The 180,648-nt window shown below is 57.5% G+C and carries 122 protein-coding genes, 6 pseudogenes and 1 riboswitch (1 of these 129 only partly in view); of the genes and pseudogenes, 72 read left to right on the top strand and 56 right to left on the bottom strand.

Annotated elements, in window-relative coordinates:
- Nucleotides 1-348 precede the first annotated feature (348 nt).
- Entirely contained in the window at nt 349-3,324 is a 2,976-nt protein-coding gene (locus IQ265_RS22020; protein WP_194057546.1) for a glycerol-3-phosphate acyltransferase, read from the top strand.
- 135 nt (nt 3,325-3,459) lie between these two features.
- On the top strand, nt 3,460-4,095 hold the full coding sequence (locus tag IQ265_RS22015) for a M23 family metallopeptidase (protein ID WP_194057544.1): 636 nt from the start codon (nt 3,460-3,462) through the stop codon (nt 4,093-4,095).
- On the opposite strand, the gene IQ265_RS22010 is transcribed toward IQ265_RS22015, so the two are convergent.
- From IQ265_RS22010 to IQ265_RS21985, 6 genes are all read right to left on the bottom strand, one after another.
- On the bottom strand, nt 4,069-4,926 hold the full coding sequence (locus tag IQ265_RS22010) for a M28 family peptidase (protein WP_194057542.1): 858 nt from the start codon (nt 4,924-4,926) through the stop codon (nt 4,069-4,071). The two genes, IQ265_RS22015 and IQ265_RS22010, sit on opposite strands and share 27 nt — an antisense overlap.
- A 9-nt stretch (nt 4,927-4,935) precedes the next feature.
- The gene (locus IQ265_RS22005) at nt 4,936-5,712 is read right to left on the bottom strand and encodes an SDR family oxidoreductase (protein WP_194057540.1); all 777 of its coding nucleotides are present in this window, start codon (nt 5,710-5,712) and stop codon (nt 4,936-4,938) included.
- 32 nt (nt 5,713-5,744) lie between these two features.
- Nucleotides 5,745-7,667, bottom strand: coding sequence for a tRNA uridine-5-carboxymethylaminomethyl(34) synthesis enzyme MnmG (mnmG, locus tag IQ265_RS22000; protein WP_194057538.1), 1,923 nt, complete (start codon nt 7,665-7,667; stop codon nt 5,745-5,747).
- An 87-nt stretch (nt 7,668-7,754) separates the two neighbouring features.
- Complete coding sequence (gene glsA, locus IQ265_RS21995) at nt 7,755-8,780, bottom strand: glutaminase A (RefSeq protein ID WP_194057536.1); 1,026 nt, start codon at nt 8,778-8,780, stop codon at nt 7,755-7,757.
- A 6-nt stretch (nt 8,781-8,786) separates the two neighbouring features.
- Nucleotides 8,787-9,548: a MinD/ParA family protein gene (locus IQ265_RS21990; protein WP_194057534.1), complete on the bottom strand. Its 762-nt coding sequence runs from the start codon at nt 9,546-9,548 to the stop codon at nt 8,787-8,789.
- Nucleotides 9,549-9,717: 169 nt separating this feature from the next.
- Entirely contained in the window at nt 9,718-10,935 is a 1,218-nt protein-coding gene (locus tag IQ265_RS21985; RefSeq protein ID WP_194057532.1) for an aminotransferase class V-fold PLP-dependent enzyme, read from the bottom strand.
- A 652-nt stretch (nt 10,936-11,587) separates the two neighbouring features.
- Here IQ265_RS21985 and IQ265_RS21980 point away from each other — a divergent pair.
- Nucleotides 11,588-13,105, top strand: a complete 1,518-nt coding sequence (locus IQ265_RS21980; protein ID WP_228038277.1) for a TM0106 family RecB-like putative nuclease — start codon at nt 11,588-11,590, stop codon at nt 13,103-13,105.
- Nucleotides 13,106-13,280: 175 nt separating this feature from the next.
- Here the strand turns inward: IQ265_RS21980 and IQ265_RS21975 are convergent, their stop codons facing one another.
- Nucleotides 13,281-13,724 carry a hypothetical protein gene (locus tag IQ265_RS21975; protein WP_194057530.1) on the bottom strand — a complete coding sequence of 148 codons (444 nt, stop codon included), beginning with the start codon at nt 13,722-13,724 and terminating at the stop codon, nt 13,281-13,283.
- A gap of 173 nt (nt 13,725-13,897) precedes the next feature.
- The gene (gene yaaA, locus IQ265_RS21970) at nt 13,898-14,107 is read right to left on the bottom strand and encodes a S4 domain-containing protein YaaA (protein ID WP_194057528.1); all 210 of its coding nucleotides are present in this window, start codon (nt 14,105-14,107) and stop codon (nt 13,898-13,900) included.
- A 214-nt stretch (nt 14,108-14,321) separates the two neighbouring features.
- Here yaaA and IQ265_RS21965 point away from each other — a divergent pair, with 214 nt between their 5' ends.
- Nucleotides 14,322-14,663 carry a hypothetical protein gene (locus IQ265_RS21965; RefSeq protein ID WP_194057517.1) on the top strand — a complete coding sequence of 114 codons (342 nt, stop codon included), beginning with the start codon at nt 14,322-14,324 and terminating at the stop codon, nt 14,661-14,663.
- Nucleotides 14,664-14,824: 161 nt separating this feature from the next.
- Here IQ265_RS21965 and IQ265_RS21960 read toward each other — a convergent pair whose 3' ends face one another.
- Together IQ265_RS21960 and hmpF are read right to left on the bottom strand one after the other, a co-directional pair.
- On the bottom strand, nt 14,825-15,031 hold the full coding sequence (locus tag IQ265_RS21960; protein WP_194057515.1) for a glycogen debranching protein: 207 nt from the start codon (nt 15,029-15,031) through the stop codon (nt 14,825-14,827).
- Between the two features lie 56 nt (nt 15,032-15,087).
- Entirely contained in the window at nt 15,088-16,839 is a 1,752-nt protein-coding gene (gene hmpF, locus IQ265_RS21955; RefSeq protein ID WP_194057514.1) for a pilus motility taxis protein HmpF, read from the bottom strand.
- 885 nt (nt 16,840-17,724) lie between these two features.
- Between hmpF and IQ265_RS21950 the strand changes: the two genes are divergently transcribed.
- From IQ265_RS21950 to IQ265_RS21930, 5 genes are all read left to right on the top strand, one after another.
- Nucleotides 17,725-18,999 (top strand): response regulator, encoded by a 1,275-nt coding sequence (locus tag IQ265_RS21950; RefSeq protein WP_194057513.1) that lies wholly within the window; start codon nt 17,725-17,727, stop codon nt 18,997-18,999.
- 268 nt (nt 19,000-19,267) lie between these two features.
- Nucleotides 19,268-19,633: a response regulator gene (locus IQ265_RS21945; RefSeq protein WP_194057511.1), complete on the top strand. Its 366-nt coding sequence runs from the start codon at nt 19,268-19,270 to the stop codon at nt 19,631-19,633.
- Nucleotides 19,634-19,741: 108 nt separating this feature from the next.
- The gene (locus IQ265_RS21940; protein ID WP_194057509.1) at nt 19,742-20,272 is read left to right on the top strand and encodes a chemotaxis protein CheW; all 531 of its coding nucleotides are present in this window, start codon (nt 19,742-19,744) and stop codon (nt 20,270-20,272) included.
- Nucleotides 20,273-20,323: 51 nt separating this feature from the next.
- Entirely contained in the window at nt 20,324-22,972 is a 2,649-nt protein-coding gene (locus IQ265_RS21935; RefSeq protein ID WP_194057507.1) for a methyl-accepting chemotaxis protein, read from the top strand.
- Between the two features lie 63 nt (nt 22,973-23,035).
- Nucleotides 23,036-27,646, top strand: coding sequence for a hybrid sensor histidine kinase/response regulator (locus IQ265_RS21930; RefSeq protein ID WP_194057505.1), 4,611 nt, complete (start codon nt 23,036-23,038; stop codon nt 27,644-27,646).
- A gap of 144 nt (nt 27,647-27,790) precedes the next feature.
- Here IQ265_RS21930 and IQ265_RS21925 read toward each other — a convergent pair whose 3' ends face one another.
- Nucleotides 27,791-29,437, bottom strand: a complete 1,647-nt coding sequence (locus IQ265_RS21925; protein WP_194057503.1) for an alpha-glucosidase family protein — start codon at nt 29,435-29,437, stop codon at nt 27,791-27,793.
- A gap of 256 nt (nt 29,438-29,693) precedes the next feature.
- Entirely contained in the window at nt 29,694-31,436 is a 1,743-nt protein-coding gene (locus IQ265_RS21920) for an alpha-glucosidase (RefSeq protein WP_194057501.1), read from the bottom strand.
- A gap of 314 nt (nt 31,437-31,750) precedes the next feature.
- Here IQ265_RS21920 and IQ265_RS21915 point away from each other — a divergent pair, with 314 nt between their 5' ends.
- Entirely contained in the window at nt 31,751-33,223 is a 1,473-nt protein-coding gene (locus IQ265_RS21915; protein ID WP_194057499.1) for an FAD-linked oxidase C-terminal domain-containing protein, read from the top strand.
- 25 nt (nt 33,224-33,248) lie between these two features.
- On the opposite strand, the pseudogene IQ265_RS21910 reads toward IQ265_RS21915, so the two are convergent.
- Nucleotides 33,249-33,743 (bottom strand): annotated as a pseudogene (locus tag IQ265_RS21910) (GNAT family N-acetyltransferase); the annotation flags it as partial.
- A gap of 45 nt (nt 33,744-33,788) precedes the next feature.
- Nucleotides 33,789-34,076 (bottom strand): annotated as a pseudogene (locus IQ265_RS28900) (antibiotic biosynthesis monooxygenase); the annotation flags it as partial.
- A gap of 241 nt (nt 34,077-34,317) precedes the next feature.
- Between IQ265_RS28900 and IQ265_RS21905 the strand changes: the two are divergent.
- Nucleotides 34,318-34,662 (top strand): hypothetical protein, encoded by a 345-nt coding sequence (locus tag IQ265_RS21905; RefSeq protein ID WP_228038276.1) that lies wholly within the window; start codon nt 34,318-34,320, stop codon nt 34,660-34,662.
- A 140-nt stretch (nt 34,663-34,802) separates the two neighbouring features.
- The gene (locus IQ265_RS21900) at nt 34,803-35,327 is read left to right on the top strand and encodes a pentapeptide repeat-containing protein (RefSeq protein WP_194057495.1); all 525 of its coding nucleotides are present in this window, start codon (nt 34,803-34,805) and stop codon (nt 35,325-35,327) included.
- Here IQ265_RS21900 and IQ265_RS21895 read toward each other — a convergent pair.
- On the bottom strand, nt 35,324-36,058 hold the full coding sequence (locus IQ265_RS21895; RefSeq protein WP_194057493.1) for a hypothetical protein: 735 nt from the start codon (nt 36,056-36,058) through the stop codon (nt 35,324-35,326). The two genes, IQ265_RS21900 and IQ265_RS21895, sit on opposite strands and share 4 nt — an antisense overlap.
- A 563-nt stretch (nt 36,059-36,621) precedes the next feature.
- Between IQ265_RS21895 and IQ265_RS21890 the strand changes: the two genes are divergently transcribed.
- The 17 genes from IQ265_RS21890 (at nt 36,622) to IQ265_RS21810 (ending at nt 68,986) form a co-directional block, all read left to right on the top strand.
- Nucleotides 36,622-38,196, top strand: coding sequence for a porin (locus IQ265_RS21890; protein ID WP_194057491.1), 1,575 nt, complete (start codon nt 36,622-36,624; stop codon nt 38,194-38,196).
- A gap of 59 nt (nt 38,197-38,255) precedes the next feature.
- On the top strand, nt 38,256-40,478 hold the full coding sequence (locus IQ265_RS21885) for a tetratricopeptide repeat protein (protein ID WP_194057489.1): 2,223 nt from the start codon (nt 38,256-38,258) through the stop codon (nt 40,476-40,478).
- A gap of 176 nt (nt 40,479-40,654) precedes the next feature.
- Nucleotides 40,655-41,923, top strand: coding sequence for a glycosyl hydrolase family 8 (locus IQ265_RS21880; RefSeq protein ID WP_228038275.1), 1,269 nt, complete (start codon nt 40,655-40,657; stop codon nt 41,921-41,923).
- Nucleotides 41,924-42,125: 202 nt separating this feature from the next.
- The gene (locus IQ265_RS21875; protein ID WP_194057488.1) at nt 42,126-44,435 is read left to right on the top strand and encodes a cellulose biosynthesis cyclic di-GMP-binding regulatory protein BcsB; all 2,310 of its coding nucleotides are present in this window, start codon (nt 42,126-42,128) and stop codon (nt 44,433-44,435) included.
- Between the two features lie 111 nt (nt 44,436-44,546).
- Nucleotides 44,547-47,093 (top strand): UDP-forming cellulose synthase catalytic subunit, encoded by a 2,547-nt coding sequence (gene bcsA, locus IQ265_RS21870; protein ID WP_194057571.1) that lies wholly within the window; start codon nt 44,547-44,549, stop codon nt 47,091-47,093.
- Nucleotides 47,094-48,130: 1,037 nt separating this feature from the next.
- A complete protein-coding gene (locus IQ265_RS21865) occupies nt 48,131-49,150 on the top strand; it encodes a response regulator (protein WP_228038273.1) in 1,020 nt (339 codons plus the stop codon).
- Nucleotides 49,151-49,435: 285 nt separating this feature from the next.
- Nucleotides 49,436-49,822, top strand: coding sequence for a response regulator (locus IQ265_RS21860; protein WP_194057569.1), 387 nt, complete (start codon nt 49,436-49,438; stop codon nt 49,820-49,822).
- The gene (locus tag IQ265_RS21855; RefSeq protein WP_194057484.1) at nt 49,819-50,334 is read left to right on the top strand and encodes a chemotaxis protein CheW; all 516 of its coding nucleotides are present in this window, start codon (nt 49,819-49,821) and stop codon (nt 50,332-50,334) included. The genes IQ265_RS21860 and IQ265_RS21855 overlap by 4 nt, the downstream gene beginning before the upstream one ends.
- A gap of 201 nt (nt 50,335-50,535) precedes the next feature.
- Nucleotides 50,536-54,558, top strand: coding sequence for a GAF domain-containing protein (locus tag IQ265_RS21850; RefSeq protein ID WP_194057482.1), 4,023 nt, complete (start codon nt 50,536-50,538; stop codon nt 54,556-54,558).
- A gap of 154 nt (nt 54,559-54,712) precedes the next feature.
- Nucleotides 54,713-57,874, top strand: coding sequence for a hybrid sensor histidine kinase/response regulator (locus IQ265_RS21845; protein ID WP_194057480.1), 3,162 nt, complete (start codon nt 54,713-54,715; stop codon nt 57,872-57,874).
- A gap of 91 nt (nt 57,875-57,965) precedes the next feature.
- Nucleotides 57,966-58,457: a chemotaxis protein CheW gene (locus tag IQ265_RS21840; RefSeq protein WP_194057478.1), complete on the top strand. Its 492-nt coding sequence runs from the start codon at nt 57,966-57,968 to the stop codon at nt 58,455-58,457.
- A 278-nt stretch (nt 58,458-58,735) separates the two neighbouring features.
- Nucleotides 58,736-59,923, top strand: coding sequence for a response regulator (locus tag IQ265_RS21835; protein ID WP_194057476.1), 1,188 nt, complete (start codon nt 58,736-58,738; stop codon nt 59,921-59,923).
- 63 nt (nt 59,924-59,986) lie between these two features.
- Nucleotides 59,987-60,352, top strand: a complete 366-nt coding sequence (locus IQ265_RS21830) for a response regulator (RefSeq protein ID WP_194057474.1) — start codon at nt 59,987-59,989, stop codon at nt 60,350-60,352.
- Nucleotides 60,353-60,454: 102 nt separating this feature from the next.
- A complete protein-coding gene (locus IQ265_RS21825) occupies nt 60,455-61,060 on the top strand; it encodes a chemotaxis protein CheW (protein WP_194057472.1) in 606 nt (201 codons plus the stop codon).
- A gap of 68 nt (nt 61,061-61,128) precedes the next feature.
- Nucleotides 61,129-64,077: a methyl-accepting chemotaxis protein gene (locus tag IQ265_RS21820; protein ID WP_194057470.1), complete on the top strand. Its 2,949-nt coding sequence runs from the start codon at nt 61,129-61,131 to the stop codon at nt 64,075-64,077.
- A 318-nt stretch (nt 64,078-64,395) separates the two neighbouring features.
- Nucleotides 64,396-67,578 (top strand): response regulator, encoded by a 3,183-nt coding sequence (locus tag IQ265_RS21815; RefSeq protein ID WP_194057468.1) that lies wholly within the window; start codon nt 64,396-64,398, stop codon nt 67,576-67,578.
- 196 nt (nt 67,579-67,774) lie between these two features.
- Nucleotides 67,775-68,986: a ferrochelatase gene (locus tag IQ265_RS21810; RefSeq protein ID WP_194057466.1), complete on the top strand. Its 1,212-nt coding sequence runs from the start codon at nt 67,775-67,777 to the stop codon at nt 68,984-68,986.
- 40 nt (nt 68,987-69,026) lie between these two features.
- Here the strand turns inward: IQ265_RS21810 and IQ265_RS21805 are convergent, their stop codons facing one another.
- Nucleotides 69,027-69,242 carry a hypothetical protein gene (locus IQ265_RS21805; protein WP_194057464.1) on the bottom strand — a complete coding sequence of 72 codons (216 nt, stop codon included), beginning with the start codon at nt 69,240-69,242 and terminating at the stop codon, nt 69,027-69,029.
- A gap of 161 nt (nt 69,243-69,403) precedes the next feature.
- Between IQ265_RS21805 and IQ265_RS21800 the strand changes: the two genes are divergently transcribed.
- The 5 genes from IQ265_RS21800 (at nt 69,404) to IQ265_RS21780 (ending at nt 75,030) form a co-directional block, all read left to right on the top strand.
- A complete protein-coding gene (locus IQ265_RS21800) occupies nt 69,404-70,591 on the top strand; it encodes a DNA double-strand break repair nuclease NurA (RefSeq protein WP_194057462.1) in 1,188 nt (395 codons plus the stop codon).
- Nucleotides 70,592-70,786: 195 nt separating this feature from the next.
- Nucleotides 70,787-71,443, top strand: a complete 657-nt coding sequence (locus IQ265_RS21795) for a PEP-CTERM sorting domain-containing protein (RefSeq protein WP_194057460.1) — start codon at nt 70,787-70,789, stop codon at nt 71,441-71,443.
- Between the two features lie 487 nt (nt 71,444-71,930).
- Entirely contained in the window at nt 71,931-72,563 is a 633-nt protein-coding gene (locus IQ265_RS21790) for a hypothetical protein (RefSeq protein ID WP_194057458.1), read from the top strand.
- 161 nt (nt 72,564-72,724) lie between these two features.
- Nucleotides 72,725-74,122: a class II fumarate hydratase gene (gene fumC / locus IQ265_RS21785; protein ID WP_194057456.1), complete on the top strand. Its 1,398-nt coding sequence runs from the start codon at nt 72,725-72,727 to the stop codon at nt 74,120-74,122.
- Between the two features lie 143 nt (nt 74,123-74,265).
- Nucleotides 74,266-75,030 carry a phycobilisome rod-core linker polypeptide gene (locus IQ265_RS21780; protein ID WP_194057454.1) on the top strand — a complete coding sequence of 255 codons (765 nt, stop codon included), beginning with the start codon at nt 74,266-74,268 and terminating at the stop codon, nt 75,028-75,030.
- 346 nt (nt 75,031-75,376) lie between these two features.
- Here the strand turns inward: IQ265_RS21780 and IQ265_RS21775 are convergent, their stop codons facing one another.
- On the bottom strand, nt 75,377-76,105 hold the full coding sequence (locus IQ265_RS21775; RefSeq protein WP_194057452.1) for a pre-peptidase C-terminal domain-containing protein: 729 nt from the start codon (nt 76,103-76,105) through the stop codon (nt 75,377-75,379).
- Nucleotides 76,106-76,240: 135 nt separating this feature from the next.
- Here IQ265_RS21775 and IQ265_RS21770 point away from each other — a divergent pair, with 135 nt between their 5' ends.
- The 3 genes from IQ265_RS21770 to bioF all read left to right on the top strand — a co-directional run bounded on the left by IQ265_RS21770 (nt 76,241) and on the right by bioF (nt 80,190).
- Nucleotides 76,241-76,552 (top strand): hypothetical protein, encoded by a 312-nt coding sequence (locus IQ265_RS21770; RefSeq protein ID WP_194057450.1) that lies wholly within the window; start codon nt 76,241-76,243, stop codon nt 76,550-76,552.
- Between the two features lie 120 nt (nt 76,553-76,672).
- The gene (gene glgB / locus IQ265_RS21765) at nt 76,673-78,970 is read left to right on the top strand and encodes a 1,4-alpha-glucan branching enzyme (RefSeq protein ID WP_194057448.1); all 2,298 of its coding nucleotides are present in this window, start codon (nt 76,673-76,675) and stop codon (nt 78,968-78,970) included.
- A gap of 26 nt (nt 78,971-78,996) precedes the next feature.
- Nucleotides 78,997-80,190 (top strand): 8-amino-7-oxononanoate synthase, encoded by a 1,194-nt coding sequence (gene bioF, locus IQ265_RS21760; RefSeq protein ID WP_194057446.1) that lies wholly within the window; start codon nt 78,997-78,999, stop codon nt 80,188-80,190.
- A gap of 74 nt (nt 80,191-80,264) precedes the next feature.
- Here bioF and IQ265_RS21755 read toward each other — a convergent pair whose 3' ends face one another.
- From IQ265_RS21755 to IQ265_RS21740, 4 genes are all read right to left on the bottom strand, one after another.
- Nucleotides 80,265-80,675 (bottom strand): hypothetical protein, encoded by a 411-nt coding sequence (locus IQ265_RS21755; RefSeq protein WP_194057444.1) that lies wholly within the window; start codon nt 80,673-80,675, stop codon nt 80,265-80,267.
- A gap of 208 nt (nt 80,676-80,883) precedes the next feature.
- Nucleotides 80,884-81,072, bottom strand: coding sequence for a 30S ribosomal protein S21 (gene rpsU, locus IQ265_RS21750; protein WP_017299199.1), 189 nt, complete (start codon nt 81,070-81,072; stop codon nt 80,884-80,886).
- A gap of 166 nt (nt 81,073-81,238) precedes the next feature.
- Complete coding sequence (locus tag IQ265_RS21745) at nt 81,239-81,535, bottom strand: RNA-binding protein (RefSeq protein WP_194057442.1); 297 nt, start codon at nt 81,533-81,535, stop codon at nt 81,239-81,241.
- A gap of 192 nt (nt 81,536-81,727) precedes the next feature.
- Complete coding sequence (locus tag IQ265_RS21740; protein WP_194057440.1) at nt 81,728-81,931, bottom strand: hypothetical protein; 204 nt, start codon at nt 81,929-81,931, stop codon at nt 81,728-81,730.
- A gap of 275 nt (nt 81,932-82,206) precedes the next feature.
- On the opposite strand from IQ265_RS21740, the gene IQ265_RS21735 reads away from it, so the two are divergent.
- Together IQ265_RS21735 and IQ265_RS21730 are read left to right on the top strand one after the other, a co-directional pair.
- Nucleotides 82,207-82,353: a hypothetical protein gene (locus IQ265_RS21735; RefSeq protein ID WP_194057438.1), complete on the top strand. Its 147-nt coding sequence runs from the start codon at nt 82,207-82,209 to the stop codon at nt 82,351-82,353.
- Between the two features lie 282 nt (nt 82,354-82,635).
- Nucleotides 82,636-84,408 carry a lipase family protein gene (locus IQ265_RS21730; protein ID WP_194057436.1) on the top strand — a complete coding sequence of 591 codons (1,773 nt, stop codon included), beginning with the start codon at nt 82,636-82,638 and terminating at the stop codon, nt 84,406-84,408.
- Between the two features lie 76 nt (nt 84,409-84,484).
- Here the strand turns inward: IQ265_RS21730 and IQ265_RS21725 are convergent, their stop codons facing one another.
- The 3 genes from IQ265_RS21725 to IQ265_RS21715 all read right to left on the bottom strand — a co-directional run bounded on the left by IQ265_RS21725 (nt 84,485) and on the right by IQ265_RS21715 (nt 90,635).
- Nucleotides 84,485-86,044 (bottom strand): ABC transporter substrate-binding protein, encoded by a 1,560-nt coding sequence (locus tag IQ265_RS21725; RefSeq protein ID WP_194057434.1) that lies wholly within the window; start codon nt 86,042-86,044, stop codon nt 84,485-84,487.
- Nucleotides 86,045-86,202: 158 nt separating this feature from the next.
- Nucleotides 86,203-87,165 (bottom strand): GIY-YIG nuclease family protein, encoded by a 963-nt coding sequence (locus IQ265_RS21720; RefSeq protein ID WP_194057431.1) that lies wholly within the window; start codon nt 87,163-87,165, stop codon nt 86,203-86,205.
- Nucleotides 87,166-87,248: 83 nt separating this feature from the next.
- Nucleotides 87,249-90,635 (bottom strand): tubulin-like doman-containing protein, encoded by a 3,387-nt coding sequence (locus tag IQ265_RS21715; RefSeq protein ID WP_228038269.1) that lies wholly within the window; start codon nt 90,633-90,635, stop codon nt 87,249-87,251.
- Nucleotides 90,636-91,000: 365 nt separating this feature from the next.
- Between IQ265_RS21715 and IQ265_RS21710 the strand changes: the two genes are divergently transcribed.
- The 4 genes from IQ265_RS21710 (at nt 91,001) to IQ265_RS21695 (ending at nt 101,642) form a co-directional block, all read left to right on the top strand.
- Complete coding sequence (locus IQ265_RS21710; RefSeq protein WP_194057429.1) at nt 91,001-93,790, top strand: UPF0182 family protein; 2,790 nt, start codon at nt 91,001-91,003, stop codon at nt 93,788-93,790.
- Nucleotides 93,791-93,936: 146 nt separating this feature from the next.
- On the top strand, nt 93,937-97,707 hold the full coding sequence (locus tag IQ265_RS21705) for a hypothetical protein (RefSeq protein WP_194057428.1): 3,771 nt from the start codon (nt 93,937-93,939) through the stop codon (nt 97,705-97,707).
- A gap of 152 nt (nt 97,708-97,859) precedes the next feature.
- Complete coding sequence (purB, locus tag IQ265_RS21700; protein ID WP_194057565.1) at nt 97,860-99,155, top strand: adenylosuccinate lyase; 1,296 nt, start codon at nt 97,860-97,862, stop codon at nt 99,153-99,155.
- A 381-nt stretch (nt 99,156-99,536) separates the two neighbouring features.
- On the top strand, nt 99,537-101,642 hold the full coding sequence (locus IQ265_RS21695; protein WP_194057427.1) for a cation:proton antiporter: 2,106 nt from the start codon (nt 99,537-99,539) through the stop codon (nt 101,640-101,642).
- Between the two features lie 69 nt (nt 101,643-101,711).
- On the opposite strand, the gene IQ265_RS21690 is transcribed toward IQ265_RS21695, so the two are convergent.
- Nucleotides 101,712-102,266 carry a DoxX family protein gene (locus IQ265_RS21690; RefSeq protein ID WP_194057426.1) on the bottom strand — a complete coding sequence of 185 codons (555 nt, stop codon included), beginning with the start codon at nt 102,264-102,266 and terminating at the stop codon, nt 101,712-101,714.
- Between the two features lie 518 nt (nt 102,267-102,784).
- Between IQ265_RS21690 and IQ265_RS21685 the strand changes: the two genes are divergently transcribed.
- Complete coding sequence (locus IQ265_RS21685) at nt 102,785-103,243, top strand: hypothetical protein (protein WP_194057425.1); 459 nt, start codon at nt 102,785-102,787, stop codon at nt 103,241-103,243.
- Between the two features lie 204 nt (nt 103,244-103,447).
- On the opposite strand, the gene IQ265_RS21680 is transcribed toward IQ265_RS21685, so the two are convergent.
- Nucleotides 103,448-104,527 carry a tetratricopeptide repeat protein gene (locus IQ265_RS21680; protein WP_194057424.1) on the bottom strand — a complete coding sequence of 360 codons (1,080 nt, stop codon included), beginning with the start codon at nt 104,525-104,527 and terminating at the stop codon, nt 103,448-103,450.
- Between the two features lie 52 nt (nt 104,528-104,579).
- Nucleotides 104,580-105,875 carry a hypothetical protein gene (locus IQ265_RS21675; RefSeq protein WP_194057423.1) on the bottom strand — a complete coding sequence of 432 codons (1,296 nt, stop codon included), beginning with the start codon at nt 105,873-105,875 and terminating at the stop codon, nt 104,580-104,582.
- A 602-nt stretch (nt 105,876-106,477) separates the two neighbouring features.
- Here IQ265_RS21675 and murF point away from each other — a divergent pair.
- Nucleotides 106,478-107,839, top strand: coding sequence for a UDP-N-acetylmuramoyl-tripeptide--D-alanyl-D-alanine ligase (murF, locus tag IQ265_RS21670; protein ID WP_194057422.1), 1,362 nt, complete (start codon nt 106,478-106,480; stop codon nt 107,837-107,839).
- A gap of 41 nt (nt 107,840-107,880) precedes the next feature.
- Here murF and IQ265_RS21665 read toward each other — a convergent pair whose 3' ends face one another.
- The 7 genes from IQ265_RS21665 to IQ265_RS21635 all read right to left on the bottom strand — a co-directional run bounded on the left by IQ265_RS21665 (nt 107,881) and on the right by IQ265_RS21635 (nt 114,208).
- Entirely contained in the window at nt 107,881-109,032 is a 1,152-nt protein-coding gene (locus IQ265_RS21665) for a DUF3086 domain-containing protein (protein WP_194057421.1), read from the bottom strand.
- A 66-nt stretch (nt 109,033-109,098) separates the two neighbouring features.
- Nucleotides 109,099-109,488 (bottom strand): DUF3119 family protein, encoded by a 390-nt coding sequence (locus IQ265_RS21660; protein WP_194057420.1) that lies wholly within the window; start codon nt 109,486-109,488, stop codon nt 109,099-109,101.
- A 210-nt stretch (nt 109,489-109,698) separates the two neighbouring features.
- On the bottom strand, nt 109,699-110,697 hold the full coding sequence (locus IQ265_RS21655; RefSeq protein WP_194057419.1) for a hypothetical protein: 999 nt from the start codon (nt 110,695-110,697) through the stop codon (nt 109,699-109,701).
- Nucleotides 110,684-111,277 (bottom strand): hypothetical protein, encoded by a 594-nt coding sequence (locus tag IQ265_RS21650; RefSeq protein WP_194057417.1) that lies wholly within the window; start codon nt 111,275-111,277, stop codon nt 110,684-110,686. Before IQ265_RS21650 ends, IQ265_RS21655 begins: the two co-directional genes overlap by 14 nt.
- Nucleotides 111,278-111,285: 8 nt before the next feature.
- Nucleotides 111,286-112,413, bottom strand: coding sequence for a hypothetical protein (locus tag IQ265_RS21645; RefSeq protein WP_194057416.1), 1,128 nt, complete (start codon nt 112,411-112,413; stop codon nt 111,286-111,288).
- Entirely contained in the window at nt 112,403-113,032 is a 630-nt protein-coding gene (locus IQ265_RS21640) for an RNA polymerase sigma factor (RefSeq protein WP_194057415.1), read from the bottom strand. The genes IQ265_RS21645 and IQ265_RS21640 overlap by 11 nt, the downstream gene beginning before the upstream one ends.
- A 378-nt stretch (nt 113,033-113,410) precedes the next feature.
- Nucleotides 113,411-114,208: an MlaE family lipid ABC transporter permease subunit gene (locus tag IQ265_RS21635; RefSeq protein WP_194057414.1), complete on the bottom strand. Its 798-nt coding sequence runs from the start codon at nt 114,206-114,208 to the stop codon at nt 113,411-113,413.
- A 393-nt stretch (nt 114,209-114,601) separates the two neighbouring features.
- Here IQ265_RS21635 and IQ265_RS21630 point away from each other — a divergent pair, with 393 nt between their 5' ends.
- Complete coding sequence (locus IQ265_RS21630; RefSeq protein WP_228038267.1) at nt 114,602-116,185, top strand: pitrilysin family protein; 1,584 nt, start codon at nt 114,602-114,604, stop codon at nt 116,183-116,185.
- Between the two features lie 182 nt (nt 116,186-116,367).
- Nucleotides 116,368-117,816: a pitrilysin family protein gene (locus IQ265_RS21625; protein ID WP_194057561.1), complete on the top strand. Its 1,449-nt coding sequence runs from the start codon at nt 116,368-116,370 to the stop codon at nt 117,814-117,816.
- 32 nt (nt 117,817-117,848) lie between these two features.
- Here the strand turns inward: IQ265_RS21625 and IQ265_RS21620 are convergent, their stop codons facing one another.
- The gene (locus IQ265_RS21620) at nt 117,849-120,356 is read right to left on the bottom strand and encodes a serine/threonine-protein kinase (protein ID WP_347405001.1); all 2,508 of its coding nucleotides are present in this window, start codon (nt 120,354-120,356) and stop codon (nt 117,849-117,851) included.
- Between the two features lie 318 nt (nt 120,357-120,674).
- Between IQ265_RS21620 and IQ265_RS21615 the strand changes: the two genes are divergently transcribed.
- Nucleotides 120,675-121,277: a TetR/AcrR family transcriptional regulator gene (locus tag IQ265_RS21615; protein WP_347405000.1), complete on the top strand. Its 603-nt coding sequence runs from the start codon at nt 120,675-120,677 to the stop codon at nt 121,275-121,277.
- 68 nt (nt 121,278-121,345) lie between these two features.
- Here the strand turns inward: IQ265_RS21615 and bioB are convergent, their stop codons facing one another.
- Entirely contained in the window at nt 121,346-122,380 is a 1,035-nt protein-coding gene (gene bioB, locus IQ265_RS21610; RefSeq protein ID WP_194057412.1) for a biotin synthase BioB, read from the bottom strand.
- A gap of 316 nt (nt 122,381-122,696) precedes the next feature.
- Entirely contained in the window at nt 122,697-123,233 is a 537-nt protein-coding gene (locus IQ265_RS21605) for a DUF4330 domain-containing protein (protein ID WP_194057411.1), read from the bottom strand.
- Nucleotides 123,234-123,487: 254 nt separating this feature from the next.
- Between IQ265_RS21605 and IQ265_RS21600 the strand changes: the two genes are divergently transcribed.
- Complete coding sequence (locus IQ265_RS21600) at nt 123,488-124,339, top strand: M48 family metallopeptidase (protein WP_228038265.1); 852 nt, start codon at nt 123,488-123,490, stop codon at nt 124,337-124,339.
- Here the strand turns inward: IQ265_RS21600 and IQ265_RS21595 are convergent.
- Both IQ265_RS21595 and priA read right to left on the bottom strand, forming a co-directional pair.
- Nucleotides 124,334-125,191: a pantothenate kinase gene (locus IQ265_RS21595; RefSeq protein WP_194057407.1), complete on the bottom strand. Its 858-nt coding sequence runs from the start codon at nt 125,189-125,191 to the stop codon at nt 124,334-124,336. The genes IQ265_RS21600 and IQ265_RS21595 overlap by 6 nt on opposite strands.
- Before the next feature lie 593 nt (nt 125,192-125,784).
- Nucleotides 125,785-128,418: a primosomal protein N' gene (priA, locus tag IQ265_RS21590; RefSeq protein WP_194057405.1), complete on the bottom strand. Its 2,634-nt coding sequence runs from the start codon at nt 128,416-128,418 to the stop codon at nt 125,785-125,787.
- 518 nt (nt 128,419-128,936) lie between these two features.
- Between priA and IQ265_RS21585 the strand changes: the two genes are divergently transcribed.
- From IQ265_RS21585 to IQ265_RS21570, 4 genes are all read left to right on the top strand, one after another.
- Nucleotides 128,937-130,112: an RNA polymerase sigma factor, RpoD/SigA family gene (locus IQ265_RS21585; protein WP_194057403.1), complete on the top strand. Its 1,176-nt coding sequence runs from the start codon at nt 128,937-128,939 to the stop codon at nt 130,110-130,112.
- Nucleotides 130,113-130,303: 191 nt separating this feature from the next.
- Entirely contained in the window at nt 130,304-130,666 is a 363-nt protein-coding gene (folB, locus tag IQ265_RS21580; protein ID WP_194057401.1) for a dihydroneopterin aldolase, read from the top strand.
- A gap of 93 nt (nt 130,667-130,759) precedes the next feature.
- Nucleotides 130,760-131,668, top strand: a complete 909-nt coding sequence (gene lipA, locus IQ265_RS21575; RefSeq protein ID WP_194057399.1) for a lipoyl synthase — start codon at nt 130,760-130,762, stop codon at nt 131,666-131,668.
- Complete coding sequence (locus tag IQ265_RS21570) at nt 131,665-132,459, top strand: biotin/lipoate A/B protein ligase family protein (protein ID WP_347404999.1); 795 nt, start codon at nt 131,665-131,667, stop codon at nt 132,457-132,459. Before lipA ends, IQ265_RS21570 begins: the two co-directional genes overlap by 4 nt.
- On the opposite strand, the gene IQ265_RS21565 is transcribed toward IQ265_RS21570, so the two are convergent.
- Nucleotides 132,456-132,941 carry a DUF4278 domain-containing protein gene (locus tag IQ265_RS21565; protein ID WP_194057397.1) on the bottom strand — a complete coding sequence of 162 codons (486 nt, stop codon included), beginning with the start codon at nt 132,939-132,941 and terminating at the stop codon, nt 132,456-132,458. The genes IQ265_RS21570 and IQ265_RS21565 overlap by 4 nt on opposite strands.
- 31 nt (nt 132,942-132,972) lie before the next feature.
- Nucleotides 132,973-133,063, bottom strand: a riboswitch (Glutamine riboswitch).
- Between the two features lie 283 nt (nt 133,064-133,346).
- Here IQ265_RS21565 and IQ265_RS21560 point away from each other — a divergent pair.
- On the top strand, nt 133,347-133,514 hold the full coding sequence (locus IQ265_RS21560; protein WP_194057395.1) for a hypothetical protein: 168 nt from the start codon (nt 133,347-133,349) through the stop codon (nt 133,512-133,514).
- A gap of 222 nt (nt 133,515-133,736) precedes the next feature.
- Nucleotides 133,737-135,152: a dihydropyrimidinase gene (hydA, locus tag IQ265_RS21555; RefSeq protein WP_194057393.1), complete on the top strand. Its 1,416-nt coding sequence runs from the start codon at nt 133,737-133,739 to the stop codon at nt 135,150-135,152.
- Between the two features lie 339 nt (nt 135,153-135,491).
- Here the strand turns inward: hydA and IQ265_RS21550 are convergent, their stop codons facing one another.
- From IQ265_RS21550 to IQ265_RS21540, 4 genes and pseudogenes are all read right to left on the bottom strand, one after another.
- Nucleotides 135,492-135,989, bottom strand: coding sequence for a GNAT family N-acetyltransferase (locus IQ265_RS21550; protein WP_228038264.1), 498 nt, complete (start codon nt 135,987-135,989; stop codon nt 135,492-135,494).
- 915 nt (nt 135,990-136,904) lie between these two features.
- A pseudogene (locus tag IQ265_RS28895) lies at nt 136,905-138,077 on the bottom strand (DUF4912 domain-containing protein); the annotation flags it as partial.
- 720 nt (nt 138,078-138,797) lie between these two features.
- Nucleotides 138,798-139,604: pseudogene (locus IQ265_RS28890) on the bottom strand (substrate-binding domain-containing protein); the annotation flags it as partial.
- Between the two features lie 216 nt (nt 139,605-139,820).
- The gene (locus tag IQ265_RS21540) at nt 139,821-140,006 is read right to left on the bottom strand and encodes a hypothetical protein (protein WP_194057389.1); all 186 of its coding nucleotides are present in this window, start codon (nt 140,004-140,006) and stop codon (nt 139,821-139,823) included.
- Between the two features lie 308 nt (nt 140,007-140,314).
- Between IQ265_RS21540 and IQ265_RS21535 the strand changes: the two genes are divergently transcribed.
- From IQ265_RS21535 to psbA, 5 genes are all read left to right on the top strand, one after another.
- Nucleotides 140,315-141,733 (top strand): folate/biopterin family MFS transporter, encoded by a 1,419-nt coding sequence (locus IQ265_RS21535; protein WP_194057388.1) that lies wholly within the window; start codon nt 140,315-140,317, stop codon nt 141,731-141,733.
- 150 nt (nt 141,734-141,883) lie between these two features.
- On the top strand, nt 141,884-143,374 hold the full coding sequence (locus IQ265_RS21530) for a carotenoid oxygenase family protein (protein WP_194057556.1): 1,491 nt from the start codon (nt 141,884-141,886) through the stop codon (nt 143,372-143,374).
- 29 nt (nt 143,375-143,403) lie between these two features.
- On the top strand, nt 143,404-143,856 hold the full coding sequence (locus IQ265_RS21525; protein ID WP_194057386.1) for a MarR family transcriptional regulator: 453 nt from the start codon (nt 143,404-143,406) through the stop codon (nt 143,854-143,856).
- Between the two features lie 86 nt (nt 143,857-143,942).
- Nucleotides 143,943-144,290 (top strand): histidine triad nucleotide-binding protein, encoded by a 348-nt coding sequence (locus IQ265_RS21520; RefSeq protein WP_194057384.1) that lies wholly within the window; start codon nt 143,943-143,945, stop codon nt 144,288-144,290.
- A 208-nt stretch (nt 144,291-144,498) separates the two neighbouring features.
- Nucleotides 144,499-145,584 carry a photosystem II q(b) protein gene (gene psbA / locus IQ265_RS21515; protein WP_194057382.1) on the top strand — a complete coding sequence of 362 codons (1,086 nt, stop codon included), beginning with the start codon at nt 144,499-144,501 and terminating at the stop codon, nt 145,582-145,584.
- 142 nt (nt 145,585-145,726) lie between these two features.
- Here psbA and IQ265_RS21510 read toward each other — a convergent pair whose 3' ends face one another.
- Entirely contained in the window at nt 145,727-146,659 is a 933-nt protein-coding gene (locus IQ265_RS21510; RefSeq protein WP_194057380.1) for a DUF4432 family protein, read from the bottom strand.
- 225 nt (nt 146,660-146,884) lie between these two features.
- Between IQ265_RS21510 and IQ265_RS21505 the strand changes: the two genes are divergently transcribed.
- Nucleotides 146,885-147,712 (top strand): hypothetical protein, encoded by an 828-nt coding sequence (locus IQ265_RS21505; RefSeq protein ID WP_194057378.1) that lies wholly within the window; start codon nt 146,885-146,887, stop codon nt 147,710-147,712.
- Between the two features lie 10 nt (nt 147,713-147,722).
- Here the strand turns inward: IQ265_RS21505 and IQ265_RS21500 are convergent, their stop codons facing one another.
- Nucleotides 147,723-148,058, bottom strand: coding sequence for a cupin domain-containing protein (locus IQ265_RS21500; protein WP_194057376.1), 336 nt, complete (start codon nt 148,056-148,058; stop codon nt 147,723-147,725).
- Nucleotides 148,059-148,238: 180 nt separating this feature from the next.
- On the opposite strand from IQ265_RS21500, the gene IQ265_RS21495 reads away from it, so the two are divergent.
- The 6 genes from IQ265_RS21495 to IQ265_RS21470 all read left to right on the top strand — a co-directional run bounded on the left by IQ265_RS21495 (nt 148,239) and on the right by IQ265_RS21470 (nt 154,327).
- Nucleotides 148,239-148,940, top strand: coding sequence for a Fe-S cluster assembly protein HesB (locus tag IQ265_RS21495; RefSeq protein WP_194057374.1), 702 nt, complete (start codon nt 148,239-148,241; stop codon nt 148,938-148,940).
- 102 nt (nt 148,941-149,042) lie between these two features.
- Nucleotides 149,043-150,242, top strand: a complete 1,200-nt coding sequence (locus IQ265_RS21490) for a LanC-like protein (RefSeq protein ID WP_194057372.1) — start codon at nt 149,043-149,045, stop codon at nt 150,240-150,242.
- Nucleotides 150,243-150,343: 101 nt separating this feature from the next.
- Entirely contained in the window at nt 150,344-151,492 is a 1,149-nt protein-coding gene (locus tag IQ265_RS30175) for a glycosyltransferase (protein WP_347404998.1), read from the top strand.
- A gap of 100 nt (nt 151,493-151,592) precedes the next feature.
- Complete coding sequence (locus IQ265_RS21480) at nt 151,593-152,798, top strand: sulfite exporter TauE/SafE family protein (protein WP_194057370.1); 1,206 nt, start codon at nt 151,593-151,595, stop codon at nt 152,796-152,798.
- Nucleotides 152,779-153,429, top strand: a complete 651-nt coding sequence (locus IQ265_RS21475) for a hypothetical protein (RefSeq protein WP_194057368.1) — start codon at nt 152,779-152,781, stop codon at nt 153,427-153,429. The genes IQ265_RS21480 and IQ265_RS21475 overlap by 20 nt, the downstream gene beginning before the upstream one ends.
- Before the next feature lie 190 nt (nt 153,430-153,619).
- The gene (locus IQ265_RS21470; RefSeq protein WP_194057366.1) at nt 153,620-154,327 is read left to right on the top strand and encodes a phospholipase D family protein; all 708 of its coding nucleotides are present in this window, start codon (nt 153,620-153,622) and stop codon (nt 154,325-154,327) included.
- A gap of 305 nt (nt 154,328-154,632) precedes the next feature.
- Here the strand turns inward: IQ265_RS21470 and dnaN are convergent, their stop codons facing one another.
- Nucleotides 154,633-155,763 carry a DNA polymerase III subunit beta gene (gene dnaN / locus IQ265_RS21465; protein WP_194057364.1) on the bottom strand — a complete coding sequence of 377 codons (1,131 nt, stop codon included), beginning with the start codon at nt 155,761-155,763 and terminating at the stop codon, nt 154,633-154,635.
- 123 nt (nt 155,764-155,886) lie between these two features.
- On the opposite strand from dnaN, the gene IQ265_RS21460 reads away from it, so the two are divergent.
- A complete protein-coding gene (locus IQ265_RS21460; protein WP_194057362.1) occupies nt 155,887-156,120 on the top strand; it encodes a hypothetical protein in 234 nt (77 codons plus the stop codon).
- 181 nt (nt 156,121-156,301) lie between these two features.
- Here the strand turns inward: IQ265_RS21460 and IQ265_RS21455 are convergent, their stop codons facing one another.
- Nucleotides 156,302-156,835 (bottom strand): universal stress protein, encoded by a 534-nt coding sequence (locus IQ265_RS21455; protein ID WP_194057360.1) that lies wholly within the window; start codon nt 156,833-156,835, stop codon nt 156,302-156,304.
- A gap of 359 nt (nt 156,836-157,194) precedes the next feature.
- Nucleotides 157,195-158,697 carry an NAD(P)/FAD-dependent oxidoreductase gene (locus tag IQ265_RS21450; RefSeq protein ID WP_194057358.1) on the bottom strand — a complete coding sequence of 501 codons (1,503 nt, stop codon included), beginning with the start codon at nt 158,695-158,697 and terminating at the stop codon, nt 157,195-157,197.
- 341 nt (nt 158,698-159,038) lie between these two features.
- On the opposite strand from IQ265_RS21450, the gene IQ265_RS21445 reads away from it, so the two are divergent.
- Together IQ265_RS21445 and IQ265_RS21440 are read left to right on the top strand one after the other, a co-directional pair.
- The gene (locus IQ265_RS21445) at nt 159,039-162,368 is read left to right on the top strand and encodes a non-ribosomal peptide synthetase (protein ID WP_194057356.1); all 3,330 of its coding nucleotides are present in this window, start codon (nt 159,039-159,041) and stop codon (nt 162,366-162,368) included.
- Nucleotides 162,365-168,130, top strand: coding sequence for a non-ribosomal peptide synthetase (locus IQ265_RS21440; RefSeq protein ID WP_194057354.1), 5,766 nt, complete (start codon nt 162,365-162,367; stop codon nt 168,128-168,130). Before IQ265_RS21445 ends, IQ265_RS21440 begins: the two co-directional genes overlap by 4 nt.
- Nucleotides 168,131-168,275: 145 nt before the next feature.
- Here IQ265_RS21440 and IQ265_RS21435 read toward each other — a convergent pair whose 3' ends face one another.
- Complete coding sequence (locus tag IQ265_RS21435; protein ID WP_194057352.1) at nt 168,276-168,782, bottom strand: GNAT family N-acetyltransferase; 507 nt, start codon at nt 168,780-168,782, stop codon at nt 168,276-168,278.
- Nucleotides 168,783-169,137: 355 nt separating this feature from the next.
- Here IQ265_RS21435 and IQ265_RS21430 point away from each other — a divergent pair, with 355 nt between their 5' ends.
- Nucleotides 169,138-170,664 carry a YifB family Mg chelatase-like AAA ATPase gene (locus IQ265_RS21430; RefSeq protein ID WP_194057350.1) on the top strand — a complete coding sequence of 509 codons (1,527 nt, stop codon included), beginning with the start codon at nt 169,138-169,140 and terminating at the stop codon, nt 170,662-170,664.
- A 10-nt stretch (nt 170,665-170,674) separates the two neighbouring features.
- Here IQ265_RS21430 and IQ265_RS30170 read toward each other — a convergent pair whose 3' ends face one another.
- The 6 genes and pseudogenes from IQ265_RS30170 to IQ265_RS21390 form a co-directional block, all read right to left on the bottom strand.
- Complete coding sequence (locus tag IQ265_RS30170) at nt 170,675-171,079, bottom strand: response regulator (protein ID WP_194057554.1); 405 nt, start codon at nt 171,077-171,079, stop codon at nt 170,675-170,677.
- A 150-nt stretch (nt 171,080-171,229) separates the two neighbouring features.
- A pseudogene (locus tag IQ265_RS30165) lies at nt 171,230-172,897 on the bottom strand (PAS domain S-box protein); the annotation flags it as partial.
- 57 nt (nt 172,898-172,954) lie between these two features.
- A pseudogene (locus IQ265_RS30160) lies at nt 172,955-173,311 on the bottom strand (response regulator); the annotation flags it as partial.
- Nucleotides 173,312-173,371: 60 nt separating this feature from the next.
- On the bottom strand, nt 173,372-175,930 hold the full coding sequence (locus tag IQ265_RS21400; protein WP_194057347.1) for a response regulator: 2,559 nt from the start codon (nt 175,928-175,930) through the stop codon (nt 173,372-173,374).
- 553 nt (nt 175,931-176,483) lie between these two features.
- Nucleotides 176,484-178,235, bottom strand: coding sequence for a cation:proton antiporter (locus IQ265_RS21395; protein ID WP_194057345.1), 1,752 nt, complete (start codon nt 178,233-178,235; stop codon nt 176,484-176,486).
- A 271-nt stretch (nt 178,236-178,506) separates the two neighbouring features.
- Nucleotides 178,507-179,259, bottom strand: a complete 753-nt coding sequence (locus tag IQ265_RS21390; protein WP_194057343.1) for a Uma2 family endonuclease — start codon at nt 179,257-179,259, stop codon at nt 178,507-178,509.
- Nucleotides 179,260-179,837: 578 nt separating this feature from the next.
- Between IQ265_RS21390 and leuA the strand changes: the two genes are divergently transcribed.
- On the top strand, nt 179,838-180,648 hold the beginning of the coding sequence (gene leuA / locus IQ265_RS21385; RefSeq protein WP_194057341.1) for a 2-isopropylmalate synthase. It continues 890 nt past the right edge of the window; the window shows 811 of its 1,701 coding nt (coding positions 1-811); it begins with the start codon at nt 179,838-179,840; its stop codon lies off the right edge, out of view.

Genomic DNA, 180,648 nt, shown 5'->3' with positions numbered 1-180,648 from the left:
TACGGAGTCACAGGCTCCTGGCGATTTTTCGAGTTTTATCCTTAAAGGTGCGGCGACCCAAGCTACACGCGGTTTGCTTAACCTAGGGTGGGACGGTCTGCCACACTTTTTAAGATACAAGGGTGGGCACTGCCCACCATTGGGGAAACTATTTTCCAGAAGTCACCTAAAGCGAGCCAGTGGGTGGGTGCAAACAGCCTGGACCTTTAAAGTGGCTGTCTCACCGAGGTTTGCATGGGGAAAATGACGGATTGCAGCAAAGGGTTAATGTGCAAGGTGTAAGGTTTAAGGCAGGTCTTTGATCCGCGTTTCTCACCTATCTTTCTGTAGCTTTTGCAGTCGATGGCCATGACCCTCACCCAGGTTTGGGGTGCTTTCTTAATTTTTGTGCTGTCGCCCATCGTGGGCGGGTTGCCCCTGACAGGATGGTCAACGCGGCTACTGTCGGGGCAGCGACTGCGGCGGGTGGGCACGGGCAACGTAGGCGTGTCGGCAGCGTTTTACCACGGCGGCAAGCTGGCGGGCATTGTGGCGGTGCTGCTGGAGGCGGCCAAGGGCATTGGGGTGGTGCTGCTGGCCCGGTACTACTTCCCGACGGAGCCAGTATGGGAGATTATTGCCCTGATTGGGCTGGTCATGGGGCGCTACTGGTTTGCCAAGGGAGCGGGCACCACCAATGTGGTGTGGGGCGTTGCGGTCTACGACTGGCCCACGGCGCTGCTGACATTTATGCTCAGCGGGCTGGGGTTTACTATTTTTCGCGAGCGGCGGCAGGGTCGGCTGCTGTCGCTGGTGCTGCTGCCACTGATTACGGCCCTGCGCCACCAAGACGGGGCGCTGGTGTTGGCAATGACCTGCCTCAGCGTGCTGATCGCCTGGATCTATCAAAAACTGCCCGACGATTTAGATTTGCCTGACGACGAAGGACGATTGGAGTCTCGCACCATGTTTCGTTTTTTTCGCGGCGATCGCGGTCTAGTTGCCCTTGACCAACCTCTAGATGCCGCTAAGTTTGGCCACAAAGCCGCCACCCTGGGCCAGCTGCGGGCCTGGGGCTACCCGGTGCCCCGCGGCTACGTGCTACCCGCTGGAGATGACCCGACGGCGCTGCTGGCGATCGCAGAACCCTCTCCCACGCAGCCTTTAGCGGTGCGCTCCTCAGCTCTGGATGAAGACATGGGCACCGCTTCGGCGGCGGGGGTGTACCAATCGTTTCTCAATATCACCGACCAGGAAGGGCTGGCAGCGGCGATCGTGCGCGTGTTTTCGTCCTACAACGCCCCCCGAGCCAAGGAATATCGGCAGAGCCAGGGGCTGCCCGAGCAGGGTTTGGCGGTAATTGTGCAGCAGCAGGTGCAGGGGCAGTTTTCGGGGGTGGCCTTTAGCCGCGACCCGATCGCCCGCTGTGGCGACGCAGTGGTGATTGAAGCGCTACCCGGTGGGGCCGACCAGGTGGTGGGCGGCCAGGTGACCCCTGAGCAGTATCGGGTGCTGGTGCAGCCCGACGACGTGCCGCCTTTAGCAGAGATTGCCGAGGCCGACTGGCAGCTCTCTGAGGCGCTGACGCTAACGGTGGAGGGCGAGGGGCAAACGCCGTCGCGGCTGTTGCAGCAGGTGGCCTACCTGGCTCGCCACCTGGAGAGCCGCTACCAGGGGGTGCCCCAAGACATTGAGTGGACCTACGACGGCGAAACGCTGTGGCTGCTGCAGAGCCGCCCCATTACCACCCTGCACCCGCTGTGGACGCGCAAGATTGCCGCTGAGGTGATTCCCGGTACCATTCGACCCCTCACCTGGTCGATCAATCGGCCCCTGACCTGCGGCGTGTGGGGCGAGATTTTTACGGTGGTGCTGGGCGATCGCGCCCAGGGCCTCGACTTTGAAGAAACGGCCACCCTGCACCATGCCCACGCCTACTTCAACGCCACGCTGCTAGGCGATATTTTTAAGCGCATGGGCCTGCCGCCTGAGAGTCTGGAGTTTTTGACCCGAGGGGCAAAGTTTAGCCGCCCGCCGCTGAAATCCACTCTGCGCAACCTGCCCGGTCTGCTGCGGCTGGTGGGCCGCGAGCTGAAGCTAGAGCAAGAATTTGCCCAGGAAAATAGCGATCGCTTTGCTCCCGCCCTGCAATCACTGGCGGATACCCCTAGCAACACATTGAACTCGGTGGACCTGCTCAACCGCGTCGAAGCTATCCTCGACCTTTTAAAGCGTGTCACCTACTACAACATTCTCGGCCCGCTCAGCTTCGCCCTGCGCCGCGCCCTCTTCAAAGTGCCGGAAGAGAGCCTGAACCCGATGCAAAATGCCGAAATTGCGGCGCTGGATGCCCTGAGGGCGATCGCTCAAGACATTCGCCAAACCCTCTCCACTCCAGAGCTAAACCGCATTACCGACAGCTCATCGCTGATGACCGCCCTGGCCGAAAGCACCGACGGCGAAGCTTTGCTAAAGGAAATGGATCAGTTTATTGCCCAGTACGGCTACCTCAGCCCGGTCGGCACCGACATTGCCGTCGCTACCTGGCAGGAAAATCCTGGCCCCGTGCGCGAGCTGCTGGCCCAGTTTGTGAAACAACCGCCCCCACCGAAAACGGCCTCAGCCTCGGCCCCAAGCGGCAAAGCCGCCCTGGTCCAGCAGCGGCTCGATCTAAAGGGACAGGTCAACACAATCTACAACCAGCTGCTGGCCGAATTGCGCTGGAGCATTCTGGCCCTGGCAACCCAGTGGCAGGAACAACGCCATTTGCAGGAGCGCGACGACATTTTCTTTCTCACCCTCCAAGACATTCAGACCCTGGTGAAGGGGGATGCTGCGCCTAACTGGGCCATGGTGCGGGGAAAAATTGGCGATCGCAAAGCTCAGTATGACCAGGACAAGCACCTGCCCACCGTGCCCTACCTGGTATTTGGCAACGAGCCCCCCAGCCGCGATCTGCCGCTGATGCCGAGTGCAACGGTGCAGCAAAAGCTTTCGGGCATTGGGGCCAGTGCGGGCATCATGGCTGGCCCAGTGCTGGTGATGACTCAGCTAGAAACGGTCGCCACCGAGGGACCATTTATTCTCGTGGTGCCCTACACCGATGCGGGCTGGGCACCGTTGCTTGCCCGCGCCCAGGGGCTAATCGCCGAAGTCGGCGGTCGGCTCTCCCACGGCGCAATCATTGCCAGGGAATACGGCATTCCGGCCGTTATGGATGTCACCAACGCCACCCAGCGCCTGCACAGCGGCCAGTGGGTTCGGCTCAACGGCGAGACCGGCACCGTAGAGGTGCTGGACCCTGCCACCCATCAGCCTCCCGCCCTTGAACCTGGCCAAGACTAGCCCCTTGACCAAAGCACCTATACCGACCGACCGATGCCGACCTGAGGAGAAACGCTTGGCAAATTAGTACAATTGCACTATTGTTAGTAATGCAATCGCACTGTTGCAGGTTTTAGCTCCCTAATTTTTGCGGCTATGAATGGTCATCAAGGCGGGGCGCAAGCCCTCAGCTGGATTGTTGCGTTGAGCGTGGGCGTCGGCATCATGGCAGAGTTAAGTCAATCTACCCCCCAGGTTATTGCTGAAGAACAGGTGGCGGCCGTAGAGGCTACCCCGGCTAACCCCTGGGCTGGGGCTTCATTTCCGCTCGAAAAATTTACGGCCTATACTTCTCCCTTTGGCTACCGGCAGCACCCAATGGGCGGCCACCGCTTCCACTACGGGCTGGATCTGGCTGCTCCCATGGGCAGCTATATTCGCAGCTGGTGGGCGGGTAAAGTCATTCAGGTGTCAGACAACACCGCCTGTGGTACCTCAGCGATTATTCAATCGGGCAATTGGACCCACATTTACTGCCACATGGTCGGCCACATAGTGATCGAGAAAGAAGGCGGGCGCGTGCTGGTCGATCGCGACGGCGGCATTGAGCTGCGCCAGGGGCAAATGGTGACCTCGGGCCAGCGCATTGGCCGCGTGGGCATGACCGGCAGCACCACCGGGCCGCACCTGCACTGGGGCCTCAAGTACGACGGGGTTTGGGTAGACCCTGCCCTGGTGATCAAGGCCGGGTTCGACTATCAGCAGCTACAGACGGCGCAGGCCGCAAATTAGCCCCTGGCAAACCTGGGTTAGAAACGCTAGATCTAGGGTTTCTAGGGTGTCGGTGAGCTGGTGGTAGTGGGGATTGCGCAGATAGGCCGTGTCAGTAATCAAAATCGCGGGGTAGCCCAAATCCCAAAAGGGCACATGGTCGCTGCGCCGCGTATCGGGCACGGCTTGGCCCTGGTTGACCACGGGCAGCCACTGGCTGGGCACTCCAGCCGTGCGAAAGCCTCGCCACAGCCGCACCATGGTGGGAATGCTCTGCCACGGCCCAATCTGGGCAATATAGTTGCCGCGATCGGGATAGAAACGCTCTATCCCCGGTGGATACTGCTGGGAGTGGGGCTGGTGACAGCAGTAGCCCAGCATTTCGAGCGACAGCATCAGTCCTAGAGGCTCGCCCTGGTCATGTAAGGCTTGGGCATAGTGGCGACTGCCGACAAACCCCAGCTCTTCGAGGTCAAAGGCGGCCAGGCGCAGGGGCGATCGCCCCGGTTGTTGAGCAAAGGCGCGGGCTAGCTCCAGCAGCACGGCTACTCCGGTGGCGTTGTCGTCAGCCCCAGGGGAACCGGGCACCGAGTCGTAGTGGGCACCGACCAGAATAGGCGGGCGGTGCGAGTTTTGCCCCGGCAGGTTCAGGATCCAGTTGGTGAAAGACTGCCCCTGAAAGTCAAAGCTGTGGGCCGTCACCTCGCCCCAGCGCGAGAACTCCTGCTGAATGTACTGCTGGACAAAAAAGTGTTGGGCCGAGGCCAAGAACGGGTTGCGATCGCGTGCCACCTGCTCCAAATGAGCCAGTAGGCGCGTCTGTAGGGCCGTATCGCTCCAAGTATCGCTCAAGGGGTTCACCTAGGCAGGCTTTTGAAAACCCTTAGCCACGTCGGATAGGTTTTTGCGGGGCAGCAGTCGGGTCGCCAGCGACAGTATTTTGTTGGTGGTGCCGTGCACAGCGGTGCGCTGCCCTTTCTCCATTGCGTTGTAGGCGTAGAGGGCTACATCGGCGGAGGTGGGCAGGTTGCCCTCAAACAGCTTTACATCCTTGACCTCGGCCCGTTCTTGAAACTCAGACTGGGTAGGGCCAGGGCAGAGGGCGGTGGCGGTTACCCCGGTACCCTCCAGTTCTGCTGCGATCGCGTGGGTAAACGACAGCACGTAGGCTTTGCTGGCGTAGTACACCGCCATGTATGGCCCCGGCAAAAATGCGGCGGTCGAGGCCACATTGAGAATGCGGCCCTGGCCCTGGGCAATCATTTTGGGCAAGTACAGTCGGCTCAGGTGAGTGAGGGCAACAATATTGAGCTGAAGCATGGCGTTTTGCTTCTCCCAGCCCGATTCGACAAAGGAGGTCAAATCGCCGAACCCGGCATTGTTGATCAAAGCGTAGGGGGTAATGCCCTTGAACTCGGTCCAGTCAAAAAACTGCTGGCGGGTATCGGCGTCGGTGAGGTCGCCCCGGTAGGTCGACACCAGGACGCCGTGGGCCGCTTCTAGCTCGGCCTTTAGCTCTAGCAGGCGTTCTTCGCGGCGGGCAATCAGCACCAGATCGTGGTGGTGAGCAGCACAGACCTTGGCCAGCTCATAGCCAATGCCGCTAGATGCACCGGTAATCAGAATTGGCTTTGCCATCGTTTGCCCCTGAAACTAAATTCGGCTTGATTCTAACGAATCGCGGCAGGAGCCGTGCGATCGCGCCGCGACTGAATCTCCAGGTACACCAGCAGGGCGTTGACGTCGGCAGGGTTGACGCCGCCAATGCGCGAGGCCTGACCGATAGTGAGCGGTTTGACCTGGGTAAGCTTTTCGCGCGCTTCTTTTGAAAGCGTATCGATCGCCATATAGTCGAGGGTTTCGGGCAGCTTGCGGCCGGTATTCTTGGCCACCTGGTCAATCTGGTTTTGCTGCCGCTGAATGTAGCCCGAGTATTTGATATCAATCTCGGCTCCTTCTTTTTCTTCGCGCATCAGCTCAGGATTATCCAAGCCGTAGCGCTCCAGATCGCCGTAGTGGAAGCCGGGGCGGCGCAGCAAATCGGCCAGGGTAATCGAGCCTTTGATGCGCTGGTCGGTATCGGCGGCAATCCGCTGCCCCAGCTCGTCGTGCTCCTTAACGCGGGTTTCGCTGAGGCGATCTTTTTCGGCGGCAATGTTGGTGTACTTGCGGGTGAAAATCTCCCAGCGGCGATCGTCAATTAGCCCAATTTCGCGGCCTAGCGGGGTCAGGCGCTGGTCGGCATTGTCCGATCGCAGCAGCAGCCGATACTCCGAGCGCGAGGTCAGCATTCGGTAGGGCTCCCGCAGATCCTTCGTGCAGAGATCGTCCAGCAGCGTGCCCATGTAGCTCTGCTCACGGGGCAGCACCAGCATCTCCTGGCCCCGCACCAGCCGGGCCGCATTTACCCCAGCCACAAAGCCCTGGGCCGCCGCCTCTTCGTAGCCGGTGGTGCCGTTGACCTGCCCGGCGCAAAACAACCCCTCCACCCGCTTGGTCATCAGGGTGGGGTAGCACTGGGTGGCGGGCAGGTAGTCGTACTCCACGGCGTAGGCGGGCCGCAGCATAGCGCAGTGCTCTAGCCCCGGCAGGGTGCGCAGCATGGCAAGTTGGAGCGTTTCGGGCAGCCCGGTCGAAAAGCCCTGCACGTAGATTTCTGGAATGTCGCGCCCCTCCGGCTCCAGAAAAATCTGGTGACTGTCTTTATCGGCAAAGCGAACGATTTTGTCCTCGATGCTGGGGCAGTAGCGGGGACCTTTGGAATCGACCCAGCCGCCGTAGATCGGCGACAGGTGCAGGTTGTCGCGGATGAGCTGGTGAGTGGCGGCGGTGGTGCGGGTGAGGTGGCAGGGCATTTGCTCGCGCTCGACCCAGGCCTCAGGGTCAAAGCTAAACCAGCGGGCATCCTCGTCGCCGGGCTGCGGCTCCAGCACATCAAAATTGATCGAGCGGCGATCGACCCGCGCAGGGGTGCCCGTTTTGAGCCGCCCGGTCTCAAAGCCCAGCTGGTTGAGGGTGTCGGTCAGGCCGGTGGCAGCAAACTCTCCGGCTCGCCCTGCCGCCATCGATTTATCGCCAATCCAGATAGTGCCGCCGAGGAAGGTGCCGGTGGTCAAAATCACCGCTCTGCACCTGAAGGCCGTGCCAAAGTAGGTGGTGACTCCCACCACTTCGTCGTTGGCACCGAGCACCAGATCGGTCACCATGCCCTCGCGAATGACCAGGTTCGGCTGGTTTTCGACGATGGTTTTCATCACGGCGGCGTATTCGCGCTTGTCGGTTTGCGCCCGCAGTGCCCACACGGCGGGGCCGCGCGAGTTGTTGAGCACGCGCTTTTGCAGATAGGTGCGATCGGCCATTTTGCCAATTTCGCCACCCAGGGCATCGACCTCGTGGGTGAGCTGTGACTTGGCCGGGCCGCCCACGGCAGGGTTGCAGGGCTGCCAGGCGATTTTGTCGAGGTTGAGAGTGATCATCAGCGTGCGACAGCCCAGGCGCGCCGAGGCCAAAGCCGCCTCGCAGCCCGAGTGGCCGCCACCGACGACCACCACGTCGTATTCGTCGAGAAAGTCAACGGAACCTGAAACACTCATGCCAGCTGCACAACCACTACACCGCCTAACCTATCAATCTTAGCGGGTTAGCAAGAGGTTCTTGAGGAGCGGCAGCGGCAGGGATGGCTACCAGCTGTCGGCACCGCTGCCGCTTAGCCAACCGTCCAGGTCGCGGCTGGCCTTGGCCACGTTAAACAGGTGCAGGCCAAAATCGCGGGAGAGGTCTTCGCACACCTTGATGCCTCGGTAGCTGTTGCCCTTGGCGTCGAGCGGCGGCGAGAAGGTGCCAATGCCCAGCTTGCCGGGGGCCAGGGCGGTAATGCCGCCCCCCACGCCGCTCTTGGCGGGCAGACCCACCCGGTATACCCACTCGCCGGAATAGTCGTACATACCGCAGGTGAGCATGACGCTGATTACGTCCTGCACATAGTGCTCGTCCAGGGCACGCTCGCCGGTCACCGGGTTGATGCCGCCGTTGGCTAGGGTCGCCGCCATCATGGCCAGGTCTTTGGCGTTGACCATAATCGAGCACTGCTGAAAGTAGAGGTCGAGGGTTTCGTCGACGCGATCGGTGACCATGCCAAAGTTGAGCATCAGGTAGGCGATCGCCCGATTGCGAAACCCCGTCGCCTTCTCAGAGAGAAACACCGGCACGTTCACGTCCAGGTCGCGCCCGGTGTAGCGCTTAAACATAGCCAGCATGCGCTTCAGCCGCTCGGTGGCGCTGTCACCCTTGATCAAATCCGCGGTGGCGATCGCCCCGGCATTCACCATGGGGTTGTAGGGGCGATTGGTGACCTCATCCAGCACAATGGCGTTAAAGGCTTCCCCCGTTGGCTCGACGCTGACCTTGCTGTTGACGTAGTCGCGCCCGTGGTCTTCGAGGGCCAAACCGTAGACAAAGGCCTTGGAGATCGACTGAATGGTGAACAGCTGGTCGCAGTCGCCCACCTCAAACACCTGGCCTTCGCGAGTGACTACGCAGATGCCAAACCAGTGCGGGTCGGCCAGGGCCAGCTCAGGAATATAGTCGGCCACCGCACCGTCTAGGGCACCCTGATACCGCTCGTGCAGGTCGTTTAGGTACTGCCGAAAGGGCGAAGCGACCGCCTGAATCGAACTGGCCAGGGACGAAAAATCACCTTTACTCATCGCTATCTACCCCTCTGCCGTAATTTGAGCGGCAACCTTGGCAAATTCTCGGCTCACCGGATGGCCAGGAAACTTTGTGCAAAAAACGCCCTCGCTGGCCAGCTGCACCACCTCCTCCGACAGCGGAAAGATACCGGCCACGGGTGCCCCATAGGTTTCTTCGACCTTTTGCCTTAGAACATCAAAATTCAGGGAACTGTAGGCCTTGTTGATGGCCAGCAGCATTCTGCGCACGTTTAGCTGGCGGGCAATATCGATGGTGACGGCGGTGCCCTGGTAGTCTTGCTTATCGGGCCGCAAAATCAGAATCAGCACGTGGGAAATGGCAATGGAGAGAAAGGTCTCCTTTGACAGGCCAGGATGAGTATCGATAAACAGATAGTCAAGCTCCAGGGCCTTGACCAGCTTGCGAAAGCCGTCGTTGAGCAGCTTGACGTCGTAGCCGTCCTTCAGCACCCGAGCAATATCGTCGGCTTTAACGCTGGAGGGCACCAAAAAGAGACGGCCCGCTTCAGCGATTCCGGCGGCACCACCCACGTCGTAGGCCGCCTCTTCGATGGTTGCCTCCCCCCAGAGGTAGCTGTTGAGGGTTATGGGTGCCTGCTCAGGTTCGAGGCTAAAAATGTTGTGAATGCCCGGTGACGGCACGTCGGTATCTACTACGCCGACTCGGTGGCCCTGCACGGCCAGGGTAGTGGCCAGGTTAGCGGTAAAGTTTGACTTGCCAGTGCCACCCCGGTAGGAGTGAATTGAGACAACCTTAGGCATAGATACAGCGATCGCCGTCGAGGACGGCAGGCACAGCAACGACCCCTGGAGACTACCAAGCCTAAGCCGCCCGATTTTGTAGCCGCCCCCACCAATTTCGCCTCAAACCGCGCTTTCCTCGTTAAGAATCATGGCGCTAGAACCCTGGTGCTAGATAGAGCCGGTCAAGCTAGCCCAGGCCTCGCTTGAGGGTAGCGGCGATCGCGGCCACCAGCTCATCGACCTCAGACTCCAGGGTCAGGTAGTGGGTGCAGGCGCGCACGCAGTTAGGCGCTTGCAGGGTGCGCAGGTAAACATGCTGGGTCTCTAGCTCATCGACCAGGCGCTTGTGCCACGCGGGCGAAGGCTCACCCTGCTCCAGCACCCAAAACGACACCAAGCCAGAGTCGGGCGGGCTCTGTCGCACAGTGCGAATTTGAGGCAGGTCTTGCAGCTGTGACCACAGCCGCTGGGCGAGTTCTACCAGGCGCTGGTAGCGCTGGGGCGCAGTTCCCCAGTCGGTCTGGTGGGCGATCGCCGCCCGCAGCCCCGCCAGCAGTGGGTAGTTCGATGTTGCCACCTCGTAGCGCTGGCCATTGGGCTTCCAGCCGGTGGGGTTGGCGGCGGCATCGGTGGTAATGCCGCGCCAGCCAATGAAGGTGGGTGCCAGGTGCTCTCGGGCCTCAGGACGCACGTACAGCCCGCCCAAACCCGCCGGGCCGCACCACCACTTGTGGCCGGTAAAGGCGTAGAAATCGACTTCCAGCGACGGTAGATCGAGCGGCAGCGACCCGACCGACTGGGCCGCGTCCACCAGCGTCAGCACCGGGCTAGGGCGATCGCGACAGACCTGCACAATGCGCTCCAGGGGCAGCACCTGACCCGTATTCCAAAAAATATGACTGATTACCAACAGCCGGGTGTTGGGTTGCAGGTGCTGGGCCACCGCCGCTGGGTCGCCGCCATTAACAGTTTCAAGCAGCGGGCAAAGGCTATAGGTGACCCCAAAGCGGCGGCAAATTTCCTGTACCGCAGCAATAATGCCGGGATGCTCGCAGTCCGACAGCAGCATGTGATCCCCGGCCTGCCAGGCAATGCCCCAGAGGGGAATGTTGCAGCCCACGGTGACGTCTTCGGTGAGGGTAATGGTGTCGGCGGTGGTGCCCAGTTCAGCCGCGATCGCCGCGCGTGTTTGGGCTGCCTCAGCCGTTACCCACTGGTTAGCCGCCCCAGAAAATGGCCCCAATTCCTGAACCCGCTGATGGGCCGCAAAAATAGCCGCTAAGGTACTCTGAGCCATCGGTCCCTGGCCGCCATAGTTAAAGTACTGTTTGCCCACCAGGGCCGGAAACGAGTGACGATGGCTGAGTAGGCGATCGAGCGTTGCAGAAGACGAAGAGTAAGTCACGCTGAGGAGAGATAAAGGGGGAACGTTTCAACCCTATACCAACCGCGCTCGGTTGGCTGACCAGTTGTAGCAACCGCTTCTTGGCTCAGGACCCAGCAACGGCGGGATGCACAGATAGTTGGAGGGGCGGCTGCGAGCCAGCCAACATCCCAGCTTAGGTTGAGATACCTGATCCTAACGAAACTAGCCGATCAGTCCTGTAGCTTGGGCCAGTGCGCGGCTGTCTTAGAGCTAAATCGACTTTCCCGCCCCCAAGCAACCCGGCAGCAGTGCCATTGCCCCGTCATTGCCCCCTTTCCCGGAATACCCCGATAGGGTATAACATGCTAAGGGTGAGCATAGGTACTGTTGAATCGTCTTTTTAGACGTCCTATGGGCTTAACTCCAAGCATGAACAGCAACTCAACACAGCATTACACAGCTAGCGGTCAGCGACAGGGGTCGCTAGGGCTAGCTGTGACAAGTTGTAGGCTTGAGGGTTCCAGGCTCGACTGGGGCAACGGCACGACGTTGCCTCGGCTTCAGCAGCAGCCATACCTCTCTTTGTTCTCTAGCACTTGCCCCACAACTCGCTTTGTCTGCTAGCTACCCCCTGCCATCGCGTTCGAGTTCAGGGGGTGGCCCGCAAAGCCCCCTGAGGTTGGCCGCTGACTTGACAACCTACTCGCAACCATCCATTCGCTGGCTCACCGATGACGTGCTGTTTCACTACCAGCGCTGTGGTCGGCGGGCCTTTTTAGATCTCTACGGCGATCGCGACCAGCAAGCCCCCCCCTCCGACTACCTACTCAAACTGCGTCAGGATAGCCTGGCTCACCGCGAGCGAGTGCTCGAAGACTACTACCCCCTCTACCGGCCCGACTTTCCCTCCGGCGACTGGGCCGCCGGGGCCAGCGCCACACTAGACCTAATGGCCGAGGGTGTCGAGGCCATTCGCCAGGGGGTGCTGGCCACGCCCTCAGCGGTAGACGGGGTGCAGTTGGTCAGCCAGCCCGATCTGCTAATCAAGCAGCCCGGCTGGTCGTGCTGGGGCGACTGGGTCTACGTGCCCATCGATATTAAGCTGGGCAAAAAGCCCAAGCTCGACTACCAGGTGGTAGCTGCATACCACGCCTACGTGCTCTCGCGGGTGCAGGGCGTCTGGCCCGATGCCAGTTATTTGGCCCTGCGCGGCGGTCAAATGTACAGCATCGATCTGGGGCGGCTGGTACCCAAGCTGCAAACCGTACTCAACGACTGCCTGATCGATCTGCGATCGCCTACCGCGCCAGAACTGTTCATTTCCCACAGTCGCTGCGACCTGTGCCACTGGTTTAACCACTGCTACACCGAAGCCCAGGCGACTCGCCATCTCTCGCTGCTGCCCGGCGTTACCCCTGCCCGCTACGAGCTACTCAAACAGCACCACCTGACCACCGTCGCCGCACTGGCCCAGGCTAGCCCCGCCCATCTGGCTCCCCTGCCGGGCTTTGGCGAGCAGGTGGCCGAAAAGCTGGTGCATCAGGCCCAGGCCCTAATTGATAACCGCGCTATTCCCCGCAGTGCTCCCCATGCTCCCCACGGCTTTCCGCTGTGGCCCGAAGATTTACCCGAGGGGGAGGTCGAGCTGTACTTTGACATCGAAGCCGCCCCCGACCAAAACCTGATCTATCTACACGGGGTACTGGTGGTCAACCATCGCACGGGCGAGACCAACTTCCACGCCCTATTAGCCGAAAACCACCGCGAAGAGCGCCGCGCCTGGAACGATTTTCTCGACCTGGTGCACACCTACCCCCACGCTCCGGTCTATCATTTCTGCCCCTATGAGGCCCAGACCGTGCGCAAGCTGGGACAGCTCTACGGCACTCCCCACCGCCAAACTGAGGCCCTGCTCGACCGCTTCTTCGACGTGCACAAATGTATAACCGACGGCGTCACCCTGCCAATCGAAAGCTACGCCCTCAAGCACATCGCCCGCTGGATGGGCTTTGACTGGCGCGACGAGGGGGCCAATGGGGCACAGTCGATCTGCTGGTACAACGCCTGGGCCGAAACCGGCGATCGCAGCTACCTAGAGGCCATCCTGCGCTACAACGAAGACGACTGCCGCGCCACCTACCACATCAAAGACTGGCTGGTAAAATTCGCCGAACCCTACTGGGCCAGGCTCTACCAAAGCATTGGCTAATGTCTGTTCCCCACACACTCCTATTAAGCCTTAGACGGCCCATAGGAAGCTTTGCTGGCGCTGCAGGCGGTCCATGCGTTAGTACAGGTTCGACCGTAGGGGCATTGCAGTGCAACGCCCCTGCCAGAGGATTCCGCTTGTCAAGTGTTCTAGCTAAATAACTGCTGCAATAGCGCTACTGGGGAACCGAACTGTGGGCCCCCAAAATTTCGGCCAGGCCAGGTACGGCCCCAGCCACATCCCCTTTGACCGACTGGCGCAGCTTGTTGTAAGACGATCGCACCAGCCCGTTGTCGGTTTTGGCAATTCGCCTATCGGTCACGCCCAAAATCACCTCGGCCGTCTGGGTCTGATTCTGGCTCAGGTGGGCCACCGGGTCACCCGCCTGTAGCCCCTCAGCCCACATGGGCTCTAGGGCATTCACCACCTCGGGCAAAATACGCTCAATGGCCCCCGGAATGTAGCCTGGCCCAGCTCCTTTCACCACACCATAGGCCGCTTTGAGCGCCATACCGCCCAGCCCGCCCTTGGCCGCCACCTGGCGATCGATCAGCAGGGCGCAGTCGTTGACAACGCTAGCCTTGACAGCCTTGTCGTTCAAAATATCGCTTAAGCCCATAGCTATGCCTGTCTAAATAACAATTCTTGTACTGCACTAAATTTTCTATAGCCCAGCAGCTAAATCAGCATTCCCCACCGCAGGTTCGAGATTGCTTAACAAGACTATAAACTTTGCCAGAGCAAACCGGTTTTGTAGCCCCTGAGCCAAAGGTATCTTACCTAAACTGTGGCCTAGCCCAGCTGGCTCAGATCCACAACCCAGGTTTGGCCATCAACTTCAACGCGATCGCCCGCTACCAACTTGCGCCCGCGCCGAGTTTCTACCTCGCCATTTACGTTCACCTCGCCGTCTTGAATCATCAGTTTGGCTTGGCCTCCCGTGCCCACCACCTGCATCTGTTTCAAAAATTGGTCAAGCTTAATGTAATCAATACTGGGCATAGCGCTATCCGAGAAATACTTAGATGAATGACAGAGCAATAGAAAGTCTTCAACTCCGGAGGCAGGCCCACCCCTTAAACTCAAAGGAAGGGCACTCAAAGTTCAGAAGGGTGTTCATAAACCAAATCAAGTCCAGAAGTGGGGTTCTACCTGTGGGAAAACTACAGATCCCGAGCTGGACTTGGTATATCACTGCTACCAGCGGAGGAGCACGATGTTGAGTAATCACCAACTCCTGCAAGAGCTTAGACAAAAGCAAGAGCAGCTAGAGCATTTTCGCCGTGCTGCCGGTCAGCCGCTTCAGACCTTGTTAGACCAGTACGATTGGGGCATCGTCACGGGCGCAGGGCATGGCGGCCTGTCGCTGGTTACCCTACGTTTTGATCACCGCATCGCTCTCGACAACCCCTTTCTGCTGGCCCTGGCTGAAGAGGCCGAGCGCACCTGGGGACCCGTAGATTTTGCCCTCTTCTCCGGAGAATCGCAAGATCCGGTGCGGGTACTGAGCCGTACGCTGCTCGATCGCCGGTGGCGGTGGCGGCAGTCAAGCCGTTAGACCGTCAGATCCACAAGTTTTTTACCGCTGATACCCAATCCACATCATACAACCCCTACTCGACCCAGGCCCAACGGCATTTGCCCTGCCAGATAGGGGATAACTAGGCAGAACATGGTAGGCGTACAAGTCGCTAAGTTGTGAGTCACCGTGATTGGCGCTTAGTAACTCAGCTTGAGGGCGTTCACTGGTACCTCTTCCCAGGTTTCCACTGTGCGAATTTGGGCTACCCACCCCGCTGCCCTTTGCTCCTCGCTCAGGTTCTCCTTAAACGAGCGGTGGCAGGCTTGAGCCTGGGCTTCGTCAACGCAGGCAATGCAGGAGTAGATAATTCCTGACGGATCAATTTGTTCGTTGACCCAAATCATGGGCGATCGCCTCTAGATAGTCCCAGCCGACTCTAGCATTGTTGGTTACGTCAGGCTCAGGAAGCCGCCATTTGAGGTGCGCCTACGCTCACAACCGTTTGCCGTAGCTCCGCGATCGCCTGTAGCTGATAGTCGTTGACTTCCTGAAGTTTAGTCACTCCGCCAGCCAGGTTATCCAACGACTGTCGCAGCCCGTTCACGCTCTCCTGGGCGGGGTTGAGCAACTCCTCGCAGACTGCTAGCTTGCCCATTACACCGGCCAAATCGCGCTGCTGCTGGCGCAGGTCACTCTCAAAAGCCTCCACCTCAGTGCGCTGGCTCGCCAATCCGGCCTCAGTAGCTTCGATGTCTCGCTTCAGCTGGCTAATGCCGTCATGCAGCCGCTTCACCTCAGTCTCTAGCGCTTGAATCGTGTCGGTGGTCTGCTGCCGCTGACCATCAATGGTGTTGAGCAGTGGCTCCAGGTCAACGGCGCTAACCGGCGTTTCTTCTACCGTCAGGCCCTGTCGCCGCCGCAGCACAGCCTGATGCTGGCTCAGCACTTCCTCGCGCTCAAGCAGGTTGCGCCGCTGACCCACCAGGGTTTCGTTGAGCATTTGAGAACGGTCTTGCTCCTCCTCTAGCTCAGTTTCTAGCTGTAGTCGGTCAAACTCACTAGCCTGCTCAATTCTAAGCTTGAGCTCATCGATCGCCTGCTGCTCCAGAGTTAGCTCTTCCTCCTGGTCAGAGACAAACCGCGACATTTTCTCCAGGTCTTTTTCTAGATCGCCCACCATGGCCTGAAGCTGGTCGAGATCCATCGCCTCTAGGGCCGCCACATCGACCTTTTTGCTCAGCCGTACTTTGTCGGTGGTGTTGAGCAGGTCGTAGATTTTTTGGTGCAGGTTCGCCTGAGCTTGCAGCGTCTCTGACAAAGCCTGAATCTGATCTTGATGGTTTTTTATCGCCTGCTGCCGTAGCTTCAGATCCTCGCGTTTGGCCATCAAACTGGTTTCGGCCTGACGCCAGTCGGCCCAGCGCTGCTCTAGCTGACTGGCCTGCTGGTCTAACTCCTGCTGGCGCTGCTCTAGCCCCTGGCGCTGGTTTTCGAGCGCCTGTCGGTAGTCGCCCAGCAGTCCCTGGTGATAGTTCAGCCCATCGGTAGCGTGGTTGAGCGGGTCGCGCAGGGCTTCTATGGGCATTACCGCCTCAGTTAGGCGGTTGAGCGCACCCTGTAGGGTAGCCACCTGTTCTGGGTCTAGCCCCGCAGCGCCACCACCCTCGGCCCGCTGCTCCTCAAGACGGCGCATCTCGCCATTCAGGTGGGCCCAAGCCCCTTCTAGATCTGTATTTTTACGGCTGAGTTCCTCCTGCTGCTGCTCCAGGCTCTGACGCAGCTGTTCCAGCTCCTGGCGCTGGGCATCGAGTTGTTCAAGGTCGGCTTCGGCCTGTTCGACCTGCTCCTGACGAGCCTCTAGCTCTAGTTCGCGACGGTTTAGCTCCTGGCTTTGAAAGGTCAGCGATTGCTTCCACTGCTCAATTTCTTCTTCCTGAGTCTTAGATTTTTTGCTCAGATTTGAGAAGTTTTGCAGAATGCTAGTCAGAGTGCGCCCAGCTTCGTAGTGGCGCTGAATCTGTCGACTGCCGCTGACTTCTAGCATCACCAGCGCACCAGCGTTGTACGAGGCGTCGTCAGGGGCGGTTAGAGACTCTTCTCCGGTTACAGCACTCCAGCTGTGCTCACTGCGCTGGCAGGCAAGCAGCTTAAACTCGGGCTTGCCGCTGCCAATAAACCCGGTCTTTTTCTGGACTTCTGCTAGGTACAGCACGCTGGTGGTCCTCGTGGCTTAGAACGTCGATTTTAGGAAAGTAAATCTGATGCAGTAATTTTAAAGACTCAGTAGAGAGATGGGGGAAAATATTAGGAGTAAGTTTTGGATAGAGGAAGTGGGCTGCCTGTCTACGTAAACGCTTCAGGGCTCGGTTTAATGTGTTGTAATACACCATGAACTTAGTCTGGGTCTGTTCGGAACTCTACTCAGAGATCCTGCACCCCAATCTGCTACCCATCCTAGCCTTACTCTGAAGTTCTCAACCTACCGCCCCCCTTGCCGCAAAGCCCAAGACCCAGCGGTCTGAGCCCAAGCAAGAGCGTAGCCTTTTCCCCAAAGCCAGATCACCCAAACAGGGCAACCTCTCAAACCATCGTGAACTGCGATCGCCCATCCCTCGCCCCCATCCTTCAACCCTGAGGGATATTCGGTGGGGATGTCAGCGCTACTGCCAAAGCTAACAGGAATCTTAGCTAATTTTAGGCCGGTAAAACCGCAAGTTCTAGCAACCTACTCTAACCAGGCCGCACCCCTGACACACGCTTGTCCCTAGAATGCCCAAAAATCCGGCAGATCAGCAGGTGACACGGAACCTTGCCGGTGGAATATCCCCAGCAAAGCGCTCTATACTAGGGAGCAAGATCGTGAGCTATAGCCTCAGTCCGTGCTCTGCCCCTAGTTACGCCGACGCGCCTCGACCAAATGCGCCTCAACACCTGAGTTTGCCCTCGATTTACCGCTCCCGGCTCTATCGCCACAGAGTGCCAACCAAACTCGCAGGACTCAAAGGTAGGAGCGGGTCTCCAATTAGGGCATGCTGACTTCAAACTCACACACTATGACCTGGTCAGCCAGGTGCCGTTCCCATCTTTGGGTTGCCTCATGCAGGGTTATCTGTCAGAAATTGATATTCGCAGCATTTTGCAGCTCATTGAGCTAGGGCAGCGCACGGGTGAGCTGTACCTAGAAAGCTACGGTAGCGGCAGCAGTCAGCCCATGGGTCAGCCCTTTGATGGGGCCCTAACTATCCCCGACCCACCCTCGTGGCTGGTGTTTTTGGCCAATGGGCAGCTAGTTTACGCGGGTACCACTGACAACAAGCTCGATCGCCTGCGCGACCATCTACACCGCTACGGCATTGATCATTCACTGCCCGACCCCGGCACCACGGCAGCGATCGCCGCCTTTAACTCCCTGGAATACGGTACTCTGTGGGCGCTTCTGGAGCAGCATGTTATTACTCCCGACCAGGGCCGCACCATTCTGAGCCACATGGTGCACGAAACGCTGTTTGACCTACTCAGCCTGCACCACGGTGCCTTTGTATTTCAGCTCAGCTCAGCCCTTAGCCCCCAACTCATGACCCACGCCATCAGCGACCTGGTGGCCGGCATGACGCAACAGATACAAACTTGGCACCAGCTACACCCTCACCTGCAATCGCCGGATCAGTGCCCGGTACTATTGGCCCCTGAGGCCTTTCGCGCCAGCGTATCCAATCAGGTCTACCAGCGCATGGTCACCTGGATGGACGGCAAAACCTCAATTCGGCGCATTGGCCGCTACCTCAACCGAGACCTGTTGAGCGTGGCCCGCAGCCTGGTTCCCGCTATTCAGCAGGGGCAGATTAGCCTGGTGTACAACACCGCTGCTGAGGTAGGCCCAGCACCCAGCACCCAGCGCCCAGGGCGCGATCGCCTGCCCCGTATTGTCTGCGTAGACGACAGCGCCACTGTGCGTCAGGCCGTGGAGCGCATTCTCGATGGTCATGGCTATGAGGCCACCTCCATTGGTAACCCTCTTAAAGCCCTGGGGTTGTTGTTTCAGCTGCAGCCCAACCTGATTCTCTGCGACATTACCATGCCCGAGCTCGACGGCTACGAGCTGTGCGCGATGCTCAGGCACTCCAGCGCCTTTCGACAAACCCCCATCGTCATGCTCACGGGCAAAGACGGCTTTTTAGACCGGGTCAAAGCCAGAATGGTAGGGGCTACCGACTATCTCACCAAACCCTTTGGCCCTGGGGAACTGCTGGCACTCGTTGAAAAGTACGTTGGCCCTGGCGACCTCAACCGCCCTCGCCCCGACACGCTGCTGGCTGAAGCGATCGAAGATGAATTCGACATCGACTTCAGCCAAGCATCCCTGCCCCGGTAGCATTACCCAGTAACATTCCTTAGTCTAAACAGGGTTTTTGCATCAATTCCGATCAGATTCGCCATAATCTAAACAACTAGATTGATTAATTTATCTAAACCGACAGCATCCTTTGCGTTTGAGGGTACTTTAGAGTCACAGGTTTGGAGGGTTCAGAAGCCGCGTACGACGCAGTTAGCCTTCACTCTAAGCCTCCGATACCGGTAGTAGCTAAACCTCTAGCTACCGGTTTACCCCTGGCCATTCAGCAGGCCTTTTGAACCAACCTATGAGCACAGTTCTGGTGGTAGAAGACAGCGTCCCTCAGCGGGAAATGATTACCGAGCTCCTACGAGGCATTGGCCTCCAAGTCACCGTTGCCAACGACGGCATGGAAGCCCTAGAGCAAATGCAGAGCCACCGCCCCGACATGGTTGTACTCGACATTGTTATGCCCCGTATGAATGGCTATGAGCTGTGCCGTCGCATTAAGGCCAATCCCTCTACTCAAAATGTGCCAGTGGTCATGTGCTCTTCTAAGGGTGAAGAGTTCGATCGCTACTGGGGTATGAAACAGGGAGCAGACGCCTATATTGCTAAGCCGTTTCAGCCCACTGAGCTAGTGGGTACGGTCAAGCAGCTTCTCAGGGCATAGTGCAGCGGCCTATTCATATTTATATGGGGTATTTAGACGGCAGGGCATTGGACCACAGGGCATTACGCAACGAGACAGGCAACGAGAGGGATAACGTATAACGGTGCTATGGTAGGCAATCCTGATTTTCTCACCCAGACTGGGCAAGACCAAGATCCAGAGCTTCAAGAGCTGGAAACACCCGATGGCGAGCTATTCTTGCGCTTTTTTGTCACCGCCGAAGACGAGTTTGCGCTGCCCGCTACAGGCATTCGCCGCATTATTGAGCAGCCCCCCGATCGCATTACGCCCATCCCCAACGTATCGCACCTGCTGCTAGGCACTCTAAACGAGCAGGGGCGGGTGGTATGGGTAGCCGACCTGGGCCAATTTTTGGGGTATTCATCGGTGCTCAACACCGATCGTCCTGAGATCTCGGTCATCGCCATTGAAGATCAGGGAACTATGTTAGGCTTGGCCGTTAACCGAATTGTCGGCACCCGCTGGCTCAACCCTGATAAAACTCAGGTTTCTGACAGTAGCCCGGATACGATGGCACCATTTTTGCGCGGTGAATGGGTTATCGACACTGAGGAAAATAAAACCCTCAGACTGCTCGACCACGTTGCTGTTATTCGTTCAGCTCGCTGGGCTACCTAGGCCTAGCTCATCCTTACCCCCTTAGGACACTCGCACCGGCAGGAGAAGACCATGGCTTCAGGCATTGATTACTCTCAAGCCTATCAAAAGGCAGAAAGAGCCTATGTACAGGGCAACTACCCAGAGGCTGCAGCCGTAATCGATCAGCTGGCTGCCGACTATCCCGAAGACCCCAGCGTGCTGCTGCTGCGGGGCCACATCTATTGCTATGGCCTGCAGCGGTACGAAGTGGCCGCCGCCCAGTACAGCGCGGTGCTCGATCTGACCTCTGAACCAGAGTATGTCGACTACGCCAGCAACGGCCTCGACTACGCCAACCAGTTTGCCTCCGAAGCGTCCGAAGCGTCCGTTGGCTACGGCACCGATACCGGAGACACCTTCTTTGATGCCGGGGCCGGGGTCTCCCTATCTATGGACTTAGAGAGCGGCCTTGGGGCAACGGGGGCAGGCGTGCCCGACAGCCATCTAGATCTAGGGGATATGAGTCTAGAGGACGATCTGCCCGCCTCGATCGCAGCCGGTGCCCCGGGTGCCAGCGCCCTGGCCGACCCCTTTGCCACCGATCCCTTCAGTAACAACGACCCCTTTGCGATCGCCCCGGGCGACAACGGCCCTAGTTTTGGGGTTGATTCTAAGGGAAGCAGCTGGTCAGAGAGCCAGGACGATATCGACGACATTACCTTTGATGACGACGCCTCGTTTGATTCTTTGGAGGTAAGTGACGCCGACGACCCCTTTGGGGCGACACCTGAGAGCTACGGCGACCCCTACAGCAGCGTTGGCCTAGCCGCCGCCGATCTAGATACAGGCTGGCCTCCCGCTGATGACGGCGGTGATGATATGACGGTGTTTGCCCCCGAACCCGACCTGCTCAATGACGACCTCGACACCGCTGGCGATAGCCTCGGTGGTGACTATGACGTCTATGTGGACAACGGCTACAGGCCAGAGATAGAGGACAGCGGTCAACCCAGCAGTAACGTCGACTTCCTAGACGAATTTAGTGATTTCGACGACCTGGGCAATCTGCCCGATTTTGAGCTGTCAGACAGCTCCGCCGGGTTTACCACGCCGTCGGTAGGCAGCTCAGGGCTAACTTCAACCGACGACAACAGCGGCTACAGCAGCGGTACCTCGGCCTTTGATCTCAGCGATATCAACGATCAGGCAATCATTAGCGATGACGATATTTTCAGCATTGCTGGGGCCACCGATAGCCTGCCTGTCTTCACCCAAACCGACAGTCACGATGTCGAAGCGGTTTCCACCGAACAGGACTGGCTGGGCTTTTTAGATAATGCTCCCCTGCCGACCAAAGAGCTGATGGTGGCCGTGGCTGCCGGGGTGGCCTCAGCCCTAGCAGTGGGCGTGATTAACTTTGCGGCCTCTACCCTGCAACCGGGGCGATCTATGCCCAAGGTGGTGCACGCCGCCATGGCGCTGGCGGGAGGGGCAGCGGGGTTTGGTGCCGCCCTGGGAGCAGGGCATTTAGCCCATCGCCAGATTAGGCGCAGCGTTGACGACCTGCAGCACCAGTTTGACACCGTAATTAAGGGAAATTTGACGGCCCGAGCAACGGTGTTTACCGAAGATGAGTTTGGCCGTTTGGCCAGCAGCTTCAACAAAATGTCGCGGGTGATCTTAACTACAACCAGTGAGGCCCAGCGCAAAGCTCAGGAACAAGAGCAGGCTAAGGAAGACCTGCAGCGCCAGGTAATTCGCCTACTCGACGACGTGGAAGGGGCGGCCAGAGGCGACCTGACCGTGCAGGCCGAGGTCACCGCCGACGTGCTGGGGGCCGTAGCCGACTCGTTTAACCTCACCATTCAAAACCTGCGGGAGATTGTGGAGCAGGTGAGCGTGGCGGCACGCCAGGTGAGTAAGGGCTCAACCGAAAACGAGATTTTTGCTCGTAGCCTGTCAGCAGACGCGCTACGCCAGGCCGAGGAGCTGGCGGTGACGCTGAACTCAGTGCAGGTGATGACCGACTCGATTCAGCGGGTGGCCGAGAGCGCTCGCGAGGCGGAAGAAGTGGCGCGTACGGCGTCATCGACCGCGCTCAAGGGGGGTGAGTCGGTGGAGCGCACTGTAGCGGGCATTCTCGAGATTCGCGAAACGGTGGCGGAAACCACTCGCAAGGTGAAGCGCCTGGCCGAGTCTTCCCAAGAAATTTCCAAAATTGTGGCGTTGATTTCGCAGATTGCCTCCCGCACCAACCTGCTGGCCCTCAACGCCAGTATTGAGGCGGCCCGCGCTGGGGAGGCCGGTCGCGGCTTCGCCATTGTGGCGGATGAAGTACGACAGCTTGCCGATCGCGCCGCCAAGGCATCCAAGGAAATTGAGCAGATCGTGCTGCAAATTCAGAGTGAGACCGGCGGGGTAATGACCGCGATGGAAGAGGGCACCCAGCAGGTGATCGAGGGTACTCGCCTGGCCGAGCAGGCGAAGCGATCGCTGGAGGACATTATTCAGGTGTCGAACCGTATTGACGTGCTGGTGCGATCGATTACCGCCGATACGGTGGAGCAAACCGAAACCTCGCGCGCGGTGGCCCAGGTCATGCAATCGGTAGAACTAACCGCTCAGGAGACCTCCCAGGAGGCCCAGCGGGTGTCAGGGTCGCTGCAAAACCTGGTGGGGGTTGCCCGCGATCTGCTGACCTCGGTGGAGCGCTTTAAGGTGGAAAAATCGGATAGCTAGGTGCAGTTCAGCCCAACGGGAGTGAGCCAGTCAAGGTAGAAAAGCATTCATAGGGGAATCGACATGCTGCCTGAAGATCAAAAACGAATCTTGGGGTATTTCATCGAAGAAGCCAAGGATCACCTCAATACTATCGAGCAGGGGTTACTCAATCTGGCGGCCACCGTCGACGACTCCGAGATGATGAACGAGGTTTTTCGGGCCGCTCACTCGGTCAAGGGTGGGGCCGCCATGCTGGGGCTGAACAGCATTCAGCGCACCAGCCACCGTATGGAAGACTTCTTTAAGGTGATGAAAGAGTCGCCCGTGCGCCCCGATCGCGACCTCGAGACCATGCTGTTGCAAATTTTTGACGGGCTGCAGGAGCAGCTCGAGCAGTTGCAAAGCCCCTTTGGCCTTACCAATGACCAGGCCAAGGAAATCATGGCCCCGCTGGAGCCGATTTTTGTGCAGGCCGAAGCTCACCTAGATGCGCTGGTGGCAGCGGCACCGGCTATGGCCCCAGCGGCACCCGCTCCCCGCCCAGCCGTAGTGGCCGCCACGGCCCATCCCGAAACCAGTGCGCTACAGCTGGTGTTTCGCAGCGACATTCCAGCTCTGCTGCGCGATATGCTGGCCACCTTTAAGCAGCCGGACGGCAAAGCCTCGCGCCAGGAGCTGGGTCGGCTCTGTCAGCGCCTGTACAGCATTGGCGAACAGTTTGAGCTGGCCCAGTGGTGTGCCCTGTCCCAGGCGGTTGAGCGGGCGATCGCAAACCCCGAGCAGACCTACCGCACCCTGGCCCCGGTGGTGATTAAAGACCTGAAGCAGGCCCAGGACCAGGTGCTGGGCGGAACCATCGACGTGAGGGCCTCGGCGGCGTTGACGGCCCTTCTGCCCGTTCCTGTGGCTCAGCCTGACCCAATTAACGACGACTCTACCCTCGACGCCCTGCTGGCTGAAGCGCTCAACGACGACTCTAATGAGCCTGATCTCGCCGACCTGTTCGCCGGGGCTGAAGAGATCAATAGCGATGACCTAGCTGTGGCCGATGCCGAGAGTTGGCTCGACGGCCTGGCCCTAGACACCGCCGATAACATAACAGAAACCGGGCTGGAGTCTGTTTTTGGTGCGATCGAGCCACCCCTACCCACCGAACCGGCTGTGCCCCAGACCCCATCCGGGCAAGCTGGTCCTGAGGTGGGGGCCGCCGAGCTCAACAGCCTAGCCGACCTGTTTGAAAGTGCCCCCGACAGCCTGGCCGATCTTTGGGAAGAAGACGAGCTAGGCGAGGTCTCCCTGGACGACCTTGACATCGACGATGCCGATGTATCCAACGGTTTAGACACAGAATTTGCCGATCTCCTCAGCGACGATGGCGGTGCTCAGGCTAATGCCGCTACCGACAGTCAGGCCCTCGACGATATGGCCAGCCTGTTCGGGTATGACCTCGACGCTGGACCAACCGCATCAGAATCTGCTGCGCCAGAGCCTCCGCTGGTAGACGAACCCGCGACCGTTGAGGAGAGCAGCCCAGCCCTCTGGTTCGATGATGATGCCAGCGACGACGGGTTTGATGGCAGCGATCTCAACGACAGTGATCCCTTTGCCGATCTACTGGGCACCACTGCTGCCCCCACTGCCAGCACGGTAGCTACTGAGGTCAGTACGACAGAAGTCAGCGCTGCCGCCGACCCCCTCGCCGACTTTCTCGACAGCGGGCCTGCGCCGACAACCACCGATGCGATCGCCATGCCTCTGGATGACGACTTCTTTAAAGTCGACGATTCAGACGGCACCGTCGCCACCAGCGCCGCTATCGATGAGGTTGATAGCTTTTTCGACGCCGTTGCCGATGATGACTTCATCGAGGACGACGATGCTCACACCATGCCTGAGCTAAACCTCGAACTCGACAACGCGAGCAACGGTGCCACCAGTGACGGTAACGGACTGTTTGGCAATGCTGGCGCAGAACTGTCGTTCTCTGATAGCGCTGCAGCTAGCCCGGTAAACGCTGATTTTGGCCACCTGTTTGGGGAATCCGAGGCTGATTTAGACGATCCTTTCACCGACCCCTTTGACGAATTTAGCTTTGACGACGACGTCTCTGATTTTGCCGTTGATGCCCCCTTTAACCCTGATCCAGAGTCGGAGTTGACAGCGACCCAGGCCGATACAAGCTTTGCGGCCCCCCTAGATGAGGCAGAGGACATCACTGTAGACGGTGGGGTTTCTGAGCTTGGCGCAATCGGCTCAGCGAACGACGAGGACAGCTTTGCCAATTTAGACAGCCTGCTGGACGACGGAGGCACAGAGACCGATCCCTTTAGTGCCCTGGGGAGTAGTCTGGACCAGGAGTTAGGAGAGCCTGGGCTAGGCCTCGATTTGGAGCAAGAGCCCGTTGGGGAGAGTCGCAATGGGGATGCGCCCTTGGGCACCGCCCCTGTAACAGCCAGTCAAGGCTTTGATGACACCGACTTTGACGACCTAGAAGCACTGCTGGGAGAGGAGACCCTTGATTACAGGGCTGACAGCAATGGCCGGTCGGATACTCAACCGAGCCAGCCCGATCTAACAGCCAGCGATCGCCCCTTTGATGTCGGTGATGACGAGTTTGGCGATCTTGAAAAGCTTTTAGAGGATGCCGACCAGCTGGGTGGGTCGGCCCCGGCTTTGGGCAACCGCCGCACCTCGGCGCAGGCAGCGCGGCGCATGCCTCGACGGGCCGCTAGCACCACCGATCAAACCATGCGGGTTTCGGTGGGCCACCTGGATACCCTCAGCAACCTGGTGGGCGAACTCGTGGTCAACCGTAACTCCCTGGAGCAAGACCAGGAGCGGCTGCGGCAGTTTCTCGACAACCTGCTGAATCAGGTATCGCAGCTCAACGATGTGGGTCAGCGCATGCGCGACCTGTACGAGCGATCGCTGCTGGAAAGCTCCCTGATCGCCAACCGCCAGGCCTTTGCCCTGGGGGTTTCCTCCTCCGATCGGGGGGGCGGACACGCCACCGGGGCTACCTTCGACGCCCTGGAGATGGACCGCTTCACCGGCTTCCACACCCTCTCTCAGGAGATGATCGAGCTGATCGTGCGGGTGCGGGAGGCTTCATCCGACATTGAGTTCACCATCGACTCTACTGATCAGATCGCCCGCCAGTTTCGCCAGGTGACTACCCAACTGCAGGAGGGGCTCAATAAGGCCCGCATGGTGCCCTTTGGTCAAACCGCCGATCGCCTGCCCCGAGCGGTGCGCGACATCTCGCTCCAGTGCGGCAAAGAGGCTCAGCTGGTGGTCGAAGGGCGCGACACCTTGATCGACAAAATGATCCTGGAGCGGCTCTACGACCCCATGACCCACCTGGTCAACAACGCCATTACCCACGGCATTGAAACGCCGGAGGAGCGCATGGCCACCGGTAAGCCCAGGGAAGGCACCATCACCGTGCGGGCTTTCTACCAGGGCAACCAGACCGTGATCTACATTGCCGACAATGGCGGCGGCATCAACCCGGCGGTGGTCAAGGCCAAGGCGCTCAAGCAGGGGTTAATTACCCCCGCCGAAGCCCAGACCATGACCGAGATCGAGGTCTACGACCTGCTGTTTTTGCCGGGCTTTAGCACTCGCGATCAGGCCGACGACTTCTCTGGGCGGGGCGTGGGCATGGATGTGGTACGCACTGCGCTCTCCGACATTCGCGGCTCGATCACCATCGAGTCTGAGGTAGGCAAGGGCACCAGTTTTACCATTCGCTTACCCCTCACCTTGAGCATTACCAAGGCGCTCAGCTGCGTTAACAACCAGGCTCGCATCGCCTTCCCAATGGACGGGGTGGAGGATATGTTTGACGTGCCCAAGGAGCGGATTCAAACCGATGACCAGGGGCATTCCTGCATTCTCTGGCGCGACACGCTGCTGCCTTTCCGGCCTCTGGGCGAGCTGCTGCGCTTTAACCGCAGCCTGGGTCGGGGCCGGGTCTACGGCGGCCCCCAAGACGAAGACGTGGTCTCTATGGTGGTGCTGCGCAGCGCCAGTACGTTCATTGCGCTACAGGTCGACCAGGTGATTGGCGAGCAGGAAATTGTGATTAAGCAGCTAGAAGGGCCAGTACCCAAGCCTATTGGCATTGCCGGGGCTACGGTGCTGGGCGATGGACGAGTCATGCCCATCGCCGACGTGCTAGAGCTGATCGATCTGGCCAGCGGTCGCCTGCGCCGCGATGCGTCGACCTCGCTGTGGACCCAGACGGTGGATGAAGAGCCAGTTGAGGTTGTCGCTCACACCGATCCGACGGTGCTGATTGTAGATGACTCGATTACGGTGCGTGAGCTACTGTCGATGAGCTTTAACAAGGTGGGCTACCGGGTCGAGCAGGCCCGCGACGGTCAGGAAGCCTGGGAAAAACTGCGCTCTGGCCTGCCCTGTGACCTGGTCTTCTGCGATATTGAAATGCCCCGCATGGATGGCCTGGAACTGCTCTCACGCATGCAGAAGGACGGTGCCCTAAGCCAGATTCCGACCGCGATGCTGACCTCGCGGGGGGCCGATCGCCACCGGCAGATGGCGGTCGACCTGGGGGCCAAGGGCTACTTCACCAAGCCCTACCTGGAGGAAATGCTGCTGGATGCGGCCAGACGCATGCTAGAAGGGGAGAATATGATTCGGCATAGAACCGAAGAACCTGCCTCCTAGCCCTGAGTCAACCAAACAATGCCGGGGCAGTGGGTTCACGGTATCAAGTCCAGGGTTCACGACCGCCCTTGGACCGCATACCTTGCACCGTGAACCCTTAGGCCACAACGTCAAGCGGAAGGGCCGCAAAATCAGATCGCAAAATCAGATCAAGTTGGCAAAGTAAAAGCCAAAGGGCGGTAGCTCCAGAATGTCGTGGTAGCTGCGATCGCTGACGCCCATCGCTTCGGTGGGTTCGCAGGGGGGAATTTCGGCGCGATCGCAGTAGACCGTGGCCGGGCTGAGGTTAAACAGACAGAGCAGCCGCTGCGAGTCGCAGGTCCGCACAAACCCCAGCAGGTGATCATCGGCGAGATTCAGTAGCGTCAGGTCGCCCTGTCGGAGAGCGGGCTGCTCGTTGCGCCACCGAATCAGTCGGCGGTACTTTTGCAGCAGCGAGGTAGAGTCGGCCTCCTGCACATCGACCGCGTAGAGGCGATGATCGGCGGGAATCGGCAACCAGGGCTCTGCTGCCTCGGTGAAGCCAGCGGCAGGGGCATCTTTGCGCCAGGGCATGGGGGTGCGCGAGCCATCGCGACCCAGCACGTGGGGATAGCCCTGCAGCCCAAACGGATCCTGCATCTTTTCGTAGGGGATTTCGGCTTGGGTCAGCCCCAGCTCGTCGCCCTGGTAGAGGCAGCAGCAGCCCCGCAGCGAGACCATCAGGGCGGCAAACATGTGGTCGAAGGCGTCCTGCAAAAAGGTTTCGCTGGGCTGGTACTTGCTCCATCGGCTTTTGAGCCGGGGAAAGTCGTGGGTGCCCGCCGTCCAGCAGATTACTCCGTCGGTAAAGAGCGACTCGACCCGCTGAATTAACCCGGTCAGCCGCTGCACCGTCAGGGGTTCATCGGTCATCAGCGAGGAGTTGTAGGCGGTGTGCAGCCGATCTGAACCGCTGACGTAGGCGCTGGAGGTGAGCAGGGCATCTTCGGTACTGCTAATTTCGGCCAGGGCGATCGCGCCATAGCGATCGAGCAGCTGCCGAATCGGCTTGAGCAGATCCAGGGTAGAGGGCTGATCGAGGTTGTGCAGGTTGAGCTGAGCGAAGAACGGATCCGTCGCCGATGCCCCCGCCGGACGGGGCAGCTCGGCAGGCCGCAGGGGGTTGTCGCGGAGGCTGCGATCGTGGGTAAAGAAATTGACCACATCCAGGCGAAAGCCATCGACGCCCAGCTCTAGCCAAAACTGGGCCGTGTCTAGAATGGCCGCTACCACTGCGGGGTTGTACCAGTTAAGGTCGGGCTGACTGTCTAAAAAGTTGTGCAGGTAGTACTGCTGTCGCTGGGGTTCCCAGGCCCAGGCGCTACCGCCAAAGGTGGAGAGCCAGTTGTTGGGCGCTGTGCCATCGGGCTTGGGGTCGGCCCAGACGTACCAGTCGGCCCTGGCGTTGTCGCGGCTGGCGCGGCTTTCCTCAAACCAGGGATGCTGGTCGGAGGTATGGTTCCACACCTGGTCAATTAGCACGCGGAGACTGCGATCGTGGGCGACCTTCAGCACCGCTTTGAAGTCATCCAGGGTGCCAAAGATAGGGTCTACAGCCCGATAGTCGGAAATGTCGTAGCCGAAATCTCGCATCGGCGACTTAAAAAAGGGCGAAATCCAGAGGGCGTCAACGTTGAGGCTAGCGACATAGTCAATATGGTTCAAAATGCCGGGCAGATCGCCAATGCCGTCGCCGTTGCCGTCCGCAAAGCTGCGAGGGTAGATCTGGTAAATGACGGCACTGCGCCACCAGTCGGGCTGAGAAGGCATGGAATCAGAGTTTTTAACAACAAAAACGTTCTAACAACAAAACCGGGCCAGTAAGCAGCAAATCACCGCAAAACCAGGCAAATTGCAGCAAACGACGTTTTGAAAACCTGCCCAGCTAACGGCCTAAGACGAAATCCGCATTGAGAAACCTTGATTCAAAATAGGGATCTCGCAGAGGCGCAATACCCGTACAAACCGGGTGTCACCCTATAGAATTCGGTATAAAACCGTTAGCAAACTGGGTTACACGGTTTACCTAGGGCCGATCGGCACTGACCTGTCCTGCTTTTTCTTCCAGCACATCTTTGGCGGTGCTGCTATTGGCCGGCGGGGCGCTGGGCTGCAAGTTGCCAAAGAAATAGCCGTAGCCTCGCAGGCGCAGCATGTCGCCGTTGCGCTTAGCCGCCTCAGCGACTCCCGATGTGGTTACGCAGGGCAGCATTTCGTCGGGCAGGTTGAAGTGGGCGGTCTCGGAACTCAGGTTAAAGATACACAACAGCCGCTGCTGGGGCGCTTCGCGAATGAAGGCGAACAGCGGAGCCTCGGTGTTGAGGATTTGGCAGTCGCCCTGCATTAGGGCTGGCTGCTGCCGACGCCAGTGCAGCAGTCGTCGCCAGGCGTTGAGCAACGAGCTGGGGTCTTCGTTCTGGGCGTCTACCGCCCTTGGTCTGTGGCTGTCGGGAACGGGCAGCCAGGTATCGGCGTGGCTAGAAAAGCCAGCACTTATGGCGGTGGCTTGCCAGGGCATGGGCGTGCGAGAGCCATCGCGCCCCACCACATCGGGGTAGAGGGCCTTGCCAAAGGGATCTTGAATTTGGCTTTCAGGGATGTCTTCAGGAATGCGGGCTTCGCTGAGGCCCAGTTCGTCGCCCTGGTAAAGGCAGAGGGCACCGGGCATAGCTACCAACATTGCCGCCATCTGGTGGTAAAAGGTTTCGGGGTAGGGCGTGCCCTCGCTGTCGTGCCCCGCCCAGCGGCTGCGCAGGCGACCATAGTCGTGGTTGCCAACCATCCAGCAGTTGCCACCGCCCTGAAAGTACTTTTCGACTTTCTCTAGGGTAGAGCGCATTAGGTCGGCACTGATGGGTTCATCGACCAGCAGGGCGCTGTTATAGGCTAAATGGGCCCGGTGCTTGCCCTTGACATACTCGCTTGACAGATGAATTGAGTCTTCGCAGAGGGTAACCTCGGCCAGGGTAACGGTGCTGGGGTACTGGTCGATCAGTTCGCGCACTGGTTTGAGAACGTCTAGCGCCTCGGGCCGACAAAAGCTGTTCTCAAACATCAGTTTGGCCATCGGGTTTTTGGGGTCGATGCCATCCGGACAGGGCGCATCTTCCGCACGTACTCGTTCGTCCCGCAGCTCAGGATCGTGCAGAAAGAAGTTGGGCGCGTCGATGCGAAAGCCATCGACGCCGCGATCGAGCCAAAACTTGCCCCGCTCTAAAATGGCCTCCACTACCTCAGGGTTGCTCCAGTTGAGCTTGGGCTGGCTGCGCAAAAAGTGAAATAAGTAGTACTGCTCGCGCTTGGGTTCCCAGGCCCAGGCCGAGTCGCCGTTAAAGGCTGACAGCCAGTTGTTGGGCGGTGAGCCGTCGGGCTTGGGGTCGGCCCAGACGTACCAGTCGGCTTTGGGGTTGTCGCGGTCCTGGCTGCTTTCTAAAAACCAGAAGTGGCGATCTGAGGTATGGCCCCAGACCTGATCCACAATCATCCGCAGCCCGCGCGCGTGGGTGAGGGCCAGCAGCTTGTCAAACACGGCCAGATCACCGATTACCGGGTCAATGTCGAGCATATCGGTGATGTCGTAGCCCAGGTCATCCATGGGCGACTCGTAGATGGGGGTAAGCCAAATGGCGTCTACTCCCAGGGCAGAGATGTAGTCAAGCTTGTTAATAATGCCGTTGAGGTTGCCGCGACCGTCGCCATCGGTGTCTAAAAAGCTCCAGGGCACAATTTGATAAATAACGGCGTTTTGCCACCACTCGATGGTTTGCATAAGCAAAATAATTCCTTGGCGTCTTTGTGCATATCAAGTGCCGGAGGGACGCGACCTGAAAATGAAGCGAAACTGGCAATGAATCGACAACGGGTAGAGCGCTGTGCCGTCAGCACGGAGTTCCCTTATTCTCAACAGCGGGCTTTAGAAAAGTATCCGCCAGAGGAGAGAAGAGAAATCTTTCGGATGAGGGGAATGACAGCGGGCTCAACCCTTTGACACAGTGGGATACTGCTACGGTGGCAGCCTGAGCGATCGCCCCTAGAGACCGACCTTTCAGGGTAGGATCGTAGGTATCTTAACCAGTGTGGGCTATGACCGTAGCGGAGCGATCGCGCATTGACTGGGCACCGATTATTGACGCCTTTACCAAGGCCCTGGGCAGCGATCGCGTAGTGCGGCGCAAAGAAGAAATTTTGGTGTACGAGTGCGACGGGCTGACCAGCTATCGCCAGCGGCCTGCCGTGGTGGTGCTGCCCAAAACCACCGAGCAGGTGGCGGCGGCGGTAAAAATTTGCGATCGCTTTCAGGTGCCCTTTGTAGCCCGTGGCGCTGGCACTGGGCTCTCGGGCGGCGCGCTGCCGATCGCAGACTCGGTGCTGATTGTCACCGCTACCCTCAACCAAATTCTCTCGGTTGACTTTGACAATCAGCGGGTAGTGGTGCAGCCAGGGGTGATCAACAACTGGGTCACCCAGGCGGTCAGCGGCGCGGGCTTTTACTACGCCCCCGATCCCTCCAGCCAGTCGGTGTGCTCGGTGGGCGGCAACGTGGCCGAAAACTCCGGCGGGGTGCACTGCCTCAAGTACGGGGTAACCACCAATCACGTGCTGGGGCTGAAGGTGGTGCTGCCCAACGGCGACATTGTCGATATCGGCGGCGAGGTGGCCGAAACCCCTGGCTACGACCTCTGCGGCCTGTTTGTGGGCTCTGAGGGCACCCTGGGCATCGCCACCGAAATTACCCTGCGCATTCTCAAAGCGCCCCAGTCAATCCAGGTGCTGCTGGCCGATTTTACCTCCGTTGAGGCGGCAGGGGAAGCCGTGTCGGCCATTACCAGTGCGGGCATCATCCCGGCTGGCATGGAGATGATGGATAACTTTAGCCTCAACGCCGTGGAGGACGTGGTGGCCACCAACTGCTACCCCCGCGATGCGGCGGCAATTTTGCTGATTGAGATCGACGGGCTACCGGCGGAAGTGGCGGCAACGGGCGATCGCATTGCCGAGCTCTGCCGCCAAAACGGCGCGCGCACTATGACCGTGGCCAGCGACCCCGAGGAGCGCCTGCGACTGTGGAAGGGCCGCAAGGCCGCCTTTGCCGCCATGGGTAAACTCAGCCCCGACTACTATGTGCAGGATGGCGTGATTCCGCGCACCCAGCTGCCCTACGTGCTAGGGGAGATCGAGGCGCTGGGCGACAGGCACGGCTACCGGGTGGCCAACGTGTTCCATGCGGGCGACGGCAACCTGCACCCGCTGATTCTCTACAACAACGCCATCCCCGGCCAGCTCGAACAGGTAGAAGAACTGGGCGGCGATATTCTCAAGCTGTGCGTGCGGGTGGGGGGCAGCATTTCGGGCGAGCACGGCATTGGGGCTGACAAACGCTGCTACATGCCCGACATGTTTTCGCCCACCGACCTGGAAACAATGGGCTGGGTGCGGCAGGCCTTTGACCCGGAGCTACTGGCGAACCCTACCAAGCTGCTGCCCACCCCCCGCACCTGTGGCGAAGCGGCTCGCAGCGTGGCGGCAGCGGCCTTCCCTGATGCAGAGCGATTTTAGGAGCAGCCGCTTGGGTGCTCTGGCTCTAAGGCTTTGGATTACTCAATACAAACTGTTCTAAATCGTGGTGTTTTCCCTTCCAGAAGCCGCGTTCTTTCAATACTCCCTGGCTCTGAAACCCTAGTTTTTTGAGCAGCTGTTTAGACGCCAGGTTGTCAACCATGACCTCTGCAAGAATGCAGTGCAGGTTTTTCATCTCAAAACCGTAGCCCAGGATGGCGCTTAACGCCTCTGTCATAATGCCTTGCCGCCAAAATTCACGGGCCAGCTCGTAGCCCACCTCTGCCTGATGGGCGGCCCTGCCCCAGGTAAATCCACAGGAGCCAATGAGCGTGTTGTGCGGTTTGAGGGCGATCGCCCAGCGAATACCGCGATCGCTCTCAAAGCCCATTTTGCGGCGCTCAATTACCGCCTGTGCCTGGTCGAGATGAGTGAAGGTATCGAGGTCGTGAAACTGCGTGACCTGAGGGTCTGAGAAGAGCAGAAAAATGGCTTCGGCATCGGCCGCGGTTGCCTGACGTAGCCACAGGCGCGGAGTTTCAAGATTGGGAAAATTTTCATGGCTTAAAACCGATTCGTAATGCTCAACGGTGGGAAACGGATCATAGAAATGGTGCAGCAGCGATCGCCAGGTTTGATACTCGGGCGACTGGCGAAAGCCAACGGTATGGTCTTCTAGGGTTTGCCAACGCACCAGCAGCACATACTGATTTTGAGTTTCGATACAGCGCTGCAATTCATGCGAATAGTATCCTGGCATGGCCGAAATGATACTGGATGCTGTATGGAAGGCCGCCTCAAAGGCTACTTGAGTGCCAGGTTTAATCGTTAGAAAGGCAATTTCTAATATCACAAAAATCCTTCAATTTAATAGAAAAGATTTATTTTCAGCGCTGCGCTTCACAGAAAAATTTACCTTCTGCGCCAAAAAATGTAATCTGGTCTCCTCCTTCTAAGGTCATAGAAAATGGCTCACTCCCGAGGTAGATACAAATGGGTGGGGTATCGCTCTAGGGTTGCATTAGCGACAGTAGAGTAAACCCAAAACTTAGCTTACTCAAATCGCCGAACTACTCTCTCGAATGGAGGCTTTAATGTCTAACCCCAGAGCTGAAAGCGACAACTACGATCCCCACATTATTCCAGCCGAAACCGCTGCCCGCAAAGAGCGCGAGGGCGCGGGCTACAAGCAGGTGCGTGACGAGTCTGACAAGTCTATCGACACCAGCGGCGGCCAGACCGTAGATAAGGAAGGTTTGGCCAATAATTACCCCATTGAGCCTGAAATGTACATCAATGAGCCCGGTGACCTGCGCGAAGAGGAGGAAGCCAAAAAAGCGCAGCGGCAGGCCGATCTGCACGCAGCTAACCAGACCGACGAAACGGGCAAACTTACCAGCAAGTCTGACGAACGCAGCAAAGGCGTTGGGCAAGTCTAGCCCAAGCTGGGAATGTAGCATTCTTGTAATGCTTGATGCACTGGCGCGATCGCAGCGCGACAATGGGGGTAGGCGTAACGGCCACCCCCATTGTTTTTGGGGACTTCTTTTTTTAGCGTTATTTTGAGGGCATTACAGCAATGACCCCAGCTACCCTAAGTCAGCTGATCGATCGCTACTACCAGGCGGGTGCTCGCGACCTGCACGGGCTAGATTTACAGGGCATAAACTTGGCGACGGCCCACCTGGTTGAGGCCGATCTACGCCGGGCCAACCTGAGCCGGGCCAACCTGCATCAGGCCGACCTCACCCATATTGATGGCTACCAGATCACCATGGCCCATGCCGATCTGCGCGGGGCGTCTTTGGCCCACGCCGTGCTGCGCGAGGCCGATCTGCGCAAGGCCCACTGTCACCGCGCCACGCTCGTCAATGCCGACCTGCGCGATAGTTGTCTTGAGCGTACCGACTTTAGCCACGCCAATTTAGAAGGAGCCAACCTGACCCAGGCCGACCTGGCCCACGCCAACCTCTACTGGGCGAATCTGCGCTATACCAATTTGACTGGGGCCAAGCTGACCAAAGCCAACCTGACTGGCGCTAAATTCTGCCAAACCATCATGCCCGACGGCACTATCCGCGATTCGGAATGCATTTTTGTTTAGCGCAGCAGTTCCGCTGGCGTTAGGGGGGCGGTCGTTTGGCGCTCATCCACAGGCGTCAGGGTATAGGGCAGGGGTGGCTCGGGCACCAGCAGGTAGCGATCGCCCCAGCCGCCATTGGTACGAGCCACCAGATCAGCCGGGGGCGAGGTTTTTCCGCTGGGTAGCCCTACCGCCAGAGCCTGGTCAGCCCACAAAAAAGGCTCTCCAGCAGGGGTGACTCGCAGCACCTGAGCTAGGCGCTGTGGCCCCGCTTGAGCCATCTTGCTGCTCAGGGCCGCCCCCAAATGGTGGGGAGCCAGCGCGATCGCAAACTGCACGGTGTCGCTAGGCTGTACCGCCAGCTTCAGCGCGGCGGCCTCGGCCTGCCAGGGTTCTTGATAGCGACCATCAGCAGCTACCTGCCAGAGGTTAAGCTGGGTTGACCACTGACCATTGGCAACGGTAACAGGCCGGTAGTCAAGCACTGAATAGAGCGGTTTATCGTCAGGGGTGGCCCGCTGAGGGTCAAGGTAGCGCAGGGCGATCGCGGTTAGCTGCGTGTTGTCAGGCAGGTTGGTGATGCCAGTTAGGGCAAACTCGCCAGCCCCTAGGGCCTTGGCCTCAAGGGTAAGGGTTGTGGCCTCTGCCACAGGTGGGGATAAGGGCAATAGGGTAGTAGCTTGGCACCCTACACAGGCCACCAGCGCGAGCACCAGCAGCAGACCCGTTTTCTTTAATCGTGAAATAGTCATTGCCGAAGGTTGGGGAAGGTTGCTGTACCCCATACAACCACAGCCCCACCCTCACCACCGATCGCACAAGAATGCCTTGGCCAACTCCACACAGAAAACCGCAGTCTCAAAACTTTTTTGGCATTTTATCCTGACGATGACAAATATATCTGTAGGAGGAGGTAGCGCTATGCCTGAACCTCAACCTTACCTGAGCTGAAATCGTCCTGACATCGTTACCGCATCACTAGATGCTTGCACTTGATTCTCAGCTTTCTTCATCTAAACCATGAATACGTGAATTTAGTCATCTTTCTAGGCATTTAGAAACGTCATCACCTGAGCCAATTCATCCAGTGATTTGAGAACTAGACAACCGCACTACTCGCAAAGTATCAGCACAGTCTAAAATTTCTGATTATTTTGATTCACTCGAATCAAATAGTACGGTGCTGGATGGCATTCGCTCAAGAAGTGTTGACAGCTTAATGACGCACTCCATCTATGTCTTTATTTCTGGCTTTTTAGAAGGCCCGATATATCTTTCGTGCTTATTTTGATCCAACTTATATTTTGAGTATCTTATGGAGCATTCTATAGGTGCTTGGTTAGCGCTGCGATGTGCGCTAAATCCTGGCGCGGCTACGGGTATAGTGCTGGCAACAGCGCTGTTTAGCATCGCCCCCCACGCCTGGGGTAGCGAGCTGTCTGACCACCAGTTAACAGCGGAGAATCTCGCTTTGAGCGAGTTATCCCAGAGCGATTTGCCTGAGGACAATGGGGTGGCTGGCGACCTGGCTAGGCTCAGCTGGTCTACAGAAGAATTTTCTACAGAAAGCCATGCCTTTAGCCCAAAAACTCGGTTAAAGAACAAACCTGGCCACCTACAGCGGACTCAGTCAGACTTAGCGACGCTCAGTTTGAATCCCATGCTGGCTCAAACAACACCGTTGCCAATAGCTGGCGAGGACGATGAAACGCCTGGGGAGACCGAGACAGCTGAGGCGAGTACAGCCGAGGCGAGTACAGCCGAGGCGAGTACAGTCGGGACAGATACAGTCGGGGCGAATACGATCGCACCCGACCCCCTGCAGCCCATCGACAGCTCAGCGTCTACACCGATTAGCCAGGACATTGCCCAACCGACCGAACCCGAGGCAACTCTGGCCCCAGCCGAGCGCTCTGAGGTGTTTGTGCAGGCAGCCTATTTGCAGGAGGGCAGCGAGGGGTCGGCGCGGTTACGGGCGGGGGGCATCTATGTGCTCAGCCCCTCAGTCTTTGCCGGGGCCACCGTAGACTTGAGCACCGGGCAGGCGTTTTCTGACACAGACCAAACCGGCCTCAGCCTGAGCGAGCTGTACCTGACGGCCTCGCCCGCCAACCTGAGCGAGCTGCGGTTCACGGTGGGGCTAATGGATTTGACCTCGTACCTCGATCGCAACAGCTTTGCCAAGGATTCGCTGACCCATTTCTTTAACCCGGTGTTTCAAACCAACCCGGCCCTGAGCACGGTGAATGTGGCCTCGCGCCCCGGTGCCCTGGTGAACTGGACCCCCGTGGATGCGCTGTCGCTGACTGCCACCACCTTTTCGTCGAGCCGCAGCTTGAGCAACTTTGCCCTCGACTCATTTGCTGGGGAAGTGGGGGTAAGGTTTGGCAACGCCATTGTGCGGGGCACCTACGTCACCTCGACCGACGGGGGCCGCCGCGACGGATTTAGCGAAAGTTTTGCTATTGACCGGGGCAACGGCCAGTTTGGCCCCCTGCCGGGCGATCGCGAGACGGGTTTTGGCCTCAACGCTGAGGCCTTTATCCCCAGCCTCAAACTGGGCTTTTTTGGCCGCTACGGCTGGTACACCAACCAAACCCTGGGGGTCAGCGGCCAGACCTACAGCCTCGGCGTCAACGGGCTGGATGTGTTTATGCCGGGCGATCGCCTGGGGCTGGGCTACGGTCGCCAGCTCTCCAACAACGAGCTGCGCCAGGCCAGCGGTGGCCCCGTGCCTGACGTGTGGGAGCTGTTTTACGACGCCCCAATTATTGACAACCTGCGGGCCGGGGTGAGTGTGCAGCAGCGCAATGCGTTTAGCGAAACTTACCTGGGCTTTCGGGTGCGCTACGACCTGATCTGGAACCCATTGCGGAGGGCAGCGGAATGAAGCAAAGAATGACAGTCGGCAGCCCAAGGCGTTCGCTGCCGCTAGCGTCTTTACTAACGGTGGCTCTCATAAGCGGTTTAGAGATTGGGATTAGCCCCGCTGCCCTGGCCCAGCGATCGCCCCAAACCAACCAGGGCTATACCCTGCTCGATCGCGGCTGGGTGAACGATGCGATTGCGGCCTTTCAGGCGGCCCTGCGCCAGCAACCCAACTCGGCTGAGGCCCGGCTGGGGCTGGCGACCGCCTACCAGCGGGCGGGCCGCGATGCCGATGCCTGGAACGCCTACCAGGCAGTGCTACAGGTCAGTCCTGACAATACCACCGCTTTGGCCGCCCTGGGAGAACTGGGCGGCTACCGACCCGAGTGGCAACTCGGCGGCATTAACGCTTTAAACCGGCTTTTGAGCCAAAATCCTGACAATATTGCAGCTCTTAGCCAGCGAGCGTTGCTCTATGGCTACCAGGGCCGCTTTGCAGAATCCCTCGCCGATTACGACCTCCTGCTAGGGCGCAACCCATCCCCCCAAACCCTGCTGGGGGCAGCGCAGATCTACGCCTTTAGCGGCGACTATGCCGGTGCTCTGGCCTTGTTTAACCGCTATCGGCAGACGGGGACGATTCCAGCCGAGGCGCTGACCGCCTACGCGCTGGCGCTGCAGGAGACGGGGAATGCAGCAGGGGCGATCGCCCTGCTGGAACCTGAGCTGAGAGAGCCGGGCCGTACCGATGACCTCTCCCTGGGCATTCGCACGGGCTTAGCTAACGCCTACGATGCCAGCGGCCAAACAGCGCGGGCTCTAGAGCTACTGGCTCCGCTGGTGGGCAAGCCTGAAGCTCGCCTGCCCCTGGCCCGCGCCTACAGCGCGATCGGCCGTCGCCAGCTCGACCCATCCCTATTTGAGCAGGCGACGGTGCTGTACCAGCAGGCGTTAGACGCTACCACCTCCCCCAGCTATGGCCTGCGCGGTGAGGTGGCCGACGTGCTGAGCGAATGGCCCGACACTGAAGCCCTCGCCCTGGCCATGTTTGAGCAGTTAGCGGTAGAAAACCCCAGCACCGCCAGCCTGAGGGTGAAAGCGGGTCTGTTGGCCTACAGTCTGGGCACCGAAACTGCCGCTACCGTAGCCGAGCAGCTTTTGCCCCTGCTGTCGCCGCCGCCCAGCTCCGCCCCCGAGCAGCGGGCCATAACCACCGCCCTGGTGCGGCTGGACAACCCTGACCCGGCGCTGCTGCCCGTGTACCAAGCCGTAGCAGCGGCGGTAGATGCCCCCTTACTGACTTACCGAATGGCCCAAATTTATCTCAGCCAGGGCGATTTGCAAGTGGCTCGCGATGCACTGACCCGCTACCGCGCCACCAACGCCGGCCAAAACGACTGGGGCACCGAGCTGCTGGTCGCCGATCTAGAGCGCCAGCTAGGCGACCTGGAGGCCAGCGCCCGCCGCTATGAGACCATCCTTGCGGCTCAGCCCAGCAATTCAGCCACCGCCGAAGCCCTGCGGGGACTGGCATTCGTTCGGACGCAACAGGGTCAGCCCGAGGCGGCACTGCCGGTGTACCTAGAGGCGATCGCGGCCAACCCCGACAATACCAACTACCCCCTCGGCTACGCCCTCCTCGCCTACCGCACCAGGCAAGTCACCGCTGCCACCGCCGCCGAAACCTTAGAGAGCTGGCTGGCCTCCCAAACCTTAGAGAATCCGCCCCCAGAGCTGTTTGAGCTGGCTGGTGCGCTCCCGGCCGACGGCGATCGCGCCAGTCTCTACCAAACCCTGCTGGCCCAGCGCCCCGACGACCTCTGGCTGCGGTGGCGAACGGTTGAGCTGTTGGCCCAAACCAACCCCACCCAGGCCCAGGCCGAGATGGAATCGCTGATCGCCGCTAACCCCGACGACCTGACGGTGTACTTCTTCCAGGGCGAGCTGGCCCAGCGCCAGGGCGACCTACCGCTAGCCGCCGCCGCCTACCAGCAGGTACTCACTCAGGAACCGGAGAATCTCGGTGCCCTGGCAGCCCTGGCTGGGGTGCAGTTTCAGCAGGGCAACCTGACCGCCGCCCGCACCCTCTACGACCAGGTGCTAGCGCTAGATCCTGACTACTGGGAAGCTCGGTACGCGATCGCAGAACTCAATATCGCCGACGACCAAAAGCTCACGGCCCTAGACCAGCTCCGACAGCTCCCCCCCCAAGCCGCCCCCATTAACCTCCAACAGCGCACCCAGGACGTAGAGTTCGACCTGCTGCGCCGCCGAGGCTTTCAACCCGCCTGGGAGCGCTACTAACCCCAAATCCGCCTCGCTAACCCCCAATTAGACCGGGCAAACGCCGTTTGCCCCTACGCAACCCAGCCCGAAATCAAAGTTATACGCCCCACCCGCCCACCCGCCTACCCATCCACCCATCCACCCATCCACCCATCTACCCATCCACCCGCCCACCACCCCCCACGGTGACTACCATGTTGCGACTCTTCAACCTGCGGCGTTCTCAGACCCGCATGCTGCTGACAATACTGCCCCTGGCTCTGGTGCTGGTAGCCGCCGCGCCCAGCTGCACCACTCAAAGCGCCGCCTGCGCCTGCCTCAACACCGCGGAAGTAGCCCTAAACCTGCCCGTTGAAAGCCCCCAAAACGATCTGCTGATCGAAAGCTGGCAAGCCTACCGCAGCCGGTTCATTCAGGACGATGGCCGGGTGATTGACCGTGAAGACAGCGATCGCACCGTCTCCGAAGGCCAGGCCTATGCCATGCTGCGGGCCGTCGCCATCAACGACCCTGTCACCTTCGATCGCACCTACAGCTGGGCCAAAAACAACCTCGCTCGCCTGGATGAAGCGGGCGAGCCAACCGACCTGCTCTGGGCCTGGAAATGGGGCCAGCGCCCAGATAACTCCTGGGGCACCCTCGATGCGAACTTTGCCACCGATGCCGACATCGACGCCGCCACCGCGCTAATCTTGGCCGCTCGGCGCTGGTCGTGCCCCCAGTACCTCGAAGACGCCCGCGCCCTGCTGGCCGACATCTGGGAGCACGGCACAGTGGAACTACCCGACGGCACCCGCCAGCTCATTCCCGGCCCCGCCGAAGCCTTTCGACTGGAGCCCGACCAGGTCATTCTCAACCCGTCGTATTTTGCCCCTGCCAGCTTTCGCCTGTTTGCCGAAGTCGATCGCGACCACGACTGGAACAGCCTAATCGACAGCGGCTACGCCATGCTCGATAACCTGTCAGAATTCTCTGCCACCGGCCTCCCTCCCGACTGGATCGCCTACAACCCGGCCACGGGCACCTACCGCCAGCTCCCCCTCGACTACCCATTGCAAAGCCGCTACAGCTTCGACGCCTTTCGAGTCTGGTGGCGCATTGCTCAAGATGCCGCCTGGTTTGAAGAACCCCGCGCCCAGGCGTATCTCGAAGCCCGCACCCCCGAACTAACTCGCCGCTGGCAGCAAGATAATCGCTTGCCCGCCCGCCTCACCCTCGACGGCAGTGCCGAAACCAGCTACGAATCGACCGCCCACTACGCCCTGGTTTACCTGGCCCTGACCCGAGTCGAGCCTGCGATCGCCGCCGAAATTCTGCAGCAAAAAATTCAGCCCACCTACAAAGACGGCTTTTGGGACAACGACATCGCCTACTACACCCAAAACCTGGCCTGGTTTGGCCTGCTCCCCCTAGACGTCTCCCCCGATCGCCTCAAAACCATCGGCGGCCTCTGCAACCCTTAACAACCAGCAGACTGCTCCATCCTTCGACTCCGCTCAGGAACCGCCTTTCCTTCGACTTCGCTCAGGAACCACCTTTCCTTCGACTTCGCTCAGGAACCGGCTCTCCTTCCTAACCCACCCACCCACCTACCCGCCCACCCATCCACCCATCCACCCGCCTACCCGCCCACCCACCTACCCACCTACCCATCCACCCCCTCCCATGCCCTTCCCCCCCTCTCTTCCCTCCCTCTCTCACCTGGCCCGCCGCCGTCTGGCCCTCTACCTCACCACCCTGCTGCTAATCACCGGGCAACCCCTGCTCGCCCAGGATGCCTCCCCCACCACAGAGCAAGCTCCTGCCCTGGCGGAGATCACCCTGCCAACGAGCTTACCTGCGGCCCCGGTAATTGCCCCCGCTGAAACCGGCCAGTACGTGCTGGAATTCAACCGCAGCCCGGTGGTGGGCAACCGCCTGCGCTTTAGCGGCATTTACGACGAACAGCGGCTGCACTTTACCCGCCCCCGCAACTGGACGGCTAAATCGGTCAAGGTGCTGCTGCGCTACCGCCATTCCGCCGCCCTCTACGCCACCCGCTCTAACCTGACGGTGCTGATCAACGGCACCAGCATTGGCAGCCTGCCCCTCAACCAGCCCATGGGCGAAATTGGCGATGCGGTGCTAGAAGTACCCGCCGACCTGCTGCAAGACGACAACGAGCTGGTGCTGGCCGCTCTGCAAAACAACTCCCCCACCTGTACCCAAGACCCCTTCGACCCCTCACTCTGGACCGAGGTGCTGCCCGACTCCAAGCTGGTGTTTGACTACCAGCCCCAGGCGGTAACCCCCGACTTCAGCCAGTTTCCCTACCCGCTGTTTGACACCCTCAGCCTGCAGCCCAACCGGGTCGCCTACCTGCAACCCATCAAAGCAGACAGTCCCTGGCTGACGGCTACGGCGCGGCTGCAAACTTATCTGGGTCGCACCGCCCTCTACCGCCCCCTCGACACCCGCCTGGTGAGGAACCTGGAGGAGTTAGCCGCCGAAGAGCGGTTGGTGATTTTGGGTACCCCGGCCCAGCAGCCTGCCCTGGCCGATCTAACCCTGCCCTTTGCTCTCAAGGACGGCAAGTTTGTAGATGATGCGGGCAAGCCCGTTCCGCCGGAGTCGGGCCTGCTGATGTGGGCGACGGCGGCGGATGATAGCTCGCCCGTGCTGGTGATTACCGGAAACGGTGAGGCGGGCGTGGCCAAAGCCGTGCAGTACCTGGTGCAGCCCCAGGACCAGCAGATTGCTACCGGCCACGGCGTAGTGGTCAACCAGGCGGCAGAGCTGCCGCCGCTGCCGCCCCGCCAGTGGCCCGGCTACCTGCCTGAAGAGAACGACTTTTTGCTCACCGACCTGACCGGCCCCAATCGCCAGCCCCTAGACGAAGTGACCGTGCGCGGCTCCCACTCGCCAGCGATGGAAATTGACTTTAAGGCACTGCCCGACGATCGCCTGCTGCGCGGCAGCAAAATGCGCCTCTCCTACAGCTATGGCCCCCAGATCAACCCGCTCACCTCCCTGGTAGATGTGGAGCTAGACGGCGTCTCAATTACAGGAGAACGGCTGACGGAGGTAAAAGGCGCTAACCGCCGCACCCTGGAGGTTGATCTGCCGGGCGATCGCGTTACCCCCACCTCCAAGCTCCAGGTCAACTTTCGACTGGACCCTCGCGAGCGGCGATCGTGCAGCCGCGTCACCGATCAGCAGCTTTGGGGCACCATCCACAGCGACACCAGCTTTAGCCTCAAGCGCACCGCCATTACCCACCTGCCCGATTTAGATCTATTCAAAACCGGCTACCCCTTCACCGCCCCGCAGGATCTCTCCACCACGGCAGTAATTCTGCCCGATGCTCCCACCAACACCGATGTCACCGTACTGCTGGAGCTAGCCGAGCGCCTGGGTCGCCTGAGTGCGGCCGACTCGGTTCAGCTCGCCGTCTATCAACCGGGCGATCTGCCCCAGACCGCGCGCGACGAAAAGAACCTGGTTGCGATCGGCCCCCAGTCCCGCTTCCCTTTGCCCGAATTGCTCAGCGAGGAAGGCTTCGCCCTGCGGGGCAGCGGCACCCGGCAGTGGGGTAATACCCAGGTGCAGCCCCTGCCCGACGGCGAAGGGCTGATGAAATCGGTCATTTCGCCCTGGAATTCGCAGCGGGTGGTGCTGGCCCTCAGCGGCCGCGACGACATTGGCCTCGCCCAGGTTACCGACCTGCTGCGCCACGACCCCCTCTTTTACCAAATCGAAGGCGACACCGTACTGGTCAGCGCCCAGGTGCCCAACCCCGACCCCTACATCAGTGCCGACTACCGCCTGGCCACCCTGCGCCAGTCGCCCCAGGTGCAGCTCGCCACCACTACTCCCTACCCCTGGCTGTGGCAAGTCACCCGCCACAACTGGATGTTCATCGTACCCGCCACCGTGGCCCTGGCCCTGCTGCTCTACGGAGCCGCGCAGTCGGCCATGCGGCGCAGCGGGGAATAGGAGAATTCAAAGTGCAAAATTCAAAATTTTGAATTTTGCACTTTGAATTTTGCACTTCCCGCCTACCCATCCACCCGCCTACCCGCCTACCCATCCACCCATCTACTCCCCATGCTCCACCCCCCCACCCCACCCCTCCACCACTGGCTGACTAAAACCCTGCCCGATCGCGCCTATGCGCTGACCCAGCACCTGAGTCAGTGGCAACTGCTGCTGCTGCTGGTTTGTCTGGGGTTGTTGACCAAGCCGCTGCTGCTGGCCCATCCGGCGATTTGGCAGCAGGGCATTGTGGCGGCGCTGCTGATTGCCCTGGGCTACAGCATTCTGAATCTGGAGGATGGCCATGCGCGCAGCAGCGGCGATCGCGAACGGCTGCACCTGTTTATGGTTGCCCTCAGCAGCCTCACAACCCTGCGCTATCTCTACTACCGCACCCGCTACACGCTCAACTTTGACACTCCGCTGGATGGTACCTTCTCACTGCTGCTCTACGCAGCTGAGATGTACGCATTGGGGACACTGTTTTTGTCGTACTTTCAGACGCTGCGGCTGCGCGATCGCAGGCCCGTAGACCTGGCCACTGTGCCCCAGGAGCAGTGGCCGGCGGTCGATGTGTACATCCCCACTTACAACGAGGAGGTGGAGATTGTGCGCAAAACCGTGGTGGCCTCTGTCGCCATGGACTACCCCGCCGCCAAAAAGCAGGTCTACGTGCTCGACGACGGCCGCAAGTACCCCGAGCGGCGGGCAGAGCTACAGGCCCTCTGCGATGAGCTAGGGGCGCAGCTGCTGGTCCGCGACAACAACGACCACGCCAAGGCGGGCAACATCAACACGGCCCTGGAGCGCACGACGGGCGATCTGGTGCTGATTTTGGACTGTGACCACATTCCGGTGCGGGGCTTTTTGACCGAAACCGTGGGGTTTTTTCTCGACCAAACCGTGGCCCTGGTGCAGACGCCCCACTGGTTTTATAACCCCGACCCCTTTGAGCGCAACCTGCTCACCCAGGGCCAGGTGCCCGTGGGCAACGAGCTGTTCTACAAGGTGCTGCAAAAGGGCAACGACGCCTGGAACGCCGCGTTCTTTTGCGGCTCGGCGGCAGTGGTACGGCGCAGTCACCTGCTAGAGGTGGGCGGCATTGCCACCGAAACCGTCACCGAAGACTGCCACACCTCCCTGCGGCTGCACTCTTTGGGCTACCGCACTATCTACTACGACAAAATCATGGTGGCGGGGCTGGCTCCAGAGAAGTTTTCGGCCTACGTGGGCCAGCAGGTGCGGTGGGCGCGGGGTATGGCCCAGATTTTGCGGCTAGAGAACCCGCTGTTTAACCGCAAGCTCAAGCTGTCGGTGGCCCAGCGGGTCTGCTACTTTAGCGCCACCTCGCACTTTTTCTTTGGCTTTCCTCGGCTCATGTATGCCCTGGCCCCGACGCTGTTTCTGCTATTTAGCATTAACTCGGTGAAGGGGTTGGGCATTGAAACGCTGTTCTACGCGCTGCCCCACATTGTGCTGTCGATGCAGACCAACCACATTCCCTACAAGCGGGTGCGGTTCTCGTTTTGGAACGAAATTTACGAGTTTGCGATGTCGTTTCAGGCGGGCATTGTGACGCTGCTGGCCCTGGTCAACCCCAAGCTGGGCAGTTTCAACGTGACGGCTAAGGGCCTGGTGGTCAACCAGCGCACCTTTGACGCCAACAGCGTGCGGTATTTGCTGATTTTGGGTTTGCTGACGGCGGCATCCCTGGTGGCGGTGCCCTTTTGGCTGCTGCTCAGCCCCGAAGATACCCAGGCGGTGCTGATCAACGCCCTATGGTGCGGCTTTAACCTGGTGCTGGTGCTGGCCGCCTGCCTGGTAGCGCTGGAGCAGCCCCAGCTGCGCCGCGCCCACCGCCTGCCCCGGCAGCTCACGGCCATTATTCACAGCGACGGCCAGAGCTGGCCGGGCAAAACCATCGACGTGAGTGAAAGCGGTGCCCAGGTCATTCTCGACGAATGGCCCAATGTGGCCGACCAGGTGTGGGTGGAGCTGGTGGGTGACTACGACGGTCGCGCCCTGCTCGAAGCCAAAATTGTGCGAGCTACGGCCACTAGCCGCCTGGAAACCGAGCTAGCGATGGATTTTGTCAACCTCAGCCCCAGCCAGGCCGACGATCTCACCCTGGTGCTGTTTTCTGACGTCAAAGAATGGTATTCGCAGACTCGCCAGCAGGTGGATAAGCCGCTGCGATCGCTGCAGTTTATTGCCACCACCCTCTGGCGCGTGTTCACCGATCTGCAACCGGCTACCGGACTAAAAATGCGCAAGCAGGTGCAGGCCCCCGTCGAGCTAGCCTGGGAGGGCTGGCACGGCGACAGCTACCTGGCCCACGTGGTCGAAATGGGTAGCCAAGACCTGCGCCTGGAGGTGCAGAATGTCTCAGAACTCGATCGCGCCACCCTGCTCGAAACCCTGCCCACCGTAGGGCTGCTGTTTCCGGCTGGCCCTGAGCTGCCTACGGCCCAAAGTCTGGTGGCCCAGGTCAACCAGGCCATGGAGCTGCCGACCCTCAATCGTACCCAGCCCCGCCTGGTACTAGAGCTGAGCTTTCCGGCTACGCTCGCTGCCCAGCAGCGCCGCAAGATTCAGACATTGCTGCGATCGCTGGCCTAGCGGCAGGCCAACGGCTGCCCCACCCCGCAAGTTCTGTCGAGTGAGGCACATCAGAACGAAGATTCGATCCTCCTAGACTCTTGCCATCACAGGTTCACTCGATTCCCCTGGCTAAGGGGGGCAGGGGGGAATCTTTGGGGCGCAGCTTACTCGCGCAGAATTGCTGTAGACGGGCGCAAAGCATGGCGATCGCATAACTTGATGCTTCAACTTCAGCCTGAGATTGAATTTTACAATGGCAAAATAAAATACAGGCCATTGACTAATGAATTTAGCTATTTTCGATTCCGGCCAAACACAAAAACGTGATATCAAAATCCTTTACCTTCACTTTACAGTGAGGCAATATCAATTCCTATCATTCATTTATTTTTTATACTTCTACTTCTTCAATCTGTTATCATCGAATTACAAAGGTAACGGTTTAGCGCTTCATTCCTGACTATCGATCATTTTTCAATTAATTTCTTATATTTCGAGCTTAATATCAGATTTTTTCTGATTTATCTCCCTATCTAGCCCCCAGATTAGGCGAGAGCTCTAAGCTCCTAGCCATTTCCACTGCCGCATCTACCGTTTCAGAACTGGTTGCCAAATCGTGGCCAATCTGAGACAGGTTTAACCAGGGTTAAACCCACAGGGCTTTATTCAAAGACTTCATTCACCGCTACTGCGTCGATCGCCACTTCTAGCATCAAGTTTCTACCGCCAAACGTCTGTCGCCATTGGTGAAAACCATCTTAGGCCTCTAGGTGAGATCGAGTTTTGAGCTGAGGCGAAAGGCATTGGAAATAAGAGGTATTGAAGGCGATCGCGCCGCCACTCTAGCGGCAGCTGGCTGACCTAATGGCCGAGCTGAGTAATATCTATAACGCGTTTTAGCAGCACCTGTGCGCTGTCGCATTTCAAAGCAGGCCCAGCGCGGCGATGCCCTTGGGGTAGCGCACATCTGAGCCACCCATGCTGTCTACCACTCACCGTGCATTCCCTTTTTGTAGTGAACCGCTATGCAACCATCGCTCTTGAACACCGTTCCCATGGCATCACCTTCTCCCACCCCACTGCACCCCCTTAGCCTGCTCGCCCAGGTAAGTAGTCGGCAGGTGACCGGCTGTCTCCAGGTCATCACCCCCACTAACACCTGGCTGCTATGCCTGGATCAGGGGCAAATCAACTATGTTTCTACGGCCGACCGGGCGTTTGAGCGGCTGGATAGCCACCTCAGACGACTGAGTGTACAGGTGCCATCGCTAGTCAGCGCCGTGCGCGTACAGGTGCGGCTTTTGTTTGAACAGCAGGCGGCCACCAACCTGGCCGATTACCAAGCTATTTGCTGGCTGGTCGAGCAGCAGCATCTGCACCAAAACCAGGCCTCAACCTTGGTTGAAACGCTCTCCAAAGAAGTGCTCGAAGCCTTCTTGGAGGTGCGCCAGGGCAGCTACGAACTGGTAGAAGGCAACAGTCTGGGCAACGCCCCCCGCTATTGTCAACTCAACCTGCGCACCACAGTAGAAGAATGCTACGCCCGACTCAAGCAGCGTCGCACCGGCCTTAACCAGCTCAACGGCGGCTACCAAAAGCTAGGCGCAGCCACCCTAACGGCTGCCCCTGCCGTAGGTGCCGCACCAGCCGTGGCCAAAGGTGCTGGGGAGGCTGGTGCGGGTGCTAGCCCGGTGAGACTCGGAACCAAAACTCACTACACCATTGCCTGTATCGACGATAGTCCCACCGTGCTACAGGCCATCAACAGCTTTTTAGACGACAAGATCTTCTCGGTCATTATGATCGATGACCCGGTGAAGGCGTTGATGCAGGTCATTCGAAACAAGCCCGACTTGATCTTGCTCGATGTCACCATGCCCAGTCTCGATGGCTACGAGCTTTGCTCGCTGCTGCGTCGTCACCCTGACTTTAAGAACACCCCGATTATTATGGTGACGAGCAACACCGGATTTATCGATCGCGCTAAGGCCAAACTGGTGCGAGCATCGGGTTACTTAACCAAACCATTCAATCAATCCGATCTGCTCAAATTTATTTTTAAGTATTTGAACTAAACCCAATTCAGGTCCAGCACTGGAGTTTTTTCGATGGAAGAACTCTAAATCTCAAGCCGGACTTGGTATAGCTCATGTACTGCCCGTCGAGCCTCACACTAGTTTTGACGGCCTGAGTTTGATCCACCTAGTCTTTGTGCTGCCTGATGTTCTTCGGGCCGTGACGTGGTGGGTCTGGAGCACCGAGTAATTGCGAATTTCTGCCAGCCCGAGCGGCGATTGTTGATGCAACGGTCTGATCAGTCGTCGTCGTAGGGGCCTACCCATTCTTTAGGTAAATGTATGATGCAAGCGACTCTAGCAGGCACCGTTTTGGTGGTTGAAGACACTCCCTCCGAGATGGAGCTAATGGTGCACTATCTGCGCGACAGCGGCTGCACAGTGGTCTGTGCTGTAACCGCCCAGGAGGCCCTCGACAAAGCCGCCCAGCACCTGCCCGACGTGATTGTTACCGATGTGGTAATGCCCGGCATGAGCGGGTTTGAGCTCTGCCGCAGTCTCAAAAAGCAGACCGCCACCGCCCATGTACCGATTGTGCTGTGCACCTCTAAAAACCAAGATATTGACCGGCTGTGGGGCCTGCGCCAGGGGGCCGATGTCTACCTGACTAAGCCCTACACCCGCGACCAGCTAGTGCAGGCGGTGATGACCATGCTGAGGGTCAACCGATGAGCAACCTATCGCTCGGCCCGACCCAAACCGCTGGGGCGGCCCTCGCCACCCAGTCGCTGGCCCCTTTAGCCCACAGCTATTTGCGCTTTAGCCTGGGCCGTCAGTCCGCGCTGTTGTCGACTCGCCAGGTGCAGGAGGCGATCGCCACGCCAGCGGCCAGCATTACCCCCATGCCCAACATGCCCCCCGCCATGCTGGGGCTGATCAATCGCCGCAGCCGGGTGCTGTGGGTGGTCGATTTAGCGCTGCTGCTGGGGTTGCCCACCGCCTACCCCAACTCCCAGCAGTACAACCTGGTGCTGCTCCAGGTGGGCACGGTGACCCTGGGGCTGCGGGTCAGCCAAATCGACGGCATTCTCAGTCTGCCGCATCAGCACCTGCAGCCGGCCCCCACCCATGTACCTCCGGGGCTGGTGCCCTTTCTGCGCGGCTGCGTGCTGCAAGAGGGGGAAGTGCTGCTGGGGCTAGATGGCGAAGCCCTGCTGCGCGCCCCGGCCCTACAGGCTCTCTAGGCTCACACGGGCTCTGAACTTGGCGCTAAATATTGCCCCTAGACCATAGCTTGAGCAGCGTTTAGCTGTGTCTCCTTACCATCAGCGATTGCTTCAGCATCTCTAACTTCGAGGCCGCCAGCGCGATCGATGCGGCGACCCTAACCCTTACTTCCCTTTATTCAACCCACGTCTAGCCCACTTCGTTAAGGTAGTTGACCCATGACCACAGACTTTCGACCCTATTCCGCCGCCGCTGCCGAAGAGCCAGACCCGACCTTACACAATGGGGTGGTCAATGGTCAAAACGCTATGGTCGGCACCGCCGGAGACAACAGCGCCGGAGACAACAAAGCCGGCGGGCTGATCTACCGTGGGGTGGCCTACGGCCCCGATGCGAAAACCGCGATCAAAATTACGAAGCCAGCCCGATGGGGCTGGATCCAGTGGTTTAGCAACCTCAGCGTGCGGCAAAAGCAGCTGGCGGGGTTGTTTACCTCCGAACTAATCTCGGTGGTGGGCCTGATGGGTGTAGGGTCACTTTTGATTGTGGCGGGCGGGCGCAGCCAGTTGCTCAACCAGGCCAAGTCCGAGCTGGCCGTCTCTGGCATTGAGTACAACATCAAGATTGACCAGATGGGGTTTGGCTTTCGGGGTCAGTCCGACAACCGCGCCATTGTCGAGGCAGCGGCAGCCTACGCTCGTGGCGAAGCCATCCCCCCCGGTTCGATCGCGGCGGTGCAGCAAATTCTAGAGAATGAGATCAAGGCCCGCAACATTGAGTACGCCACCCTGGTGGGCGACGATTTGAGAATTATTGCCAACGCCAACCGCGATCGCCGGGGCCAGCAGTTTGACCCCAACGGCCTGGTTGGCACCGTGCTGCAAAACCCTCGCCAGGTCAAAGCCAGCGCCATTGTCAGCTGGGATGAGCTGCGCAATGAGGCTCCGCCCCTGCCCGCCGGCTTTGCCGACCAGGATGCGCTGATTCGCTACACCGTTACCCCCGTCAGCGACCCGGCCTCGGGCCAGGTGGTGGGGGCGCTCGTCTCGGGTGACATTGTCAACGGCAAAGACACCATTCCTAAGCGGGCGATCGCGCCCTTTGGCAACGGCTACAGCGCCCTGTACCAGCGCAACAGCGAGGGCAAGTTTGACCTGGCTACCGCCCTCTACGCTGGCGATAACGCCGATCTCGAAGTGGCCAAGGTCAACGTGCCTCTCGACGCGCCCACCCTAATCGATCAGGCCGCCGCCCAGCCAGGCCAGGAGGTAACCCGCCGCGATCGCATTGACGGTACCACCTACACCCTGGCCGCCCGCGCCATCGAAGACTTTAACGGCGTACCGATCGCGGTGATGGTGCGGGGCACCTCCGAAACCGGCCTCAACACGCTGATTGGCAACAGCCTGCGCATACAACTGCTGATTGCCCTGCTGGCCCTGGCTGCCGATGTGGGCATTGCCGCCCTGCTGGGGCGATCGGTCATGCGTCCGCTGAAAAACCTGCAGCAGGCCGCCTGGCGCTTTGGCATGGGCGATCGCCAGGCCCGCGCCGAGGTGTACGCCAGGGACGAGGTGGGCCAAGTCGCCCAGGCCTTTAACCAGCTAGCCGCCAACGTCACCGAATCTGAAGATCTGCTGCGTCGCCAGGGTCAAAAAGAGCAGCACTCCGCCGCTCGGGCCAACCTGCTGGCCGATCTGACCAGCCGCATCCGCCAGTCGCTCAATGAGCAAACCATTCTCAGCACCTCGGTAGAAGGCCTGCGGGGCGTGCTGGAGGTAGACCGGGTGCTGATCTACCGCTTTCACCCCGACTTTAAGGGTGGCGACATTACCGCCGAGGCGATCGGGCGCGGCTGGAAGCGGGCCGTGGGCCAAACCATTGCAGACCCGCTCAGCCCTGAGGCTCTGGAGCGCTACTACGCCGGGCGAGTGACAACGATGACCAACCGCCAGGAGGCCCAGCTCTCCGACTGCCACTGCGAAATTCTCGAAAAGCTGGAGGTGATGGCCAATATGGTGGCTCCTCTGCTGGCGGGCGATGAACTGATTGGTCTGCTGTGCGTACACCAGTGCGATCGCCCCCGCCACTGGACTCCCGATGAAATTGACCTGATCCAGCAGGTATCGCTCCAGATTGGCTATGCCCTCAGCCAGGCCCGCCTGCTTCAGCAGCAAGAATCTACCGCCACCCGCGAGCGCCAGATCACCGAAATTATCTCCCTCATGCGCGAAAGCCTGGATAAAGAGCGTATCTTCCGGGCCGCCGTCACCGAAACCCGTCGGGCGCTGCAAGCCGATCGCGTGAGTGTGTACCAATTTGACGAAACCTGGCGAGGTACTTTTGTCGCTGAATCGGTGGGGCAAGGCTGGCCCGCCGCCCTCGAAGACAAAGTCTACGACCCCTGCTTCAAAGAAAAATATATTGAGCAATACCGCCAGGGCCGGGTGCAGGCGGTGTCTAACCTGGCCGAGGCCGGGCTCACCGAGTGCCACCTGCGCCAGCTTGAGCAGTACGACGTCAAGGCCAACCTGGTCGCCCCCATTGTGATCAACGATGAGCTGTTCGGTCTGCTGATCGCTCACCAGTGCAGCGGCCCCCGCAACTGGGAGGCCATGGAAATCAACTTCATCCGTCAGGTGGCGATTCAGCTGGGCTTTGCCCTCAACCAGGTTGAGCTCTTGAAGCAGCAAGAGCTGACCGCCGCCCGCGAGCGCCAGATCAACGAAATCGTCTCCCGCCTGCGCGAAAGCCTCGACGAAGAGCGCATCTTCCGCGCCGCCGTTACCGAAACGCGGCGGATTTTGAGCAGCGATCGCGTCGTTGTGTACCAGTTTGACGAAACCTGGAAAGGCACGTTTGTGGCCGAGTCGGTGGGCCAGGGATGGGCTACCGCGCTTGGCAACGACCTCTACGACCCCTGCTTCAAAGAAAATTACATCGAGCAATACCGCCAGGGCCGGGTGCAGGCAGTGCCCAACCTGGCCGAGGCCGAGCTCACCGAGTGCCACCTGCGCCAGCTCGAGCAGTACAACGTCAAGGCCAACCTGGTCGCCCCCATTCTCACCAATGGGGAACTGATCGGTCTGCTGATTGCTCACCAGTGCAGCGGTCCTCGCAACTGGGATGTGATGGAAATCAACTTCGTCCGTCAGGTGGCGATTCAGCTGGGCTTTGCCCTAGAGCAGGCCCGCCTCTACGCCCAGGCCGAAGCCCTCTCCGAGGAGCGTCGCCAAAAGCAAGAGGCCCTGCAAATGCAGCTGGTCGAGCTGCTCAGCGAGGTGGAAGGGGCGTCCCGTGGCGACCTCACCGTGCGCGCCGATGTCACGGCGGGAGAAATTGGCACCGTTGCCGACTTCTTCAACTCGATTGTGGAAAGCCTGCGCCAGATTGTGACCAAGGTTAAAACCTCCGCCGAGCAGGTGAATGCTTCCCTGGGCGAAAACGAAGGGGCGATTCAGGCCCTGGCGGTCGAAGCGCTGCGCCAGGCCGACGACGTGACCCAAACCCTGGCTTCGGTCGAAGCCATGACGGCCTCCATTCAGCAGGTGGCCAGCAGTGCTCAGCAGGCCGCCCTGGTTGCCAACAGCGCCTCTACCACCGCCGAAACCAGTGGTCAGGCGATGGATCTCACCGTGCAAAACATTCTCACCCTGCGGGAAATCATTGGCGAAACCTCCAAAAAAGTGAAGCGCCTGGGCGAGTCGTCGCAGCAAATTTCTAAGGCGGTCTCGCTAATTAACCAGATCGCCATGCAGACCAACCTGCTAGCCATCAATGCCGGTATCGAGGCCGCCCGCGCTGGTGAAGAGGGCCAGGGCTTTGCGGTGGTTGCCGAAGAGGTGGGCGAACTGGCCGCCCGCTCCGCCGAAGCCACCAAAGAAATCGAGCGAATTGTCGAAACCATCCAGCGCGAAACCGCCGAGGTGGTTGACGCGATGGATCAAAGCACTACCGAGGTTGTAGCCGGTACCCGCCTGGTCGAAGACGCCAAGCAAAACCTGGGCCGCATCCTCGATGTCTCCCAGCAGATTGACACCCTGGTGCGATCGATTTCTGAAGCCACGGTCTCCCAGGTCGAAATCTCGGAGTCGGTTACCCAGCTCATGCAGGCGATCGCCGCCGAGTCGACCCGCACCTCTCAGTCGTCTCAAAACATCTCTACCTCCCTGCGCGAGACGGTGGATGTGGCGCGATCGCTCCAGGCTACCGTTGGCACCTTTAAGACCGGAGAGGAGTAGAGGGGTAGATGGGTGGATGAGTAGGCGGGTAGGCGGGTAGGTGAGTTTGAACATCCACGCACCCACGCACCCATCCACTCCCTACCCATCCACTCCCCACTCCCCGACCATCCACGCCTCGATCCTCAACCCTCAATCCCTACCTCTACCCACCATGTCCGACGCAAAGGAACTTGAAATTCGGCTTCAGTTTCTCGACGAAGCCCAGGAATATCTCGAAACCCTCGGCACCCACCTGATGGGGCTGACCCAAACCTTTGAGGCCAGCAGCATCAACGAAGCGCTGCGGGCCGCCCACTCGATCAAAGGGGGGGCAGCGCTGATGGGGTTTCAGCTGCTCAGCGACTTTGCCCACCGCCTCGAAGACAGCCTCAAAGTGCTGAAAGTGCAGCGGGGCAAAGTCGAGGTTGACCCCAGCCTGGAGCAGCTGCTGCTGGCGGCGGTCGACTGCCTGAGCCAGGTGATGGTGGGGCAGCGTCAGTGCCTCAGCCACGGCACCCCGCACCAGTCTCCGGTCGATGAGCGGTGGGTTGAGCAGCACGCCAGCCCTATTTTTGAGCAGCTCCACGATCGCCTGGGCGACCCGGTCGATGAAGACGCCTACTCCATGCTCTCGCCGGAGGAGGGCCAGGATATTATTCCTCTACTGTTTCAGAGCGAGGTCGAGGGCTGTTTGAATCGGCTGGAGGAGGTGCTGGCCGGGCCGTCGCCCTGCCTGCGCGAGGAGGCGCAGATTTTGGCCCAGGAGCTGGGCGGCCTGGGCGAAATGCTCCAGATTCAAAGCTTTGTCAACCTCTGCCGGTCGGTGGCCGATCAGGTGACAGCCGCCGCTGACGAGGCCCTGGTGCCCGTTGTGCAGGAGGCGCTGGCGGTCTGGCGACGAGCCCAGGCTCTGGTGCTCACGGGACACCTGGCCGAACTGCCGACCCAGATGGCGATCGCCCCTGAGGCGACGGCAGCCGTTGCGCCTGAAGTTGCGCCCGAAGTTGCGCCCGAAGTCGCGCCCGAAGTCGCGACAGAAATTGCGACAGAAATCGCAATCGAATCCTATGGTGACCAAATTCCCAGCCTGAGCGACGGCGAAATAACCGCCCCCCTCTGGCCGCTCGCCGACGAGCCCGCCCTGCAGGCCGACTACCTAATTGACGACATTGATGAGCTGACTGAGGACGAATCGGCAGACCTGGCCGCCGTTAGCCACGTCACCAACGGGGAACTGGACGGGACGCTCGACGGGCACATGGACGGGGCCACTAGCTGGCCAGATACCCCTGGCCTCGACGAGTTTGCCACCGTTGACTGGGGTGCAGCCCAGGGCGCTAGCTGGTCAACCAATGGCCATACCCCCGCCGCAGACACCGACGATGCCGACAACGACAGCACCGTGCGGGTACCGGTGAAGCAGATTAATCAGCTCAGCGACCTGTTTGGCGAACTGACCATTGAGCGCCACCGGCTAGAGCTAGAAGTCAGCCGCCTGCGGGGTTTGGTTGGCACTCTGCAAACCCGCATGCGCACCCTTGACCAGGTCAACAGCGACCTGCGGGCCGCCTACGACACCGTTGCCACCCAGGATACTAGCCGCCCCCTGCTGCCCGCCGCCCCGGCCCTGCAAAACGCTTCCGAAATTGTGGCGCTAACGGCTGAAAGTGCCCTGCGTCAGCAGTTTGACGTGCTTGAACTCGACCACTACCGCGACCTGCACCTGCCGTTTCGCGAAATTATCGAAACCATTATTCAGCTGCAGGAGGTAGGGGCCGACATTGAGCTCTCCCTCGACGGCACCGAGCAGACCACCCGCACGCTGCGCAAAACCTCGCGCCAGCTGCAAAAGAACCTCACCCAGCTGCGCATGCGGCCCCTGGCGGATATTTTCGATCGCTACCCCCGCTCCCTGCGGCAGATGTCGCTGCAGTACAGCAAGCCGGTGGAACTCAAGCTCAAGGGCGATCGCACCCTGGTCGATCGCAACGTGCTGGAGGCCCTGCAGGAGCCGCTGATGCACATCATTCGCAACTGCTTTGACCACGGCATTGAAGACGCTGCCACCCGCCAGCAGCGAGGCAAACCCACCACAGGTACAATCGCCATTTCGGCCCAGCAGCACAACAGCCGCACCATCATTACCATCCGCGACGACGGCGGCGGCATTGCGGTGGAGAAAATCCGCGATCGCGCCCGCCACATGGGCCTCGATGAGGGGTTACTCGCCGCCGCTAGCGACCAGGAGCTGCTGTCGCTAATCTTTGAGCCGGGCTTTAGCACCGCCAGCGAAGTCACCGACCTCTCGGGGCGCGGCATTGGCATGGACGTGGTGCGCAGCAAGCTGAAAGACATTCGCGGCGACATTCAAGTCGACACCCAGCCCGGCGTCGGCACCACCTTCACGATCTCTATTCCCTTTACCCTGTCGGTGACGCGGGTGCTGATTGTCGAAAGCCGGGGCATGCGGATGGCCTTTCCGGTCGATGCGATCGAAGAAATTTTTGCCCTCCCCCCCGACGCCATTCTCACCACCGCCGGTCGCGACAGCTTTGAGTGGAACGGCGAGCTGGTGCAGCTGGTGCGCCTGGCCGACTGGCTCCACTTTAACTGCCCCGTGGTGATCGAAAGCCCGGAGACCGCCCCCGCCATTTCTGAACCCACGGTGCTGCTGGTGCAGGCTAACCAGCGCTGGGTCGGTCTGCAAATCGAGCGATCGTGGGGCGAGCAGGAGGTCGCCCTGCGCCGAGTCGTCGGCAACCTGCCCATGCCCAAAGGCTTCAACAGCTGCACGATTATGGGCGATGGCCAGGTGGTGCCCCTGGTCAATACCGCCGAGCTGCTGTACTGGATTGCCAGCTGCGAAGCCTCCGGTGCCAGCACCCTGGACGAAACCGCCATTCCGGCCTTTTTGAGCGACAGCCCGCGCTACGAGACCAGCACCGCTATACGCAAACCCACCGTGCTGCTGATCGACGACTCAATTAACGTGCGCCGCCTGCTGGCCCTCACCCTCGAAAAAGCCGGGTATCAGGTGGCCCAGGCCAAAGACGGCCAGGATGCCCTCGACAAACTGGTCGCCGGGCTGGCGGTTGAAGCCGTTATTTGTGATGTCGAAATGCCCCGCTTAGACGGCTACGGCTTTTTGGCCCGGCTCAAAGCCGAAACCGATCACGAACACCTGCCCGTCGCCATGCTGACCTCTCGCGGCAGCAAGAAACACCGTCAACTGGCCATGAGCCTGGGGGCGGCGGCCTACTTTACCAAGCCCTACAACGAGCAAACCCTGCTCAAAACCCTCGAAGACCTCATCCAACCGGCCCTGGTGTCTTAGCGCGGTTTTGAGTTTTGAGTTCTTAGTTTTGAATTAACGGCTTGAATTCAAAATTCAAAATTTTTCGTTTCCCCTCACTTCCTCTTCTCCCATGACAGCCCTCGCCCGCTACCGCCGTCTGCCCACGCCAGAACCCTCGCTGCGGCTGATTGCCTTTCCGCTGCGCCACAACTGGTTTTGCCTGCCCCTGGCCATGGCTCGTCGGGTCATTCCCCCGGCGAGTCAGGCTCCGGGCCCGGGCCTGGGATTAACTCAGCTCAATCAAGAGACCGTTCCGATCATGGATGTAGCCGATCGCATCTATCAGTCAGCGCCGCTGCTGCCGGGACATGGCGACCCGGCCACAGATATTGACCACCAGCCCCTCCAGGCCATTTTGGTGGTTGACTCGCCGCGCTTTGGCCTGCTAGGGCTGTTAATCGATGACATCCCCAGCCTCAAACGGGCGCGCCAGTCGGCCTTTAGCCCCATCCCCACCACCTACTTAATGATGAACCATCTCCAGGGCATCAATACCCTGGTCACCCTCAGCGACACCGAGCCCCCTTTGTTTTTACTCGATGTCGATGCCCTGCTTTCCTAAGAACATCGCCCGGAAAACTTTCGCCAAAACAGCCCGATCTTAATACTTATAAAGAAATTTCTAAAAAACTTAGATCCATGAGTTAGAACGATTGATTTCTATAGTCAGACTTGGGATGATTTAGTCATCATTTTATTCATAAAAAGTTAGATGAACGGCAAAGTCTTTGGGTCAGCCTAGCGCACAGTCGTGTTTAGCGATCGTGACGCTACGCCGACATCGTGCCGAACTAAATCGAGCCTAAAAACTCAAAACTATTACCAAGTCAGGCTCTAGATATGAATGGCAGATCAGCCCAGTATTCTAAACCCATTGTCAACTATTTACGCATTAAAAAGCTGCAAATTTTTCCGGTTCTCAAACGTCTAAATTTTAGCGGTAAGCTCACCTGGTCTGCCCCCGAGGGGCACCAATGGATTCTATTTTTTAACCGGGGTCAGGTCGTTTACGGCCACGGCGGGGTACACCCCACACGGCAGTGGTATCGCCAGGCCCAGGCCCGTTTGCCAGAATTCGACCTCAGCTACCAGACGCTGCAAAAATCGCTAGTGGCTAGCTCCACGGCTAGCTGGCTGGACGGCTGGGACTACCACCTACTGCACAACTGGCTCAGCCAGGGACGACTCTCTCCCCAGGCTCTGCAGGAGATCAGCACCAATATTGTGGCCGACATTCTCTTTGATGTTGTGCAAACCCCCGAAGCTCAATATCAGCTCGCTCGACAGCCTGCGCTTGACTCCGGCCAGGTGCCCATCGCCATTAACGAAGCCGCGCTGCTGCCCTCGGTGACTGACCGCTGGGAGGCCTGGCTAGAGGGAGGGCTAGAAGCCTACTCGCCCAACTTGGCCCCGGTCATTCAGCATCCAGAGCCGATTCGGGCGCAGGTGTCGCCGGGGGTCTATGCCTCGCTGATGCAGCTGCTCGATGGTCAGCGCAGCCTGCGCGACCTGGCGGTCAAACTGGGGCAAGACGTGTTCAATCTCACCCAGGCGCTACAGCCCTATATTCAGGCTGGCTGGATAGGCCTGGTCGAGGTGGCCGACTTTCCGGCCCCAGGTGGGGGAGACCCACCGATCGCAGATCACCAGCGCCCCCTCAAAATTGCCTGTGTGGACGACAGCCCGATGGTTTGCAAAGCGATGGGGCAGGTGATTCGGGCGGCGGGGTACGATTTTGTGCCGATTACCGAAGGGGCCAAGGCGATTCCTACACTGCTGGCTCAAAAGCCAGATCTGGTGTTTTTAGACCTGGTCATGCCCGACACAAACGGCTACGAAATTTGCAGCAGCCTGCGCAAAATGTCCCGCTTTAAAGCGGTTCCCATCATAATTCTCAGCGGCAGCGACGGTCTGGTCGACCAGGTGCGCGCCCGCCTGCTAGGAGCCACAGATTTTTTGAGTAAACCTATGGAGCCGATTGTGATTCTCTCCGTTATTCGCAAGCACCTCGCCCTCACTCGCACCTAAGCCGCCCATCCTTTCACTTACCCACTCATCTCCCTACCTCCCTTATCCACACAAGGTGTACCCATGAGCAAAGTTTTGATTGTCGAAGACAGCCTGACCGATAAGGAAATTCTGACGCTTTGTCTGCGCGATCGCGGCATTACTGTACTCACCGCACAAAGTGCCGCCGAAGCGTTTGAGCAGGTTAAAAGCCATCGGTTTGATCTGATTATTCTCGATGTTGTGCTGCCCGATCGCAGCGGTTTTGAAATTTGCCGCGAACTCAAAGAAGACACCAGCACCATGCAGGTGCCCGTAATTATGTGCTCGACCAAAGGCACCGAAATGGATAAGTTTTGGGGCCTAAAACAGGGGGCCGACGCCTACCTAGCCAAGCCCATCGATCAGGACGAACTGCTCAAGGCCGTGAATCAGTTGGTCAAAGTCTAGGCAATTGCCCAGCCAAAGGCGACAGGTTTTAGGTTCAAGGTGCACGGCCTGCCCTAAACCTGAAACCCAAAACTCTGAACCCGAAATCCGAAACTCTGAACTATGGATGCTGACCCTGCGATCGCTCCTGAAAGCCCTGCACACCCCAACCTGCAATCCCAACCGCTGGAAAACGCCCTGCCCGAGGCCATCGCCGACACCGCCGAAGCGCAGTTTTTGCAGGTGACGGTGAATGGCGATCTGCCCCTGCTGCTGCCGGGGGACAACCTGGTCGAAATCATGAAGCTGTCCATTGGCCAGGTGATACCGATGTTTGACATGGCCCCCTGGGTAGTGGGCATCTACAACTGGCGGGGCGACATGCTGTGGATTGCCGATTTGGGCCACTTTTTGGGGTTCGCGCCCTGGTACCACCAGGCCGAGGCCACCACCCGACACACGGTAGTGGTGGTTAAGCCCCCCTACGACAGCGATCGGCCTGCCCAGGAACAGCCACCGACTCTGGGGCTGGTGGTCAGTGCCGTAGAGGCCATGGTGACCTACCCCACCGCCGCCATGCAACCCCTGCTCGACGGACTGGAGGGCGCGATCGCAGCCGTCGAACCGGGCCTGCAGCCCTTTCTCCAGGGCTGCTACCCCGGCAGCCACAGCCAGCCGCAGCTGGTTTTAGACGCCACGGCGGTTTTGGCGGCTATGGCTCAGCCCTAACCCTATCGCCAGAAGATATATCAACGTTTTTTGCCGCCAACTTAATTGAACTTCTAAGGTTACTCCCTATGACTCAGGTTCCCTCTCTATCTAAATCTAATCCCCGCGGCCAAACTCCCACCGTGACGGCGACCGATTTGCTAGTGCAAAACCCCAGCGCCGCCCCCTCAAACCGCTTTGCCAAAACCTACTTCGCTGGCCGCAGCCTGCGGCAGCAGCTGCTCTCTACGGTACTGCCCCTGAGCCTTCTGCCGCTGTTGGTCGGCGGCCTGATTACCTATGCCCTCACCCAAAGCCGCACCCGCGCCACCATCAACCAGGCGCTTCAGGGGCAGGCTCTACTGGCAAGTGAAACCGTCGGCATCAACATGAGTGAGCAAATTGCCTTTGCCCAGGTTTTTGCCCAAAACCCGCTGATTCTAGACAAAGTTCGCCGCGATCGCGCCCTGACCGCCAACCTGAAGCTGCAGCAGGTGCCCAAAGAAACCCTGGAGTCGCAGTTTATTTTGCGCAAGCAGCTGGCCACCAACCCTGTTTTTAACGACTACCTGGCCCAAACCGCCGCCGTTAAACAATTCGCCGAGGTTATTGTCACCGAAGCCAACGGCTTAAATGTGGGCTACAGCAGCATTCCCTCCAACTTTGTGCAGGCGGGTGAAGACTGGTGGGAACGGGCCAAAAGCGACGGGTTCTGGTTTGGCCAGCCCGGCTACGACGCCTCTACCTTTCGAGTTGGCATCGACTTTAGCCACGCCATTCGCGACCCCAGCAGCAACGAATTTTTAGGCGCGGTGAAATTTTTTATTACCGCCCTTGAGTTTGAGCAGCTCAGCGAGTACCTGACCAATGCTGGTATTCAAGGCTCTCAGCAGGTGCAGTTGCTCGAACCCAGCTCTAACTACGTGCTGGCCACCTTCAACGAAAAGGGCCAAGAAGTCGCCCTCACCCCACGATCTCTTAACCTGACAGGCAACGAGGTAGTTCGTGAACTAGCCAACGCCATGACTCAAGCCGTTCAGGCCGAAACAGCCCCCAACGACCTTCAACGGCAGCTTTCATCGGCCTTTCCGGTCAGAAATTTAGCGGTATCGACTGCGATCGCTGGTGGCCTAGAAAACCTGGTTGCAACCTTTACCTACCAGGGCAAGCAGTATTCGCTGGCCACGGTACCCAGGCTGAACTGGGTGGCGATCGCATCGATGGATGTCGCCGAAATTCGCGCCGCTGGCCGCGACAACCTGATCACCCTGGGGCTGTTGGGGCTGGTGCTGGGTGGGGTGGCCGCCCTGCTAACCCGTGCCATCGCCCAGCAAATCTCATCGCCGCTCGGTGCCCTGGCCAATACAGCTCAGGAAGTCTCCCAGGGCAACCTCGAGGCCCAGGCCGACCTGATCGGATCGTCTGAAGCTCAGACCCTGGCCCAAACCTTTAACCAGCTGGTTGTGCAGGTGCGCGGCTTTTTGCGCGAGCAAACCCTCAACACCCGCCGAGCCAACCTGGCCGCCGCCATCACCGGTGCCAAAATTATCGACTCCAACGAGCTGCTGCCTGTCTATGAACGCCTGGTGGCCGAGACTCGCGATATTCTCGCCTCCGATCGGGTGGTCATCTACCAGTTCAACCCCGACTGGAGTGGCAAAGTTGTGGCCGAATCGGTAGAAGCCCGCTGGCCCAGCGCCTTTGAGCAGCAGCTAAGCGATCCCTGTATTCCTGCCGCAACCCGCAGTAAGTACGAGGCCGAAGGCATTTTGCTCGAAAACAACGTCGCCAGTGCCGCCTTTCATCCCGAGCACCAGGCCCTTCTACAAAATCTCCAGGTCAAGTCAATTTTGGGGGTGCCCATCATTAGCCAGAGCCAGCTCTACGGTCTGCTGATTACCCATCACTGTCAGGCCGTACACCCGTGGCAAGAAAATGAAATTAGCTTTCTTAAACAGCTGGGTCTACAGCTGGGCCTGGTGATTGAGCGGGTCAAACTGATCGAGCGCACCCGCAACCTAGCCGAAGAACAGCGGCTGCTAAAAGAAGGGCTGCAGCGCAGCGCCCTGCAACTACTGATGGATGTTGACCCCGTTAGCCAGGGCAACCTGACCGTGCGAGCCCAGGTTACCGAAGACGAAATCGGCACCCTGGCCGACTCCTACAACGCCACCATTGCCAACCTGCGCAAAATTGTGGTGCAGGTGCAAGATGCTTCTCGCCAGGTGGCCGCCACCACCGACACCAGTCAGACCTCGGTGCGCACCCTGGCCGAGTCGGCCAATCAGCAGGCCGCCGACATTCTGGCTGCCCTCGATCGCATTCAGGAGATGGCGACCTCGGTACAGCTGGTAGCCACCAACGCCGCCAAAGCCGAAGCAGCCGTGCTCGAAGCCGAGCAAACTGTAGCCCAGGGCGACGACGCCATGAACCGCACGGTAAACGGCATTATGGCGATTCGCGAAACCGTGGCCGACACCGCCAAAAAAGTTAAGCGCCTGGGTGAATCGTCCCAAAAAATCTCCAACGTGGTGAACCTGATTAGCGGCTTTGCGGCCCAAACCAACATGCTCGCCCTCAACGCCTCCATCGAGGCCTCCCGCGCTGGAGAAGGCGGCAAAGGCTTTGCAGTGGTTGCCGAAGAAGTGCGCGAACTGGCCCGTCAGTCAGCCGAAGCCACCACCGAAATCGAAACGCTGGTCGCCAGTATTCAGGCCGAGACCAACGCCGTAGTCACTGCCATGGAAACCGGCACCGAACAGGTAGTCACCGGCACCCAGCTGGTAGATGAAACCCGCCAGAGCCTCAACCAAATTACCGCCGTCAGCCGACAGATTAGTGCGCTGGTAGCCGCGATCGCCGATGCCACCATCGTCCAGTCCCAGGTTTCTGAAGTGGTCAGCGAAACCATGACCAGCGTTGCCGCCACCGCCAGCCAAAACTCCAGCGCCGCCAACCAGGTCGCCGATGCCTTTAGTCAGCTGCGCTCCGTTGCCCAGGCGTTGCAGGAAGAGGTGGGGCGGTTCAAGGTGAGCTAGAGGGGTGGATGGGAGGCAGGTAGGCGGGTAGGCGGGTAGGCAAGCCCAGCAGTTGCGAACACCTTCCCTAAACAATTCAGCCATCCCTTGCAATTTCGCCCATCCTTTGCGCGCTTCTCCAGCCCCATAGGATGGGCACTGCCCACCACTAACTCCATCCTCCTCAACTTCTCATCCCCACCCTGCGGCAATCCGCCCCGCGTCCACACCCCCCACAGCTTCACTCACCCATCCACCCATCCACTCATCTACTCGCCCACTCACCCACCCGCCCACTCGCCCACCCTCCTACCCACCCCCTCCCCTCCCTCCCCCGCCATGGCAACCAACTCCCACATCCGCGATCAGGCCTACCAATTCTTCGTAGAAGAGGCCCCGGAGCTGCTGCAAACCATTGAGTCGGGGTTGCTCACCCTGGGGCAGCAGCGCCACACAGCAGACATTCACCAGATTATGCGGGCGGCGCATTCGCTTAAGGGTGGGGCGGCTAGCGTTGGTTTGGAGTCGATTAAGGCGATCGCCCACCGGCTCGAAGCTCTGTTTAAGGCGCTCTACAGTGAAGCAGTCGTGGTGGACAGCAATTTGGAAAGCCAGCTGTTGCGAGCCTACGATTGTCTGCGGCTGCCCCTCACCCAGCAGCTCACCGAGGGAACCTTTGACAGCGACCAGGCACTGGCGCTGGCCGAACCCGTCTTGCGGGAGCTGGAGCAGCACCTGGCTAGCGCCATGGCTGAAACCGAAAATTTCATCCCCAGCTCCTCAGATCTGGGGTTTGACATGGCAACGTCTATTTTTGACGTTGATGTACAGCAGGGGCTAGACCACCTGGCCCGAGTGCTAGAAAACCCTCAGGCCCACGAGGTCGCGGGAGAGTTGCGGGCCCAGGCCGAAATTTTTTTGGGCTTTGCCGAACTGCTCGACCTGCCTGGTTTTGCCCAGATTGCTGAGACAGCCCTACAGGCCCTGGCCGCCAACCCAGACCATGCGCTAGAAGTTACCCAGCTGGCGATCGCAGATTTTCGCCAGGGCCGAGCAGCGGTTTTAACAAGCAAATCCACCACCGGGGGGGCTCCTTCAGCGGCGCTGCAAGCCCTGGCAACAGCCCCTGATCCGTTTCTAGAATTATCGCCAGAATCGCCCCTAGAGCCAGACTTAGACCTTCCCCTAGAGGCCGCCGCAGAGCAGTTCTTAGCCTCGGTCTTTGGCGACGACGATTTGGCCGATGCCACCTGGAATGAAGACCTCCTCTCAGCAACCGATGCCCTGGCCTGGTTAACCGAGACCCAATCCCCAGCGGCAGCTGATTTAGCTCTACCGTCAAACCCCACGCCCCTCAGTCCATCCCTCACTGACGTCTTCGCCCCCGCAACCTCGACACCAGACAGCACCAGCAGCCCTTTTTCTTTCCCAGGTTCAGAGCTTTCCCTCGAATCCATGTTTACCCCTGGGGAGTCAAGCCTCGCCGCCGAAGACAACCCAACCCCCTCACCACCGTTATCTTCCTCACCTTCCTTACCCGACCCACCTCCCTCCCCCTCCCTCCCCGCCAGCCTCACGGTACGTGTTGATACCCAGCGGCTGACCCGCCTTGACAATCAGTTCGGCGAACTGACCATTAACCGCAACGGTTTGGCTCTACAAACCAATCAAATTCGCCTGGGCCTAAGGGAGCTGATCAGCCGCTTTGAGCGAGTACGGGCCACCGTAGAGCAGCTGCAAGAGATCTCAGACCAAATGTTGATTACCCCCGATCGCCAGCGTCAGCCGGTGGCTATTGGTGGGTTTGCCCCGGCTCAGCGCTCAACTATTCCTGGCTTCGACTCGTTGGAAATGGACACCTACACCACCCTGTACACCCATACCCAAACCCTGCTTGAAGAAATGGTGCAGCTCGAAGAAGCCGCCGCCGATATCGCGCTGTTTAACCGCCAGGCCGACCAGCTGCTGGGGCAGCACCGCAAAATGCTCTCCCAGGTGCAAGAAGACCTGATGTACGCCCGCATGGTGCCCATGGGCCAGGTGCTCAACCGCTTTCCGCGCGTGCTGCGCGATCTGTCTAATACCTACGGCAAGCCCGCCGAACTCAGCCTAGAGGGGACGGCTCTGCTAGTCGACAAAGCCGTGCTCGAAAAACTCTACGATCCGCTGCTGCACCTGCTGCGCAACGGCTTTGACCACGGCCTAGAGCCTGCCGAAGAACGCGATCGCCAGGGCAAGCCCTGGGCCGGCCAGATCTCCATGCGAGTCTGCTATCGGGGTCGCCAGATCGCCATTGAGGTCAGCGACGACGGCCGGGGCATCGACCTAGAGCGCGTGCGCCAGCGACTGATAGACCTGGGCTGGTTGTCAAGAGCCGAGGTCGCCACCGCCACCGCCGACCAGCTCTATCGCTATCTGTTTGAGCCGGGCTTTTCGACCGCCCAACAGGTCAGCGATCTGTCGGGGCGCGGGGTGGGCCTAGACGTGGTGCAAGACCAGCTGCAGCGGCTCAAGGGTACGGTTACAGTGCAGTCAGTGCCGGGGGCGGGCACTCGCTTTACCCTGTCATTGCCCATGACCCTCAGCATCGTCAACCTGCTGATTTGCTTTGTGGGGTCTACGCCGATCGCCTTTCGCAGCGATAGCATTACCGAAATTTTGGTGCCGCGATCGCATCAGCTCAACCAGCAGCCCGACCAAACCTGGCTCACCTGGCACGACCAGCAGGTGCCCGTCTATAGCCTCAGCAAACTGCTATCCTACCGCTGTCTACGGCCCGAACTTCCCCTCAGCCAGGTGTTGGCCGCCGTGCCCTCCCCCGCCGACTGGGAAGCGCCAGTACTGATTCTAGACCGGGGCGATCGCCAGCTAGAATCGGCCTCAAACCGCCGCTACGTTGCAATCCAGGTCGATCGCCTAGTAACCGAGCAAGAATCGGTGATTAAACCCTTTGGCAGCGCCCTCAGCCCGCCCCCCTACGCCTACGGCTGCACCGTGCTGGGGGACGGCAGTGTCATTCCCGTTATCGACGGTCAGGTCTTCTTAGACCATCTGCTCAACCGCCCTGCGTCCCATGATCTAGAGGCAGCGCCAGAAAAACCTTTACCCCCTAAAGAAGCAATTCCCTCGGTCATCCTGCACGCTGCCACCACCGTCCTGGTGGTCGACGATGCCGTTACCTCTCGCCGCACGCTGGCTCTTTCCCTAGAGCGGGCGGGGTACCGCGTCTTGCAGGCCCGCGACGGCCAAGAAGCCCTGGAGCAGCTCGCTCAAAACCCCGCGGTAAGGCTGATCGTCTGCGATATTGAAATGCCCAACATGAACGGCTTTGAGTTTCTCACCGCCCGCCGCCAAAACCCTGCCCTGGCCGCCATTCCCACCCTGATGCTGACCTCTCGCAGCAACGATAAGCACCGCTGGCTGGCGATGCAGCTAGGGGCCACCGACTACTTCACCAAGCCCTACCTGGAGCAGGAGTTTCTAGGGGCAATTGCGACCCACCTCCAGACTGCCCCTGCTTAGAGAGCATTGTGATCGTCACCACAAATATGTCTCCGGAGAGATAGTGTCCCCTGGTTAAGCTCAGTAGCATGCCCTGACAGGCTGTCCTGGCTGGACCAGTTTGATAGTCTTTGGCTAACCTGCTGGTTTTGTTAATGTTTATCCCCCACGGGGGGATGTTAGCCTGTAGAGAACGACACTTCAAAAGAGCAGGACTATGGTTGCAACTCCCGACGTTAGGCAAACGTCTGCATCTCACGCTCACCCTTCCCCCGCAGGCGATGGCCGGGTCGCGGTGCTGCTAATGGGCTACGGCGAAGTCGAAAGCTACGAAGACTTTGCCAACTACAACGAGCAGGCCCTCAATTTGCTTACCGCCAAGTTTGCCCCCGTTCCCACCTGGGTTTATCCTCCGCTGGCCAAGCTGCTGGCCGCCTTTGACCTGCACGAGTGGAGCCACCAGCACGGCAACTTTATCTCCCCCCACAACGCTATTTTTGAAGCCCAGCGAGCTGGCATTGAGGCCAACTTAAAAGAGCGCTGGGGCGATCGCATCAAAGTCTTCAAAGCCTTCAACTTCTGCAAGCCTTTCCTCCCCGAGCAGGTGCTAGAGCAGGTCAAGGCCGAGGGCTACGACAAGCTATTGATCTACCCTCTGCTGGTCGTCGACTCTATTTTCACCAGCGGCATTGCGATCGAGCAGGTCAACGATGCGCTAGCCAAACTGTCCGATGGCACCGAGCACTGGGTGCAGGGTATGCGCTACATCCCCTCCTTCTTTGACGCGCCCGATTACATCGACTATCTGGCCTCAATGGTCGAAGACAAAATCAAGAGTCATCTGGCCGTTGCCCACCTGCCCTCCCAAACCGGCATCGTGCTGATGAACCACGGCTGTCCCCACGAGGCCAAGGGCTTTACCTCCGGCATCGACGAAAGCCAAAAGCTCTACGACAAAGTGCGAGATAAGCTGATTTACAAGTATCCGCTGATTTCGGTTGGCTGGCTCAACCACGACACGCCGCTGATCAAGTGGACCCAGCCCAACGCAGACCTCGCTGCCCGCAACCTGATTGACCTGGGGGCCACCGCCCTGGTGTTTATGCCCATCGGTTTCGCCACCGAAAACCACGAAACCCTGCTCGATGTCGAGCACATTATCGAAGGGCTGCGCCGCAAGCATCCCCACGTCACCTACGTGCAAATGCCCTGCGTCAACGACGACCCCGCCTTTTTGGCGATGGCCGCTACCTGGGCCGACAAGCACATCGCCGATCTGCTAGAAGAAGACGCTCTGGCCATCAACCCCTCGCTTGCAGCCTCGCAGGCGGCGGCGGTACACAGCCACCACGGGCACACCCACGATCACCACCTGCCCGGCCACAGTCACGATCATGGCCACAGCCACGACCACGGTCATCATCACTAGCAGCAGAGAGCAATCCAAAGCCTAAATTAGCCGTACCAATTTAGGCTTTAGACATCACAACAGAAGCGGATGAGCATCGTTTGCTGATCCGCTTTTTCAGCATATTAGGCAGAGTAATGGGGCTGAGCACCACCGCCAGCCCCAGGAATATCCAGCTACCCAACCGATATCTTGGGTTGGATGGATCGCGTAAAAATGGACCAATGGCCAACAGAAAAACCATCAGCGACGCTAGCAGATAAAGCTGTAGGGCCATAGTAATTTGAGGTTGATTGCGCTATTTCTAGGCTGCCCAAGGTCAACGGCTCTAACCTTGGTAATCATACTGAATATCGCTTGAACCTCAACGGGTGACAAGCCTCGGCAAACCCGCTAGAATCAGCCATTAATACAGGCGTTCTAAGCAATGGATGGGTTATGCCAGTGAGTTCCAGCCAAATTAAAGCCCTGCTCGACCAAAAGCGGGATGCCTTTAGCGCCTTTAGTCGGGCTAAGTTTGAGCTACTGCACGCCTACAACCGGGCCTGGATTGAGTTTGCGGCTCTGCCCCAGGCGCGACAGGTGGCCCAACTAGGCTCTCATACTGGGCCAGTGGGTGCCCGACCGCTAGAAGAAATTACCACTGACAAAGGTATTCTGCCCTTCTTTTTTGCTGAATCAGGCCCCGTCGGCGATCGCTGGACCAACCGCGAACAAAGTGTCCAATGGGTGCAAAACGTCCTGGCAGACATCACTACCTTTGCCGTCGACGGCTCCCAGATCTCCCCCGGCAAAGATATTTCTATCCCCATTGCGCTGCTGCAAATTGGCTGGTTCGAAAACCCCCATAGCACCACCCGCCCCTACAAAAAAGACGTGCGAGTCGATCTCATGACTCCGGCAGAGTTAGGCCCCAACCCAGCCCAACCGGTCGAGCGCCGAGTCAACATTCGCCGCTTTCAAATGGAAGTGGCGCGCCTGGTGGAATACATCAACGCATGCACAGAGCCGGAGCGCACCCTGGTCTTCTTTGACGGGGCGCTGGTAGTCACTTTTGCCGAGGCCTTTGACCAGGAGAGCCAGACCGCCTACGTACAGGCAATCCTCTCGCTGCTGGAGGCTAGCTGCCGCCGTCGCGTGCCCCTGATAGGCTACGTCGATACCTCCTACGCCCACGATTTGACCGGCATGTTGCACCATGCTTACGGCCTAGAGGCCACCGAGGGCATTCACGACGCCCAGCTGCTGGCTCGGCTGATGGAGTGGGGCGATCGCACCGCCGTCTTTCAGTGCGATCGCGGCGGCGTTCTCGACCAGTACAGCGACTACGGCGACCAGATTGCCTTCACCTACCTCAAAACCACCCGCGACGGTTACCCCGTGCGGCTCGAAATGCCCCGCTGGATGTGGGAAAGCGGCCACATCACCCAATACCTCAACTGGGTGCGTGGCGAAGTGATTATCGGTGGCGGCTACCCCTACAGCATCGAAACCGCCGACCAAACCGCCGTGCTCCAGGGCCAAGACAAGCACATCTTTCTGCGGGTACTGCAAGACTGGGCCGATCGCGAAGCCATTAACCTGCGCCTCTCTCGCAAAATGGTCAGCAAACAGCGCCGCCGCTAAGCATCAACTATAAAGTCTCTATGAACCGGGTCAAAGCTCCGTAATTTGACCTACACACTCATTTACGCAGGGTGCTTAAGTAGAAAAGTACACCCCAAAATCTGTATCTGTCTCGGAGAGACCATCGGACGCAAACGCCCCCTTGCCGTCTATGGCTACTGCCTACAGTGCCTATCTAAGGAGGATTTGCCCTGCATGAAAGCATTTACGTTTCTAAGCTCAGCTCTGGTGCTCGCTGGACTTTTTGGCTCGATGGCTCCCGAAGCTCTCGCCAAGTCGGACAACAAAGGTAACAAAAGCGGCGGTAGTCAACCCAGCCAGCCAGCCGCGCCTTTAACCTGCGCTAGCGGCTCTGTCACCAGCAACCCTCTGGCGGGAGGGTCTTCCCTCAGCTACAGCCAGTGCATAACTGGCTCCGGTAACGATGTCAGCGGCACCGTTGCTACCGGCCTCAGCGCTTTTCTTGACAGCACCCTGGGGGCCGGTGACTGGCTCTTTGGGGGCAAGTCTGACACCGGCGGGGCCGTAGGCAGCAACGGCTTTAGCTGGCGACAAAATAAAGAAGGAGTGGGTACCTGGAGCTTAGCCCAGGCCATCAACGCTCCCTTTGTGATTAGCCTCAAGGCGGGCAATGGCTACGCCGCTTACTACGTAGATGGCAGTGCCGCTACCCAAAGCGGTACCTGGGCCACCTTTGACGGCAAAGACCTGTCCCACGCCTCGATCTTTATTGGCAAGCCCAAAGTGGTGGCTGAACCGCCCAAGACCACCGTACCCGAGCCGGCCTCTACCGCTGCCCTGGTGCTGGTGGGCCTAAGCGCTGTAGGCCTAATGCGCAAACAGCAGGGCTAGTAGCGCCTTACCGTTCTGCTATAGCCACAAACTCTAAAACAACTTCTTAAAGCGACCGTATTAGCCCTGGGGAAAAACCTTGTCTCCAGGGCTTTTTACTGCGCTGACCAGCTTGCTGAAACTACAGATATTGCCGTGGACGGAATGATTTAGACCGTTCTTGAAAGCATTATCGATACGTTTCGGCGTTTACTGTCGCTGCGTTTTCGGTAGCCATAAGGTTTTAGCCCTGATGCACGTTCCCAGCGTCTGTCGCCTCACTTAGCTGAGGGTTTCAGCTATCGAATCGGCCCCTTCTTTATTCATAAAGTCTTGTGAATAGGACATGAATTACGTGATTTGGCCTACACACTCACTTACGCAAGGTGCTTGAGTAGAAAAGTATACCCAAACCCTGCATCTACCTCGGAGAAACCATCAGACACAAACGCCTCCTGTGCTCTGTTGCTACTACCTACAGTGCCTATTCAAGAAGGATTTGCCCTATATGAAAGCCTATACAATTTTCAGCTCAGCGCAGGTGCTAACTGGCCTTTTGGGCTCAATGACTCCTAAGGCCTCGCCAAAGCTAAACTCTAAACGCCAGCCAGCGGCTTCTTTAACCAGTGCTAGCGGTGTCACTTGCACCCCCCTGGCCGGAGGTTCTTCCATCAGCTATAGCAGCTGCTTAAACCCAACTGCCGGTAACGACGTAACCAGCAGTATTAGCGCTCCCCTGACGGCTTTCCTTAACGACACCCTAGGGAGCTGGGTGTTTGATGGCAAATACGAAGGTGGCAAACATTCTGCTGGGCCTAACGACCTGGGCTTTCGCTGGGTTCAAAACGGCAAAGGTACCGGCACCTGGAGCCTTGCCAAAACGATCGCAACACCGTTTGTGATTAGCCTCAAGGCTGGCAACACCTACACCGCCTACTATTTCGACGGCAACACACTCATCAACAGCGGCACCTGGACCACCTTTGACCAAAAGGAGCTGTCCCACGCGTCTATCTTTGTGGGCAAGAGCCGTCTCACCCCTGAAGAGCCCAAAACCACTGTTTCCGAGCCAGCCTCTACCGCCGCCCTGGCGTTGGTGGACCTGAGCGCTGTGGGCCTGGTGCGCAAAGAGCAGGCTTAGCCCCTTACCCTTGTTACCCGTTCCAATCTTTCAAAGCGACCAACAGCCCTGGAGACAGCGATTGTCTCCAGGGTTTTTTATGGGAATTTTTCAGCCGGAGGTTTAGCGCTGAACGACTGGGTTGTGGTTGAATCGGAGCATACGCTCTAGGGAACAGCACCATGGCCGACGCACTACCCACTCGCCAAGAAACCGACAGCATGGGGGAAATTGCCGTACCTAGCGATCGCTATTGGGGTGCCCAGACTCAGCGGTCGATTCGCTACTTTTCCATTGGCCAAGACAAAATGCCCCTGGAGGTGGTGCGGGCGATCGCGATCGCCAAAAAGGCCTCAGCTCTGGCCAACGCCGACCTGGGCAAACTGCCCCAGGAGAAAGCTGACCTAATTGTGCGGGCGGCGGATGAGATTATTGCTGGCCAGCTCGACGACCACTTTCCCCTGCACGTGTGGATGACGGGCAGCGGCACTCAGTGCAACATGAATGTCAACGAGGTGATTGCCAACCGCGCCATTGAGCTAGCGGGGGGCGTGATGGGCAGCAAAACCCCCATTCACCCCAACGACCACGTCAATATGTCGCAGTCATCTAACGATATTTTCCCCACGGCGATGCACATTGCGGCGGCTCAGGCGCTCACCCAGCGGCTGAACCCCGCCGTTACCCAGCTGAGGGATGCGCTGGAGGAAAAGGCCCAGGCCTGGAGTGACATTGTCAAAATTGGTCGTACTCACCTGCAAGACGCCGTCCCCCTGACGCTGGGCCAGGAGTTTTCGGGCTATGTGGGTATGCTCGACGACAACCTGGCTCGCCTCGAAAGTGCCCTGCCAGGGCTGTACCAACTAGCGATTGGGGGAACGGCCCTTGGCACCGGCCTGAACGCCGGACCGGGCTTTGCCGAGGCCGCGGCTCAGCACATTGCCCAGCTCACCGGGCTGCCCTTCATCAACGCCCCCAACAAGTTCACCGTTATGGGAGCCCACGATGCCGTGGTGATGGCCAGTGGCGTGCTCAAAACCCTGGCGGTGTCGCTTTACAAAATTGCCAACGACATTCGCCTGCTGAGCTGTGGGCCAAGGGCAGGCTTTGCCGAGCTGCACCTACCCGAGAACGAGCCGGGGTCATCGATTATGCCGGGCAAGGTTAACCCCACTCAGTGCGAAGCGCTGGCCATGGTAACGGTGCAGGTGATGGGCTATGACGCGGCGGTGGCCTTTGCCGGAGCCAGCGGCTACCTCGACATGAATGTCTACAAGCCGATGATGATCTTTAACCTGCTGCAGTCGGCGGGGCTGATGGCCGACAGCTGCCACAACTTCACCGAGTTTTTGGTGGCAGGCATGACCCCCAACTACAAACAGATCGATCAGTACGTCCAGCAGTCGCTAATGCTGGTCACCGCCCTCAGCCCGGCCATTGGCTACGACAGAGCCTCTCAAATTGCCCACCATGCCTTTGAGCACGATCTCACCCTCAAACAGGCAGCCCTGGACCTGGGCTACGTCTCTGAAGCAGAGTTTGACGCCCTGATCGACCCCCGCCGTATGACCCATCCCTAGGCTTAGCCACCTCTGCAGTGTCCACACCTGTGGAATGTTAAGGACTATGTTGATTTGCTCCGGTGGCTCAGGTTCGAGGCAGCCGTTCCCGTATGATCATCCTTAAAGTTTGTAAATTTTCCTAAGATTCTGGAGATTCAAACGTGTCTCTTCCGTTACTGAACTATTCCCCGTCCAGCCAAAATCAGCGCGTTGCTAGTTACGAAATCGGTGGCGACGAACAGCCCAGATTTTTCTCTACCGATGATCTGTACGACACCAGCGACATGGATGCGCTGATTGAGGCAGCTTATCGGCAGATGTTTTTCTACGCCTTTAAGTGCGATCGCCAGCCTTTTCTGGAATCGCAGCTGCGCAACGGCCAAATCACCGTGCGTGACTTTATCCGTGGTCTAGCTCTGTCGCCCACGTTCTACAACAGCTTCTACGAGAAAAACAGCAACTACAAGTTTGTAGAGCACTGTGTACAGAAGATTCTGGGCCGCGACGTGTACAGCGATCGCGAAAAAATTGCCTGGTCTATCAAAGTGGCCAATAAGGGCATTCAGGGCCTAGTCGATGAGCTGCTCGACAGCGAAGAGTATCTCACCAGCTTCGGCTACAACACCGTGCCCTACCAAAAGCGACGGGTGCTGCCCGGCCGGGAGGAGGGGGAGCGCCCTATCCACATCAAAAACCCTCGCTACGACGCCTACCACCGCAATCAGCTGGGCTTCCCTCAAATTGTGTGGCAGTCGCAGGTCAAGCGGTTTGTACCCCAAGAGAAGAAGGTTACCGCTGGCAATCCCCAGGGCTTCCTGGGTATGGCCCGCAGCATTGGGGCTACGGGCTCAGCGCCATCTCGCGTATCTACTAGTGAAATCAACATCGCTACTGCGGTGCCCTACCGCAAGGTGTCGGTTGACTAAGGCATTAGTGCCGTTCGGTTAAGTTTCTAGAACACCACAGGGATGCAGGCTTCGGTCTGCATCCTTTTTGTTGGTAGGTCTAGCTATGGCTAGAACGGTTAGGCCATTCTGTGACCTCTAGAGCGGCCGCTACATGCCTTTGCGCTGCCCCAGGCCCCAAAAAACAAGCTGGGGGCTGTAACCGCTGATTCTTGGCTATCAGCCATTAAATTGATGACGACCCTGGTTTGTAGGCAAAAAAAAATCCCCTGGCGATCGCCAGGAGGACTTTTTAGGGTGCATCTACCATTCACCTTTTCTGCTCAGACGCACCCTGATCCGGAAAAGTTGCCAACTTTCTTTGAGATTAGTTTGAGCCATCGGCTTCGCGCAGTACGTCTATCTGCCCCCGCAGAGACTCAGCCCAGTCTGTTGAACCACTGGCTTCAAAGAGAGTAGCCGCCTGTTCAAAGTCAGCAATCACCGCCTCGCGCGCCTCCAAGGGAATATCCTCCGGCCCCTGAATGGCATCGCCCTGCTCAAGATATACCTGCCCCAGGGTTGCCTGGGCACGGCCTAGGTAGGCCGAGGACTGCTCAGGGTCGATGTCAATCGCCTCGGTGTAGGCATCAATAGCGCCGGGATAGTCTTCGGCTAAAGCCAGGGCTTCGGCCTTGGCATAGGCCGTCTCAAATTCGGTGGAGGTACGCACAACTAGGTCGTAGTCGCCCCCCTGCCCCGAAAATGACTTAGCAACCACGGTATAAGCGCCATCTTCAGGCAGTTCGATGATGATTTTGGAGTTTAAGGTGCCGCCAAAGTCATCGTTGGCGGCAATCTCAGTTTCGCCTGGGCCCAGCAGCGACAGCACCGGATCGAAATCTTCGCTGTCTAGGGTAATTGTAATCGACTGCCCAGTAGTGCCCTCGAAGGTGTAAGTAGCCTGGGCTGGGTAAATGGTGCCCGTCTCCTGCAGGACCGGGTCGGTCTGGGCAGACGAGGCCGCTGAGCTAACCAGTAGCCCCGCCAGGGTCAAAGGCGCTACTGCTGCGACAGAAAATAGCCTCCCCACAGAAAACAGCTGTAAACAAGCCATGCAACCTCCCGAGGGATAGAACGAACACACAAATCTTGCCATGCAGCCTAGCACAGGCGGACCCGGCCTACGATAGAGTCGACGGGTGACGCAGCAGGCTATTGTAATACTGAAGCTAAGTCACTGGGCTTGTCTATGCCTCGCCTGCCTCTACTGATGATTGGATCAGGACTGCTTGGATCAGGACTGATCGCCGTCTTGGCTAGCTGCGCTCTGGCCCTGCCACCCCCCGATGAGATTCCTGAAGAAGTTTTGCGCACCGAGGTCATTACTGAGGCGCGATCGCCCATTGACGGCAAACCTATCTCCGCAGCCGACTACGCCGCTCTGCAAGCTCGCCTGCGTGACCCCAATACCGACGCGATCGTCGACCCCGATATTGCTTCCTTGATCCAGCTATTGCAGCTTAGACGGGTTCTTAGGCCCATTCTTCCTTTTCTGCCTTAGGGGCGATTTCGGCGAGATCCGCAAAAATTTCCCTGTGGAAATAGCTAAGTTTTGTTACTCTATTCCGCAGATAGTAAATTCACACAGATCGTTTATAGCCCCCTGTGGACCTTTAATAACATGCCTGCAACCGTTGACGCTGAGCAGATTGACCGGATTGTCTGGAACCAGCACCACGATCCCTTTGAGATTCTTGGGCCCCACATGGTGCAGCAACAAGATGGGCAAACCGTCTGGGCCGTAAGAGCCTACTTACCCCAAGCCGACAAGGCCTGGGTAGTGCTGCCGGAGGAGCACAAAGAAGTGGCGATGGAACCAAACCATAACCCCCACTTCTTTGAGTGCGTGTTGGAGGTTCAAGATCTGGCCAACTACCAGCTCAAGTACGTCACCGGCGATCATGTTCAGGTCATCTACGATCCCTACGCCTTCAAAACCCGCACCATTACCGACTTTGACATCCACCTGTTTAGCGAGGGCAACCACCACCGCATCTACGAAAAGCTAGGAGCCCACTTCACCACCATTGAAGGGGTGACCGGCGTTTACTTTGCGGTGTGGGCTCCCAATGCTCGCAATGCCTCGGTGCTGGGCGACTTTAACTACTGGGACGGCCGCAAGCACCAGATGCGACGCCTTTCTAACGGCATTTGGGATTTGTTTATTCCTGGGCTAGAGGTTGGGGTTCACTACAAGTACGAAATTAAAAACAACGACGGCCACATTTACGAAAAATCTGACCCCTACGGTTTTCAGCAGGAGATTCGGCCTAAAACGGCCTCCATTGTCACCGATTTAGATAGTTACGGCTGGCAAGACCAAGCCTGGATGGAAAAGCGGCGGCAGACCGAGCCACTGACCCAGCCCGTCTCTATTTACGAACTGCACCTGGGCTCGTGGCTACACGAGTCGTCGGCCAATCCGGCGCTGCGTCCTGACGGCACCAAAGAACCAGTCGTCACCGTGGCCGAGCTTAAGCCCGGTGCTCGCTTTCTCACCTATCGAGAACTGGCCGATCGACTGATTCCCTACATTAAAGAGCTAGGGTTTACCCACGTTGAGCTGCTGCCTGTCGCCGAGCATCCCTTCGATGGCTCCTGGGGCTATCAGGTGACGGGTTACTACGCGGTCACGTCTCGCTATGGTACTCCCGAAGACTTTATGTACTTCGTCGATCAGTGCCACCAAAACGACATTGGGGTAATTGTCGACTGGGTACCGGGCCACTTTCCCAAGGATGGTCACGGGCTGGCTTTCTTTGACGGTACTCACCTCTACGAGCACGCCGACCCCCGCAAAGGCGAGCACAAGGAGTGGGGCACGCTGGTGTTCAACTATGGCCGCAACGAGGTGCGCAACTTCCTGGTGGCCAACGCTATCTTTTGGTTTGAGAAGTACCACATTGATGGAATTCGGGTAGATGCGGTAGCCTCAATGCTCTACCTCAACTACTTCCGCAAAGACGGGGAGTGGGTAGCCAATGAGTACGGCGGCTGCGAGCATATTGAGGCAGCAGACTTCTTGCGCCAGGTGAACCACGTGCTGTTTACCTACTACCCTGGGGTGCTGTCGATCGCAGAAGAATCGACCGCCTGGCCCATGGTCTCCTGGCCAACCTATGTGGGCGGCCTAGGCTTCAACCTGAAGTGGAACATGGGCTGGATGCACGACATGTTGGACTACTTCAACATGGATCCGTGGTTCCGGCAGTTTCACCAGAACAACGTCACCTTTAGTATTTGGTACGCCTTCACTGAAAACTTCATGCTGGCGCTGTCCCACGACGAGGTGGTGCACGGCAAGAGCAACATGCTGGGCAAAATGCCGGGTGATGAGTGGCAGAAGTTTGCCAATTTACGCTGCCTCTACACCTACATGTTCATGCACCCAGGTAAGAAAACCCTGTTCATGAGCATGGAGTTTGGCCAGTGGAGCGAGTGGAACGTGTGGGGCGACCTGGAGTGGCACCTGTTGCAGCACCAGGCCCACGCCAGCCTCAAGCACTTCATGGGCAAACTCAACGAGTTCTACCGCAGCGAACCGGCTCTGTTTACGCAGGACTTTGACCAGGCTGGCTTTGAGTGGATTGACTGCAGCGACAACCGCCATAGCGTGGTGGCATTTATTCGCCGCGACAAGGATACCGACGACTTTGTGGTGGTAGTTTGCAACTTTACGCCCCAGCCCCACAGCCACTACCGCGTGGGCGTGCCCGAGCAGGGCTACTACAAGGAGCTGTTCAACAGTGATGCCCGCGACTTTGGCGGCAGCAACATGGGCAACCTGGGCGGTAAATGGTCTGAAGACTGGGCCTTTCACAGTCGGCCCTATTCCCTCGATCTAACTTTGCCACCCCTGGGGGTAATTGTGCTGAAGTGCGATCGCAAAGAGGCCTCAAACACCCTGCCAGCCCAGTAGCCGCAGAATTTAAGGCAGGCTCATCTATGGGCACAACGCCCTACGACTGGCTAGATAGATCGTTAGTTGCCCTGCACCGTGCCCACCGCTACCGTGAGGTACAGGCCATTGACGGCATGGCAGGGGCCACTGTGCAGCGCCAGGGGCAAACCCTGGTCAACTTTGCCAGCAACGACTACCTGGGGTTAGCGAGCGACCCCAGGCTGGCGGCGGCGGCGATCGCCGCTATAGAGACCTACGGCACCGGCAGCACCGGCTCACGCTTGCTCAGTGGTCACCGCGAGCTGCACCGCGAGCTAGAACGGGCGATCGCCGCGCTGAAGGGCACCGACGATGCGATCGTGTTTAGCTCGGGCTATCTGGCCAATCTGGGGGCGATCGCCGCCCTAGTGGGCACCCCAGACCTGGTTTTGGGAGACGAGTACAACCACTCAAGTTTGAAGGCTGGGGGCAAAGTCAGCGGTGCTGCGATGCTGGACTACCGCCACGGCGATATAGCTGACCTGAAAAAATTGCTGGAGGCTCACCGCGATCGCCACCGCCGCTGTCTGATTACGACCGACAGCGTTTTCAGCATGGATGGCGACCTGTGCCCGCTGCCCGAAATTCTCAATCTGGCGGATACCTACGACGCCATGGTGCTGGTGGATGAGGCCCACGGCACAGGCGTCTTTGGCCCCCGAGGCGCTGGGGCTGTAGAGCACCTGGGCTGTGCTAGTCGGCCCCTCGTTGCCGTCGGTACCCTCAGCAAGGCCCTGGGCAGTTTGGGCGGGTACGTAGCCGGGTCTCAGCCCCTTATTAACTTTTTGCGTAACCGCGCCTCCGGCTGGATTTACACCACGGGGCTATCGCCCGCCGACACGGCGGCAGCCCTAGCAGCGGTGCAGATTGTACAGCACGAACCCCAGCGCCGCGCCGCGCTCTGGAACCACGTCAAGCAGGTGATGGAGCAGCTAGATTTGATTTTGACTAAAGCTAAGGCACCACACCTCATGCAGCGACTGCCCTCCGAGTCTCCCATCATTTGTTTGGAGATGCCTTCGGCGGCGGCTGTTGTAGCCGCTAGCGAGCAGCTGCAGCGAATGGGGCTGTGGGTAGCGGCAGTGCGCCCACCCACCGTGCCAACCAGTCGCCTGCGCATTACCCTCATGGCTACCCATCAGCAGGTCCATCTAGATCAGCTGCTAGCTGGGTTACAGCGGGTGTTTGACGAGTTGTGACAGAGCGCTTGGAAATTGGCGTTTTTGGCCTGTATAGGAGCGGCTGCGATCGCCCAATTGGCTAACACTCTGACTCAGGCTATATAAGCAGAACCGACGGCTGTCCGGGGCTGTTGTACCTGTTGTAAAGCTAAGCGAGTCCACAGGGAGTCGACCTTCGCCGCCATTTCCTTGCTCTCAAGGGTATACGGCAACTCCGGTAGAGCCTTTAGATCAAGGCCACAGGGCTGGCCTAAGGCTTTGACAATCCAGGGTAGGGCAGCGGATAGCTCTGTGGACACTAGGGTTAGATAGAACTGGCAACTCCAGTTGTAGCGGCGGCGACCTCGCTCAGCGCTAGCACCCATAGAAAGCTCTGCCCCCAGGTTTACCCCAATGCGAAGTATGGTTGGGCGATCGGGCAGCAGTACATCGGGAGCAGAGTGAGCGTACATGCACAGGTAGTTTGAGCGGCCTTGGTCGTCTGTCCAAGACACCCGTGGCATGGTGCTGGAATAAGATTTCTCTTTAGGAATGGTGACATTGGAGATGCTAGCAGAAGCATCTAGAGCGTCGGCAAATGAGCGATAAAACTGTGCACGAAGCTTTGAAACCTGCTGTGCTGACTCAGGTAGCATGAGCTGGTCTCCTATACGGGCAATATCTAAAGAATTTAGGTGAGCCGGCGGCTTGGCAGCCAGCTCGGCTCTCTTACTAGCGCTTTGAACCCCAGCGGCGCTGCTTTTGGCGAGCGATGGTTTTGCGCTTGCGCTTTTCGATCGGGGTTTCAAAGTGGCGATTCTTCCGCATATCGGAAAAAATTCCCGCCCGAGCCACTTTTCGCTTAAACCGCCTCAAGGCCGATTCAATGTTTTCGTCTTCTCCCAATACAACCTGGGCCATTAATTACTCCTAAGAAACTTCACTAACGCTAGCTCAAAAACTTTGCCAACAGCGTCAGACTAAAACGGCTGGATATCGCGCTTGCGATACCCAGCTGGCGAAAATCGATGCCTGTGTAACCGATGCTGCAGCAGGTTGCCGCAAAACCCTGACTGAGTTAAGCAACCTAGCGTCGGTTGTTCCAACCGCCGCCGCCGCCACCACTGCCGCCACCCCGCGATTCACGGGGGCGAGCCTTGTTGACCTTGAGGTCGCGGCCCATCCACTCAGCCCCGTCAAGGGCTTCAATGGCAGCATCTTCGTCGGCTTCGCTTTCCATTTCTACAAAGGCGAAGCCGCGAGGACGACCGGTTTCGCGGTCGGTGGGCATGCTCACCCGGCTAACGGCACCATATTCGGCAAAGACCTCAGTGAGCTGGTCTTGGGTGGCGCTAAAGGCCAGGTTGCCTACGTAAATCGACATGGACGCATCTCCAAGTAGAGAGAGAAAAAGTAGAAAGTTATAAGGAGATGTACTCAACTAAGGACGATGCCAAGCCGGTAATGCTACTAACAACTTGCTTGTCACACGATAGCACAGGCCCACCTGATGGCCATTATCGGGCGTTGGCGTAGCCGATCCGGAGGGGCATTGCAGCACCGCCCGGCAAAACCTCTAATCCTCTGGTAGCACCCATTTAGGCGGTTGCGAGGCCCGCTCCATCATTTTGCGCCGCACCGCTTCATCAGCCATCTCGAGCATCTTGTCGAGGGAGGTATCAGTAATAAATTTTGACGCTTCAGCGGTGTACTTCAGGTTGGGACAGTCGTTCCCCAGCACACAGCCGTCTTTGCAATCTACTGCACAGTTAACCGCCATTGTTTCTGTTTAACCCCATAGTTCAGCGTTAGGGCACCTAATTTATGAAAAGCCCTTAAAAATTGTAACAACCTTAACCCTGTCCTTGGGCCCTGTCCTGGGGTCCTGTCCTTAGGGTAGAGATTTTGCCCTGGGACCGTTGTAAATTCGCAGTAGAGTTGTCGCAGAGCGGTTGAGCGCATGTCTGTCCCTAGCTAGACCAAACAGTTCTGTTCCTTGTCCTCAAAAACATTCGTTACGCTAGAGCGCCCCTCCTGACTGCCGGAGTATCACCGATGAGCTTACCCCCCAAGGCAACGCTCCGCTGGCCCCTGTGGCTGCTAGCCGGTACGCTGCTGCTGCTGTTAGTTTTGGCCGGCCTGTACTGGATAGACCCTAGCTTGCTCAACCGGTTAACCCCAGCTATGGCGGCAACTATCTGACGACTACCAGTGGACAGTGCCCCTTCAGCAGTACCACTCAGCTATTCAGGGACGGGGCGACTCCTGGGTAAGTTGGATGGGGGTTTTTCCGGTAGCATCAGGGCAAGAAATGGAAGTTTGCCGCTGGAGACTATGGCCATTCGTCGTTTTTTGCTGGTTTTTGGGGCTTCACTGTGGTTAACAGTGGGTGCCGGGGCTCAGGGTTTAGCGGCCAGGGCAGACGTTTCCCCTGATCTGGGGTTGCAAGGGCTCAGCCGCTTCAGCCCAACAAGAGCCCAGAGTATGCCCAGACGCCTGCTGAGGGCTCCCCTACGGGTTATAGAGAGGCTTTCTCCAGCCCTGCTGCTGGCCAGCCTGAGCCTGATGGGCGGAGCGTTTGTTGCCCTGATTTGGCTGCACCTGTACCAGCAACAGCGGCGCTGGCAGCGGGTCGAGCTGGCCCGCCAGGAGGTGAAGTCATTTCGCGAGCGCACAGCGGTTAAAAATGTGCTGGATATTCTCGACTACGAAGAGTACCGGACGTTTTACATTAACCATCCCAAAGATGGCCGTCTGATTGACTTTGAGGCTACCGACTACCGGCTTAGGCGGGCGCTACGATCGCACGATCAGATGGTCAAAATGCGCAGCGGCCTCGATGAAATTAAGCGCCTGGCCAGCCAGAGCCAGGCTATTGCCCCCAAAACCCTGGAGTTGGTGCAGCAGTACGACAACGAAGAGTTCGTCATTGAGGTCACCCTGCGCGACTGGTTTGACTCGTTTTTGGGAGGGCTGGAGTACTTCGAGATCATGATCGAGTCGGGGCTGGTGACGGCGGAGGAGATCAAGCCCTTCATTATTTACTGGATTCGGTTAATTGGCGATCGCCGCTACCGCCGCAAAGGCGGCTCGGGCTTTTACGACAAACTCTTTCACTACATTCACTGGGCGGGTTATGGACGGGTACAAAAGCTGTTTGAGCGCTTTGGCTTCAAAATTTTGCCGCCCCCCTACTCCACCCACGACTTCAGCGGCATTGATACCGAGGAAAACGGCAAGTACGACACCTACCGGGCACTGTGTTTGGCTAAGGCGGCTCACCTGGTCTACGAGGACCGCGACTACGTTAGCGATATTACCCGTCTGTGGCTAAGCGACGATATTGACAATCGCTGGATGCAGCTTAGCGCCCGCCAGTACGTGGTTGAGGTGATCAAAAACTGGTTAAGAGAGGGCGAGAAAACCAGCCTGCGCGATCTCCGCGACCATTTTGTGTACCTCGACATGCGGCTTACCGACACCCAGGCGTTTCTATTCCGCAAGGACAACAACCTGATTTTGGTGTTTAAAGGCACCCAACAGCTTAGCGATTGGAAGACCAACCTCAAGATTCGGCTGAAGGCATTTACGATCTTGGCTGACCAGGAGGCAGTGCCCCCTACCGGACGAGTACACCGAGGTTTTGTGGATGCCTGGCAGAGTGTCGAAAGGCAGGTGGTCTATTACCTGCGGAAGTGGTCAACCCCTGAAACCAAGCTCTGGGTAACAGGCCACAGCCTAGGGGGCGCTCTGGCGGCGGTGGCCACAATTTCCTTAGAAACCCAAGGGCTTCCAGTCAGTGGCCTCTATACCTTTGGCCAGCCCCGCGTCGCCGACTGGAAGCTGGTCAACTATATGAACAGCCGCATGGGCAATCGCATCATTCGCTACGTCAACAACAACGACATTGTGCCGCTGATACCACCACAGATTATTCCCTGGGTGCCGACGCGGGTGTACGGCCACATGGGCCAGTTTCGCTACTTCAACGACTCGGGCAGCCTGCGCCGCCAGTCGTTTCTGTTCCAGCGCTTCCCGGATCGACTGTTCGGCATTATTCGCGCCATTCTTACCTCCGGCACCCCCGATGCGGTGGATGATCACAAGATGGAGTTCTACGTGGCCAATCTGCAAAAGGCGCTCGATCGCGAAGAAGAAGAGGCCAAGCTCGAAATTGAGCAGGGCTTAATCGCTGGTGACTTTGTCGAAGGCATGAAAGAGCGCATGCGGGCGCGCAGCAGCAGCCTAGAGGGGTAAAGGGGTGGGTGACGTAGGGGCGAACAGTGTTCGCCCAACCGAGCAGGCAACCAGGATTTACGTTCACATCTCACGGCTAGGGTAAGGGCACAAAATCAAAGCCCGTGCCCGAGCGGGTGCCCGGTCTTACCTCTACCAGCAGCACGGTGGTGTTGCGATCGCCCGATGGCAGGAAGCTAATCGCTCCAGTGGATCCATTAGCCGAAAATCCTTGGGCGGCGAGCGCTTGCCCAATCGCCGCACGCCCCTGCTGGCCCTGGGCAGGGGTAACATTGCCCACGGTACGGGCTGAACTCAGTGCCTGAAACGCGTCATAGCTAAGGGCGGTGCGCCAGTTGACATCGCCCCCCCAGAGGCCCGAGGAGGTTTGGGCAAAGGGCGGCGTCGATTTAAGCGGATGCCAGGGAACCGTAACCACGGTGCCCGTGAGGCTAGCACCGCCCTTTTGCAACGCTTCAATGCGGTAAAAGGCATCGCCTGCTAGCATAGGAAGCTGGCCCTGGTTGAGCTGGGCGACGGCGATCGCCGCGTCAAAGGTGGCCGAGTCGGGCAGCAGCACTATGGCATCGGCTCCGCTGCCCTGTAGCTCAGCCGTGGGGTTGCCCTGGGACAAATCGACCAGTTTGGCCACCTGCCCGCCCTCTAGCCCCAGGGTGGTCGAAAACGCCTCTTGCAGCGACTTGCTATAGGAGCTTTGGGAGTTGTAGAACACGATGGGCCGATTTTTGCCCAGGGACAGCATGTGGCGGGCCAGAGTGGTGCCGGTGAACTGGTCGCTGGGAATCACCCGAAACACAAAGTTGCTGCCGTTGCGGGCTAGGGTAGCCAGCTCGGTGGTGGTGCTGGTGGGGGCAATCATTGGCAGCTGGCCCTGCTGATAGATGGGTGCAGCGGCCAGGGTGGTGGTGCTGGTGCCGTGGCCAATCACGCCGACAACGTTAGGGTCTTGCACCAGGGCGTTGGCGATCGCCTCTGCCTGGCCTGCATCGTTGCGATCATTGGCAATCAGCACCTTGAAAGGTGTCCCAGCTTTGATCACTTCATCCTGGGCCTGGGCCACTCCCCGCAGCAGCTCGCGAGCAGTGTTGGGGCTGTCGCCAATGGGTACGACAACGGCAATCCCTAGGACGGGGGTAGAGCCGAGCTTGGCATTGTTGAGATAAATTAGCGCTTCGGGGTCGTTACGGACAGCGTTGCGGGCCGTCTCGAAGCGGGCGGCGGCGGTGGCGTAGTCGCCCGATGCATAGGCGGCGGCCCCGGCCTGCATGTCGGGGTTGGGGGCATCGGTAAACAGGACGCGATCGCCCCAGCTCAAGGCATTCGCCACGTTGGCGGGCTGGCTTGATGTGGACGTGGGTGCAGCTGGGGTAGGATCTGCCCCGGTCGCAGCACTATTGTCGACTGGCGCAGCGGGAGCGGTGGCCTGGGGAGCGGGTGCATCCTTCTTGAAAAAGGCGTTGTAGCCGGTGAACCCCAGCGCCGCCAGAAAGATGGCAGCGCCGACCCCAGCGATGACAGGAGCCAGAGACTTGCTCTTCTTCAAAGGCTGGCCGCAAATCTCACACTTTTGAGCCGAGATAGAGTTTTCTTCGTAGCCGCATTTGGGGCAGGTGACATGGTTGAAACTGTCGGTCATGGCGGTGGGTGAATGGATAAGGGGGTGGATGGAGAGTGGGAGGAGTTTTGGGTTTTGAATTGAAGCAGTCGGGTAGATTCTATGAAACGGGGTAGAACTCAACACCAGAGAGGGTTTTGTTGGCTTCTGATAGCGCGTTACTCAATCTTCTAACCAACTTACTTTTTCTTTCGTTTTCTTCGCTTAAGCTGAGGTAACCAATAATCAGCAGGCGGTGGATTTGAACCAATTTGTGCCCAGGAAGAATCTCGTTCTTGTCGTGGTGCCCAATTGCGCGGGGTAGAAAATGATTTGAGAGCGTCATTTAATGAGCGATGAGCTTCAGGCCATACATTTCCATATAAAAAGTCATTAAGTAAGAGAGGTAATCCGTCTGGCCCAAAGACAGGACTCCATGTTCTACTCACAATCTGGCAATGGCTCTGAGTTGCGAAAACTACACTTGCCTCTTCTTTAGCATCTTCAGGTGCAGGTAACCACACAAGTCTGTCACCAGGCATCAAGCGCTCACGACCATTAATTAGGCCATTGACAACGGTTTTATTTCGATCAAGATAGGGTACAGGATCCTCTTCGCTTTCAGGATCATGATCACTTATTCCTGAAACATAACCAGGTGAATCAGTAGCATAGATTTCAAGAACATCCCCATCTGAATGAGCTTGCCAAAGATCAATAATTCCAGGGCTTTCTCTCATCATCTCTATGAGATCGCTATAGCTAAGGAGAGCGAATATCTGGCCAGACTTTAGTGTTAGTGAAACTCGATCTTCAGACACCAAGGAGTAAAACCCTGAATCTTTCCAGCTATTAATACTTGCTGCATCAACAAGTGCATAACGGACAGTATTGATTGCCTGTGCAACTGTGACACGAAAAAACTCTCTTCCTGGATTGACTCGATAGTCGTTAAGAAGCTGGTGAACTTTACTTTCTACTGCTTTAGGCCATGAGGTAGTGGTATAGTAAGCCACCTCAAAAGGTTCGGGAACACCTGTGGTGTAAAGAGATTTAGCTCGATCCTCGGGCAACCAGGAAGAAAACCCAATCTTTACGAGACCGGGCATTGATTTATTGGTAAGCACATAGACGAAGTCGATGGTGCGATTTGGGATAGTCACGATGTCTAGCAAGCGCTCCTATATTTATGTAGGCATTTTTTAGGAGTTAGCTGTCTAACTCGTTAATTTCTTACTCTCCCCATTTAGGTCAACTCCGATCGCACGTTCTCCTCAATAATCGCCACCTGCTCATTGGTCAGGCCCAGTTCTTCTTGAAGTTCGAGCAGTTGGGCCTGTTCTTCTAAGTCAATGTCGCCATCGTTGTCGAGGAAGGCGCGGAACATGAGGGCGTACTCAGCGGCGGCTTGCTCGATGGTGTCCTGGGGCTGGTATTGAGCGGCGATCGCACTGGCCTGCTCCATCGAAACCCCATACTTCACCCGAAATTTCTCCAGCAGCTCCACTTCGGTGGGCGAAGGCGTACCGCGTCGGTAGCAGGTCTCGACTAGCTTGGCGTACTTGCCCAAGTTTTCAGAATCGAGGGCAGGGGGCGGGGGGATAGGGGTGGATGGGTAGATGGGTGGGAGGGTGGACGGGTCGTTTATTACGGGAGATGGAGTGACAGGAGTTGCGGCGGTGGGGAGTGGATTCTCGCCGGGGATGAAGAGACGGTGGGTGGTGACAAAGTCAGAAATTGCCGCCTGGATGCGCTGGTAATCAGCGCTGTCGGAGCCGCCCGGCAGCGTTTGCTCCTGCTGTTGCAGATAGGTCATCATCTGGTCGTAGAGAGCCTGCTTTTCGGGTTTGGTGGCAGCCTGCTCACCGATCGCGCGAATCGCTCCGTCCAGGGTTTCTGCTAGGCGACGGTTCTGGTCGGTGAGCAAAAAGTCCTCGGCCTCTTGCCAGGTGGCTCCCATCACCTCGGTTTGGTCGAAGCCGGTGAGCTTGTTGCGGTAGGTAAACTTAACCTCGGCAAAGCCCGTCACCCGGTTGTCTTCGCGGCGCACTAGCCCCAGAGCGTTGGCCAGCATCAGGTTATAGCGGGCCTGGCGCTCATTGCTGGTTTCGGGCATCACATCGCCAAACTGGCGGTAGTCCTGGTGGGTGTGCAGGGGGTTGTGGTCGGCCTGGCTAACGGCGCGGTAGAGCGATCGCATGCGCTCCATGCCTTCAATCAGCCGCAGCGGAAAGGCCCCCTTCTCCTGCACAAAGTAGATGTGGTAGGGGTCGTTGAGGGGGCGAATTTCTTTGTCGGTGACAGTGCTGGTTTTGCGAATCATCGGCAGCAGGCTAGACACCGCCGGGTCGGTAGGTTTGCTGCCGCCCTGGATGCCGACGAGTTTTTGGTACTTCTCCAGCTTGTCGTCCCAGCCCAGCTTCTTTTGCTCCTGGCTGAGGCGCAAAAAGGCCTCCGATTTCTCGAAAGTAGTTTTAATTTGGGCTTCCTGCATCTCGACGGTGGGGTACTGCTCCAGAAATTTGCGAGCGGTGGAAATATCGAGCTGGCTACGGCGACGAAACACATCCATCGCCTGGCCCAGCAGCCGCTCGTAGAGGTCTTTGGTTTTCAGCACATCAAACTGATAGACATCAAACAGGCGCAGACGCAGTTCGTCGAGCACCTGCTGGGAGAGGGTTTGGCAGAGGGTTTCTTGCTGGTCGGCGACGGTATTGCGGTAGGCAGCATCAATTTCTTTTTCGTCGTAGAGCAAAATGCCGTTCACCGTCAGGCCGCCGGTTTCGCGGGTGTAGACGCGCTCCTTGTCTTTCAGCTCGGTTTGGACGGTGCTCAGTACAGTTTCAAAGGCGGTCAGATCGACCAGGAGCTGATCAATTTCTTCGCGCAGACCGTCGAGCAGCATCACCCCCAGGGTGCGGGCTTTGACTTCCACCTTAGAGACGTAGACCTGCTCCAGCGCTTGCATGATGGCCTGAAAGTCGTCTTCGATCACCTTCTTGCGGTTGAGCATCATCATCTGCTTGGCGTGATCGTCAATCTGCTTCAGCAGGGTTTGCAGGGCGTTTTGGGCCGATCGCTCGCGGGGCAGCCAGTATTTCTGCCGATCCTGGTCAAATTTGCTGCGAAAGTCGGCAAATACCTCGATCAGCACTTCCAGAAACTGCCGGGTGAATTTTGGTCCCCGGAAGCGGTCCTCTACCATCTGGTAGACTACGGCCCGCAGTTCCTTGCGCTTCTCGGGGATCAGCCAGCTCAGGTTATCCCACATTTTTTGGAAGTAGTCGCTCCAGCGCTTGGGGTCGGTGCCGGTGTCGTGGAAATGGGGAGCGTATTTTTCCTGCTCGTTGGAGATAAACCGCTGCAGGTTTTCGAAGGGGATGTTGAGGTCGTTGCGGCGCTTGCGCACCCCCGCCACCCAGTCGGCGACTTCCTTGGCGTAGGGCTTCTTGTTGTCGCCCATGCTAATGCTGTCGATCACCTGGTGGTCGTGCTCGGATTCGGCCAAGAACAGGCCGGGCAAAATCTCGGTGCGAATCAGGTCAGACATGGCGGCGGGGGCGGGGGTGGGGTTGCTCCACCAGTCCACCAGGTTGGCGGCTAGGCGCGCGGAGCAAGCATTCAGCACTCGCTCGACCGGAAACTGAATGCTGGAGAGGCCAAAGCTCATGAAGTTCTGCGGGTAGCCCAGGGCGTCGGGGCTGGCCCAGTGCTTGCGCACGTTGTCGCGCACCAGCTTTTTGTACTGGCTAAAGCCGGAGGTGAAGTCGAGAAACACGTTCTGGGCCACCATTTCCAGCACGTCGCCCAGGGTGGGAAAGGTGACTTTGTCGTTGCTGTTGCCCACCAGGTAGGTGAAGTTGAAGGGCACATCTAACCCGCTCTGGGCGGTGATGCGATCGCTCTGGCTGTCGCTGTACTGGGCGTCAAAGCGGGTATCGCCGCGGCTGTAGTGGTTCAGCTCCATCAGGGCGGCGTAGGCGTTGGCAATGACGCGATCGCCCAGGCCCGAAAATGCCCCCGGCAGCACCAAAAAGGCGCTGGTCTGCGGTAACTCTGACACCGGCACCCAGTCGCGCAGGTTGTAGGCCAAATCCATCATCATGCCGGAGCCAGTGCCGCCCGAGAGCGAACACACCACAAAAATATTGATGCCTTTGTCGAGCTGCACCTTCCAGCGATCGAGCATGAACTTTTCGTGGCCGACAATGCGCCCCTTGGCCTTGGTGAAGTAGTCCTTAATTAGGGGATAGTTGAGGCTAAAGGCAAACCGTCCCAGTGCGCGAATCTGGCCCGCCCCCGACAAAATTGAGTCGGTACCCTTGAGTTCGCTGGGGAACCATTCATCCAGGTAGTGGTAGGCCGACAGCTTGTTGAGAATGGCTTTGGCATCTTCGACCTTAGCCCAGATTTGCTCGATAGGTCGCAGGGAGATATCCTGCTTTAGCACTGTCTGAGCTTCGGAGACGCGGGCGTTCTGCTCAGTATCAATGTGCAAGAACGAAACGATGGGCAGCGCGTCGAGGGAGCCATACTGCTCCACGATCATTCGGCGAATTTTAATCAAAATCTCTTTGCCGGTTCCCCCCAGGCCAATGATTACCGTAGGGGTCATACCAGTGTATTCACTCATAGGGGAGCTACCAAAGGATTGCTGCTTGTAGGTTTCCCAGGTAACTTCCGCAGGATCTTGGCGATTTCGCAAGAGCGTATTAAAAGTTGACAATCCCTAGAGAATGTCTCTGTGCGACCACTCACCTGGTCAACTGGGGGCGTGGGCTACTGACGACACAATCGCTAAGCTACCGCTTAAATTGGGGGGCAACTGAGTCTTTTGGCGCGATCGCAGGCCTAAAAAAAGGTTAAGCCTAGGGGAACGGGCGACTAGCCTGAAGGAGGAGATCGCTAGACTTGTAGGAGCAACGGCACCTCAGTCGCTACCGCTAGACATTGTCAGGCCTTAGCCTGAGGTTCAATCTGCCCCTACCTGCTATACCTGTGACCTATTCCCCCACCAAATCTCTCCGTGCCCGTCGACTGCTGCCCTGGTTGGTGGCCCTTACGCTGCTGCTGGTGTTCTCTGGCGGCCTGGTGCATTTGCTCACCGAGTCGTGGTGGTTTGAGTCGGTGGGCTACAGGTCGGTGTTTTGGCTGCGTCTGAGGTGGCAACTGGCGCTGGGGCTGGGGAGTTTTGTTCTCTACGGCGGCGGGCTGTGGGCCAGCTACCAGATTGCGCTGCGGCTAACCCGCGATCGCACCTACCGATTTTTGAGCCGCTACAGCGATCCGGCTCAACGAGACCAGTTCGCGCGCCTGCTGCACCTGGGTATGACTGGGCTGATCTTTGTGCTGGCCCTGGGGGTAGCCCTGCGATCGGCAGCGGCTTGGCAAACTGTGCTGCAGTTTCTCAACCCCACCGACTTCGGCACCGTTGACCCCATCTTTCAGCGCGATATTGGCTTTTACGTGTTTAAGCTGCCCCTGTGGCAGGGGCTACAGGACAACCTGCTGGGGCTGCTGATCTGGGCACTGCTAATTGCCGTTACGGTCTACACCCTCAAGGGTGAGGTGCGCCCCGAGCGCGGTTGGAAGTACTTTTTGACGGGTGAGGCCAAGGCCCACCTGTGCCTGCTGCTGGCGGCGATCGCCGTGGTGCTAGCAGCGGGCTTCTGGCTCGATCGCTACTTGCTGCTGTACTCCGACAGCGGCGTCATCTTTGGGGCGGGCTACACCGACGTGCACGCTCGGCTACAGGCCTACTGGCTGATGGGGTTTGTCACCCTAGCGGTGGCGGGGCTGTTTGTGGTGGCGCTGGCCCGCAGTGGCTTTTCGCTGCCGATTTTTGGCATTGTGATTTACCTGGGCGTGCTGGTGCTGGTGAATGGCCTTTACCCCTGGTTTCAGCAAAACTTTGTGGTCGAGCCCAACGAGCTCACCATTGAGCGCCCCTATATTGAGCACAACATTGCCTTTACCCGGCAGGCCTACGGCCTCGATAGCGTTACCACAGAACCCTTTCCGGCCCAGAACAACCTCAGCCGCGCTGTGGTCGAGACCAACAGCCCCACAGTAGACAACATTCGCCTGTGGGACTATGCTCCCCTGCTCAGCACCTATAAGCAGCTGCAGGAGATTCGCCTCTACTACAACTTTGAAGATGTCGATATCGATCGCTACACTCTCAACGGCGACTACCGCCAGGTGAGCCTCTCAGCCCGTGAGCTGCCAGTGGAGCAGTTGCCTCCCGAAGCCCAAAACTGGATCAACCGCCAGCTCAAATTTACCCACGGATTTGGGGCGGTGATGAGCCCGGTGAACCAGATTACCCCCAACGGGCTGCCAGAGTTTTTCATTCGCAACGTGCCCCCCGACAGCACCGTCGATCTGCCCCTCGAACAACCCCGCATTTACTACGGCGAAAGCACCCGCAACTATATTTTTACCGGAGCCAACACCGACGAGTTTGACTACCCCCAGGGCGACACCAATGCCGCCTACCGCTACACCGGCAGCGGGGGCGTGCCGCTCAACTCCTGGCTGCGGCGACTGGTCTATGCCTACGACCTAGGCAATTTTCGCGTTTTAATTTCTAACTACTTCAGCCCCGAAACCCGCATTCACTACCACCGGCTAATCACCGATCGGGTGCGCCAGGTGGCTCCCTTTCTGACCTTTGATGGCGACCCCTACCCGGCCCTAATCGACGGGCGCATTAAGTGGATACTTGACGGCTACACCAGTAGCGATCGCTACCCCTACTCCGAGCCGCTCAACCGTCGCACCGACATGGTCTCGCTCGTGGAGAACAACAACCCCCTGATGCGCAACGGCGTCAACTACATTCGCGATGCCGTCAAAGTTTTTATCGATGCCTACGACGGCACCATAGAACTCTACGCCCGCGACCCTGACGATCCGCTGCTGACTACCTACAGCCGCATCTTCCCCGACTTGTTTAAACCGATCGACGATCTGCCCGCCAGCTACCGCGAGCACCTGCGCTACCCCCAGGATATTTTTACCGTGCAGGCCCAAATGTATCGGGCCTATCACATGGAAAACCCCGAAGTCTTCTACAACCGCGAAGACCTGTGGCGCTTTCCTGAGCATGAGGAAGATGGCGAAGTGGAGGCTATGGAGCCTTACTACATCATCATGAAACTGCCCCGGCTAGAGCGGGAAGAATTTTTGCAGATTCTGCCCTTTACCCCCGCCAACCGCGACAACATGATCGCCTGGATGGCGGGTGGCTCTGATGGCGACAACTACGGTCGCCTGCTGCTCTACGAATTTCCTAAGCAGGAGCTGGTGTTTGGCCCCACCCAGGTCGAGGCCCGCATTAGCCAAACGCCCGAGATTTCTGAGCAGCTCACCCTCTGGAGCCAGCAGGGTTCAGGGGTGATTCGCGGCACGCTGCTGGTGATTCCGGTAGAGCAGTCGCTGCTGTACGTGCAGCCCATTTACCTAAGGGCCGACCAGGGCGAACTGCCCGAGCTGCGGCGGGTGATTGTCGCCTACAACGATCGCGTGGTGATGCGAGAAACCCTTGACCAAAGCCTGGATGCTATCTTTGGAGAAGCGAGCACACCCGCCCCCGCCCCCGCAACGCCAGAGGCAGCGGCCCCTCCCGGTACTTCTCCTGGCACCACAGCCGAACTTGTTCAGGCCGCCCTTGAGTCGTATCAGACTGGCCAGCAGGCGCTTCAGCAGGGCGATTGGCAGCGCTATGGCGAGGCCCAACGGCAGTTAGAGAGTATTTTGCAGCAGCTTAATCAACAGACTCCATAACATTTAGGGCCTGTAACATTCAGGGTGACATTGCGCTAGGTTTACACATCGATAAAGGTTGATTGTGCCAATATCAGCCACCACGGGCATACTATAGGGAATTCTCCGGCCCAGTGCGCTGAATTCATCGAATTCAATAGACCTCTATGTCTACTACGCCTCCCAATGTTCTGCAATTGGCCCGCCAGGGTGACCCAGACGCGATCGCGGCCCTGATGAATCGCCATCTAGAAACCCAGGGCATTACCGCCCGTGTGGTGCAGCAGGAAAGTACGCTCCAGGTCAACCTCGAGGGTGCTCAAATTCCTAATCAGGTTGATTTAGTCGCCTTTGTCAAAAAAGGCATCACGGGGCTGGAGCTAGCCGCTATTCACCGTCTCACCGTGAGCGGCAAACAGCTTGGGGCCAGCGCCAGCGCCTGGAGCGAGGATTTGGTGCTGCAAACGGTGACCAGCGACTTTGAGCTAGATTTCGATGCCGCCCCGGAGGACGCGATCGCAGGTGACACCCTTGCAAGCGACGACCTAGACCTGGGTTTTGACCTCGACAGCACGGCCCTAGACACTACCGACCTTGGGGATCTAGACGCGGCCCTGGGCAACGATCTCAATGGGGCCGATCTAGACCTAGATCTAGATCTAGGCCTGACCAACAGCGAGCTAGGCCTTGAGGCACCTACAGACTTAGAGTTTACCGACAGCGACTTTGGCCTCGACCTCAGCGATGCTGGCTCTGGGCCAGGGGTTGCCGACAGCTTCGACCTTGACCTCAGCGATGCTGGTTCTGGATCAGCGTTCGCCGACGACCTCAACCTTGATCTCAGCGACGACCTCGTCGCTGACCTTACCACCGACAGCGGCTTCGACCTTGACTTAGGGCTGCCTGAAGAAACCTCAGCCGACCCCAACGGCTTTGACCTCGACCTTGGGCTATCCGACGAGCTCCCGGCCGAACCTATCGACCTCGATTTTGATTTAGGGCTGACTGAGGCTGGGACCCAGCCACCTACCGATGCCGACATGGCTTTTGACCTGGGCCTCACGGATGGGCCAGCCGCTGGCGATGCACCCGCCGATTTGGCCTTTGATATGGACTTTAACGCTGAGCCAGCCACCTCAGCCAGCGATCTTGATTTTGACTTGGACCTCGACGATAGCGCCACGGATGCCAGCGCTGATCTTGACTTGGGGTGGACCGAAGAACCTGCTGCCGCTAGCCCGGCAGAGGCGTTAGACCTCGACTTTGGCACAACCGAAGCACCTGCAACCGATCTCTCCACCGCAGAGTTAGACGCAGAGCTAGACTTCGATTTAGATTTGACTGAAACCCCAGCCGACACCAGTGTCACCGACGATCTAGAGCTAGACACTGCTGACTTTGATCTAGAATTTACCCCCGAAGCGGCGGGCAGTGGGTCTGGCCTAGGAGCTTTCGATTTAGATTTGACTGAAACCCCACCCGATGCCAGCACCACCGATGACTTGGTGCTAGACACAGCTGACTTTGATTTAGAGTTTGCCCCCGAAGCGGCTGGTAGCGAGGTCAGTCTAGAATCCAGCGACGATTTAGATCTAGACTTTGGCACGGAGAGCGAGGCCAGTCTAGGAGCCAGCGACGATTTAGATCTAGACTTTGGTACGGAGTTTGACCCCGCAGGAGACCTGGGCCTAGCGGCTACCGATGCTGACTTTGGGGAAAGCTTTGGAACCGAAGCGCTTGGGACAGAAAGTTTTGGGATAGAAGATCTCGGAGTAGAAGATTTAGGGACGGAAGATTTAGGCACAGAAACTTTCGGGACGGAGGAGTTTGGGGCGATCGCAGAGGTTGATGACCTCGAAGCCGATGGCTCAGCCTTCGACCTCAATTCTCCTCCAGCCCCGCTAACCGCACCTGAGATCGAGGCTGACCTCGATGATCTGTGGGGCGATACCGACATCAGTGCGATCGTCCCTGAGCCAACCGCAGCAGACCTGTACGCTGTGGACGACCTGGCCGCCTTTGATACCGACCTGACTTCCAACCTCAATAGCTCTGAAGAAAGCCTCGACGAGTGGGGAGATCTAGGGGCCGTGCCTGAGGATTTGGGAACCGATACTGGGGATGCAGATGCGATCGCCTTTGCGGATCTAGGACTTGAGGCTGATGCTGGAGATGCGGATGCGATCGCCTTTGCGGATCTAGGGTTTGAGGCCGATGCCCCGCTCTCAGAGACAGCTGACAATCCAGACGACCTGCCCCCCGACCTCATCATTGCCGAACCGAGCGCCTTCGAAGATTTAGGGGCCGCTGACGACCTCGATTTAGCAGGTGGTCTAGACTTAAGCGACGACTGGTCTACCGCCTCACCCGAACTCTCCCTGAGTGAGGCTGATACCGATTTGAGTGACCCAGCCGATCTAACCCTGACCGACGTTGATCTGGCCGCAGACAGCTCTGCCGAAGCCCTAGATCCTTCCACTACCAACAACTTTGATGACTTTGATCTAGCGGCAGGAGGTAATCTTCCCTCTGATCTGCTGAGCGAAGATGCCCTAGCCACCGATTGGGGTGCCGCTGCTCCAGAGTTGAGCGCCGATTTAGGCACAGATTTCGACGCCGATTTGGGCACGGATTTCGATGCCGACTGGGCTGACCCGGCTGTCGAGCCAGGCACAGACACCTCTGCTCAACCCTGGCAAGAGTCCACAGGCGACTTTGATCCTGATCTAGCGCTAGACACCTCCGGCAATGCTAATGACCTTGGTACTGAGTTTGACCCTGGTCTGGTGTTTGACTCGTCGGCTGAAGCCGTTGATGCCGATCCTAACCCCTTTGCAACCGGGGCGTTTTTACCCGCAGAGGACGATCCCTACGCTTTCACCGCCCCTGGATTTGAGGCGGAGGCAGGGAACCTGGATGCCTTTGCCCCAGACGCTACCCCTGGCTTTGAGCCGGAGTTTGCCCTAGAAGCCGACGCCGATTTGCCCTTTTCGACCATGGAGCTTGATCAAACGGCTGCGGGCAACTTTGTACCCGATCCAGCCCTGGACGACAGCCCCAGTGAGCTTGACGCCTACGATGATACTTTCTTCGTAGACCAACCCGAGGCTTACGCGGCCGAAGCTGAACCAGACGCCGTGGGCATGGGTTTTGGCGGTGACGCTGCCGACGATTTAGCATTTGAATCGGTCGAATTTGAAGGCAATGATTTTGGTGGCTCTGGGTTTGAAACACCAGGCTTCAGCGTTGGAGCGTTCAGCGATGAACCAGACTTTGAAGCCCCAGCGTTTGAGGAGGAAGGCTTTGGAAATGAGGGCCTCGGAAACGAGGGTTTTGGGGAGGAAGGCTTTGGCGCTGACGTATTTAGCGACAGCCACGAGGATAGCAACGGCTTCATTCAAGACCGCAACGGTGCCGCCCTCATAGATGACGAGCCTGACGCCACCGACGACTTTATTCAAGAATTTGGCTCAGACCCTTCTACTCACGTTGCGCTTACCCCTGATCAGTTCAACGATGACGGCAGCGTGCGCCGCTCTGGCAGCTCTGGCCTCCCGCTGCGGCTGATTGGCCTGGTGGGGGCCTTAGTGCTGGCGGCTCTAGCGGGTTTCATGCTTCTGGGTCGGCTGCGCGGCCCTGAGGGTGACCCGGCGGTTACGCAGCCAGCTCCTAATCCTGACTCCTTGCCCACGGACCCGGCGGCGGTAGCCGAGGAAGATGTGTTTAGGCAGGCGGTTAATGCGGCCCAGACGGCGGCTAACCAGGCTCAAACAGCTAGCACGCCTGCCCAGTGGCAGGAGGTAGCCGATGCCTGGGCGCTGGCCATCAGTCTTATGCAGCGGGTGCCGGATTCGGACCCCAATTACGCTACAGCTCAGCAAAAAGCCGTAGACTACCAACCCAACCTCAACTACGCCCAGCAAAATGCTGCGCAATGACGGTAGTTTCGCCGCTTTCGCTGGCATTGCTCAAACCAAACGTATTGCCCTTTAGGATGGGGAAGCAAGGGCAGGCATAAAGTATAGTGCTTCAGTTTTCCATGGCTGAGGGCAGCCGGGTAGAATGGGACGGTTGTATTCAGACCAAAGCCTTGATTGAACGCTATACCCTGCCCGAAATGGGCAACCTCTGGACCGACGACTACAAATTTCAAACCTGGCTCCGGGTCGAAATCGCCGTATGCGAAGCCCAGGCCGAATTGGGCTACATTCCAAAAGAGGCGGTAGAGGAAATCAAGGCTAAGGCTAAGTTTGACCCCAAGCGCATTCTTGAAATTGAAGCCGAGGTGCGCCACGACGTTATCGCCTTTCTTACCAACGTCAATGAGTACGTGGGCGATGCAGGGCGCTACATTCACCTGGGCATGACCAGCTCCGATATGCTGGATACGGCGCTGTCGCTGCAGCTGATAGACAGTCTGCAGGTGATTATGATCCACGTCGAAAACCTGATTCAGGCGATTCGCTACAAAGCCCAGGAACACCGCGACACGGTCATGATTGGGCGATCGCACGGTATTCACGCCGAGCCAATTACCTTTGGCTTTAAGCTAGCTGGCTGGCTGGCCGAAATGCTGCGCCATCGGGAGCGGCTGACGCACCTGCAGGACGCGATCGCCGTCGGCAAAATCTCTGGCGCGGTGGGCACCTACGCCAACATTGACCCCAACATTGAGGCGCTGGCCTGCCAGAACCTGGGCTTGCGCCCCGATACCGCCTCCACCCAGGTGATCTCCCGCGACATCCACGCCGACTTTATGAATGCTCTGGCCCTGCTGGGGGCCAGCATCGAGCGGTTTGCGGTAGAAATTCGTAACCTCCAGCGCACCGATGTGCTGGAGGTAGAAGAATTTTTCTCGAAAAAACAGAAAGGCTCGTCGGCTATGCCCCACAAGCGCAACCCCATCCGCTCAGAACGCCTGACCGGCATGGCGCGGCTCTTGCGCGGCAACGCCATGGCGGCACTGGAGAACGTAGCCCTGTGGCACGAGCGCGATATCTCCCACAGTTCGGTAGAGCGGGTGGCCTTTCCTGACAGCTGCATTCTCGCCCACTTCATGCTGGTTGAGACCACTGAACTCATCAAAAACCTGCTGGTCTACCCCGAGAACATGGCCCGCAACATGAATGTCTACGGCGGCGTGGTGTTTAGCCAAGGGGTGCTGCTGGCCCTGGTTGATAAAGGTCTGGCCCGAGAAGACGCCTATGCGATCGTTCAGGGATGTGCCCATCAGGCCTGGAATACCGATGACGGCAACTTTAGAGAACTAATTGAGGCGGATGAGCGCGTGACCGCCCACCTATCGGCGGCAGAAATCGCCCACTGCTTCAGCCCCGAACGCCATCTGCGCAATCTCGACCAGGTCTACCAACGCCTGGGTATTTGAGCTTAGCCAATCAGCCTCTCCACCTATTTAGCTCTGTCTGGTAGCTCAAGACCATACAGAGCAAGCTTTTTTGCAATGGCTAATGCGGCCCCACCGCCCGCACCCATGGCGCTGGTTCGGTAACGTCAGGTAGGGAATCGACCGATCGCAGACTCCTAGGCGGCTCGTTCACAGCGGCCCCAGGCGTCTATGTCAAAATATTCTCACCTGGAGGCAATGGCTGCGTTGGTGCGGCTAGCCTGTTTTAGGGTGTTTCAGCGCCACATTGACTTGGGTTTCACCGCGATCGCCTAACGGGCCACACTCGCGCCCTTGACCGTTTGAAGGATGTTTTTTGAGATGGAATACTCTTAGCGCCCTTATTTACTTTAGGAGCAACCTATGGCTGCCTTGACAACCGCAGATAGCGCTGCCCACGGCCTATTGAGCTTTTTGCCCAGTAGCCCAATCACGGCATTTACGGTGCTGCTGCTGGTCACGCTAATTATTCCGCCCATTTTTGAGAGGCTACGGCTGCCGGGGCTGGTGGGGCTGCTGGCGGCGGGGGTCATTTTGGGGCCTAGCGTCCTGGGGTTGCTCGACCCATCCGGGGATGTGGAAACCCTGCTGTCAGACGTAGGCAAAATTTACCTGATGTTTGTTGCCGGTCTAGAAATTGACCTCAAAGACTTTAAGCGCACCCGCAATCGATCGCTGGGGTTTGGCTTTACGACCTTTGCGGTGCCGCTCACAGCGGGCATGTTGCTCAGCCGGGCCTTTGGCTTCGACTGGATTGCAGCTGTGCTAATCGGGTCGTTGCTGGCCTCTCACACCCTGCTGGCCTACCCCATTGTGATGCGACTAGGGGTGACCAAAGAACCCTCAGTAACGGCTACCGTAGGCGCAACGATTTTTACCGATATTGGGGCACTGCTGGTGCTGGCCATGTGCGTTGCCGCTCAGGCGGGAGAATTTTCGGCCCAGACGGTGGTGGTACAGCTGATCATGCTAGGAATTTTTGCCACAGCAGTCCTGGTCGGCATCGACTGGGCTGGCAAACTGTACTTTAAGCGGAACGGCGATCGCGAGGGCAACCAGTTTTTGTTTGTGCTGGCAGCGGTATTTTTGGCGGCGGTAGGGTCGCAGCTGATCAACGTCGACAAAATCGTGGGGGCGTTTCTAGCGGGCTTGGCGGTCAACGACGTGGTCGGCAACGGCCCAGTCAAAGAGAAAGTAGAGTTTGTCGGTGGGGTGCTGTTTATTCCCTTTTTCTTTGTGTGCATGGGGCTGCTGCTCGACCTGCAGGTGTTTAGGGAGTCGGTGACCACTAACTTGGCCTTTACGCTGGCGCTGACAGGCACCCTTATTCTCAGCAAGTTTTTGGCGGCCCTGGCCACCAAGCCCTTCTATCGCTACAGCTGGATCCAGATTTTGACCATGTGGTCGCTGTCCATGCCCCAGGTAGCCGCCACCCTGGCCGCCGCCTTAGTCGGGCTACAGCAGGGCATCATCTCAAGTCTGGAGTTTAACGCCGTCATTGTGATGATGCTGGTCACATCGGTGACAGGTCCGCTGCTGACGGCTCGCTATGCAGGGCGGTTGGTAACGTCTAAGCTCCCCCGCACTGCGTCTGATGATTCGCTGTGGTTTGACTACGGAGCTGCCCCCGAAAGCCGCCACGATGCAACGATTACCGGACCATTTACGGTAGTGGTGCCCATCTATAATCCGGTGACTCAGCGCTACCTAATTGAAATGGCCGCCCTGTTGGCTAGTCACGAGGGTGGCTATGTGATTCCAGTGACCGTGGCCCGCGCCCACGTGCACATGGATGATCCCAGTTTGGTCAGCGCCGTGGATCAGTGCCGCAGGCTGCTGCACAAGGCCGAAACCCTGAGCCAGGAGTTTAATGCCCAAGCATACTCGGTGCTGCGCATCGACGACGATGTGTCAGAAGGCATTACTCGCACGGCTCGCGAACAAAATGCCAGCCTGATTTTGCTGGGCTGGAGCCGCCGGGGGTTTCGAGCCAAACTGTTTGGCACCCTAGTCGACGATGTATTTTGGTCGAGCCACTGCCCGGTAGCGGTGGCCCGATTGCTGACCGAGCCAACCGAAATTCGCCGCATTTTGGTGCCAATGAAGACGATGACGCCCCAGGCCGTGCGCACTGCTCGCTTTGCCCAAGTGTTTGCTGACACCCACCACGCGACGGTGACGCTGCTGCACATTTGCGATCGCCATACCCCCGACGACCAGCTCAAAGCAATAGAAATCGCCTTAACCAAAATGATGGCAGACGGTCCCCAAATTAGCTGGAACCTGCTCACTACCGTAGGCGATAAGCCCGCCGACGTCATTCTTGAAACCGCTCAAACCCACGACATGATTGTGCTGCGATCGATGCGACGGCGAACGGCGGGCGGCCTGGCCGTTAGCGATGTCACCCACCAGGTCATTGACGAGGCCACCTGCTCTCTCGTGCTGTTTGGCGAACCCCATACCTAACCGAGTTCAAGGCAGCAAACAACCCCCGCCAGAGATCTGCCGAGGGTTGTGGAGTAGATAGGCCAACACCTACAGGCCCGACTTGGCCTTGGTTTTAGCTTCGTCAGATAGTTGAAAGACGGTTTCTAGTGAAACCCGCTTGCCGTCGGTTTGCTGGCTTAGCACGCCGCCCAACACGTTGCTCAACAACGCATCTACAGCAAAACGCCCACCGCCATTGACCACAAAAAAGAGAAACGTCGCTGCGTACAAGGCAGACAACTCCAGGTAGGGAATGCTCAGACCCGCCACCTTAACGTGGTGGTACATAGCCACTAGCATGGTGAAGAAGAGACCCAGAGCAGCCGGGCGAGTAAACAACCCCAGGGCCACCAAAGGAGCGCCGATTAGCTCGGTGAAGGCCGCCATGTAGCTGAAAGTGATGGGGAAAGGCAACCCCAGATAGGCTACGTAGGCTTGGGCGAAGCTTTCGATATTGGCCAGCTTGTCGAGACCGTTATGAACCATAACGATACCGGCTACAACTCTCAGAATTGTCCAAGAAATCTGAAAGGCAGTATTAGTCGATTGGTTGGGCTGAAGCACAAGCCTGCCCAGGGATAGGATGCGTTGCTGAGCAATCATGATAATTAATAAAAGTTAACTCCGTTATTAATTATCCTAACGAAGTTTTAAGGGAAGTAAAGAAGCTGCGGATACCAATTTGCTCTCTTCGGCAAAAAATAGAGCGATTCTCTGCTTCGAACTCGAGGGCCTTGGCAAACCAGCGAGCGATCGCCCCCAATACCTAGGCCCCAAAACCTAGGTATTACGCCTGCAAAACCTCTGAACCCGCTATCCCTGCTTTAGCCTGGGCAGTTGGTAAGTTACTCTGGGGACTAAACAGCCCCAAACCCAGTTACACCGCCAACGAGCCAGGCAGTCAAGAATGTACAGAATGCGGTACAGCGCTTGACGCCGAAATGAGTTATGGCTTGGGTCAACGCCATCTCCGCCAAGACGGAGCCAAGCCACTGCCGTTGCCGCTTAGAAACCTGAGGGCCAGCATTAACTTTTGTATCTAGTTAGCCCTTCACCTTGTGATGAGGCGTAACGGAACTTGATAATTAATTCAGAAACGCAGATTCATCAAGGACATACCCATGGGTTTAATTAAGTCTATTTTTGGGGCTATCTTTGGGCTTATTGGCGGCATCTTCAGAACCGTTGGCGGCCTAGTGGGGCTGGGCAAAAAGTCTGAATTTTTTATGGAACTGGACGAGGCCGATGACAGCAGTCAGCCTGCGATCGCCCCCAGCGCTCCCGCTCCGGCAGCTAAGGCTGAACCTGCGGCAGTGACCAAGGCTCCTGCCAAAGCGGCGGCCAAAGCTCCTGCTAAAGCAGAGACTAAAGCCTCTGCTAAGACCCAGGCTAAACCCACTGCCAAAAAAGAAACCAAGGCTCCAGTCCCAGCTCTGGCAGCAGCCCCGGCCGAGCCTGTGCCCACTGGCTTTGCCTCTAACTACCTGACCAGCGTTGGTACATCTATGCCCCGCCGTCGCCGCCCCGGCCCCAGCCTGTCTCCCTTTATGGATATGGCTAAGCAGGTGAAAGCACGCTAAACCTATAGCAACTGCACCTGGGTTAGGCCACAACAACAACGGATACTTAGAGTGGCGGTTGCGAGCCAGCTAGCGTTCCAGCCCAGGCTGAGATACCTGATCATGTTCTAAACTAGCCAGCCAGCGCTATCAATCCAGGCTTAGCCATCCATCACTTGGGTCAACCAGAGCTGCAAGCAGCTCTGGTTTTGTTTTGGGTTCCCCTTAGGAAGCAGCGGCCAAAAACCGCAGGCTGCTGTAGAGGTGAAAGGCTCCATCCCACGGGGAGGGCAGCGATCGCGCCAGATCTACGTGGGCCTTAAACGGGGGCAGCAACTCGATCAACTCAAAGGCACTTTCGCCAAAGCCGCTAAAGTCGGTGACGGGGCTTAGCATAATACAGTCTTCAAAGTAAGCCTTCATCGCCTTCCAAGCTGTAGCGGCAATCAGCGGCGAGGGAAACGTCGCCGCCGGGGGCAAAGGAACAGCGTCGCGGTATTTGTAGGTGCGATCGCAAAACCGCAGCACGCAGCCCCGCTGATGCAGGTGCCAGTCGATCACCTCGCCGTAGTCCTGGGTGGCCTCCTTGCGCTTCAGCCTGCCCCGGACATCAAGATCGACTATAGATTCGTAGATGGGCAGCTGACCTACTACCCACTGGGTAATATCGCTCCAGGCTAGCTGAATGGTGCCCTGCTGACCCGCATCGTTTTGGCAGATTACCGTTAGCTGTGGCTCTACCGCCTGAATAGCCTGCACCCGAAAGGTAGTCAACCCCTTGATCTGCTCCGCCGTAGCCCAGCAGGCTGGGACACCCTCAGCCTGTAGCCGCTCACAAAAGTACTGCAGTTCTCCCGCTGGCCCTACCCTGAGCAATCGCCAGTGCTTGCTGGGCAGCCGAGTGCGGGCCGTATAGGCATCAATTTGCATCACTCGAGCCAGGGCCAGGGCCGCAGCTTCGCGGCGATCGCCTGTGACTGGCTCTATTGCCAGCACCGCCGCCCCCATCGCCCCTGGCTGTTGCTTAGCCGCATTGAGGTCGTGCTCCCGGTGCTGAGCCAGGCGATCGCGCACCCGCTGCACCCCCTCCCGCGCGTTGACCAGCACCTTGGTGTTGGCGGTGCTTTGCAGCAGTCGAGTGTAAGTAATTTGGGCTTTTTCTAACTCGTCCTTGGCCTCCCAATACTGGCCCATTGCTAGCTTGAGCCAGGGGTCTTGGGGGGTCTTTTGCTGCCACTGCTTAATCAGCTGGGCGGCCTGGGTTAGCTGCTGAGCCCCCAGGGCGGCAGAAACGAGGTCGTACATGGGTGAAGCGATAGAAAGCTATACCTGCTACGACTCTAACACCCGTCCTCAACTAGCGGGAGTTCGTGTGGGAGAGGTCAACGCTGCCAAAGTTGAGGCTCAGGGCGATATTGATGTTCTCAAACATATTGACCAACCAGGCTACCGTCTCACTAGAGGCGGTTTCGTAGTGGTTGAACAAAATCGAGAAACGCCGCTCTAGAAAAGGCCTCACCTTTTGACAAATCAGCAGAATTCTCAGCAGTAACCCTGTTGTCTGCAAAGGCCCAAGGTTATTGATGAGGTCGAGAAAGACATAGTGCTGACGGCCAGCGGAGGGGTCAACCACCAAGAAATTGAACAGGTTACTACAGGTTCGCACCCTGAGGAAGTCATCGACGGGTCTACCGTCACTGTCGGCGAAGGTAGAGAGCAAATGGTCTTGCAGCATCGACTTGAACTGTCGCTGACTGTAGCCGACATTCACATCGGCAATGATGTAGTCAAACAGATCTTCTTTAAATTCACGAAACGAGGCCCCCTGGTTGTGGGTCAGCAAAAAGCGCTGGGCTCCATCGCGGTAGCTCTGACCGTGGTCACGACGACGCGCAAACTGCTTCAACGACGACACCAGCTCCTGGTCGTTCAGCAGAGTTGGGTTATGCACTACCCGCAGTTTGCCGAGGCAGTCGGTCTGGCCCTGGCGGTGCAGCCGCCTCTGGCGCACGCGATAGGTGACATAGTGGGTCAGGTCGACCTCAAACTTGTGCTGGGCCTCAACCTGCATATTGCGCACGTACTGCTGGTGCTGAAGGTCGCTGTCTTCAGTCACCAGGCAGTGCTCGTAGAGGTAGGGGTAGCGGTTGATCAGCGCCCCCAGCGGTACCACTTCGGCCTGGCGGTTGCGGGGCAGCGCCGAGTGACGCGCCTCAATGATGCAGGCCAAGCGCTTCAGGGCCAGGTACTGCTCCGTATCGCGAAAGCCCTCGGTAACCTGGCGCAGGCGGCGAACCGATCGCGATCGCGCCAGTTCTGAGACCCGGCTGTTGGGTGCCGTCTCTAACAGCTCCACCAAAATTGGAATAGCGGGCTGTAGCTGAGTGTTGGTTTGCCAGCGATTGATTAAAATGTGGCAGCAGCGATTGAGGATGAAGCGGAAGTAGTCCTCAATCTCCTGGTTCGCCAGCAGGCGGTCGAGCGCAGCAACTACATCGCGATCGGGATAGCCACACCCGTCCAGAAACAGCGCCTGAAACCGATCGATCATGGCATCGGGAGACTCCACCGCCACACAGGCCAGCAGATGGCTGTACAGGCGCTGCTCGTCAGCGGTAGTAATTCGATTGTTATAGGTCGCTTTTGTCTTCACGGATTCACCGCCCTTGTCCCACCTACAGGTAGGCTTATGCGTCTAGGCCCCCACAGACTGTAGTGAGAAAAACTTTGGAATGTACCAACAGTTAGAATACGCAGCTGGAAGATGCACGGTTTTGATGGCAGTAACAGTCCTTAGACTTAATTAAAAGCCCTAGGAACGCATGTCCGCGTCAGTTTTTACACTGGTATACCGCTCGAATACCTTAAGACTACTGCGTGAATTTTCTAGTTTCTGAGATTATGTCAGGGGCGTTAACGAAATTCCGGTAAAGTTTGCTACCAGACCATAAGGTAACCATAAACTCCTTCCCAATCCACATCGGTCGGCCGATGAAATACCTCACTCCATCAGTTCAGCGTTTTAAACCGTAGACTAAGGCCGTACCGCTGGGAAGAGGGCTCAGAACCATCACCAGCCCCTGTAGCCGCTTGCAGATCGTTGCTGAACCCAACCCGAGGCCCAAAACACCGAGTTTTGGCACGTTTTGCAGATTATCTTCACCCGGATACCCTTACAATCAAATTACTTTGGGCCAAACTTTGGTAAAAACCTGGTATGGTGCCATCTCTGCTACAGCACGCTAGGTAGAAGCTATGGGTTTTTCGTCGCTAGCTACCCTCGCAGCGGCCATTCAGGCTCCTCTAGATCAAATTCCACTGTTATTACGGGACCAACAAGTATCTAATATCACCACAGATACAAGAGATCTCCGAGAAAATGCGCTGTTTGTAGCGCTGGTGGGCGAGCGCTTTGACGGCCACGAGTTCGTGGAGCAGGCGATCGCCAATGGCGCGATCGCCGCTGTGGTAGAGCAGGGCAAACACCTGTCTCACCTGCCCTGTTTGCCGGTGGCCAATACCCTAGTGGCCTATCAGGCCCTGGGCCAATGGTGGCGCACCGAGCAGAGGGCCAGCGTTGTGGCCATTACCGGGTCGGTGGGTAAAACGACCACCAAAGAGCTGATTGCTGCCGCCCTGGGCACCCAGGGGCGGGTGCACAAAACCCAAGCCAACTACAACAACGACATTGGCGTACCCAAAACCCTGCTGCAGCTGCAGCCCGACCACGACTTTGCGGTGGTTGAAATGGGCATGCGAGGGCCGGGAGAAATTGCTCGATTGGCCCGCATTACCGTGCCCGACGTGGCAGTCATCACTAACGTGGGCACCGCTCACATTGGCCGATTAGGATCCGAGCAGGCCATTGCCGATGCCAAATGTGAACTCCTGGCGGAGCTACCCGCCCGGGCTACAGCGGTGCTCAACCACGACAATACCCGGCTGATAACCACCGCCAATACGGTGTGGGCCGGACGCACGATCACCTTTGGCCTGGAGGGTGGGGATGTGCAGGGCCACTTGATTGACGGTGAAACCCTGGAGGTGGCAGGGGTTAAGCTGCCCCTACCCCTGCCAGGTCGCCACAATGCCCTGAACTTGCTGGCCGCGATCGCCGTTATGCAGGCCCTCGACCTCGACTGGCACGGGCTGAGCGCAGGCCTGACGGTCGATTTGCCCCGCGGTCGCGCCCGTCGGGTGGTGCTGCCCAATGACGTAGTGCTACTCGATGAAACCTACAATGCCGGAGTCGAGTCGATGACCGCCGCCCTTCACCTGCTGGCCGAAACTCCAGGTCAGCGACGCATTGCCGTGCTGGGCACCATGAAGGAACTGGGGGAGCAATCCGTAGCGCTGCATAGCCAGGTTGGCCGAGTTGTCAGCCAGCTGGGGCTGGAGCACTTGCTGGTCTTGGCGGATCCTGACGAGGCGGTGGCTTTAGCCGAAGCGGCCAAGGGGGTTGAAGCTACGGCCTTTGACGATCACAGCAGCCTTGCCCAACACCTGCTAGCCATACTGAAGCCGGGCGATCGCGTGTTGCTGAAGGCGTCGCGATCGGTCGCTTTAGATCGGGTTGTCGATCAGCTGCTCACGACCCTTGGGGTATCAGCGCCCTAGCCTTACTAGCACGCCTTAGTAGTCATCTTTGGTAGTCACATTTAGTAATAGTCATACTCAGCCGCCGGGTTCATCGGATCGGGGGCAAAGGCTAACCACAGCGGAAACTGGAGCAGCGCCAGGCTAATCACTGACTCGGCCTCGTCTACCACAATGAAGGGTAAGCCATTCTCAGCGGTGATGCGATCGGCTCGCTGAGCCAGGGGCTCTGGCGCATCGAATAGCATTACCCCCTGGCCAGTGCCAAAGTCAGCCCGAGAGATGCCCAGACAGTCTTGCAGGCCCCGTCGCCATTCGCCCAGCCGCTCGGGGCTGTTGGAGAGCACCAGTGTGCGCAGGCGATTGCCGTAGAGGGCGTATAGGATCGACAGCGCCGCTGAGGCCACCAGCACATTCTGCAGACGGCTGCCCATGCTCTTAACCGCGCCGCGACCGCCCTGGGCAAAAAACCAGTTTGAAACCCGCTCGGCGTGAATCGGTTCGAAGGTGCGGCGCAGCTGCCATAAGGGGCCGTAGTAATCTGGGCGCATGCGGTATTGGTCGAGCAGGCTGCGAATGCGCTCGGTTTGATCCTGAAAAACATTGGAAGCAAAGGCAGGCTGAACGGAGGTAGACTCGGCAACACCTCGACGGGCAGAAGTTGAGCGATTGTCAGCGCCAGTGCCGACACTCCCTCGCCCCTCAGCCCTTTCTTCGACCTCAGGTGCTGTTCTAGAACGTGCCGATGGGGTTAGCTCAAGCTGCTCTGCCGCTGCCGCCAAGTCTTGCAAGCTGCCCACCAGGTAGTCTTTAAACCCCTGTACTCGCACAGCCAAGTCCTGGGAAGACCCGGCAAAGGTAGTGCGCATTTCAGTCTGAATTCGTTCCTGACGGCGCTCTAGGGTTTCAATCTCTTTTTGCAGGGAGCGTTTGCGCTGCTCTAGGTCGGCTGTGCCCTGCTGCACCATGCGGCCAATATCAGTCTGAATTTTTTGAAACTGGTCTTGAGTGAGCCGGTTGTAGGCCGATTGCAGATCGGCAATGCTGCGTTTCAGGTCGACTTCCTGCTGGCGCAGGGCGTCAATCCGAGTGCTCCAGTCTGACTTGAGACCGGCCGAGTCAGTCGAGCCTAGACTCAAGCCAGCATCGGGGCTACCGTTGCCGCCAACGCTGTCTGGCCCCAAGCCCGATTTTGATAGCTCCTCTGCGGTCATAAACGGTTCCCATAGACCCTGATGTCAGGGTATCAGATGAGAGCCAGGTTCGCCCTCAGCAGTCGGCTACTGTGAATCTTGAGCCTCTGCGCAGTGAGTCTCTAGGCAGGTCCGTAGTTCGCTGGGGCCAAACAGCACCGGCAAAAAGTGAATACTGTTGACCTCGCGAAAATAGAATAGCACCGGCACCGGCCCCCAAAAAATCTCCCAGTGCTGCCAATCGGCGTAGGGAAAGGTGCGAATCACCGTTTCGCGGCGGTACACCTCCAGGGCGGTGTCGGTGAATCGCAGCGTCAGGGTGAGCGTCTGCACCAGCAGGAACAGGCCAAAGGCACCCACCAGACCGCCCAGCCACAGCTTCACAAAGGCCAGGGGGATAGCTAACCCAATCACCGCCAGGGGAATGCGGTAGCTAGGGGGCAAATCGGTATAGGTCGAAGCTGAGGTAGAGGTCACGGTTTATCAACGTCGATACTGTACTTAAAAGTATAAGAGGCCCCGCTGCTAGCGCCAGGTGCCCTACTCGCGATCGCAGCGCGAGCGCCGCAGCGCCGCTTAATTTGTCCAGCGAAATGCTAAACGCCAAACCTGATGACGGTTTGAAGCCTCATCAGGCTTTTCTGCGCATCGCTTCTACAGCAGAACAGTGAAAGGAGCATCTACGCGTTAGCTCAGCAATCCAGATAACCAGTGCATGAGGTTGAGGGCAAACTGCTGATTATCTGACTCCGGGTAACTCATACCGATGGGAAGCGGACCTTCATTTGAGGTTGTAATCAGCTGGGCCGACAGCATAGCGGCTTCTCCCAGCACAACGACTCGTCCTCGACCAACCTGTAAAGCGACACCTTGAGCCCTAAGCGCAGCAGACACCCCCTGCCCGGCCCGGAGATCTTCTGCATTTCGCAACCGATTCTCTAAGTCAATCGCTGAAGCAGACAGCTGCAACAGAGCTTGACCCTCAGGGGGAATGGACAACGACTGCCCTGTAAACGTCATAACCTGATTAACCTGCTCAGCTGAGTTGCGGCCCTGGGTAATCAGATGCTCCCCTAGCAGGCCGTTTTCACGCGTAAACCACAGAAAACTAGGGACGCCTAAGTCTTGATTGTAAGAGGACAAATCTATGGTGAATTTGTCGCTCATATCGATGCCAAAGCGGGATGCCAAATTCTCTGCTGCTTTGCCAAACGGCTTGTGGTCCGCGATCAAAAGTAGTGACCCCCCTGCCTCAACCCAGTTGCTAACGACATCGCACTCTTGTTCGCTAAAAGCATGCTGCCCCTGTCGTTGGCCAAACGCATTGGCAATGACAAGAATGTCATGTCCCACTAGCGTCTCTGGTTGAAAAATTTGCCGATTTGGTATGACCTCATAACCATCATTAGAAACGAGGTGAACAAAAGGTCTGTATAGCCCCTGAGTGCTATGAAAATTAAGATGCGCCTCATCAAAAAGTACGCGTGGAGCTTCGGCAGTGTACGCGGGATGGTTAACGTTTGGATCAAAGTTAGGGTCAGCAACCTGTTGCGCTACAGCGATAGTTGTTCTAAATATCAGCCAGCTCAGCAGCAGGGATAAAACTGCTAGCGAAGTAAAACTCCATCTCTTCACGGTCCTACGCATTGGCTCTCCTAAAATTCGTGCAGAATCAACGCCCACCATAGGCTTGACGGTAGGGCTTACCAAAATTTTCGATGAGGCGATCGACCACCTCTAGGTTCATGGGCTGTTCGCCGTTGAGGGTTGGCCCCGCAGCAACATCAGCACGATAGGCCATCAGTGCTGCTTGGTCTTGCCTAAGAAATGCAATTGTTGCATTGACATAGGCATCCCAGGCATCGGCATAGGGTTTAAAGTCTAAGGGCAGCTCACCCTGCGGAAAAAAGGACTGCTCAAAAAAGGAAATTGCTGAGTCATAGTCGTTGTCATAGGCAAGCATTTGCCCGGCGTGAAATGCCAAAATCTCACGCTCATTGCCCGTTAAGCCGGGGTTGGAATCTAGATAGCTGACAATTAACTCAGCCGCTTCGCGGTAACACTCTATGACAGCCAATGGCCGCCATCCTTGGGCAGCAGACTGATCAAAAGCATTGTAATCGAGTGAAAGATCGTGCTGCTGCTCCTCCAAGACTGTTCTACAGGCCGTCCAGGTTGAGAAAGATTCTTCAGCAAGGCTCTTTTGAGAAAGTAAACTACTGCCTATTACCAGGTAGCCAAAGATCCAAATAAACTGTCTTTTCATGGTGGTTCTCAACGCAAACTACGAGCGATCGCTGCTAACTCCTCCTGGTCCATAGCATTGGGAGTAACGACTTGAAACAGCACCTCTCCCTCACGCCACTGAATTTGACGAAAGTTGGTGTCATCAGTCCACTGCATTCCCTGTATACCTCCATCGGGTGAGATAACTTCTGCCCAGGTTCCTTCGACGTATTCACCCAAAACGCTGCCCACTCGTATTGGCTCAGTTTCTGCACTAGCGCCAATCGGGCTGCCACCAGCTAACGCTGGATCGTCATCTAAAATAGGTTCTTTTGACCACATGAGCGATATTTGGCTGTCGCTCTCGCTAGATGCAGCCAGCGTAATTGGTCCAACAATAGGAGAACCGTTAGCTGTTAGGCGCTGTTGAGTCACGATAAAGCGAGCGTTGGTCTGAGTATTTCTGTAGTTCAACGCAACAATTTCAGAGAAGGGAGAGACCACTTCCTTTAGCTCAAAGCCATCGGGAATGAAGCTGGGTTCTTTTAGCTCAATCCCACGCTCAGCTTCCATTTCAGCCACAGTTGTCGTTTCTCTAATCTCAGCCTCGACCTCAGCCTGTAGCGCCGCTAGCTCTGAGGGAGTTAATGAGCGAGGTTGAGCATTGGGTGAGTTGTCTTGCTGGCCCACTTGATCGCTTCTGGTTTGGTTAAAGACATGAATAAACTCCAGGGCTAAGCTTCGTCCTAAAGGAGTGGCGATTGTGGCAACCGCCACAACGAGCAGAGCTAGGGTAACTAGGGACTGTTGAGCAGAGCGAAACGGATTGGTCAGTCTCATAGGTCGACTTCCTCGCTTAGATGTAGAGGGCGTTGGCAGTTGAGCGATTGGCAAACTCTGTGGACCGCTGGAAGAGTTTGACGCGTGGGTGGACTGTGGTTGAGCCATAAGCAATGACTGCCGCTGCAAGAGTTCTGCTTCTAGGCTGGCAACAAAGCCGGGGTCGGGATGAATGTCTTTGCTGTGCGAAATCAAATCAGCCACCAGGTCTGATTTAGCAGACGGTAAACTCTTGGGTGCGGGCAGCGATCGCCCCTGCTGTTGTGCCGTGATCAGATTGTCTAGGGCCTCAGCCTGCTGGTTTTCGTCGTTTTCGTCATGGTAATTAGAAGTCATGGCTGCCTCCTTTGGTGGGAGATAAATGGGTTCGCAAGTCATCTAGAGCACGGCTGACCAGCATTCTAAAAGCCGCTTCACTTTTACCCATTATTTGGGCTGCCTCCGCTGTGCTAAATTCTCCAAACAGCCGCAGGGCGATCGCCTCAGCGCGATTGGGGGTAAGCCGCTCCAGCGCCTGGCTAATTTGCTGTAGATACAGCTGGCGATCGACTAAATCTTCGGCACTAACAGATGGTTGGGCAACGTAGTCTGCCATCTCCAGCGGCAGGGTAGGTCGTTTGCGGCGAAAGTGATCGGCTAATTTTCGTCTGGCAATAGACATCAACCAGGCCGCAAATTTATCCTGATTGCGATAGTTAGTCAAAGCTTCTTGAGCAGCCAGAAACGTTTGGGCAGTAAGATCTTGGGCATCATGGGTATTACCAACTCGTGCCATTTGGTAACGGTAAACAGGGGTAAGATAGCGACGGTATAGTTCTGCAAATGCAGCCGGATGGTGCTGTGCTTCCTGTACCAGTACTTCATCTGATTTTGTGTCTACTCTCTCTAGAGATGGTGTTGTAAACTCTCTATTCGAGGCTTGCCCCCTAGAAGAACTCCACTGTGGCTTTTTCATCCAGTTTTTCCCGCGCAAGTGTCGAAGGGCCTAGCGCACCCTTGTATTGATCTATCGCGTTAGCCAGCCGATCTGTAACAGGCAGTTTCGGAATTGCTAAATGTAGGTGTACAGCTTTGGCTAGTTCGTTTAGGACAGTTCGTCGATCAACCGCAAAACCGGGGCAGCGAGCTGGCGTATAGCCATCGCCAACAGACAGCGACAAAGAACGTTCTAGCCCTTGTGGTGACGGCTATAAATAAAAACTCAGCCTTGCTGCTAGGGCCGTAGGCGCAGCCAAGCCAAAGGCTCTACGGTCGATCGCCCCTTGCCTAAATTCATGCCTCAACTCAGCAATGCCGAAAAAAGCTTATGTCGCTAAACCTGACGCAGAATCTACTAAAAGTTGTTGATTACAGCGCTACCGGTGCCCTGAAACATTAGCCAGGAGAGAAAAAAGTTGCTGATAAAGATAGCCAGTAAAGCGGTCACCACGGCAGTGGTAGTCGATTGCCCCACTCCCTTAGCGCCACCGGTCGTGGTTAGCCCCCAGCTAGTGCCGATAACAGCAATTAAAATGCCAAAGAAAAACGCCTTAATCAGCGAGCTGACCAGATCCCAGATAGATAAAAAATTCTTGGCGGAATCTAGAAAGACCGAAACCGGAATGTCGTACTGATTGGTGGCAATTAGCAGCCCCCCGGTCATTCCCGTGATAAATGACAGCACGTTGAGCAACGGCAGCATGAGCGCGCAGGCGACGACCCTGGGTATGACCAGGTAATCTATGGGGTCGGTTTTGAGAATTTGCAGGGCATCAATTTGTTCGGTAACGCGCATGGTGCCGATTTCGGCCGCAAAGGCTGACCCCACTCGCCCGGCAATAATGACCGCCGTTAGCACTGGACCCAGCTCTCGGGCTAGGGTGAGGGCAAGTACGCCACCTACCGCTGTCCCGGCCCCAAACGTGAGAAATTCGCGGGTTACCTGGATTGTAAACACCATGCCCACAAAGGCAGCCGTGATCAGGGCAATCAGCAGTGACTCTGGCCCTACGGTCGCCATTTGATCTAGGGTATTGCGACGGTGTATGGGGCGAGAGATTAAATGAATAACCACTTGGCCCGACAAAAAGATCGCGGCTAGGGCCCGTTGGCCCCACAGCCTCAAATTTGAGCCACCTACCGCCTGTGTCAAAGCCTGCCCCCTATATGTATCTGTAACAGGTGTAACTGAGTAATACCGAGTTGATGATGGCTGATAGCGTGGGCCGGACCTGCTCTAACGGGACTATTCTGCAATCGTGCTGTAGCGGTGGGGAGCATGGAAAGCGCGATCGCCCCAAATCCCTACTCTTCCTGTAGGCGTCTCGCCTGCAGGGTTGCGCCTGCGAGGTTGCGTTTGCAGGTCTATAGACAAAGCGCTAAGGGAACTCTACCCAGGATTTGAGGCTTTGACAACCGTCCTACGCTTGGTTAGAGCTAATGCCCAAGCCCTGTGGGTGCCAGTGGTCATTGTCCATCAGACTCAATTATCCTGAAGGTCGGAGTTTAATTCACTTGGTCTAATCCATTTGTTTGAGTGCAGCTTATGAATGCAAAACCGCCGATGGTTCGGGGTGTTTGTGCGGGGTTAGGTCGCCTGCGTCCGGCCATAGTAGGCCTGGTAGCCCTGGTAGCCCTATGGTTATGGTGGCCTTTGGCTCCAGCCGCCGCACGGGAGCCGATTCAAACGGCTCAAACCATTCAGCCCTACTTAGACCGGGTGGCCGAGGCGGTGACCGAGTTCACTCTCGACAACGGCATGAAGTTTATTGTGCTGGAGCGACACCAGGCTCCGGTGGTGTCGTTTATGATTCACGCCAATGTGGGCGCAGTGGACGAAGCCGACGGCAAAACCGGAGTGGCTCACTACCTTGAGCACCTGGCCTTCAAGGGCACCAGCCGAATCGGCACCAAAGACTTTGCCGCCGAACAGGCGATATTTACCCAGCTTGATGCCGTATTTGACGACTTTTTAGCCGCTCAAGCCGCAGGTGACACAGCCCAAGCCGCTGAGCTGCAGACTAAGCTAGCAACCCTACAGAAGGAGGCGGCCAGCTTTGTCGAGCAAAACCAGTATGGCCAGATTGTTCAGCAGGCTGGGGGCGTGGGCCTGAACGCTACCACCTCCGCCGATGAAACTCGCTATTTCTATAGCCTGCCCGCCAACAAGCTAGAGCTGTGGATGTCGCTGGAGTCGGAGCGATTTTTAGACCCGGTGTTTCGGGAATTTTACGAAGAAAAGGACGTAATTCTCGAAGAACGCCGCATGCGGGTCGACAATTCGCCGATTGGCACCATGATTGAGCGGTTTTTAGAAGAAGCCTTTGTCAGTCATCCCTACCGTCGCCCGGTGATCGGCTACCAAGACGACCTGTTTGTCGCCACTCGCGACGATATTCAAACGTTTTACGACACCTATTACGGCCCTGCCAACCTAACCGTCGCCGTCGTAGGCGACGTTGAGCCCGCTGAGGTACAGCGGCTGGCAGCGGTCTACTTTGGCCGCTATACGGCTCGAGCGGTGCCGCCTGAGCCCACGATTGATGAGCCACCCCAGACTGCCCCCAGGGAGTTTTCCTTGGCGCTGCCCTCTGAGCCCTGGTATTTGGAGGGTTACCACCGCCCCAGCCTGAATCATCCTGATCATGTGATCTACGGCATGATTGAGAGCCTGCTGGTGGGGGGACGCACCTCCAGGCTCTATGAGACGGTGGTAGACGACGCTCAGGTGGCCCTGGACATCGGCAGCCTGAATGGGTTTCCAGGCGATCGCTACGACAATATCTTTTTGATCTATGGCCTGACCGCCCCCGGCCATACCCCTGAGGAAATTGGGTCGCTGTTTACCCAGGAGCTAGAGCGGCTGAAGCAGGAGCCCGTTAGCCCTGAGGAACTCGATCGCGTCAAAACGCAGGCCCGCGCTGGCCTACTGCAGAGCTTGAACTCCAACGGGGGAATGGCCTCACTGCTAGCCGAGTATCAAGCCAAAACCGGCGACTGGCGCAACATATTCAACAACCTCAAAACTATTGAGGCCGTTGAGGCAGCAGATATTCAGCGCGTTGCCCAGAGCCTTTTTCGCGCTGAGAGCCGCACCGTGGGCAAGCTGGTGCAAGCCCCAGCAGAGTAGCGGCTAAGCAGGCCAGGCGGGCGACAGTTGTAATCAACCGCCCGTAGTCAACCGTCAGCGTAGACAACTCGCCAAGACAGGCGCGGCCAGGACATTCACCTTTCAGACCTACGGTATTGGAACGCATAGTGATGAACGCGATCAGCTGGTTTATGGGTACCCGTCGCAGCCTACGGCGCAGAATGATGCCGCTGTTGGCCCTGGTCGGGCTGTTGGGGGTGCTGTTGCTGGCCTGGCAGCCGTCAGCTAGCGCCCTCACGCCGCGCCACTACGATGAGCTAGAGTTTTCGCCCCTGCGCGATATTGAGATTCCAGCCTACGAGCGCTACGAGTTGCCCAATGGCATGGTGGTGTACCTGCTCGAAGACCACGAGCTGCCTCTGGTTAGCGGTAGCGCGACCTTCCGTACCGGAGGCCGGTTTGAACCTGCCGACAAGGTTGGGCTAGCCAGCCTGACCGGCGAGGCCATGCGCTTGGGAGGCACCACCAACCTGGATGCCGATGCCCTCAACCAAGCCCTGGAACAGCGGGCCGCGTCGATTGAAACCAGCATTGATACCAGCGAAGGCAGCGCCAGCTTTAGCGCCCTGAGTGAGGATACCGCCGATGTCTTTGCGCTATTTGCCGATGTGGTGCAGCGGCCCGCCTTTGCGCAGGACAAGATTGATTTCCTTAAAAGTCAGTACAGCGGCAGCATTGCCCGTCGCAACGACGACCCCGACGGCATTACCAGCCGAGAGTTTCGCAAGCTGGTGTACGGGGCCAACAGCCCCTACGCCCGCACCGTGGAGTACGCTACCCTAGCCGCTTTTAACCGGCAGGATATTGAGCAGTTTTATCGGGCTTCTATTCGTCCAGAGCAGACTATTTTGGGGATTGTGGGCGATTTTGATAGCGCCCAGATGAAGCAGTGGATTGCCGACTACTTTGGCAATTGGCAGAGTACCGGAACGGCTCTAGATACGACGCTGCCGACGGTAGAGCAGGCCAGGGCCGGTGTCTTTAGCGTGGCGCAACCTCAGCTGACTCAAAGCTACATTCAGCTGGGCCACCTGGGGGGGCAGCTCAACTACCCCGACCACGCTGCTCTGGCGGTGATGAACGAGGTGCTCAATGGCTTTAGCGGGCGTTTGTTTAATGAGGTGCGATCGCGCCAGGGGTTAGCCTACTCGGTCTACGCCTTCTGGGCACCCCGCTACGACCACCCAGGGCTATTTGTGGGCGGTGGTCAGACCCGTTCTGAGGCCACTGTGCCCTTTATTCAGTCGACAATGGCCGAAATTAACCGCATTCGCACCACGTCTATTAGTGCGGACGAGCTAGCGCAGGCGCAAGACGCCGTGCTGAACAGTTTTGTGTTTAACTTTCAAAGCCCTAACCAAACCCTGGCTCGGCTGATTCGCTACGAGTACTACGACTATCCCCAAGATTTTGTGTTTCAGTTCCAGGACCAGGTGCGCGAGACAACGGTGGCTCAAATTCAGGCAGCCGCCCAGGCGCACCTGAACCCAGAGCAAATGGTGATTTTGGTAGTTGGCAACCCGGCGGATATTCAGCCCGGTCTCGATGCCCTGGCCCCCAATACCGCTGTTACGCCTATCGATATCACCATTCCTCGGCCCGGGGCGTAGGCGCGGCCCGGCCGCCTTATAGGGTTGATGGCTCAGGAGTTAACGTCAGCGCTGTCAGGGTCAGACTCGCTCGAGGAGGCTTCTTCGGCGGTGGCAAACCAGTCACCGGGCAGCATCTGGGTGGAGTCCTCGCCAGCTTCAGGATCGTCTATGTTGTCGGTGGCGATGCTATCGATCCACACTCCGTAGGGAAGCGTTCCTCTGTCGGCGGGGCTATCAGGATGGGTGTTGCCTGCGGCAGGGAGATGCGATCGCACCATCGGCTCAACCCGGCTCAAGTCGGCCAGCACCTCCTCAGCCCGCTGATAGCGATCGGTAAAGTCGTAAAGCACCAGGCGAGTCACAATATCGCCAAAATCGGGGTTGAGGTTAGGAGCCTCGTGTCGCCAAATCAACTCACCATTGACATCGCGACGCAGCGCATAGGCCGGAATGCCGGTTAACGCCTCAACGGCGGTAATACCTAAGGCGTAGAGGTCGCTGCCAAATTTGGGCAGCCCCGCCGACTGTTCGCTGGGCATATAGCCCTGGGTGCCCACTCCAATCGTGGAGGTAGAGGTAAGGTTGACCCCGGTATCGGCCAGTTTATTAGAAATAAGTTTTACGGCCCCGAAGTCGATCAGCACCAGTTGCCCGTCAGACTCCCGCCGAATAATGTTGGAGGGCTTGATATCGCGGTGAATGACACCCTGGTTGTGCACAAAGGCAACCACTGGCAGCAACCCCAGCAGCAGATCGAGCACGTAGGCCTGGGGCATGGGTCGGCGGGAGGCTAGCTCATCCTTGAGCAGGCGACCCTCGACCATTTCCTCAACTAAATAAAATGAGTTCTGGACCTCAAAGTAGGCCAAAAGTCGGGGAATTTGAGCATGGTGGCCCAGTTTTTCTAAGGTTTCGGCCTCTCCTTCAAAAAAGCGCCTGCCCAGACGGTGCGCCCTTGGATCGTTGCTGATGATGCGCAGCTGCTTCACAACGCAAACCGGCGAACCGGGCCGCTGGGTGTCTTCGGCCACGTAGGTTTCGCCAAAGCCCCCCGACCCCAGCAGGCGCACAATCCGATAGCGATTGGCCAACAGCAGGCCAATCACCTCCGCCTCCCGCAGCTTCAGCAGGTCCTGCAGGTCGTCCTGCTGACTAATAATTTCCTGCACAATGGGGGAGGTAACGTACTGCTCCAGGGTCTGGCGCAGCCGCTGCTTGCGCAACTGCTCAGTGATAATATCGGCCACAATATATGTGCTGCCCAGCACCATCAGCCCGGCTATGGGTGCCCCGGTTGGTAGCAGCACTCCGGCTCCGGTGAACGCGCCATAGCTGAGCCAAAACCAGCCACCATTGGCCGCTGCTGTCCACCCCAAACGGGCGATCGGGCGGTTAAATCGACGCAGCAGCAGCACAAATCCGGTGCCGCCAACCAGCACCAGCAGCCCCCGCAGCCACGGATTGGGGAGGCCTAAGCGCAGACTGTTGCCGCTGCGCAGGTTAGCAATATCGGTGGCTAAAATTTCGACCCCAGCCATCGCCTCGGGGTGCATCAGGGTTTCTGAAAAAGGAGCCTGGTGAAAGTCTTGCGTAAACTTAGCGGTGCCCCCAACCAGCACAATTTTGTCTTTAAAGTAGCGCCCATTGTTGAGGTATTCGGCCCAGGGGTCGGGGTCAAGGACGTACCAGAAAGGCACGTGGCTAAAACTGCGCGTTGGCCCGTAGAAGTTGATGAAGTCGCCCCGGTAAGGAGGATAGTCAACCCCAGCGGCTTCGAGGCTGGCCTCAGCAAAGGACTGGGTGTCACCGACATCGCTTTCCAAGCTGCTGACCGCGTCTATTTCGGCCAGACTGGCTTCTAAACCCTGGAGGTAGGCGCGACCGTGGCGGTGAATACGCCCATTGGGTTCAATGAAAAAGTTGATGTTGCCCGTGTGAACGGGTGTATTGAGCAGTTTGGGCAGAGGCTGGGTGGGGCGAATTAAGGCCCCCTGGCGCAGTTGGGCATCATCGACGCGAGTGGCCAGCACTACGCGATCGCCGTAGCGGGTCAGCACGTCAGCCAGGGCCTGGTCATCGGCAGGCCCGTAGCTGCTGTCAGAAAACATCAGAATATCCAGGACTACCGCTTTGGCCCCGGCCTCTAGCAATCGCTCGATCGCGATCGCATGGGCCTGGCGCTGCCACGGAGTACCCGCCAGAGGAGCCAGATGGCTGTACCGATCGGGGTCGGCACGGTAGTATTCGGCCTGCCCAAACGATTCATCGTCCATTGCCAAAATCACGATGTCATTGGGGGCAACGACGGGACCGCGAATTTCGAAAAAGAGGGTTTGCAGGCGTCGCTCCAGCAGCTGCGTCGGCAGCGAGTCGGTGGCCACGTGAGCCGCCACAAAGCTCAGCCACAGACCAGCCAGCGAGAGCTTGACCCAGTCTCGCTTAATTTGCCGCTGCACCCAGCCCTTTAACCGATAGGTGGTAGAGAGGGCAGCAGTCTTGGTTTTAGACGACGAGAGCATGGGCAGGGCGCGGCGGGGGGCAACCCTTAGCTTAATCACCAAACTGCTGCGCTGGGGAACGAGTTTACGGAATCTTAGCTACAGGGCGCGATCGCCTGTGCTAATGACTACCGCCTGCATCCGCAGCGCCCCTAAACAACTGCTGCAAGCAATAAAATTAAACTAAACGGTTTGGTAAAATGAATCAATGCGCCGTTAAAATGAAGGTATAGCGCTATACACTACTGCTTTAGTTCCTGGGGGATGCTCCAGAATGAGCGATCGCCTGAGTTAGGTAAAAGACAGCACCTCAGATTACTGCGGCGCTTAATAGTCGAGTGTTATACATGAGTCAATTGGTTAGGAAGGTATCAACGCGTGGTTCAAAGTCCATCAGTGCTCAATGACAAAGCTGTGCAAATTTTGCAGGGAGCAATGCAAGAGTTTCTGCAAAATGGCTACGCAGGCACCAGCATGGACAAAGTGGCTGCTACGGCTGGGGTCTCCAAACCCACGGTCTACAACTATTTCAAGGATAAAGAGGGGCTATTTCGAGCGCTGATTCAGTACGTGGCCGAGTCGCGCTGCCAGCAGGTGATGGGTGACGGCAACCTGGAAGGCTGCCCCGAAGTGGTGATTCGACGGTTAGTGACCAACGCCATTGAGAGCGAACTGCACGATCTAGACTACCAAAACTTTGTGCGGCTGGTGGCGGGCGAGTCGGGGCGGTTTCCGCAGCTGGCGCAGGCTTTTGTAGAATACCTGACCAAACCAGCCGCTGACCAGCTAACTGCCTACCTTAGAGGCTGTCCCGAACTCGATCTGCCCGACCCCGAAGCCACGGCGCGGATCATACTGGGAACAACCGTCTTTTTCATCATGACTCAGTGTGTGATGCACGGCGAGCACATCATGCCAATGGAGCCGCAGCGCCTGGTCGATAGCCTGGTCGATCTGGTGATGCGATCGCAGGCGGCCTAGGAGCGCTGCAAGCTCGGCATCCAGGGTGCATGGTCAATCCACAAATCTATTGGTGGGCAGTGCCCACCCTACGAGGCTTCGGGCGTCTCGATTGCCTCACCGTCGGGGCCTTCGAGCACAAACCCGGCATCGCGAATCATGGCGTAGTCGGTCTGGGCCGCTTGACCGGGGGTGGTGAGGTAGTCGCCCACAAAAATTGAGTTGGCGGCATACAGCCCCAGGGGCTGCAGCTGGCGCAGCTGCACTTCGCGCCCTCCAGCAATGCGAATTTCCTGGGCGGGCAGCAGCAGCCGATACAGGCACAAAATGCGCAGACACTGGCGCGGGTTGAGATCCTGCCTGCCCTCTAAGGGCGTGCCGGGAATTGGGATCAAAAAGTTCAGCGGTACGCTGGTCACCTCCAGCCGCCGCAGGGCCAGAGCCATATCAATAATGTCGTCGTCAGCTTCGCCCAGGCCAAAGATGCCGCCCGAGCAGGTGGTCATTCCAGCAGACTGTACAGCCTCAATCGTGGCTATGCGATCGCCGAAGGTGTGAGTAGTGCAGATCTCGCTGTAGTTGCTTTCGCCCGTGTTGAGGTTGTGGTTGACCCGGTCTACCCCCGCCGCCGCCAGCTGCTGGGTTTGGGCTTCGTCGAGCAGGCCCAGGCAGGCGCAGATTTTCATGGGGTAGCGGGCTTTGACCTGGCGCACCGCATCGAGCACCTCACCAAAGACGCGATCGGAGGGCGATCGCCCCGAAATCACCATGCAAAAGGTGCCCGCTTTGAGGCTATTGGCCCGTTCGGCTGCCGCCAGAATTTTCTCCTGGGCCATGAAGGGGTACTTTTCAATCTCGGCCGTAGAAATCTTCGACTGCGAGCAGTAGTGGCAGTCTTCGGGGCAAAGCCCACTCTGGGCATTGAGCAAAAAGTGCAGCCGCACTCGGTTGCCCCAGTAGTGCCGCCGCACCCGGTAGGCCGCCGCTAGCTGATCGAGCAGTTCGGTATCGGGGGCCGCCAGCACAGCCTGGGCCTGCGATCGGCTGAGCACCTCACCCGCCAAAGCCTGATCTGCCAAAGCTTGCCAATCGACACGGGATAGAGCAATAGGAGTGGCAGTCATAGCGGTGAGGTAGGTTCAAGGTGATCAAGGTTTCTATTGTCTCAGATTAGCTCCCTCTGGAGGCTTGATTCTCAAGGCTCAATCAGTTCTCGCTAGATAGGAAGCAGGGGCGATGGCACCAAAGGGCCGAGCTTTGACTATCGCAACAGATCGCCTGCCCATTCAGTAAGGATTGACAAGCGACTTGAGTGGCTTGGGACTGCCGATAGTGGCGTTACAGCGGGTGGAGACAATAAAGCCGCACATCTGATGTCACAGTGGCTTAACCCGTCATTTTCTGACTTGATCAGGGCCAGTTGATTCGAGACGATCTGGCCTAACTGTCTTCTAGCACCCGCACATCAACGGCGCTGGTGTTGAAGTTGTAAAGGTCACCGTCTAGCTCAATCTGGGTGCCCACTTTGACTTTGCTGTTGCCGAATACCGGCCCAGTGCTGGTGATTTGAGCATCGTCCTCAAGGGTAATCAGCATGTCGAGGGTGTAGTTAAGCTCCGGGCGCGGGTCGGGTAGGGCTACTACAGTGCCATCGGGCTGGGGCACCGCCGTACTGCGGGGCAGCAGGCGCGCATCTTTAATTTTGACCTGGCCGTAGGGCTGGTTGCGAATAATGATGTTGGTGTTTTCTGAATTTTTGATGGTTTCAAACAGACGTTCTGGGTCAGAGGAAGTCAGCCCTCGCACCATGACGTCTACTTCAACCGGCTTGGTGGTCGCCCCTACCTGCGCCACCGAGCCTGAGGTGCCGGGGTACAGAAAAATGCCAAACAGCACCATCAAAATAATTAGCGCCGCCGCCACATCTAGGATGCTGACTTTGCCGAATAGGCGACCTTTAGCGTCAAGTAGGGTCATAGCTGGGGTGCCCTCAATCGAGGGAAGGGATGAGTGGGTTTAGAACTGCGCAATGATCGATACCATTGAAGCACAGGCAGACTCCTTTGCGGCATCTGCAAGCGATCGCCTCAGGGCGAGAGCGCAAGAGCTGGGTAAAATCCCTACTGGGCAACGGGGCCAAATTTATTATTGGCCACTGACTGTGGCGGCTATAGGTCGGGCAGGGCAAGATGGAAATAGTCATGACCCTCAGCAGCACGCGAGGCGCTTCTATGCTTTCTCCTCTCACCACCTACATAAAGAAAAATTCTTTCCTGCGCCGTGGTCTGTACGGCCTGATGGCGACCCTGATGGCGATCACCATTGGCCTGGCAACGCCTACCCCCTCCCATGCTGGCCTGTTTGACCTCATCTTTCAGGGCATTCGCTATGTTCAGCTGGGCAACATGTCTGAGCAGGATGAAGTTAACCTGGGCACCCAGATTGACCGTCAGCTCAAGGCCCAGGGGGTGCGAATTTATAATCGCAACTCAAACATTAATGCGTATATCAATGAAATTGGCCAGCGCCTAGCCACCAGCAGCGATCGCCCCAACCTGCCCTATACCTTTCAGGTGGTGGACGATGACGGTGTCAACGCCTTTGCCACTACCGGCGGCTTTGTCTACATTCAAACGGGGCTAATTAGGGCCGCCACCAACGAGGCCGAACTGGCTGGAGTAATATCCCACGAAATTGGCCACATTACGGGTCGCCACGCCATCAACCGCATGCGGCAGCAGGCGCTGGCCAGCGGCGTGGCCGGTGCCCTAGAGGTGCGCCAAGATGCCTTGGTCGGTCTGGGTGTACAGCTTGCCCTCGAACTGCCCAACTACCGGGAAGCCGAGTACGACGCCGACCGCCGGGGGTTTAACAACATGGGCCGGGCAGGCTACGACACTACGGGCTTTATCAGCTTTATGCAAAAGCTTGAGGGGGGCAGAACCGCTGAGTTTCTCAGCACCCACCCTAACCCCGGCAACCGGGTGAGTAACCTGCAAAGCATGAACAGCGCTGGCACCTACGCCAACAATGGTGTCGGTACCGATGCCAACGCCTACAAGAACCGGATTAGAGGTCTATAGCGGCTTCGGCAGACTCTGTCGGCAGACCCTCAACCCCCAAAACCCCAGGTCTGGATCGAGGTTAATCCACCGATCTAGTTCTGGGGTCTGTTTTGTTATAGCCGCATAGATAGCTGCACCATCACCCCCGGTCAGCACAACAGCCCCGGTGGGCCAATCGGTTCGCCAAGCGGTAATAAAGTCGCGTATGCCCGCTAGCTGAGTATGCAGAATGCCGCTGGCGATCGCCTCGGCGGTATCGGTGGCCCAGCGCTGGGGCCACTGATCTAGGTCTAGCTCAAGATTCGGCAGCTGATCGGTGTGGGCGTGCAGGGCACGCAGCTGCGATCGCAGGCCCAGCAAAATTGCGCCACCAATCAGGCGCTGATCTACGCCAGCGGTAAAGGTTAGGGCCGTGCCGCAGTCAACCACCAGCACCGGCCAGCCCCAAACATCCCCCGCTCCCACCAAAGCCAGGGCGCGATCGACCCCCAGCGTAGGGTAGGTATTGTGCAGCGGTACCTCATCCAGGGTGACCCGACGCAGCGCCGAATAGTCGGCTAGCCAAGGGAGCGGAGCCTTCACCACCGAAGCCAGCCATAGCTCAGGAAAATCTGGCCAGGGAGTAGCCCAGGCCTGGAGCGCGGTCGGCAGCACAATTAAAGGATCGATCGACGGCCACGCGCTAGGGGCGAAGTGTTGCCGCCGTAAGCTTTGCACCTGAGACTCAGACAAAGGAGCCGTGTGCCAGCTCCCCAACCAGCGATCGCCCTGGGGGATTAGTCCTGCACTATCGCCTGCAAAAGCGCCCCAATGCCAGCGGCTGTTGCCTATCATTAACGCCAGCCATAGCGCTTGATGACCCAAATTCATGAACGTATTTCTGAGTTGAGAGGGAGGAGAACGTTTAATCGAATTTTAGGCAGAGTCTTTTGGGATCAGTGCTTTCTGTGGGTTAAAACCTTGGTGGAGATGGAGCGATCGCAAATAAACCTTTAAACAACTGAAGAGTGACCATCATGGCCACTCTCCGTTAAGTCTTTTACGGTGTATATGCCAGACAAAACCAGGATTGCCGTGGCTGGAATAGGTTGCTTAACCGAGTTAAACACCTCTCGAAAGAACAAGGAATTCAGCAGAATGGGCGAACTCTCTAAACTACAGTTACTTTTCACAACCCGTTGTCTGACCGACAGTTAGGATAGGAAAGGTCAAAAATGACCGCCTCTAGGAGGGTTGTTGGAAAGCGATTTTTGGGTTTGTTGTTAACTAGAGCACCAGCTCATTAGGTTGGTAGAACCGAGTTAGGCTGGCGAGTTATTCAGTTGTTTTCGATGTATTTAAACTATCACAGCCAGGGGGTGGTAGGAGGGCCGTTGACCTATTGTTACCCGCTGTTACAGGGATTAGCAATGCTAACAACATTCCCTACACAAAATAGTCAACCGGATCCTTTAAGAACTCATTTAAGCTAAGTTGAGCGGGTCTACATCAATGGTGAGGCTCACTGATGTTGAGCAATACGGCTTCAGGTCTTGCAAATTCGGCAGAGGATGCTCCAGCGGTCCCTTAACCAAAAGGTGCCAGCGATACCGACGCGCCACTCGCGGTATGGGGGCGGGTGCCGGGCCAAGCATCTGGTAGGGTGAGTCTTGGAGGCGCTGGGCCAATTGCCGGGCCAGGGCTTCAGCCGTTTCTTGTACCGCCTGGGGGTCGGTGCTGCTCAGCCGCAGCAAAATCATTTGCCCCGCCGGGGGATACTGCAACACCTGCCGCTGTGCCCATTCGGTTGCGATAAACCCTTCATAGGCGTGCCGAGTTACCGCTTCTACGACCGGGTGGTCGGGGGTGTAGGTCTGCAAAATAACCTGGCCCGGTTGGGTGCCCCGCCCCGCTCGACCTGCTACCTGAATCAGCATTTGCAGGGCTCGCTCGCTGGCCCAATAATCATTCATATATAAGAGTCCATCGGCGGCAATAATGCCGACCAGTGTGACCTGGGGTAAATCGATACCTTTGGTCAGCATTTGGGTGCCCACCAGCAGGTCGGCCTCGCCTTCGGCAAAGCGAGTTAGCAGGGCGCGGTGAGCCCCTTTAGTACGAGTGGTATCGCTGTCGAAGCGAATGCAGCTCAGCTCTGGAAAGGTTTCGGCCAGGGCGTTGACCACCCGCTGGGTGCCGCTGCCAAAATGCTTCAGGTAGGGCGAACTACAGGCTGGGCAGTGCTTGGGGTGGCCCTGGCTAAAACCGCAGTAGTGGCAGCGCAGCGTCATGGCGCTGTTAGCCCCAGGCTGATGGTATGACAGCGACACATCGCAGTGGGGGCACATCATCACGTGGCCGCAGCTGCGACACGACACAAAACTGCTGTGCCCCCGGCGATGGATGAACAGCAATCCCTGGTTGCCCTCAGCTTTCATGGTGGTCAGGGCCGTTTGCAGCGATCGGCTGAGAATGCTGCGGTTGCCCTCCTGCAGTTCGTCGCGCATATCGACGACGTTTACCGTCGGCAGCGGCTGGGCCTGCACCCGTTCGGGCAGCGAGAGGTAAGTCCAGGGGAGGGTGGAGGGAGTGGGCGGGTGGGCGGGTGAATGGGTGGATGAGGGAGGAGTCGAATGGTCTGAGGTTGGGGAACTTAGAGGGCTTCGGGAAGTTGTGGCGAGGGAATGTTCGACTCGGTGAGGGGAAACGGCGGGCGGTGCTGAGTTAATGGTGGGCAGTGCCCACTCTATTGGGGTTTCCCTCTGGCTGCCGCCTAGGCCCTGGCACTGCACCCAGGTGTCTAGCGATGGCGTAGCTGAGCCCAACACTAGCGGGCAATTTTCTAATTCAGCTCGCCAGCGGGCCACGGTGCGGGCGTGGTAGCAGGGGGGTACGTCTTGCTTGTAGCTGCTGTCGTGTTCTTCGTCGAGAATAATCAGCCCCAGGTTGGGCAGGGGCATAAAGATGGCGGAACGAGTGCCCACAATGACCAATGGTTTGGAGGGGCGCAGGCTCTGCCGCCAGGTGTCGTAGCGTTCGCCATCGGCTAGGCCGCTGTGGTAGACCAAAACTTGCGCCCCAAAGCGGCGGCGAAAGCGATCGGTGAGCTGGGGAGTGAGGCCAATTTCGGGCACCAGCACCAGGGCTGACTGCCCAGCGGCGAGGCGAGGGGCGATCGCCTGCAAATACACCTCCGTTTTGCCCGACCCGGTGACCCCGTGCAGCAAAAACTGCCCTCCCTGCTGACACTTATTAATAGGATCGAGGGCCTGACTTTGGAGAGGGGTGAGCGGCTTGGGCTGGTCGGGCGTGAGCGCTGGCCCGGCTTCGGCCCGCAGCTGCTCGCGCGGCTCAATTACCAGACAGCCCGCCTGAGCCAAACGTTTGAGGGTGGGGCTGGTGGTTTGGCACAGCTGCAGAGCGTCGCTGAGCCACAGATCGCCGCCCTGACGGCGCAGGGTAGCCACAATATCTTGCTGCCTAGGAGTTAACTCGGAGGGTAGGGTGTCGCCACACACCAGGGTTACGGCCTGGCGCTGTTTGGCCTGGGGGGGTTGGGGTGGGGCCAGATACGACTCGGCCCAGCCTAGCTGAATCAGCTGCTGCATGGCCCGATAGCTGTGGCCGCGCCGCTGCAGGTAGGGCCAGGTATAGTCGCCGGTGGGCGATCGCTGCAGATCATCTAATAGATCTTTCAGCCCTGATGCTAAGGGATTAGGCAGGGGATTGGCGGGGCGATCGCGTCTTAACCGCAATCTTCGCTGCGACTTGGCCAGCAGCCCCGGCGGCAGCGCCGTCTTGAGCACCTGCATGAGCGGCACCTGGTAGTGGTGGGCCACCCGCTGCAGCAGTGCCCAGTAGGCGGGGGCAAAAAACCGCCGTTCGACTACGCCTTCCACTGGTCGAATTCGAGCGGGCACCAGGTTGGCAGGCGGGGTGGTGGACAGGGAAAGCGCGATCGCCCCAATGCTTTGGTGGCGAAAGGGCACCGTTAAAATGTCGCCCACCTGCACCGCCAGGTGAGGAGGCACCACATAGGTATACTCTGCGGGCTGGCCACCATAGTCCACCAAAACATTGACCCACTGCGGCTGGGTACTGCTCTCACCAAGGCCCACGCTTGTTACACCACCTATGTCACCTCTGCCAGTGTAAGAGCCAGAGTAGGTAGTTGATGGTTTGATACTCCAAAACGCACAGGTTTTCCACAGGGTATTTCCTGTGGAAAAGTTTTCCACCCTGTGGAAAACCTGGCCTCAGGGCCTAATCCAAAAAGTAGTAGAGAGCTTTCCCGTCGCCAACAGTAACCTGTCCCTGCCGAAGGTCGTAAGCCATTATTCCTAGGCTGCGATCAATGCCTAGGCAAAGTATCTGAGGATAGCAAAAATCCGTTAAGGTTTTCCCTATATTTTTAGTTCGTTTTTTGATTTGACTGCTACACTACGCAAGTTGCCAAAGAAATGTTACATTGCCTTGGAATTCACAAAAATATCCGTATTGTGGACTCACAAAATAAGTCCAAGATCCAATTTCGGGATCAAGCGTTTTGTAAGGGGTTGCCCTGCCGATGGCAACCCAAATATACATGCCCAAATCTGCATGCTTCGACCTGTAGGTATACAGTTCTCCTTACCCCATGACTACTACATATAACTCTGACAGAGACAGTTCTATTGCTTGGCCCGACGAATCTATAGATGGGTTCGACACCGACCTGAATCGGATGGCTGAAAAAGTCTCCGCTGCGGATAGCCAACTCGCCCCTGACCTCACTGCCTGGGACGAAGATCGGGAGGTGCTGGCTAAGTTTTCTCAGTCAGAGGCGATGTCGGAAATGGGGCTGTCGGGCTACAGCAAGACCCTCACTGACGATGCCGTTGGTGCCTTCTTTAAAGAGATGGCTCGCTATCCATTGCTCAAACCAAGCGAAGAAATTGAGCTAGCCCGACAGGTACGATTCCTATCTAGGGTTGAGTCTGCCAGTGAAAAACTCCAGAAGGAGTTAGGGCGCAAACCCAATCGACAGGAACTAGTAGAGAGATTAAAGCTCAGCGAAGCAGAGTTTACCCAAAAGCTCCACGAGGGTAGAACGGCTAAGCGCAGAATGATTCGCTCCAATTTACGGCTCGTGGTGTCGATCGCAAAGCGTTATCTAAATCGTGGGGTGCCTTTTCTAGATCTAATTCAGGAGGGGGCGCTGGGTCTGAACCGCGCCACCGAAAAATTTGATCCCGACAAGGGCTATAAATTTTCGACCTACGCCTACTGGTGGATTCGCCAAGGCATTACCCGCACCATCGCCAACGATGCCCGCACGATTCGCCTGCCGATCCACATTGTGGAAAAGCTCAACAAGCTCAAAAAAGCTCACCGCGATCTGCGCCGCGATTTGCAGCGCAACCCCAGTGAGCAAGAGCTAGCCGATGCCCTAGATGTAACGGTTGATCAGCTCAGAAGTTTGCAGCAGGTGCGCAGGCGATCGCTTTCCTTAAACCACCGCGTCGGCAAAGGCGAAGACACCGAGCTGATGGAGCTGCTCGAAGACAGCAGCACCCAAACGCCGGAGTCTAAAATTAGCGAAAACATGATGCGCCAGGAAATCACCAGCGTGCTGGGCGAGGTGCTTACCGAGCGCGAAAAAGACATTATTACCCTGCGCTACGGCCTGGCCACAGGCGAAACCCACACCCTCGAAGAGGTGGGCGGCATTTTTAACCTCTCGCGGGAGCGGGTGCGTCAGATTCAAACCAAAGCTATGCGCAAGCTGCGGCGGCCCCAGGTAGCGGCTCGGCTTAAAGGCTGGCTCAAGTAGGGGCAAACGGTTGTTTGCCCTTTGCCCTCTGCCCTTTGCCCTCTAGTCAATCAGTTTTTCCCCACTAAGTTTCTCTCCAGAATCCCCCCTGCCCCCCTTAATCAAGGGGGGTTTTAGTTGGTGCGTTTGCAGCAGGTAATGGGGGATCAATGCACAAGCGAGCAATTCGCTACCCAAAGCGCCCCTAAGTCATGGATGCCATTCACCTCACCAACATTCGCGCCTACGGCTACACAGGGGCGCTGCCCGAAGAGAACGTGCTGGGCCAGTGGTTTCAGGTCGATATCATTCTGTACCTGGATCTAGCAGAGGCTACCCAGAGCGATCGCCTCGCCGACACCCATGACTACCGCACCGTGATCAGCGGCACCCAGCAGCTTATTCGCGAAGCCAAGTTTGCGCTGATTGAGCGGCTGGGGGGCGCGATCGCTACCCTAGCGCTTGACTCTGATTCGCGTTTGCAGCGAGTGACGGTCAAAGTTACCAAGCTCACCCCGCCCATCCCCGACTACACTGGCCAGGTGGCGGTAGAAATCACCCGCGATAGAATTTAGTAGGGGCAAACGGTCGTTTGCCTGGGCTGTAGGGTGATTTAATCCTGCTGGCGGCAAAGCATTTGGTGGGCAGTGCCCACCCTACGGTGGTCTATGACTTCTATAAGCAACTCGCGTCAGCAGCTTAGGGCTGAGATTGAGCGCATGCCCGACTGGCTGCGTCGCCCTATCGGCAACGCCAGCGAGATTTCGGCGGTGCAGCGCATTGTCAAAGAGCGGCAGATACACACCATTTGCGAAGAGGGCCGCTGCCCTAACCGGGGCGAATGCTACGCCAACCGCACCGCCACCTTTTTGCTGATGGGGTCGGTGTGCACCCGCGCCTGCGCCTTTTGCCAGGTTGAGAAGGGTCATGCGCCGATGACCCTCGACCCCCACGAGCCCGAGAAAGTGGCTGAGTCGGTGCGGCTACTGGGCCTGCGCTACGTGGTGCTAACGTCGGTGGCGCGGGACGATTTACCTGACCACGGTGCCAGCTGGTTCGTTCGAGTGATGGACACAATTCGAGTCAGCAGTCCCGATACTGAAATAGAACTGCTGACTCCCGACTTCTGGGGCGGGCCGACCCGCGACGCTGGACAAGCCGATCGCGTTCAAACCGTAGTGGCAGCCAAACCCGCCTGCTACAATCACAACCTTGAAACCGTGCGACGGCTGCAAGACCCCGTGCGGCGCGGTGCCAAGTACGATCGCTCCCTCCGCGTTCTATCACTAGTCAAAGCGTTCGACCCTACCATCCCGACTAAGTCGGGGCTGATGGTGGGGCATGGCGAAACTGAGACCGAGCTAATCGAGGCGATGAAAGATCTGCGGGCGGTGGGGTGCGATCGCATTACGCTCGGCCAGTATATGCGCCCCTCGCTTGACCACCGCCCGGTCGATCGCTACTGGACACCAGAAGAATTTGATCGGCTGGGCCAGATCGCTCATGAACTCGGCTTTGGGCACGTGCGCTCTGGCCCACTAGTACGCAGCTCGTACCACGCCGGAGAAGCACCGTGAACCAGCCGACCTGGCGGCTGATTCCCCCATTAGAAGCACCCGGTGCGGTGCAGATGGCGATCGACACCTGGCTGCTCCACGAGCATCAGCACCATGGCCATCCCCCTGCTCTGCGGTTCTACACCTGGAATCCGGCGGCAATTTCTTTGGGGGCAAGCCAGCGGCGGCAGGTGCCTGAGCACTGGCGAAACCTGAGCTGGCAGGGGCGATCGGTGGATCTGGTGCAGCGACCAACCGGCGGGCGCGGGGTGCTCCACCAGGGCGATTTAACCTATGGCTTAGTGACTTCACACACTGTCGGCAGCCGCAACCAGACCTATCGATTTCTGTGCAAATTCTTAATTGAGGGTTGGGCAAACCTGGGTGTATCTCTAAAATTTGGGCAGCCCAGTCGAGACTACAGCCGTTCGCACAACTGCTTTGCCCTGGCCACCAATGCCGACTTGGTCGACGCCCAAGGCCACAAGGTAATTGGCAGCGCCCAGCTACGGCGCGGTTGCCACCTGCTCCAACACGGATCGATAGGGTTGATGACCAATGCTGAGCTGTGGCAACAGGTGTTTCAAACTCCGGCACCGCCAGCAAACCAGGCCCAGTTGGCTATGCACCAGGAGTTAACAATATCCCAAATCATTGAGTCGCTGACCCAGGCCGCAGAAAACTGCTTCGATTGCCAGCTCATTCCCCAACCCCTAACCGAACCAGAGTGGACAGAGATCTACGCCCTGGCGCAAAAAAATGGCCCGGAGTGCCAGGGCACCGGGCCATCTGCCGTATCGTCTCGAAGCTAGCTCATGGCTGCTGAGCCGCGATCGTAGCCGGAGAAATCGTGGGGCATTTTGCCCTGAATGTGGCTCTCGTAGTGGGCCGCGTCTTCTACAGGGATGCCGACTTCAGCCGCTAAGCGTACCATCATGCCCTGTTCGCGCCGACGGCTGCGCTGGTGACGGCGAATAAACAGGTTGCGGGCCAGGTCAGACAGATTAACGGGCGCAGGTGCAGGTTCCACCTCAGAGGTAACGAGGCTAGCGGCAACAGCCGGAAGCTCTGCCGCGATTACCACGGGGGCAATTGCCGCCACCGGAGCCGCAATACCCGTGCGATGGGGCACACCCCGCCAGGTCAAATCAGCAGCAGGCTGAGCGGGCAGTTCGGCCAAAGCCTCAAAAGCAACTGGAGCACCCCGATAGTTTCCAGTGTCAATGGTTTCGCCCATTTTGGGTGCAGGATTGGATGGAGCGTCGTAGCTATTGCCGCGATAGGTGAGTTTCATAGTGTCGCCTCCTAGAAGCGATGCGTAGTGAGGCGCGTTCCTTCGGGAGTGTCCCTACTTCCGTCTCTCTGCCAGGGTGCCTGAGGGGCTTGCACCTAAGAAAAGGTAGAGAGATGAACGGTTTACTTTATATCTGTATAGTACGCTACGTTTTTGCAGGAATATCAGCCTTTGACAATTCTATACAGAGGGTAAAATCCAGCAACAACCCATGAAAGTTGTTCATGTCAGCTATAACCGAAAGCTTTTGTAATTCTTGCTACAGAAATATATTCTGTTGTTGTGGGTGAAAAGCCCCTCAACACAACAGGAGATCTACACATTATGAATTCCAGCTATTGGCCAATCCACAGTTTTAGCCATACATCCGGCTTAGTTGCCCAGCTCGGAGCTCTCTGGAACACTATGCTGACCCGCCTAGACGCCACCACAGAACCTCGGGTTTGGAAAGCTACCGACAGCTCCGGCAAAACCCTGTGGAACGCCTACGACCCCATTACTCGGCTTGCCATTGACCACGCCTCGGCTGACGAACTGCGCACCTGGCTCGAAGAGCTGCACTATCGCAACTAGGGATCTGGGGTTTAAGGTGTGAGGTATAAGGTTCACGATGGAGCCTTGTATCCTAAACCCTGTACCCTCAACCTTTCCCCCCTACAACTGCACATTTATTTAATGGGCAAATATTAGGTCACTCACTATAGTCATAGCAACGTTGCGCTCCCCCTTGGGGGGATTGGTAATTGGGCCAATCGGCCAGCCGTTTCGCTACAGTTTCGCTTTAACGGGCTTGCTATGACATCGGTATTAATTCAGAGTGGTCGCATTGTCACTGCCGTAGATGACTACGTGGGTGACATTCTGATTCAAGATGGCTGCATTGAGGCCATTGGCCGCCAGCTTACGGTAGACAATGCTGAGCGCCACGATGCGACCGGGCTGCTCGTGTTGCCCGGTGGCATTGACGCCCATGTGCACATGGAAACCCCCATGGGCAACGATGTTTACACCTGCGATACGTTTGAGACCGGCACCCGCTCGGCAGCCTTTGGCGGCACCACCACCATCATCGACTTTGCCCAACAGTTCCACAACGACAGCCCCAAGGCGGCGTTGGATAGACGCTTGGCAGCAGCAGAGCCGCAGTGCTGCATAGACTACGCCTTTCACGTTATTTTGACCGACATCAACCCTAGTTCTTTGGCAGAACTACCCGATCTAATCAACAACGACGGGGTATCTAGCTTTAAGCTCTACATGGCCTACCCCGGCGTGCTAATGGTGGACGATGCGGCTATTTTTAAAACGATGCGGCGCACGGGCGACCACGGCGGCATGGTTAACCTCCACGCCGAAAACGGAGTCGTCATTCAGGCGCTGATTGAAGAGGCACTAGAGCAGGGCAACACTTCGCCCAAATACCATCAGCTCACCCGCCCTAGCCTAATGGAAGGGGAAGCGGCCCACCGGGTGATTCGGATTGCGGAGCTGGCGGAGGTGCCGGTGTACATTGTGCACCTGTCGGCTAAAGAGGCATTGGAGGCGGTAGTGGAGGCGCGCGATCGCGGTATTCACGCCTTTGCCGAAACCTGCCCCCACTACCTATTTCTCGACGAATCCGAGTACGATGCCCCTGGCTTTGAAGCCGCCAAGTACGTCATGACTCCGCCCTTGAGGAATCACGACTGTCAGCACGCCCTGTGGCGTGGGCTCCAGTTCGACGATTTGCAACTGGTGGCCACCGATCACTGCCCCTTCTGCATGAATGAGAACCCCCTGGGCATTCTCAAGTCGAAGCAATTTGGCCGCGACAACTTTAACCGCATCCCCAACGGTGCCCCTGGGGTGGAGCTGCGCCTCACGCTGCTCTACGACGGCGGGGTAAGGGCGGGGCGCATCAACCTCAATCGCTTTGTGCAGCTCACCGCCACGGCTCCGGCGAAAATGTTTGGCCTGTTTCCCCGCAAGGGCACGATCGCCGTCGGCAGCGACGCCGACCTGGTGCTGTTTGACCCCAATGAAACCCATACTCTCAGCGCCAGCACCCACCACTCGCTGGTAGATTACTCGCTGTTTGAAGGGCGCGAGGTGACGGGCAGGGTGAAGAAGGTGTTTTTGCGCGGCCAGTGCATTGTCGATGGGGATGAATGGCTGGGGGGCGCTGGCATGGGCGAATATCTGCCACGCCGTGCCTCTGGACGGGTGCTGTAACAGCTTGGCGATCGGGTTTTCTCCCTTCGGGAGACACTTCGTGAACGACTGCGCTCAACCCTCGACCCCGCAGGTTGAGCGCAGTCGAAACCGGAACCCACACTTAACTTTTTGGCCACTCGCCATTCGGCCACTCTTCCTGAGTTCTCATAGGCTGAGTGGAACGAAGTGTTCGCACAGCGTCTCCCGAGGAGAAAACCCAACGGCGGTAAGCTTTGTTGGGTTCTGCTAGCGCGCCACCTAACCTAGAATCTTGTTTACCCAATCGCAGGAGCGATTCAACTAGCTTACTAACGACCCTTCCAGTTGCACCTGTTATGAGAATCATGGAAATTGCCGTTAAACCTTGTACTCATACCTTGCTACAAAATAGGGACCAACTTGGCGATCGCTATGATGCCGGAACCCAAAGCTTTCATAAACCCTTCTCAAACGCAAACGATCTGCCGCACAGTCTAGACGCAGGAAGCGCTTGCCTAAATCTCGGCTCTGTTTGACAGCCCACTTCATTAGCCCTATTGAAACATTGCCACCCGCAAAGCACCGTCGCACTGCCAGCCGATGAATGAATGCTGAATCGTCTTGAGAAATGTCTGACCAAAACATTGGGTCTTCAAGCTGAAACTTAACAACTCCAGCAGGGCCGTCCTCGACAAAAGCCATGTAGAATAAGCCTGCTTCAACATCTTGGCGAATTGCTTCTGGGGAAACTTCTTCCTTCTCCCATAGCGCCATGTTCTGCTGTTTAAGCCATGCAGCAGCTTCGTCTAAAATATCTGAAACCACTAACAGGTCATTTAGAGTCGCTTGACGTACTGAAATAGATAGCATCTGCATGACATCGGCTTAAAACACCAACACGTAACTTCTCAACAGCGCCCCACTGATAACTTAAAGCAGCCTAGCGTTCGCAATCACCGGACGCAGACAACTCTTACAACAAACCGACTATACTGAAACGTTCCGGTGCAGCGCGGTTGTTAGACGAATTGGCGAGACAGCTAATTCTTAATTTGTTCGATGCCTTGAATTGCAAGAGCAGTAATAAACCTACTTGAACGCCGAAATTTTGTGAATGAAGGTGTATCTCTTCAACTCACTCATCTAGCAAGTACGAGCCAAGCAGCATGAATGCCAAACCTGTCGCGAACCACAATGAAAAACCTCTCCCTCGGTTTCTGAGCAGTGCGGCGACTGCAACTCCAATTGCAACAGTAACTAAAGCAAGCATAGTAATCACCAACCCGTTGAACAGGAGAAGGTGATCCAGATAGTTTATCCGCCGGCCCAGTTGGATAGAGACGATCGCTAACAACAAGCTACAGGCTGTAAGACTGAGGGAAAGAGTTTGGGGTAACAAACGCTGGATCATATTTTCCTTTAAGATAGTTTTGTAGTGCGAGGAGCTGCTCCTTCCATCAAAACCTCTGTTTTTACGATTCGTCAATATAGTATCAAGCTGTAGCGATAATCACCTGTACGACCAGCAAGACCGCAATCGACGAAACGTACTCCTGCTGGTCGTGCAGAATATCTAGACTATGCTGCTAAATGTTGTGCATCCGGCGATTGGTAACTGCAGCGATCGGGCACGGGGGAGTACCTGCGACCCATTGGAGCGGGTGCTATAGGAGATTGGCGATCGGGTTTCGACTGCGCTCAACTCTCGACCATGCAGGCTGAGCGACAGGTTTCGACTCCGCTCAACCCTCGACCCCGCAGGTTGAGCGGAGTCGAAACCGAAACCCACACTTAACTATTGGGCCACTCACTACCTGGCCACTCTTCTTGAGCTTCGTCTTTGGTGTTGGTGTTGCGATCGGGGGTTTGGCGCTCAAAGGTCATGTGAATGTTGCGGCTCTGCTCCCCGTCGGCAGCCACCGCCATAATCGGGTAGTCAATATTGCCATCCTGGAAAGACATCTGGAAGCGGAAGGTGCCGTCTTCACTTAGCTGGATCGGCGCGCCCCCAACCGTTACGGTGGCATCGGGTTCGGTCGCGCCGTAGACAATCAGCTCAGCATCAGCCACCAGCCAAAACTTGCGGGGCCGAATCGGCGGCATTGAGGCTGAGAAGCCTGCCCCAGACATGGTGAGCCCCGCAATGCCCGACATGGTTAACCCAGAGATACCCGACATGCTGAGGCCAGGGAACTCGGCCATCTGACCAGGGAAGCCCGACAGGGTAAAGCCCGATACCTCAGACATGGTGACGGGCACCATCGCCGCCGCCCCCAGACCTGCCCCTGAGGCCAACACATAGGAACTCATCGGCGGTGCCATCGACCCAGCCACATGCTGCATAGAACCAAACAGCGAACCGTCAACCCGCAGGGCTTCGCCAGGGTGGGCCAGGGCGTAGAGTTGCTCATGCAGCCTGGTATCGGCTCCCGGAATGCGTGGGTCAACCAGGGTCATGATGGTTTTGCCGCGCAAATTTTCCTCCCAGGTGACGGTGAGGAAGTGCTCTTCTGTCCAGTCGGAGGGATAGACGGGGGGAATGCGAACGGTGTTGGAACGGGCCAGCACCAGCCAGCGGCCGTCGCCCGCCAGGTAGCCAATCTCGACCTGGTAGTCGCGATCGCTGACCGGAATCTGCATGTACCATTCCCGCGCCATTTCATCACAGCCAAACTGCTGCAAACTATGGGGGGCCTGGTGGTCGAGGTTAATGCCGGTGACATCGTACAGGCGCAGGGCCAGGTGTTCACCCCCCTGGTAGCGCAGGTCTTCTTTGTGGGTGTGGGGCGTATCCCAGTAGGCATAGGCCCACTGCGGGTCGCGGGGCATGAGCACAATGCGGCTCTCGCCGTAGCCATCGGGTAACGGCGGCAGACCGTCATCAATGGTAGAGAGATCGAGGTCGCGATCGGTAGGGCGGCCTACCACGTTAAACTTGCTGGCTTCGATCGCCGACTGGTCTTCGGTACTGGCCAAAGAAGCCACCGCCCCTGCCGCCAGCCCTGCCACCCCCATCACAACAGGAGCAGCCGGGGGAACCACTGGCTGAGGCGCAGGCGGTTCTACCACGGGTTCAACGGGCGGCGGCAACTCGTCGACAGCAACAACCTCTGGCTCCGGAGAAAGCACTACCGGTTCGGGCGCGGGCGGTTCGGGTACTACGGGTTCGGGTGCTGGCGCAGGCACTATGGGATCGGGTACAGGCGGTTCGGGCAGTACCGGCTCGGGCACTAGAGGCTCAGGTACAGCGGCGGCCACTGGCTCATCGACCAGCAGCGGCGGCGCTACAGGGGTTGTTACTACGGGTGGCTCAGCCACGGCGGGAACAGGATGTTCGGCGGTGGGAGGGGGAACAGGTGGTGCGGCAGGGGAGGAAGGCACAACAGTGGTCGCAGCATCGGGGGACATACCCCTCCGACTGCGGCCGATCAACCAGGCCAATCCGCCCAGGGCGGCAAGGGGCAGCAGCAGCCACCACCAGGCAAATCCGCCATCGTTGTCGGCTACCACCGGGTCTGTTGTGGTCAGGGCTGGAGCCTCTGCTGCCGGATCGGCGTCGGCYGGGGCTGCCGCTGGCGCTTCGTCAGCAACGGGGTCGATGGGGGCAGTCACTCCTGCGGCAACGGCCCCCACTTCGGCCACCTGAGCCGCCGTCAGCGCATCTAAACCGGTCGGGGAGGTTGCATAGCCTAAAAAGGCCGCTACAGCAGGGTTAGGCTCACCACGGTAGACGAAATAACGGGGCTGAGAATAGGGGTAGCGGGGATCATCGGGCAGGGTCTGGTGCATGGGCACGATGGTGACCGCTGGTTGATCAAGCACATGGGGCGCGATCGCATAGCTAATGCCATCGTCGTTCAAGGCCTGAATCACGTCGGCGGTGTCGTCCTCGGTTACCGTTTCGGCGGTGGCTCCCGCCTCAAAGGGGGCATTGCTAAAAACGTCGTACTGACTCAGCGAACGACGGGTATCGCTATCTTCGGGGCGATCGACAAATCGAATCGGGCCAGGCTCGCCTCCAACCTCTGACCAGTCGGTAATTTCGCCCCGAAACATACCAGCAAACTGCTCAAAGGTGAGATTGCCGTCGAAGGGGTTGTCGGGGCCAATAATAACCGCAATTTTGGCCCGATCTAGGGCGACTGTATTGAGGTTCTGCGCCTGTTCTTCCTCCGTCAGGGGACGCCCGATCGCCGCCAGATCGATATCGCCACCGACTAGGGCCGCGATCGCCTCATCGCTGCTGGTCACCTCTACCCCCACCTCGGTGCCCTCGTAAGCCGCCTCAAACTCCTGCTTGAGAGCCTCGGCCGCAAAACCCAGGTTAGGGGAGCTCTGAATTGACAACGTGGTACCGGCAGGCACCGTCTCAGGGAGCGAAAACTGTGAAGACTGGGCAACCTGAGCCAGGGCGAAATCTCTTAGAGCGGGATGGGCTGCCGGGCTAAGGGCAAACAGTGCGGCAACGAAAAGCTTGACTGAATACTGCATTGTCTGACGATGGAGGCAAAGAACTGGAGGCTAGGCAAATATACCAAGTCCACAGGCAAAACAGGCGTATGCTAACTCGCAAAACCCGTTGATTAACCCAGATTGGTGCGTACCCGAGAATTACGCTCAACTATTGCAGGATTCGCCAGGGGAGTCAACAAAAAAAACCTACAGGCAGCTAGGGGTAATCCTGCCGCTAAATGGCCAAATTTTCCTTCAAAACAGGCTATTCTGCTGCCTCAAAAACGACGAGCGCATGACCAGCTCCCTCAACCATCCCACCAGCTTTTTAGAAGCTGTTTTCGTAAAAGCACGGGCAAGTACTTTTCGCCAACTGACCAAAGAAATTGCAACGCGCTGGCCTTTATAACCTTCAAAATCGGCCCGGTTAAGCCTTGCCACGGTCCTGCTCCGATGTACCTCAGTTCATGCCCCAATCCGTACCCACGACCCGTGCCCTAGAATCCGTGACCCTAAAATCCGTGCCATTGATCCGATGGCATAGTTTCTCAATCGCAGCGGCAACCGGGTTAACACCCCTATTCCTCAAGCTTGTCACCCCTGGGTTGTCTACCCCTCGGTAGAGCAATCCGGCAGGGCTGTACCCTACCCCTCTACGACCAACGAGTTATCATGGGGAAGACCATTGACATTTCTTAACAAATCCGAGAACGCACTTCGATCGAATATTTAGCAAGACTAATTTATTCATGACGGCTTCCTCCTCCTCAACCAGCGGCATCAAAGGCTTTGTGGAGAATCGCATTCTCCTGGGCCAGCCCCTGACCTCAGAACTGGCAGCCATACTGCTGGTGTACTTTGTGCAGGGCATTTTGGGCCTGGCCCGGCTGGCAGTTAGTTTTTTCCTTAAAGATGATTTGGGGCTAACCCCGGCAGAAGTGGCTGCCCTCAGCGGTATTGCCACGCTGCCCTGGACGGTCAAGCCCGTATTTGGCCTTCTATCAGATGGTCTTCCCATCTTTGGCTACCGACGGCGACCCTACCTAATTTTGTCGGGAATTTTAGGAGCCGGGGCGTGGCTGGCGCTGGCTACGGTGGTGCAGACGGGCTGGGCTGCGATCGCGGCCATCACCCTTAGCTCGCTGTCTGTCGCCGTCAGCGACGTGATCGTTGACTCTCTGGTAGTAGAACGCGCCCGAGGCGAGTCTCTTGGTAAAGCCGGTACCCTGCAATCGCTGGCCTGGGGCACCTCGGCAGTGGGTGGCGTGCTCACCGCCTACCTGGGCGGGGCGCTGCTCCAGCACATTAGCACCCGCGCAGTGTTTGGCATCACCGCGACCTTTCCGCTAATTGTCTCCCTCGTCGCGGTGCTCATTACCGAAGACCCGGTCGATTCCCCCAGCTGGACGGTGGTGGGCAACCAGGTCAAACAGCTGTGGCAGGCCATTCGGCAGCGGGCGATCTGGATGCCTGCTCTGTTTTTATTTCTGTGGCAGGCCACCCCCACCGCCGATGCCGCCTTCTTTTTCTTTACCACCAACGATTTAGGCTTTCAGCCCGAGTTTTTGGGCCGCGTGCGATTGGTCACCAGCCTGGCCTCGCTGCTAGGCATTTGGGTGTTTCAACGATTCTTGCGCACCGTTCCCTTTCGCACTATCTTTGCCTGGTCGACGGTGCTCTCTAGCCTGCTGGGCATGAGCATGCTGCTGCTGGTTACCCACGTCAACCGCACCCTAGGCATTGGTGACGAATGGTTTAGCCTGGGCGACAGTTTAGTCCTCACCGTCATGGGCGAAATCGCCTTTATGCCCGTGCTGGTGCTCTCAGCTCGCCTCTGCCCTCCCGGCGTAGAGGCCACCCTGTTTGCCCTGCTGATGTCGGTGGTGAACTTAGCCGGGCTGCTCTCCCACGAGCTAGGGGCCGTGCTCACCCACTGGCTCAGCGTTACCGAAACCAACTTCGACAATTTGTGGGAGCTGGTGCTGATCACCAACCTCACCACCCTGCTGCCCCTGCCGCTGCTGTTTTTGCTGCCGTCGTCGTCATCTCAAAGTGTTGGCGACAGTCACGTCGAAGAGCTGCCTCCGGCCGAAACAACTGTGGTGTCAACTACTCTTTTTGCCGCTGTCTCAGCTGAGCACCCCGTCGCCGTTGGTGACCCCGATTGACCTGAAGCTAAAGCCAGCGATCGCGCCTGAAACAGGCATGGCGACAGATGGCACCACCGCTTGGGGTTATGCACCCTGTCTTTAGTGATCCTTCTATCTCTTATCTTTCCAATCGAGATGCCTACCTACCCCATCATTAACTCCCCCACCATGACCGCCGAGGCCGGGACTGACACCGCCGCCTTTTCCGTTGAAGACTGGAGCAGCGGCTACCGCTCTCAGCCCAACGAGCACAGCTACTGGGTCACCGACATTGAAGGCCACATTCCAGCGGAGCTGGAGGGCACTCTGTTTCGCAACGGCCCCGGACTGCTCGACATCCACGGCCACCCCGTCAAGCACCCCTTTGATGGGGATGGCATGATCAGCAGCATTGCCATACAGGGTGGAAAAGCGTTCTTTCGCAACCGCTTTGTGCGTACGGCGGGCTACGTGGCCGAGCAGCAGGCCAACAAGCCGCTGTTTCGCGGCGTGTTTGGCACCCAAAAGCCCGGCGGTGCTTTGGCCAACGCCTTTGACCTCAACCTCAAGAACATTGCCAACACCCACATCGTCTACTGGGCCGACAAGCTGCTGGCTCTGTGGGAAGCGGCTGAACCTCACCGCCTGGATCCCGCTACCCTTGAAACCCTGGGGCTAGACTACCTAAACGGGCTAATTGCGCCCGGCGGCTCCTTCACCGCCCACCCCAAAATCGACCCTGGCCACCACGGCGACCAGCGACTCGTCGGCTTTTCGCTTAAAACCGGGCTATCTAGCAAGATTACGCTCTACGAAATCGATGCCCAAGGCAACGCCCTCAGTCAGTACAGCCACACCATTCCTGGCTTTGCCTTCATTCACGACTTTGCCCTCACCCCCAACTACGCCATCTTTTTCCAGAACCCGGTGAGCTTTGGGCCAATTCCCTTTCTGCTGGGGTTTAAGGGCGCGGCAGAATGCATTAGCTTCAACCCCAAAGAGCCGACCAAAATTTTGATCGTTCCCCGCAATGGCGACCCTATGCAGGTGATCGAGACCGACCCCTGCTTTGTGTTTCACCACGCCAATGCCTTTGAGCAAGATGGCCGGGTCGTGATTGACTCTATTTGCTACGGCAGTTTCCCCTCCCTAGACGGCAGCAGCGACTTTCGCGAAGTTGACTTTGACAGCGTTCCGGCGGGAGAACTGTGGCGCTTTAGCCTGGATCTAGAGGCGGGCACGGCTGAGGTCAGCAAACAGGTGACCCGCTGTGTGGAGTTCCCCACCCTGCACCCCGACTACCTGGGGCGGCCCTACCGACATCTATTTATAGGCACCGCCCACGAGCCCCAGGGCAACGCCCCGCTGCAGGCCCTGCTCAAACTCGACACCCACACGGGTGAAACCGAGGTGTGGAGCGCTGCCCCGCGTGGGTTTATGGGTGAGCCCTTGTTTGTGCCCCGTCCCCAGGGCCAGGGTGAAGACGACGGCTGGGTGCTAGTGCTGATGTATAACGCTGAGCGCCAGTGCTCAGACCTGGTCATTCTGGAGGGCAAGGATATCACCGCTGGCCCCGTGGCCCGGCTCAAGCTGCCCCACCATGTCCCCTACGGTCTGCACGGTAGCTTTGTGACCCACTACTTTGGGCCAGAGGCTGGCTCCCAGGACGCTCAAGGTTAGAATTAATCTAACTAGAACTATACGGGCTGATGCCTATGCCCTCTGCTTCATCCGCCCAGGCGGCCCAGGAGCCATTCATTCCGGTTATGCGGGAGCTGGCGCGAGCTTACCAGGCGTTTTCGGCCTATTCTGACGCCCATGTGCGGCAGTTTGACCTCACCCCCGCCCAGTTTGATGTAATCGCCACCCTGGGCAACACCCAGGGCATGACCATGGGCGACATCGGCGAAAAAACCCTGATTACCAAGGGCACCCTGACCGGGGTAGTCGATCGCCTGGTGCAAAAGCAGCTGGTGCAGCGCGAAACCCCCGCCGACAACCGCCGCAGCGTTGTTGTACAGCTCACCACCGCTGGGCAAGCGGTGTTTGAGCAGGTGTTTCCGGCGCACATTGCCCACGTAAAAGAGCGGTTTGAACAGCTGAGCCCGGCAGAGCTAGAGACCCTCCGGGTGCTGCTAGAACGCCTGCGGCGAGTCTTTTGATGGTGGGGAGGAAGCGGTATCGCTCTGCTCCCCACCATTCCTGAGCCCGTGCGACAATAGCGGCGTCTTATAGCCTAGTTTTTTCCATGAGTGGCGACACTATCTTTGGCAAAATCATTCGCAAAGAAATTCCGGCCAACATTGTCTATGAGGATGATCTCTGTCTGGCCTTTAACGACATTACACCCCAGGCCCCAACCCACATTCTGGTTATTCCCAAACAGCCGATTCCTAAGCTGTCAGATGCGACTGCAGATGATAAAGAACTGTTGGGACATTTGTTACTAACAGTTAAAGAAATTGCCGATCAGCTGGGCTTAACTGAAGAGGGCTATCGAGTGGTAATTAATACTGGAGACAATGGCGGACAAACGGTTTACCATTTGCATCTGCACCTGCTAGGTGGTCGAGGTCTAGGGTGGCCACCGGGCTAGGTCATTTACTTTTGTACAGCGAAATAAACTTTCCTTTCCCACGGTTTGTTGTGGAAAAGAGAAACTTTACACTGCATGTGGGTGGGTAGCATCAACTCCAGCTCGAGTACTGAAGTTTTGCCTGCGGGAAACCTTCACATCTAGACTTGGCTGCGATCGCTAGTCATCCATCATCCATTTTTCGTTGTTATTCATTGGCACTCTTACCATGACTACTACTCTTCGCGCCCGCGACAATGCGGGAGCCTGGGAGCGGTTTTGTCAGTGGGTGACCAGCACCGAGAACCGCCTGTATGTGGGCTGGTTCGGCGTACTGATGATTCCCACCCTGCTAGCTGCGACCATTTGCTTCATCATCGCCTTTATCGCCGCCCCCGCGGTGGATATCGACGGCATCCGTGAGCCCGTTGCCGGTTCGCTGATGTACGGCAACAACATCATCTCCGGTGCGGTTGTGCCCTCGTCCAACGCCATTGGTCTGCACTTCTACCCCATCTGGGAAGCCGCTTCCCTCGATGAGTGGCTGTACAACGGTGGCCCCTACCAGCTGATCGTGTTCCACTTCCTGATCGGCATTTTTGCCTACATGGGTCGTCAGTGGGAACTGAGCTACCGCCTGGGCATGCGCCCCTGGATCTGCGTGGCTTACTCGGCTCCGCTATCTGCTGCTACTGCCGTATTCCTGATCTATCCCCTGGGTCAGGGCTCCTTCTCCGACGGCATGCCTCTGGGCATCTCGGGCACCTTCAACTTCATGCTGGTGTTCCAGGCTGAGCACAACATTCTGATGCACCCCTTCCACATGCTGGGCGTTGCCGGTGTGTTTGGTGGTTCGCTGTTCTCTGCCATGCACGGTTCGCTCGTTACCAGTTCGCTGGTGCGTGAGACCACCGAGACCGAGTCGCAGAACTACGGCTACAAGTTTGGCCAGGAAGAAGAGACCTACAACATCGTTGCGGCCCACGGCTACTTCGGTCGGTTGATCTTCCAATATGCCAGCTTCAACAACTCTCGTTCACTGCACTTCTTCTTGGGTGCGTGGCCTGTGATTGGCATCTGGTTTACGTCGTTGGGCATCAGCACGATGGCGTTCAACCTGAACGGGTTCAACTTCAACCAGTCGATTCTTGACAGCCAAGGCCGCGTGATTGGCACCTGGGCTGACGTAATCAACCGTGCGAACCTGGGTATGGAAGTGATGCACGAGCGCAATGCTCACAACTTCCCCCTCGACCTGGCGTTTGCCGGTGAGGCTACCCCCGTTGCCCTACAGGCTCCTGTCATCAACGGTTAGGTTGTAAAACTTGGGCAGGGTTAGCGCCTCGCCCATCCTGTGAACAGGTCGAATGAAGGTTATGAAACGCCCCAAACATCTGGGGCGTTTTTTGTTGCGGCTAAAAGCCCATCGCCTGATGCTGATCAGAGAATGGGTGCCGTCAATCGCGCTGCAATTGCAGGGTCAGCCTGCGGCGCTGGTGCTCCTGGGGTTGCAGCAGCGCTACGGTGCCATTGCGACAGGCCTCGTCTAGATCTGAGGGCAACGTGGTGCAAGGTTCTACCACAACCACATAGTGCCCCTGCCACCCGCCGTAGCTCTGAAACATCCAGACGTAGGGAAAGTCGGCGGTATCAAACGTCATGAGCAACGACGACTGGCTGCGCTGATGACGAATGCCGCAGCGCCCCTGCGATAGCTCAGAGGTGTAATAAAACTCTTGCAGCTGAGACGAGGGCGGCGGCATCACTCGCAGATCAACCGCTTCGCCGTTGGCCCCGATCGCTTCAGGAAAGCGGGTTTTGCCGGGTTGACCAATGATTTTGCTGAACTCCAGAAACGCCGGTTCTACCCAACAGTCGGGCAGGAGAATTTCATCGCCAGCTTCGATCGCGATCGCGGCATGGTGCTTAAACAAAAACGGAATTTGCTGCTCAGACTGATTTTGAAACTCGTAAACCAGGCTGGCCTCGGGGCGATTGGAATCGAGCTGAATGGTCTTTTTGACCCATACGGGCACCGTTTGGCACTGATAGCCCAGCGTTAGGCTGAGGGGCGCGGTTTCTAGAACCTGCCACCGCTGCGACCACAGCTCGCCGTGGTCGGCCAAATTTCGCCCCTGAAATTCACCAGCGGCATCGTTAGGAAACACTTCATCCCAACCGCCGGTCCAGTGATCATCGAAGGAGGCCCCAACGGCCAGCGATCGCGTTGTTTCAGGCGCGTATTGGGAGGGATGCCAGAGCCAGGAGTGCCCCGTTTGAAGGTCTTCTAGCTGATCAATTCGCCCGCCTAGGTCAGGCCGAACCGTTAACTTGACTTCAGTATTCTCCAGGGTTAAAACCTGGGCTTGCTGTACCGTTTCCAGCGCCATTCCTACCGCGATCCTCATTGGCTTGGTGCTACTCAAGGCTACAGGGCAGTCCCCCAGTCATTCACTACATCTAAAGAAGGATTTTGGCGGCTCAGCATTAAGGAACGTTGCCAACGAAACCGGCATCGCTATGACTGGGCACCTTAAAAAGCAGTTGAAAACATTAGTGATCCATTGTCCTGCGCTAAGACTATTTGGCTGTCTCAACACTTGCTCGGTTAGACGATGTCACAGTTTCCGCCTCGAATTCACGTTTTGCTCGCCAGTCATGCACCCGTTGGGCTGGTGATTCGCAGGGGACCATCCAAGCGCGTGGCCACTCTGCTTTGGGATCGCGATCGCGACATCTTTCGCCTAGGTCAGTGGCTCAAAGGCCGCATCTATGAACGCCGCAGCGATATTTCATCTGACGGCAAACACGCTATCTATTTCGCCATGAACGGCCAGTGGCAGTCGGAGTCGCGGGGGGCGTGGACAGCCATCTCGCGAGTGCCTTACCTGAAGGCGATCGCGTTTTTTCCCAAGGGTGACTGCTGGCACGGCGGTGGCCTGTGGACTGGGAGGACGAAATACTGGCTGAATGATGGCTATGGCCATACGGCGTTGCACAATACGTCAGCCCTGCAACGAGATACTCAGTATCAACCCCAGGGTGGCCAGGGTGGCGAGTGTTTGAGCGTGTATTATCCCCGCCTGCTCCGTGATGGTTGGACTTGGGTAGATCGCACCAAGGTGAGACAGTGGCAGGAGAAAGACATTTTTGAAAAACCCATTGGCCACGGCTGGACGCTGCGCAAAATCGCCCATGCTGAGGTGGGTGCTCCGATAGGCAAAGGCTGCTACTGGGACGAGCACGAACTGGTGAGCCCCAACTCAGCACCGCCCATTGCCTGCCCAGACTGGGAGTGGGCCGAGTTAGATGGTAAGCGGCTGGTCTGGGCCGCAGAAGGCAAGCTCTATGCCGCTCAGATTAAGCCGAGCGGATTGGCAGGCGAAACGGTTTTATTTGACTTCAACGACATGGCCTTTGAAGCCATTGAGGCCCCATACTAAAGCCTCACGCCTAATCGCGACCATGCACCACAGCCGGAGGCATAGTTACCTCAACGGCGGTGAAGGGTTCCAAAATTTTGTAGGTGTGAGATGCACCTTCGGGGACGACCCAGGAGTTACCGGGTTCGAGCATCACCATTTGCCCTTCGAGATGCAGCTCAGCTCGCCCACTAATGACGTAGCCGATCGCCTCATAGGGTCGCTGGGTCTCCGGTTTGGCCTCACCGGGCTGCTCATCTTCCCACAGCCGCATCGCCATATTCTTACTCAGGGCCAGATGCTTTTGCCCCATAGTCCCTGTCGGGGCGGCTTCGGAGGTAACTTTAATGATGGTGGTATCGCTCATGGTTTTGTAGTTTTTGCCTTTACTCGCATCCTAAAGACCCTGAGGTAGAGCAACATCTTTCCAATGAGGGAGCATGGCGCTCGACTGGGGGCTTTAAGCCATTTAGCTCTCTCCATAGGTAAATTCTGCTCCTCCCCTCAAATCGTTAGACTGCTGGGGAGAGCGAGCAGGGCCAGAGTTTTGGTGAGCCAACCGATTAACGCAGATTTGCAGCACAAAGCGATCGCCATTCACGATCGCCTCTGTGCGGAATATGGCTGCCCAATTCCTTATTTTCACACCCTCGACCCGCTGAGCGAGCTAGTGTCATCACTGCTGTCGCACCGCACCAAAAATCGCGATTCGGGTCGCGCCTTTAAGCAGCTGGTGGCTCAGTTTCCCACCTGGGCAGCGGTGCGAGATGCGCCCACGGCGGAGGTTGAGACGGCGATCGCCCCCTGCACCTGGCCTGAGCAAAAAGCGCCCCGCATTCAGCAGGTGCTGAAGCTGATTGGGGATGCCACCCACAACGAATGGTCGCTCGATTTTCTGCAAGATATGCCAATCCCCCAGGCCCGCGCCTGGCTAGAGGCCCTGCCCGGAGTGGGACCAAAAACCAGTGCGGCGGTGCTGTGTTTTAGCCAGCTGCGGGGGCGGGCACTGCCGGTCGATAGCCACCACCACCGCGTCGCCCAGCGGCTGGGGCTAATTTCTAAAACCCTGGCTGTAGGGCCATCCCATGCGGTGCTCGAAGCGCTCTTGCCCGAGGATTGGAACGCCCAGCAGATCTACGACCACCACGAAGTGATGATGCTGCACGGGCAGCGGTGCTGCTTCTACAACAAACCGGCCTGCGATCGCTGTGTGGTTTTAAGTTTGTGCCCCTACGGTCAATCGCGGTAGCTAAGCATTAACCAACGCCAGATCGTCAGTAGCTCAGGCTAAACTACGGCAGCAGGCAGCTAGCGACTTGCCCCACCGATAAGTGAACCTAGCGAGGGAAAAATGGCCCTGTTTGACCCGACCCGGCACTATCCCCTATTGCAGATTGACTGGAACCCCGACACAGCACAGCAGGCGATCGATGCGATCGCCCATGAAACCATCACCCAGCTCAACACGGCCCCCCTGCTGGCCGGGCATCCGATGGATGATCAGGCCTTTGGTAGCGATTTGTATTTTGGCAAAGCCGGGGTGCTGTGGGCGATCGATTACCTGCAAACCATTGGGGCGATCGATTCGACCTTTGATGTTGCCACCCATCTCGACGCAACCCTAGCCCAGAACCGCCAGCGCTACCCCAAGGTTAGCCCCTATCCAGAGCAGTCATCTTATCTGTTTGGCGAGCTGCCGCTGCTGCTGCTGCAGTACAAGCTGTCTCCCTCAAAAGCCAAAGCCACCGAAGTTGAGCAGGCAATTCACAAAAACGACACCCAACCCGTCCGAGAGCTGATGTGGGGCATTGCCGGCACCATGCTGGCGGCCTGGTTTATGCATCAGTGGACGCAAGAAGCTCAATGGCAATCAGTTTTTAAGCAGCAGGCAGACATACTGCTGCAGGACTGGCAGCCTGTGGATGGCGTTGGCTATCTATGGACGGTTGATTTGTACGGCAGTCAGCAGCAGTGGCTGGGGCCTGTCCACGGCTTTGCCAGCAACCTAACACCGCTGATCGTGGGGCAGTCTCTACTCCCTGAGGACGACTTTCAAGCCATTGCGGCTAAAGCAATGCAAACCGTGGTTCAAACCGCCGTTGTAGAAGACGACTATGCCAACTGGCCAGCCATTTACGATGCCGAAAAGCCGCAAGACCTCAACCTGGTGCAGTACTGCCACGGCGCACCGGGTATGGTAACGGCCCTAGCCCCGTTCCCCCAAGGCGTCAATGAGGACTTCGATCGCATTTTGGTGCAGGGCGGCGAGCTGACCTGGCAGGCGGGGCCGCTGAGAAAGGGGTCAAACCTGTGCCACGGTACCGGGGGCAATGGTTACGCATTCCTAAAGCTATTTGTTCGCACGGGCGACCCGCTGTGGCTCGATCGCGCGCGGGCTTTTGCCATGCACGCCATTGAGCAATACCGGCTGTCTCGGCAGCTCTACGGGCAACTGCGCTACCCGCTCTGGACGGGCGATCTCGGTTTAGCTATATACCTGTGGGACTGCATGCAAGCTCAGGCCAAGTTTCCGACCGTTGACATGTTCTAAGCGCTCTATCTCCTGTCTCATGCGCACTCTGTCTCAATAGTGATGGCAACTGAAGACCAAATATTGCTGAATGAGTAGCATCCAAATGCTATTTACAAATCGTGAATTCAACCCCGACATCGTTAGACAGCGAGGCCCACAGGCCACTGCGAGTTGTAGTTTACACCGATTCTCAAGGCTTGGGTGGGGCAGAGCTGAGCCTGGGCCACCTGATCGCAACGGTCTCGAACGAGATTGACATCACCGTGCTGGGCGTCTCAGAGAGCGTCGTGGATGCGATCGCAACCCAGCGGCCCAGCGCCGCAAAAATTGTTTTACCCTCAAGCGGGCTGCCCTCGCTAGCTGCTCACATCGCCACGCTGCATCGTCTGCGGCCCGACATTGTGCATCTCAACCTGTGTACTCCCTGGGCTGGGGCCATCGGCCTTGCCGCAGCGCTGACGGTGCCTGGGGCGCGAGTGGTGCGGGTCGATCAGCTGCCGCTGCGAACCACCGATGCCCTGACGCTGTGGCGCACGCGATCACTGTCTTTGCGGGTTGATGCCCACGTCGCGGTGGGCGACGCGTCGGCCCGGCGCATGGAGGATTTTTATGCTCTGGGTCGCCACTCCGTACTATCGGTGCCCAATGGGGTACCTGACACCGCCTTCGAGCCAGCGCGCCTACCAGCCCGTAAGGATCACAGGCTCATTGTCGGCACCGCAGGCCGCCTGGACGCAGTGAAGGGGCACGATATTTTGCTGCGCGCGATCGCCCAGGTCGACGATGTCTACCTCGTCATTTGGGGGGATGGGGCCGAACGCAGTGCCCTAGAGCAGCTGGTGCAGGATCTCGGCATTGGCGATCGCGTGTCGCTGCCGGGGTGGGTCGACAGCCCCCGCGCCCACCTGCCCAATGTGGATATTTTCGTGCTGCCCTCGCGTTCGGAGGGCTTTCCCCTAGCGATCGTCGAAGCCATGCTGGCGTCTCGCCCCGTGGTTGCAACTCGGGTGGGGAGCGTGGCCGAGGCCGTAATTGACGGTGAAACCGGGCTCTTGGTTGAGAAAGACGACGTGATAGGTTTGGTCAAAGCCCTGCGTCGGCTGCAAGGGGATGCTGCTCTGCGCGATCGCCTGGGGCAGCGAGGTCGAGCCTTGGCAGCGGCACAGTTTACGGCCCAGGTTATGGCCCAGAGCTACGAGCAGATCTGGCAAAAGCTAGTAGATATGCCGCGATCGCCCCGACTGCGAGTGCCGCGCCCCCGCGATTGACTGACCAGGCTCGCGTTCTGTCAACAGACAGTTGGTCGAAGGACGCCGAGCAGGGTAGGGTGTTACGCTAAAAAACCCGCCTGCGCCCCATATCTCTAGAATGCTAGACCTGCTGCTCATTGCCAGCGTCGGATTTTTAGGCAGTTTTGGCCACTGCCTGGGCATGTGTGGACCCATTACTGTAGCCTTTTCGCTGTCTCAGTCCAGTACAACGCCCAGCCGTTGGCAGCACCTTTCGTTTCACCTGTTGCTCAATCTGGGTCGGCTAGTCAGCTATGCCCTGGTCGGCATTGCGATCGGAGCGCTGGGGTCGGTGCTGGTGGCCAGTGGACATATGGCGGGTATCGGCAGCCCGCTGCGGCAGGGGGTGGCCATCGTTACCGGGCTGCTGCTGATCTGGTTTGGGCTGGCTCAAATTAGCCCCAAACACATGCCCAAGGTGCCCTTCCTCAACCCCATGTCTGGCCTGCACGATCGCCTCAGCCGCGCCATGCAGTCCCTCTCGCTCAACCCCCAGCGCTGGACGCCGCTGCTGCTGGGGCTGGCCTGGGGGCTGATTCCCTGCGGTTTTTTGTATGCGGCTCAGCTTAAAGCGGCAGAGACCACCGACCCCTGGGCGGGCGGGGCCACCATGCTGGCCTTTGGCATTGGCACAATGCCGATGATGCTGGGGGTAGGCGTTTCAACCAGCTGGGTAAGTGGCGACAGGCGGGGGCAACTGTTTCGCCTCGGCGGCTGGATTACCCTCATCATTGGCCTGTTGACCGTTTTTAGGGGCAGCGGCAGCGTTGACCTAACCGGGCATGGGGCGCTGGTTTGCCTGCTGTTGGCCCTCATTGCTCGACCCATTAGCAAACTTTGGTCGCCCCTGTTGGTCTATCGCCGCGCCCTGGGGGTGGGGGCCTTTGTGCTTTCGGTAGCCCACATTGGCCATATGGTCACCATGGGCTGGAACCCGCTGACGCTGCCCTTTTTGCTGCCCAGGCTGCAGGTGGGCGGCTGGGCGGGCATCGTCGCCTTTGGGCTAATGACGCCCCTGGCTTTGACCAGTTTTGATCAGGCTCAGCGCTACCTGGGCTACCAGTGGCGGCGGCTGCATCTGCTGAGTTTACCAATATTTGTCTTGGTGGTAGCCCACGCGCTGCTGCTGGGGTCGCGATACCTGGGGGGGTTTGAGCGCTCTACGCAAAACCAGCTAGCTGCGATCGCCTTAGTTACTCTGGCGCTGCTGGCGCTGCTGCTGCGCTGGCGGTGGTTTTGGTCCCTGTTGTCTTTGGAAAAGTACTATGTCTCGGCCAAGCGTTAACCTGGTTGGCAGCCTCGTGGTGGGCGTTGGCATCCTGGCCGGGCTCCCCGCCCTGGCCCACAAAACCGAGGTTTCAGGCGATGTAGCAGGTACCTGGCACCTGGAGCCCAACCACAGCGCCAGAGCCGGGGAACCAGCCCGAGTGTGGGTTGCCCTCACCCAGCAGGGCGGCAGGGTGATTCCGCTGGAGCAGTGCGACTGCAACCTGGCAGTCTACAGGGCTAACCAGAAGTCCTCTGCGCCCCTGATGCAGCCGACGCTAACCGCGATGTCACCCGAAAGCTTCGAAAATATTCCTGGGGCCGAGATCACGTTTCCGGAGGTGGGCGAATATCGGATTGTGCTCACGGGTAGCCCCGCCGCTGATGCGACCTTTACGCCCTTTGAGCTGAGCTACACCACGGTGGTTGCCGCCGGTAGCGCCAGAGCAGCCACACCGCCGCCTCAGCCAGTCGAGACCCAAGACAACTCAGACCTCACTGAATCTAGCGATCGCGAGAGTCTAGCGGCCCCAGCGGTTAACCCGGTGCTTTGGGGTATGGCGATCGCTATAGGTGGGGTAGGGGTTGCGATTGCGGTCGTGTTATTACTGCGTCAGAAAAAACTGTCTCGCCACAAGAACGATGGCTGAAAATAGTCGTCGTAGCAGCTTGAATCAGCCTAGGCACTATTGTTCCCTGAATATTATTACAGCCTATTAGTATCGGTAGAAACACCAAATCTTGGGTAGATACACGGAAAAATTTCACACAACAAATTGTTAGCCTTGTGAATGTTCCACGAACATGATTCAAATCAAGTTAAGAATGGAGTCTTAACCATTGGCAAAATTTCTCAACACCAGCGCTACTAATTATTTTTTAGAGGAACTGATCAAGGGCGCGTCTGATCGACTAATTCTTATTAGTCCATTCCTCAAATTAAATGATCGTGTTAAAGAGCTCCTTGAAGATAAAAATCGCCTCAAAATCGATGTCAGAATTGTCTATGGCAAGAACGAGCTACAACCAGAGGAAATAAATTGGCTGAGAGAGCTATCGTTTATCCGCACTAGCTTTTGCAAGAATCTCCATGCCAAATGCTACTTAAACGAAGAAACTTGTATCATTACTAGTCTTAACCTATACGAATTTAGTCAAATCAATAACAACGAAATGGGCGTAGCTATCAGTCGCGCTGATGATGGCGAGCTTTATCGTGAGGCTTATGAAGAAGCTCAGCGTATCATTCGTATCAGCGACGAGGTACGCATGTCGCTAGAAAAAGTTTCAATTGGCCAAGACCCAGCCCGGCCTTTACTAAAATCAGGAAACAGCGACAGTGAAAAGCTTTCTTCATCTAAGCTGGGCAAGAAGCTAGGTTTAAGTACACAGGAACTCCTAGCGAAGCTTACCGAGGCAGAACTGCTCACCAGCAAGGATGACAAGCATTACTTAACCGAAGCGGGGAAAGCGGCCGGTGGCGAGTTCAAAATGAGCCAGCGTTTTGGCCCGTATTTTATTTGGCCAGCATCACTCAGAGTGCCATAGCAGCGAACCAGTCGTTGGATCGGATATTTTCCATCCCCGAATCTAGTGCTAAATTTTTTGCGCCAAAGTATTGAATTGGTGCAGTCAACTCCAAATCACGTTCAATACCAAGTCCGAATCGCAAAACCTCGGTTTCCCAAAAGCCAAACGGTAGGGGCAAGTAATATTTACCCCTACCGTTAAGGGGTAATCAAGCAGAATTTGGTACAAGCATTTGCTCGGCTCTGGCACTCGCTTCAAATGCCTCACGCGTGGACTGGGGCTAATACCGTTCACAGCAATCGCCGATGCTTTGGAGCTACAGCCTATCCCCGAATCTGCACGGGCATGACCAGATAGGTAATCTTAGTTTCGCCTAGGGGCACAAACACCGCTGGGCTGGTGGCCGCATTGCACTGCATTTGTACCTCAGTCGTATCGAACGCCTTCAGGCCATCCAGCAGGTAGCGCACGTTAAAGGCGATATCGAGGTCGTCGCCGGTGACCTGGGCGGGCAGGTCTTCACGACCGCTGCCCACCTCCTGGGCTTCGACTGAGAGCGCAATAGATTGATCGCCGCTGTTGAGGGTGATTTTGATGATGTCGTTTTTCTGGCTGGCCAGTACGGCGATGCGCTCCAGGCTTGACATCAGCAGGCGGCGATCGACGGTGACCTGGCGGGCAAACTGCTTGGGCAGCAGCTGGCGGTAGTTGGGGTACTGCCCCTCTAGCAAACGGGTGGTAAGGCGCTGCGCCCCCAGGTCAAACAGCACCTGGGTTTCATCGAGCCGCAGGGCCACCGGCTGGTTAGAGGTATAGCCCTGAATCATGCGCTCTAGCTCGCGCAGGGCTTTGGCGGGCACCGTGACATCCATCGCGGGGGTATCGCTGGCGGCTTCGTCGGTGGTTTGCACGACCGAGAGACGATGACCATCGGTGGCGGCAAACTCCAGGGCGTCGGTTTCAGAGAGCAAGTGAACGCCGGTGAGCACCTGCTTGGTTTCGTCGCCGCTGGTGGCAAACAGCGAGCCGCGCAGGCCGCTGAGCAGGGCTTCGGCAGAGAGTGCGATCGCCTCACCATCTTCTACCGTGGGCAGCGAAGGGTAATCTTCGGCGCTGAGCCCCCGCACCTCGTAGCGCCCCGAAGAGGAGGTGAGCGTTACCGTTGTGCTATCGCCATCGGATTCGAGGGTAATGTCTTCGTTGGCCAACCGCGAAACGATATCGCCCCACAGCTTGGCAGGCAGGGTCAGGGTGCCGGGCTCGTCGACCTGGGCACTGAAGCGGCTTTCGATACCCAGCACCTCGTCAAACCCCACCAGGGTGACCGACTGGCTCTCAATATCGGCCTTGACCAAAATATTGGCCAGCACAGGGCGACTGGGGCGCGATGATACAGCACGGCTCACCGACGACAGTTGAGCACTCAGCTCGCTCTGGGGGCAGATAAACTTCATGGCAACGCAGAAAGAAAACGCGGTGGACAGGGAATGCAAGCCTGGAACGCCCGTCTGTGACACCTGGCTGATTCCGTACTAGCAGTATCTCACCTTTGCAATAGATTCCCAGTAAAACTGCTCATGCCGAAAAAACTGTTAAGCCTGGATCCCTTGCAGGAAGGGCTTTTGGGCGATTTTGAAAACAGCTACTTTTCGATTGGGTGCCCATCCTATCACCCTTCTTTAGCCCTATCAACGCTCGTCTTGTTAAGTGCGGTCTGCCTTCCGGAAGAAGAAAATTTAAAAGATAGTCGTAGTAGAAGGGGCTGTGAAAACTGGGGAAAAGCGCTGGGGTGCTTTGGCCGTCAAGGTTAGGTCACTAACGCTACTGGGGAAAAGGTGTGGGGAATAGTCGTCAGTTTCCACACCTATGGAAGTGGCTGAAACGATCTACTACCAATGAAAGAGGTTATCCCCTTTAAAGATGTCGCTTTTCCCCACAATTTTCTCGGTTTTCCCCAGGAAAATTGGCTAAAAAGATCACGAATCGTTACAGCTACCTCAAGCTGCTGCCTGCTGCGGATCCCGCTGCTCCAGCTTCGTGCAGGGCTGTCGCTTTCATCACCAGTACAGAGCAGGGGGCGCGGTGCATAACGTGGTTGCTAACGCTGCCCAGCACCAGTTCGCTCAGACCGGTGCGGCCCCGGGTGCCAATCAAAATTAGGTCGGCCCCCCACTCCTGAGCCGCTTTGCAGATAGCGGTGGCAGGGTTGCTAATCAGCTGGCGAAACTTGGTGGAGACTCCGGCCGTATTGGCGATCGCCGCATAATTTCTCAGCCGCTCCAGGCTATTAGTTTCGTAGCGCCGCCACTCTTGCCGCCAAGCCTCTAGGTCTAGCTCAGTACCGGGAGCCCAGTAGATGCCGTCGAGCGTCGCCGACATTGGCAGGGGGCTGCTATCTTCTTGACCAGATAGGCTGTGCACCAGCAGCAGCTCGCCCCCCGTTGCCTGGGCCAGCTCCAGGGCATGGGCAAATAGGCCGTCGCTGGTGGGGCTATTGTCTAGGGCGACTAGAATTTTGCGGTACATAATGGCATTCTCCCGTGACTGGAACTGGTGCGTGAGGCCAGGTGAGGCAGCAGGCGACTGGGGCTAGGGCCGATCATGATCTAGACATCGTGATCTAGACGAGGTGCTAGCCAGCACAGCAAGAGCACTAGCCCCAGAGCACCGAGTTCGGTGGCTAGGTACAACCTGTCGTGGTAAGTGAATATGAGGGACAGCATAGGGCGATCCTCCCGGTGCACTGCACCTTTAGGGCTGGTTCTTTGCAACCAAATCCCTTTAGTTCTATTGTCCTGCTGAAGGTTGGCAGTGGGCGAAAGACCGCAACGAAGCTTGACGTGCGATCGCAATTCATAACCTTTCGCCGGAGGGAATTGTGAGTGCTAGTTGGGCACAGATACCTCAAAGGTGCGCCCATCTTCGCGGCAAATTTCAGCGACCATGTTGCGGCCCGACAGCGCCACGATGGGCAGGCTGCCGCCTGGCTCGGTCCACTGGCTCACCATGTAGAAGTGGTCTAACCCCGGCAGGCGTTTGGGCACGCCTTTGATCATCAAGGGCAGGGTGTCTTTGGTTAGCAGCCAGCCGCTGCTGGCCCCCTGCCAATTGCCGGTAGCTTTCTCCAGGCTGAGGGGTGTGGTCACAGACATACATTCGATCGCGGCTCTTAGACCGGGGTAAAACGCCTCCATGCGATCGATCAACATCTCCGCATCGCGGCTGGGGGTGCCGTCGTTGTAGCGGGTCTGCCAGTCGTGGTAGTGGGTAGTCAGCATCAGGCTGACGACCGATTTGCCGGGCGGGGCCAGCGATGGGTCGAAGCCGTAGTGTTTGACGCCAATTTCGCAGTGGTCTTGGCCTGCGATCGCCACGGGTTCCTCCAGCAAATGGGTCACCCAGGCGGGCTGCTGGGCAAAATCCATAGCCACCCCTAGCGACACTTGAAACTGCGAGTGCAGGGGCAGATGCCCGTCGTAGAGTTTCTCAATTCTGCGGTTGATATACTTGCCCTTGAGTAAGTCAAAGATAGTGCGGCGACCGTCGCAGGCGGAGAGCACCCGTTCTGCCCGGTGTTCTTCGCCGGTGGTCAGGCGTACCCCTACTGCCTGGTCGTTCTCTACCAGCACCCGCTCCACCGGGGCAGAGTAGTAAATTTCGCCGCCCAGGGCCAGGTAGCGCTGCTCGATGGCATTGGTAAAGCTCAATGCGCCCCCCACCGGAAACCCCGCGTTGCCGTTATCCAGGTAGGCCAGCAGCGACATGCCCACCATCACTGGCACGTCTGGCCAGGCGAACATGTGGGGCATCGCCCTTCGCAGAAAGGGATTTTTTGCCTGAGCCGCCAGATCGCGCAGCGACAGCTGGCTCCACTTGCCCAGCACGCCCATAAAGGGCAGCACCTGCTTGCCCAGTCGCGCCCAGTCGGCGGCGGTCATCAGCGACTTGGGCTTTTGTTGCAGCATCGACAGGTCAAACTCTTTGAACTTGCGCACGCCTTTGCAGAAGCCCTCGATCAGCTTGGCATCCTCCGGGGCCAACTCCAACAAGTGTGCTTGCAGCTGGTCGGGCTGGCTGTGCACCCGCAGCACCTCGCCCTGGGAGCCACGGATCTGCATAAACTCAGACTGGTTGACAAACTCCAGCTCTGGTACCGCCCCTAGCTCTTGCCAGAGCGAGTAGAAGGGCTGCCCTGGCCCAGTGCCAAAGATGTAGTGAATGCCGCCATCGAACGTGTAGTTTTGGTGCGATCGCGCGGTGCAAAGCCCACCCGGCAGGTCGCTGGCCTCAAAAATAATGCTGCGATAGCCGTTCATCTGGGCGTAGCAGCCCGCCGCTAGCCCCGAAATGCCCGCCCCAATAATAATGATGTCTGCCGTCGGTGCCATAGACGTTGCGATCCAGCGCTCAATGCTTCAACGCTAGGTTGCCCAGGGAATAGGCTGCCAAACCTGCCACAGCGCTGAGGAGGTTGCCTTCGCGCTGTGGGTATGGGCTATGTCCTAGCGGTTCTGATGGCGATACCTGTTGTCGGTTAACGCTGCCGCTCACAGAACGCAATGACTTGTGTGGCTCAATAGCGCATTCCTTTTGTTCCAGTGCGGTGGAATTATTAGAGATACACGCAACAAAAAGACACAGAAATTTTAGTCAAAATCTACCTTAAAGCATAATTTTAAATCCTTCTTTTTCCCTACAACAAAGTGGGGTTTAACTAGTGCAGGCGTGAATGATTGTAGATGAACCGACTCAGGCGCACACCGAGGCAGATGTTTTTGTCTTTCCCGCCTCGTTTGCCCAGCAGCGTCTGTGGTTTATTGACCAACTACTGCCGGGAGACTCCCTCTATACGAGTCCCCTGGTGTTTCGGCTGAGCGGTCATTTACAGCGATCGCACCTCCAGCGCAGTATGCAGGCGATCGCGCAGCGGCACGAAATTCTGCGAACCTCGTTTGATGTGGTTGACAGGCAGTTGATGCAGATTGTCGTGGATCAGATAGATGTGCCACTGCCGTTAACAGATTTGCGATCGCACCCTGCCGACCAGCGCGAAGCCATAGCGTTACAAGACATTTGGCAAACTATTCAACACCCGTTTAACCTCAAGCAACGACCGCTCTTTCGAGTGCAGCTGTGGCAACTGCAGGATGACGAACATTTGATGCTAATTGCGCTGCATCACATCATTTTTGATGAGTGGTCAAGCGGCATTTTGATTCGAGAATTGGGTGAAGGATACGCCGCCTCAGTCGAAAACAAATCTACCGCACTACCCGAATTACCGATTCAGTACGCAGATTTTGCCCACTGGCAGCGGGAATGGTTGCAGGGTGACGTGTTAAATACCCAGTTGAGCTACTGGAAGCAACAGTTAAAAGATATCCCAGTTCTGCAATTGCCGGGTGCGTCGTCGCCTGCGTCGGGGCAACCACTATCGCAGGGGAATCAGGGTGCGAGTCAACTGCTGGAGTTGCCCCAGCGATTGTTGGAGGCGTTAGAAAAGCTGAGCCAGCAGGCGAATGTAACGCTGTTTATGACCCTGTTGGCGGCCTTTCAAACCCTGCTGCACCGCTACACTGGTCAAACCGACCTGGCGATCGGCTCTCCCATTGCCAATCGACACCAGAGTGAATTGGAAGGACTGATCGGCTTTTTTGTGAATAGCCTGGTTCTGCGGACTAACCTAGAGGGCGACCCGACATTTTTAGAATTGTTAGGGCGAGTACGAGAGGTCACCCTAGCCGCCTACGATCATCAAGATTTACCCTTCGAAAAGCTGGTCGAGGAACTACAGCCCGTTCGTAACCTCGGTCAAAATCCCCTGTTTCAAGTGGTGTTTGCTCTGCAAAACACACCGATGACGCAGCTAGAATTGCCGGGGTTAATTCTCAACCCGGTGGATCTGGAGATTAAGACATCCCGCTTTGATCTGGAATTTTACCTTTGGACCTGCGGCGATAACTTCAGAAATCTATGGGGTAAGGGTTGGCAGCAATCAGACGGGCTGCGCGGCATGGTGATTTACAACGCCGAGTTGTTTGAAGCCAGCGCGATCGCATCGCTGCTCAAGCATTTTCAAACGCTGCTGGAGGGCATTGTCGCCAACCCCAAAACGCCGCTTTCTGCCCTGCCGTTGCTAACCATTGAAGACCAACAAGAATTGCTCCATCGTTGGAGCAGCAACCAGTCCAGCTATCCTACCAACGAGTGCATTCATCATCTGTTTGAAGTGCAGGTGAGAGAACGACCCGATGCGATCGCCCTGCAATTTGGCAACCAACAATTCACTTATCAGCAGTTGAATCAGGGCAGCAACCAACTGGCGCGATACTTGCAACGGTTGGGCATTGGTGCAGAAATGCCCGTCGGCATCTGCCTGGAACGGGGGATAAGCGCGATCGCGGCCATGTTGGCGATCCTCAAAGCGGGAGGAGTTTACGTACCGCTCGACCCCAGTTATCCGGCAGAACGGTTGCGCTTCATGGTCGAGGATGCGGGCATTACCGTCATTCTCTCCGAAGCAAACTGGGTAGACGAATTGCAAACGGCGACTACCGAAGTGGTTTGCTTGGAGCAAGCATGGAATGCGATCGCCCAGGAATCAGACCAGAACCTATCCACTCCCTGTACTGCCGATCAGCCTGCCTACGTCATCTACACCTCCGGCTCTACGGGAACCCCCAAAGGCGTTGTGGTGCCCCATCGAGCGGTCAATCGGCTGGTGTGCAATACCAATTACGTGCAGATTACAACTAGCGATCGCGTGGCGCAAGTGGCAAACCTCGCCTTTGATGCCGCCACCTTTGAAGTGTGGGGTGCATTGTTAAATGGCGCACACCTAGTTGGTATCGAGCGAGATATCACGCTGTCTCCCGCTGATTTTTCTGACATACTGCAGCAGCAGAATATTAGTATTTTGTTTCTCACCACGGCTTTGTTGAATCAAACCGTTAGCCAAGTTCCCGATGCTTTTCGATCGCTTAAGTATCTGCTGTTTGGGGGGGAAACGGTAAACGTCGATCGGGTGCGATCGCTGGTGCAACAGGGCAAACCTCAGCACTTGCTCCACGTATATGGTCCTACAGAAAACACAACCTTTTCCACCTGGTATGAGATCCAGGAAGTTCCAGAAACTGCTACCACAATTCCTATTGGCAGAGCGATCGCCAATACTCAAGTTTACGTACTGGATGCCCATCAAAACCCTGTTCCCGCTGGGGTAGTTGGTGAGATCTATTTAGGTGGTGATGGGTTGGCAGACGGATATTTGAACCATCCAGAGTTGACCAATGAAAAGTTTGTTCGTTCAAAGCTATCAAATCCAAATTCTGCCTATAACGAGTGCCAGAACTTAACTCTGTATAGAACAGGCGATCGCGCGCTTTATCACCCCGACGGCAATTTAGAATTTTTGGGGCGCGTAGACAACCAGATCAAAATTCGAGGATTTCGAGTTGAGTTGAGTGAAATTGAGCAAGCGATCGCACAATACCCATCGGTGCAAGCAGCGGTCGTTGTCGTGCGCGAAATTGACCAGGATCGGCAGCTAGTTGCCTACATTGCTTCCAGCGCAGCGGCAGCCCCACCAGAACGAGAACTGCGATCGCTGCTCAAGAAACGGCTCCCTGCCTACATGATTCCCACGGCGTTTGTGGTGCTAGATGCGCTTCCTTTAACGGCCAATGGCAAAGTAGACCAAAAAGCATTACCCCCACCAACGCTGCATAGGGCAGCATCCAGTGCAACGACAGCTCCTAAAACGTCTTTAGAAACGACGCTAGTAGACCTTTGGATGCAGCTATTGGGGCACCAGCAAGTGGGCATTCACGACAACTTTTTTGAGCTGGGAGGCCATTCTTTGTTGGCCACTCAGTTCGTTTCACGGGTACGCGATCGCCTGCATATCGAGTTGCCCCTGCGCAGCATCTTTGAAACCCCAACCATTGCTGAACTAGCGCAGCAAATCAATACCCTTCAGGCAACGCTTCAACCCAACATCGCGTCAATCAGCGATCGCAGCCGAACCAATTCTCAACGACGTGAGGAAATAGACCTATGACCACCTGGGCGATCGCTGACTTTATTTCTCACCTCGACGACCTGGATATCAAGCTTTCCCTCGAACCCGATTCTAGCGTTGCAAATAACCAGACCCGACTCCGCTGTAACGCTCCCGAAGGAACCCTCACCCCTGCCCTCCGCCAAGAACTAACCGACCGCAAAGCCGAACTCATTACCTACTTACAGGCAAACCCAGACAGCAAAGAACCACAGTTAAACGGTAGCCTCTCATCCACCCATCCACCCATCCACCCTCCTACCCATCCACCCTCCCACCCATCCACTCCCTCCCCCCTCTCCTTTGCCCAACAGCGGCTGTGGTTTCTTTACCAGCTCGCTCCTCATAACCCCTTCTACAACGTACCTGCCGCCATTCACCTGGCGGGAACGCTTGATCGCTCGGCATTAGAGCGATCGCTTCAAGAAATTGTGCGTCGTCATGCTGCCCTGCGTACCCGATTTACAACCGTAGATGGGCAACCCGTTCAAGTGGTTGAACCCAATGCCAACGTCGAACTTGCCGTCGTGAATCTACAGTCGGTTGCGCTTAGTGAACGCGATCGCATTCGCCAACAATTAGCGACGGCTGAAGCCCAACGCCCCTTCAACCTGACGACCGATTCTCTGTTGCGCGTGACCTTGCTGCACTTTGATGCAGCAGAATCTGTGTTGTTGCTGACCATGCATCACATTGTTGCCGATGGGTGGTCTTTGGGGGTATTGATTCGAGAATTGGGGTATTTTTATACGGCATTTGTGGAGCATCAATTGCCGACCCTACCTCCCTTGCCCATTCAGTACACCGACTTTGCCCGCTGGCAGCGCAACTGGTTGCAGGGAGAGGTTTTAGAGAAACAGTTGAGTTATTGGCGGCAACAATTGCAAGATTTGCCGCTGCTGGAGTTGCCCAGCGATCGCCCTCGTCCTGCTGTTCAAACCTATCGAGGCGCGACCTATCCCTTACACATTTCCCCTACCCTTTCTCAGGCGTTAGAAACGCTCAGCCAGCAGTCTGGAACGTCTCTATTTATGACGCTGCTAGCAGCGTTTCAAACCTTGCTTTACCGATACACAGGGCAGGAGGATATCGCGAGCGGATCTCCCATCGCTAACCGTCATCGCAGCGAGGTGGAGGGGCTAATTGGCTTTTTTGTGAACAGCCTGGTGATGCGGTCGGACCTATCGGGCAATCCAACTTTTCGCGAGTTGCTGGGGCGGGTTCGCCAGGTTGCCCTGGGAGCCTATGAGCATCAAGACTTACCCTTTGAAAAACTGGTTGAAGAACTAGACCCCGATCGCGACCTGAGCCGCAATCCCTTGTTTCAGGTGGCCTTTGCCCTGCAAAATGCCCCTGTGCAGTCCCTAGAACTACCGGCCCTGACGCTAGAACCCGCCCCCCTAGAGTCTGCCAGCACCCGCTTTGACCTGGAGGTTCACCTATGGGAATCTGCCCACGGTTTAAAGAGTTTGTGGCGATCGCAGGACGGTTTGAGCGGGTTCATTTCCTACAGCACTGATTTATTTGATCGTGACAGAATTGCTCGTCTAGTCAGTCATTTTCAAACGCTTCTAGAAGGAATTGTCGCGAATCCAGATGCCCGATTATCAGACCTGCCGTTGCTTACGTCTGAGGAGCGGCAACAGATTTTGTATGACTGGAGCATTGGGAGATCCCCCCTAGCCCCCCTTGATAAAGGGGAAATCGGAAGTGCTGCTGAAGTTTCTTATCAGGGGCAACCTGGTAAGAAGCCGGTCTATTTCCATCACACTGTTGAAGCCCACGCCAAGCAAGCTCCAGATGCGATCGCCCTTGTCACTGAAGCTCAAACTCTGACCTACCAGGAACTCGATTCCCAGGCGAATCAGTTAGCAGAAAGCCTGAGACAACTGGGAGTTCGGCCCAATTCACTGGTGGGGTTGTGTGCTGAGCGCTCTGCCGACCTCGTGATTGGCATTCTCGGCATTCTCAAAGCGGGAGGAGCTTATGTGCCGCTTGATCCGACCTATCCAAGCGATCGCCTCCAATTCATTCTTGAAGACACTCAAATTTCCATTCTGCTGACGCAATCCTGGTTAGTAAAATCCTTGCCTGCATCCCAGGCGCAGGTCGTTTGTTTAGATCAACCTCATCCTCAGTTGCCCCCTTCTTATCGGGAAAGGAATCTAGGGGATAAGGATTCCTCCGATCTCGCCTACGTCATCTATACCTCTGGTTCCACGGGCACCCCCAAAGGCGTTCTCCTCCCTCATCGGGGCTTGTGTAACGTTGTACAGGCTCAACAACAGGTCTTTCAGCTCACCCGCACCAGCCGAGTTTTGCAATTTAGCTCTCTTAGCTTTGATGCGTCCATTTTTGAAATTGCCCTTGCCCTTGGCTCTGGCGGCACCTTGTATATTCCTCCCAAGGCTGCCCAACTGCCGGGTATGGCACTAATAGAATTTCTGCAAGAGAACGCCATCACTCATGCCCTACTCACGCCAGCCGTACTCGCCGTTCTGCCCCCTAGGGAATTGCCTGACCTTCAGGTGTTAATCACCGGGGGAGAAGCCTGCTCCAGCCAGGTGATCGATCGCTGGGCTGTCAACCGCCGCTTCTTCAACGCGTACGGGCCTACCGAAGCTACTATCTGGGCAACCGTTGCCGAACTTCAGCCAGGCGACAATCCCCTGACAATTGGTCGCCCTATTCTCAATACTCAGGTCTATATTTTAGATGCCAACTTAAATCCCGTTCCGGCAGGCATTCCAGGGGAGTTGTACATCGGCGGAGCAGGAGTGGCGCAGGGCTATCTCAATCGCCCGGAGTTGACAGTGGAAAGGTTTGTCAGTGCTGAGTTTCTAGGGCTGAGTGTTGAGTTAAAAAGTGCCTTTTCCACAGATTCCACAGCCGATAAACAGCACTCAACCCTCTACAAAACAGGCGATCGCCTTCTCTACAACCGTGACGGCACTATCCAATTTTTGGGTCGGGTAGATCATCAAATCAAAATCCGAGGATTTCGGGTTGAATTGGGTGAAATTGAAACAGCTTTACAGCATCATCCCGCAATTCAAGATGCCGTTGTCATCCCGTCCGCTGCATCGTCCCTGATTGCCTACTTCAGCCTTGATACTCAATATCTGCAAGAAAGTACGCGATCGCTCCAAACTCAGCACCTGCAACAGTGGCAAACCCTCTACAATCAAACCTACCAATCCACAGAACCTACTCAGCCTCCAGCCCTCAGCCCCCAGCCCTTTAACATCACCGGATGGAACAGCAGCTATACCGGAGATCCCATTCCGCTGGAGCAAATGAAGGAATGGGTGAGCGATCGCGTTCAGCAAATTCTAGCGCTGAAACCTAAACGCGTTTTGGAAATCGGGTGCGGCACAGGGTTGTTGCTGTTTCAAATTGCACCACACTGTCAACAGTACGTAGGTACAGACTTTTCGGCTGTTTCTCTAGCGTCAATTCAGCATCAAATAGACACACTCAATCTCTCTCATGTTGAGCTTTTGCACCGCATGGCAACCGACTTTGAGGGAATTGATCTAGGGTCATTTGACGTCGTGATTTTGAATTCGGTTGTGCAATATTTCCCGACTGAAACCTACTTAATGCAGGTTTTGAAAAAAGCCATTGAAGCCGTAGCAGAGGGTGGTGTTCTATTTATTGGAGACGTGCGAAACCTACCTTTGTTATCTGCATTTCATAGCTGGATGAAGTTTGTTCAGGCCGATGATAGTGTAGAGCGATCGCAACTCTGGCATCAAGTTGAGCGATCGCAGTTTGAAGAGCCAGAATTGGCGATCGATCCGGCATTCTTTTATGCGCTGCAAGAGCAGTTTGCCCAAATCAAACAGGTTCACGTTCGCCTGACACGAGGTCATAGTCAGAATGAAATGACTCAGTTCCGCTACAATGCTTTGCTGCAAATGGGACGATCTTGCGATGTTGGGTTGAGGCACGAAACCCAACCTACAACCGCTATCCAAGCAAACACGAGGGAGCAAATCAACTGGAAACAGCATCCAGTGACCGTTCAAGAGATACACCAGCAGCTCCTTGCCACTGAGCCAGAAACCCTCACCGTCACGAACGTGACCAATAGCCGAGTGAATGCCGCTGTTACAACAGCAAACTGGCTCCAGCAGAAGAAAACACCTAAAACCGTTGGGCGAATGCGGGAGCTATTGCAAGACACTGAAAACTCAGCGATCGACCCGCAAGACTGGTGGAATTTAGAAACAGCACTGCCCTACACAGTAGAGATTACCTGGTCAGCCTCGACCGAGACTGGAGACTATGATGTGGTGTTGATTCGTCATGGGGTTGATGCAGCGGATGCTGCACTGCGGCGCAGTGATCGATCGCCCCAGCTGTTCACCAACCATCCACTTCAGGCAAATGTCGCTCGCCAACTCGTTCCTGAGCTGCGGCAACACCTCAGCCAGACGTTACCCGACTACATGGTTCCGGCCGCCTTTGTACCGTTAGCCGCCCTCCCGTTAAATTCGAGTGGTAAGGTCGATCGGCGTGCCCTCCCCCCGCTCGACCACGCGCACAGCAGCGTTTCACCTGTGGCAAATGCACCCCAAACCTCAACCGAGACGACTCTCATTGAGATCTGGCAAGACCTACTACAACTCAAGCAGGTCGACCGTCACGACAACTTTTTTGAGTTGGGTGGGCATTCCCTACTCGCCACCCAAATGACCTCGCGCATCCGCGACACCTTTGAGTTAGAACTCCCGCTCAAGAGCGTCTTTGCCGCTCCCACCATTGCCCAGTTAGCACCCATCCTCGACGCATTGCGCGATACCGCCCCAAGCACACCTCCCCTCGTTCGGCTCGATCGCACCGCCTACCGACGCAAATCCTCGACTTTGCTCAACCAGCCTGCTCAGGTTGCTCCTGTTCATCCCCAACCGGAAGCGCCAGCACTCAACACAGTCATCCCGTCCCCTACTTCGCCGCTGGTTCCCCTGGCTTTGGGCAGCAGCAGTCCTCCCTTCTTCTGTGTGCACCCTATGTTTGGGGTCGTGTTTCCCTACATGGAACTGGCCCATCACCTGCAAAGCGATCGCAGTTTCTATGGGTTGCAACCCTTAGGATTAGACGGCAAATCTCGTCCCCTAAATAAAATGGAGGCGATCGCGGCCTATTATATTCAGGCCATTCAAACCCTTCAGCCCCACGGGCCTTATTACCTGGGAGGCTGGTCTTTCGGAGGGTTAGTCGCCTTTGAGATGGCGCAACAACTCACTCAAGCAGGCGAAACAGTTGAGCTGCTGGCCATTCTCGATACGACGGCTCCCTGCACCAAACCTTCTTTCTGCCAGAGTTTTAAGTTTCTGATGAAAACTGCCCTCTGGTCTACCCTGCCATTCCTGCTAGATTTTAGTGCCCTGGCAACCCACCGCCTGCAATCTAAAAATCCCTGGTTCTCCCGCTGGCAATGGTCGGCCATCACCCGATTGATTCCCGAAGAGTCTCGATTGCGCCTGTTAAATGAATCTGCCATCAACGCCATGCTGCCCATTGTCTATGCGCATAGTCAGGCAACCCACGATTATGTGCCTCGGCCCTACTCCCACGCGATTGCGTTATTCAAGGCAGCAGATCAATCAGATGCCAATCGACATGATGAAACACTAGGCTGGAGCGAATTAGTTAAAAACATTGAACTGCACGAAGTTCCCGGTAATCATTTATCGCTGTTAAAACAACCCCACGTGCAAGTCCTAGCACAACAGCTCAGACGCTATCTGACATAGATACAGCGCTACTTTGACTTCAGACGGGTACGGTGTCTGAGTCTCTCTATTACTCTCAAAATAGTTTGAAAACCAAGCTAACCGGACGAAAATAACCTCTGCAACTCAACAGACAACCTATAGTCAGTTCTGATTCAGCGCAATGTTAGGCATTTTCGTTGAGGCTACAGACCATCAGATAACAACGACCATATCCGGGAGGGTTGTATTCTCGCAGAATGCGAAAGCCAGCTTTGGTGTATGCGCGCTGTGCAGACAGATTCTGCACACTTGTAGTCAGCCCAACTAACGGCACATCTCCTCGTTGGCGAAGCTGTGACACCAATACCAGAAGTGCTTTCGGTCCAATCCCTTGCCCCACAAATTCCAAATTCCCAATAAGCATATCGACATCAACCGATCCGGCAGGGATCTCGTAGAGACTCACTGAATCCAAAACTTCACGCGACACAGACTGCCATCGCATGTAGCCAACTGCTTGGCTTTCAACCGTGATCAGCGCTCGATCTCCATTTTTTGGTGGATTGGTTGCCCAGGCAATATGATCTTCAGGATCGTGATACCAGGCAGCGACATGAGGAGCAGTCAGCCAATGCCTCAACAGCTCGACATCAGTGGGGGAGAAGGGAGTTAAGGCAATATCAGATTCCATAGAATTGCGGTTTTTTCTGCCTAATTGTGTATTGAGTGTCAGCTCTGCTAGACAAGACCCCTCTGGCTTTCGTTGGCTAGCTGATAGCCGCTAGGCTGCAATAATCTTCGATCAGGTAGTCAATACCTAAGAGCTGAACCACAGCTACTCTCCAGAATCTTTCTACCTATGATGAACTATATTCTGACGTGCTATGGGGTGCAAGGGTGCGGCCAAAGGCAAACCCGTGGGGCAGTAGGGCTTCGCTGATCTCGCACCCAGGCAAAATTAGGTCACTCTGCGCTCAATTGCCGATCGCACCCCACCCCCTGGGCACCCTAAAAGCCAGAATCAGGGGCCATCTTAGGGACACAATATGCTGGCAAGGGTTTGGAGCGCGGCGCTAGTGGGCATCGACGCCCTCAAAGTGGGGGTCGAGGTCGATATTTCTGGTGGGCTGCCCGGCGTAGTGGTCGTGGGCCTGCCCGATACCGCCGTGCAAGAGTCGCGCGAGCGGGTCAAAGCGGCGCTAAAGAATGCGGGCTTCCCCTTCCCCATGCGCAAGGTGGTCATCAACCTCACCCCCGCCGACCTGCGCAAAGAAGGCCCCATTTTTGATTTGCCCATCAGCGTCGGCATTCTCGCCGCTGCCGAGCAGGTGAATACCGACGCCCTCAATGACCTGCTGTTTTTGGGTGAAGTCTCGTTAGACGGCAGCCTGCGGGCGGTGGCCGGGGTGTTGCCGATCGCAGCAGCGGCGCAAAAACTGGGCATTCGCGGCCTGGTGGTGCCCGCCGACAACGGCCGCGAGGCGGCAGTGGTGCCGGGGCTAACGGTCTACAGCTTCAACCACTTGTCGGAGGTGGCTGATTTCCTCAACCATCCCGCAGGCCATACCCCCGTGGCCGTCGATACCACCTTGGCCATGAACGCTGCCCCTAACGCGCTGGATCTGCGCGATGTAAAAGGTCAGGCCCAGGCCCGTCGCGCCCTAGAAATTGCGGCAGCGGGCGGGCACAATTTGATTTTTGTGGGACCGCCAGGCAGCGGCAAAACCATGCTGGCCCGCCGGTTGCCCTCCATTTTGCCGCCGCTCCAGTTTGAAGAAGCCCTGGATGTAACGCAGATTCACTCGGTGGCGGGGTTGCTGAAGGAGAAGGGCACGCTGGTGAATACGCGCCCCTTTCGCAGCCCGCACCATTCTGCGTCGGGGCCATCTCTAGTCGGCGGCGGCAGCTACCCCAAGCCGGGAGAAATTTCGCTGGCTCACCGAGGCATTCTCTTTCTGGATGAACTGACAGAATTCAAGCGCGACGTGCTGGAGTATTTGCGCCAGCCCCTTGAGGATGGCTACGTCACGATCACCCGCACCCGCCAGTCGGTCGTTTTCCCAGCCCAGTTTACGCTGATTGCCAGCACCAACCCCTGCCCCTGCGGCTTTTACGGCGACTCGGTGCAGCCCTGCACCTGTAGCCCCCGCAGCCGCGAAAACTACTGGTCGCGCCTCTCTGGCCCCCTGATGGATCGCATTGATTTACAAGTGGTGGTCAGCCGCATCAAGCCCGAAGAGATGACCCAGCACCAGCCAGGGGAGGCTTCAGAACCCGTGCGCGATCGCGTCCAAGCCGCTCGCCAGCGGGCCCGCGATCGCTTCAAAACCGAGTCGGGGTTGCAGTGCAATGCCGACATGCAGAGCCGCCACCTCAAGCACTGGTGCCCGCTGGATGACATTAGCAAAACCTTGCTAGAAGGGGCGGTGCGCAAGCTGGGTCTCTCGGCCCGCGCCATGGATCGCATTCTTAAGGTCGGTCGCACCATTGCCGATCTCGATGGTGCCGACAATCTGCAAACCCACCACATAGCCGAAGCAATTCAGTACCGCACCATCGATCGCATGCAGTAGCGCGTGGCTTTTAGCCTCTGGTCTTTTCCAGCAGCGCCGTCATCTTGTTGAGCAGGCGGGGCAGCTCAATGGGTTTGGTGTCGTACTCGTCGCAGCCAATCGCCAGGGCTTTTTCGCGATCGCCTGCCATAGCGTGGGCGGTCAGCGCAATTACCGGAATGTGAGCGGTTTGGGCATTGGCCTTGAGCTGCTGGGTAGCCTCCCAGCCGTCCATCACCGGCAGGCTCATATCCATCAGCACAATGTCGGGGCGGTGGGCGGCGGCCATAGTTACCCCTTCCAAGCCATCTACAGCGATCAGCACGTCGTAGTTGAGCCGCAGCAGACGGCGCGAGAGCATGTCGCGGTTCATTTCGTTGTCTTCGACCAGCAGCACCTTGATGGGGGCGGCTGGGGCTGGGGGGCTCGGGTCCATAGCCTCGGCATCTTCCATGCGCAAACTTTCGGCTTCGGCCTTGAGCTGCTGAAAATAGTCGCTTTGAGTAATCGCCGCTACTTCTTGGGCACGCTTGGCGTGGTCAATTTCAATCTTCAACTCGTCAACCTGGCGTTTGAGGGCCTCTTCTGCCAGCTTGCGCTTGGTCACATCTTCGACAATTCCCTCGTAGTAAAGCAGCTCGCCGTTGGCGCTGCGCACCGCCCGCACGCTTTCTGACAGCCACATGATGTCGCCATCTTTGCGGTAGGCCTGGTACTCGTAGCCGATAATTTCGCCGTCGGCGTCCACCTGCTGCATGAGCTGCTGGCGACGTTCGGCATCGACGTAGATTTGGCTGCTAATTTCAGTGACGGCGGCCATCATGGCCTCGGGCGAGTCGTAACCGTGGATGCGCGCCATGGCGGGGTTGACGCTGAGAAAATGGCCCGAGGGCGTCGACTGAAAAATGCCCTCCAGGGCGTTTTCAAAGATGCTGCGGTACTTTTCCTCGGTGAGCCGCAGCGAGTCTTCGGCCTGCTTGCGGGCGGTAATGTCGGCCATGGCACTGAGCACCGTCGCTTCGCCGTTAAAGGTCAACGGCTGAAACGAGGCTGTTACCCAAAAGGGGCTGCCATCGGCCCGTTTGCCCTGTAGTTCGTAATGCTGAATTGACTTGCCTTCGCTCAGGGGGCCAATTAAGGTTTGGTGCTCGGCCCGCTCAAAATAAAAGTCCTCAATGGAGCGGTGCAGCAGGTCGGGTTCGGTATGGCCAAAGGTTTTGCTGGCCGTGGCGTTGGCATAGAGAATGAGGCCGTCGGACAGCCGCCAAATCAGCACGGGTACCGGGGTGGCCTCAGCGATTAGCTGCTGGGCCAGGTACATCACCCGCTGATCGCGGAGCCGCTTTTTCTCTAGGTAGGCGGTGATTTTAGCCCGCAGCAGCACTGGCTTGAAGGGCTTGGAGAGATAGTCTTCTGCCCCCATTTCAATGCAGCGCACCACGTTGTCAATTTCATCGAGGGACGAAATCATGATCACTGGAATAGCGTGCAGAGTAGGGTGCTGCTTGAGGTGGCCGAGCACCTCGTAACCGTTCATCTCGGGCATGATCAAGTCGAGCAAGATCAGGTCGTAGGGGCTGCTTTGCAGCATCTCCAGGGCTTGGCGGCCATTGGCGGCGACCGCTACGGTGTAGCCCTGGTGCTGAAGCTGACGGGACAGCAGATCGCGGTTGGTTTCGTTGTCGTCGACGATGAGAATGGTGCCCCCCTGGAGGCTCAGCTCGTCGACGGGGCTGTGGTTGAGTGCCCGAATGGTGGTTTCGGCTGCTCGAAATAGGCTGGATGCGGTGGTGCCATCGAGCAGCAAATCGGTGGTCTCTGGCCCGCTGGCGTCAATCAGCTGGAGCTGCTGCCGTGACAGATTGACGATGTCGTTGACCATGCCCAGCAGCCGTTGAGCGGCTTTGTGAATGCGATCGAGGTCGAGCACGATCTCGGGGGAGGCTTCTTCGAGCAGCATTTCGCAGTAGCCAATCACGGTGCTGAGGGGGGTCAGCATCTCGAGCCGAATGGTGGCCCCAAAGGAGTTGATGTCGCGGGGTGACTGGCCTACCTCCAACTGAGTGGGGTCGAGAATGACGTTGGCCAGCGACAGCAGCTGGGTGCCGCAGGTGTAGATTTTCTGCAAATCGTCCCCCAGCGACGCGTCGGGCTGCCCCTTGATTTCGTCGAGCAGCATCTCGCTGTAGCCAATGATGGCATTCATGGGGGTGCACAGCTCGTGGCGCAGATGGCTGAGCAGCGCCCGCTGCACGCGGCTGTCCTGGGGTAGGCTGTTGGTGTCCTGGGGGGCTGGGGGCTGGGCGCTGGCCAGCAGGCGCTCAATTTTCTCAAGCAGCTGGGGTAGGTCAACGGGTTTGGTGTCGTACTCGTCGCAGCCAGCGGCAAAGGCCTGGTCGCGATCGCTCTGCATGGCGTGGGCGGTGAGGGCAATAATGGGAATGTGCTGGGTGCGCGGGTTGGCCTTGATTTGGCGGGTCGCTTCGTAGCCGTCGATCACCGGCAGATCAATATCCATCAGCACTAGGTCGGGGCGTTCTGACAGGGCCTTAGAGACGCCATCGGCACCGTCGATCGCGATCGCCACCTCGTAGCCTTTGCGCAGCAGACGACGAGACAGCATGTCTCGGTTGACCTCGTTATCTTCGACTAGCAGCAGTTTGGGCATGGGGGCAGCAACGATTACAAGAGTGCATGGGCATGGCTAAGGGGCTGTCAGACAGGGGCACTAGGAGTTGGCTCGACCATGGCGCGAAACCGCCGCCGAGGCCAGATCGCTAATTTCGCTGAGCAATGCCTGGCGATCGAAGGAACCCTTCTGATAAATGCGCTCAATCTGGCCGTCGAGGCGACGGCGATCGTCTGGGGTGAGGTCTTTGGCGGTGAGCACCAGCACCGGAATGTCGCGCCACTGGGGCTGGCGGCGCAGCTCGTCGAGAAACTCAAAGCCGTCCATCTCGGGCATCATGAGATCGAGCAAAATAATGCCTGGTGCCTGGGTTTGCATCAGGTCTAGGGCGGCGCGACCGTTTTCGGCTTCTAGCACCTGCCAGCCCGCTTTGGTGAGCTGGCGACGCATCATTTCCCGGTTTTCGGCGTTGTCTTCAACCACCATGACCGAGGTGACGCCAGTTTCGGTGCTGTACTTGCGCAGCAGCTCGGTGAGGCGATCGTAGTCGATGGGCTTGAGCAGGTAGTCAGAGGCCCCCAGGGCGTAGCCCAGGTTTTTGTCGTCAACCATGGTCACCATGACGACGGGAATGGTGGCCAATTCAGGGTCGGCCTTGAGCTCGGTCAGCACTGTCCAGCCGTCGATGCTGGGCATCATCACGTCGAGCACAATCACGTCGGGGCGGTGGCTGCGAGCCAGCTGCAAGCCGTCTAAGCCGCTGCCCGCCCCCAAAACGTTGAAGCCTTCGCGGGTTAAAAATCGCTGCATCAGGTCTTGCACCGAGGGGTCGTCGTCGATTACCAGAATGGTGCTGGCGGTCGGAATGTGCTCGATGGGCGCGATCGCGCTGGGCTCGGCGATCGCGCTCTGTACCACTTCCGCTTTCCCATCGAGTCTCAGATCGGGCACGCGCTCGGGCAGCTGAAGGCTAAAGGTGGTGCCCTGGCCAGCGGCGCTGGTCACGCTGATTTCGCCGCCCATCATCTCGCAGAACTTTTTAGTAATTACCAGCCCCAGCCCCGTACCCCCGTACTTGCGGGTGGTAGACGAATCGGCCTGGGTAAACGACTGAAACAGCTTGGCCTGCTGCTCCGGGGTCATGCCAATGCCGGTGTCGGCCACGCGAAAGGCGATCGCCGCCTCTGCCTTGATATCTGGCCCAGTACTCACCGGCTCTACGGTGAGGGTAATCGTGCCGTCTTCGGTAAACTTGCTGGCGTTGCTGAGCAGGTTAAACAGGCACTGGCGCAGCTTGGTGATGTCGGCATGCATGGTGTCGATGCCGTCGGCGCAATGCACCACCAGGGTGTTGCGATTTTTGTCGATCAGCGGGCGAATGGTGTCGGCAATTTCGGCCACCATCGGGGCAATTTCAAAGGTTTCTAAAAACAGCTCCATCTTGCCCGACTCTACTTTAGAGAGGTCAAGAATGTTGTTGATTAGCCCCAGCAGGTGACGCCCGGCCCCGTGAATTTTTTGCACGTCGGAGATCAGCGCACTTTGGCCCAGATCGGTCAGCTCTTCCTTCAGCATTTCGCTGTAGCCAATGATGGCGTTGAGGGGGGTGCGCAGCTCGTGGCTCATATTGGCCAAAAACTGGCTCTTGGTCTGGTTGGCCGCCTCCGCCTCTGCCCTGGCCCGCTCAGCCGCTTCGGTGGTTTCAGCCAGCTGCGCGGTGCGTTCCTCCACCGCCTGACTCAGGTTTTGCTCGCGGGCGGCGACCTCGTAGGCCATCACCTGAAAGGCCCGCGCCAGCTGCCCCGGTTCGTCGGCCCGTTGGGCTACCGCAGTCATGGGCGCAGCATTAAACTCGCTGACCTGTTCGGCGGTCATGGTGCCTGAGCTGACCCGCCGCGCGATCGCCGTGAGCTGATTAATGGGCTGAATAACCGTGCGCTTGAGCAGCGCATTGAGCAGCAGACCCAGGGCCGCAAAAATGCTGGCAAAAATGCCCATGACCAAAAACAGGTACTGACGGCCCTGCTGAAACACCGCGTCGGCGGGTACATAAATAGTCTGGGCGGCAACGATTTCATTCATCTGCCAGCCAAACCCACCCTGACTGCCAAAGCTCACCAGTTGACTCTTAGGGGCCGCCGCCGGAGTGCTGTGGCATTCGAGGCAGCTTGCCTTGGTAATGGCAAGCGGTCGGGCAATATAGAACAGGTTTTCGCCATTGCGGGCGCGATACCCTGACAGCTTAGCCAGCTCAGGCTCGGCTCTAAATTGTTCGACCAGACCGGTTTCAAAGTCGTCGGCCTGGTCACGGGGGTTGGTGGGGTTGAGGGTAGCTTCTTTATAGAAAAAGCTCTGGTAGTCGGGGTGGCTACGAAATTGTTCAAAGACTTCTGTGGCAGCGTAGGCCGGCACCGTTTCGCTGATAAATTCTGGACTGGTGGCCAGCTGGTCGGCCAGCAGAGGGCGAATGTTGTCGCTGGTGTAGGTTCTGACCGAGTTCATGGTCTGGGTCAACATTTCGGCCTTGGCTGTTACCTCTCCCTCAGCCTTGCGCTGCATAGCGGCTGATAGAGTGAGACCGCTAATGACAACCCCAGCTAAAAACACCAGGGTGAGAAGTAACGTAAATTTGGTGCCTAACCTCAATTTCCTGATCATGGGAAGCTGCACTAAAGAAGGGCAAGCGAAACGAAGCAAGCATGTCGCCCAAGACCGCATCGCGGCTTTCAGTCCGAACCTTCGTAAGGACAGCATAAAAAAACACCTTACGTAGCCTGCACAAAAACACAGGCCCAAAAGAACACTCTCTAATTATTAAGGTGTTTTTACAGTACTACTTCGGTTGTGAACTACTGAGCTGCATTCTTTCAATTAAGAAAGAATTAACTGCGTCTTTAGATCTACAGTGGAAACCCCATTGATTTAGATATTAGTCTTGGAAACCCTTTAAAAAAGTGTTTTGAGTCACAGAATTTTATTTTTAGTAGTAGTATTAAGACATGTTTTGCATGGATTAAATATTAACTATAGAAGATTGCCTATAAAAAAGGCTGCTTTGCATTAAGCCATTTTCGTATTAGCCAAAAATGCAATAGGCACAGCTTTTTGACCAACTTGAGCGGTGGTCTGCCATGGGCTAAGGGATATTTGCGCCAGCGATGTATCGAGATTCACCGCTCAAACGGGTGCTGTGCCTGATTAGCAGGCTTGGTCATCCTTTGCCTACCTGGGGCACGGGGCGAATGCTGCGGTAGCGGTCTTGACGGATCCAATCTAGCACCGACTGTATTTCGAGGGTCTTTTCGCCCAGGGTGTTGAGCAGGTGCGAGCCGAGTTCCAGGGCGGCCTCAAACTCGGGTTGCACCACTTCTCTGGCCCCTAGCTGAGTCAGCACGTCGATCTCTTCGTTGTTGTGCGATCGCGCAATGATATCCAGCTCGGGGGCTTTGGCCAAAGCTCGCTGCAAGAGTAGGCGAGTCGTTGTCGGGTCGGGCAGGGTAATGGCCAGGGCCTTGGCGGTCTCCAGGCAGGTCTTTTCGAGCACCAGTTCGCTGTCGGCATCGCCGTAGACGTAGGGAATTTGCACCAGGGGGGCATGACGATTGCGCAGGCGCTGAATGGCGGTTTCGCTGTTTTCGATCACCAGTACCGGGTAGCCGCGGCTGAGCAGCACGTTGACCAGCACTTCGCCCACCCGGCCATAGCCCGCCACGATCACGTGGTCGTGAATGTCGGCGGGCACCGACAGCAGCTTGGGCTCCTCGGCCCGGTTGAGGTAGTCTTTGAGCACGGGCAGGGCGTGGAGCCAGTCAGATACTCGGGGCGCAAGGTTGATCCATAGGGGGGTGAGCATGAGCGAAATGGCGATCGTGCCCAGCAGCAGCGAGTAGCGCTGCTCGGTAATTAGCCCCAGCTCTAGCCCCATCAGCGCCAGCACAAAGGAAAATTCGCCGATTTGGTTGAGCCCAAAGCTAGCTTTTACGGCTGTCTTGAGCGAATAGCCAAACCCCAGCACAATGGGCAAAACAATCAGCGCCTTGCCCACCATAATCAGCCCTACCAGCTCCAAAAGTTTGCCCAGGTTGTTGAGAATCAAGTTGGGGTCGATCAGCATGCCGATGGAGGCGAAAAACAGGCAGGCAAAGGTGTCGCGCAGGGGCAAAATTTTGCCCAAGGCCTGGTCGGCGTAGTCGATCTCGGAGATCATCAGGCCAGCGACAAAAGCCCCCATCGCGATCGAGAGGCCGAGGATAGACGTCACCCAGGCAATGCCCAGACAGAGGGCTACGACCGTGAGCAAAAACAGCTCGCTGCTCTCGGTGGCGGCAATGTGCTGAATGAGGGGGGGCACCACCCAGCGGCCCAGGGCGATCGCCCCCGCTAAGAACAGTCCAAACTTGAGCGCCGCGATCGCCAGGGCTGGCCCCAGGGCATCGGGTTGGTTGAGCACCGGCAGCACCGCCAGCATTAGCCCCAGGGCAATGTCTTGGGCGATCAGCAGACCCAGCATTACCTGACCGTGAACGGTGGCGGTTTCGCCTCGGTCAGTCAGGGTTTTGAGCACCACCGCCGTTGACGATAGCGACAGCACCAAGCCCAGAAAAAGGCCCTGCAGCGGAGAATCTGCCGTACCTGAGAGCAGCGACACCGAACACACCAGCAGCGTGGTCAATCCCATTTGCAAAAAGCTGCCCTTCAGGGCGATCGCCCGCACCCGTTTCAGCTCGGAGAGCGAAAACTCAACCCCCAGGGCAAACAGCAAAAAGGCAATCCCCACCTCCGCCAGGGCCTGAATTTGCTCTACATCGGTCTGGAGCCCCAGCCCAAAGGGGCCAATCACCAGCCCGGTGAGCAGGTAGCCCAGCAGCGCTGGCTGCTTGAGGCGGTGGGCAATATAGCCACCAATGGCGGAACACCCCAAAGCCAGGGTGAGATCGAGGACGAAGTTTGGTTCAGCGGTCATACATGAGCACGGTAGGGCGATGAAAATAGCGTCTACAAAGCCCCCTGCACCAGTAGACACAGGGGGCTTTAAAGCCGACAAGGACAAAGGCATAGCTAGCCAATAACCAGGGACGCTGCGTGACCCCGTTAAACCCGCTAAGCCGATTGCAAGGGGCTAAACCCCCAGCTTCTATTGTCACTAATAAGTGGTGAGTGCGCTATCAACTGCCTTTAGCAAGGTTATTGCTTGCGCAGCGTCAGAACGTTGGGCGATCGCCCCTTGCTTCAATCTATAGATTGGGCTCAAACCCTTCTGCTCGGAGCTGTTCAGCCAATCTCTCGGCCCGCTCTCGTTCTTGCTCGGCCCGCTCTCGTTCTTGCTCGGCCCGCTCTCGTTCTTGCTCGGCCCGCTCTCGTTCTTGATTGGCCCGCTCTCGTTCTTGATTGGCCCGCTCTCGCTCTTGCTCTAGCTGCTGCCCCAGTTCGATATAGGTCAAAAATTGCTGCCCATCGGGGCGGTAGATTTCCAGCCCCGCATCGCTCATGTGAAAGCGAATCTGCAAACAAGGGCTGACCCACCCATTCATCTCCTCAATCACCTGAAGGCTGTCTTCACACCGCTGTAGCCCGGTTAGCTCAAGCTTGTCGGGGTCGTAGATGTAGTACTCCTCAATGCCGTAGCGCTCGTAAAAGTTCAGCTTGCGCAGCATCTCACCAAAGCGGTTGCCCGGCGACAAAATTTCAAACACCACCTGGGGCGCAATGCCGCCCTCCTGCCACTGGCGGTAAGATCCTCGGTCTCCCTTGGGCCGCCCTATCGCTACCATCACATCGGGGGCCTGGCGAATCGTGTTGTCCCCTTCTACCGGATACCAAAGTAGATCGCCCGCCACAAATACGTCGGGATTCTTCGCAAACAGCAGTTCAAGGTTTTCTTTGATTACCACAATCCAGCGAAACTGCTTGGTATTGTCGGCCATGGGTTGCCCATCGCTGTCGGAGTAGTTGACTGTGGCTAAGGCGTCGGGAAGCTGCTGAACCATAGTGAAAATGCCGTGCAGGCCTAGGCTTTTATTGTAAGCGCTGCCTCAATGCTTCCAGGTTTGAATTCTGGATTTGAGATTAGCGATTTCGGGTTCAGGCCCATCACAGTGAAGGGGTTGAGAGGTGATTTCCGGTGGCCAGAATTGCAGGGAAATGTCTGCCTTGCGATCGCGCCTCAGCTCTTGACGCCAATTTCAGGTGCGGTTAGGATGCTGATGTTGTGCAACTCTGCGCCATCACCGTTTGATGTTGTCTTTGCAGCTATCCCCCGCCCGTCTCTTCAGCCTAATCCTAGGGCTGGGGCTGCTGCTGCGCCTTGGGCGCAACTAATTCTTAAAACAAAGGCGAAGTGCCCTGAATAGTTTTACTCCTTTGGTCACAGGTTGTCCCTGAATCTGACTACGGCTTAGGAGTTTGCTGCGTTATTCAAGCGTTGGTGCATTGCGCTCTGCCGCGATCGCACCCCACCGCCTCGTCCGCTGAGAGCCTTGTAGGGTGGGCACTGCCCACCATTCCAGTCAGGTGATGTCTAAACATTGCCTAAGTATTGCCATCCGCTAACTCTTGGAAATATCCCATGTTGACCAACCCCGCTGAGAAATATCGCCCCTTTGCGCCGATCGCATTGCCAGACCGCACCTGGCCCAGCCAGACCATCACCCAACCCCCAATCTGGCTCAGCACCGACCTGCGCGACGGCAACCAGGCGCTGATTGAACCCATGTCGGTCGAGCAAAAGCTGCGAATGTTTGAGCTACTGGTGGCGATCGGCTTTAAAGAAATTGAGGTGGCGTTTCCATCGGCCTCAGAAACTGACTTTAACTTTGTGCGCCGCCTGATCGACGAAAACCGCGTGCCCGACGACGTCGAAATTCAGGTGCTGACCCAGGCGCGGGAAGACTTGATTCGCCGTACCTTTGAGTCATTGGCGGGGGCGAAGCGGGCGATTGTTCACGTCTACAACGCCACGGCCCCGGTGTTTCGGCGGGTGGTGTTTCGCAACGACAATGCTGCGACCATTGAACTGGCGGTGCGGGCGGCAACGCTGATTCGTGACCTGGCCGCAGAGCGACCCGAAACCCAGTGGCGCTTCCAGTATTCGCCAGAGGTGTTTTCGCAGACTGAGCTGGAGTTTGCCCGCGATATTTGCAATGCGGTGCTGGATGTGTGGCAGCCCACCCCCAATCGCAAAGCGATCATCAACCTGCCCGCTACGGTAGAAAGCGCTACCCCCAACGTATTTGCCGACCAGGTGGAGTGGATGCACCGCCACCTGACCTACCGCGCCAGTGTGGATTTGAGCGTGCACAACCACAACGACCGGGGCTGCGCGATCGCCGCCGCCGAACTGGGCCAGATGGCCGGGGCCGATCGGGTCGAGGGCTGTC

Origin of the sequence: Nodosilinea sp. LEGE 06152, assembly GCF_015207525.1 — a bacterium.
In the GTDB taxonomy this organism is placed as follows: Bacteria; Cyanobacteriota; Cyanobacteriia; order Phormidesmidales; family Phormidesmidaceae; genus Nodosilinea.
Note: the sequence above shows the minus strand (reverse complement) of the source record. Positions and strands in the feature narration are given on the sequence as shown.

Bases quoted from the DNA above. Each gene is read 5' to 3' on its own strand.
- IQ265_RS22020 (WP_194057546.1), top strand. From the start codon at position 349: ATGACCCTCACCCAGGTTTGGGGTGCTTTCTTAATTTTTGTGCTGTCG.
- IQ265_RS22015 (WP_194057544.1), top strand. From the start codon at position 3,460: ATGAATGGTCATCAAGGCGGGGCGCAAGCCCTCAGCTGGATTGTTGCG.
- IQ265_RS22005 (WP_194057540.1), bottom strand. From the start codon at position 5,712: ATGGCAAAGCCAATTCTGATTACCGGTGCATCTAGCGGCATTGGCTAT.
- mnmG (WP_194057538.1), bottom strand. From the start codon at position 7,667: ATGAGTGTTTCAGGTTCCGTTGACTTTCTCGACGAATACGACGTGGTG.
- glsA (WP_194057536.1), bottom strand. From the start codon at position 8,780: ATGAGTAAAGGTGATTTTTCGTCCCTGGCCAGTTCGATTCAGGCGGTC.
- IQ265_RS21990 (WP_194057534.1), bottom strand. From the start codon at position 9,548: ATGCCTAAGGTTGTCTCAATTCACTCCTACCGGGGTGGCACTGGCAAG.
- IQ265_RS21975 (WP_194057530.1), bottom strand. From the start codon at position 13,724: ATGGGCTTAAGCGATATTTTGAACGACAAGGCTGTCAAGGCTAGCGTT.
- yaaA (WP_194057528.1), bottom strand. From the start codon at position 14,107: ATGCCCAGTATTGATTACATTAAGCTTGACCAATTTTTGAAACAGATG.
- IQ265_RS21965 (WP_194057517.1), top strand. From the start codon at position 14,322: ATGTTGAGTAATCACCAACTCCTGCAAGAGCTTAGACAAAAGCAAGAG.
- IQ265_RS21960 (WP_194057515.1), bottom strand. From the start codon at position 15,031: ATGATTTGGGTCAACGAACAAATTGATCCGTCAGGAATTATCTACTCC.
- IQ265_RS21950 (WP_194057513.1), top strand. From the start codon at position 17,725: ATGCAGGGTTATCTGTCAGAAATTGATATTCGCAGCATTTTGCAGCTC.
- IQ265_RS21945 (WP_194057511.1), top strand. From the start codon at position 19,268: ATGAGCACAGTTCTGGTGGTAGAAGACAGCGTCCCTCAGCGGGAAATG.
- IQ265_RS21940 (WP_194057509.1), top strand. From the start codon at position 19,742: ATGGTAGGCAATCCTGATTTTCTCACCCAGACTGGGCAAGACCAAGAT.
- IQ265_RS21935 (WP_194057507.1), top strand. From the start codon at position 20,324: ATGGCTTCAGGCATTGATTACTCTCAAGCCTATCAAAAGGCAGAAAGA.
- IQ265_RS21930 (WP_194057505.1), top strand. From the start codon at position 23,036: ATGCTGCCTGAAGATCAAAAACGAATCTTGGGGTATTTCATCGAAGAA.
- IQ265_RS21925 (WP_194057503.1), bottom strand. From the start codon at position 29,437: ATGCCTTCTCAGCCCGACTGGTGGCGCAGTGCCGTCATTTACCAGATC.
- IQ265_RS21920 (WP_194057501.1), bottom strand. From the start codon at position 31,436: ATGCAAACCATCGAGTGGTGGCAAAACGCCGTTATTTATCAAATTGTG.
- IQ265_RS21915 (WP_194057499.1), top strand. From the start codon at position 31,751: ATGACCGTAGCGGAGCGATCGCGCATTGACTGGGCACCGATTATTGAC.
- IQ265_RS21905 (WP_228038276.1), top strand. From the start codon at position 34,318: ATGTCTAACCCCAGAGCTGAAAGCGACAACTACGATCCCCACATTATT.
- IQ265_RS21900 (WP_194057495.1), top strand. From the start codon at position 34,803: ATGACCCCAGCTACCCTAAGTCAGCTGATCGATCGCTACTACCAGGCG.
- IQ265_RS21895 (WP_194057493.1), bottom strand. From the start codon at position 36,058: ATGACTATTTCACGATTAAAGAAAACGGGTCTGCTGCTGGTGCTCGCG.
- IQ265_RS21890 (WP_194057491.1), top strand. From the start codon at position 36,622: ATGGAGCATTCTATAGGTGCTTGGTTAGCGCTGCGATGTGCGCTAAAT.
- IQ265_RS21880 (WP_228038275.1), top strand. From the start codon at position 40,655: ATGTTGCGACTCTTCAACCTGCGGCGTTCTCAGACCCGCATGCTGCTG.
- IQ265_RS21875 (WP_194057488.1), top strand. From the start codon at position 42,126: ATGCCCTTCCCCCCCTCTCTTCCCTCCCTCTCTCACCTGGCCCGCCGC.
- bcsA (WP_194057571.1), top strand. From the start codon at position 44,547: ATGCTCCACCCCCCCACCCCACCCCTCCACCACTGGCTGACTAAAACC.
- IQ265_RS21865 (WP_228038273.1), top strand. From the start codon at position 48,131: ATGGCATCACCTTCTCCCACCCCACTGCACCCCCTTAGCCTGCTCGCC.
- IQ265_RS21860 (WP_194057569.1), top strand. From the start codon at position 49,436: ATGCAAGCGACTCTAGCAGGCACCGTTTTGGTGGTTGAAGACACTCCC.
- IQ265_RS21855 (WP_194057484.1), top strand. From the start codon at position 49,819: ATGAGCAACCTATCGCTCGGCCCGACCCAAACCGCTGGGGCGGCCCTC.
- IQ265_RS21850 (WP_194057482.1), top strand. From the start codon at position 50,536: ATGACCACAGACTTTCGACCCTATTCCGCCGCCGCTGCCGAAGAGCCA.
- IQ265_RS21845 (WP_194057480.1), top strand. From the start codon at position 54,713: ATGTCCGACGCAAAGGAACTTGAAATTCGGCTTCAGTTTCTCGACGAA.
- IQ265_RS21840 (WP_194057478.1), top strand. From the start codon at position 57,966: ATGACAGCCCTCGCCCGCTACCGCCGTCTGCCCACGCCAGAACCCTCG.
- IQ265_RS21835 (WP_194057476.1), top strand. From the start codon at position 58,736: ATGAATGGCAGATCAGCCCAGTATTCTAAACCCATTGTCAACTATTTA.
- IQ265_RS21830 (WP_194057474.1), top strand. From the start codon at position 59,987: ATGAGCAAAGTTTTGATTGTCGAAGACAGCCTGACCGATAAGGAAATT.
- IQ265_RS21825 (WP_194057472.1), top strand. From the start codon at position 60,455: ATGGATGCTGACCCTGCGATCGCTCCTGAAAGCCCTGCACACCCCAAC.
- IQ265_RS21820 (WP_194057470.1), top strand. From the start codon at position 61,129: ATGACTCAGGTTCCCTCTCTATCTAAATCTAATCCCCGCGGCCAAACT.
- IQ265_RS21815 (WP_194057468.1), top strand. From the start codon at position 64,396: ATGGCAACCAACTCCCACATCCGCGATCAGGCCTACCAATTCTTCGTA.
- IQ265_RS21810 (WP_194057466.1), top strand. From the start codon at position 67,775: ATGGTTGCAACTCCCGACGTTAGGCAAACGTCTGCATCTCACGCTCAC.
- IQ265_RS21805 (WP_194057464.1), bottom strand. From the start codon at position 69,242: ATGGCCCTACAGCTTTATCTGCTAGCGTCGCTGATGGTTTTTCTGTTG.
- IQ265_RS21800 (WP_194057462.1), top strand. From the start codon at position 69,404: ATGCCAGTGAGTTCCAGCCAAATTAAAGCCCTGCTCGACCAAAAGCGG.
- IQ265_RS21795 (WP_194057460.1), top strand. From the start codon at position 70,787: ATGAAAGCATTTACGTTTCTAAGCTCAGCTCTGGTGCTCGCTGGACTT.
- IQ265_RS21790 (WP_194057458.1), top strand. From the start codon at position 71,931: ATGAAAGCCTATACAATTTTCAGCTCAGCGCAGGTGCTAACTGGCCTT.
- fumC (WP_194057456.1), top strand. From the start codon at position 72,725: ATGGCCGACGCACTACCCACTCGCCAAGAAACCGACAGCATGGGGGAA.
- IQ265_RS21775 (WP_194057452.1), bottom strand. From the start codon at position 76,105: ATGGCTTGTTTACAGCTGTTTTCTGTGGGGAGGCTATTTTCTGTCGCA.
- IQ265_RS21770 (WP_194057450.1), top strand. From the start codon at position 76,241: ATGCCTCGCCTGCCTCTACTGATGATTGGATCAGGACTGCTTGGATCA.
- glgB (WP_194057448.1), top strand. From the start codon at position 76,673: ATGCCTGCAACCGTTGACGCTGAGCAGATTGACCGGATTGTCTGGAAC.
- bioF (WP_194057446.1), top strand. From the start codon at position 78,997: ATGGGCACAACGCCCTACGACTGGCTAGATAGATCGTTAGTTGCCCTG.
- IQ265_RS21755 (WP_194057444.1), bottom strand. From the start codon at position 80,675: ATGCCACGGGTGTCTTGGACAGACGACCAAGGCCGCTCAAACTACCTG.
- rpsU (WP_017299199.1), bottom strand. From the start codon at position 81,072: ATGGCCCAGGTTGTATTGGGAGAAGACGAAAACATTGAATCGGCCTTG.
- IQ265_RS21745 (WP_194057442.1), bottom strand. From the start codon at position 81,535: ATGTCGATTTACGTAGGCAACCTGGCCTTTAGCGCCACCCAAGACCAG.
- IQ265_RS21740 (WP_194057440.1), bottom strand. From the start codon at position 81,931: ATGGCGGTTAACTGTGCAGTAGATTGCAAAGACGGCTGTGTGCTGGGG.
- IQ265_RS21735 (WP_194057438.1), top strand. From the start codon at position 82,207: ATGAGCTTACCCCCCAAGGCAACGCTCCGCTGGCCCCTGTGGCTGCTA.
- IQ265_RS21730 (WP_194057436.1), top strand. From the start codon at position 82,636: ATGCCCAGACGCCTGCTGAGGGCTCCCCTACGGGTTATAGAGAGGCTT.
- IQ265_RS21725 (WP_194057434.1), bottom strand. From the start codon at position 86,044: ATGACCGACAGTTTCAACCATGTCACCTGCCCCAAATGCGGCTACGAA.
- IQ265_RS21715 (WP_228038269.1), bottom strand. From the start codon at position 90,635: ATGAGTGAATACACTGGTATGACCCCTACGGTAATCATTGGCCTGGGG.
- IQ265_RS21705 (WP_194057428.1), top strand. From the start codon at position 93,937: ATGTCTACTACGCCTCCCAATGTTCTGCAATTGGCCCGCCAGGGTGAC.
- IQ265_RS21695 (WP_194057427.1), top strand. From the start codon at position 99,537: ATGGCTGCCTTGACAACCGCAGATAGCGCTGCCCACGGCCTATTGAGC.
- IQ265_RS21690 (WP_194057426.1), bottom strand. From the start codon at position 102,266: ATGATTGCTCAGCAACGCATCCTATCCCTGGGCAGGCTTGTGCTTCAG.
- IQ265_RS21685 (WP_194057425.1), top strand. From the start codon at position 102,785: ATGGGTTTAATTAAGTCTATTTTTGGGGCTATCTTTGGGCTTATTGGC.
- IQ265_RS21680 (WP_194057424.1), bottom strand. From the start codon at position 104,527: ATGTACGACCTCGTTTCTGCCGCCCTGGGGGCTCAGCAGCTAACCCAG.
- murF (WP_194057422.1), top strand. From the start codon at position 106,478: ATGGGTTTTTCGTCGCTAGCTACCCTCGCAGCGGCCATTCAGGCTCCT.
- IQ265_RS21665 (WP_194057421.1), bottom strand. From the start codon at position 109,032: ATGACCGCAGAGGAGCTATCAAAATCGGGCTTGGGGCCAGACAGCGTT.
- IQ265_RS21655 (WP_194057419.1), bottom strand. From the start codon at position 110,697: ATGGTGGGCGTTGATTCTGCACGAATTTTAGGAGAGCCAATGCGTAGG.
- IQ265_RS21650 (WP_194057417.1), bottom strand. From the start codon at position 111,277: ATGAAAAGACAGTTTATTTGGATCTTTGGCTACCTGGTAATAGGCAGT.
- IQ265_RS21645 (WP_194057416.1), bottom strand. From the start codon at position 112,413: ATGACTTCTAATTACCATGACGAAAACGACGAAAACCAGCAGGCTGAG.
- IQ265_RS21640 (WP_194057415.1), bottom strand. From the start codon at position 113,032: ATGAAAAAGCCACAGTGGAGTTCTTCTAGGGGGCAAGCCTCGAATAGA.
- IQ265_RS21630 (WP_228038267.1), top strand. From the start codon at position 114,602: ATGAATGCAAAACCGCCGATGGTTCGGGGTGTTTGTGCGGGGTTAGGT.
- IQ265_RS21625 (WP_194057561.1), top strand. From the start codon at position 116,368: ATGATGCCGCTGTTGGCCCTGGTCGGGCTGTTGGGGGTGCTGTTGCTG.
- bioB (WP_194057412.1), bottom strand. From the start codon at position 122,380: ATGACTGCCACTCCTATTGCTCTATCCCGTGTCGATTGGCAAGCTTTG.
- IQ265_RS21605 (WP_194057411.1), bottom strand. From the start codon at position 123,233: ATGACCCTACTTGACGCTAAAGGTCGCCTATTCGGCAAAGTCAGCATC.
- IQ265_RS21600 (WP_228038265.1), top strand. From the start codon at position 123,488: ATGCTTTCTCCTCTCACCACCTACATAAAGAAAAATTCTTTCCTGCGC.
- IQ265_RS21595 (WP_194057407.1), bottom strand. From the start codon at position 125,191: ATGAATTTGGGTCATCAAGCGCTATGGCTGGCGTTAATGATAGGCAAC.
- IQ265_RS21585 (WP_194057403.1), top strand. From the start codon at position 128,937: ATGACTACTACATATAACTCTGACAGAGACAGTTCTATTGCTTGGCCC.
- folB (WP_194057401.1), top strand. From the start codon at position 130,304: ATGGATGCCATTCACCTCACCAACATTCGCGCCTACGGCTACACAGGG.
- lipA (WP_194057399.1), top strand. From the start codon at position 130,760: ATGACTTCTATAAGCAACTCGCGTCAGCAGCTTAGGGCTGAGATTGAG.
- IQ265_RS21565 (WP_194057397.1), bottom strand. From the start codon at position 132,941: ATGAAACTCACCTATCGCGGCAATAGCTACGACGCTCCATCCAATCCT.
- IQ265_RS21560 (WP_194057395.1), top strand. From the start codon at position 133,347: ATGCTGACCCGCCTAGACGCCACCACAGAACCTCGGGTTTGGAAAGCT.
- hydA (WP_194057393.1), top strand. From the start codon at position 133,737: ATGACATCGGTATTAATTCAGAGTGGTCGCATTGTCACTGCCGTAGAT.
- IQ265_RS21550 (WP_228038264.1), bottom strand. From the start codon at position 135,989: ATGCAGATGCTATCTATTTCAGTACGTCAAGCGACTCTAAATGACCTG.
- IQ265_RS21535 (WP_194057388.1), top strand. From the start codon at position 140,315: ATGACGGCTTCCTCCTCCTCAACCAGCGGCATCAAAGGCTTTGTGGAG.
- IQ265_RS21530 (WP_194057556.1), top strand. From the start codon at position 141,884: ATGACCGCCGAGGCCGGGACTGACACCGCCGCCTTTTCCGTTGAAGAC.
- IQ265_RS21525 (WP_194057386.1), top strand. From the start codon at position 143,404: ATGCCTATGCCCTCTGCTTCATCCGCCCAGGCGGCCCAGGAGCCATTC.
- IQ265_RS21520 (WP_194057384.1), top strand. From the start codon at position 143,943: ATGAGTGGCGACACTATCTTTGGCAAAATCATTCGCAAAGAAATTCCG.
- psbA (WP_194057382.1), top strand. From the start codon at position 144,499: ATGACTACTACTCTTCGCGCCCGCGACAATGCGGGAGCCTGGGAGCGG.
- IQ265_RS21510 (WP_194057380.1), bottom strand. From the start codon at position 146,659: ATGGCGCTGGAAACGGTACAGCAAGCCCAGGTTTTAACCCTGGAGAAT.
- IQ265_RS21505 (WP_194057378.1), top strand. From the start codon at position 146,885: ATGTCACAGTTTCCGCCTCGAATTCACGTTTTGCTCGCCAGTCATGCA.
- IQ265_RS21500 (WP_194057376.1), bottom strand. From the start codon at position 148,058: ATGAGCGATACCACCATCATTAAAGTTACCTCCGAAGCCGCCCCGACA.
- IQ265_RS21490 (WP_194057372.1), top strand. From the start codon at position 149,043: ATGGCCCTGTTTGACCCGACCCGGCACTATCCCCTATTGCAGATTGAC.
- IQ265_RS21480 (WP_194057370.1), top strand. From the start codon at position 151,593: ATGCTAGACCTGCTGCTCATTGCCAGCGTCGGATTTTTAGGCAGTTTT.
- IQ265_RS21475 (WP_194057368.1), top strand. From the start codon at position 152,779: ATGTCTCGGCCAAGCGTTAACCTGGTTGGCAGCCTCGTGGTGGGCGTT.
- dnaN (WP_194057364.1), bottom strand. From the start codon at position 155,763: ATGAAGTTTATCTGCCCCCAGAGCGAGCTGAGTGCTCAACTGTCGTCG.
- IQ265_RS21460 (WP_194057362.1), top strand. From the start codon at position 155,887: ATGCCGAAAAAACTGTTAAGCCTGGATCCCTTGCAGGAAGGGCTTTTG.
- IQ265_RS21455 (WP_194057360.1), bottom strand. From the start codon at position 156,835: ATGTACCGCAAAATTCTAGTCGCCCTAGACAATAGCCCCACCAGCGAC.
- IQ265_RS21450 (WP_194057358.1), bottom strand. From the start codon at position 158,697: ATGGCACCGACGGCAGACATCATTATTATTGGGGCGGGCATTTCGGGG.
- IQ265_RS21445 (WP_194057356.1), top strand. From the start codon at position 159,039: ATGATTGTAGATGAACCGACTCAGGCGCACACCGAGGCAGATGTTTTT.
- IQ265_RS21440 (WP_194057354.1), top strand. From the start codon at position 162,365: ATGACCACCTGGGCGATCGCTGACTTTATTTCTCACCTCGACGACCTG.
- IQ265_RS21435 (WP_194057352.1), bottom strand. From the start codon at position 168,782: ATGGAATCTGATATTGCCTTAACTCCCTTCTCCCCCACTGATGTCGAG.
- IQ265_RS21430 (WP_194057350.1), top strand. From the start codon at position 169,138: ATGCTGGCAAGGGTTTGGAGCGCGGCGCTAGTGGGCATCGACGCCCTC.
- IQ265_RS30170 (WP_194057554.1), bottom strand. From the start codon at position 171,079: ATGGACCCGAGCCCCCCAGCCCCAGCCGCCCCCATCAAGGTGCTGCTG.
- IQ265_RS21400 (WP_194057347.1), bottom strand. From the start codon at position 175,930: ATGATCAGGAAATTGAGGTTAGGCACCAAATTTACGTTACTTCTCACC.
- IQ265_RS21395 (WP_194057345.1), bottom strand. From the start codon at position 178,235: ATGACCGCTGAACCAAACTTCGTCCTCGATCTCACCCTGGCTTTGGGG.
- IQ265_RS21390 (WP_194057343.1), bottom strand. From the start codon at position 179,259: ATGGTTCAGCAGCTTCCCGACGCCTTAGCCACAGTCAACTACTCCGAC.